This is a genomic window from Leucobacter sp. USHLN154 (genome assembly GCF_037145595.1).
In the GTDB taxonomy this organism is placed as follows: domain Bacteria; phylum Actinomycetota; class Actinomycetes; order Actinomycetales; family Microbacteriaceae; genus Leucobacter; species Leucobacter alluvii.
In genome coordinates, this window is the sequence record NZ_JBBCXF010000002.1 from 1 (window position 1) to 230686 (window position 230686).

190 protein-coding genes, 2 tRNA genes, 1 other RNA gene and 2 pseudogenes (1 of these 195 cut by a window edge) are annotated in these 230686 nt (G+C 68.1%); 65 read left to right on the forward strand and 130 right to left on the reverse strand.

The genetic code is table 11. From position 1 onward, the window contains the following. Positions 1-216 precede the first annotated feature (216 nt). The 4 genes from WFH23_RS04140 to speB all read right to left on the reverse strand — a co-directional run bounded on the left by WFH23_RS04140 (position 217) and on the right by speB (position 3790). The gene (locus WFH23_RS04140; protein ID WP_336661668.1) at positions 217-867 is read right to left on the reverse strand and encodes a cyclase family protein; all 651 of its coding nucleotides are present in this window, start codon (positions 865-867) and stop codon (positions 217-219) included. 1 nt (position 868) lies between these two features. After that, positions 869-2293, reverse strand: coding sequence for a purine-cytosine permease family protein (locus tag WFH23_RS04145; RefSeq protein WP_336661669.1), 1425 nt, complete (start codon positions 2291-2293; stop codon positions 869-871). Positions 2294-2295: 2 nt separating this feature from the next. Then, positions 2296-2754 (reverse strand): nuclear transport factor 2 family protein, encoded by a 459-nt coding sequence (locus WFH23_RS04150; RefSeq protein WP_336661670.1) that lies wholly within the window; start codon positions 2752-2754, stop codon positions 2296-2298. Positions 2755-2842: 88 nt separating this feature from the next. Continuing rightward, on the reverse strand, positions 2843-3790 hold the full coding sequence (gene speB, locus WFH23_RS04155) for an agmatinase (protein WP_336661671.1): 948 nt from the start codon (positions 3788-3790) through the stop codon (positions 2843-2845). A gap of 114 nt (positions 3791-3904) precedes the next feature. Between speB and WFH23_RS04160 the strand changes: the two genes are divergently transcribed. After that, complete coding sequence (locus WFH23_RS04160) at positions 3905-4486, forward strand: helix-turn-helix domain-containing protein (protein WP_336661672.1); 582 nt, start codon at positions 3905-3907, stop codon at positions 4484-4486. Between the two features lie 264 nt (positions 4487-4750). Here WFH23_RS04160 and WFH23_RS04165 read toward each other — a convergent pair whose 3' ends face one another. From WFH23_RS04165 to WFH23_RS04175, 3 genes are read right to left on the reverse strand one after another with little or no spacing between them, the layout of a single operon-like run. After that, positions 4751-5869, reverse strand: a complete 1119-nt coding sequence (locus WFH23_RS04165) for a zinc-binding dehydrogenase (protein WP_336661673.1) — start codon at positions 5867-5869, stop codon at positions 4751-4753. Between the two features lie 2 nt (positions 5870-5871). Further along, entirely contained in the window at positions 5872-7380 is a 1509-nt protein-coding gene (locus WFH23_RS04170; protein ID WP_090151501.1) for a cytosine permease, read from the reverse strand. Next, entirely contained in the window at positions 7377-7547 is a 171-nt protein-coding gene (locus tag WFH23_RS04175) for a hypothetical protein (RefSeq protein ID WP_176698380.1), read from the reverse strand. Before WFH23_RS04175 ends, WFH23_RS04170 begins: the two co-directional genes overlap by 4 nt. A gap of 212 nt (positions 7548-7759) precedes the next feature. Here WFH23_RS04175 and WFH23_RS04180 point away from each other — a divergent pair. After that, positions 7760-8362 (forward strand): annotated as a pseudogene (locus WFH23_RS04180) (AsnC family transcriptional regulator); the annotation flags it as partial. Positions 8363-8657: 295 nt separating this feature from the next. Here WFH23_RS04180 and WFH23_RS04185 read toward each other — a convergent pair. The 5 genes from WFH23_RS04185 to argF all read right to left on the reverse strand — a co-directional run bounded on the left by WFH23_RS04185 (position 8658) and on the right by argF (position 13857). Then, the gene (locus WFH23_RS04185; protein WP_336661674.1) at positions 8658-9491 is read right to left on the reverse strand and encodes a nitrilase-related carbon-nitrogen hydrolase; all 834 of its coding nucleotides are present in this window, start codon (positions 9489-9491) and stop codon (positions 8658-8660) included. Between the two features lie 7 nt (positions 9492-9498). Beyond that, on the reverse strand, positions 9499-10815 hold the full coding sequence (gene tyrS, locus WFH23_RS04190) for a tyrosine--tRNA ligase (protein WP_336661675.1): 1317 nt from the start codon (positions 10813-10815) through the stop codon (positions 9499-9501). Positions 10816-11010: 195 nt separating this feature from the next. After that, complete coding sequence (locus tag WFH23_RS04195) at positions 11011-11460, reverse strand: hypothetical protein (RefSeq protein ID WP_336661676.1); 450 nt, start codon at positions 11458-11460, stop codon at positions 11011-11013. Positions 11461-11467: 7 nt separating this feature from the next. Beyond that, entirely contained in the window at positions 11468-12916 is a 1449-nt protein-coding gene (argH, locus tag WFH23_RS04200) for an argininosuccinate lyase (protein ID WP_336661677.1), read from the reverse strand. A gap of 17 nt (positions 12917-12933) precedes the next feature. Further along, complete coding sequence (argF, locus tag WFH23_RS04205) at positions 12934-13857, reverse strand: ornithine carbamoyltransferase (RefSeq protein ID WP_090151518.1); 924 nt, start codon at positions 13855-13857, stop codon at positions 12934-12936. A gap of 135 nt (positions 13858-13992) precedes the next feature. Between argF and WFH23_RS04210 the strand changes: the two genes are divergently transcribed. The 3 genes from WFH23_RS04210 (at position 13993) to WFH23_RS04220 (ending at position 15458) form a co-directional block, all read left to right on the forward strand. Then, positions 13993-14130 (forward strand): hypothetical protein, encoded by a 138-nt coding sequence (locus WFH23_RS04210; RefSeq protein ID WP_176698382.1) that lies wholly within the window; start codon positions 13993-13995, stop codon positions 14128-14130. Between the two features lie 76 nt (positions 14131-14206). Further along, positions 14207-14629 carry a DUF6941 family protein gene (locus WFH23_RS04215; RefSeq protein WP_090151524.1) on the forward strand — a complete coding sequence of 141 codons (423 nt, stop codon included), beginning with the start codon at positions 14207-14209 and terminating at the stop codon, positions 14627-14629. Between the two features lie 64 nt (positions 14630-14693). Beyond that, on the forward strand, positions 14694-15458 hold the full coding sequence (locus tag WFH23_RS04220; RefSeq protein ID WP_336661678.1) for an HAD-IIB family hydrolase: 765 nt from the start codon (positions 14694-14696) through the stop codon (positions 15456-15458). Positions 15459-15527: 69 nt separating this feature from the next. Here WFH23_RS04220 and WFH23_RS04225 read toward each other — a convergent pair whose 3' ends face one another. Both WFH23_RS04225 and radA read right to left on the reverse strand, forming a co-directional pair. After that, on the reverse strand, positions 15528-17072 hold the full coding sequence (locus WFH23_RS04225) for a malate:quinone oxidoreductase (RefSeq protein ID WP_090151540.1): 1545 nt from the start codon (positions 17070-17072) through the stop codon (positions 15528-15530). A gap of 30 nt (positions 17073-17102) precedes the next feature. Then, positions 17103-18425: a DNA repair protein RadA gene (radA, locus tag WFH23_RS04230; protein ID WP_090151533.1), complete on the reverse strand. Its 1323-nt coding sequence runs from the start codon at positions 18423-18425 to the stop codon at positions 17103-17105. 118 nt (positions 18426-18543) lie between these two features. Between radA and WFH23_RS04235 the strand changes: the two genes are divergently transcribed. Continuing rightward, a complete protein-coding gene (locus tag WFH23_RS04235) occupies positions 18544-20322 on the forward strand; it encodes a bifunctional 3'-5' exonuclease/DNA polymerase (RefSeq protein WP_336661679.1) in 1779 nt (592 codons plus the stop codon). A gap of 42 nt (positions 20323-20364) precedes the next feature. On the opposite strand, the gene WFH23_RS04240 is transcribed toward WFH23_RS04235, so the two are convergent. The 3 genes from WFH23_RS04240 to WFH23_RS04250 form a co-directional block, all read right to left on the reverse strand. Beyond that, on the reverse strand, positions 20365-21528 hold the full coding sequence (locus WFH23_RS04240) for an HTTM domain-containing protein (RefSeq protein WP_336661680.1): 1164 nt from the start codon (positions 21526-21528) through the stop codon (positions 20365-20367). Beyond that, positions 21525-22343, reverse strand: a complete 819-nt coding sequence (locus WFH23_RS04245; RefSeq protein WP_336661681.1) for a DUF5819 family protein — start codon at positions 22341-22343, stop codon at positions 21525-21527. Before WFH23_RS04245 ends, WFH23_RS04240 begins: the two co-directional genes overlap by 4 nt. A 147-nt stretch (positions 22344-22490) precedes the next feature. Further along, on the reverse strand, positions 22491-26828 hold the full coding sequence (locus WFH23_RS04250; RefSeq protein WP_336661682.1) for a choice-of-anchor G family protein: 4338 nt from the start codon (positions 26826-26828) through the stop codon (positions 22491-22493). A gap of 442 nt (positions 26829-27270) precedes the next feature. Between WFH23_RS04250 and WFH23_RS04255 the strand changes: the two genes are divergently transcribed. Further along, the gene (locus WFH23_RS04255) at positions 27271-29775 is read left to right on the forward strand and encodes a helix-turn-helix transcriptional regulator (protein ID WP_336661683.1); all 2505 of its coding nucleotides are present in this window, start codon (positions 27271-27273) and stop codon (positions 29773-29775) included. Between the two features lie 10 nt (positions 29776-29785). Next, positions 29786-29876 (forward strand) — tRNA-Ser (locus WFH23_RS04260). Between the two features lie 84 nt (positions 29877-29960). Here WFH23_RS04260 and WFH23_RS04265 read toward each other — a convergent pair. Then, positions 29961-30443 (reverse strand): DUF3817 domain-containing protein, encoded by a 483-nt coding sequence (locus tag WFH23_RS04265; protein ID WP_336661684.1) that lies wholly within the window; start codon positions 30441-30443, stop codon positions 29961-29963. A gap of 452 nt (positions 30444-30895) precedes the next feature. On the opposite strand from WFH23_RS04265, the gene WFH23_RS04270 reads away from it, so the two are divergent. The 8 genes from WFH23_RS04270 to WFH23_RS04305 all read left to right on the forward strand — a co-directional run bounded on the left by WFH23_RS04270 (position 30896) and on the right by WFH23_RS04305 (position 38289). After that, positions 30896-31762 (forward strand): cation-transporting ATPase, encoded by an 867-nt coding sequence (locus tag WFH23_RS04270; protein WP_336661685.1) that lies wholly within the window; start codon positions 30896-30898, stop codon positions 31760-31762. Positions 31763-31823: 61 nt separating this feature from the next. After that, positions 31824-32069 carry a hypothetical protein gene (locus WFH23_RS04275; RefSeq protein WP_090151554.1) on the forward strand — a complete coding sequence of 82 codons (246 nt, stop codon included), beginning with the start codon at positions 31824-31826 and terminating at the stop codon, positions 32067-32069. After that, positions 32066-33076, forward strand: a complete 1011-nt coding sequence (locus WFH23_RS04280) for an SRPBCC family protein (protein WP_336661686.1) — start codon at positions 32066-32068, stop codon at positions 33074-33076. The genes WFH23_RS04275 and WFH23_RS04280 overlap by 4 nt, the downstream gene beginning before the upstream one ends. Before the next feature lie 37 nt (positions 33077-33113). Next, positions 33114-34517 carry an MFS transporter gene (locus WFH23_RS04285; RefSeq protein ID WP_336661687.1) on the forward strand — a complete coding sequence of 468 codons (1404 nt, stop codon included), beginning with the start codon at positions 33114-33116 and terminating at the stop codon, positions 34515-34517. 112 nt (positions 34518-34629) lie between these two features. Further along, positions 34630-35556, forward strand: coding sequence for an ABC transporter ATP-binding protein (locus WFH23_RS04290; protein WP_211649011.1), 927 nt, complete (start codon positions 34630-34632; stop codon positions 35554-35556). Beyond that, positions 35553-36395: a hypothetical protein gene (locus WFH23_RS04295; protein ID WP_336661688.1), complete on the forward strand. Its 843-nt coding sequence runs from the start codon at positions 35553-35555 to the stop codon at positions 36393-36395. Before WFH23_RS04290 ends, WFH23_RS04295 begins: the two co-directional genes overlap by 4 nt. Next, complete coding sequence (locus WFH23_RS04300; protein WP_336661689.1) at positions 36392-37585, forward strand: sensor histidine kinase; 1194 nt, start codon at positions 36392-36394, stop codon at positions 37583-37585. Before WFH23_RS04295 ends, WFH23_RS04300 begins: the two co-directional genes overlap by 4 nt. Next, positions 37582-38289, forward strand: a complete 708-nt coding sequence (locus WFH23_RS04305) for a response regulator transcription factor (RefSeq protein ID WP_336661690.1) — start codon at positions 37582-37584, stop codon at positions 38287-38289. The genes WFH23_RS04300 and WFH23_RS04305 overlap by 4 nt, the downstream gene beginning before the upstream one ends. 83 nt (positions 38290-38372) lie before the next feature. On the opposite strand, the gene WFH23_RS04310 is transcribed toward WFH23_RS04305, so the two are convergent. The 3 genes from WFH23_RS04310 to WFH23_RS04320 form a co-directional block, all read right to left on the reverse strand. Beyond that, positions 38373-38463: transfer RNA gene (locus WFH23_RS04310), tRNA-Ser, on the reverse strand. Positions 38464-38532: 69 nt separating this feature from the next. Then, entirely contained in the window at positions 38533-39276 is a 744-nt protein-coding gene (locus tag WFH23_RS04315) for a DUF981 family protein (RefSeq protein WP_336661923.1), read from the reverse strand. An 81-nt stretch (positions 39277-39357) separates the two neighbouring features. Then, a complete protein-coding gene (locus tag WFH23_RS04320; RefSeq protein WP_336661691.1) occupies positions 39358-39918 on the reverse strand; it encodes a phosphorylase family protein in 561 nt (186 codons plus the stop codon). A gap of 368 nt (positions 39919-40286) precedes the next feature. Here WFH23_RS04320 and WFH23_RS04325 point away from each other — a divergent pair, with 368 nt between their 5' ends. Together WFH23_RS04325 and WFH23_RS04330 are read left to right on the forward strand one after the other, a co-directional pair. Further along, positions 40287-40592, forward strand: a complete 306-nt coding sequence (locus tag WFH23_RS04325; protein WP_090151630.1) for a hypothetical protein — start codon at positions 40287-40289, stop codon at positions 40590-40592. Between the two features lie 149 nt (positions 40593-40741). Further along, complete coding sequence (locus WFH23_RS04330) at positions 40742-41233, forward strand: S-ribosylhomocysteine lyase (RefSeq protein ID WP_336661692.1); 492 nt, start codon at positions 40742-40744, stop codon at positions 41231-41233. A 47-nt stretch (positions 41234-41280) separates the two neighbouring features. On the opposite strand, the gene WFH23_RS04335 is transcribed toward WFH23_RS04330, so the two are convergent. From WFH23_RS04335 to WFH23_RS04355, 5 genes are read right to left on the reverse strand one after another with little or no spacing between them, the layout of a single operon-like run. Beyond that, positions 41281-41994, reverse strand: coding sequence for an HAD family hydrolase (locus WFH23_RS04335; protein WP_336661693.1), 714 nt, complete (start codon positions 41992-41994; stop codon positions 41281-41283). Further along, positions 41991-42743, reverse strand: a complete 753-nt coding sequence (locus tag WFH23_RS04340) for a nucleoside phosphorylase (RefSeq protein WP_336661694.1) — start codon at positions 42741-42743, stop codon at positions 41991-41993. Before WFH23_RS04340 ends, WFH23_RS04335 begins: the two co-directional genes overlap by 4 nt. 46 nt (positions 42744-42789) lie before the next feature. Next, entirely contained in the window at positions 42790-44124 is a 1335-nt protein-coding gene (locus tag WFH23_RS04345; protein WP_336661695.1) for an amidohydrolase, read from the reverse strand. 38 nt (positions 44125-44162) lie between these two features. Next, on the reverse strand, positions 44163-44951 hold the full coding sequence (locus tag WFH23_RS04350; RefSeq protein WP_336661696.1) for an SDR family NAD(P)-dependent oxidoreductase: 789 nt from the start codon (positions 44949-44951) through the stop codon (positions 44163-44165). A gap of 4 nt (positions 44952-44955) precedes the next feature. Then, positions 44956-45741, reverse strand: coding sequence for an isoprenyl transferase (locus WFH23_RS04355; RefSeq protein WP_090151835.1), 786 nt, complete (start codon positions 45739-45741; stop codon positions 44956-44958). A gap of 72 nt (positions 45742-45813) precedes the next feature. Here WFH23_RS04355 and trhA point away from each other — a divergent pair, with 72 nt between their 5' ends. Then, positions 45814-46560 carry a PAQR family membrane homeostasis protein TrhA gene (trhA, locus tag WFH23_RS04360; protein WP_336661697.1) on the forward strand — a complete coding sequence of 249 codons (747 nt, stop codon included), beginning with the start codon at positions 45814-45816 and terminating at the stop codon, positions 46558-46560. 33 nt (positions 46561-46593) lie between these two features. Here trhA and WFH23_RS04365 read toward each other — a convergent pair whose 3' ends face one another. From WFH23_RS04365 to mca, 4 genes are all read right to left on the reverse strand, one after another. After that, positions 46594-47142: a gluconokinase gene (locus tag WFH23_RS04365; RefSeq protein WP_336661698.1), complete on the reverse strand. Its 549-nt coding sequence runs from the start codon at positions 47140-47142 to the stop codon at positions 46594-46596. Positions 47143-47336: 194 nt separating this feature from the next. After that, the gene (gene recQ / locus WFH23_RS04370; protein WP_336661699.1) at positions 47337-49364 is read right to left on the reverse strand and encodes a DNA helicase RecQ; all 2028 of its coding nucleotides are present in this window, start codon (positions 49362-49364) and stop codon (positions 47337-47339) included. A gap of 4 nt (positions 49365-49368) precedes the next feature. Beyond that, the gene (locus tag WFH23_RS04375) at positions 49369-49707 is read right to left on the reverse strand and encodes a hypothetical protein (protein WP_336661700.1); all 339 of its coding nucleotides are present in this window, start codon (positions 49705-49707) and stop codon (positions 49369-49371) included. Next, the gene (gene mca / locus WFH23_RS04380; RefSeq protein WP_090151658.1) at positions 49704-50570 is read right to left on the reverse strand and encodes a mycothiol conjugate amidase Mca; all 867 of its coding nucleotides are present in this window, start codon (positions 50568-50570) and stop codon (positions 49704-49706) included. Before mca ends, WFH23_RS04375 begins: the two co-directional genes overlap by 4 nt. Before the next feature lie 85 nt (positions 50571-50655). On the opposite strand from mca, the gene WFH23_RS04385 reads away from it, so the two are divergent. After that, positions 50656-51147 carry a DUF4307 domain-containing protein gene (locus WFH23_RS04385; RefSeq protein ID WP_336661701.1) on the forward strand — a complete coding sequence of 164 codons (492 nt, stop codon included), beginning with the start codon at positions 50656-50658 and terminating at the stop codon, positions 51145-51147. Positions 51148-51312: 165 nt separating this feature from the next. Beyond that, on the forward strand, positions 51313-51798 hold the full coding sequence (gene greA / locus WFH23_RS04390; RefSeq protein ID WP_336661702.1) for a transcription elongation factor GreA: 486 nt from the start codon (positions 51313-51315) through the stop codon (positions 51796-51798). Positions 51799-51863: 65 nt separating this feature from the next. On the opposite strand, the gene WFH23_RS04395 is transcribed toward greA, so the two are convergent. Both WFH23_RS04395 and WFH23_RS04400 read right to left on the reverse strand, forming a co-directional pair. Then, complete coding sequence (locus WFH23_RS04395; RefSeq protein ID WP_200332485.1) at positions 51864-53276, reverse strand: APC family permease; 1413 nt, start codon at positions 53274-53276, stop codon at positions 51864-51866. Between the two features lie 27 nt (positions 53277-53303). Then, positions 53304-55019, reverse strand: a complete 1716-nt coding sequence (locus tag WFH23_RS04400; protein WP_336661703.1) for an amidohydrolase — start codon at positions 55017-55019, stop codon at positions 53304-53306. Positions 55020-55329: 310 nt separating this feature from the next. Here WFH23_RS04400 and WFH23_RS04405 point away from each other — a divergent pair, with 310 nt between their 5' ends. Then, positions 55330-55929: a TetR/AcrR family transcriptional regulator gene (locus tag WFH23_RS04405; protein ID WP_336661704.1), complete on the forward strand. Its 600-nt coding sequence runs from the start codon at positions 55330-55332 to the stop codon at positions 55927-55929. A 172-nt stretch (positions 55930-56101) separates the two neighbouring features. On the opposite strand, the gene ilvA is transcribed toward WFH23_RS04405, so the two are convergent. Genes ilvA through WFH23_RS04430 form a run of 5 tightly spaced genes read right to left on the reverse strand, consistent with a single transcriptional unit; the run spans position 56102 to position 61707 of the window. Further along, the gene (gene ilvA / locus WFH23_RS04410) at positions 56102-57373 is read right to left on the reverse strand and encodes a threonine ammonia-lyase (RefSeq protein WP_336661705.1); all 1272 of its coding nucleotides are present in this window, start codon (positions 57371-57373) and stop codon (positions 56102-56104) included. Beyond that, a complete protein-coding gene (locus tag WFH23_RS04415; protein WP_090151678.1) occupies positions 57370-58566 on the reverse strand; it encodes an AI-2E family transporter in 1197 nt (398 codons plus the stop codon). Before WFH23_RS04415 ends, ilvA begins: the two co-directional genes overlap by 4 nt. A gap of 35 nt (positions 58567-58601) precedes the next feature. After that, complete coding sequence (locus WFH23_RS04420) at positions 58602-60017, reverse strand: aldehyde dehydrogenase family protein (RefSeq protein WP_336661706.1); 1416 nt, start codon at positions 60015-60017, stop codon at positions 58602-58604. A gap of 23 nt (positions 60018-60040) precedes the next feature. Next, on the reverse strand, positions 60041-60337 hold the full coding sequence (locus WFH23_RS04425; protein ID WP_090151685.1) for a hypothetical protein: 297 nt from the start codon (positions 60335-60337) through the stop codon (positions 60041-60043). Beyond that, positions 60334-61707, reverse strand: coding sequence for an inorganic phosphate transporter (locus tag WFH23_RS04430; RefSeq protein WP_336661707.1), 1374 nt, complete (start codon positions 61705-61707; stop codon positions 60334-60336). The genes WFH23_RS04425 and WFH23_RS04430 overlap by 4 nt, the downstream gene beginning before the upstream one ends. 264 nt (positions 61708-61971) lie before the next feature. Between WFH23_RS04430 and WFH23_RS04435 the strand changes: the two genes are divergently transcribed. After that, positions 61972-62247: a mycoredoxin gene (locus tag WFH23_RS04435; RefSeq protein ID WP_090151690.1), complete on the forward strand. Its 276-nt coding sequence runs from the start codon at positions 61972-61974 to the stop codon at positions 62245-62247. A gap of 38 nt (positions 62248-62285) precedes the next feature. On the opposite strand, the gene WFH23_RS04440 is transcribed toward WFH23_RS04435, so the two are convergent. The 5 genes from WFH23_RS04440 to manA all read right to left on the reverse strand — a co-directional run bounded on the left by WFH23_RS04440 (position 62286) and on the right by manA (position 68795). Next, positions 62286-63323, reverse strand: coding sequence for an ATP-dependent 6-phosphofructokinase (locus tag WFH23_RS04440; RefSeq protein WP_090151693.1), 1038 nt, complete (start codon positions 63321-63323; stop codon positions 62286-62288). Between the two features lie 172 nt (positions 63324-63495). Further along, positions 63496-65655: a DEAD/DEAH box helicase gene (locus WFH23_RS04445; RefSeq protein WP_200332467.1), complete on the reverse strand. Its 2160-nt coding sequence runs from the start codon at positions 65653-65655 to the stop codon at positions 63496-63498. Positions 65656-65907: 252 nt separating this feature from the next. Beyond that, positions 65908-66846, reverse strand: coding sequence for a bifunctional riboflavin kinase/FAD synthetase (locus WFH23_RS04450; RefSeq protein ID WP_090151701.1), 939 nt, complete (start codon positions 66844-66846; stop codon positions 65908-65910). Beyond that, complete coding sequence (locus WFH23_RS04455) at positions 66846-67415, reverse strand: hypothetical protein (RefSeq protein ID WP_442918687.1); 570 nt, start codon at positions 67413-67415, stop codon at positions 66846-66848. Before WFH23_RS04455 ends, WFH23_RS04450 begins: the two co-directional genes overlap by 1 nt. Positions 67416-67472: 57 nt before the next feature. Continuing rightward, positions 67473-68795 (reverse strand): mannose-6-phosphate isomerase, class I, encoded by a 1323-nt coding sequence (manA, locus tag WFH23_RS04460; RefSeq protein WP_336661708.1) that lies wholly within the window; start codon positions 68793-68795, stop codon positions 67473-67475. Between the two features lie 71 nt (positions 68796-68866). On the opposite strand from manA, the gene WFH23_RS04465 reads away from it, so the two are divergent. Further along, complete coding sequence (locus WFH23_RS04465) at positions 68867-70246, forward strand: O-antigen ligase family protein (protein WP_336661709.1); 1380 nt, start codon at positions 68867-68869, stop codon at positions 70244-70246. Then, positions 70243-70614, forward strand: coding sequence for a hypothetical protein (locus WFH23_RS04470; protein ID WP_200332461.1), 372 nt, complete (start codon positions 70243-70245; stop codon positions 70612-70614). Before WFH23_RS04465 ends, WFH23_RS04470 begins: the two co-directional genes overlap by 4 nt. Here WFH23_RS04470 and WFH23_RS04475 read toward each other — a convergent pair. Then, positions 70602-72149 carry an HNH endonuclease signature motif containing protein gene (locus WFH23_RS04475; RefSeq protein WP_336661710.1) on the reverse strand — a complete coding sequence of 516 codons (1548 nt, stop codon included), beginning with the start codon at positions 72147-72149 and terminating at the stop codon, positions 70602-70604. The two genes, WFH23_RS04470 and WFH23_RS04475, sit on opposite strands and share 13 nt — an antisense overlap. Positions 72150-72305: 156 nt before the next feature. Further along, the gene (deoC, locus tag WFH23_RS04480; protein WP_336661711.1) at positions 72306-73007 is read right to left on the reverse strand and encodes a deoxyribose-phosphate aldolase; all 702 of its coding nucleotides are present in this window, start codon (positions 73005-73007) and stop codon (positions 72306-72308) included. A gap of 152 nt (positions 73008-73159) precedes the next feature. On the opposite strand from deoC, the gene WFH23_RS04485 reads away from it, so the two are divergent. The 3 genes from WFH23_RS04485 to nhaA all read left to right on the forward strand — a co-directional run bounded on the left by WFH23_RS04485 (position 73160) and on the right by nhaA (position 76701). Continuing rightward, on the forward strand, positions 73160-75064 hold the full coding sequence (locus tag WFH23_RS04485; RefSeq protein ID WP_336661712.1) for a glycosyltransferase: 1905 nt from the start codon (positions 73160-73162) through the stop codon (positions 75062-75064). A 77-nt stretch (positions 75065-75141) separates the two neighbouring features. Beyond that, positions 75142-75273, forward strand: a complete 132-nt coding sequence (locus WFH23_RS04490) for a hypothetical protein (RefSeq protein WP_255537064.1) — start codon at positions 75142-75144, stop codon at positions 75271-75273. A gap of 96 nt (positions 75274-75369) precedes the next feature. Further along, the gene (nhaA, locus tag WFH23_RS04495) at positions 75370-76701 is read left to right on the forward strand and encodes a Na+/H+ antiporter NhaA (RefSeq protein ID WP_336661713.1); all 1332 of its coding nucleotides are present in this window, start codon (positions 75370-75372) and stop codon (positions 76699-76701) included. On the opposite strand, the gene glf is transcribed toward nhaA, so the two are convergent. After that, positions 76698-77837, reverse strand: coding sequence for a UDP-galactopyranose mutase (glf, locus tag WFH23_RS04500; RefSeq protein WP_336661714.1), 1140 nt, complete (start codon positions 77835-77837; stop codon positions 76698-76700). The genes nhaA and glf overlap by 4 nt on opposite strands. 56 nt (positions 77838-77893) lie before the next feature. Here glf and WFH23_RS04505 point away from each other — a divergent pair, with 56 nt between their 5' ends. Continuing rightward, on the forward strand, positions 77894-79591 hold the full coding sequence (locus WFH23_RS04505) for a class I SAM-dependent methyltransferase (RefSeq protein ID WP_336661715.1): 1698 nt from the start codon (positions 77894-77896) through the stop codon (positions 79589-79591). Then, entirely contained in the window at positions 79588-79803 is a 216-nt protein-coding gene (locus WFH23_RS04510) for a hypothetical protein (RefSeq protein ID WP_200332447.1), read from the forward strand. Before WFH23_RS04505 ends, WFH23_RS04510 begins: the two co-directional genes overlap by 4 nt. 31 nt (positions 79804-79834) lie before the next feature. On the opposite strand, the gene WFH23_RS04515 is transcribed toward WFH23_RS04510, so the two are convergent. The 5 genes from WFH23_RS04515 to WFH23_RS04535 all read right to left on the reverse strand — a co-directional run bounded on the left by WFH23_RS04515 (position 79835) and on the right by WFH23_RS04535 (position 85878). Continuing rightward, positions 79835-80788 (reverse strand): Gfo/Idh/MocA family protein, encoded by a 954-nt coding sequence (locus WFH23_RS04515; protein WP_336661716.1) that lies wholly within the window; start codon positions 80786-80788, stop codon positions 79835-79837. 84 nt (positions 80789-80872) lie between these two features. Then, positions 80873-82180 (reverse strand): glycosyltransferase, encoded by a 1308-nt coding sequence (locus tag WFH23_RS04520; RefSeq protein ID WP_336661717.1) that lies wholly within the window; start codon positions 82178-82180, stop codon positions 80873-80875. Next, complete coding sequence (locus tag WFH23_RS04525; protein ID WP_336661718.1) at positions 82177-83385, reverse strand: glycosyltransferase family 4 protein; 1209 nt, start codon at positions 83383-83385, stop codon at positions 82177-82179. The genes WFH23_RS04520 and WFH23_RS04525 overlap by 4 nt, the downstream gene beginning before the upstream one ends. A gap of 40 nt (positions 83386-83425) precedes the next feature. After that, positions 83426-84613: a hypothetical protein gene (locus WFH23_RS04530; protein ID WP_336661719.1), complete on the reverse strand. Its 1188-nt coding sequence runs from the start codon at positions 84611-84613 to the stop codon at positions 83426-83428. Beyond that, positions 84610-85878 (reverse strand): hypothetical protein, encoded by a 1269-nt coding sequence (locus WFH23_RS04535; RefSeq protein ID WP_336661720.1) that lies wholly within the window; start codon positions 85876-85878, stop codon positions 84610-84612. Before WFH23_RS04535 ends, WFH23_RS04530 begins: the two co-directional genes overlap by 4 nt. 113 nt (positions 85879-85991) lie before the next feature. Here WFH23_RS04535 and WFH23_RS04540 point away from each other — a divergent pair, with 113 nt between their 5' ends. Beyond that, the gene (locus tag WFH23_RS04540) at positions 85992-87077 is read left to right on the forward strand and encodes a glycosyltransferase (protein ID WP_336661721.1); all 1086 of its coding nucleotides are present in this window, start codon (positions 85992-85994) and stop codon (positions 87075-87077) included. Between the two features lie 31 nt (positions 87078-87108). Here WFH23_RS04540 and map read toward each other — a convergent pair whose 3' ends face one another. Further along, positions 87109-87882, reverse strand: coding sequence for a type I methionyl aminopeptidase (gene map / locus WFH23_RS04545; RefSeq protein ID WP_200332434.1), 774 nt, complete (start codon positions 87880-87882; stop codon positions 87109-87111). Positions 87883-88040: 158 nt separating this feature from the next. Between map and WFH23_RS04550 the strand changes: the two genes are divergently transcribed. Then, positions 88041-88856 carry a siderophore-interacting protein gene (locus tag WFH23_RS04550; RefSeq protein WP_336661722.1) on the forward strand — a complete coding sequence of 272 codons (816 nt, stop codon included), beginning with the start codon at positions 88041-88043 and terminating at the stop codon, positions 88854-88856. Between the two features lie 27 nt (positions 88857-88883). Here WFH23_RS04550 and WFH23_RS04555 read toward each other — a convergent pair whose 3' ends face one another. Both WFH23_RS04555 and WFH23_RS04560 read right to left on the reverse strand, forming a co-directional pair. Continuing rightward, positions 88884-90719: an ABC transporter ATP-binding protein gene (locus WFH23_RS04555; protein ID WP_200332430.1), complete on the reverse strand. Its 1836-nt coding sequence runs from the start codon at positions 90717-90719 to the stop codon at positions 88884-88886. Positions 90720-90758: 39 nt separating this feature from the next. After that, the gene (locus WFH23_RS04560) at positions 90759-91871 is read right to left on the reverse strand and encodes a DegT/DnrJ/EryC1/StrS family aminotransferase (protein WP_336661723.1); all 1113 of its coding nucleotides are present in this window, start codon (positions 91869-91871) and stop codon (positions 90759-90761) included. A gap of 170 nt (positions 91872-92041) precedes the next feature. Here WFH23_RS04560 and WFH23_RS04565 point away from each other — a divergent pair, with 170 nt between their 5' ends. Genes WFH23_RS04565 through WFH23_RS04595 form a run of 7 tightly spaced genes read left to right on the forward strand, consistent with a single transcriptional unit; the run spans position 92042 to position 101687 of the window. After that, positions 92042-92740: a glycosyltransferase family 2 protein gene (locus tag WFH23_RS04565; RefSeq protein WP_442918688.1), complete on the forward strand. Its 699-nt coding sequence runs from the start codon at positions 92042-92044 to the stop codon at positions 92738-92740. A gap of 6 nt (positions 92741-92746) precedes the next feature. After that, positions 92747-93136 carry a DUF2304 family protein gene (locus WFH23_RS04570; RefSeq protein ID WP_200332426.1) on the forward strand — a complete coding sequence of 130 codons (390 nt, stop codon included), beginning with the start codon at positions 92747-92749 and terminating at the stop codon, positions 93134-93136. Beyond that, the gene (locus WFH23_RS04575) at positions 93133-95130 is read left to right on the forward strand and encodes a DUF6541 family protein (RefSeq protein ID WP_336661724.1); all 1998 of its coding nucleotides are present in this window, start codon (positions 93133-93135) and stop codon (positions 95128-95130) included. The genes WFH23_RS04570 and WFH23_RS04575 overlap by 4 nt, the downstream gene beginning before the upstream one ends. Before the next feature lie 30 nt (positions 95131-95160). Then, the gene (locus WFH23_RS04580; RefSeq protein ID WP_336661725.1) at positions 95161-95892 is read left to right on the forward strand and encodes a DapH/DapD/GlmU-related protein; all 732 of its coding nucleotides are present in this window, start codon (positions 95161-95163) and stop codon (positions 95890-95892) included. Between the two features lie 40 nt (positions 95893-95932). Continuing rightward, entirely contained in the window at positions 95933-96799 is an 867-nt protein-coding gene (locus WFH23_RS04585; protein WP_200332420.1) for an ABC transporter permease, read from the forward strand. Beyond that, complete coding sequence (locus WFH23_RS04590) at positions 96783-97928, forward strand: ABC transporter ATP-binding protein (protein ID WP_336661726.1); 1146 nt, start codon at positions 96783-96785, stop codon at positions 97926-97928. The genes WFH23_RS04585 and WFH23_RS04590 overlap by 17 nt, the downstream gene beginning before the upstream one ends. Further along, the gene (locus tag WFH23_RS04595) at positions 97929-101687 is read left to right on the forward strand and encodes a glycosyltransferase (RefSeq protein WP_336661727.1); all 3759 of its coding nucleotides are present in this window, start codon (positions 97929-97931) and stop codon (positions 101685-101687) included. A gap of 1 nt (position 101688) precedes the next feature. Here WFH23_RS04595 and WFH23_RS04600 read toward each other — a convergent pair whose 3' ends face one another. Together WFH23_RS04600 and WFH23_RS04605 are read right to left on the reverse strand one after the other, a co-directional pair. Then, positions 101689-103206: a polysaccharide pyruvyl transferase family protein gene (locus WFH23_RS04600; protein WP_336661728.1), complete on the reverse strand. Its 1518-nt coding sequence runs from the start codon at positions 103204-103206 to the stop codon at positions 101689-101691. Between the two features lie 71 nt (positions 103207-103277). Next, entirely contained in the window at positions 103278-105254 is a 1977-nt protein-coding gene (locus WFH23_RS04605) for a glycosyltransferase (protein ID WP_336661729.1), read from the reverse strand. A gap of 109 nt (positions 105255-105363) precedes the next feature. Between WFH23_RS04605 and WFH23_RS04610 the strand changes: the two genes are divergently transcribed. Beyond that, on the forward strand, positions 105364-106635 hold the full coding sequence (locus WFH23_RS04610; protein WP_336661730.1) for a nucleotide sugar dehydrogenase: 1272 nt from the start codon (positions 105364-105366) through the stop codon (positions 106633-106635). Here WFH23_RS04610 and WFH23_RS04615 read toward each other — a convergent pair. The 6 genes from WFH23_RS04615 to WFH23_RS04640 all read right to left on the reverse strand — a co-directional run bounded on the left by WFH23_RS04615 (position 106632) and on the right by WFH23_RS04640 (position 118530). Continuing rightward, positions 106632-109232 carry a glycosyltransferase family A protein gene (locus WFH23_RS04615; RefSeq protein WP_336661731.1) on the reverse strand — a complete coding sequence of 867 codons (2601 nt, stop codon included), beginning with the start codon at positions 109230-109232 and terminating at the stop codon, positions 106632-106634. The two genes, WFH23_RS04610 and WFH23_RS04615, sit on opposite strands and share 4 nt — an antisense overlap. Further along, positions 109229-110314 (reverse strand): non-hydrolyzing UDP-N-acetylglucosamine 2-epimerase, encoded by a 1086-nt coding sequence (gene wecB / locus WFH23_RS04620; RefSeq protein ID WP_336661732.1) that lies wholly within the window; start codon positions 110312-110314, stop codon positions 109229-109231. Before wecB ends, WFH23_RS04615 begins: the two co-directional genes overlap by 4 nt. Positions 110315-110325: 11 nt before the next feature. Next, positions 110326-112530: a hypothetical protein gene (locus WFH23_RS04625; RefSeq protein WP_336661733.1), complete on the reverse strand. Its 2205-nt coding sequence runs from the start codon at positions 112528-112530 to the stop codon at positions 110326-110328. Beyond that, entirely contained in the window at positions 112527-113354 is an 828-nt protein-coding gene (locus WFH23_RS04630) for a hypothetical protein (RefSeq protein ID WP_336661734.1), read from the reverse strand. Before WFH23_RS04630 ends, WFH23_RS04625 begins: the two co-directional genes overlap by 4 nt. Further along, positions 113351-115228: a glycosyltransferase family 2 protein gene (locus tag WFH23_RS04635; RefSeq protein WP_336661735.1), complete on the reverse strand. Its 1878-nt coding sequence runs from the start codon at positions 115226-115228 to the stop codon at positions 113351-113353. Before WFH23_RS04635 ends, WFH23_RS04630 begins: the two co-directional genes overlap by 4 nt. A 167-nt stretch (positions 115229-115395) precedes the next feature. After that, positions 115396-118530 (reverse strand): glycosyltransferase, encoded by a 3135-nt coding sequence (locus WFH23_RS04640; RefSeq protein WP_336661736.1) that lies wholly within the window; start codon positions 118528-118530, stop codon positions 115396-115398. A 210-nt stretch (positions 118531-118740) separates the two neighbouring features. Between WFH23_RS04640 and WFH23_RS04645 the strand changes: the two genes are divergently transcribed. Continuing rightward, the gene (locus WFH23_RS04645; RefSeq protein WP_336661737.1) at positions 118741-121383 is read left to right on the forward strand and encodes a bifunctional glycosyltransferase/CDP-glycerol:glycerophosphate glycerophosphotransferase; all 2643 of its coding nucleotides are present in this window, start codon (positions 118741-118743) and stop codon (positions 121381-121383) included. 109 nt (positions 121384-121492) lie between these two features. On the opposite strand, the gene WFH23_RS04650 is transcribed toward WFH23_RS04645, so the two are convergent. Both WFH23_RS04650 and WFH23_RS04655 read right to left on the reverse strand, forming a co-directional pair. Beyond that, positions 121493-123322 carry an S-layer homology domain-containing protein gene (locus tag WFH23_RS04650; protein ID WP_336661738.1) on the reverse strand — a complete coding sequence of 610 codons (1830 nt, stop codon included), beginning with the start codon at positions 123320-123322 and terminating at the stop codon, positions 121493-121495. Between the two features lie 64 nt (positions 123323-123386). Further along, positions 123387-124472, reverse strand: a complete 1086-nt coding sequence (locus WFH23_RS04655) for an acyltransferase family protein (RefSeq protein WP_200332399.1) — start codon at positions 124470-124472, stop codon at positions 123387-123389. 147 nt (positions 124473-124619) lie between these two features. Between WFH23_RS04655 and WFH23_RS04660 the strand changes: the two genes are divergently transcribed. Then, positions 124620-126758 (forward strand): acyltransferase family protein, encoded by a 2139-nt coding sequence (locus tag WFH23_RS04660; RefSeq protein ID WP_336661739.1) that lies wholly within the window; start codon positions 124620-124622, stop codon positions 126756-126758. A 70-nt stretch (positions 126759-126828) separates the two neighbouring features. Here the strand turns inward: WFH23_RS04660 and WFH23_RS04665 are convergent, their stop codons facing one another. Both WFH23_RS04665 and WFH23_RS04670 read right to left on the reverse strand, forming a co-directional pair. Beyond that, positions 126829-130455, reverse strand: coding sequence for an FG-GAP-like repeat-containing protein (locus WFH23_RS04665; RefSeq protein ID WP_336661740.1), 3627 nt, complete (start codon positions 130453-130455; stop codon positions 126829-126831). A gap of 110 nt (positions 130456-130565) precedes the next feature. Then, positions 130566-131408, reverse strand: coding sequence for a glycosyltransferase (locus WFH23_RS04670; RefSeq protein ID WP_336661741.1), 843 nt, complete (start codon positions 131406-131408; stop codon positions 130566-130568). A gap of 319 nt (positions 131409-131727) precedes the next feature. Here WFH23_RS04670 and WFH23_RS04675 point away from each other — a divergent pair, with 319 nt between their 5' ends. Continuing rightward, on the forward strand, positions 131728-132759 hold the full coding sequence (locus WFH23_RS04675; RefSeq protein WP_336661742.1) for a hypothetical protein: 1032 nt from the start codon (positions 131728-131730) through the stop codon (positions 132757-132759). Positions 132760-132821: 62 nt separating this feature from the next. On the opposite strand, the gene rlmB is transcribed toward WFH23_RS04675, so the two are convergent. The 3 genes from rlmB to phoU all read right to left on the reverse strand — a co-directional run bounded on the left by rlmB (position 132822) and on the right by phoU (position 136046). Then, the gene (gene rlmB / locus WFH23_RS04680) at positions 132822-133820 is read right to left on the reverse strand and encodes a 23S rRNA (guanosine(2251)-2'-O)-methyltransferase RlmB (RefSeq protein WP_090151861.1); all 999 of its coding nucleotides are present in this window, start codon (positions 133818-133820) and stop codon (positions 132822-132824) included. After that, positions 133817-135271, reverse strand: coding sequence for a cysteine--tRNA ligase (gene cysS, locus WFH23_RS04685; protein WP_336661743.1), 1455 nt, complete (start codon positions 135269-135271; stop codon positions 133817-133819). The genes rlmB and cysS overlap by 4 nt, the downstream gene beginning before the upstream one ends. 133 nt (positions 135272-135404) lie before the next feature. After that, positions 135405-136046, reverse strand: coding sequence for a phosphate signaling complex protein PhoU (phoU, locus tag WFH23_RS04690; RefSeq protein ID WP_090151867.1), 642 nt, complete (start codon positions 136044-136046; stop codon positions 135405-135407). Between the two features lie 136 nt (positions 136047-136182). Between phoU and WFH23_RS04695 the strand changes: the two genes are divergently transcribed. Both WFH23_RS04695 and WFH23_RS04700 read left to right on the forward strand, forming a co-directional pair. Then, positions 136183-137436: an ATP-binding protein gene (locus WFH23_RS04695; RefSeq protein WP_090151869.1), complete on the forward strand. Its 1254-nt coding sequence runs from the start codon at positions 136183-136185 to the stop codon at positions 137434-137436. Beyond that, entirely contained in the window at positions 137436-138131 is a 696-nt protein-coding gene (locus WFH23_RS04700) for a response regulator (protein ID WP_090151872.1), read from the forward strand. The genes WFH23_RS04695 and WFH23_RS04700 overlap by 1 nt, the downstream gene beginning before the upstream one ends. A 102-nt stretch (positions 138132-138233) precedes the next feature. On the opposite strand, the gene WFH23_RS04705 is transcribed toward WFH23_RS04700, so the two are convergent. Further along, on the reverse strand, positions 138234-138851 hold the full coding sequence (locus tag WFH23_RS04705; protein ID WP_336661744.1) for a DNA modification methylase: 618 nt from the start codon (positions 138849-138851) through the stop codon (positions 138234-138236). 163 nt (positions 138852-139014) lie between these two features. On the opposite strand from WFH23_RS04705, the gene WFH23_RS04710 reads away from it, so the two are divergent. Both WFH23_RS04710 and ispD read left to right on the forward strand, forming a co-directional pair. Beyond that, the gene (locus tag WFH23_RS04710; protein ID WP_090151879.1) at positions 139015-139500 is read left to right on the forward strand and encodes a CarD family transcriptional regulator; all 486 of its coding nucleotides are present in this window, start codon (positions 139015-139017) and stop codon (positions 139498-139500) included. 88 nt (positions 139501-139588) lie between these two features. Continuing rightward, positions 139589-140871 (forward strand): annotated as a pseudogene (ispD, locus tag WFH23_RS14095) (2-C-methyl-D-erythritol 4-phosphate cytidylyltransferase). 219 nt (positions 140872-141090) lie between these two features. Here ispD and purM read toward each other — a convergent pair. Beyond that, positions 141091-142200, reverse strand: coding sequence for a phosphoribosylformylglycinamidine cyclo-ligase (purM, locus tag WFH23_RS04725; protein ID WP_090151985.1), 1110 nt, complete (start codon positions 142198-142200; stop codon positions 141091-141093). 136 nt (positions 142201-142336) lie between these two features. Here purM and purF point away from each other — a divergent pair, with 136 nt between their 5' ends. Both purF and WFH23_RS04735 read left to right on the forward strand, forming a co-directional pair. Continuing rightward, positions 142337-143797: an amidophosphoribosyltransferase gene (gene purF, locus WFH23_RS04730; RefSeq protein WP_336661746.1), complete on the forward strand. Its 1461-nt coding sequence runs from the start codon at positions 142337-142339 to the stop codon at positions 143795-143797. Positions 143798-143828: 31 nt separating this feature from the next. Beyond that, entirely contained in the window at positions 143829-144284 is a 456-nt protein-coding gene (locus WFH23_RS04735) for a MepB family protein (protein ID WP_336661747.1), read from the forward strand. 80 nt (positions 144285-144364) lie between these two features. Here WFH23_RS04735 and WFH23_RS14100 read toward each other — a convergent pair whose 3' ends face one another. From WFH23_RS14100 to WFH23_RS04755, 4 genes are read right to left on the reverse strand one after another with little or no spacing between them, the layout of a single operon-like run. After that, positions 144365-144772 carry a Sec-independent protein translocase subunit TatA/TatB gene (locus WFH23_RS14100; RefSeq protein WP_442918689.1) on the reverse strand — a complete coding sequence of 136 codons (408 nt, stop codon included), beginning with the start codon at positions 144770-144772 and terminating at the stop codon, positions 144365-144367. Between the two features lie 33 nt (positions 144773-144805). Beyond that, entirely contained in the window at positions 144806-145000 is a 195-nt protein-coding gene (locus WFH23_RS04745; protein WP_090151888.1) for a twin-arginine translocase TatA/TatE family subunit, read from the reverse strand. A gap of 30 nt (positions 145001-145030) precedes the next feature. Continuing rightward, positions 145031-145444, reverse strand: a complete 414-nt coding sequence (locus WFH23_RS04750) for a hypothetical protein (RefSeq protein WP_336661748.1) — start codon at positions 145442-145444, stop codon at positions 145031-145033. Then, positions 145441-145830 carry a sterol carrier family protein gene (locus WFH23_RS04755; RefSeq protein WP_336661749.1) on the reverse strand — a complete coding sequence of 130 codons (390 nt, stop codon included), beginning with the start codon at positions 145828-145830 and terminating at the stop codon, positions 145441-145443. The genes WFH23_RS04750 and WFH23_RS04755 overlap by 4 nt, the downstream gene beginning before the upstream one ends. 37 nt (positions 145831-145867) lie before the next feature. On the opposite strand from WFH23_RS04755, the gene purD reads away from it, so the two are divergent. Then, positions 145868-147121 (forward strand): phosphoribosylamine--glycine ligase, encoded by a 1254-nt coding sequence (gene purD, locus WFH23_RS04760; RefSeq protein ID WP_336661750.1) that lies wholly within the window; start codon positions 145868-145870, stop codon positions 147119-147121. A gap of 115 nt (positions 147122-147236) precedes the next feature. Here the strand turns inward: purD and WFH23_RS04765 are convergent, their stop codons facing one another. Next, positions 147237-148085 carry an SRPBCC family protein gene (locus tag WFH23_RS04765; RefSeq protein ID WP_336661751.1) on the reverse strand — a complete coding sequence of 283 codons (849 nt, stop codon included), beginning with the start codon at positions 148083-148085 and terminating at the stop codon, positions 147237-147239. 226 nt (positions 148086-148311) lie between these two features. Here WFH23_RS04765 and WFH23_RS04770 point away from each other — a divergent pair, with 226 nt between their 5' ends. The 3 genes from WFH23_RS04770 (at position 148312) to purQ (ending at position 150340) form a co-directional block, all read left to right on the forward strand. Beyond that, positions 148312-149232 carry a phosphoribosylaminoimidazolesuccinocarboxamide synthase gene (locus WFH23_RS04770; RefSeq protein ID WP_336661752.1) on the forward strand — a complete coding sequence of 307 codons (921 nt, stop codon included), beginning with the start codon at positions 148312-148314 and terminating at the stop codon, positions 149230-149232. Between the two features lie 101 nt (positions 149233-149333). Beyond that, positions 149334-149636, forward strand: a complete 303-nt coding sequence (purS, locus tag WFH23_RS04775) for a phosphoribosylformylglycinamidine synthase subunit PurS (protein WP_211649101.1) — start codon at positions 149334-149336, stop codon at positions 149634-149636. Continuing rightward, positions 149633-150340, forward strand: a complete 708-nt coding sequence (gene purQ, locus WFH23_RS04780) for a phosphoribosylformylglycinamidine synthase subunit PurQ (protein ID WP_090151905.1) — start codon at positions 149633-149635, stop codon at positions 150338-150340. The genes purS and purQ overlap by 4 nt, the downstream gene beginning before the upstream one ends. 42 nt (positions 150341-150382) lie before the next feature. On the opposite strand, the gene WFH23_RS04785 is transcribed toward purQ, so the two are convergent. From WFH23_RS04785 to hemE, 7 genes are all read right to left on the reverse strand, one after another. After that, positions 150383-150955: a GNAT family N-acetyltransferase gene (locus WFH23_RS04785; protein WP_090151909.1), complete on the reverse strand. Its 573-nt coding sequence runs from the start codon at positions 150953-150955 to the stop codon at positions 150383-150385. Between the two features lie 111 nt (positions 150956-151066). Next, positions 151067-152422: a glutamate-1-semialdehyde 2,1-aminomutase gene (locus WFH23_RS04790; protein ID WP_336661753.1), complete on the reverse strand. Its 1356-nt coding sequence runs from the start codon at positions 152420-152422 to the stop codon at positions 151067-151069. 89 nt (positions 152423-152511) lie between these two features. Then, positions 152512-153498, reverse strand: a complete 987-nt coding sequence (hemB, locus tag WFH23_RS04795; protein ID WP_200332357.1) for a porphobilinogen synthase — start codon at positions 153496-153498, stop codon at positions 152512-152514. After that, positions 153495-154307 (reverse strand): uroporphyrinogen-III synthase, encoded by an 813-nt coding sequence (locus WFH23_RS04800; RefSeq protein ID WP_336661754.1) that lies wholly within the window; start codon positions 154305-154307, stop codon positions 153495-153497. The genes hemB and WFH23_RS04800 overlap by 4 nt, the downstream gene beginning before the upstream one ends. Continuing rightward, positions 154304-155329, reverse strand: coding sequence for a hydroxymethylbilane synthase (gene hemC / locus WFH23_RS04805; protein WP_090151921.1), 1026 nt, complete (start codon positions 155327-155329; stop codon positions 154304-154306). Before hemC ends, WFH23_RS04800 begins: the two co-directional genes overlap by 4 nt. Positions 155330-155354: 25 nt before the next feature. Next, the gene (gene hemG / locus WFH23_RS04810) at positions 155355-156776 is read right to left on the reverse strand and encodes a protoporphyrinogen oxidase (RefSeq protein WP_336661755.1); all 1422 of its coding nucleotides are present in this window, start codon (positions 156774-156776) and stop codon (positions 155355-155357) included. Then, entirely contained in the window at positions 156766-157878 is a 1113-nt protein-coding gene (gene hemE, locus WFH23_RS04815) for a uroporphyrinogen decarboxylase (protein ID WP_336661756.1), read from the reverse strand. The genes hemG and hemE overlap by 11 nt, the downstream gene beginning before the upstream one ends. Before the next feature lie 114 nt (positions 157879-157992). On the opposite strand from hemE, the gene WFH23_RS04820 reads away from it, so the two are divergent. Further along, positions 157993-159264, forward strand: a complete 1272-nt coding sequence (locus tag WFH23_RS04820; RefSeq protein WP_336661757.1) for a glutamyl-tRNA reductase — start codon at positions 157993-157995, stop codon at positions 159262-159264. 70 nt (positions 159265-159334) lie between these two features. Here WFH23_RS04820 and WFH23_RS04825 read toward each other — a convergent pair whose 3' ends face one another. The 5 genes from WFH23_RS04825 to WFH23_RS04845 all read right to left on the reverse strand — a co-directional run bounded on the left by WFH23_RS04825 (position 159335) and on the right by WFH23_RS04845 (position 164621). Further along, positions 159335-160096 (reverse strand): ATP-binding cassette domain-containing protein, encoded by a 762-nt coding sequence (locus tag WFH23_RS04825; protein WP_090151932.1) that lies wholly within the window; start codon positions 160094-160096, stop codon positions 159335-159337. Between the two features lie 40 nt (positions 160097-160136). Then, positions 160137-161165 carry an iron chelate uptake ABC transporter family permease subunit gene (locus tag WFH23_RS04830; protein ID WP_336661758.1) on the reverse strand — a complete coding sequence of 343 codons (1029 nt, stop codon included), beginning with the start codon at positions 161163-161165 and terminating at the stop codon, positions 160137-160139. Next, positions 161158-162180 carry an ABC transporter permease gene (locus WFH23_RS04835; RefSeq protein WP_336661759.1) on the reverse strand — a complete coding sequence of 341 codons (1023 nt, stop codon included), beginning with the start codon at positions 162178-162180 and terminating at the stop codon, positions 161158-161160. Before WFH23_RS04835 ends, WFH23_RS04830 begins: the two co-directional genes overlap by 8 nt. Continuing rightward, positions 162177-163157 (reverse strand): siderophore ABC transporter substrate-binding protein, encoded by a 981-nt coding sequence (locus tag WFH23_RS04840; RefSeq protein ID WP_234037594.1) that lies wholly within the window; start codon positions 163155-163157, stop codon positions 162177-162179. The genes WFH23_RS04835 and WFH23_RS04840 overlap by 4 nt, the downstream gene beginning before the upstream one ends. Positions 163158-163523: 366 nt before the next feature. Then, positions 163524-164621, reverse strand: coding sequence for a hypothetical protein (locus WFH23_RS04845; RefSeq protein ID WP_336661760.1), 1098 nt, complete (start codon positions 164619-164621; stop codon positions 163524-163526). A 188-nt stretch (positions 164622-164809) separates the two neighbouring features. On the opposite strand from WFH23_RS04845, the gene purL reads away from it, so the two are divergent. Then, positions 164810-167140 (forward strand): phosphoribosylformylglycinamidine synthase subunit PurL, encoded by a 2331-nt coding sequence (gene purL, locus WFH23_RS04850; RefSeq protein ID WP_336661761.1) that lies wholly within the window; start codon positions 164810-164812, stop codon positions 167138-167140. A 295-nt stretch (positions 167141-167435) separates the two neighbouring features. On the opposite strand, the gene tmk is transcribed toward purL, so the two are convergent. The 7 genes from tmk to WFH23_RS04885 all read right to left on the reverse strand — a co-directional run bounded on the left by tmk (position 167436) and on the right by WFH23_RS04885 (position 174730). After that, positions 167436-168068, reverse strand: coding sequence for a dTMP kinase (gene tmk / locus WFH23_RS04855; RefSeq protein WP_090151949.1), 633 nt, complete (start codon positions 168066-168068; stop codon positions 167436-167438). 36 nt (positions 168069-168104) lie between these two features. Next, the gene (gene topA, locus WFH23_RS04860; RefSeq protein ID WP_200332333.1) at positions 168105-170951 is read right to left on the reverse strand and encodes a type I DNA topoisomerase; all 2847 of its coding nucleotides are present in this window, start codon (positions 170949-170951) and stop codon (positions 168105-168107) included. Positions 170952-171130: 179 nt separating this feature from the next. Then, positions 171131-171931 carry a M23 family metallopeptidase gene (locus tag WFH23_RS04865; RefSeq protein ID WP_336661762.1) on the reverse strand — a complete coding sequence of 267 codons (801 nt, stop codon included), beginning with the start codon at positions 171929-171931 and terminating at the stop codon, positions 171131-171133. Then, complete coding sequence (locus WFH23_RS04870) at positions 171928-172284, reverse strand: TadE/TadG family type IV pilus assembly protein (protein ID WP_090151959.1); 357 nt, start codon at positions 172282-172284, stop codon at positions 171928-171930. Before WFH23_RS04870 ends, WFH23_RS04865 begins: the two co-directional genes overlap by 4 nt. After that, positions 172284-172583, reverse strand: a complete 300-nt coding sequence (locus tag WFH23_RS04875) for a DUF4244 domain-containing protein (RefSeq protein WP_234037531.1) — start codon at positions 172581-172583, stop codon at positions 172284-172286. Before WFH23_RS04875 ends, WFH23_RS04870 begins: the two co-directional genes overlap by 1 nt. A 158-nt stretch (positions 172584-172741) precedes the next feature. Beyond that, on the reverse strand, positions 172742-173704 hold the full coding sequence (locus WFH23_RS04880; RefSeq protein ID WP_336661763.1) for a type II secretion system F family protein: 963 nt from the start codon (positions 173702-173704) through the stop codon (positions 172742-172744). 3 nt (positions 173705-173707) lie between these two features. After that, a complete protein-coding gene (locus tag WFH23_RS04885) occupies positions 173708-174730 on the reverse strand; it encodes a CpaF family protein (protein ID WP_442918691.1) in 1023 nt (340 codons plus the stop codon). 214 nt (positions 174731-174944) lie between these two features. On the opposite strand from WFH23_RS04885, the gene acs reads away from it, so the two are divergent. Further along, entirely contained in the window at positions 174945-176933 is a 1989-nt protein-coding gene (gene acs, locus WFH23_RS04890) for an acetate--CoA ligase (protein ID WP_336661765.1), read from the forward strand. A 114-nt stretch (positions 176934-177047) separates the two neighbouring features. Here the strand turns inward: acs and WFH23_RS04895 are convergent, their stop codons facing one another. Then, entirely contained in the window at positions 177048-177524 is a 477-nt protein-coding gene (locus tag WFH23_RS04895; RefSeq protein ID WP_090151968.1) for a RidA family protein, read from the reverse strand. Position 177525: 1 nt separating this feature from the next. Then, the gene (locus WFH23_RS04900; protein ID WP_141653254.1) at positions 177526-177699 is read right to left on the reverse strand and encodes a DUF4177 domain-containing protein; all 174 of its coding nucleotides are present in this window, start codon (positions 177697-177699) and stop codon (positions 177526-177528) included. Between the two features lie 111 nt (positions 177700-177810). On the opposite strand from WFH23_RS04900, the gene WFH23_RS04905 reads away from it, so the two are divergent. Both WFH23_RS04905 and WFH23_RS04910 read left to right on the forward strand, forming a co-directional pair. Further along, a complete protein-coding gene (locus tag WFH23_RS04905; RefSeq protein WP_336661766.1) occupies positions 177811-180501 on the forward strand; it encodes a transglycosylase domain-containing protein in 2691 nt (896 codons plus the stop codon). 8 nt (positions 180502-180509) lie between these two features. Next, positions 180510-181445 carry a metallophosphoesterase gene (locus WFH23_RS04910; RefSeq protein WP_336661767.1) on the forward strand — a complete coding sequence of 312 codons (936 nt, stop codon included), beginning with the start codon at positions 180510-180512 and terminating at the stop codon, positions 181443-181445. 92 nt (positions 181446-181537) lie between these two features. Here WFH23_RS04910 and WFH23_RS04915 read toward each other — a convergent pair whose 3' ends face one another. The 11 genes from WFH23_RS04915 to WFH23_RS04965 all read right to left on the reverse strand — a co-directional run bounded on the left by WFH23_RS04915 (position 181538) and on the right by WFH23_RS04965 (position 195492). Continuing rightward, complete coding sequence (locus WFH23_RS04915; RefSeq protein WP_336661768.1) at positions 181538-182596, reverse strand: aspartate-semialdehyde dehydrogenase; 1059 nt, start codon at positions 182594-182596, stop codon at positions 181538-181540. Positions 182597-182635: 39 nt separating this feature from the next. Further along, positions 182636-183913, reverse strand: a complete 1278-nt coding sequence (locus tag WFH23_RS04920; RefSeq protein ID WP_090151979.1) for an aspartate kinase — start codon at positions 183911-183913, stop codon at positions 182636-182638. A gap of 70 nt (positions 183914-183983) precedes the next feature. Next, complete coding sequence (gene recR, locus WFH23_RS04925; RefSeq protein WP_200332324.1) at positions 183984-184580, reverse strand: recombination mediator RecR; 597 nt, start codon at positions 184578-184580, stop codon at positions 183984-183986. Positions 184581-184656: 76 nt separating this feature from the next. Further along, positions 184657-187581, reverse strand: a complete 2925-nt coding sequence (locus WFH23_RS04930) for a DNA polymerase III subunit gamma and tau (protein WP_336661769.1) — start codon at positions 187579-187581, stop codon at positions 184657-184659. A 47-nt stretch (positions 187582-187628) separates the two neighbouring features. After that, positions 187629-189101: a phytoene desaturase family protein gene (locus WFH23_RS04935; RefSeq protein WP_336661770.1), complete on the reverse strand. Its 1473-nt coding sequence runs from the start codon at positions 189099-189101 to the stop codon at positions 187629-187631. Positions 189102-189178: 77 nt separating this feature from the next. Next, positions 189179-189275, reverse strand: an RNA gene (gene ffs / locus WFH23_RS04940) — signal recognition particle sRNA small type. An 85-nt stretch (positions 189276-189360) separates the two neighbouring features. Further along, a complete protein-coding gene (locus WFH23_RS04945; protein ID WP_336661771.1) occupies positions 189361-191397 on the reverse strand; it encodes an ABC transporter ATP-binding protein in 2037 nt (678 codons plus the stop codon). Beyond that, positions 191397-193133, reverse strand: coding sequence for an ABC transporter ATP-binding protein (locus WFH23_RS04950; protein ID WP_336661772.1), 1737 nt, complete (start codon positions 193131-193133; stop codon positions 191397-191399). The genes WFH23_RS04945 and WFH23_RS04950 overlap by 1 nt, the downstream gene beginning before the upstream one ends. Positions 193134-193361: 228 nt before the next feature. Beyond that, positions 193362-193739 (reverse strand): 50S ribosomal protein L7/L12, encoded by a 378-nt coding sequence (gene rplL, locus WFH23_RS04955; RefSeq protein ID WP_010154996.1) that lies wholly within the window; start codon positions 193737-193739, stop codon positions 193362-193364. Positions 193740-193816: 77 nt separating this feature from the next. Continuing rightward, a complete protein-coding gene (gene rplJ / locus WFH23_RS04960; protein WP_058593907.1) occupies positions 193817-194326 on the reverse strand; it encodes a 50S ribosomal protein L10 in 510 nt (169 codons plus the stop codon). 443 nt (positions 194327-194769) lie between these two features. After that, on the reverse strand, positions 194770-195492 hold the full coding sequence (locus WFH23_RS04965; RefSeq protein WP_234037528.1) for a response regulator transcription factor: 723 nt from the start codon (positions 195490-195492) through the stop codon (positions 194770-194772). Positions 195493-195919: 427 nt separating this feature from the next. Between WFH23_RS04965 and WFH23_RS04970 the strand changes: the two genes are divergently transcribed. Beyond that, positions 195920-196450, forward strand: coding sequence for a YqaJ viral recombinase family protein (locus WFH23_RS04970; protein ID WP_234037590.1), 531 nt, complete (start codon positions 195920-195922; stop codon positions 196448-196450). Between the two features lie 24 nt (positions 196451-196474). On the opposite strand, the gene WFH23_RS04975 is transcribed toward WFH23_RS04970, so the two are convergent. The 7 genes from WFH23_RS04975 to WFH23_RS05005 all read right to left on the reverse strand — a co-directional run bounded on the left by WFH23_RS04975 (position 196475) and on the right by WFH23_RS05005 (position 205988). Next, positions 196475-197071 carry a PH domain-containing protein gene (locus WFH23_RS04975; protein ID WP_336661773.1) on the reverse strand — a complete coding sequence of 199 codons (597 nt, stop codon included), beginning with the start codon at positions 197069-197071 and terminating at the stop codon, positions 196475-196477. A 41-nt stretch (positions 197072-197112) separates the two neighbouring features. Then, positions 197113-198801, reverse strand: a complete 1689-nt coding sequence (locus WFH23_RS04980; protein ID WP_249290779.1) for an SPFH domain-containing protein — start codon at positions 198799-198801, stop codon at positions 197113-197115. Continuing rightward, positions 198801-199403, reverse strand: coding sequence for a hypothetical protein (locus WFH23_RS04985; protein ID WP_336661774.1), 603 nt, complete (start codon positions 199401-199403; stop codon positions 198801-198803). Before WFH23_RS04985 ends, WFH23_RS04980 begins: the two co-directional genes overlap by 1 nt. Before the next feature lie 77 nt (positions 199404-199480). Next, positions 199481-202045 (reverse strand): ATP-binding cassette domain-containing protein, encoded by a 2565-nt coding sequence (locus tag WFH23_RS04990; protein ID WP_336661775.1) that lies wholly within the window; start codon positions 202043-202045, stop codon positions 199481-199483. Then, positions 202042-203088 carry an ABC transporter permease gene (locus WFH23_RS04995; RefSeq protein WP_336661776.1) on the reverse strand — a complete coding sequence of 349 codons (1047 nt, stop codon included), beginning with the start codon at positions 203086-203088 and terminating at the stop codon, positions 202042-202044. Before WFH23_RS04995 ends, WFH23_RS04990 begins: the two co-directional genes overlap by 4 nt. Positions 203089-203115: 27 nt before the next feature. Further along, entirely contained in the window at positions 203116-204774 is a 1659-nt protein-coding gene (locus WFH23_RS05000; RefSeq protein ID WP_336661777.1) for an ABC transporter substrate-binding protein, read from the reverse strand. Further along, on the reverse strand, positions 204771-205988 hold the full coding sequence (locus tag WFH23_RS05005; RefSeq protein ID WP_336661778.1) for an amidohydrolase family protein: 1218 nt from the start codon (positions 205986-205988) through the stop codon (positions 204771-204773). Before WFH23_RS05005 ends, WFH23_RS05000 begins: the two co-directional genes overlap by 4 nt. A 316-nt stretch (positions 205989-206304) precedes the next feature. Here WFH23_RS05005 and WFH23_RS05010 point away from each other — a divergent pair, with 316 nt between their 5' ends. Next, on the forward strand, positions 206305-206673 hold the full coding sequence (locus WFH23_RS05010; RefSeq protein ID WP_090152031.1) for a DUF2568 domain-containing protein: 369 nt from the start codon (positions 206305-206307) through the stop codon (positions 206671-206673). A 78-nt stretch (positions 206674-206751) separates the two neighbouring features. Further along, the gene (locus WFH23_RS05015; RefSeq protein WP_336661779.1) at positions 206752-207822 is read left to right on the forward strand and encodes an LLM class flavin-dependent oxidoreductase; all 1071 of its coding nucleotides are present in this window, start codon (positions 206752-206754) and stop codon (positions 207820-207822) included. 1 nt (position 207823) lies between these two features. Here the strand turns inward: WFH23_RS05015 and WFH23_RS05020 are convergent, their stop codons facing one another. After that, entirely contained in the window at positions 207824-208855 is a 1032-nt protein-coding gene (locus WFH23_RS05020; protein WP_336661780.1) for a LacI family DNA-binding transcriptional regulator, read from the reverse strand. 159 nt (positions 208856-209014) lie between these two features. Between WFH23_RS05020 and WFH23_RS05025 the strand changes: the two genes are divergently transcribed. Together WFH23_RS05025 and WFH23_RS05030 are read left to right on the forward strand one after the other, a co-directional pair. Next, positions 209015-210277 (forward strand): MFS transporter, encoded by a 1263-nt coding sequence (locus WFH23_RS05025; protein ID WP_336661781.1) that lies wholly within the window; start codon positions 209015-209017, stop codon positions 210275-210277. Between the two features lie 13 nt (positions 210278-210290). After that, positions 210291-211946: an amidohydrolase gene (locus WFH23_RS05030; protein WP_336661782.1), complete on the forward strand. Its 1656-nt coding sequence runs from the start codon at positions 210291-210293 to the stop codon at positions 211944-211946. A 157-nt stretch (positions 211947-212103) separates the two neighbouring features. On the opposite strand, the gene WFH23_RS05035 is transcribed toward WFH23_RS05030, so the two are convergent. From WFH23_RS05035 to WFH23_RS05065, 7 genes are read right to left on the reverse strand one after another with little or no spacing between them, the layout of a single operon-like run. Beyond that, positions 212104-213210 carry a C45 family peptidase gene (locus WFH23_RS05035; protein ID WP_336661783.1) on the reverse strand — a complete coding sequence of 369 codons (1107 nt, stop codon included), beginning with the start codon at positions 213208-213210 and terminating at the stop codon, positions 212104-212106. A 10-nt stretch (positions 213211-213220) separates the two neighbouring features. Further along, positions 213221-214294 carry an endo-type 6-aminohexanoate oligomer hydrolase gene (locus WFH23_RS05040; protein WP_336661784.1) on the reverse strand — a complete coding sequence of 358 codons (1074 nt, stop codon included), beginning with the start codon at positions 214292-214294 and terminating at the stop codon, positions 213221-213223. Beyond that, the gene (locus tag WFH23_RS05045) at positions 214291-215064 is read right to left on the reverse strand and encodes an ABC transporter ATP-binding protein (protein WP_336661785.1); all 774 of its coding nucleotides are present in this window, start codon (positions 215062-215064) and stop codon (positions 214291-214293) included. The genes WFH23_RS05040 and WFH23_RS05045 overlap by 4 nt, the downstream gene beginning before the upstream one ends. Next, positions 215061-215939: an ABC transporter ATP-binding protein gene (locus tag WFH23_RS05050; RefSeq protein ID WP_336661786.1), complete on the reverse strand. Its 879-nt coding sequence runs from the start codon at positions 215937-215939 to the stop codon at positions 215061-215063. The genes WFH23_RS05045 and WFH23_RS05050 overlap by 4 nt, the downstream gene beginning before the upstream one ends. Then, complete coding sequence (locus WFH23_RS05055; protein WP_211649146.1) at positions 215936-216808, reverse strand: ABC transporter permease; 873 nt, start codon at positions 216806-216808, stop codon at positions 215936-215938. Before WFH23_RS05055 ends, WFH23_RS05050 begins: the two co-directional genes overlap by 4 nt. Then, positions 216805-217776: an ABC transporter permease gene (locus WFH23_RS05060; RefSeq protein WP_090152059.1), complete on the reverse strand. Its 972-nt coding sequence runs from the start codon at positions 217774-217776 to the stop codon at positions 216805-216807. The genes WFH23_RS05055 and WFH23_RS05060 overlap by 4 nt, the downstream gene beginning before the upstream one ends. Before the next feature lie 12 nt (positions 217777-217788). Then, positions 217789-219441 (reverse strand): ABC transporter substrate-binding protein, encoded by a 1653-nt coding sequence (locus tag WFH23_RS05065; RefSeq protein WP_336661787.1) that lies wholly within the window; start codon positions 219439-219441, stop codon positions 217789-217791. Positions 219442-219652: 211 nt separating this feature from the next. Here WFH23_RS05065 and WFH23_RS05070 point away from each other — a divergent pair, with 211 nt between their 5' ends. Further along, positions 219653-220672 (forward strand): substrate-binding domain-containing protein, encoded by a 1020-nt coding sequence (locus WFH23_RS05070; protein ID WP_090152064.1) that lies wholly within the window; start codon positions 219653-219655, stop codon positions 220670-220672. Positions 220673-220721: 49 nt separating this feature from the next. Here WFH23_RS05070 and WFH23_RS05075 read toward each other — a convergent pair whose 3' ends face one another. The 7 genes from WFH23_RS05075 to WFH23_RS05105 form a co-directional block, all read right to left on the reverse strand. Beyond that, positions 220722-221378, reverse strand: coding sequence for an FMN-binding negative transcriptional regulator (locus WFH23_RS05075; protein ID WP_336661788.1), 657 nt, complete (start codon positions 221376-221378; stop codon positions 220722-220724). A 270-nt stretch (positions 221379-221648) separates the two neighbouring features. Then, positions 221649-222713, reverse strand: a complete 1065-nt coding sequence (locus WFH23_RS05080; RefSeq protein ID WP_336661789.1) for a C45 family peptidase — start codon at positions 222711-222713, stop codon at positions 221649-221651. Between the two features lie 67 nt (positions 222714-222780). Beyond that, positions 222781-223656 (reverse strand): ABC transporter ATP-binding protein, encoded by an 876-nt coding sequence (locus WFH23_RS05085; protein ID WP_090152125.1) that lies wholly within the window; start codon positions 223654-223656, stop codon positions 222781-222783. Then, positions 223653-224498 carry an ABC transporter ATP-binding protein gene (locus WFH23_RS05090; RefSeq protein ID WP_336661790.1) on the reverse strand — a complete coding sequence of 282 codons (846 nt, stop codon included), beginning with the start codon at positions 224496-224498 and terminating at the stop codon, positions 223653-223655. Before WFH23_RS05090 ends, WFH23_RS05085 begins: the two co-directional genes overlap by 4 nt. After that, the gene (locus WFH23_RS05095) at positions 224498-225433 is read right to left on the reverse strand and encodes an ABC transporter permease (protein WP_090152131.1); all 936 of its coding nucleotides are present in this window, start codon (positions 225431-225433) and stop codon (positions 224498-224500) included. Before WFH23_RS05095 ends, WFH23_RS05090 begins: the two co-directional genes overlap by 1 nt. Beyond that, on the reverse strand, positions 225430-226380 hold the full coding sequence (locus tag WFH23_RS05100) for an ABC transporter permease (protein ID WP_090152134.1): 951 nt from the start codon (positions 226378-226380) through the stop codon (positions 225430-225432). Before WFH23_RS05100 ends, WFH23_RS05095 begins: the two co-directional genes overlap by 4 nt. Positions 226381-226408: 28 nt before the next feature. Beyond that, positions 226409-228097 (reverse strand): ABC transporter substrate-binding protein, encoded by a 1689-nt coding sequence (locus tag WFH23_RS05105; protein ID WP_234037525.1) that lies wholly within the window; start codon positions 228095-228097, stop codon positions 226409-226411. A 202-nt stretch (positions 228098-228299) separates the two neighbouring features. On the opposite strand from WFH23_RS05105, the gene WFH23_RS05110 reads away from it, so the two are divergent. Next, positions 228300-229295, forward strand: a complete 996-nt coding sequence (locus WFH23_RS05110) for a LacI family DNA-binding transcriptional regulator (protein WP_336661791.1) — start codon at positions 228300-228302, stop codon at positions 229293-229295. A 185-nt stretch (positions 229296-229480) separates the two neighbouring features. Here WFH23_RS05110 and WFH23_RS05115 read toward each other — a convergent pair whose 3' ends face one another. After that, positions 229481-230686 carry the 3' portion of an NADP-dependent isocitrate dehydrogenase gene (locus WFH23_RS05115; protein WP_336661792.1) on the reverse strand. Its footprint extends 9 nt past the window's final position, so the window shows 1206 of its 1215 coding nt (coding positions 10-1215); the start codon falls outside the window, past its right edge; the stop codon is at positions 229481-229483.

A 230686-nucleotide genomic window follows, 5' to 3' on the forward strand; every position in this document is an offset into this window, starting at 1 on the left:
TGACAAGGGAATACATTACGGCCCCCGACCCCCGACCAGCAACACCACGCAGCATCCCGGGCGTGTCCCCGCATGAATCCGCCAATTCACCCACACGACACCCCACCGACACCCCAACCGACACCGGGCTGGAATGGGGCAAAAGCTCGCCAAACCCGTCGGAATGCCCGTTTTCCGGGCGCGTCGCGGCCGGCCGGTCGCCCGGCTCGCGCGTTCTCACTCCACGAAGGCGAGGGCGCGGATGGGAGAACCGTCGCCCGCGGCGATTCGCAGCGGGATGAGCGACATCTCGACGACCTCGGGCAGCGACGTCAGACGCGTGAGGTTCTCGACGATGACGCCGTCATTCCCCAGCCAGAACTCGTGCACCGGCATACCGGCCTCGAGCGAAGCTGCGTCAGTCGGATCGGGGCTGAAGCAGTCGACGCCGAGCACGCGCGCGCCGCGCGCCCAGAGCGTCCGCGCGAGATCCAGCGACACCGACGGGTGGGCGCCCGCTGCCTCTCCCCCGAAGTGCACGTCCCACCCGGTGGCGATGCACACGATCGGCGGCAGGTGATCCGGAACCGGATCGGCGAGGCGATCCGCCGTGATCGACTCCCCCGCGGCTGCCGGCGACGGGCCCACACGCAGCACCCGCGCGGGGCCCGTCACCAGTTCGAGCGGGATCTCGTCGACAGTGCGGCCGCCCACGACGGAGTGCGCCGGTGCATCGAGATGCGTGCCGGTGTGCGACCCCATGTCGAGTCGCGCCACCGCCACCCCGTCAGCGCCGACCGTGAGCGCCGGGGCGATCCTCACCTCGGGGTCACCGGGGTACACGGGCATTCCGGTGCTGACCGGGTGGCTCAGGTCGACGACGGCCATGTCAGTCTCCAAGCCGGAGCGCTGCGGTCTCGTCGGCGCCGTCGAGCAGGTGCCCGGTCGGCTGGGAATCGCGCGGATCGATGAGGCCGAGGCCGGCGCGACGGCCGATCCCGAGCATCAGACCGAGATAGAGGCCGAAGCTGATGACGAACGCGGGAATGTTCGCGCCGATGGGGCTCGGGGCGACGTACGCCAGCACGTAGGAGAGCACGGCTCCGATCACCCACACGATCACAGCGATCCAATTGACGCCGCCGCGGTACCAGTAGCGGCTCTCGGGGCGCTCATGCAGGATCTGGCGGGAGTAGCCCCGCCGCTTCAACAGGTAGTAGTCCGCGATCATGATCGCGAATACCGGCACGAAGAAGGCGCTGATGATGAAGAGGAAGTCGGTGAACTGGTTCAGCAGGCCGAGGAATGTCGAGCCGACGATCGAGATGATGCCGAGCACGATGGCCGTCGGGAGGAAGCGGAGGTGCCATCTGGACTGCGCGTTCACCACCGAGGTCACCATTCCGAAGACCACCATCGTGTTGGTGGCCATGACGGAGAGGAAGATGGCGATGCCGAGCGGCCAACCGAATTCCGCGACGATCACCGACGGGTCGAACGGCGTCGCTTCGTCGCCGCGCAGGAGCACGGTGCTGAAGGCGACGAGCCCCAGGAACATGGCGATGGTCGTCGACAGCGTGTATCCGATCCCCGAGCCGACGATGCCCGCAGTGCTGCTCTTCGCATGCCGATTCATGTCGGCCGAGAGCACGGTCCAGGAGATCGCCGTCGCGATGACCATGTCGAGCGTGATGAACGGAGTGCCGCCGAGAGACGCGTCCACGGGCAGCGCCGCGAATTCGTCCGGGCTGAAAGCGCTGAAAGCTGCCGTGAATACGAAGCCCATCACGATGAGGATCGCGAGGGCGAGCCAGGGCTCGACACGCGAAATGCCCGTATGCCCGAAGATCGCCAGCACGACGACGATCGCCTGGCAGAGGGCGGAGAAGAGCATCGGGTTTGAGAAGCCGGTCGCCTCGTGCACGAGGTAGTTCACCGTCACACCGGCGAGCATCGCCTGCACCCAGCTCCAGCCCATCAGGATGATGAGGTTCGCGACCGCGGGGAGGATGCTCCCGCGAATGCCGAAGGATCCGCGTGTCAGGGCCATCGTTGGAAGCCCGGTGCGGGTCCCCATGTTGCCGATGAGTACGAGCACGACGACGCCGATGAGCGTGCCGACCACGATCATGGCGCTCGCGGTGCCGAACGACACGGATGGCGTGAAGAGCGTGCCGGTCAGGAGGGTGGTGACCACGAGGTTCGCGGCCAGCCAGATCATGCCGATGTGCAGCAAGGACTGGGTGCCGCGCACCGGGCCGGCGGACTCATGCTGGCCGTCGAGGGTGACGGCCATGGTCTCGGGACTGGTCATGATCAGAGCGCCGTATCGATCGCGGCGGCTGCAGCGGACTCGGGCGTTCCCGCTGCGATAACAGACGGCACCGTGGAGAGATGTTCGTGGATCGCGATGAGCCCGTCGGGCTGAGCGCCGTCGGCGCGGAAGATGATGCTCTCGCGCTCGACGTACGAATCGGGGCCCTCATCGGAGTCGATGCTGGTCGCGACGGTGTGGCTGAACACGGCACCGCCGGGGAACGTCTGCACCAGCCGGTCGGTGGAGGTGCACGAGGTGACGCGCCACCCGGAGGCGACCCAGCCGCCCCAGAGCGCTTCGTACTCGGCACGCGAGTCGAGCCGCGCGGCCTCGGGATGGAAGATGAAGCTCGCGTCGGCCGCGAAGCCGGCGAAGTACGCCTCAGTATCGGTCGCGGCGAACGCCTCGATGATGGCGTCGGCCGCGGCGATGACCGCTGCCTGGTCCGGGGTGTGCATGGGTGCCTCCATTGGCGTGTCTGACTGGGTGGAGCAGGCGGGGCGCGTCACGGCGACGGGCCCCGCCTGCTGGGGAGCGGATGCAGGATCAGCCGCGCGCTGCCATGGCGCTCACGAGTTCGTAGACGACGTGGCTCGCGGCCACCGCGGTGATCTGCGCGTGGTCGTACGCCGGGGCGACCTCGACGACGTCGGCGCCGACGATGTGGAGGTCGGCGAGCCCGCGGATGAGACGGAGCATCTCGCGGCTGGTGAGTCCGCCGGCCTCGGGCGTGCCGGTGCCCGGGGCGTGAGCCGGATCCAGCACGTCGATGTCGATGGAGATGTAGAGCGGCTTGTCGCCGACGCGCTCGCGAATCTTCTCGAGCGTCGCGGGAATGCCGTGCTCTTCGACGAACTCGCTGGTGACGATCTGGAAGCCGAGCTTCACGTCGTCTTCGAGGTCGCTCTTGCCGTAGAGCGGCCCGCGGGTGCCGCCGTGCATCGAGGCGGTGAGGTCGATGAGACCCTCCTCGGACGCCCGGCGGAAGGGGGTGCCGTGCGTGGTGGGAGCTCCGAAATAGGTATCCCAGGTGTCGAGATGCGCATCGAAGTGCAGCACGGCGACGGGGCCGTGCTTCTTGTTGATCGCGCGCAGCAGGGGCAATGCGATGGTGTGGTCGCCGCCGACGGTGACGATCTTGTCCACGCGCTCGCCGAGCTCGGTCGCCGCCTCTTCGACCTGACGCACGGCCTCATCGAGGCTGAACGGGTTCGCCACGATGTCACCGGCGTCGACCACCTGCTTGACGTTGAACGGCGAGACGTCTTGCGCAGGGTTGTACGGGCGGAGCAGGCGCGACGCTTCGCGCACGTGCGACGGGCCGAAACGCGCGCCCGGGCGGAAGCTCACGCCCGAGTCGAAGGGCACGCCCACGACGGCGATGTCGGCGGACGGAACGTCTTCGATGCGGGGCAGCTTCGCGAACGTGGCGATGCCTGCGTACCGGGGGGTCTGGCTCGCGTCGACGGGGCCTTGAGGCGTGTGAGAGGTCACGATGCGACTCGTCCTTCCAAAGTTGCGTATAAGTAAACAAGTGAGTTCTATGGGTGAACTCGCATTCACTATAGGCTGGAGTTCGCAGAGAGGTCAACGGGAAGGCGGCACCGCATGCGACCGATCCACCCGACCGCAGCGGTCGAGGCGATTCGCATCGGCGCCAAGCTCCGATCGTCCCGTCTCGCCCAGGGCCTCACCCTCGAACAGCTCGCGCGGGCCACCGGCCTCACCAAGGGGTTCATCAGCCGCGTCGAGCGCGACGACACCATGCCGAGTGTGCCAACCCTCGTGCAGCTCTGCCAAGCGCTCTCGATGCCGATCGGCAACCTCTTCGAAGAGCCCGAGCTGCAGCTCATTCCGCTCGACACCGCACCCGCCATCAACATGGGCGGCACCGGTGCCGACGAGCGCCTCGTCACGCCGCGCTCGGAGGACCGCGTCCAGGTGCTGCGATCCACCCTCGCGCCCGAGGCGAGCGGGGGCGACCAGCTCTACACCGTCAACTGCAGCCTCGAGTCGCTGCACGTCATCTCGGGCGACCTCGAGATCACGTTCACCGATCGCCAGGTCGCGCTGCAGGCCGGGGATACGCTGACCTTTCCCGGTCGCGCGCCGCACACCTGGAGCGCCGGATCCGCTGGCGCCGAAGCCGTATGGGTACTCGTGCCGGCCGCCTGGAGCGGCTCCGCCTGATCCGTTCGGGCGGGATCCGGCGGACCCTCGGCGGCGGATCCTGGGCGACGGATCCACGGCGACTGCACCGCGGCCCCCGCTCCCGCGGCCCGCGTCCCCGCGCCCCCGCGGCCCGCGCCCCCGCGGCCCGCGCCCCCGCGCCGAAAGCGCGATTCGGCACCTTCCCAAGTGGGGAACGGTGCCGAATCGCGCTTTCGAGCAGTCGAGCAGTCGCAGCGAGCAGGGGCGAAGCGAGCAGTCGCGGCGGCGAGTCGCCCGGCCCGGCTACTCCCCGAAGAGGATCACGCTGCGCGTGCGCTCCCCGCGCCGCATGGCGTCGAAGGCTTCGTTGACCTCGTCGAGTCCGACGCGCGCGCTGATGAGGTCGTCGAGCGGCAGCGCACCGGAGAGGTAGGCTCCGGCCACGCGCGGGAAGTCGCGCGCGGGAACGAGCCCGCCGTAGTTCGAGCCGATGATCGTCTTCCCCTCATACGCGAGCAGCAGACCGTCGATCTCGACGCTCTGCCCTTCCGGCGGCAGGCCGACGAATACGGCGCGGCCGCCGGGCCGGATCAGTTCCGGCAGCTGCTGCATCGTCTGCACGCGGCCGATCGCCTCGAAGGCCACGTCGGACCCGCCACCCGTGGCTTCGCGCACCTGCTCTACGAGATCGTCGCCGCTCAGCACGGTGCGTGTCGCCCCGGCTCGCGTGGCCTCGGCGAGCTTGGCCTCCGACACGTCGACCGCCACGATCGGATTGGCTCCCGCGAGACGCAGCGCCGAGATGATGGACAGCCCCACGCCGCCGGCGCCCACGACCACCGCGGACTCACCCGCGATGACGCGGGCGTTGTTGGCCACAGCGCCGTAGCCGGTGCCGACCGAGCATCCGATCAGGCTGGCCACGTCGAACGGCACGCGCTCGTCGATCTTGATCGCCGCGAACTCCGGCACGACGATCGCCTCGGCCATGGCACCGGTCGCCAGGTACGGGTAGGCCGCGGCGCCGTCGGCTCCGTCGCTCCACCGGGTCGTGCCGTCGGGCAGCAGCGAGTCGTTCGATTTGGCCCGCGTGCACGCCCAGGGCTTGCCCCCCGCGCATTCCCCGCACCGCTGGCAGGCCTGGTGCCACGCGATGACCACGTGGTCTCCGATCTCGAGCCCGCGCACTCCGGCGCCCACCGCTTCCACGACTCCGGCGGCCTCGTGCCCCATGACTGCCGGCAGCGGCACCTGCCATTCACCGTCGAGCACGTGCCGATCGGATCCGCAGACGCCGGCCGCGCGCACCGTGACGCGCACCTCGCCGTGCTCGGGGCCCGCCAGGGTCATCGTCTCGACCGACAGCCGGTCACCCTCGGTGCCGCGGTAGACGGCGGCGCGCACCTGCTTCGGCTCAGTCATCGTTACTTCCTTCCGGCGGCCGCGAACGGATCGGTCTGGCCGTACGCGCCGCGGCCGCGGCGCACGTAGAGCAGCCAGTTGAGGAGGAGGTAGACCGCGATCGCGATGCCGATGGTCGGCACGGTCGCCGTCGCGTATCGGAAGATCGGCAGCGTCTCGAGGGTGATGGGGTTGTACACCCAGAGGTAGAAGATCGAAGCGGTCGCGACTGCGATCATCGCGGCGAGGTTCACACCGCCGGTGAAGCGCAGCGGATCTTCGACCCCGGTCGCGTAGAGCGCCCGCACGGGAACGTTCTGACGGCGGAGGATCAGGTAGTCGGCGATGATCACCCCGCAGATCGCGGCGATGAACGCTCCCGATATCACGACGAACGTCATGAACTGCCCGTACATGAAGCTCGGGAACAGTGCGAGCACCGCCGGGAAGAACAGGAAGACGGCGCACAGCGCCGGCCATCGGAGTCGGGAGAGCGCCCGTCCGCTCGACTGCTTGATCGCGAGGACGGTCGAATACGCGATCGACGCCATGCTGGTGACGTTCGCGAACCCGACGAACAGCAGCGTGAGGATGCCGAGCACGGGGCCGCCGAGCGGCACCATCCAGGCGGTCGGGTCTGCGGCCCCGAGCATGAGCGCTGCGGCCATGCCGACCAGCTGAGCGACTACTGTCCCGATGAAGATCCCTCCGTACGCGGGCCACAGCGCCGCCTTCGGGCCGCGGGTCAGTCGGGCGAGCGTGCCCATCACGGGCCACCACGACAGTCCCGCGCCGAGATTGAATTCAACGGCCATCGCGAAGTTCAGGGTTTCGTCCTCGAACGGGGCCAACGGCTCGGCCGCGAACAGGTCGGCCCAGGAGTGCTGCGACATGAGGAGCACCATCATGAGGGCCACGATGATGAGGAGGCCGGGTGCGACGAAGCGGTTGAGCTTGCTGATGGCGACCGGGCCGCGTGAGAGCAAGAACCAGCCGCCCAGGATGGCCGCGAGCGCGAAGATCGTGACGACGGGACCTTCGACGTTGAACTCCGTGCCGAACGCCTGGTTCGAGATCTCGGTGAACGCGCGGCCGAACATGATGCCGAGCAGCGAACTCCACCCCATCTCGGTGACGAGCACGACCGTGAACACGACGATGGCGACGCCGACGGCGCCGAAGACCGACTTCAGTGCGCGATACTGCTCCACGCCGAGACGCTGGCTGAGCAGCACGCTGCCGAGCACCATGATGGCGAGTCCGAGCGTATTGCCGAGGAGCATCGCCGCGATGCCGTCGCCGAATCCGACGAGCAGGACCGTCGAACCGCCCGTGAGAAACGCCCACGTAGCGATGGCCAGGCTGAGCGTCACCCAGCTGAAGTCGGTGGCGCGCCAGGTGCGTTCGCTCTTCGTCAGCGGTAGCGATCCGAAGGTCGCCTCCTCGGCGACGGCCGCTTCGACGCGCAGCGCCTGCGTCTCGGTGAGCTCGGAGGCTGTTGCGCTGGGACGCTCGTCTGCGGCGCCGCTCACAGCACACCTGCGATCCACGAGGCGAGTGCGATGACGCCGACGACGCTCAGGAAGAGCGCGAGGCTGCCGCCGCCGAGCCTGGCGTGCACCGGGTCGTCCGCCTCGACCGTTTCGATGTGCGTCAGTCGACGCTCGAGCTCTTCAGCGAGCCGAGTATCCGTGTTCATGGGACAGACCTCCTTGTGTATCCGTGTGATCCCGCTTCCGCTCACGCGGAGAACGGAGCCAGCCTAGGTGACTTCGGGGCATTTCGTTCGTCGTCCGGTCGCACGGATGCGCAAACGGCCGGAGAACGGACAGAATGTGCGCGAGAGCCGTAGAATGGCGCTTCTGGGCTGCGCATCTGCGCAGCCCGATCGAGGCGGCTAGGGAGTCAGCGATGGAGCATCCGGTCGAATCTGCTGAACTGCGCCGGCGCGTGCTCCGCGGTCTGCGAGAGAACGGACGCGCGAGCTATTCGCGGATCGCAGCTGAGCTCGGTGTGAGTCGCCGGCAGGTGACCCAGATCGTGCAGAGCGCGATCACGCGCGGCGAGCTACGGTTGACCGTGTCGATCAGCCCCGATCTGCTGGGGCTCGAGCGCTTCGCCTACCTGCAGCTCTCCGTTTCCGGGCCCATCGCTCCGGTCAGATCGGCCCTCGCGGCGATGCCAGAGTCGACCTTCGTCGCCGACATCAGCGGCCACTACTCGATCGACGTCGAAGTGCGCGTCGGCGCGGACCCGCACCTGCGCTCCACCGTCGACCGGGTTCGGGAGCTGCCCGGGGTGCAGGAGGTGCGCACGCATCTGTACGAGAGCATCGAGGTCAACCGGTACTCCCCGCTCCGCACCGGACGGACGTCGTTCGTCGTCGACGAGGCCGACCGTGCGCTCGTGAGCCACCTGCAGCGCAACGGTCGCGCTTCGTTCCGCGAGCTCGGAGAGGCGGCGGGCATCTCCCCCAGCGGTGCGCGTCTCCGCTTCGAGCGCCTGACGCGCGACGGAGCGGTGAAGGTCGTCGGCATACCGGTGCGCGGCGCGCTCGCGTCGCCCGATGGAGCCGGGGCCGCCGATCGCGTGGAGACCCCGTCCATCGGGGTCGGTGTGAAGATCCGGGGCAGGATCTCGGCCGCACTCTCGAGTGTGCGTTCCCTCGACCCCGAGTTCATCGCGACCACCATCGGAGACTACGACCTCATCGTGACGCTCTCCGCCGACAGCTACGAGGAGCTCCTCGATCAGGCCGACCGGTTGCGCACACTCCCCGAGGTCGAGCGCATCGAAACGTGGGCGAACCTCAGGATCGTGAAGGAGCAGTACGGCGAGGGCGATCGGCTGAGCGCCAGCCCGCGTACACCTCTGGCCGACGATCCTGCAGATACAGCGCGCCAGCACCCACCGACGGCCGCTCCGGGTCGGAGGCCTCGGGATCCGGCACATCAACGATGAGCAGTTCGGGATCGGCGCCGGACGCTCCGAGCACCGCGCCCTCGAATCCGGCGACCACGCTCAGGCCCGCGAAGATCCCTCCGGCGTGATCGGCGTAGGCGACGACGATGCGGTTCTCGGCGGCGCGAGCGCGCACGAGCAGTTCGGGCACGTACGCCGAGTCGCCGTCGATCGCCGTTGGCACCAAGAGCAGATCAGCACCGTTCGCCGCCGCGAAACGGGCGGGCTCGGGGAACTCGATGTCGTAGCAGATCTGGAAGGCGACGCGCCGCCCGTTCCAGTCGGCGATGCGGGGAGGATCGGCAGCCGGGGTAAAGGCCAATCGTTCGTCGGCGCCCCACAGGTGCACCTTCTCGTAGCGCAGCACGTCGTCGCCGGCGGCGTCCCAGAGGCCCGCGGCGATGGCGAACGTGCCGTCCTCGCGTGCGAGCGGGAACCCGGCGGCGATCGCGACCCCGGTCTCGCGCGCGATGGAAGCGAGTGCGCTCGGGATGCCGTCGACGCGTTCAGCGCTCAGCCATTCGGCGAGCTCGGCAGGCGCGTACCCCGTCACGAAGAGCTCAGGTGTGAGCAGCAGCTCGGCACCGGCCCTCTTAGCGTCGGTCGCGGCCGTGCGAATGGCGGCGAGGTTGGCCTCGGGGTCGAGGGGCGTCGCGGACGCCTGCAGCAGAGCGATGCGCATCGGAACCCTACTTCACCACGACGCCGGCGAGCGTCTTCTTGCCTCGGCGCAGGACCGCGATCGCGCCGTGCAGCAGATCGTCGCTCTCGAGCACGCGATCCTCGGACTCCACCGCAGCGTTGTTCACGTACACTCCGCCCTGCGAGATCGCGCGTCGAGCCTCGCCGAGGCTCTTCACGAGTTCCGTGTCGACGAGGAGTTGTGCGACCGGCGTGCCGATCGATCCGGTCGCCTGGGACAGCTCGGAGACGGCGCCGCGCAACGATGACTCATCGAGCGCGGAGAGGTCTCCGCGGCCGAACAGCGCCTCGGATGCGTCGATCGCACCCTGCACCGCCGCAGCCCCGTGCACGAGCGTCGTCACTTCGAGCGCGAGACGCTTCTGGGCGGCGCGCTTGAAGGGCTCGGTTTCGACCTGGCGCGCGTAGTCTTCGATCTCGTCGCGCGACAGGAAAGTGAAGACCTTGAGACGATCGACGACGTCGGCGTCGGCCTGGTTCAACCAGAACTGGTAGAAGGTGTAGGGCGAGCACATCTCCGGGTTCAACCAGATCGCGTTGCCCTCGCTCTTGCCGAACTTCGTGCCGTCGGCGTTGGTGATCAGCGGCGTTCCGATGGCGTGCGCCGAGGCGCCCTCGACCTTGCGGATGAGTTCCGTGCCGCTCGTCAGATTGCCCCACTGATCGCTGCCGCCCGACTGCAGCTTGCAGTCGTACTGCCGGTACAGTTCGAGGAAGTCGAGGCCCTGCAGGATCTGGTAGCTGAACTCGGTGTAGCTGATGCCCTCGTCGGAGTTCAGCCGCTTCGCGACGATGTCCTTCTTGATCATCGTGCCGACACGGAAGTGCTTGCCGATCTCGCGGAGGAAATCGATCGCCGAGAGCGGCGCAGTCCAGTCGAGGTTGTTGACGAGCCTGGCGGCGTTCTCGCCTTCGAAGCTCAGGTATCGGGAGACCTGCTGGCCGAGCGAGTCGACCCACTCGGCGACGGTCTCACGCGAATTGAGCACCCGCTCCGCAGTGGGGCGCGGATCGCCGATGAGCCCCGTCGACCCGCCGACCAGACCCAACGGCCGGTGCCCGCGCAGCTGCAGGCGGCGCATGAGCAGCAGCTGCACGAGATGCCCGAGGTGCAGGCTGGATGCCGTCGGGTCGAATCCGCAGTAATACGCGAACGGTTCGCCCTCGAGCAGCGTCGACAGCGCTTCCGCGTCGGTCGACACATGGATCAGCCCGCGCCACTCCAGCTCTTCCCACAGGGTGGCGAAGCTGTCGTCGTTGCGCTGGGCGGCCAGGATCTCGTTGCGATCGTTCAGTTCAGACACGCCTGTCATCGTACCGCCTGACGCTCATGGAGCGCGCGACCTGGCCTTCGCGGAGCGCGCGACCTGACCTTCGTGGAGCGCGCGTCCCGGTCTTCGTGGAGCGCGCGTCCGTGAGAGTTCCGACGTCCGTGAGGGCTGAACATGCTCATTCGCCTCACCGGAGCCGTTGTTCCTCCCGGGGAGAGCGCGCGGGAGTCACTCGTGACGGCGGCCTCGACCGCGCCTGCTGTGCACAGCGCGGACTGCGCTGCGCACAGCAGCTGCGACAATCGCGAGCGCACCGCCCCAGATCAGGATCGCCAGAACCCACAGGGATCCCGACCTGCGGCCGCTGCCGAGCGCTTCGCCCCAGCCGGTGCCGGCGGCGTGCAGCGCCACGGGCCCCAGCGACATGACGGCGGCCCCGACGAGGAGCAGCACCCAACCCGCCGGGCCCGGGGAGCGCTTGCCTCGCGCATCGGCGGGACCCATTGTGAAGACCGCGCCGCCCATGATCGCGAAGCCCGCGCTCACCGCGGCGAACCCCCACCCCGATGGATCGTCGCTCGAGATCGCCACGGCGGCCATCACGACCGCGAGCACGCCGAAGAATGCGACCGAGAGACCGACGACCGCTAACGGGTTGCGCGGCGCTCTCGCACTCATCGGAGACTCAGGCCCGGAACTCAGCGATCCGCTCGGCGAGCCGGGCGAGCTGCTCGTCGACGCGAATGCGAGCGGTGCCGCCGGCCCCCACGCGCGAGTTCACAGACCCCTCGATGGTGAGCACTTCGCGCACTACCGGAGTGAGGTGCGCCGAGATCGACGCGAGTTCGGCATCGCTCGGTTCGTGGAGCTCGATGCCCCGCTCCTCGCAGTGACGCACGAGTTCACCGGAGATCTCGTGCGCGTCGCGGAAGATCACGCCTTGCTTCACGAGCCACTCGGCGACGTCGGTGGCCAACGAGAACCCCTGCGGGGCGAGCTCGGCCATCCGCTTCGTGTCGAACGTGAGCGTCGCCACCATGCCGGTGAACGCGGGGAGCAGTACCTCGAGCTGGCCGATCGAGTCGAAGACCGGTTCCTTGTCCTCCTGCAGATCGCGGTTGTACGCGAGCGGCAGCCCCTTCAGCGTCGCGAGGAGGCCGGTCAGGTTTCCGATCAGACGCCCGGACTTTCCGCGAGCCAGCTCGGCGATGTCGGGGTTCTTCTTCTGCGGCATGATGCTGGAGCCGGTCGAATAGCCGTCGTGCAGGCGAACGAAGCCGAACTCCTTGGTGTTCCAGAGGATGATCTCTTCGGAGAGCCTGGAGAGGTCGATGCCGATCTGCGCGGTGATGAACGCGAACTCGGCGACCACGTCGCGAGCAGCGGTGCCGTCGATCGAGTTCTCGAGCGGATCGCCGAGGCCGAGTTCGGTCGCGACGAGCCGGGGGTCGAGGCCGAGCGAGGAGCCGGCGAGGGCGCCGCCGCCGTAGGGCGAGGCGCTGGCGCGGGACGCCCAGTCGCGGAGACGCTCCAGATTGCGGACGATCGGCCAGGCGTGCGCCGCGAGCTGGTGGGCCAGCAGCACTGGCTGAGCGTGCTGCAGATGGGTGCGGCCGGGCAGGATCGCGTCGGGGTGCGCCGCCGCCTGGTCTGCGATGGCGTCGAGCAGGTCGAGCAGCATGCCGCGGATCACAGCGGCATGATCGAGGAGGTACAGACGCACCAGGGTCGCGATCTGGTCGTTGCGGCTGCGTCCGGCGCGGAGCTTGCCTCCGAGCTGCACGCCCGTGATCTCGATGAGCAGTCGCTCGAGCGCGGAGTGCACGTCTTCGTCATCCGCGGCGGGAACGGCGCGGCCGTCCGCGACGCGAGCTGCGAGCTCGTCGAGCGCGGCTCGCATCTCGGCGAGCTCGTCTTCGCTCAAATACCCGGCTGCGGCGAGCGCAGTCGCGTGCGCCTTCGAACCGCGGATGTCGTAGGGGGCGAGGATCCAGTCGAACTGCGTCGACTTCGACAGGGCTGCGAGCGCCGGCGCGGGGCCGCTCGCGAAGCGCCCGCCCCAGAGGGCGCCGCTCTCACCGGCGCGATTGCCGGCGGTCTCGGTCGGGGCGGACTGCTCGTGTTCGTTCGTCATCTCTGCTTCTCTCCGTCTTACGCCTGCGCCAGCAACCAGGTCATGAGTGCCTTCTGGGCGTGTAGGCGATTCTCCGCTTCATCCCAGACCACGCTCTGCCCTCCGTCGATCACTTCGGGCGCGACCTCGTACTCCCGGTAGGCGGGAAGGCAGTGCAAGAAGATCGCATCGCTCGCGGCATCCGACATGAGTTCGGGGGTGACGCGATACGGGCCGAAGGTCTCGATGCGCTCGGCCTTCTCGGCTTCTTGGCCCATCGACACCCACGTGTCGGTGATCACGGCGTCAGCGCCCGAGACGGCACGCGCCGGGTCGGTGAAGATCTCAACGCTTCCGCCTGTCTGAGCGGCGATCCGTTCGGCGTCGGCGACGATGTCGGGACGCGGATGGTGGCCCTCCGGCCCCGCGATCCGGATATGCATGCCCGCGGTCGCGAATCCGAGCAGATAGGAGTGCCCCATATTGTTCGCGGCATCCCCGAGGTACGTCGCGGTGAGACCGGCGAGGTCGCCCTTCCGCTCCTGAATGGTCTGCAGATCGGCGAGGATCTGGCACGGGTGGAAGTCGTCGGAGAGCGAGTTGATGACCGGCACGCTCGCGTCGGCCGCCATCTCCTCCAGTCCGCGGTGGTCGAACGTGCGCCACACGATGAGCGACACCATACGCGAGAGCACCTTCGCGGTGTCGCCGATCGATTCCTTCACGCCGAGCTGCGCCTCACCCGGGTTCACGATGATGGGCGATCCGCCGAGCTCGGCGATGCCCGCCGCGAAGCTGAAGCGGGTGCGCGTGGACGTCTTGTCGAAGAAGACGGACACGGACCGCGGTCCCTCCAGCGGACGCTCCGAGAACGGCTCTCGCTTGAGTCGCGCGGCGAGTTCGAGGACTTCGCGCTGCTCGGCGGGGCTCAGATCGTCGTCTCGGAGAAAATGTCGGGTCACCCGGTTCAGTCTAGACGCGCACCGGCGCTGCGCGAGACGAGCCGCTCGACGCCGATTCGCTCCGGGCGGGGGTCTCCTCGCGTCTCCGTCCACGGTAGGCTGAATCCGACCTGCTGCCACCCAGAGAGGCCCACGATGTTCAACAAGATCTTCGACGCCGTCGCACTGTTCTACTGCGTCGTGTTCGTCGGTACGGCTGCGGCGACACTGGCGCTCGTCGTCGTCTCCGCGGTGACCGGAGAGTCGCCGATCGATTTCTCCGGGCAGCACTAGCATCGCGCCGATCGCGCTGGGCGGTCCGCGCTGAGCAACTTCGCGCGGTGAGCGCGAGGTAGAAGAGGAGACGCATATGCGTGTCGCAGCGGCCTTTCTCGCGGATGCGGCGAACGTTCGTGAGGGAACCCTCGGCGTTCTCTCCGGCTTCATCAACACGATCAACCGCGAGGAGTACCCGGCGATGCTCGGGGCGACCCTCGTCGTGGTCGTCGAGTACGACGAGAACGAGGCGCGTCGCGGGGATCCGGATCGCTCTTTCCGCGCCCGATGCGAGCCCGCTGTCGGCGGTGCTGAACTCTTCAATGTGGAGGGCACGTTCAGCCTCGGGGGCGGCAATGACAGTTTCGGGTACATCCCGATGGTCTTCCCGCTGAACGAGGCGCGGGTGCCGTCGCCTGGCAGCTACCGCATCGTGTTCGAGGGCACCGGGCTCGAACGCGTGGACGTGCGCTTCTACGCGAACGCGACATCGTTGCCGTCGCTGGACGACGAATAGCCGTCTCCCGAGCCGTGAGCTCCCGGCGAGCCGTCGGTGCGGCGCGACGTGGAAGAATCTTCACGTGACTCAACTCCCGCGCATCATCGCCTTCGATCTCGACGACACCCTTGCACCCTCGAAGTCCCCGCTCGACCCCCGCATGCTCGCGGTGTTCGCCCGGCTGCTCGAACGCACGAGCGTCGCGGTGATCTCGGGGGGCAACTTCCAGCAGTTCGAGTCTCAGCTGGTGACGCAACTCGACGGGGTGGCGAGCGTGACGGAGGAGATGCTCGGGCGGCTGCACCTGCTTCCGACCTGCGGCACGAGGTATGAGCGGCGCGAGCGCGGTCAGTGGGCGACGGTGTATCAGGAGGAGCTCACTGAGGAAGAGCGCAATGACGCGTTGACCGCGCTCCGCGAGGAGGCTGAGCGTCTGGGCCTCTGGGAGCGGGAATCGTGGGGGGACGTCTTGGAGGATCGCGGATCCCAAATCACCTTCTCCGCTCTCGGCCAGCGCGCCCCGGTGGAGGTCAAGCACGCCTGGGACCCGACGGGGGCGAAGAAGAGCGCCCTCCGCGCCGCAGTCGCGGTCCGCCTGCCCGGCCTCGAGGTGCGCAGCGGTGGCTCCACCTCGGTCGACATCACGCGTCGCGGGATCGATAAGGCTTACGGCATGCAGAAGCTCGTCGAATACACGGGGGTCCCGCTCAGCGACATGCTGTTCGTCGGCGATCGGCTCGACGAGGACGGCAACGACTACCCGGTGCTCGCACTCGGCGTCTCATGCCACGCCGTCACGGGCTGGGCCGAGACGGCGGAGTTCGTCGAAGCTCTCATCGCCGAGTAGCGCTGGGCGACGCCGAGCTGGGCGACGCCGAGCAGCGCAGGGCGACGCCCTGCACCGCTGACGGGACGGTCAGGACCGCACTGCCGCCTGCTCGGTCGAGGCCGCTTCCTGCTCGGTCACGTGCTCTGCGGGCGCCGGTACGAGGCCCAGGACCTGAGAGGTGTGAGCGAGCGATGCCGCAGCGAGCTCGGGGTCGTGGTTCAGGCCGCCCGTCTTAAGCGCCGGGATCTGCTCGGTGAACACGGACTCCCAGGTGCTCGTGAACTGCTCGGGGAAGCACTTGCGCAGCACGCCGAGCATCGCATAGACCGCCGTCGATGCGCCGGGAGATGCGCCGAGCAGGCCGGAGATCGTTCCGTCGCCGCCGGTGATCACCTCCGTGCCGAATTGCAGGATGCCACCCTTCTCGGGGTCGTTCTTCATGACCTGGACGCGCTGACCGGCCTCGATCATCTCCCAGTCCTCGGTGCGCGCGGTCGGCATGTACTCCCGAAGCGTCTCCATCTGCTTCTCACGGCTCGCGAGGAGCTCGCCGAGCAGGTACTTCTCGAGAGCGAATTCGGTGAGTCCGACCTTGAGCATCGGTCCGAGATTGTGCGGCCGGATGGATCCGGGGAGATCCCACCACGAGCCCTTCTTGAGGAAGTTCGGGCTGAACCCGGCGTACGGCCCGAAGAGCAGGCTCTCCTCGCCGTCCACGACGCGCGTGTCGAGGTGCGGAACCGACATGGGCGGTGCGCCGACCGCGGCTTTCCCGTAGACCTTGGCCTGATGCGCGCGCACGATCTCGGGATTGCTGGTCTTCAGGAACTTGCCGCTGATCGGGAAGCCGCCGAAGCCCTTGATCTCGGGGATGCCGGAGGACTGCAGCAGCGAGAGCGCTCCGCCGCCGGCTCCGACGAAGACGAACTTCGCGTTCACGATCGTCGTGGTATAGCCGGAGCGGTTGCGCACGTACACGTCCCAGGTGCCGTCGTCGAGCCGGCGGAGCTTGCGCACTTCTGCCCCGAGGCTCAGCCCGGCCCCCTCTGAGACGAGGTGCGAGATGAGCTGCCGGGTTACAGCGCCGAAGTCGACATCGGTTCCGCTCTCAGAACGCGTCGCAGCGAAGACCTCGTCCTTCGAACGGCGGTCGACCAGCAGGGGCGTCCACTCCGCGATCTGCTCCGGGTCCTCGCTGAACTCCATGTCGGAGAAGAGCGGCTCGGTGCGCAGCAGCTCCCAGCGGCGTCGGAGGTAGTCGACGTTCTCGGCCCCGCGCACGAACGTCATGTGCGGGGTCGCATTGATGAACGAGGAGGGTTCTCCGAGGATCCCGCGCTCCACGAGTGACGACCAGAACTGACGGGAGAGCTGGAACTGCTCGTTGATGTCGATGGCCTTCGCCGCCGACAGGCTCCCGTCCTTGCCCTCCGGCATGTAGTTGAGCTCGCAGAGGGCGGCGTGACCGGTGCCCGCGTTGTTCCACGCGTTGCTGCTCTCGGTCGCGACCTCGGTGCGGGACTCGAAGATCTCGATAGACCAATCGGGCTGGACCTGCTTGATCAGCGTACCCAGCGTGGCGCTCATTACGCCGCCACCGATGAGGACGACGTCTACGGTGTTGTTGCTCACGATGTGCAAGTCTAGCTCCCTCTGATGACCCTAGAACCCAGCTTTGCGCCTCGCGCGATCCAGGGTTTCCACTGACGCGTCGACGACCCGCACGTACCCCAGCCGGGCGGCCTCCGACGAGCGCTGTGCTCCGCTCGCGACGGGCCGCACCTCGCCGGCGAGGCTGATCTCGCCGAAAGCCGCCAGATCATGCGGGAGCGGGTGGTCGGCGATCGCAGAGAGCACCGCGAGCGCGATCGCGAGATCGGCTGCGGGCTCGGCGAGCTTCACCCCGCCGACCGTCGATACGTAGACGTCCTGGTCGTGCAGACGCGCACCGAATCTCCGCTCGAGCACCGCGAGGATCATGGCGACGCGCGACTGATCGACGCCGCTCGTCACTCGGCGGGGGTTGGGGGTCGCGCTCTTGGCGACGAGCGCCTGCACCTCGACCGGCAGCGCGCGTCGACCCTCCATCGCGACGGTCGCGCACGTGCCGCTCACCGGAGCCCCCGGGCGGCTCAGGAACAAGCCGCTCGGGTCTGGCACCTCGGAGATGCCGCGATCCGTCATCTCGAAGCAGCCGACCTCGTCGGTCGGACCGTAGCGGTTCTTCAGCGTGCGCAGAAACCGCAATGACGTGTGCCGGTCGCCCTCGAAATGGCACACCACGTCGACGAGGTGCTCGAGCAGGCGCGGGCCGGCCACCGACCCGTCCTTGGTCACGTGCCCGACGAGGATCACCGGTGTTCCGCGTTCTTTCGCCGTTCTGATGAGCGCGGCCGCGACCTCGCGCACCTGAGCCGGGCCGCCGGCCCCGCCGTCGACCTGATCGCTCGCCATCGTCTGCACGGAGTCGACGATGACGAGCGCGGGATCCACGGTCTCGATGTGGCCGAGCACGGTCGCGAGATCCGTCTCGCTCGCGAGGTACAGCGTGTCGTGCATCGCCCCGGTGCGCTCGGCGCGCATGCGGATCTGCCCCGTCGATTCCTCCCCGCTCGCGTAGAGCACGCGCGCTCCAGTCGATGCGGCGCGCGCCGCGGCATCGAGCAGCAACGTCGACTTGCCGACCCCCGGCTCCCCCGAGAAGAGAATCGCCGCTCCCGGCACGACCCCGCCGCCGAGCACACGGTCGAGTTCGCCGATTCCCGTCTGCCGGTGCCGCACGGCATCGCCCTGCAGCTCGGTGATGGGACGCGCTTCCCGGCCGGCCGCGGGCGCGGCCGCACGCGTGGTGCGCGCGAGCGATGCTCCGGCGCGAGCTTGTTCGGCAACGGTGCCCCACTGCTGGCATTCACCGCACCGCCCGACCCACTTCGAGGTCTGCCACCCGCACTCGGTGCAGGTGTATCCGCCGCTTGATTTCGCCATGCTGCGAGCCTACTGGCGGCCACGGACATCGCGGCGGCGGGAGCTCCCGCGCCGAGTCGCTGGGCCGGCCCCGAGAGCATCCGGGGCGACTGTCGGCGGTCGGCACTACGGTGAGAACGTGCCCGAACTCGCCACTGCATCCTCCGCCGATGGCACAGCCGCCCGCTGGTGCGTCATCGGTCGCGACGCGCGCGGTGGCTGGGGCGCGGTCGAGCTCGCGCCCGATGGCGCCCGTTCGGCCGCGGTCTCGATCGCGTTGGATCGGCTCGCCGACTTCGTCGAGCAGCGCGAACGGGCGGCGTCGTTGCGCTGGGTCTGGCATGACACGGCTCGCCAGTACGCGCCGCTCCTCGCTGCCGGAGTGCGCGTCGAACGATGCCACGATCTCCGACTCTGCCATCAGATTCTGCGTCACGCAGGCTCCGTGGGAGAGCCGGCGCAGCTGCGGGGCGCGCCCGAGTGGAACGCGCCGCCCGAGGCCGAGACCGCCCCGGTCGCGCCGCCGGCCGATGCGCCACCGACCCTGTTCGACGTGGTCGCCGAACCACGGCGATCCCGCGGGGTGCCCGACGGCCTGGCGGAGGCGCTCGACGAACTCGACCGACAGCGGTCGGCACTCGCCAGCGCGCGCGAGCCCGGGCGGCTCGGCCTGCTCCTCGCCGCAGAATCGGCGGGGGCCCTCATCGCCGCAGAGCTGTCGGCGGCCGGTGTCCCCTGGGACGTCGACGAGCACGACCGAGTCCTCTCCGAGGCGCTCGGCCCCCGGCCCGCTCCCGATGCGAAACCGGCGCGCATGCTCGAGGTGGGAGCGATCGTGCGACGCGAACTCGGGAGCCCTGACGCCCCGCTCGACTCGCCCCCACGACTGCTGCGGGTGCTCCGGGCGGCGGGAATCGAGGTCGACTCAACCTCCCAGTGGGAGCTCGCGCAGCACGAGCACCCTGCGATCGCACCGCTGCTCCACTACAAGAAGCTCGCGCGACTGTTGACCGCCAACGGATGGGCCTGGCTCGACGAGTGGGTGCGTGATGGCCGATACCGGCCCGTCTACGTTCCCGGAGGCGTGGTGACCGGCCGCTGGGCGTCGAGCGGGGGCGGCGCCCTGCAGATCCCGCGCCAGTTGCGTCCGGCGCTCCGCGCCGACCCGGGGTGGACCCTCGTCTCCGCAGACGTCGCTCAGCTGGAGCCTCGGGTACTCGCCGCCATGGCAGGAGATCGCGCCATGACCGAGGCCGGCGCGGGGAAGGATCTCTACGCCGGAATCGTCGAGAGCGGCGCCGTAGCGACGCGGCAGGAGGCGAAACTCGCGATGCTCGGCGCCATGTACGGGGCGACGACCGGAGAGAGCGGACGCCTGGTTCCGCGACTGCGCCGCGCCTACCCGGCCGCGATGGATCTGGTCGACGAGGCTGCTGCGGAGGGCGCGCGCGGAGGGCGGGTGTCGACGTGGCTCGGCCGCAGCACCCAGCCGCCCGGCCAGGAGTGGGAGCACGTGCAGTCGAGCGCGAGCATGCCGGATGCGACCGGGCGGGACGAGGCCGCTGCCCGCCGCGCCGCACGGGATCGCGGTCGGTTCACCCGCAACTTCGTCGTCCAGGGAACAGCCGCTGAGTGGGCGCTGTGCTGGATCGCCGATCTTCGACAGAGGCTTGCCGCCTTCGCACCCGTTGAGGTGTCTCAGGCCGCTCGGGCTTCGGGGCCGATCTTCAGTCGACGCCCCCACCTCGCGTTCTTCCTGCACGACGAGGTGATCGTGCACGCGCCCGTCGCCCACGCCGACGCCGTCGCAGCGGCCGTGCGCGAATCGGCGCGTGCAGCCGGTCTGCTGCTGTTCGGCGATAGCGCCGTCGAGTTTCCGCTTGATCTGCGCATCGCCGAGCGAGCCGCGAAGGAGTAGCACCGCTCCCGCTTGCAGACGCGCCGTCGCCACCGCACCGACCTATCCCGGCGCGGCCACCTTCCGGCTGGCCCGCTTCTGCGGGGGCAGCTCGGAGCTCTCCGCGGGCTCAGCTCGATCGGAAGCGGCCGACCGCCCGGCTTCCCGAGTCGACGACCCCGCATCACCGCGCATGTGCTGTCTCCAGCGCCGCGACACCGCATCGCTGAGGTGCTTCCAGCTTCGATCGCGGATGAAGATCGAATCGATCGCGATCATCGTGAGCGAGAACCACGGCAGGCCCATCAGCACCCCGATCGCGATGTGGAAGCTCAGGATCCCGAAGAGGGCGAACAAGCGCGTCGGCCGCGACAGCAGCATCAACAGGAATGCGACCTGCAGCAGAATCGATCCCCAGGTGCCGATCGCGACGGCCGGCCCCCACGCCGTCACGATGTCGCTCAGAATCGGCCACGTGCCGAACCGCATGGTCTGCAGCGGGTTGTAGACCGCGTACCCCTCGGCCCACGGCGCGCCCTGGGCCTTGTACAGCCCGCCTGACGCGTACACGAACGTGACCTGGGCGGTGAGCGCGACGAGTGAGAGATTGTGGAGCACCGTGCCGATCTGATTTCCCGAAGATCCAGCGGGGAACCACTCCTGCTTCGCGCGCCGTCGGGCGTCGAGCGACCACCGGGCCGCGGGATCCGCGAAGAACATGAGGATGAGCGCGATGCGGAACATGTTGTCGCCCTGATCGCCCACCATGTCGTTCATCTCGATGAAGCTGATCCACAGTACGAAGAACAGGGGCAGCACGATCCGGAATCGCCAGCCGAGCAGGAAGAGCACGGCGAGCGCCCCGAGGAAGAGGTACAGGAGCGTGAACGCGACGTCGCTGCCGGCGACGGCGTGGAACGCGCTGAAGATCCAGACCTTCGGGAAATCGCTGACCGGCTGCGCGAGTTCTCCGTTCCATGCCGATCCGGAGCCGAATGTGTAGAGGCGCGTGCCGAAGTTCGCGGCGAGCAGGCCGAGCGCGGTGCATCCGAAGACGATGCGCGTGACGGCGAGCCCGTAGAGCGACTTCTTGCCCGTGAACAACCAGTGCTCGACGAAGTCGAAGGCGCGACCGACGGTGAGTGCGACGGTCGACCAGACCGCAGCGATCAGGCTGCCGAGGAATGCGCCGAACCGGCCGGCGGGAGCGGGGCGCTGGTCGGTCATTCTGAGATCCTCTCGAACTGCGGCCGGAACACGTCGGCGAAGTTGCCCTCGTTCTGTCCCTCTTCCACGACCAGCGGTCGCCATCCGGGCAGCACGACCGAGGGTTCGGGGCGCTTCGCCTCGGGGTTGTGGCGTTCGGCGAACGGGATGATGTTCTGGCGACTCACGCGGTACTGCACCGACACGACCTCGTCGCCCCAGACGGCTTTCGCCACCTGCGTCGCGTAGGCGGTCGAGCGACGCTCGTCGGCCATGAACTGATCGACTGCTCCAGCATTCTTCTCGATCGCTGCAGGATCGAGCCCGGAGTTCTTCGCTCCGTTCTCGAGCGCAGCACGCAATCCGACCTCCCATTCCGCGGTCATGAAGTCGCCCGCGGCGGTGGTGCGCTGCACTTCAGTGAGCGCGTCGAACGACTTCTTGAAGCTCGACGCGACTTCCGTCGACTGAATGCCCGCCCGCGGCGGAGTGAGGTTGTAGCGGATCATCGAGAGCTCCACGTCTGTCGCGCTGACCCAGCCCGTCTCGGTGCGCTCTCCCGAGTCGTTCTCCACCGTGGCGCGTACGTTGAAGTGATAGTCGCCGTTCACCGGTTCGGGCGCGAAGACGCTCCAGGATTGACCGAACATGGGCAGCATGTACGAGCTCAGCGCATTCCCCGGGATCACCTCTCGAGCGTTCGCCGAGTACGGCGCGATCCATAAGAATGATGCGAGGATGTGACAGGCGGCGAGCAGCACTGCCGCCCAGGCCACGAGCCGGACCCACAGCTTCACTGCGGGTCGCGCGCTCGGTTGCGTCGATTCAGGGATCACACCTGCTCCTGTCTTGCCGGAAGGGAGTGCGGGCAGTCTTGGCGAACCTATCACTGAGAGAACCGCCGCGGCACCCGCGGGTCGCGCGTGTCAATGACGAAGGCGTGCGGCCGGGCTTCCCCGACCGCACGCCTTCATGAGTACCGCTTAGGTGTGCCGTGCCGCGTTGCGACGGCGAACCGTCACTGCGACACCGGCACCGGCCAGCACCAGCAGCAGCCCGGCGATGCCGAGACCGAACTGGCTCTCACCGCCCGTGTTGCTCAGGTACTTCGCACCGCCCGAGGCGTTGCTCGAACCCGAGGCGCTGGCGGAGGATGACCCGCTCGCGCTGGAGGACCCGCTCGCCGTGGACGTGCCACCGGCGTCCGCCGCTCCACCGGCGTCGGCCGCTCCGCCCGCGCTGCTATCGGCGTCGGCGGCTCCGGCCGCGAGCACCGTCAGCTCTGCAGCGTCACTCGTGACCGTCGTCGTGCCATCCGTGGCGACCGCCCGGAAGAGCGTGCCGTTCTCCACGAGCTCGGCGTCTTCCACGGTGAGGGTGCTGCCGTCCTGCGACACCACCTCGTCCGTCGGGGACCAGGCTCCCACCGCGAGCGGCTGGAGGCCCTCCGTCGCCGCGTCGGACGGCGTCACCGGGGTGTACTCCTCCCAGACGATCGAGGTCGCTGTGCCGGAGAGCACCTCGACGGTGAAGACCGCGTCCTCACCCTCCGTCACCGTGCGGTCGGCCGGGTCGGAGAGCGTCAGCTCAGCACCATCGGCATCGCCGTTCGCGTCGGCCGATGCCGCGGACGATGCATCCGCCGAGGACGTCGCCTCAGCAGCCGCCTCAGAAGCCGCATCAGCAGCCGACGACGCATCAGCGTTCGCCGCAGCCGAAGCCGCCGCCGACGCATCAGCATCCGAAGCGGAATCCGCCGTCGAATCGGCACTCGCCGTCGCCGCAGCCGAAGCCGCAGCGTTCGTCTCAGCCGACGCCTCCGACGACGCATCCGCCGTCGCCGCAACCTCAGCCGCCGCGTTCGCCGTCACATCAGCAGCCGCCGAAGCGTCGCTCGTGTTATCGGCGTTCGCCGCAGCCTGTGCCGCCGCCTGAGCCGATGCCGAGGCATCGTCGTCAGCCGCCGCATCAGCCGAAGCCGAAGCCGAAGCCGAAGCGTTCGCATTCACATCGGCATCCGCATCAGCGGTCGCGTCAGCCGATGCCGCAGACGATGCATCCGCCGAGGACGTCGCCTCAGCAGCCGCCTCAGAAGCCGCATCAGCAGCCGACGACGCATCAGCGTTCGCCGCAGCCGAAGCCGCCGCCGACGCATCAGCATCCGACGCGGAATCCGCCGTCGAATCGGCACTCGCCGTCGCCGCAGCCGAAGCCGCAGCGTTCGTCTCAGCCGACGCCTCCGACGACGCATCCGCCGTCGCCGCAACCTCAGCCGCCGCGTTCGCCGTCACATCAGCAGCCGCCGAAGCGTCGCTCGTGTTATCGGCGTTCGCCGCAGCCTGTGCCGCCGCCTGAGCCGATGCCGAGGCATCGTCGTCAGCCGCCGCATCAGCCGAAGCCGAAGCCGAAGCCGAAGCGTTCGCATTCACATCGGCATCCGCCGCCGCCTCGACGACCGTGGTCGCGGTCGCGGTCAGCTCGCTGGTCTCACCCGTTGCGGTGAAGGTCGCTTCGCCCGGCTCGAAGTCCGCCGGAACCTCCCAGGTCGTGGTGATCGAGCCGTCCTCGCCGGCCACGACGATCTCCTCGGTGCCATCGGGGAACACCACGGTCACATTCTCGCCGTCGGTGAATCCGCCGCCGGTGAGCGTGACCGTTCCGCCCTGCTCCACCGGGTTCGGAGTCGCTTCGAGCGTCGCCACCGGAGCCGCCTCGACCTCCGTCGTCGCGGTCGCCGTGGCTCCGCTCTCCTCACCCAGAGCGGTGAACGTCGCGGTGCCCGTCGCGAAATCGGACGGCACCTCCCACGTCGTGCTGATCGAACCGTCCAGCTCGGCCGGTACCACTCGCGTCGTGCCGTCGGGCAGGGTCACCGTGACGTCCTCGCCGGAGGCGAATCCGCCGCCCGTCAGCGTGACCGTGCCGCCCTGCAGCACAGGGTTCGGGCTGGCATCGAGCGTGGCCTCGACCGCCGCAACAACCTCGGTCGTCGCAGTAGCCGTTCGTTCGCTCAGCAGGCCGGTCGCGGTGAAGGTCGCGTCGCCCTCGGCGAAGTCGTCCGGCACGACCCAGGTCGTGGAGAACGCGCCGTCTTCATTCGCGGTCACCGTGGTCGTCGTTCCGTCGGGAAGTTCGATGAGCACGCCTTCCGAGCCTTCGAAGCCGCCTCCCGCGAGGGTCACGGTGCCTCCCTGCGCCACCGGGTTGGGTGACGCTTCGAGCAACGCCGCTGCTGCTGCCTCGACCTGAACGCTCGCCGCGGCGGTCAGTTCGCTCGTGACACCCGTGGCGGAGAAGTTCGCAGCGCCCACCGGGAAGTTCGCGGGAACTGCCCACGTGGTCGTGAAGGTTCCATCGTCTTCAGCGGTGACCGTCGTGATGACGCCGTCGGGAAGCGTGATCGAGACGTCTTCGCCGTCTTCGTAGCCGCCGCCGGTAAGGGTCACGGTGCCGCCCTGCTCGACCGGATCGGGGGCCGCATCGAGGGTCGCTGAGGAGGCCGCCACGACTTGAGTGGACGCCGTCGCGGTCAGCCCGCTCGTGCCGCCCGCAGCCGAGAAGTTCACGGTTCCGGGGGCGTAATCTTCGGGCACATCCCACGTCGCGGTGACCGATCCACCGGCACCAGCGACGACGACTTCAGTGGTCCCGTCGGGGAACGTCACAGTGACGTCCTCATCTTCGGTGAAGCCGGTGCCGGTCAGCGTGACGACGCCGCCCTGCACGACCGGATTCGGTGATGCGGCGAGCGTCGCGGCTGCCGCTTCCGCGAACGCGGAGGCGGAGCCGAGCTGCACGTTCACGGAACTGTCGCCGAGCAGCGGGAGCAGCGTGAGACTGAGGGCGCGCACGGTGAAGCCGTCCGCTCCCAGATCGCTCGTCTCCGGCTGCTGGTTGATCGTGATCGCCAGCACCTCCGTGAGCACCGGCTCGAGCGCATCGTCGAGCAGCTCGGTCACGATCGGGTTGAGGAGTTCGACGAGCGACGGCTGGATGTCTGCGACCGCGTCGGTGACCGGTTGAACAAGCGCGCTCGTGATCGAGGTCACGGCGCCGCTCAACGCATCGGTGATGGGTGTCAGTACCGTACCGACGGGGATACCGGCTACGTTGATTCCACTCACATCCAGGGCGAGAGGATCGTATCCTTGGGCACCGAGGACGCCGCCGAGCTCACCCCTGATAAAGATCGGCGCATCGACCAGCGGCACGAGGGGTGTCAGGCTCACCTCGGCCTGAATATCGACCGTGAGGCCCACCCCGTAAATACCTTCCGTGATCAGCGTGACTGCCTTGGTCACGAGGGAATTCGGCCCATCTCCCAGAAGAGCATCGGTTACCCCGTCAAGGATCGCTGTGACGGTCGCACCGCTGAGCGCGTTCGTATTGGGCGCGAGAGTGCTCAGGCTCTCGCCCGGCTGACCTCTCACGGCGAGCTCGTCGAGATTCACCGTGATCGTGCCGTCGCTCAGGTCGACGGTGACGCTGCCGTCAGAGTTCTCGAGGGGTGTCTGGAGGAGCTGAGTACGCAGTTCTGTCGTGAGCGCCAAGGTGTCGAGGTCGAGGTCATTCAGTGACGCGCTCACCAGAGGAAGTGCGTCGATGGTGTCGACGAGGCCTCCGACAAGGTTCGAGACCGTCCCGCCCTCGGCGAGCAGAGCTTCGACGTCAACGAGCAGGCCCCCGGCGAGTGCGTCGACATCGTCGACGAGTCCGCCGACGGCCGGGCTCGAGAGCTCGAGATCGAGGCCGGAGAGTGAGTACTCCGATGTCGCCGCGCCGTTCTCAGCTTCGACTCGGGATGCGAGTGCGCCGACGCTCAGGATGGCCTCGTTGAGCAGTTCGTCGGCGACGGCATCGCCGAGCACCTGGCGCACGAGCGCGCTCGCGTCGAGTTGGGCCGGAGCAAAACTATCGGGGTCGTTCACCGGCCCGAGATCGATCGCGCCCTCTTCGGTGATGATGCCCGAGGATGCGATGGAGGAGGTCGCCGAGGGCGAGGTCGAGAAGCTCGAGAGCGCCCCGAGATCACCCAGTGAGAGGAGGCCGCCGTTGGTGCCATCGCTCAGCAGCGGGAGATTGATGCCATTCGCGTTCACCGTCGCCGACTGGAGGAGATCGAGATCCAGACCGTTCGTGGCCGGTCCCGGCACGTCGGGGAACTCCGTCGAGGTCGAGGCGGTGCTCGCGACGTCCAGCCCGAGCCCGTCGATCCACAGACCGTGCCCGTGGCCGGTTGATTCTGCCTCTGCGCTCGGCGCCTGCACGTCTGCCGCCGCGGCGGTCATACCGAAGGCCGAAGCCGAGGCGAGCGCAGTCACCGCCGCCAATCCCACTGCTAGGGGACGAGTGGCTCTGCCGAACCTTCTCCTCCGCTGATCTTCTCTGTACCCCACGGGAGGCCCCCTCTTCCGTTCTGACGTATGTTCCGCGTCACTGCGAGATCCGGGAGCGGACAGAGTCCAGCCCCCTCCGCCGAGGCTATTTATGTGTATTCCCTGAAGCTACGACTTCGCGTAGCGCTGTAACGAGATGTGGACGTCCCTGAGAGTGTCTTCGCTTGATACTGAGATGCAGTTGATCACTACTGAGACGCATGCCCGGTTCGCATGATGTCAGCCCCTCACCACAGGACTATTCATCGGCTATGGTGTTCCCAGAAGATGTTTGTGCTGAGCGGATACTCAGCGCCCACGGGGGTGGTTCGTCTTTCAGGGGGACGGTGTGATGCGCCACGTGCAACGAGGCAAGGTGCGAAGCGTCATGGTCGCGCACCTCGTCGACGAGCTCAGCGCCCCGGGCACCATCGTGCTGGCCGGCGGGCACGGGAGCGGACGTTCGCACATCATGCGCGCCGTTGCGAGCGCGCTGCAGGCCGCAGGACGACCGGTACTCAGGTGCAGCGCACGCGAGCCGCAAGCACGCGAGAGCATCGAGCACGAGGCCCCGGGTCACGTCGTGCTCGTCGATGATGCAGAGCACGCCGCGCCAGAGCTCATCCTTTCGCTCATCGACCGGATCCGAAACGGCGCCCCCGTGCTCTGCGCGGTGGCCGCCGACCTCTCGACTGACGACGAGCACCGTGCGGCTGAATGGGCGAAGCTGCTGACCCCCGAGCACGATGACGCGCCCGTCACCCGCTACGTGCACCTGAACCCGCTCACGCTGCCTGAAACGCTGCAGATCGCGGTCGAGGTGGCGACGACTCCGCTCGACTCCAGCGTGCTCGCCGCGCTGCACAGCATGTCCTGGGGTCGCCCTGCGTGGCTCATCGAGGTGATCCGACTCGCTGCGCAGGGCGCGGTGATCGCCACACCCTGGCCTCGGCTGGCACCGACCCAGATCAGCGAATCGGGTATCCCGACGCTCGAGTTCGCCCACGCACTGGCCCAGAGATCACTCACCGACGCGGAAATCGCTGCAGCGACCACGCTCGCGCAGCTCGAGCCGCGCACCCTCTTCGGTCATGAAGACCTCGTCGGCAGCGCTGCCGTCGCATCCCTCGTGGCGCACGGCGTTCTGATTCAGACCCCGACCGACCCGACCACGTACGGCGTCCCCGAGCTTTTCGCGGCGGGCATGCGAGTGCGCACGAAAGCCGACATCGTGGCCTCCGCCGAGCAGCGCGCGGCTCGCACCCTGTTGCTGCAGGAGTCCCTCGGTGTCCCGCTCTCCGATCGCGAAGCGCATTTCTGCACGACGATCACCGACGGAGGCGAGATCCATCAGCAGCTCGACCCGGCGCGAGCAGACCTGTTCCGCCGAGTCGCGCTCGACGCCCTGAGCTTCGGCGCAGGAACCGAGTGCCGGGACCTGCTCGTGCGCGGCGCGGGCTTCGGCGCCACGCTCGACCCGCTCGACCGCGCGAGAGCCGCCACGGTCATGCACGGCGCTCTGGCCGGCCTGCGAAGCCTCAATGCGGTTCCCGAACACGCTTCCGGCACGGCATCGCAGCGCATCGCCGCCATCGCCCTCACGAGCCAGATCTCGGCGGAATCGCCCATTCCGCAGCAGGCGCGCACCGAGACGCTCCCCGGCGCCGACACCGGAGCGTCAGAACGCGACGCGCGATTCGTCTTCGCTCGATGGAACGAGACCGGCCCCGTCGGATCCGACACCGAAGCGCTGCACCGCATCGCGACGACGCATCCGGCGCGAGAAGTGGCACTCCTCGCCGGTCAGCTCATCGACCTGGAGAACATCAAGCGCGGCAGGCGCCCGAGCGATCCTGCAACATGCACTGAGCGCATCGCCCGAGTCACCGACATCGCCGTATCGAGCCCGCCAGAGCTGCGCGATCTGCTCTCCGCCGCGATCGTCACCGAGGCGATGCTCGCGCTCTACCTCGGCGACACCGACGGGAGCGACGTCGCACTCTACTCGTTGACGGAATCGCTGCCGGCGTCGACGCGGCACCAGGTCTGGCTCGGCCACCTCGGCGCTGTCGGGCAGGCGATCGCGTCGGGCGATATGGCTCGAGCGCTGCGCGAATGGGAACTCTTCGAGGCTCGACTCCCGCGATTCCTCCCGGTGCGCCTCACAGCACTGATCCGCGATACCGGGAGCGCCATCCTCCGCACGGCGACCGGTCACGTCGATCTCGACGGGAACGGCGAGGACATCGTGGATGACTTCCCCACGCAGGTGCTCGCCTATTTCAGCGGGCGCCTGGATCGCATCGGCTCCCGCGTTCGCCGCTACGACCATCTGCACGAATCGCCGCTCGACGCATCACGTGCCCTCGACATCGCGAAACTGGCCCGTGCCCACGTCCAGGCGGCGAACGAGCAGCATCCCGTGGCACTGCTGCAGTGCGCGGATGCGCTGACGGAAGCCGGCTTCTGGGCCCCGGCCGCCTTCGCGCTTCGCGCCGCCAAGCGCATCTTCATGCGTCGGCGGGCGACCGGAAGCGTCAACCGATGCGACACGAAGCTCGCGGAACTCGAGGCGGCGGCCCGACGCGTCGATCCCTGGTTCCGAGTCGACCTGCTCCCGGCGAGAGAGCACGTGCGACTCACACCTCGCGAGTCGGCGACGGCACGCCTCGTCGCAGAGGGTCTCAGCAACAAGGCGATCGCGTCACGGCTGCGGTGCAGCGTGCGGACCGTGGAGTCGCACATCGCCCACGCCCGGGCGAAGCTCAGTGCCGGGGACCGGGGCGAACTCGCCGCACTCGTGCGCCAGGCGCAGGTGCCCGGCGAGGAGCGAGAACGGCCGGACCTGCGGAGGCAGCGCCTCGATTCGCGTCTCATCGATTCCATGCGCTAATCTCGTTAGCGGTGACGTGTCCGAGCGGCCGAAGGTGCAACTCTCGAAAAGTTGTGTAGGGTAACCCCCTACCGTGGGTTCAAATCCCACCGTCACCGCCAGTAAGACCCCCTCCTGCGTGAGGGGGTCTTTTCGTTGGGACCGATTCCGCGTCAGGACGGCGTCCGCACTGACCGGAGCTGACGTCACTCGCCCTTCGGAATCGGCGGGCCGAGCCAGAGCAGAGTGATGAACAGCACCGCGACGAGCACGACCAGCACGACGATCGAGAGCATCACATGGCGCAGAATCCAAGCCTGCACATGCTCAGGAAAACTCCGCGGATTCTCGCCGCCGGGCGCGAGCCGCCACGTGCCGTTCAGCAAGCCCTTCCGATCGATCATCATTTCGAACGGTACGGTCGCGAACGGCACGATCGCGAGCAGCAGTCCCGTCGCGCCCACGGCGAAACGCCATCGTTGATTCACCCACACGAAGACCGTCGTCACGCCGTAGCACAGGAACACGAAACCGTGGAGGCCGCCCGCAACGGAGACGATATCGGCGGTGTCCGTTGCACGCAGAATGAGTGCCGCGATCAGCCCCGCCCACGTGAAGGCCTCAGCGATCGCGAATGCCCGGAAGAGCCCTCGAGGACTGGCGCGCAGTGCGTGCGTGTGACTACTCATGTGGCTGGGCCTCCATCATTCCGCCCACGCAGATGCGGGGCTTTCCATGCGCTGCATCGAGCATACGGGAGCCCGATCGGTGCACTTCCCAGCCGGGCTGGGCCTGCAGCGGCTATGTTGGTGAGCACCAAGGGGAGTACTCCCGCGTGGTGGGTTCGTCAATACGGATGATCAGTGTCATCCCGGACCGCCAGCTGCTTGCAGTGGAGGAGACCTTGACGATGTCCCACGTCACCCCTTGGAGCGCTCTCATGCGATCTGCCGCCTTCGGCAACGCCGCACACCACGCCGCGCGCCCATCTTCGCCGCACCCCCGCCGGCCATGGCCGGCCCTCGGTGCGCGCCTCGACGCGTCGGCGTGATCCGGTGACCCCGTCGCATGCTGCGGCGAGCGCGAAGCCTGCCTCCCCCGCTCCTCCCCTCCATTCGATCTGCACGGCAAAGGACCACTCATGAGCAATATGAAGAAGATGTTCAACCTGGCGAAGAAGGCGATCGACTCGCGCGGCGCGGGCGAACGCGGTGCGCAGGAGGGCGGTTCGTCCAGCGGTGCGACCGATTGGCGCGCGATGGTGCACCGGGCTGCAGACGCGGTGACGGGAGAACCGCGCCATCAGCAGAGCCGACCCTCGGCTCCTGGGGCAGACGTTCGACCGGATCCGCACCGGCCCCGCACTGCACCGCCTGCGGTGAGCCCGCAAGACCGCGCGGCAATCGCTCGGTACAACTATCTGCTGGAGACGGCTGAGCCCGGGCAGCTCGAGCAGGTGCACGCGGAGGCCTTCGCCAAGCTCACTCCGTCGCAGCGAGCACTGCTGCAGGAGGACCTCAACCGCAGCCTCGCGCCAGGCGAGCGCCCCGTCTCGACGGCGCCCGCCGATCTCGCTCGTGCCGCGACGAGGAGCGAAGCACGCAACCCGGGATCACTGCGCCGCTTGCTCTCGGGTGCGTCGGGCGCCGCACGCGGCGGCGGTGGTCGCGGGGCGCTCGCGGCCGGCGCCGGTGCTGTCGGCCTGCTCGGACTCGTGGCGAGCGGCGCGATCGCGACGTCGATCGGCGGTTCGCTCCTCGCTGAAGCCGCCGGTGCTGGCATCGACTTCGACGCCCTGGCCGGAGGGCTCGACCCCGAGGCGATGATGGGTGACTTCGCGGCGGGCGATGCGCCTTCGGGACTCGGCGACGCGGTGCCCGGGGTGGAGGATGCCGTAGCCGGCGCGGGCGATACGGCAGGATCCGCACTCGACGCTGCGCAGGGCGGGCTCGGATCACTGGGCGAGGCGATCTCGGGTTTTGACGTGCGCGGGTTCTTCGACCGTTGAACCTGGGACCGGCAAGCAACCGGGGTTGACACGAGTTGCGCAAGCAACGTAAGTTGACACCATGGAATCCTCGCAGATCGCGGCGCGCGCCGCCGACCTCAGCGATCCGCGCGCAGGACTGCGCGCGGTCACCTCGCTCCGCGCCCTCGCCGACACGCTCGAACTCCGGCAGGTGGAGGCAGGGCTGCTCGCCGGCATGAGCTGGCAGCAGATCGCCGACGCGCTCGGAGTGACCCGCCAGGCCGTGCACAAGAAATACGCCAAGCGCATCGATCCCGCGATCGTCATCCCCCGGAGGCACGCATGAGCAAGTTCACTCGGTCAGCCGACACCTCTCACCGTCTTTCGCTCGCCGCGATGGAGGAGGCCTCCCGCGTCGGATTGCGCACCGCCGACATCGAGCATCTGCTCCTCGCGCTCACCATCGACCGAGATCGGGCGGGCCGGGTCCTGCGCCGTCACGGCCTCACCCTCGAAGCCGCTCGTGCCGGCGTCGCCGCGCAGCACTCCGCGCAGCTCGCCGGCCTCGGCGTGAGCGTCGGTGAGCCAGACTCCGGCCGCATCGTCTTCCACGAGACCGACGGATACACGTGGAGCGACCGCGCGGGGCGCATCTTCACGGCTGCGAATGCCCGCGGCAATGCTGGGGACGCGGTCGCGGTGCTCACCGAGCTGCTCGCGGAACCCAGCGGCCTCATCGAGGCGGTGGTCCAGGAGGTCGGTGCGAGCCGGGCGGCGATCGAGCACGACCTCGTTTCCTCCGGCAGCGCGGCATCGATCGACGAGCACGCCGAGAGCCCTCCGCGCTCATCGAGCCCCCTGGCCGGCACCACCGAGGGCTTCATCCCCGCCCCGACCGCCGAGGTGTGGTCGCTGCTCGCCGATCCTGCCCGCATACCCGAGTGGGAGCCGTCGATCGCAAGCGTCGCCGCGAGCCCCGAGGGCACGACGGATCAGCTGGGCGGAAGCTGGCGCGCTCGCGCGACCACCACCCGCCCCGATGGGACGGAGCTCAAGGTCGCCCCCGCGTTCCGACGAGTGCACCTCGGGCTGCTCGCGCGCGAACCCGAGCGGCGCGTCGTCTGGAACCTGGCGTTCCCCGACGCTCCGCGCGCGAACTCCAGAACCATCGACATCACCCTCGAACCGGAGGCTGACGGAACACGAATCAGGATCGCGTTCTCGTGGGATCGCGCGGGCGATCGGCCGCGACGACACCGCGTGCTCGGGTTCGTGCTGCGCCCGGCATACCGCGTCATCATCTGGGTGCAGCTGTCGCAGCTCGTCAGCGGCATCAGCCGCGTCTTCCGCTGAGCCACCGGACCACCCCTCGTCGACGTATCCTGCCCACATGACCGATACGCGCCTGAGCGCACCGCAGCGACTCGTCACGACGATCGCGATTCTCGCCTCGTTCGTGACCTCGCTCGACATGTCGGTCACGAATGTGGCGCTCCCCCGCATCTCCGAAGAGCTCGGGGGAGGTCTCAGCACGCAGCAGTGGGTGGTCGACGCGTACCTCGTGACGCTGAGCGCGCTGATGCTCCTCGCCGGATCGATCGCCGACGCGTACGGTCGCGTCTTCATCATGCGTATCGGGCTCATCGGCTTCGGTATCGCTTCGCTCGCCGTCGGGCTGGCCGTCTCCCCCGAGATGATGATCATCGCGCGCGCCCTGCAGGGAGCGGCCGGCGCATTCCTGCTCCCGAGCTCGCTCGCGCTCATCACCTCCCGCATCTCCGGCGCCGCGCAGGGGCAGGCGATCGGCGCCTGGACCGCGGTCACGACGGGCGCGATGATCGTGGGGCCTCTCCTCGGCGGCGTATTCACGGACTACCTCTCCTGGCGCCTCGTATTCCTCATCAACGTCGTTCCCATCGGCCTGACCCTCTGGATGCTGAAGAAGCTGCCCGATACCGACGACCGTCAGCGCGGGGTGCGCATCGACTGGCTCGGCGGCGCGGCGGCCGCCATCGGACTCGGGCTCGCCGTCTGGGCCCTCATCGAAGAGCCCGCGCATGGCTGGGAGAGCCCCGTGATCTGGGTTCCGCTTTCGGCCGGCACAGCACTCCTTCTCGCCTTCCTGTGGTGGCAGACGCGGGTGAGCTCACCGATCCTGCCGCTGTCGCTCTTCCGCGTGCGCAACTTCTGGACCGGCAATCTCGCCACGCTCTTCATCTACGCGGCGCTCTCGCTCAACGGCTTCGTCATCGGCGTGTATCTGCAGAACCCGAACGGGCCGGCGCTCACCGCCACCCTCGCCGGGCTGGCGAGCCTGCCCATCACCATCCTCATGGTGCTCCTGAGCTCCAAGATCGGAGCCCTCGCCGGCAAGTACGGCCCGCGCCTCTTCATGACCGTCGGCCCCTTGCTGCTCGGCGCCGGCGCCCTGCTGCTCCTGCTCGTCGGGGATCCCTTCTCCTACTGGTGGCAGGTGCTGCCCTCGATGGTCGTCATGGGCTTGGGGCTCTCCATCATGGTCGCACCGCTCACGGCCGCGATCCTCGGCGCTATCGGCCCCGAGCGCAGCGGCATCGCATCCGCCGTCAACAATGCGATCTCCCGGGTCGCCGGCCTCATCGTCATCGCGCTCCTCGCGACGATCGTCGGCGGGCAACTCGACCTGCGTGGCTTCCACTCGGCGGCGATCGTCACGGGCGCGCTGTTCTTCGCGGGAGCGATCGTCTCATTCCTCGGAATCCGCAACCCGCCGCGGGAGGGCAACGCGGAGAGCGAGGCAGCGCAGCACTCGTGACCGCCGATTCCGTGTAGACCCAGGTACTGGTCGCCGGAGCGATGTGCAGACTCCAGGGCGATGCGCCTGCGCCCGGCTCTCCGTAGCGTCGGATGCAAGCGAAAGGTGCATCATGATTCGAGTTCAGACGCTCACGAAACGGTACGGCGACAAGACAGCCGTCGACGGGATCGATTTCACGGTGCGACCGGGAAAGGTCACCGGCTTTCTCGGCCCGAACGGCGCGGGAAAGTCGACGACGATGCGCATGATCGTGGGGCTGGATCAGCCGAGCGCCGGGATCGCCGAGGTCAACGGCCGCGCCTATCGCGACCTGCCAGCGCCCCTGCGAGAGGTGGGCGTGCTGCTCGATGCGCGCGCCGCGCACAGGCGTCGCACGGCGTACAAGCATCTGCTCTCGATCGCGGCGACGCACGGCATCGGTCGGGCCCGCGTCGGAGAGGTCATGGAGCTCACGGGCATCGATGCGGTCGCAACCCGACGGGTGGGCGGATTCTCACTGGGCATGGGCCAGCGTCTCGGTATCGCCGCGGCGCTGCTCGGGGATCCTCAGACGGTCATCCTGGATGAGCCGACGAACGGGCTCGACCCCGAGGGGATCCTCTGGATTCGAGCCTTGCTGAGGCAGCTCGCTGCAGCGGGGAAGACCGTGCTGCTGTCGTCGCATCTCATGAGCGAGATGGCGCAGACGGCGGATCACCTCATCGTGATCGGCCGCGGCGCGATCCTTGCCGACGGCTCGATGCGCGACGTCATCACCGGCGCGACCCCGTCATCCGTGCGAGTGCGCACGCACGAGGTCGAACGTCTCATGGCGGCACTGACAGCGCCCGGCGTCACCGTGTCGATTCGCGCCGACGGTGCGATTGATGTCGAGCACCTGTCGGCGGAACAGGTCGCCAGCACTGCTGCTGCGGCGGGCATCGTGCTGCACGAAGTGACCTCCGTCGAGGGGTCCCTCGAAGATGCGTACCTGGCGCTCACCGCAGCGGCGACCGAGTACCGAGCGACCACAAGCCCTTCAGGAGCGAACTCATGACATTGACCGCGCCCACGCACCGGTCGGATGCGCGCACCCGCCGCCCCGCATTCGCCTGCGTCCTCCGTTCGGAATGGATCAAACTCCTCAGCATTCCCGCCTCACTGATCACCCTCGGGGGCATCTTCTTCATCGGGATGACCGGCAGTCTCTTCCTCGCCGCCACGCTCGAATCCTCGGGAGTGCCGTCGGTCCCTTCACTCGAACGGACGATGGGCGACGTCACCATGCCCATGGTGATCAGCGGGCAGATCATCGCCGGTATCCTCGGTGTCATGATGATCGGTGCCGAGTACTCCTCCGGCACGATTCAGCTCACCCTCGTCGCGGTTCCCGATCGCCTGCGCGTGCTCTGGGCGAAGGCACTCGTCGCAGGCTCCGCGGTCACCGGAGTCGCATTCATCACCGCGCTCAGCACGTGGGCCGCCACGTATCCGTTCTACGCCGAGCACGGGCTCGCCGCTCCCCTCACGGGCCCCGGGGTGGCGTCGGCGCTGGTCGGTTCGGCCGCGTACCTCGGCTTCTGCAGCCTGTTCGGGCTCGGCGTCGGAGCTCTCGTGCGGTCCACCACCGCTGGCTCCATCATCGTGTTCGCGGCCACGCTGCTCATCCCGGTGCTGAGCTCGGTGCTCCCATACGGCCTGCTCTCTCGCCTCATCCGCATCACGCTGCTCGGCAATGCCGGTGACGCGATGAGCCGGGTGAGCGATGGCTCCGGTCCATTCCTCGACCTGTGGTCGGGTCACATCAGCACAGCAGCAGGGTGGGTGATCGCCGCCGTCTCCGCCGGGCTCGCCCTGACTGCGGGGGCGATCGCATTGCGCAGACGGGACGCATGAGCGCGCAGCGAAACCGGCCCCCACGCGTCTTCACCCGCGGCGACGTGCTCGCCCTGGTGGTCTACCTGAGCATCTCCGCCGTACTCGGCTACCTCTCGCTCGAGTCCGAGCTGAGAACGCCGGCGGGGCCGCTGGTGCTGCTGGGCGCGGCCGGCACCGCGACGCTCTGCCTCTGGCGCCGCCGACCGATCGTCGCATTCGCTGTCGTCCTGTGTCTCCTGCTCCTCACCTGTGCCGCGGGATCCGGAGCTGAGGTCGCGCTCGCGTTGGTCGCGCTGTACCGCGCGGGGGCGGAGTTCGGCAGCCGTCGTGGTTGGGCCGCGCTGGGTGTCGGAGCGCTCGTCGCCTGCGCAGGTGCGTTGATCACCGCATTCCGCGTGCGCCTCGGCCCGCCGGTGCACGGACTCGCGCTTCGGGTCGACTGGGAGAGCTGGCCGACGGACTGGCTCAGCGTCTCGATCGTCCTCATCGCCGCAATGCTCATCGCTTCGCTGCTCGGCATCAATGCCGGGCATCGGAATCGGCAGGTTCGCGCGATCATGGAACGGGCGGAGCAGGACGTCAGTATCGCAGCGGCCTGCGAACGGGAGCGCATCGCCCGGGAGATGCACGATGTCATCGCGCACAGTCTGGCGGTGATGATCGCGCTCGCCGACGGAGCCGAAGCCACTGCGGCCGCGCGTCCCGACGAATCGAGGCGTGTGATGGGCCGGGTCGCGGAGACCGGCCGACGCACCCTGTCCGAGGTGAAACGCCTCCTCACCGCCGTTCGCGACGACTCAGGTGCAGCGCGGCCGATGCCGGAGCCGCCCACCATGCGCCACCTTCCGGCACTCATCGAAGAGTTTCGCGCCGCCGGCCTTCCCCTGCGACTCGATCAGGCGGGGGCGCCCGAAGCGGACTCGGCTGTCGGGCTGACCGTCTACCGGATCGTGCAGGAATCGCTCACGAACGTGCTGCGCCACGCGCGAGACGTGCGCGACGTGCGCGTTCGCCTCGAGTTCACCGAGCACGAGGCGCGCATCGTGGTGACCGACCGCTCTGCAGAAGCTCCGGCCGCTGTGGGACACGGTCGAGGCCTCGTCGGCATTCAGGAGCGCGCGATGTTCTATGACGGTGAGGTACGGTCCGGCGCGCTCGCCGGCGGCGGCTGGCAGGTCTCTGTTCGTCTCTCGCTGGAGGAGCAATGAGCGAAGCGCACTCGGGCACGAACGCGGGGGCAGACTCCGACGTCATCCGTCTCCTGATCGCCGACGACCAGGATCTCGTCCGATACGGGCTCCGACTCGTCTTGGACGCGCACCCCGGCATCGAGGTCGTCGGCGAGGCCGCAGATGGCGTCGAGGCCGTTCGGGCGGCCGGGCGGCTCGCCCCCGACGTCGTGCTGATGGATGTGCGCATGCCGGGGACCGACGGCATCGAGGCGACCCGCGAGATCACGGCCAGGCATCCCGGCGTGCGCGTGCTCATGCTCACGACCTACGACGTGGACGAGTACGCTTTCGGCGCGCTGCAGGCCGGAGCCGCAGGGTTTCTCTTGAAGAACACGCGCCCGGACGAGTTGATCGCCGCGGTGCGCGCGGTCGTCACCGGGGACGCGGTCGTTTCGCCGCGCGTCACGGCGAAGCTCATCGAGATCGCGGTGCCCCACCTGGCGAGAGACGAGGCGCCGCCCCGCGCCCACGAGCTCGACGCGCTCTCGGACCGGGAACGGGACGTCTTCGCACTCGTCGGTCGAGGTTTGACCAACCGAGAGATCGCGGCGGCCCTCCACGTCACCGAATCGACGGTGAAAGCTCACTTCGGGCGCATTCTGATGAAGCTCGGAGTGCCGAATCGCGTTCTCGCGGTGATCCGGGCGTACGAACTCGGCGTGGTTCGCGTCGAGCCGTAGCTCGGTGTCGCTGATGCAACCGATGCCGCCGTGAACACGAAGCCCCGGGCCCTCGCCTTTGCAAGGACCCGGGGCTTCTCATCTGGCGGTGACGGTGGGATTTGAACCCACGGTAGGGGGTTACCCTACACAACTTTTCGAGAGTTGCACCTTCGGCCGCTCGGACACGTCACCGCGGAAAATCCTACGGGATGCGAACGGCTCGCGCGAATCGGGCCGTGGTGCGGCCTCATCCGCGAGCCGTTACGCGGTCGTATTGATGATCAGGCCGATGTGCGTGAAGTAGTTGAGTGCCCCGAAGAGCAGGAACGCCAGCCCGGCGAGCCCCCAGGCGATGCCCGCGACGAGAGCGACGGGCCGCAGCTTCGGTCCGGCTGAATCGAAGCCCCTGAGGGCGAAGGGGAAGAGCACGGCGCCCACTCCGACGAGCGCGAAGAGCCCCGACATGAAGGTCGCCTCCACCCACGGGTACTCGGCGAATGCACCCGAGATGGGCTCTTCCGGCGGCGCGGCGAAGAGCTGGAACACCATTCCAGCGGCGGCGATCCCGAACATCGCGAGACCCAGTCCGAAGACGAAGATACCGAGTGGTCGGGCGGTGCGCGCGAGGTGCGCCCCCGGGTCTGGAGCCGCCGTGATGGCGGCGGAGCGGCGCCACAGCAGGAAGGCTGCTGCCAGCAGCAGGACGCCGAATCCGAGACTCGGCTCTCCGAAGATGATGTTGTCGAACGGGAAGTAGGCGGCGAGCGGCCAGGTCAGGGTCATATGCGCGCCGGTGAGCGTCAGGATGCTTCCGAGCACGCCGGCGGTCAGCGCCCACCCCTCGGGAGCGAACTCCACTGGTTTGCGAAGCGCGCGCACCAGCCCGAGTATCCAGAGCAGCCCCGCACCCGCTGCGAGCGACATGATGGTGTTGTACGTGGGCATCAGCGTCCAATCGACGATGAGCCCGTCGGCTTCCATGAGCACCGGTTCTCCCCTTTCCATCGGCACCGAACGCACCGATGCCTTCAGGTGTACCGAACGAGCAGGAGCCCTGCCACCGCCTTGACGCGGCGGCCGCGCGAACTACCTCAGCCTGGTGTCCCAGAACTCCCTGAGCTGCTCGCTCTTGCGGAACACGATCGTGTCCCACTCCTCGTCGGTGGTGGTCGAGTCGGCGAAGTCGGAGGGGATCTTGAACATCTGCAGCGCGGCCCCGAAGCGCGCGCACACGCTGGCGTACGCGTAGGCCTCCATGTCGACGAGGCTCGCACCGAGGCCTGCGATGGTCGCGCGCTGGGCATCGTCTTGCACGAACACATCGCCGGTCGCGATGGTGGCGGTCGCCTCCGGGGGCAGGATCGCGTCGCCGGCGGGTCGCAGCTCCGGCGACGGCAGCGAGAAGTCGTGCTGCACCACTCCGGTGATCTGGTAGACCGCGTCGAGCGATGGGCGCTCGGGGCCGTCGCTCACGACGCCTGCCGTTCCGAGCACCACAACGCGATCGACGGGACGCTCGGAGAGCTCCGCGGCGAGTGCTACCGCAGCGTTGACCTTGCCCACTCCGGTCACGAGGTGAGCCACATCGGAGAAGGCCGAAGCCTCGTCGCGGTGTGCGAACACGAGCAGGGTGGTCGGTTCAGTCATCGGCGCTCCCAGCGGCGCTCACGCGCCTATTGATCCACATCTTCGAACCCACACTAGCGCTTTTCGAAAATGTGTTCTAATATGAGGAGTCGGGTTCGCGAGCCGTACGCATGATCGCCGTTGAACGGCACGTCGAGATCACCTCAACTCTGCGTCACCAGCCGCGACACCCACCGAGCACCGAAGGCCTTCAGACGAGGCTGGTCCCCCGATGAGACCGGTGCAGTTGCGCTCCGCTATCGATCGCAAGAGATCGAACGGGCTGTACCGACGCAGCCCCGGCGAAGCAGCGCAGGCTCCCAGTGAGCCCACCCCCGAGAACTGCTCGGGGATCGCGCACCGTGACGGTGCGCCACGAAAGGAACACCATGACTTCGCATACTCGTATGCCCAATATCGCAGACGTGCGGCCGGCGGCCGCCCCCCTGCGCACGCCCTACCACTCCCTCAGCGGAGCCGAAGACATGCTCGTGCCCGACTGGGCCCAGCGCCGCTCGGTCTACCGCAGCTCTGGCCGCACGCTCTACGTCGTCGAGACCGATCGTCTCGACGAGGCGCGCGGCGACCTCAAGCGCCTCGATCGCGCCGGCTGGAACGTGAGCGTGTCAGAGCGCCTCGCGGGCGACCGCACGCGGATCGCGCTGACCCGCAAGGAGCTCGCGCGCGCAGCGTAACGCTCGCGTACGGAGAACGGGCCTGCACCTTCGGGTGCGGGCCCGTTCTCGTACCCGGGCCCCGACGCCGTTCAGGAGTCACGTTTCGTCATGCCAGGAGATGTCGTGCCCACGCTCGATACTCTGGTGCCCATGAGAAACTGGGTCGCATGAGCGACGTCGAACTTGCCGAAGTAGAGAGCTTTTCACTGGATCACACGAAAGTGCTGGCACCGTACGTGCGCCTCATCGGGGTCGAGCGCGGCCCGAAGGGCGACGCGATCTCGAACTTCGACATCCGCCTGGTGCAGCCGAATGAGGCGGAGATTCCCACGGCGGGCCTGCACACCATCGAGCACTCGCTCGCCGCGCTGCTGCGCACCCGATTCGACGGGCTCATCGACATCTCGCCGTTCGGCTGCCGCACCGGATTCCATCTCATCGCCTGGGGCGAGCCGAACGTCGAGACGGTCGCCGAGGCGATCAAGAGTTCGCTCACCGATCTGGCGGAGCGCATCACCTGGGACGACGTGCCGGGAACGGAAGCAGTGAGCTGCGGCAATTACCGCGATCACAGCCTGCATTCTGCGCGTGAGTGGGCGAAGATCGTGCTCGCCGAGGGCATCAGCCTCGACGCGTTCGACCGCTCCCGCATCGCATAGGGAGTGCGTCGGAGCCCGCAACGGCTGACACTGCGGGCCGCGTCGGGTTACGCCGCGGCCCGCGAGGCCCACTCGTCGATCAGACCGGGCAGTTCGCTCATGTCTGAGAACACGATCGACGCGCCTGCTCCGCGCAGCATCCCTGTGTCGGTGCGCACCGGGCTGTCCGGGGAGAATCCGAACACCGTCGCGCCAGCTGCGATACCGGCCGTCACACCGGCGACCGTGTCTTCGACGACGAGCGCCGAAGCGGCGTCGACGCCGAGCGCCGCAGCGGCGGCGAGGTAGACGTCGGGAGCCGGCTTGCTGCGGGGCTGCTCCATGCCGCTGAACACCCGGTCGCCGAACCAGCGCCCGAGCCCGGTGACGTCGAGCTGCATCTCGATCTTGACGCGATCGGCGCCGGAGGCGAGCGCGATGCGGTCGCCGAAGCGCTCGGCGACCGCCGCGATCATCGCCTCCACTCCGGCTACGGGTTGCACGCTGACGCGCAGGGCGTCATCCCGGCGTACATGGAATTCGTGGATCCAGGCGTCCGTGATCCTGAAGCCGGTGTGCGCGAGGATCACTTCCCACTCGTCCACCAGGGCCCGCCCGATGAAGGTGCGCACGGTCTCGTCGTACGAGATCTCCCATCCCAGCTCGCGCAGCATCTCTGAGAGCAGCTGGATGGTGATCGTCTCTGAGTCGACGAGCACGCCGTCGCAGTCGAAGAGCACCGCGGAGAACGACGAGTGCGCGCTGCGTGCCGGTGCGCTCACGACACCAGCACGTCGAGCGCGGCGGTGAGCGCGGCGTCGACCGCCTGCACGACGATCTCGCGATACGGGTCGTAGTCCCCCATCGCGACGTCGGCCGCGGCGAGGGGGTTCCCGTCGATGGCGAAGAGGCCGCCCGTCTCGATGCCGTGGAGTGCAGCGATGACGAACAGCGTGGCCGCCTCCATCTCGACGGCGACGACGCCGGCGCGCTGCCACAGCGGCAGGTCGACTCCGGTGATCACGTCGCTCGGGTAGAACATGTCGCCCGTCAGCACGACGCCGCTGTGCACGTCGAGCCCGGAACTGGCAGCACCGGCTTTCAGGGCGACCGTCAGTTCCGGGGTCGCGATGGCGGGAAACTCGGTCGGCACCAGCTGGTGGCTCACGCCGTCCGCGCGCACCGCCCCGGTCGCCACGACAATGGCGCCGTCGACGATCTCCGACTGCATGCCGCCCGCGGTACCCGAGCGGATGATGCGGGTGACGCCGCCTCGTGCGAGCTCTTCGAAGCACACCGCGGCTCCGGCTCCCCCGACGCCGTGCGAAGCCACGGTCACGGGCACACCCTTCCAGGTGCCTGCGTAGACGTGATACTCGCGGTTCACGGCGAGCTGCCGCATGTCGTCGAGCCGTTCGGCGACGCGGGCCGCGCGCCCGGGGTCGCCGACCACGAGTGCTCGGTCGGCGAGGTCGGATACGCGGGCGCGCAGCAGGGGAAGTTCGGCGTCGGCGGGGAGTCGGACGGGCATGAGGACCTTTCGATGTGTCGGGGGATGGAATGCGTTGAGGGCGCGCTCAGTCGGTACGCGCTGCAGCGCTCAGTCGCGCGCGAGCCTCGGCGGCCCGCAGGCGGATCGCGTCGGCATCGAGCGTCAGGTGCTCGCCCTCCGCGTACACATGCCGTCCGCCGATGAAGACGTGACGCACGTCACCGCCCGTCGCGGAGAAGCCGAGGTGCGAGACGAGCGCTGCCGGCTCGAACGGAATCGCGGCGGATCCCGTGACGTCGAGCGCGATCACGTCGGCGAGGCGCCCGGCTTCGAGCGCGCCGGTCTCCGGGAAGCCGATCGCTTCGGCGCCGCGCCGCGTGGCGATGTCGAGCACGTCCGATGCGCGCACGACCGCGGCGTCCTGGCGCGCCCCGCGGTGCAGGATGGTGCCCGTTTTGATCTCCTCGAAGAGGTCGAGCGTGTTGTTGCTCGCGACGGAGTCGGTGCCGAGCGAGATGCGCAGCCCGGCGGTCTGCCACTCCGGAAGCGGAGCGATGCCGTTGCCGAGCTTCAGGTTCGAGACCGGGTTGTGGCTGACCGCGGTGCCGGTGCGCGCGAGCAGTGCGATCTCGTCTTCGGTCAGGTGCACGCAGTGCGCGGCGAGCACCTCGGCCTCGAAGAGTCCGAGCGCGTCGAGATGCGCCGCTGGCGTCGCCCCGTAGCGCTCCTCGATCTGCGCGACCTCGGCTGCCGACTCGGAGATGTGGGTGTGAATCGGGATCCCGTGGGCGACGGCCCGCCGTGCGATGTCGCTCAAGAACTCGGGCGGGCACGTGTAGGGCGCGTGGGGGCCGTAGGCGATCCGCACCTGCGCATCGCCAGAGTACTGGGCCGCCAGCGCCTCGGTCTGCTCGGTCGCATCGGCGCCGTTCCAGGGCGAGACGCCGGGAAACCCGACCGCATCCGGAGCGAAGGATGCGAGCGCGACGAGGGCGCGCATGCCCGCGGTGCGCACCAGCTCGATGAGTTCGGCATCCCAGTGGTACATGTCGGCGAACGCGGTCGTGCCGGTCTCGATCATCTCGACCATCGCGAGCTGCAATCCGACTGCGACATCGTCGTGCGTGAGATGCTGCTCGAGCGCTTGCACCGCCGCCAGCCACGGCATGAAGCCCTCATCGTCGGAGACGCCGCGCAGGAGCGTCATCGCGGAATGCGTGTGCCCGTTCACGAGTCCGGGCATGAGCACCTGCCCCGCGAGTTCGTGCACCACGCGGTCGCTCGCCGACGCCGCGTCCGGGCGGGCGGATCCGGCGTACGTGATCCGTCCCGAGCCGTCGAAGGCGAGTTCGGCGTCGGCGACCACACCCGCAGGCGTCAGCATCGCGTCGGCGCGCAGCACCGTCTCGTAATCGCTCATCCGCAGCTCCGTTCTCGATTCGGGAAGAGGGTCATCGGTCACCAGCCCGGCGTGGCCAGCATGCCGCCGTCGACGGCCAGATCCTGCCCGGTGATGAACCCGGCAGCCGGTGACGCGAGCAGCACGCACGCGCCGCCGATGTCGGCCGCAGTGGCGAGTCGGCCGAGCGGGGCTCGGCTCGTCCAGCTCGCGACACCCTCCGGCCAGGCGTCCGCGAGACCGGGTCGGTCGACGAGACCGGGAGACACGGAGTTGACGCGGATGCCGAGCGGACCGAGTTCCAGCGCCGCCGCGCGGGCGTGCATCACGAGCCCCGCCTTCGCCGCGGCGTAGTGCGCGTGCGCCGGGCTCGGCCGGGATGCCTCGATCGAGGCGATGTGCGTGATCCACCGGTCGCCGCCGGTCGCGCGCATCACCGCGGCCGCGGCCTGCGAGAGCTCGAACACCGCTCCGAGGTTCGTGCCGAGCACCTCGTCCCACTCGCTCCTCGTCGTATCGGCGAGCATCGCAAGCGGCTGCACTCCGGCGTTGTTGACGAGTCCGTCGAGACCGCCGAGGGCCGCCACGGCGTCATCGACCAGCGACGATGCGGCACCCGCGAGGGCGAGGTCGGCGCGCACGGGCTCGACCTCAGCGCCGGCTTCACGCAGCTCCCGCACGAGCGCGCCCACGGCATCGCTCGATTCCCGGGTCGCGCCGCGGTAGTGCACGGCGAGGCGCGCGCCGGCAGCCGCGAACGCGCGTGCGATGCCGCCCCCGATACCGCCGGAGGCGCCCGTGATCAGCACCCGCTGACCTGCGAGATCCGGCAATCCGCGTCCCACCATCTGTTCAGCCCCCCATCCGTCGTTGCCGAGACGAGTAGTCGCGCAGCGCGCGCAGCAGGTCCACCTCGCGCAGGTCCGGGTACAGCGCTTCCACGAAGTAGAACTCGGAGTGCGCCGACTGCCAGATCATGAAGTCGGAGAGCCGCTGCTCACCCGAGGTGCGAATCACGAGATCGGGATCCGCCTGCCCCCGGGTCCAGAGATGCTCACCGATGAGCTCGGGCGTCAATCGCTCGGCGAGCGTGTCGATGGTGCCGCCGGCCGCCTGATGCTCGGCGATGACGCTGTGCATCGCCGCGGTGATCTCGCTGCGGCCGCCGTAGCCGACGGCGAGGTTGATGTGCAGGCCGTCACGATCGGCGGTCGACTGCTCGGCCGCACGCAGGGCGTCGGTCAGTTCCGACGACAGCCCGTCGCACGTGCCGACGTGCTTCACGCGCCACCCCGGGTGCTCGGCGAGGAGTTCGGCGAGTTCCGCGATGATGCCGAAGAGGTCGTCGAGTTCCTGGCGATCCCGCGCGCCCAGGTTGTCCGCGGAGAGCAGGTACAGCGTGACGGTGCCGACTCCGACCTCTTCGCACCAGCCGAGGAACTCGGGGATCTTGCGGGCTCCGGCGCGATGCCCGAAGGCGGCGCGCTCCTGGAGACGCTGTTTCGCCCAGCGACGATTCCCGTCGACGATCACGGCGATGTGCTGGGGAACCTGGCGCCGATCGATCTCGCGGCGCAGGCGCCGCTGGTACAGCCGGTAGAGCAGACCGGCCCGCGGATTCGACGGCTGGGCACTCACGTTCCGAGTGTACCGGCTCGACCTGATGCGCGCCCGTCGCGAGGAGGAGGCCGGGACCATACACTCGAGGTCATGACGTCGCAGGAGGAACGACCGCTGCCCGAACCCGATCGCCTCTCGATCCCGCTCCTCGAAGACGCCATCGATCACCCGCAGGAGCAGCCGGGTGCCACGCGCGAGGCGAAGCCGACGTGGCGGGGCTGGATCCACGCGGGGACCTTCCCGCTCACGATCGTGGCGGGGATCGTGCTCATCAGCGTCGCCGACGGGCCGCTGGCGAAGTGGGCGTCCCTCGTCTACACGCTCTCGAGCATGCTCCTCTTCGGGGTCTCGGCGCTCTACCACCGCGGCAACTGGAAGCCGAGCACGCGGCAGGTGTTCCGGCGTCTCGACCACGCCAACATCTTCGTGCTGATCGCCGGAACGTACACGCCGATCGCGCTCCTCGCGCTGCCGCTCGACAAGGGCGTGCTGCTGCTCGTGCTGGTCTGGGTGGGCGCCCTGCTCGGCATCGGATTCCGGGTGTTCTGGCTCGGCGCGCCGCGATGGCTGTACGTGCCCCTGTACGTGCTGCTCGGCTGGGCCGCCATGATGTACATCGTCGATATCGCGCACGCGAACTTCGCGGCGATGGTGCTCGTGGTGGTCGGCGGTCTGCTCTACACGCTCGGCTCCGTGATCTACGGCACGAAGCGCCCGAACCCGATTCCCGGCGTCTTCGGGTTCCACGAGATCTTCCACGCGCTCACCGTGGTCGCCTTCCTCTGCCACTGGACGGCGGCGCTCCTGCTCGCGCTCGACCCGTTCTTCCTGCGGTAGCGCTCACGGTCGGAGTGCCGCCGCCCCACCCCTTCACTGGCGAGGCGGGTGCGCCGCGACCACGGCGACGATCCGTTCCACCGGCAGCGCCGCGTCGACGGTGATGCCCGGCTCATCCTGAGCGAGCGGCTCGAGGGTCTCGAGCTGCGAATCGAGCAATCCGGCCGGCATGAAGTGGCCGACGCGCACCTCCAGGCGGGCGAGCAGTTGGTCACGGGGCACATCGAGCTGCACGAACCACAGCGGTACCGCCGTCGCGGCGCGCAGTCGGTCGCGATACGTGCGTCGCAGGGCCGAGCATGCCACGGTCACCGCATGCCCCTCGCCCGCCGCACGCGTGATGCTCGCGCCGACGCGGTCGAGCCAGGGCCAGCGATCCGCGTCGGTCAGCGGTGTGCCGCGCCGCATCTGATCGACCGCTTTCGCCGAGTGCAGGTCGTCGGCGTCGATGCAGAGGCCGCCGCGTGCGGCGGCGAGCGCGGCGGCGACGGTGCTCTTGCCCGCGCCGGAGACCCCCATCACGACGAGCGCCCGCCCGGCGAGCTGCGAGCCGGCGGCCGTGTCGGCGGACGTGCGTTCCATGCGCTTCAGTGTGCCACGCGATGTGCTGCACCTCTGTGTGGGGTTTCGGAACGGCACAGACCTCGGCCTCGGTGAGCAGCGGGGCTTCGGTGAGCAGCGGGGCCTCGGTGAGGCGGATACCGCCAATCCGGTCTCACGGTCGCTGAATCCCTCACCGTAGCCGCCGGAACCGCTTCGGCACCCCCAATGCCCCGCTATCCCCCAGCCGCGAGCGTCTCAAGCACGGCGGCCCCGTACCGCTCGAGCTTGACCTGCCCGATGCCGGAGATCGCGAGCAGTTCTTCGTCGGTCTTCGGCTCGTGCACGGCCAGGGCGGCGAGGGTGGCGTCGCCGAATACGACGTATCCCGGCACGCCCTGGGTGCGCGCTTCGCCGGCCCGCCAGGCGCGGAGGCGTTCGAAGATCTCGGCCTGATCCGGCGTCAGGTCGGCCGCGGCTGCCGAGCGCTTCTCGCCGCCGCCACTCCGGGAGGCGCGCCCACGGCCGCCGGAGGAGGCGCGGGTGACGACCTCCTCGCGCATCATCACCGCTTCTTCGCCGCGCAGCACCGGCTTCGCCGCTTCGGTCGGAGCGAGCACACCCCACTCGCCCTGCGCTTCGAGCAAGCCGGCTGCGAGCAGGTGGCGCACGACACCGCGCCACTGCGCCACCGACCACTCGGTGCCGATGCCCCAGGTCGAGAGCTCGTCGAGCCGCATCTGCGTTGCGCGCTCCGATGTGACACCGCGCAAGACATCGATGTGCTGACCGGCGGCGTACGTGCGATTGCGCTCCTTCTGCGTGCGAATGACGGTCGACAGCAGCATCTGCGACGGGATCGTCGCATCCCAGAGCTTCGGCGGCGTCAGGCAGACGTCGCAGTTGCCGCACGGTTCCGCGCGGTCCTCGCCGAAGTACCGCAGCAGGAAGACGCGGCGGCACTGCACGCCTTCGCAGAGCGCGAGCATCGCGTTGAGGTGCCTGGTCTGGCTCGCCCGCGTCGCCTGATCGCCGTCGCCGGACTCGATCATCTGCCGCTGCTGCACCACGTCCTGGAGCCCGTACGCGAGCCAGGTGTCTGACGGGAGACCGTCGCGACCGGCGCGGCCCGTCTCCTGGTAGTAGCCCTCCACGGATTTCGGCAGATCGATGTGCGCGACGAAGCGCACATCGGGCTTGTCGATGCCCATGCCGAACGCGATCGTCGCCACGACCACGACCCCGTCCTCCCGGAGAAAGCGCGTCTGCGCATCGAGTCTCACGTGCGCCGGGAGCCCCGCGTGGTACGCGACGGCGTCGACTCCCGCGTCGCGCAGCGCAGCCGCGGTCTGCTCGACGCGCTTGCGGCTGAGGGCGTACACGATGCCAGCTTCCCCGGCATGCTCCCCGCGCACGAAGTTGATGAGCTGGGCGCGCGCGTTCTGCTTCGATTCGATGCGGTAGCGGATGTTGGGCCGATCGAAGCTCGACACGAAGTGCCGCGCACGCTGCAGGTGGAGGCGTTCGGTGATCTCACGGTGCGTCTCGGGCGTCGCCGTGGCGGTCAGCGCGATGCGCGGCACATCCGGCCAGCGCTCGGCGAGCGCTCCGAGCCGCAGGTAGTCGGGCCTGAAGTCGTGCCCCCACTGGGAGACGCAATGGGCCTCGTCGATCGCGAAGAGCGCGATGCGACCCTGCGCCAGCAGCTCGACCGTTCCGGGTGCCGACAGTCGCTCGGGTGCGAGGTAGAGCACGTCGAGCTGCCCGTCGCGATACGCCTGCTCGACGGCGCGGCGATCCTCGATCGACATCGCCGCGTTCAGCGCGGCCGCGCGCACACCGACGAGCTGCAGTGCAGCGACCTGATCGTGCATCAGCGCGACGAGCGGCGACAGCACGATGCCGGTGCCCTCGCGCACGAGCGACGGAATCTGGTAGCAGATCGACTTGCCGCCGCCGGTGGGCATGAGCACCACCGCGTCACCGCCGCCGATGATCTGCCGGATGATGTCTTCCTGCTCGCCGCGGAACGCGTCGTACCCGAACACCTCGGCGAGGACCTCGCGCGGGTCTCGCCCGACCTGCGGGCCCGCCGCTTGGTCACCGGATTGAGCGGTCGCGCCGACACGACTGCTTCCGGGGGCGGGCGCACGCAGATCGTCGGGTGCCGGTGCACCCCACGCTTCGCCGGGCCAGCGCTCGTCGTCGCCGAAGTCGAAGTCGGCGCTCTGCTCGTCCGGTACCGACGCCCAACCGCCCGTCACGCGTTCAGCCTCGCGGCTCGGCGCCCGGCTCGGCACGCGGGCCGCCACCGGGTTCGGAGCTCGGGTCTGCGTCTGGGTCGACCACCGGCCGGGACGGCCCCTGCGGGTCCGTGCCCGCGCTGCCGACCGTCCCGTTCTGCTCGGCGAGCTCCTGCTCGATCTGCTCCCGCACCTCGGCCCGGTAGCTGTTGCGACGCAGACGCCGCACCATGTTGAAGCCGAGCGCGATGATGCCGATGCCGAGCGCCGCGAACGCGATGAAGCCGGCCACACCAGGACTCACCGTGTCGGGATCGAACTCAGTCTCCTCGGCAATGCGCACGGCGGTGTTCAACAGGCTCATGCGCCCTCCTCGATTCCCTGGAACAGGTCGGCTTCGAACTCGCTCGTGGCGACGCGGGAGGCGGCGAGGCGGTAGTCCTCGAACGGCCAGGCCTGGCGCTGCAGTTCGTTGGGCCAGAAGAAGAAGGTGCTGTCGGGCGGCACCTGGCTCGCGTGGGCGCGCAGGGCCTCGTCGCGACGCTCGAAGAAACGCCCGACGTCGACGCTCGCAGTGCCGACGTAGGGGCGACGCGTCATCCACTCGCGGATCTCGGTGAACTGCTCGATCATGGGCGACGACGGGTCGTTGTCGGTGAGCCACTGGTAGATCGTCTCGACGCGCTTCGCGTTGAAGATCTCTTCGTAGTAGAGCTTCGACATCTCCCACGGTTCGCCCGCCTCCGGGTACGCGTCGGGGTCTCCGGAGAGCTCCCAGGCGATGCGGCTGATGTCGTGGCAGCGGATGTGGTCGGGGTGCGGGTAGCCCCCCTGCTCGTTGTACGTGATCATGACGTGGGGGCGGAACTCGCGCACGATGCGCACGAGCGCTTCCGCCGAGACATCGGCCGGGATCCCGGCGAACGAGGTCTCCGGCACGATCTCCCCCTCATCGGGAAGACCGGAGTCCTGATACCCCAGCCACCGGTGCTCGAACCCGATGATCTCGCGCGCTCGCGCCATCTCATCACGGCGCAGGCCGGGCAGGTCTCGCCGGCTCTTCGGGTCGCGCGAGACGAGTTCGTTGAGCAGGTCGCCCCGCTCTCCCCCGGTGCAGCTCACGATCAGCACTTCGGCACCGGCGTCCACGTAATGCGCGTAGGTTGCGGCGCCCTTGCTGGACTCGTCGTCGGGGTGCGCGTGCACCGCGATCAACCTGAGCGTCATGAGGGTCCTCTCACATGCTTCCCGGGAGCTTCCCGGTACTCTGGCAACGAAGATTCAGTTTACCCAGCGCAGATCGGAGCTTGCCGTGCCGCAGGCCGATATCTCCTCCGGAGGCACCTCGGGCGCCCCCGTCGCCACGCCGGCCGCTGCGCTCGCCCGACCGACCGACGCGCGGCAGTCACTCGAGGATCGCTACGGCACCGGACGCAGGGCCAGCTTCGACCGCCGCTTCGCCTGGACGGCCGCGGCCCTCCTCGTCGCCGCCGGCATCGCCTTCCTCGTGTTCAGCGGTTGGCAGCAGCCGAACCGCGTGGCGTTCCAAGACATCGGGTACACGAAGAACGGCGACACCAGCCTCGATATGAAGTTTCAGGTGACGACTGAACCGAACACGCCGGTGGCCTGCGCCGTCGAGGCGCTGAACACCTCGAAGGCGACCGTCGGCTGGAAGATCGTGGAGCTGCCGGTGACGGACCAGCAGTCGCACACCGTGACGGCGAGGGTCGTCGTCACGAACCCCGCGACGGCCGCTTCAGTGCGCGACTGCTGGGTGATCGAGGAGCCGGCGGCGAGCTGAGTCCACGCACTCAACGCGGTGCATCGCTGTCCCAGTCAACCCCTGGGCGCCGATCTGACACCCGGACCGCGCCCTGGTAGCCTGGGGGTTCGCGCCCTGCATGGTTCAGGGCGCTCTCTTGTATCTCGGGCGCGTTTGCGCATTAATTCTGAAACGAGGATCGTCATGGCCGAGCCCACCCAGACCTGGCTGACCCAGGAAGCTTACGACCGGCTCAAGGGTGAGCTGGAGCAGCTCTCCGTGGCCGGCCGCAAGGAGATCGCCGCGCGCATCGAGGCGGCGCGCGAGGAGGGCGACCTCAAGGAGAACGGCGGCTATCACGCGGCGAAGGACGAGCAGGGCAAGATGGAGGCCCGGATTCGCGACCTCGAGGAGTTGCTCAAGCACGTCGTCGTCGGTGAGGCTCCTGAGGCGAGCGGCGTCGTCGAGGTCGGCACGGTCGTGACCGCGACGATCTTCGGAGATGAAGAGCGCTTCCTGCTCGGCAATCGCGAGCTCGCCAATGGCTCCGACCTCGACGTGTACAGCGCCGAGAGCCCCCTCGGCGCTGCGATTCTCGGCCGCAAGGTCGGCGAAGAGGTCAGCTACTCGGCCCCCTCCGGCAAAGAGATCGCCGTGAAGATCGTCGCAGTCAACACCTACGCGGGCTGATCCGGCGCAGCGCTGAAGATCAGCAGCAGACTTTCCGGGGCGGGGCCGCATCAGCGGCCTCGCCCTCACTCGTACATCGAGATGTTGATCGGCCCCGTGAGATCGGGCGCCGGCGCCCGCAGGCCCCGCGTCTTCACCAGCAGGTAGACGATGCCGAGCGCCAACCAGATGCCGCCGATGATCATGGAGATCGAGTCGAGGCTCAGCCACAGCCACACGTTGATCGCGACGCCGACGGCGGGAACGGCGACGAACGTGACCCAGGCTCCCGCCGTGCGCCGCTTCAGGAAGCGGAAGAACACGAAGATCACGGAGAGGTTCACGAACGTGAACGCGATGAAGGCGCCGAAGTTGATCATCGACGCAGCCTGATCGAGGTCGACGAACAGCGCCGTGAGCGCGACCAGCGCGACGATCAGCACGTTGACGACGGGGACGCCGGTGCGCGGGTTCACGGTGCCGAAGAGCCGGCGCGGCAGCGCACCGTCGCGGCCCATCGCGTAGAGCAGGCGGGCAGCACTCATCTGCTGCGTGATCCCGCACCCGAGCACGGCCATCATGTACCCGCCGACGAAGATCGCCTGGAATGCGGCCCCGCCGATGTACTTCGCGATCTCGGGCGACGCGCCCACGATATCGGCGAGCTGCGTCACGTCGGGGAACAGCGTCTGCATCACGTAGGTGACCGTGATGAAGAACGCACCGGCGACCGCGATGATGATGAAGATGGCGCGGGGAATGTCGCGCTCGGGCTTCTCCGCCTCCTCCGCGAGGGTCGAGACCGCATCGAAGCCGAGGAACGACAGGGCGAGGATCGCGGCTCCCGCGGCGATCGCGGCGCCCTGCACGTCGCTCGAGATGAACGGGCGCGCGGTGAACTCCGCCCCGTTCGCTCCGTTCACGATATTGATGATCGTGAGCACGACGAAGACGACGGCGACGACGAGCTGAATGCTGACGAGGATCACGTTCATGCTCGCCGCGAGCTTCACTCCGACGAGGTTGAGCACCGTGCAGATCGCGACGGTGAGCAGCACCCACACCCAGAAGGGCACCCCCGGAATCACCGCGGTCATGTAGATCGCGGAGAGGATGGCGTTGATCATCGGCAGCAACAGGTAGTCGAGCGTCGCGACCCATCCCACGAGAAAGCCCAGGTGCGCGTTGATGGCCTCCTTGGCGTAGGTGTAGGCGGATCCTGCGATCGGGAAGAACCGGACCATGCGCGAGTAGCTGAAGGCGGTGAAGAGCACCGCGATCATCACGACCAGGTAGGCGAGCGGGACGTGGCCGCTCGTGACATCGGCCACGATTCCGAACATGTCGAAGACTGCGAGCGGCGCCATGTAGGCCAGGCCGATGAAGACCAGGTGGCGCAGCTTCAGGGTGCGCTTGAGGGAGCCGCTTTCGCCTGCGACCTCGTGGGCGAGACGTTCGTCGCCGACGGCGACTGCTGAGTGGGATGGCATCGTTGACATCTGGGGTCCTCTATTCGGTGTGCTGAATCAGTGAGTGTGCGTATGAGCGCTCGCCGCGGGCTCGGAGCAGACCTGCCCGGCGCCGGCCGGATCGGTCGCCAGTGCGGCCGCAGCAGCACCGCCGAGTTCGCCGCGGGCATCGTGGATCGCAGCACCGCTGACCACGGTCAGGTCGGCCCGCTGCTCGAGCAGTTCGGCGGGTTCCATCGCGTAGAGATCGCCCGACCAGACGACGACATCGGCGAGCGCTCCGACGCGCAGTGCGCCGACCTCGTGCTCGCGGTGGAAGGCCTCCGCGCCGCCCAGGGTGTACGCGCGCAGCGCGCGGTCGAGATCGAGCCGCTCCCCGAGGGTCCAGGCATCGCCTCCGTCGAGGCGGGCGCGGGTCATAGCGCTGTACAGGCCGATCAAGGGATCCATCTCGCCCACCTGCCAGTCGCTGGAGAACGTCACGCGCGCGCCGGAATCGAGCATGGACTTGAAGCGCCACGCGCGATCCCAACGCGATTCGCCCACGTTCTCCATCCAGGTGCCGGCCACCAGGTCGGGTGACGCGTGCCGCGGCTGCATGGCGGCGACGACGCCGAGGTCGGCGAATCGCGGGAGATCCTGGGGCGCGAGGCACTCGACGTGCACGATGCCGTGGCGGGTGTCGAGCCGTCCGTTCGCGCGCTGGGCGGCCTCGATCGAATCGAGCGTCAGCCGGATCCCCCAGTCGCCGGTGGCATGGGTGTGCACCTGGTAGCCGAGCCGATCGAGTTCGACGAAGAGCTTCGTGAACTCCGTCGGTTCGAGGCTCGGATGCCCTCGGTGGCCCGGACGGTTGGCGTAGTCCTCGAGCATCGCGGCGGTGTGCGGTTCGATGACGTCGTCGGCGTACAGCTTCACGGGGCCGAGCGTGAAGCGCTCGTGCTGCGGCGTCTCGCGGATGGCCTCGGTGATGCGCGCGCGGAAGTCGCCGTCGGCGCCGACCGGGTGGTAGATGGCGGCCGTGGTACGGCTCGTGAGCTTGCCCTCGCGTTCGGCGCGGGCGAAGAGGTCGAGTTCTGCGAGGGGCACCTGCGGCTCGACCACCGAGGTGATGCCGGACCGCGCAGCCATCTCCAGGCTATTCGTGATCTTGCGGTAGCGCCGGTCGGGCGAGTACATCGGAATGTCGCGCTGCAGCTCGGCCAGACCGTCGATGGTCATCGCGCTCGTGTAGAAGTCGGTGACCCACCCGGTGGGCTCGCCCGTCGCGGCGTCGATCTCGGGGTTGCCCCACGCGATGTCGCCGCCGTTCAGAATGCCGAGCTTCGCGAGCGCGGGCCGGTTCAGCCACACGGAGTGCTGATCGTAGGTCGTGATGAAGACCGGGCGGTCGGTGACGCCGGTGAGGTCGTCGGCCCGGGGGCGGCGGCCCTCGACCACGGAGTACAGGGCGTTCTCCGCGCAGATCCAGTCGAGCTCTGGGTGCGTTTCGGCGAACTCGGCGATGCGCGCACGCACGACGTCGAGGCTCTGCACCTGATCGAGGCTGACCGCGAGGTCGTCGAAGCCCAGCAGCAGATGGTTGTGCGTATCGGCGACGCCCGGCGTGAGCAGGCGCCCGTCGAGCTGCACGACGCGGCGAGCGGCGGGAGCGTCCGCCGCGGAACCGACGTACGAGATGCGATCACCGGTCACGCCGACCGCTTCGGCCCAGGGCTGCGCGGGATCGAAGGTGCGGATGCTCCCACCGGTAAACAGGGTGTCGACGGCCATGTCAGCTCCTCGGCGCTCGGCTCGACGGCGATCCGCCGAGTTCTTTTACTCAAGAGTAAATTAATTTACTCGTTTGTCAAATAATGCTGCTGTGCCGGACGGATCCGACACCCAGGTCCAGCCACCAGCCGGCGCGACACCCAGCCGGCTGGCACTCAGCCGGGTCACTTTCGGAGGGTGTCGCTCCCCCGATCCCCCGCAACACGCTCCGCAACTGACCCGCCTCGGGCGAGGCACGAGGAACGGACGGGCCGCGGCCCGCCCGCCCGCCCGCCCGCCCGCCCGCGCCTCGGCTGGCATACTGGCAGGCATGGCCCGACCGAGCACCCAGCAGCAGCGCCGCAAAGAGGTCGTCGACGCAGCGCTCGCGGCCGCCGCGCAGCACGGGCTCCGCAGCCTGTCGCTCACGGACGTCGCGAACCAGGCCGGCGTGACCCGCGGCGCACTGCTGTACTACTACGACGACCTCGACGCGATCCTCGTCGAGGCGCACGCCGCCGGCATGGAGCGCGTGGGAGCCGAGCGCGCCGCCCTCGTCGCGCGGGAGGTCGGCGCCCCCGCCAAGCTCGCGGTCGCCATCACGGCCGGCTTGCCGACCGGCCCCGACGACGCCCTGATGAGCCTGCTCTACGAATTCGACGTGCTGGGCGGCAAATCACCGCTGCACGACGAGCTCGTGCAGCGGCTCTACGGGGAGCAGCTCGCGCTCTACCGGGAGATACTGGCAGAGGGCGTGGAAGCGGGCGCCTTCTCGCTCACCGGCCCGCTCGACGACATCGCAATGAACCTCGTAGCGCTCGAAGACGCCTACGGATTGCACATCACCGGGGGCGGCAGCATCACGGTCGCCGACGCACGACGCGCGATCGCGCTGTATGCGCAGCAGGCCGGCGCCCCACTCCCGGCTTGATGCCGCGCTCCACCCCGCGCTTCACTCCGTCGGCTGCCGCCGTGGGCGGCACCGAGCGCTCCGGCGCCACGCAACGCGTGTCGCTTCAGTAGCGCTCCACCCCGCGCTTCGCTCCGTGGGCTGCCGCCGTGGGCGGCACCGAGCGCTCCGGCGCCACGCAACGCGTGTCGCTTCAGTAGCGCTCGCCCACCCGCACGATGTACCCGGCGTCGCGCAGGGCCTGGGCGACGATCTCCCCGTGGTCGTGACCGCGCGTCTCGATGTGGAGTTCGAGCTCCACCTCGCTGATCGGCAGCTCGGTCGCGTGACGGGTGTGGATCACCTCGACGACATTCGCGTTGTGCTCGGCGACGATCGACGCCGTGCGCACCAGCTGGCCGGGCACGTCGGGGAGCAGGATGCGCAGCTTGAGGTAGCGAGCCGACGCAGCCAGACCGTGGCCGATGACGCGCTGCAGCAGCAGCGGGTCGATGTTGCCGCCCGAGAGGATCACCGCGGTGGGTCCGCTGACCCGCGCCTTCCCGGCGAGCATCGCGGCCACGCCGGCGGCTCCGGCGGGCTCGACGACCATCTTGGCGCGTTCGAGCAGCACGACGATGGCTCGAGCGATGTCGTCGTCGCTCACCGTGACGACTTCGTCGACGTAGTCGCGCACGTACTCGAACGTGCGGTCGCCCGGGCGCGCGACGGCGATGCCATCGGCGATCGTCGGCTTCGTGATGATCGTGACCGGCTCTCCGGCATCGAGCGACGCCACGAAGGGCGACGCGTTCTCCGACTGCACGCCGATGATGCGCATGGGGGTTCCGTCGCGCTCGGCCCGCAGTTTCGCCGCCGCGGCGACGCCGGAGACGAGGCCGCCGCCGCCGATCGGCACGACGATGGTCTCGATCTCAGGCGCTGAGTCGAGGATCTCCAGGGCCACGGTCCCCTGGCCGTGGATCACAGCCTCGTGGTCGAAGGGCGGGATGAACACGGCGCCCGTCTCGGCCACGAACCGCTGCGCTGCCGCGTTGGTCTCGTGGAAGGTCGCGCCTTCGAGCACCACCTCGGCCCCGTAGCCTCGGGTCGCCTGCAGCTTCGGCAGCGCGACGCCGAGCGGCGTGAAAATCGTCGCCTTGATGCCGAGCTCGCGCGCCGCGAACGCGACGCCCTGGGCATGGTTCCCGGCCGACGCGGCGACGACGCCGCGAGCGCGCTCCTCCGGCGTGAGCTGCGTGAGTCGGTAGTACGCGCCGCGCAGCTTGTACGCCCCGGTGCGCTGCAGGTTCTCGCACTTCATGTACACCGTCGGGACGTCGAGAATCTCGGCGAGATACCGCGAGCTCTCGAGCGGGGTGCGCTGCGTCACCTGGTGCACGACCTCGAGCGCGCGCTCGAAATCGGCGAGCGTGGGCGCGGGGGCCTGCACGGGAAGCACCGGTGCTGGGGTCTGCTCGGTCATGAACGTCCTTCCTTGCGTCGCATCTTGGCGACGGCTCGCGCACGATGCTTGGCGCGATGCTGCAACTGATATCTGCGGTGGTAGTCGGCCACGGGGTCGACGCCCGTCTCCCACTGCCGCTTGACGAGAACATTGACGATCGAGTTCGCTGCCGCGGCGAGAGGAACGGCGAACAGGGCGCCCGGGATGCCGGCGAGCAGAGCGCCCGTCGAGACGGCGAGCACGACGCCGAGCGGGTGCACGCGCACCGCGCTTCCCATCACCAGCGGCTGGAGCACGTGGCCCTCGATCTGATTGACGAGGATCACGACGCCGAGCATGAGCAGCGCGTTGACCGGCCCGTTGTAGACGAGGGCGACGAAGGCGGCGAGCAGGCCGGTGCTGATCGCGCCGAGGAACGGGATGAATGATCCGAGGAAGACGAGGATCGCGATGGGGATGGCGAGAGGCACTCCCAGCACCGCAGCGCCAACGCCGATGCCGACCGCGTCGACGAAGGCGACGAAGATCTGCACCCGGACGTACTGTCCGACCGACACCCACCCGGCGCGCCCGGCCGCGTCGACCGGCGCGTGCGCGCGGGCGGGAAGGAACCCGAGGACCCAGTTCCAGATGCGACGGCCGTCGATCAGCATGAAGATGAGGGAGAAGAGCGTGAGCAGGAGGCCGGCGACGAACTGGCCGGCCGACGTGGCGACGCCGAGCGCGCCGTTCCAGAGCTCCGACTGATGCTCTTGGACGGTCTTCCAGATCTGGTCGGTGAACGCCCCGATCTCGTTGGCCGAGATGCCGAACGTGGCCTCCGCCCAGCGGAGCATCTCCCACCACACCTCCTCGGAGCGGCTCGTGACGTCGCCGAGCCCGTCGCGCAGCTGGGTGATGATCAGCGTGAGCAGCACCCAGACGAGCGCGATGAAGAGCGCGAGGGCGAACACGACGCCGAGGGAGCGCGGCAGCTTCTGCCGCTCGAACCAGTGCACGATGGGGGCGAGGAGCGCGGTGAGCAGGATCGCGACCAGCAGCGGGATGACGATGATCCGCACCTGCACGACGAGCCAGAGGAAGCCCGCGAGGGCGATGCCGATCAGTACCAGGCGCCATGACCATGCCGCCGCCACCCTCACTCCGAGGGGAAGCTCGTGCGCCGCGTCGCCTCGAGTATCGAGGTCTCGGCTGTTCTGGGGGTCTTCCACAGGGCAATCCTAGCGACGGGGCGGTTCGAAGCTGGTCATATGCCGGGTTCGCGCAGCTTGCCGAGCCACCGGCGCACCAGCGCATCCTTCCGCGACGTGAACGGCGGCATGATCGTCGAGGAGAGCGTGTCCGGGGTAAGCGGTTTTGCGAGCACGGCTTTCTCGTGGCTGAAGGCGCGGAACGACCGTTCGCCGTGATACGCGCCCATGCCGCTCTCACCGACCCCGCCGAAGGGCAGCTCGGGAACGACCAGGTGCAGCGCCGGCGCGTCGAAGCCGAGCGCGCCCGAGCTCGTCTCGCGCTCCCACCGCCGCCGCACTGCGGTGTGCTCGCTGAACACGTAGGCCGCGAGTGGTTTCTCGCGGCCGGCGACGAATGCCAGCGCGTCGTCGAGCCCGGAGACCTCGACGAGGGGCAGGATCGGCCCGAAGATCTCGTCCCGCATCACCGCCGCCGTTCGCTCGACGCCGACGAGAACCGTCGGGGCGATGAATCTCCGTGCGGCATCATACGCTCCGCCGAGTACGATCTCGCCGTCATCGAGGAAGGCGACGAGTCGGTCGAACTGGGCGGCGTTGACGATGCGTCCGTAGTCCGGGTTCTTCTCGGGAGCGCTCCCGTAGAGATCGTGCACGGCTTCCGCGAGCAGTGGGGCGAGTGCTCGGAGCACCTCCGGGCGTCCGAGCACGTAGTCGGGTGCGACGCACGTCTGACCGGCATTCATGAACTTTCCCCAGGCGATCCGACGCGCCGCGAGGTGCAGCGGCACCGTCCCGTCGACGTACGCCGGGGATTTGCCGCCGAGCTCGAGCGTCACCGGCGTGAGGTGCTCGGCCGCGGCGCGCGCCACGATGCGGCCGACGCGGGCGTTGCCCGTGTAGAAGATGTGATCGAATCGCTCGGCGAGCAATGCCGTCGTCTCGGGCACCGCCCCCTCGATGACGGCGACGGCGCGTCGGTCCAGCACGTCGGGCACGAGGCGCGCGATCAGCGCCGAGGTCGCGGGAGCGAGCTCGCTCGGTTTGATGACGACCGAGTTGCCCGCGGCCAGTGCGCCGACGACGGGCGACAGGGCGAGCATCAGCGGGTAGTTCCAGGGGGCGATCACGAGCACGACTCCGAGCGGCTCCGGCACGATGCGCGCGGAGGCGGGCTGCACGGCGAGGGGGACGCGCACGCGTCTCGGCCGCATCCAGCGGGAGAGGTGCGCGAGGGCGTGATCGATCTCGGAGACGAGGAAGCCGATCTCGGTGAGCTGGGCTTCCGTGCCCGATTTGCCGAGATCAGAACGCAGTGCCGCCTCGAAGTCTGCGCCGCGATCCTGCAGCAGCGCCCGGAGGCGCATGAGTTGCTCGCGACGCCACACCTCGGGGCGCGTGATGCCTCGTGAGAAGCTGTGCCGCAGCCCGGCGACGATCATCGGAATCCGGTCGAGTGCGGTCGCAGTCATGCGGTCACACTACTCCGGACGGCTTACCAGAAGTGCAGCGCCGGGATGATGAGGAAGATGCCGACGAGCACGACGAGCACGGAGAGCCCGAAGCAGATGTTCGCGAGCACGGTCGCCCAGGTGGGGCGACCGGCAGCGTCGACGTCGTCGTCCTCATCGTCGCGCGAGGGGCCGTTCGGCGCGACCGAGCCGTCGGCCAGCCGGGGCGCGGGCGCGGGGGTCGCGAGGAACCTCAGTCCGAGCGAGTACAGCGAGACCACGAAGAGCGCCGAGACGAGCGCCGCCCCGAAGACGATGATGAATGCCATCCAGTCGATCATCGGTCACCCTCCTGCTGCTGCTGCTGCGCTCGCGCGGTCGGGATCGGCCCGTACCCGCCGGGCATCGCGTCGCCCGCGCGCTCGGCTTCAAGAGCTGCTTGACGTGCGGCTTCGCGCGCCGCTTCCTTCGCCGCCTCGTCGTCGCGGATCGCCGTCTGCGCGACGGGGCTCAGCGGCTTCACCGATCCGGTCTTCGTCTTCGGCGGCTTGACCTTGCCCTTTCGGATTCGCACGGCATACCCCGATTCGGCGACGTCCGGCGCTGGGATCGCGTTGGAGTGGTCCACCTTGTTGCGGCTCGAGCGCCAGAAGATGAACAGGATGAAGGCGAGCCCGAGTACGGCATCGATGATCACGCCGATCATTCCGGTGTGCGCGATCGCGGCCGCGATGGCGCCGACGGCGCCGGAAGCCGGCAGGGTGAAGAGCCAGCCGGAGGCGATGCGGCCGACGGTGCGCCACCGCACGCTGGAGCCGCGGCGGCCGAGGCCGGAGCCGATGACGGATCCGGAAGCGACCTGGGTCGTGGAGAGCGCGAACCCGAGGTGGCTCGAGGCGAGGATCGTGGCTGCGCTGCTGGTCTCGGCGGCGAAGCCTTGCGCGGGCTTCACCTGGGTCAGACCGGCGCCGAGGGTGCGGATGATGCGCCAGCCGCCCGAGTACGTGCCGACCGCGATGGCGAGCGCGCAGGCGACGACCACCCACAGGTGGGGGCCGGTGCCGGGCTCCTGCAGGTTCGCTGCGACGAGGGTCAGCGTGATGACGCCCATCGTCTTCTGGGCGTCGTTCGTGCCGTGCGCGAGCGCGATGAGCGAGGACGACGCGATCTGCGCGTACCGGAACCGGCCGCGTCCGTCCTTCTTCCCGTCGTGGCGGCGGGTGATCGCGTAGGCCACCTTGGTCGCGGTGAACGCGACGATGCCGGCGGTGAGCGGGGCGGCGACCATCGGGATCAGGATCTTCGACAGGAACACTCCCCCGTTGATCGCCGCCACGCCGGCACCGACGATCGCTGCACCGATCAGGCCGCCGAAGAGGGCGTGCGACGAGCTCGAGGGCAGGCCGTAGAGCCAGGTCACGAGGTTCCAGACGATCGCACCGATCAGCCCGGCGAAGATCAGTTCCGGAGTGATGAGCACCCCGTCGCCGCCCTCGTTGATCAGGCCGCCCGAGATGGTCTTGGCCACCTCGGTGGAGAGGAACGCCCCCACGAGATTGAGGATCGCGGCGAGCGTCACCGCGGTCTTCGGCTTCAGCGCACCGGTCGCGATGGGCGTTGCCATCGCGTTCGCGGTGTCGTGGAAACCGTTCGTGAAGTCGAAGAAGAGGGCCAGTACGATGACCAGCAACACGATGATGGTGAGTTCCACCGGCGTCTTTCGGTTCGGGGTCGGGGGGTCCTTTCGAACACCGGCGAAGTCATCTCGTGTTCACGTTCCCGTAAACCCGGGTTGGCCCGCAAGCGCCGTAATCATGGTTCCACCTCGCCCCTGGCAGGTCAAGCTGGCCCTTCCCCGTTCACGTTCCGTTCACCTGGATGTGGGAAACGGGCGCGAGCACGCCGTGAGCGAACCTCCGCCCGGCTCGGTGCGGCGACTCATGCGTCCTCATGCTTCGGCGAGTACGCTGTGCCCATGAGTACTGCGACGCTGAGCGAGTTCACCCCGGAAGCCGGCACGGTCACGATGTTCTCGACCGTGTGGTGCGGCTATTGCAAGCGCCTCAAGCTGATGCTCGACAAGACGGGCATCGGGTACACCGTGGTCGACATCGAGGACACCCCGGGAACGGAAGAGCTCGTGAAATCCGTGAACGGCGGCAACGCGGTCGTGCCGACCCTCGTCTTCCCCGACGGCTCCACGGCGACGAACCCGACACTCAAGGACGTGCAGGAGCGACTCTCCGTCTGAGCGGTCCGCGGTCCGCTCTCCACTCGGAGCGGAGCGCGTCACCCGAAGTTGAGGCGCGCCTCCTCGTAGCGCGCCTCCGGCACGGTCTTCAAGTGGCCGACGGCCTCGGCGAGCGGCACCATCGCGATGCGATCGCCCCGCAGGCCGGCCATGGTGCCCCACTGCCCCGCTTCGGCGGCGTCGGCCGCCGCGATTCCCGTTCGAGTCGCGAGCACGCGGTCGAAGGCGGTCGGGGATCCGCCCCGCTGCACGTGCCCGAGTACTGTGGCCCGCGTCTCGATCCCCGTCCGCTGTTCGATGAGCGGAGCGAGCACCTCGGCGACGCCTCCGAGGCGCTTGCGCCCGAACCCGTCGAGCCCGTCGCGAGTGGTCTGCGTCTCATTGCCCGCGAGTCGGAAGCCCTCGGCGACGACGACGAGTGAGGATCTGCCGCGATCGCGCACGCTCAGCACCCATTCGCTGATCTGCTCGATGGACTCGGGAAACTCGGGGACGAGGGTGACCTGCGCGCCACCGGCCATGCCGGCGTGCAATGCGATCCAGCCAACGTCGCGGCCCATCACCTCGAGCACCATGCAGCGGCGGTGGGAATCACCGGTGGTGCGGAGGCGGTCGATCGCCTCGGAGGCGATGGAGACCGCGGTGTCGAAGCCGAAGGTGTAGTCGGTGCCACTGAGGTCGTTGTCGATCGTCTTCGGGAGGCCGATCGCGGGAATGCCGTGCTCGGTGAGGAGTTGCGCGACGGTCTGCGTGCCGTTTCCGCCGATCAGCAGGAAGGCGTCGACGCCGTACTCCTCGACGCGATCCCGGATCGCCTGGATGTCTGCCTCATCGCCGCGCCCCGACAGGAACGGCTGCACCCGGCTCGTTCCGAGAATGACGCCGCCGAGCGGAGAGATGCCACGCACTGCTGCGCGATCGAGCGGCACGCGGTCGTCTTCGTGGAAGCCGCGCCACCCGTCCATGAATCCGACCATCTCGAAGCCGTGGACCTCGACACCGCGAAGCACTGCTCCGCGGATGGCAGCGTTCATTCCGGGGCTGTCTCCCCCTGAGCACAGGACACCGATGCGCATGCGACTCCTCATTCTGTGGCGCGCGAGTTCTGGGGCGAGCTCGCCCCGTTCCACCCTAGCTTTGGCAGGATCGAAGCGGACACCGCCATTCTCGCCAAATTTCGGCACAGAATCGGCCAGTCCAGCGCGGCCGGGCGAATCTCCGTCCGACCGCGCTGGGATCGCCTGCGAGCTATGCGCGCGAGCGTTCCACAGCCTGCGTGAGAACGCTGATGAGCGCGATCAGCTGCACCGAATCGGCGTCCTCCGCCGGAGCTGCTGCACCGTCGAGCGCACGGGCCGCGAGGCCGGCCTTGCCGTCGATGAGCTCGGCGATCTTCGCGTCGATCGTCTGGGCCGCCACGATGCGCCATGCCGTGACGGGCTCGTCCTGCCCGATGCGGTGCACGCGGTCGATGGCCTGCGTCTGCTCGGCATCTGTCCAGCTGAGCTCCGCGAGCACCACGTTCGACGAGGCCTGCAGGTTCACGCCGACGCCGGCGGCGGTCAGCGAGCAGACGGCGACCGCGACCTCCGGATCCTGGTTGAACGCGTCGATCTGCTCCTGGCGGAACGCCGCGGTCTGATCGCCGCGGATGGAGACCGTCTTGAGCCCGGCTTCTGCGAGCTGGCGCTCGACGCGATCCATCACGTCGATGTGCTTCGCGAAGAACACGACCTTGCCGACCGATCGCGCGAGCTGCGCGGCGTAGTCCGCCGCGAGCGAGGCCTTCGCCTGACCGATCTTCCGCACCATCGTGAAGATGTTGAGGCCGTCCGCGGAGGAGTGCGATTCTTCGAGCTCCTGCGATGCGACCATGCGGATGATCGCCGCATCATCGAGCTTCTCGCCCAGCTTGCCGCGCTTGACGATGCGGAAGCGATCGAGCAGTTTCTTCGCGAGCTGCGCCTCGGCGTCCCGGATGCCGCGGCCGAATTCGTCGTCGAGCTCGACGGGCAGGTCGACGACCCGCTTCGCGGGAAGGTCGGAGGCGACATCCATCTTGCGGCGGCGCACGATGCCCATGTCGATGACGCTCTGGCGCGCCTCGGGGTAGAACGACGAGTCCGCCGGCGTCCAGCCGTTGTTCTCGAGCTGCGCCATGAGCTCGGGCCCAGGCTTATCGCTCTCGATCCAGCCGAGGAACCGCCAGATGGCCCGGAAGTCGTCGATGTCGTTGATGAGCGGGGTACCGGTCAGGGCGATGAGCAGCGGGGACACCCCCGGCGTGCGTTCGCGGATGCGCTCCGAGATCGCGAGCACGTTGCGGGAGCGCTGCGACTGCACGTTCTTGATCATGTGCGCTTCGTCGACGACCATGCCCTTGAACCCGAAGTCGGAGATCCAGCTCAGGTGGCGATCGAGGATGTCGTAGTTCACGATGAAGACGTCGGCGAAGGCGTCGATGTCATGACCGTCGCCGTGGATCACCGTGACCCGGCGCTGCGGCGTCCACCGCTCCACTTCGCGCGCCCAGTTCATCTTCACGACGTTGGGGACGACGACCAGCAGCGGATACGCATCGGCGACCGAGGCCGCGAGCACCGACTGAGCCGTCTTGCCGAGGCCCGGCTCGTCGGCGAGCAGGAAGCTGCGGTGCCCGTCGCGCACGCTGGCGAGAAAACGCGCCTGATGCGGCATGAGCTCGCGCCCGGCCGGGGCGAGGCGATCCGGCACCGGGGGTTCGGGGAGGTCCATGCACGCCGATCCGCCGCCGCCCTGCTCGAACGACTTGAGGAGGGGCCCGAGCAGCTCCCAGTTCGCGAGTCGCACGACCGGGGTCGGCTGCTTCGGCGGGGCGAGGTCGGGCTTCAAGAACGGGTTCGCGAGCATGCGCGCCTCGATGCCGGCCGGCTCCACCTGACGCTCGGCGAGCTCGGGCGGCACGATCGCACGAGCGGGCTCGGGCGCTGCTTTCTCCTCTTCGGGGAGCTCGATGCCGGCCTGCGCCAGCATCTTGCGCTTCAGGAGGCGCGTCGCCTCGGTGATCGGCGCCGTCGGCTCGAGGAGGGTGATCAGACTCGTGTCGCGGGCGGCGGTCTTCGCGAGGATCGAGGCCACGCCGTCGAGCCGCTTCAGCGTCTCCGCGCGCTCGGAGTCGCTGACCTGCTCATCGGTTTTGACGCGGGCGCGTTCCTCGCGCATGAGCAGCGCGATCACATGGAACTTCGTGCGGTTCGCCGGCGTCGCCTTGCCGCGCTGAGCCGAAGCCTCGACCTCGCGGACGGCGCGTGCGAGCAGCGGGATGATGCCCTCGTTGTGCGTGTGCTTGCGGCGCCCGTTCGAGCGCGACTGGCCGCGCTGCGCGCCGCTCTTCGTCTGGGGCTGACGCGTGGCAGTGGTGGATGCCAATGGATCTCCTGATCGGCGAGTTGCAGTCTCGGAACGCGTACCGAGTCGCGGGCCGCTCGCGGGTTCGGAGCCTGACCTCATGCGCGGCATGGGACTCGCGAACCGCAGAAAGCGCGACCGTGCTACCGATTCTAGCATCCGGTGCGGAGGGGATCGCGAGAGCGCTCTCAAGAAGGCGGGGATCGGCCGCTGCACGAGGGGGTGCCGGCCCGTGGGCGCGGCGGCAGTGCCAGCACAGACCCGGGCGCGCGGTCAGCCTTCGAGCAGGGTGCGCGCCAGCGCCACGTCGGCGTTCATCTGCACGATGAGCGCGTCGAGACCGTCGAACCGCTCGGTGCCGCGCAGGCGATGCGCGAAGCGGATCTCGAGCGTGCGGCCGTAGATGTCTCCGGAGAAATCGAGGATGTACGCTTCGACGCGCGACACCTCATCCGGGGTGAAGGTCGGGTTGTTGCCCACCGAGATCGCGGCCTGGTGGGTGACCCCGTCGAGCACCGCCCATCCCGCGTAGACGCCATCGGCCGGCACGAGCCCCTCGATGCGGCCACCGAGATTAGCGGTCGGAAACCCCAGCTCGCGGCCCCGCGCATCGCCGTGCACCACCTCGCCGCGCACCGCCACGGGGCGGCCCGTCATGCGGCCGGCGCCCTCGACGTCGCCTGCGAGCAGCGCCTCGCGGATGCGCGAGGACGAGACCTGCCCCTCCTCGTCGTCTTCAACCCAGTCGAGCACCTCCGCGACGAAGCCGTGCTGCTCGCCGAGCGCGCGCAGCAGAGCGCCATCACCGGCGCCGTGGTGCCCGAAGCGGAAATCAGCGCCCATGAGGATGTGCTTCGCACCCAGCTTGCCGACGAGCACCTCGACGACGAACTCCTCGGCCGGGATCGCGGCGAAGTCGGCATCGAACTCCACCATCACGCAGGCGTCGAGGCCGAGGCCCGCGATCGCCTCGAGTCGCTGCGCCCGGCTCATGAGGGGTCTCGGGCAGGCTTCCGGTCGCAGATAGCTCAGGGGATGGTTCGCGAACGTGAACGCCACGCTGCGCGCACCGATCTCGTTCGCCGTCGCACGCATGCGCTCGAGAATCGCCTGATGCCCCAGGTGCAGCCCGTCGAACTTGCCGATCGCGATGCAGCTGCCGGCGGAGAAATCGCTGCGTCGGATCGCTTCGAGCGATTCGATGATCTGCATCAGGCGGATCCTCCGGGATTCGCCGGGATCTGCGCCGAGGTTCGTGCCGGACTCCGCTCGGCGGCCTGCGCCGCGGCGGCTCTCCCCGTACTGCGCAGCCAGATGAGGCCGAGCACCGGCAGCACCAGTGGGATGAAGAGGTATCCGCTGCCGAAGAACGACCAGACCGAGGGATGGCCGAAGAGCTGCGGCTCGACGATGCTGAGCAGGCCGACGACGAGTACGCCGCTCAGTTCGAAGATGAGGGCTCCCCAGGCGATCGAGCGCCAGATGCCGCGGCGCTTGATGAGCGCAATCGTCGCGATGATGTATACGACGCCCGACAGCGCCGACAGCGAGTAGGCGAGTGGAGCCTCGTCGAACTTCGCGATGATCTGGTAGACGGAGCGGAAGGTCGCGGCGAGCGCGAGGACGATGTAGACCGCGATGAGCACGCGCCCCAGGCCGCCGAGCCGATCGGAGCCGAGCCGCCCGGGCTCGGCGGAACCGGGCTCGCCCTGGCCGTGCGCCGCGGGTCGCGCGGCGGGTGCAGCGGGCGATGCGGAGGCTTCGGATTCGGCGTTCGACACGCGGATCAGTGTACTCGCCTTCGGCGGCCCGCCCGACGTCCGTCGCGGCCGGTGAGGTCACCGGGCTGCGGGGCCGCCGAAGCCATCGCCGATGGTGGCGAGGAAGACCTCGCCGTGGCCGGTGATGCAGATCGGTTCCCCCGCCGACACGTACAGCGATTGCCCGCGCCGAGCGCTCGCGACTTCGGCGGGACGAGCATCGGGGCGCTCGACGCGGACTTTGCCGGCGGTGACGACGAGCACGACGGGCGCCTCTGCCGGGAGGTCGATGCGGACGGCGGTGTCGGCGTCGGCGTAGCCGGCTCCCGCCTCGGCTTCGGCCTCGCGCAAGCGCGCCCGTACGAGCTGGAATTCCGGCACCGCTGGTCGCCATGCGAGGAGGCCGTGACCGAGCCGCTCCGCCGGGAAGCGCGGGTCGGCGAGCTCGCCCGTGTCGACGATGCGGCACAACTCATCGATGTCGACGTGCTTCTGCGTCAGACCGGCGCGCAGCACATTGTCGGAGGAGGCCATGACCTCGACGGCGACGCCGCCCAGGTAGGCGTGGATCTGCCCCGCTCCCAGGAAGATCGCTTCACCGGGGGCCAGCCGAACGAGATGGAGGAGCAGCGAGACGAGCACTCCGGGATCGCCGGGGTGCGCGGCGGCGAGCGCGCGGAGGGCGGCCAGGCGATCCGGATCGACCGTGCCCTCATCGACGGCTCGTTCCCAGTAACCGACGGCGTCAGACTCCGCGGCAGCCAGCACCTCGGGCAAGCAGGAGAGCGCCTCGACGATGCGCGGCTCACCGCTGAACGCCCACGTCAAGAAGGTGCGTCGCAACTCCCCCGCTTCCCGGCCGACGAGACGGCAGGCGGCGCGCTCGAACCCTTCGGCCCCAGAGAGGAACCCCAGTTCCCGAGCAGCGGCGGCCAGCAGCAGCAGGTCTGCGCGGGCATTCGCGAGATCGCGGAACCCGCTCAGGGCCGTCACCTCGCTCAAGGCGACGAGGAGCTCGGGTTTGTGGGTCGGATCGCAGTAGTTGCGCTCGCGGGCGTCGCGAGGCACGCCGGTGGCCTCCTCGGCTGCGAACCCCTCCGCCGCTTGTTCGCGGTTCGGGTGCACCTGCAGGGAGAGCGGCGCGCCGATCGCGAGCACCTTCAGCAGGAACGGAAGCGGGCCGCCGTCGACGCCATAGCGCTCGGGGTCGCTCTCGACCAGATCGATGAGCGTGTGCTGCACGGGGGTCGCCTTCGCGACATGCGCGGGACTGCCGGGATGGGTGCCCAGCCAGAGCTCGGCCTGCGGCTCGCCTGTGGGCGCCGTTCCCAGCATGTCGGGGAGCGCATCCGTCGAGCCCCAGGCATACGCACGCGGGGTGTTCTCGATGAAGATCAGCACATCTCTCCTCCGCCTCGGCAGACCGGCCGTCGCACACCGTCCGCCGCGAGGCATGAACTACCATACCGACTATGTCGGAGAGCAAGACCAGACTCGGTGTGAGTGCGTACGCGATCTGCGTCTTCGTTCTGGCGTTGGGCAGCAACGGGTTCCGAAATCTCGTGGGATGGCCCGGTTTTCTGGGCCTCGCGGTGGCCCTCGTCGTGTGGGGCATCGTGATCTTCGCGCGCGAACGCCCCGAGCGCTTCCGGTGGTACCGGCTGCCGGCGCCGCTCTACTGGTTCCTCGGGCTGGCGATCCTGTCCATCTTCTGGTCTCAGTACCGGGTCGAGAGCGTGCTCGGCGTCATCGGACAGCTTGCGACCACGCTGCTCGCGGTGGTCATCGCGTTCGTGCTCTCCTGGCACGAGGTGCTGCGCACCCTCGGCACCGCGCTGCGGTACCTCATCGGGCTGTCGCTCGTCTTCGAGCTGATCGTCGCCGTGTTCGTGCAGCACCCCGTCTTCCAGAACTTCATCGACGTGCCCGAATCGGGCAAGATCCCGAAGCTGCTCTACTGGAGCCGCGACCTGCTGTTCGTCGGCGGCCCCATACAGGGGCTCGTCGCGAGTTCGGTGCTGCTCGGCTTCATCGCGCTGCTCGGCGTCATCATCTTCGGCATCCAGCTGCGCGCGGGACTCGTGCGCCCGGTGCGGGGCTGGTTCTGGCTGGTGCTCTCGTTCGTCACCATCCTGCTCACGCGCGGTGCGACCGTATGGGTGGCGCTCGCGGCGGTCGTGGTCGGGTTGATCCTCGCGCTCTGGGCGCGCCGCCTCGGACCCGAGCGCCGGGTGCCGCTGTACGTGACGGGCGGCGCGGTGCTGGCCGTGGCGATCGGCCTGGTGCTGTTCGCGCGCGACTTCGTCTTCGGGCTGCTCGGCAAGAGCGGTGACCTGACGGGGCGCGTCGAGACCTGGCAAAAGGTCATCGACCTGGCCGAGCAACGGCCGTGGTTCGGATGGGGCTGGATCAGCTACTGGGCGCCCTGGGCCGAGCCGTTCGCCTCGCTCGACGAGAAGGCCGGTATCCAGGTGATGAGCGCCCACAACGCGTGGCTCGACGTGTGGTTGCAGCTCGGCATCGTCGGGCTGCTCGCGTTCGCACCGTTGATCGTGCTCACCACGTGGCGCGTCTGGTTCCGCGCGGTCGACCCGCCGCGACGCGGGTACGGCCCTCCGCTGACCTACGCGACCAGCGCGCTCTGGCCGTTCCTCGTGATGATCGCACTCCTCGTGCAGTCGCTGACGGAGAGCCGCCTCATCATCGAAGGCAACTGGTTGCTCCTGGTCCTGCTCGCGGTCAAGTCACGATTCGACTTTCAGTTGCCCTCGCTCGAGGCTGAGCCGACGCAGTTGCCGTGGCGACGGATCCCCATCACGCAGGACACCGACACCATTGGACTGAGGCGATGAACGCCCTGCATCTCACCACCGAGCGGCTCGTGCAGCTGCGCTCCGACGCCCGCCTCGAACGCGAGACGATCATGGAGCATCTCGTGCGCGACGGCGAAGACCCCGCCACCGCCTACGCCGAGACTCCAGAGGTCGACGACTTCGTGGTGCGCGCGCTGCGCGACGAGATGCTCGAGGATCGCGGGCTCCTCGCCGAGTTCGGCCTCGCGCGACTCGCCGCTCGGGCGGGCGGCTCCGACGCCCGGATCCACCAGCAGAACGCGGATCGCGTCGAGTTCGAGCTTCTCCGCGAGATCGCCGCCAGCGCTCCCCCGCTCACCGTCGCGGTGTGGCGGGCGGGACAGGAGCTGCAGGTTCACGGGGACTGACGCGATCGCTCGTGCGCAGGCGCGGGAGCGAACATCACTCGAGATGGTGGCCGCTCGCGTTTTCGTCGACCGAGCGCAGTCACCCATTCGATGTCTCCGTCGGGATGCTGCGTCATCGTCATCCCCGCATGGTGCTTCATCGTGTGGTGCCTCCGGCACAGGACCGCAAGATTGACGACCGACGTCGCCCCTCCACGGGCAGCATCATGCGTGTGGTCGACATCTGCCCGAAACGGCACGACCTGACACCCCGGGAATCGACAATGCTGATCTCGCGCTCGCAGATATCGGAGCAGTTCCTCCGACGGTCGGTACCGATCGACCGCCAGCACGGCGCCCGACGCGTCATCGACCGCCACCCGATCCCACCCGCGCGCGAGACCCGCGAGCAATCGCGCCCGATCCGATCCGATCACGCCGTATCCGGCGAGCATCGCGGGCGCGGAGCCGTCGGAGCCTCCTGAACCCCCGGAGCCGCTGGAGCCGCCGGAGCCGCCGGAGCCCGGGGGCTCGGCTCCTGGACTGACATCAGCAAAGCGTCTCGGGCCGGCACCGGCACCGGCACCGGCACGATCACCGGCCAGCGCACTCACCGGGACGATCACCTGGACCCGTGCGTCGATCCGCTCCCCGCTCACCCCTCCTCGCGAACGCCACAACTCGGAAGGATCGCCGTTGAGGAGCACGTCGACGAACAGGTCTGCCCGCGCCTGGTCGAGTGTGCGCACGACCACCGCGTCATCTGCGCGGGCCGCGACGGCATCAGTGTCTCCGGCATCAGCACCCCCAGCATCGGCACCTCCGGCACTGGCACCCCCAGCATCAGCACCTCCAGCACCGGCACCGGCGCCCCGCCCGCTCGTGGACCTATCGGCCGGCTCGCGGTCGGCGACGACCTGCGCCTGCCCCACGCGCGTCAGCCGATCGTGCAACGCCGACGCGAGCACCGCGTCGACCACCGCGTGCAGTTCCGCCATGCCGTCGTCGAGCGGGGTCACCCACACCCGCCGCTCCGCCGCGGCCCGCTCGCACCGCTCCGCGAACGTACGTCCAGCGAAGCGCTCAGCCAGCACCTTCGCGGCTCGCCGTGCCCGATTCGGCGTCTCGGCCTCCGCGATATCCACGGCCGCCCGCGTGTACGCGCGCCGAGCCGCGCTATCCGTGACGAGCAGCCCCGCATCCGCCACTGCGGCCGCGTGAGCCGCTGATATGCGCCCTGCAGCCAGCGAGGCATGGGCCGCCGGAAACTTCGTGCACAGGTCGAAGGAGCGCTCGATCAACCCCTCGGCGCTCCGGTCCGCGATTCCGAGCGCGAAGCCCACTTCGGCAGCAGCAGCCCGATGGACCAGTTCCGCGGATCGACCGGTACGCCGTTCCTCAGCGCAGACCGTGTCGGACACTGCACGGACGCGCGACAGCAGTGCCCGCTTCCGCGCCCCGAGCCCTCGAAGTTGCTGCTCGACCGAGGCCAGCTCGTTCACGAGCGCATCGAGCTCGCTGCTCTGCGCTTCGCGAATGTGCGGTGAGGCCTCCATGCATCAACTCTGCCGGCGGCCGCCGACATTCATCGCGGCCCGAAGGACGCTGCGGATCCAAAGATTCCCGGCGCAGATTATTGAGGAACCTACAAACAGAGTGCTTCAACCCAGCCCAGCCCAGCCGCTCCACCCCAGCCGACCCCAGCACCCCGCTCAGTAGCCGGCCGTACCCGTTCCGCCCTCGAGCACGGTACGGCTCGACGAGAGACCGAGCCGGTTCGCACCGGCCCGCAGCATCGCTTCCGCGTCCTCGCGGTTGCGGATGCCGCCCGACGCCTTGATCGCCACGCGATCCCCCACCGCTCGCCGCATCACCTCGACGGCGTGCACGGTCGCCCCGCCTGCCGGATGGAAGCCGGTCGACGTCTTGACGAAATCCGCACCGGCGGCCTCCGCGGCGCCGCAGACCGCGGTGATGGTGTCATCGTCGAGTGCCGCCGACTCGATGATCACCTTCAGCACCGTCGGTGCAGGCACCGCCGCGCGGACGGCACGAATGTCGGCCTCGACCGCGGCGATCCGGCCGTCGATGGCCGCTCCGAAGTCGATCACCATGTCGATCTCGTCGGCGCCCTGGGCTACGGCAAGCGCGGCCTCGGCGGCTTTCACGGATGACGCGTGCTTCCCGCTCGGAAATCCGCACACCGCGGTCACTTTCAGGTCGCTTCCCTCCGGCAGGGTCAGGGGAAGCTCGCTCGGGGAGACGCACACACTGTAGACGCCGAGCTCGGCTGCTTCGGCGACGGTCCGCTCGACATCCGCGCGGCGCCCCTCGGGCTTCAAGAACGTGTGATCGATCGTGCGGGCCAGCTCGGAAGTCGAGCCAGAAGCGGGGGCGGGATCGGGTGCGGCCACGTGGTGCTCCAGTTCGAGACGAGGATCAGCGCCCCGGAACGGGGGCGCTCCCTGCCACTCTATGACGCGACGGCTCAACCCGGCTCTCATCTCCTCGCCAGTAGACTGATCCGGTATTCTGCCCGCCGCACGCCCAGAGAGGCTCGTTCCCGATGCCGACCATCCTGCAGAACGTCGTGTTCCCCGTTGCCAAAGACCCAGACGTGCTGCCGCTCTACGCGGACGCCGAGACCTGGACCACGGTGCGGAACCGGCCCGTCCGGCTGAGCGAGAACGCGCACATCGACAACGTGATCTCACGCGAGAGCATGCGCGTGCGCTCCGGCAATCGCGTCTCGTTCGCCAGCTACTTCAACGCCTTCCCGGCCGCGTACTGGCAGCGCTGGACCGTGGTCGATCGGGTGCAGCTCGAGCTGCGCACCCAGGGGCCCGGCACGATCATCGTCTACCGCTCGAACGCGTCGGGCGTGCAGCAGCGCGTCGATTCGCGGGCCGTGACGGGCGACGCCACCTCCGCCTTCGATCTTCCGCTGCGATCCTTCAGCGATGGCGGCTGGTACTGGTTCGATCTCATCGCGAGCACCGAAGACCTCGAGCTTCAGGGCGGTCGTTGGTCGACGGAGGCGCAGCCGGTCGAGACCGGCAAGCTCAGCCTCGGGATGACCACGTACAACAAGCCCGACTACTGCGTCGGCACGCTCCGCAACGTCGCCGAGAACCCGGGGTTGCTGGAGGGCATCGACCGCATCTTCCTCGTCGATCAGGGCACGCAGAAGGTGCGCGACGAAGCCGGCTTCGACGATGTCGCTGCGGCGCTCGGCGAGAAGCTGCAGGTCATCGAACAGGGCAACCTCGGCGGCTCGGGCGGTTTCGCTCGTTCCATGTCGGAGACGCTCGAACGCGAGGATACCGACTTCCTGCTCCTGCTCGACGACGATGTGGAGTTCGAGGCTGAGAGCGCACTGCGCGCACTGCAGTTCGGCCGCTTCAGCCGCACTCCCGTGATCGTCGGCGGGCACATGTTCGATCTGCTCGACAAGCCCGTGCTGCACGCATGGGCCGAGGTGGTGCGGCCCGGCCCGTTCATGTGGGGCCCGTCGTTCGAGCAGCAGCACCGCCACGACTTCCGCAAGCGCAATCTGCGCCAGACGCCGTGGATGCACGCGCGTCTCGACGCCGACTACAACGGCTGGTGGATGTGCATGATCCCGAAGAAGATCATCGCCGAGATCGGTCTGTCCCTTCCCGTCTTCATCAAGTGGGACGACGCCGAGTACGGCCTCCGCGCCCGCGACGCCGGTTACCGCACGGTGTCGATGCCCGGTGTCGCGCTCTGGCACGTCTCCTGGATCGACAAAGACGACTCGCAGGACTGGCAGGCCTTCTTCCACACGCGCAATCGCATCATCGCCGGGCTGCTCCACTCCGACCAGCCGAAGAGCGGGGCGCTCATGCGCAACAGCGGACGGCAGGACATCAAGAAGCTGCTCAACATGCAGTACTACGCGACGCAGCTCGCCGTCGACGGCATGCGCGCGGTGCTGCGGGGCCCGAAGAGCCTCCATGAGGATCTGGCGCGCGTCATGCCTGCAGCACGCGCTCGGGCCGCCGATTTCCCCGAGACGCACGTGTACCGCCCGGGCGATCCCGACACCCCGTACGCACGCGGTGGGCGTGCGCTCCCGATGCTGGAGAAGCCCACCGACTATCCGACCGGGCTCCGGTTGGCCGCGTTCACCGCTCGCATGCTGCCGCAGCACTGGCGCCGCACGGTGAACGAGACCGACGCGCGCACCCCCGAACTCGAGTATGCGAAGAGCGATGCCCTGTGGTGGCGGATTCCGCATCACACGAGCGTCATCATCGGCTCGGCCGACGGGAGCGGCAAGATGTGGTACCGACACGATCGCGAGAAGTTCCGTCGCCTCCTGAAAGAGTCGCGGGCGCTCGCTCGGGAAATCGAGCAGAACTGGGATCGGCTCTCCGCCGAGTACCGGGCCGCGCTTCCCGAGATCACCTCGCCGGAGGCGTGGAAGCGCACCTTCGACGGCCGCTGAGCGGTTCGCGTTCGGCGGGCGTGCGCACGCGAATGCAACGCCCACCCGTCGGCCCGCAGTTTGATATCCTGGGAGGGATGACTTCCCAGGGGCTCCCGCGAACCTTCACTCCGATGGAGTGGATGCTGTCGCACCCTGGCACCAACGGATACGTCTCCTCTTGGGGAGCGATGCTCTCGGGCACCACTCCCACATTCGTCGCAGCCTGAACGGCGCGCGGTCGACGTGGTCTGCACTGCAGACCTCGACGTCGCGTTCTGCCGTTCAGAAACGGTCCAGACTGCGAACGAACCAACGGAGACGCTGTGGAATCCACGCCCCCAACACACGACCAGACCGTACCCCGCTACGGAACCTTCTCCGAAGCTCGCAGGATCACGGCGATCCTGCGCAAGGAGACGGTCGGAGGCGTCCTGCTCGTCTGCGCAGCCGCCATCGCCATCATCTGGGCGAACTCACCCGCCGCCGATTCCTACTTCGCCCTCCGCGATTGGGAGATCGGCTACGAGCCGTGGCACTTGCGGCTCAGCCTGGGCGCTTGGGCAGCAGACGGGCTGCTCGCCGTCTTCTTCTTCTTGGTCGGGTTGGAGCTCAAGCGGGAATTCGTCGCCGGCGATCTCAAGCACTTCCGCACGGCGATGCTGCCGATCGCGGCCGCAATCGGCGGCGTCGTCGTTCCCGCCGGCATCTACGCGGCGATCGTCTGGCAGAACCCGGAACTCCGGGCCGGCTGGGCGATACCCACCGCGACCGACATCGCGTTCGCCGTGGCGGTGCTCGCGATCATCGGCTCGAAACTTCCGGCCGCACTGCGCATCTTCCTGCTGACGCTCGCGGTCGTCGATGATCTGCTCGCCATCAGCATCATCGCGATCTTCTACACTGACACGATCGCCGTCGCGCCGCTGCTCTTCGCGCTGCTCGCGATCGCCGTCTACGGGGTGATCGCGCAGGTCTTCCGCGGGTTCTTCAGCACGCGGCCGTTCGCCGCGTGGGTCGTACTGCTGCCGATCGGCGTCACCGCGTGGGCGCTCATGCACGCCTCCGGCATCCACGCGACGATCGCCGGGGTACTGCTCGGCTTCACCATTCCCGTGCTGCACGCGCGGAAGCACGAGCAGCGCTCCACCCCGGGTCTCGCCGAGGGCTTCGAGCATCGGTTCCGCCCGATCTCGGCGGGGTTCGCGGTGCCCGTCTTCGCGTTCTTCGCGGCGGGAGTCTCAGTCGGCGGCTGGGACGGGGTGCGAGCAGCAGCCCTCAATCCCGTCACGTTCGGCATCGTCGCGGCCCTCGTGCTCGGAAAGCCCATCGGCATTCTCGTCACCACCTGGTTGGTGACGAAGGTCACGCGCACGGCGCTCGACCCAGCACTTCGTTGGATCGACATCGCGGGAGTCGGGCTCCTCGCCGGCATCGGCTTCACCGTGTCGCTGCTCGTCGCCGAGCTCAGCTTCGAGGCGGGTTCGGTCGCCCATGACACGGCCAAGGTGGCGATTCTCGCAGCGTCGGTCGTCGCCGCAGCACTCGCGGCCGTGCTCCTCGGCGTGCGCAACCGCCACTACGGGCGCGTGCAGCGCCGCGATCGGATCGATGCGGACCGCGACGGCGTGCCCGACGTGTATCAGGAGAGCGTTTAGAGCACGTCCGCGAGCTTGTTGTTGTACATGGTGAGGGCCGAACCGATCGCCATGTGCATGTCGAGGTACTGGTACGTGCCGAGTCGGCCGCCGAAGAGCACGCCGTTCTCGCCTTCGGTGAGCTGACGGTACTTGAGGAGGCGATCCCGATCCTCCGGGGTGTTGACCGGGTAGTAGGGCTCGTCTTCGCGCGTCGCGAAGCGCGAGAACTCGCGCATGATGACGGTCTTGTCGGTCGGGTATTCGCGCTCGGGGTGGAAGTGGCGGAACTCGTGGATGCGCGTGTACGGAACGTCCGCTCCCGCGTAGTTCATGACGCTCGTCCCCTGGAAGTCGCCGACGGGCAGCACCTCCTGCTCGAAGTCGAGCGTGCGCCACCCGAGCTCGCCTTCCGCGTAGTCGAAGTAGCGGTCGACCGGGCCCGTGTACACGACGGGAACGGTGCCGACGACGGCCCGCTTGTTCAGCGGCTGGCTCTCGTCGAAGAAGTCGGTGTTGAGGCGCACCTCGATGTTCGGGTGATCGGCCATACGCTCGAGCCATGCCGTGTAGCCGTCGGTGGGCAGGCCCTCGTGCGTATCGTTGAAGTAGCGGTTGTCGTAGGTGTATCGCACCGGCAGGCGGCTGATGATCTCGGCCGGCAGGTCGGTCGTCGGCGTCTGCCACTGCTTCGCGGTGTAGTCGCGGATGAACGCCTCGTAGAGCGGTCGGCCGATGAGCGAGATGCCCTTCTCCTCGAGATTCTGAGCCGACTTCGTGTCGAACTCCTCCGCCTGCTTGGCGATGACCTCGCGCGCCTGCTGCGGGCCGTACGCTGCGCGGAAGAACTGGTTGATGGTGCCGAGGTTGATCGGCAGCGGGTACACCTCGTCTTTGAAGTTCGAGTAGACCTTGTGCACGTAGTTCGTGAACGTGGTGAAGCGGTTGACGTACTCCCACACCGTCTCGTTCGAGGTGTGGAAGAGATGCGCGCCGTATCGGTGGACCTCGATGCCGGTCTCCGGCTCCGCCTCCGAGTAGGCGTTGCCGCCGATGTGCGAGCGGCGATCGATCACCACGACTCGCTTGCCGGCGCTCGCAGCGCGCTCGGCGATGGTGAGTCCGAAGAAACCTGATCCGACGACAAGAAGATCCATGGTCTCTAGCTTAGAGGCTGGGCGCCGCACCCCCGGCGCTAGACTGGGCGAACCGCATGACTCTGCCGCATATGAACTCACGATCCACGTCTCGACATCTCGTCTTGGAAGCGCTTCCCGAGCGCACGGTGTCCGTCGACGTCAGATTCGACGATGCGCGCATCTGGTCGATCGATGTGCGCGGGCTCGAGACTCCCGCCGAGATCGACTGGCCGGAGACGCTCCGCCCGCATCTGACGGGCAGCACCCGCCTGAGCGTGCACGATTCGGCCAGCGGGTCGTGTCTCGAAGCAGCCGAGATCGCCTTCGACGAGGCCGAGCATCGCACTACGGTGGTCGACGAGTCGGGCACACCGCTCGTCGTCAACAAGTGGGGGCGTCTGGGCGTCGCGCTCGATGCGATGGGTGAGGACGTTCAAGCGCTCATCGTCGAGCGCTCCGCCGTGCTCGTCGAGCAGTTGCAGCAGCAGGGGCTCCGACCCTTCGTCGTCGGCGGCACCCTGCTCGGCGCTGTGCGATCCGGCGCGCTGCTCCCCCACGACGATGACGCCGACATCGCATACCTCTCGGAGCATACGCACCCAGTCGATGTCTCCGTCGAAGCGTTTCGCGTGGGACGCGCACTCGCGGATCTGGGGTACGAGATCAAGCGTCACAGCGCGACGCACATGCAACTGCTCTTCAGGGACGCGGATCACGGCGAGGTCGTGCACTACATCGACGTGTTCGCCGCGTTCTTCACGGAGGACGGGCTCATCAACCAGCCGTTCCACGTGCGCGGCGAGATGCGCATGGATCAGATGCTCCCGTTCGGCAGGGTGTCGATCAACGGCGCCGATTTTCCCGCCCCCGCCGACACCGATCGTTGGCTCACCATCAACTACGACGCGAACTGGCGCACGCCGATTCCGGGGTACGTGCTCGAGACGCCCGAGCCGACGCGGCGCCGGTTTGACAGCTGGTTCGGCTCCTTCAACTTCCATCGCGATTTCTGGGATGCGCACTATGCGTCGGCGTCGAGCGGCCACGCGAACGCGCCCGTCGACGCCGCTCACGAGGCTGCCCGCGACGCGTCCGAGGCGCAGTGGGCGAAGGGCCGCGAGTGGCTTCTCGAGGCGTTGCGCAGCGAGGCTTCGCCGGTCGTACTCGATCTCGGCTGCGGCAGTGGGGCGTTGACCCGCGCGCTGCAGGTGACCCATCCCGACGCACGTGTGGTGGGACTCGATTACGCGACCGAAGCGCTCCGTCGCGCGAGCGGGTTCGCCGGCGATCCGCCGGAGCCGACGTACGAGCACATCAATCTCTACCGGGCGCGGTCGCTCGGCATCACCGCCGAACTCGGCATCCGAGGGTCGTTCGACGTCGTCGCGAACCACGTGCTCGATGAGATCGGGCATCACGGGCGCGGATACGCGTGGCGCCTCATGCGCATGGCGCTGCATTCCGGAGGCCAGGCCGCGTTCACCTTCCATGCGCGCCACGCACGCGACGTGACCTTCGAGGATCCCACCGGCTGGCATCTCGAAGAGGCCCAGCTCGCGGATGAGGCCGCAGCGTACGGTCTCCGCCTCGTCTTCGACCCGATCCACGAACCGCTGCCCGAGCTGCCCGAGGGCGTCGTCGACACGATGCCGCTCGCGCGCGCGGAGACGTTCAGACGCCGCTCTCGTCGACCAGTCGGGGCGACCGTGCTGTTCGATTCGACCAGCGCCACGCCTGCATCGACCGAACCGATCTCTGGAGAACACGAATGAATGAACCGAATGCAGCACGACGCGCGCTCGGACGGGCTCGTCGCGTGCTCGGCACTCCGCATGACGCGATCGCGCGCCTCGAGGCCGAATTGCAGGCCGAGCGCGAGCGCGTCTCCCGCCTGGAGTCCGAGATCGACGAACTGCGACGCGACAGCCTCCGCGTCGCGGAGTTGATCGACCTCGCGGAGCGCGCGTTCACGCCGAAGCCGTGACGGGCCGGGCTGCCGCCGCGCGAAGACTGCGCTAGCGCTGCCGGAGTGCCTCGGCGATGATGCGATGCGCCGGCAGAATGCTGCGCCGCTCGTCATCCATGTCGACGCGTCCCTCGACGAGGTCGACGAAGTGATCGAACTGCGCCGCGAGCGGCTCGGCGCCCGACACCTCCGGCACCTCCATCTCGGTCATCTGCTTGAAGCCGGCGTGACCGATGGTGCTCTCGATGTTCGCGTGCCGGTACTTCGTCACGCCGCGCAGGAGCAGGTCGACCTCGACCATGGAGTCGAGCGACTGGATGGTCAGGCGTCGCACCTTGCGCTGGCCGATGCGGCTCGCGGAGGCGGATGCGATGCCGTTGCCCGGGAAGCGCAGGGTGAGATCGATGACGTCCTCGGCGTTCTCGAGCGACTCCGGGTGGAAGTACCCGAGCTCGGCGTTGACGCGCTCCGGCGACTGCGATCCGAACATGCGCGAGATGAGGTCGGCGTCGTGCACGAGGAGATCCCAGGCGACGCCCGTCTTGATGCGCGACCAGTACGGTGAATGGCGCTCGGCGCGCACGTACACGGGCTCTTCGATGAGCGACTGCGCCGCGATCACCCCGGCGTTGAACCGCTCGAGAAACCCGCACTGGACCGGAACGCCGCGCTGTTCAGCGGTCGCCAGGATCTCTTCGGTCTGCTCGAGAGAGGGGCAGATCGGCTTCTCGATGAGCACGGGCAGCCCGGCGTCGAGGATCTCGCGCGCGATGTCGTAGTGGTACTCCGTCGATGCTGCCACGACCACGGCGTCGGCGTGCTTCAGCGCCGGCTCCGCCGAGGCGTACCATTCTCCGCCGAACGCGTCGGTCGCCGCGCGTCCGTTCGTCTCGAACGGATCGACGATTCCGACGAGGTTCGCTCGACTGGAGTTCGCGATGATGCGCGCGTGATTGCGTCCCATCGATCCAGCACCGAAGAGTACGACGTTCGGTTGTGCCACAGTGTTCCTCCACGTGTCTGCTCCACTTGCCCGCGCGACGGATGCCCACGAGAGCCGCGGCCCCTGGCCGCCATGCACTTCAGTCTAAACGTGCCGACCCGGCCCGGAGTCATGCCCGTGCTCAGCAGCGGCATCGATCCATGCCGAGAGCAGTGTCTGAGCGCTGAATCCGCCCGAGTGCACCCTCCGCACGAAGCGCTCGCCCTCGGCTGCGAGCGCCCGGCTCCCGGTGCGGTCTGCAACGATCTCGCGCAGCACCGATTCGAGCGTGTCAGGCGTCGCCTCCGTGATGGGAAGCTCCGTCCCCGTCGCGGCGCGCACCGCCTCACGCACCTGCGGGAGCACGTGACCGACCACGACGCGGCCCGCGGCGAGCGCCTCGCAGGCGGCGACGCCGTAGGAGCCGATTCTGAATTGATCGAGCACGATGTCGGCCTCGCCCACGCGTGCGGGCATCTCATCCGCGGCGACGCCCGAGACGCGACGGTACTCGACGAGGCCCTCATCGTGCAGGCGCTGCATCACCGGTTCGATCAGGTGCGTCCCCTTGGTCGCTGCCGAGCTCGGCACATGCAGCACGACGGGGCGGGCCCGTTCGAGCGGGGCGTGCCGCGCACTCCACCGCTCGACGTCGATCACCACGGGGCACCACACGCCGGCAGGCGCATCGAGCAGGAGGTCCGGCGTCGAGACGAACAGCGGAAGCCCGAGCGCTTCGATGAGCGCTGCGTTCCGATCCGCATCCGCCTGCAGCATCGCGTCCTGCCGCTCGTCCTCCCCGTACGGCGACCACGGGGTCAGACTGCGATGGCGCTCAGGCGAGCGCAGATCCGTGCCGTGCGAGAGCAGGGCGACGGAGACTCCGGCGAGCTGCAGGGCGCGCACCTCCCTGGCCACATCCCAGTTGAGCAGTCCCCCGAACAGGGAGCGCTCCGCCTCGATGAGGACGTGGGTGAAGCGCCGCACCGCAGCGAGCTCCGCGGTCTGCCAGGGTCGCGAGAGATTCTGCACGGGAAGCGGCACGTCGCGGTCGGCGGGGAATCCGAAGCCTCCTGGCAGTTGCACCGAGAGGTTCCTCGCACCGACGTCGGTGCGCTCCGCTTCGAGCGCGCGCGCCCAGAGGTATCCCTGACCGGAGTAGTTCGTCGGGGCGATGTACACCCGCACCGGCCGCTCGGGGACTTCGGTCACCGGTGGGCGATGCGTCGCGCGAGTACCGCCCAGCGCGAATGCGATGAGCCGCGAGACCGGTCGGCCGGGCCGCTTCGCGACGCCCTCCATCAGGGAGACGACCCATCGCGGCAGCCGTGCGCGCCGGGCCATGAGCCCGTCGATCACTGTGCCGACGATTCGCCGAGGAATCGCGGTCACCCCCGCCCGGTGCTCGCTCAAGCCCGACGCTCCCGCACTCGCGCGGGAAGCACGGCTTCGGCGCAGTCGGCGACCTGCGCGGCGACGCGGTCGATCGAGAACGCATCGGAGGCCCACGCGCTGAGCTCCTGGCGCTCGGCATCGTTCAGCGGATCGCGCGCCGCATCTGCCAGCCGCTGCGCCGTCGCCTCGACGTCGTATCCAACGGCCGACCCCACCGGGTGCGAGGCACGGTGCCGTTCGATGAAGTCGACCGTCGGGCCCTCGCCGGCGAACACGACCGGGCATCCCGACGCGAGCGACGCGTAGACCTTGGTCGTGAAGGCGTAATCGTATCCCTGCCGGGGCTTCAGGCTCGCCAGGGAGGCGACCGCACCCGAGAGCACGTGGGAGAGCTCCTCGCCGCCGACCGGCGCGAAGAACTCCACTCCTGTGACGCCCAGATCGGCGATGCGGCGCTCGAGCGCCGCGCGCTGCGACCCGTTGCCGTAGAACAGCAACCGGTAGCCGGGCCGTTCCTCCGAGAACCGCGCGAAGGCATCGATGAAGATCTCGGCTCCGTGCCACTCCGAATACGACCCGGCGTAGACGAAGTAGGGCGCCACCGCCGCAGAACGCGCACCCCGGAAGGTGAACGCTCCGGTGTCGACGCCGAAGCCAACGGGAGTGGCGGGCGTCTCGATCCCGATCTCGCGCATGCGCGAGACGAGGCCGGGTGAGATCGCGAACGCGGCCGATGCTCCCCGCATCGCGAAGCGCTCGACCCCGCGCAGCACGCGCAGCACGACGCGAGAGGAGGTCGCCTGGCTCGCGGCATCCGACCAGAGGTCTGCCGCGTCGTACACGTACGGACGACGCAGGATCGCCGCCGCGACACGCATCGCCGCGCCGGTCGTGGGCGGGGGTTCGACGATGTACAGGTCTGCGCGGCGCGCGAGGAGGAGCCGGAAGAACAGCGGAATGTCGAAGCTCATGTACTGGACATATCCGCGCACGTAGCCGGCCGCATCGCGCAGCACCGGGAAGCGGCGCACGCTGACTCCCGCCGGATCCTGCCCGGCGGCGGCGGCACGGCCGGCTCGCGGTGCTCGGGTGGTCAGCACTTCGACCTCTGCGCCGCGCCGTGCGAACTCGCGAGCGATCGCCTCGAGCATGAACGATGCCGCGGCGGGCTCCGGCGCGAAGATGCGACTCGCGATGACGACGCGCAACGGCGACTGAGGCATGGGGGCTCCCTGGGATGGTGGATAGCGTGGCCGGCGCGGCTCACTCATTCGGCGTCAGTCCGAGGAGCTCGCGCTCGAGCACGATGCGCGAGGCCGAACCGTCGTGCACGAGGTCGACGAATGCCGGGCCGCGGGCGGCCTCAGCGCGGTAACGCTCACGATGCTGCACCACGTCGCGCAGGACCGATTCGAGGGAGTCGATGTCTGCTTCGACGATCGGCAATTCGAGGCCCGTGCCCTCGCGCACCGCCTCGCGGGCGTACTCCCCGATATGGGAGATCACGAGACGGCCGGCCGCCATCGCCTCGCAGGCTGCGACGCCGTAGTCGCCGAGACGGAACTGGTCGAGCACGACGTCTCCCGAAGCGAACATCGCAGGCATCTCGGCCTGCGAGAGGCCGGTCACCGTGACGTATTCGATGATGCCCTCGTCATGGAGCCGGCGCAGGAGCGGTTCGATCTCCGCCGTTCCTTTGACCAGCGGGTTCGAGGGGATGTGCAGCACGCGCAGCCGCTCGCGCACGAGCACCGGCGCCTCCGTGCGCCACGGATCGGGGTCGATGACGACGGGCAGCAGATGCGCGTAGGGGACGTCGAGCATGAGGCCGGGGGTCGAGACGAATGTGGGCCCCTCGACGTCGTCGAGCAGCTGCCGGTTCGCCGCCACGACCTGTTCGAGACGTTCGACGGGCACCCAGTCGTCATTGACGAACGGCGACCACGGCTCGTGTTCGCGGTGGCGGCTCGGCAGACGGATGTCGTTGCCGTGGCTCACGGCTCCGACGATCAGGCCCCGCGCACGGAGCTCGCGCACCTGGCGCCGCACGTCGCCGTTCCACATTCCTCCGAGCGGCGGGAACTCGGCCTCGATGAGCACGTGCGTGAAGTCGCGGGCGAGCGCCTCGAGCAGGCGGCGTTGCCACACGCGGTCGTGCGTGACGGTGCGCCACGGCACCGAGTAGTCGGCCGGGTACCCGAAGGGGTTGATCTCGGCGTACACCAGGTTCTTCGCGTCGACTCGCTCATCGCGCATCGCCGCGCGACCCCAGCGATACCCCTGGCCGGCGTAATTCGCGGGTGAGATGAACACGCGGGCCTCGCACCGCGTGTCCGCGCTCGGAACCGGCGGCATCGGAGCGCGCCGCACGCGGTCCACGGTCATCGCGATGCCGTCCTGCACGACCTTCGGCACGAGCTTCCAGAGCTTCTCGATCGCGGGGTGCATCATTCGCCTTCCTGCACAGGGCGGTCAGTGGTGCCAGGCTCGATCCAGTGCCGCATCAGCACCGCCGCGCTCTCGGCACCGCTGTGCCAGCGCTGCACGAACTCGGGGCCCTCGGCGCCGGCTCGGGCGAGGGCAGCGGGATCCTTCGCCACGTCGCGGAGCACCGCCTCGAGCGTGTCCGGGGTCGCCTCCACGATCGGGAGGTCGAGACCCGCGTCCTCCCGCACCCGCTCTCGCACCTGGGGGGCGATGTGACCGATCACGAGCTTGCCTGCGGCCATCGCCTCGCACGCTGCGACGCCGTACGACCCGAGCCTGAACTGGTCGAGCACCACGTCGGCGGACGCATACACCTCCGGCATCTCGGCCGACGGCACACCTCGTACTTCGCGGTACTCGATGACCCCCTCGGCCTCGAGACGACGCAGCATCGGTTCGATGAGCTGGGTCCCCTTGATGAGCGAGACACTCGGAGCGTGGATCACGCGAAGCCTGGCGCCCGCAGGTCTGCGCTCCGGAGCGGCGACGGCCCAGCGGCGCGCGTCCACGACGACCGGGCACCATGCGGCCTCGGGCAGATCGAGCAGCAGATCCGGCGTCGACACGAAGAGCGGGCGCCGACTGGCGCGGAGCATCGCGATGTTCCGCCGGGTCACGCGTTCGAGACGGCGGGAGTAGAGATCGGGATCCGTGTAGGGCGACCACGGCTCGCGCTCGGCGTGCGCGCTCGGCACCCGGATGTCGGTGCCGTGCGCCATGCACGCGGTGTCGACGCCCGCCGCCGACAGCCAAGCGATCTCGCGCGCGAAATCGCGCCCCATGAGCCGCCCGAACAGCGGTTCCTCCGCTTCGACGAGCACGTGGCTGAAGCGCCGCACCGCGTCGCGCTGCGCCCGCTGCCACCCGCGGTCGTTGTGATAGGTGGCCACGGGTACGACGAGGTCCGATGGGAAGGCGAAACCGCCCGGCACGTCGATCGCCATCGTCGCGGTCGATGCCGATGGGAGCGCCTCGCGCACCGCGCGGGTCCATTCCGTCGACTGATTCGAATAGTTGACCGGAGCGATCAGCACACGCGGATCGCCGGTCCCGGGCACTGAGACGCCGGGGCGATCCTTCGCACGAGGAATTCCGAGGCGCAGCGCTGCGATTCGGCCGGGAATGCTCATGGGGTGATCGGCGACGAAGTCGATCACCGCGTTCAGCCACCTGGGGTAGTCGTTACGACGCTGCGGCAGCAGCCGAGCGAGAAGGGCGGATCGCGCCATACGTGCACGCGCTCCCTTCACGATTACGGGCGGCCGGTCGACCGGACGGATGGTCGGCACCAGTGTAGCCGAGGAGGATCGGGGCGACGGGGTGCGCCCGGTAGCATCGAAGCATGACCGAGCCGCTCGTCGACCTCACCATCGCCGTCCACTCCGCGACTCGTCCCATCGCGCGCGCCGTCGCATCGGTGATCGATCACACCGCGGCCGATGTGCGCGTGAACGTGGTCGCGCACAACATCGACCCCGAGATCATCCGCACCAACCTCGGCGAGTACGCGCAGCATCCCGACGTGCGGCTCCTCGAACTTCGCGATGGCATCCCCTCGCCGGCCGGGCCGATGAACTACGGCTTCGCCCAGTCGTCGGCGCCCTACATCTCGGTCATGGGATCGGACGACGAACTCGCGCCCGGTGCGCTCGATTCGTGGCTCGCCGTCGCGCAGCGCACGGGTGCGGAGGCGGTGCTCGCGCGCATTCGGCTCGACACCGGGCGAACGGACCCGTATCCCCCGGTGCGGGGCGGTCGACGCACGGAGCGCCTGCACCCTCGCCGAGATCGACTCGCGTATCGCAGCGCGCCGCTCGGATTGATCGACCGGCGCCGGTTCGGCGACCTCCGCCTGACGGAGGGCCTGCCCTCCGGGGAGGACCTGACCTACTCGCTGACCGTCTGGTACACGGCCGAGACGCTCGCCTACGATCTCGACGGTCCCGCCTATGTGATCAATGCCGATGCCGGTGACCGCGTCACGTTCGCCCCGCGTCCGGTCGCCCAGGATTTCGCGTTCCTCGACGAACTCGAATCACTCCCCTGGTTCGCGCAGGCGTCGCGAGCCGATCGCCTCGCGATCGTCGTGAAGCTCATCCGCATTCACGTGTTCGATGCGATTCTCGCCCGGGCGCGCACGCAAGACGACCTCGATGCGAATCGTTCGGACTTGATCGGCCTGCTCAGGCGATTCGAGCGGCTCGCGCCGGGCGTGCGCAAGCTGCTCGCACGTACCGACCGCGCCGTGTTCACCGAGCTCGCGTCGCCGCACAGCTCACCGGCGAGCATCGCACTGGCACTCGACAAGCGGCATGTCTATCGGTCCATTCCGACGTTGCTGCCGCGCAACCCCTTCCGCGCACTGCAGCAGCAGGCCCCGTTCCGCACGCTGTTCTCGGGCTTCCGCATCATGAACGGCGCGCGCTGACCCCGGCTGGGGCCGAAGCCGTGCGCCTGAGCTAGCGCGGGGGCAGCGTCAGAATCTCGGCGCCGTCGGCGGTGATCGCGATGGTGTGCTCCGAGTGGGCCGTCCGCGCGCCCGTGGCGCTTCGCAGGGTCCAGCCGTCGGCGTCGACGGCCAGGCGGTCGGTGTCGGCCATCACCCACGGTTCGACGGCGAGCAGCAGGCCCTCGCGGAGCCGGTACCCGCGCCCGGCGCGCCCGTTGTTCGCCACGTGCGGCTCCTGGTGCATCGTGGAGCCGATGCCGTGGCCGCCGAACTCCATGTTGATCGAGTACCCGGCACCTTTGAGCACGGCGCCGATCGCGTGCGAGATGTCGCCGATGCGTGCATCGGGCTTCGCGACGGCGATGCCAGCGCGAAGCGCCTCCTCGGTCGCCGCAATCATGGCGACGTCGGCGGGATCACGGGTCTCGCCCACGATGAAGCTGATCGCGGAATCGGCGGCGATGCCGTCCACGGTGACGGCGAGGTCGAGGGTGAGCAGATCGCCGTCCGCGAGTGCGTAGTCGTGCGGCATGCCGTGCAGCACGGCGTCGTTGACCGCGGTGCAGACGTAGTGCCCGAACGGACCGTTGCCGAACGACGGCGCGTAATCGATGTAGCAGGAGACCCCGCCGCCTTCGCGGATCATCTCCCCCGTCATCCGGTCGAGCTCGAGCAGGTTGGTGCCGACTCGAGCGCGCTCGCGGAGCGTCTGGAGGATGGTACCGACGAGTGCGCCGGCGCGGCGAGCGCGGCGCAGTTGGTCTTCGTTCAGAATCTCGATCATCGGTGCCCATCGTACTCGCCGTACGATCGGCATCAGCCCAGATTCGACCGCCGAGATTCGTCTGATGATGCTAGAGGCGGAGGGTCCGTCAGCGATACGGTAAGGGGGTGAATGAAACCGCTGCCCGCCGCCGCCCGGGCCCTGCAAGAGTCCTGACCGTGGAGCGGACGGAGCGCATCAGCCCGCATCTCGTGCGCGTGCATCTCGGAGGAGACGATTTCGCAGCTTTCATCGGCGAAGCCGATCCTGAGCGGATCGCGAAGACCGACAAGTACGTGAAGCTGCTCTTCGCGAAACCCGAGCTCGGGCTCGAGCCGCCGTACGATCTCGAAGCGCTGCGCCAACGCCTCCCGCTCGAGGATCTCCCGGTGCGGCGCACCTACACGATCCGCTCCATCGATCCCGCGACGGGCACGCTCGCGATCGACTTCGTCGTGCACGGCGACGCAGGCATCGCCGGCCCGTGGGCCGCCGCCGCACAGCCGGGCGAGCTGGTCACGTTCTCCGGTCCGGGCGGGCAGTTCGCGCCCTCCACGGACCCGCACCTGCCGCGTCTGTACTTCGCCGACGAGTCGGCGCTGCCAGCAGTCGCCGCCGCGCTCGAAGAGACACCCGCCAGTGCGCACGGACTCGTACTCATCGAGGTCGGCAGCGCCGCCGACGAGATCGAGCTGCGTCGCCCTGTCGGCATCGAGGTTCGCTGGCTCCACCGCGACCGAAGCGACGAGCCCCCGGCACTCCACGGCTCCCTCCTCGTCGAGGCCGCCCGCGCCCTCCCCGTGCCCGACGTGCTTCCCGAGGTCTTCGCGCACGGTGAGCGCGGCGCGATGCAGCAGCTGCGTCGGCTGCTGCACGACGAGTGGGGCATCGAGCGTCGTGCCCTGTCGCTCTCGGCCTACTGGGCCGTCGGCCGGGCCGAAGACGGCTTCCAGGCCGAGAAGCGCGAACCCGTCGGCCAGATCTTTCCGGAGTAGCTCGACCGGCGGGTTCGCGGCGACCCGTCAGATGGACGGGGTGACGGCCGACGTTGCAGGCGGATCGTTGCTCAGCAGGCTCGCCAGTCCCGCGAGGGCGACCTGCTCGCCGAATGCCGGATGCTGGCTCGCCACGTCGCGGAAGCTCCCCTGGGCCACGATCACGCCGTCGTCGAGATAGCAGATGCGGTCGTAGTCCTTGATCGTCGAGAGCCGGTGGGCCACCGAGATCAGGGTGACTTCGCCCTGCAGCGCGCGGATGGCCTTCGTGACCTCGTCCTCGGTCTTCGTGTCGAGCGAGCTGGTCGCCTCGTCGAGCACGAGCACGAGCGGATCCGTGTAGAGGGCGCGGGCGATGCCGAGCCGCTGCTGCTGGCCGCCCGAGAGCGACACCCCGCGCTCGCCGATGCGCTCATCGATGCCGCCTGCGCGTGTCGAGATCAGCGAGCCGAGCTGAGCGCGCTCGAGCGCGTGCATGACGCGATCCCGGTCGATGTCCTCCCCCCAGGTCAGCGCGACGTTCTGAGCGATGGTTCCGTCGAACAGCGCGACGCGCTGCGGCACGTACCCGACGCGTCCGCGCCACTGGCGCAGTACCGACTGCATCGAGGCGCCGTCGATCTCGATCGTTCCCCGCGAGGGCTGGCTGAGTCCGAGCAGCAGGTCGATGAGCGTCGACTTGCCCGCCCCGGATGGCCCGACGATACCGACCGAGCTGCCGAGCGGCACATCGAGGGACATGCCCCTGATCACGTCTTCTTCAGCGCTCGGATACCTGAACCGCACGTCGTCGAGGCGGAGCAGCCGCGGGTTCTCTGCGAGTGCCGCGGTGTCGGCCGGCGTCTGCGAGGTCTGCACATCGCGCTCGGATGCGATGAGGTCGCCGACGACGTCACGGGCACCGGGGAGGCTCGCGGTGGCCTGCACGATGCCGCCCTGCACCGCGGTCAGCGCGGGGATCAGACGGAACCCGGTCGTCGCGAACAGCGCGACCGATGAGAGCGCGCCCTGCACTCCGCCCTGGAAGAAGTACGCACTCACGCCGATGAGGGCGATGCCCCCGAGCAGCGCCATCTCGAATGCGAAGCCGGGCAGCACCCCGAGGAACGAACCGTTCGCACGCGCGCGCGTTCCGTGCCGCCGGTTGTCGGTCACCAGGTCTGCGACCTCGCCGAGGCGGTTGCGCAGGCTGAGCTCCTTGAGCGCGTCGATCATCTCGGTCATGAGGTTCGCGACCCGGTAGCTGTAGTCGCGGTTGACCTGGCCGGCCTCGAGCGAGCGGTTCGTGACGACGAAGTGCACGAGCAGCATGACGAGCGAGAGGTAGACAAAGGCGATGACCGAGGTCGCGGGGTCGGAGACCACGAGCACCCCGAGCACGAGCACGAAGGTGAAGAACGCGCTCGGCACGCGCATGAGCGGCAGCACGAATCCGGCCATCGCGTTGGCGATGCCCGCGTCGGCGATGCGCGTGATCTCGGCGACGGTGCGCTTCGACCGCTCTTCCCAGCTCGCACCGATGTAGGCGCGGAACAGGCGATCGCCGACCTCGAGCTCGTATCGCGCGAACCGACGCGTGGCGAACCACTGCAGGATCACGTTGAGCAGCGACTTCAGCATCATGAGCGCGAGCGCGATGAGGATGAGCACGGGCGCCGCCTCGACGCCGATCTCGCCGACGAGCGGAATGGTCACCGCGTTGCCCGCGAGCATCGGCCCGATCGACAGTGCGAGGATCGCCATGCCGATGGCGTCGAGCGTGGTGATGAGGCTCGTGGCGACGATGTAGCCGACGAAGTAGCGCTGCGCGCCTTGCGGGAGCAGCGGGAGGAGCTGCCTGAGGGTGATCCAGATCTGTTTCATGATGCCGTCGGGTGACCCGCGTGCGCGGGCGAGCCCGGCCTAGGCTCCGGCTCGCAGTACCGCGGTGACGCCCGCGATGATGCGCGCGAGGTCCCCCTCGGTGAGCGACGGATGCACGGGCAGCGACAGCACCTCGGTCGCAGCGCGCTCGGTCTCGGGCAGGTGCAGGTCTGGGGCGAAATGCGCGAGCGACGGCAGGCGGTGGTTCGGGATCGGGTAGTACACCCCTGAACCGATCTGGTGCTCCTCCTTGAGCGCGTCGCGCAGGCGATCGCGCTCAGCGGCGTCGACGCGGATCGTGTACTGGTGATAGACGTGCACGGCCTCGTCGGCCACGATCGGCGTGGTGACGCCCGCCACCCCGGCCAGGCCCTCGTTCAGCGTCGCGGCATTCGCCTGGCGCTGCGCGGTCCACCCGTCGACCTTGGTGAGCTGCACGCGACCGATCGCCGCGTGCACGTCGGTCATGCGCGCATTGAAACCGATGACCTCGTTGGCGTACTGCGTCTCCATGCCCTGATTGCGCAGCAGGCGGACGCCGCGCGCGAGCTCCTCGGTCGCGCAGGTGACCATGCCGCCCTCTCCCGACGTCATGTTCTTCGTGGGGTACAGGCTGAACATGGCGAAGTCGCCGAGCGTGCCCACCTGACGCCCGTTCCACGATGCGCCGTGGGCCTGCGCGGCGTCCTCGTAGATCGCGAGGCCGTGCTCGCGGGCGATCGCCTCGATCGCATCGACGAGGAAGGGGTGCCCGTAGAGGTGCACGGGCATGATGCCCTTGGTGCGCGGAGTGATCGACGCGCGCACCGATTCGGGGTCGAGCGTGAACGAATTCGGCTCGATGTCGGCGAAGACGGGGGTGGCCCCGGTGAGCGCCACCGAGTTGCCGGTCGCTGCGAAGGTGAAGGAGGGGACGATGACCTCGTCGCCAGGGCCGACGCCCGCGGCGAGCAGTCCGAGGTGCTGACCCGCGGTACCCGAGTTCACCGCCACCGTGGGCCGGCCGGCTGCGAAGTGCGCGCCGAACTCCTGCTCGAACGTGGCGACCTCGGGGCCTTGCGCGATCATGCCCGAGCGCAGCACCCGATCGACCGCTTCACGCTCCTCGTCTCCGATGAGGGGCTTGGCAGCTGGGATGAACTCTGTCGACATATATGCAGTACCTTTCGCGCACGGGATGCGGATCGTCAGCTGCCAGGATACCGGCCGGATTGCCGTTCGGCTGAGAGGGCCGCACGGCACGGTGCCGAAACCGGGGCGGCACCGCGGCTCTGCGGCCCGTTTCACCCAGTATTCGGGCAGCGGTCTGTCAGAATGGACGCATGATGCCCGACCCTGCGGCTCCTCGGGAGTCCGCCAACGCCGACACCTGGGTCGTGATCCCACTCTTCAACGAGGCGACCGTCATCGGCCGAGTCATCGCCGAGCTCCTGCCCGTGTTCCCGAATGTCGTGTGCATCGACGACGGTTCGAGAGACGGTTCCGGAAGCGTCGCTCGCGCTGCGGGGTCGCACGTCGTGAAGCACCCGATCAATCTCGGGCAGGGCGCGGCGCTGCAGACCGGATTCGCGTATGCGCTCGAGCGCGGCGCACGGTACGTGGTGACCTTCGACGCCGACGGCCAGCATCGAGTGGTGGACGCCGCAGCGATGCTCGAGGTCGCTCGAGCGGAGGATCTCGCGATCGTCTTCGGCTCCCGCTTCCTCGACGACCGCACCAACCCCGGGGTGCTGAAGAAGCTCGTGCTGAAGACGGCGGTATGGGTGACGAACATCACGACCCGTACCCGATTGACGGACGCGCATAACGGCCTCCGCGTCATCCGCGCGGATGCGGTGTCGCGCATCAATCTGCGCCAGGACCGGATGGCCCACGGCACCGAGATCGTCGTGCAGCTCGGAAAGACCGGGCTGCCCTATGCCGAGTTCCCGGTCGAAGTGATCTACACGGACTACTCCAAGGCCAAGGGGCAGTCGCTGCTCAACTCCGTGAACATTCTCGTGGACCTCATCATCCGTTAGGCACCCGTGACACTCTTCCAAGTTCTCCTCATCCTGTTCGTCATCGCCGCGGCGAGCCTCGCCGTGCGGTTCCTTCCCGGCGAGCGGTCGCTGGCGCTCAAGCGCATCTTCGCGATCCTCTTCGTCGCGGCGGCAGCAGCGGCCATCATCTTCCCCGGGATGCTGACGGCGGTCGCGAATTTCTTCGGCATCGGACGAGGCACCGACCTCCTGCTCTACCTCTTCATCGTCGCGATGCTCATCTTCGCCGTGGCGGTCGTCCGGGCGAAAGCGCGCAGCGACGCCCGGGTTTCAGAGCTCGCGCGCGCGGTCGCGCTGATGGAGGCACGCATTCTCGAGGGCCGCTCGCGATCCGGGGGCGATCGGGATGCCTCTGATGGGGCGCCGCGCGCATGATGGCCTGGCTGAGCTTCGCGATCCCTGTCGCGACGACCCTCGCGATCATCGCGGTGACGGGACTCCCGGTTGCGTGGGCGCTTCGGCTGCGCGGATTCACCGTCGCCGTCGTCGCCGTGCCGGCGTCGTTCGCGGTGCTGGCCCTCTCGAGCATCGTCGCGCAGCTCATCGGCGTGCCGTGGTCGATCCTCCCGGCATTCGCGCTCACCGCGGTGCTCGCGCTGGTGCTTCTCGCGCTGCGACGCTGGATCGCGCGGGACGTCACCCCGCAGACGCTCCGACCGCGGGCCCTGCACGTGCGGCACGACCTCTGGGTATCCCTCGGCGCGGCCGCGATCGGCGGCATCGTGCTCGCGATCGCGCTGGTGGCCGCGATCAAGCAGCCGACCGCCATCTCGCAGACGTTCGACGCGAATTTCCATCTCAACGCCGTGCGCTACATCCTCGACGGCGGTTCGGCCTCGCCCGTGTCGATGGATCTCACGTCGCCCGGGTCGCCGGTGTTCTACCCGACGCTCTGGCACGCCCTCGTCGCCCTCGTGGTGCAGCTCAGCGGCGTCGGCATCCCCGTCGCGACGAATGCAGTGCTCTTCATCGTCGTGTGCGTCGTCTGGCCGATCGGCATCGTGGCTTTCGGACGCGCGATCGCCGGCCCGAGCGTGGCGACGACGGTCGTCTCGGGAGCCGTGGCCGCGGCATTCCCGAACTTCCCGCTCTTCCTCGTGGGCTACGGGGTGCTGTACCCCAACATACTCGCGCTGATCCTGATGCCGTTCGTGCTGGTGGCCGGACTGCAACTGTTGAATCTCGGACCGGCTCGACGTGCGCAGCCGCTGACTCCCGCGACCCGCTGGCTGCTGTTCCTCGGAGCGCTGGGAGCCGCCGTGCTCGCGCATCCGAGCGTCATCCACGTGCTCCTCGTCTGGGGCGCGTTCCCGGTGCTCTTCGCCGTGCTGCGCGCACTGCGCGGGCGACCTGTTCCGGGAGACGGCGGGATCGTCGTCATGCCGAAGACCGCGCGCGCCCTGCGCTCCGTCCTCGCGCTCGTCGGCGCCGGAGTCTTCGCGGTGACCGTCGTGGCAGCGTGGATCGTGGGACGCACGACCGACAACGCCTGGCAGGGCTTCTTCAAGGTGCACGACGCGCTCCTGCAACTCATCGGCGGCACGCCGCACATCCAGGGCCACGCCTGGGTCGTCGCCCTTCTCGTGATGCTGGGAGCCGTCCTCGCGTGGCGCTACCGCTCGCTGCGATGGGCGGTGGGGAGCGCCGCGACCCTCGCCGCGTTCTACGTGATCGCCGATGGTTTTCCCACCTCGGAGTGGCGAACGTTCTTCGTCGGGCCCTGGTACAACGATTCCCGTCGTCTCGCCGCTCTCGTGCCGTTCGGCGCGCTGCCGCTCATGGTACTCGGCGCGCGTGCGGCCTGGGCCATGCTCCGGCCGTCGTTCCTGCGTGCGGCGCGGATGTCATCGACCCGGCCCGGTCGCACGTATCGCTCACTCACGGCGTTCGCGCTCATCTTCCTCGTCGCCGTGGGGCACGCCGGCACCTTCCGCATCCAGCAGATCGTCACCGAATCGTACGATCAGGAAGCGGCGATGCTCGTGAACGACGACGAACTCGCGCTCATCGACCGGCTCGATGACGAAGTGCCGGACGGCGAAGTCATCGCGAACAATCCGTTGAACGGCAGCTCGCTCACCTACGCACTCGCGGACCGCGCTGTGACGTTCCCGCACTCCGGCGGCAATTACGATCCGCGGGACTACGAGTTCGTCAACGCCCTCGTGCCAGACCCCGAGCTCGCCTGCAGCCTGTCTCAGGAGCTCGACATCTCGTACGTGCTCGATTTCGGCACCGCATTCGTGATCCCCGACCCCGGCCCGCGCGGCGTGCCGTTCGAAGACATGAAGCACCTCGACCGATCACCGATCCTCACGGAAGTCGACAGCGAGGGTGACGCGGTGCTCTACCGCATCACCGGCTGCTGACCGCACCCACTGAACTCCCGAAGGAGATCCATGAACGACATCAGCCCGCTCGCCTACATCGGCGAGGGAGTGGAACTCGGAGCGAACGTGCGCATCGGCCCCGGAGCGGTGCTGCTCGGCCCCTGCACGGTGGAGGACGACGTCTGGATCGGGCCGGGCGCTCAGATCGGCGCACCGCCCGAGATGTCGAGCCTGCCGCAGAACGCGGCCTGGACCGGGGACCTCCAGCATGCCGGAGTGCGCATCAAGGCGGGCGCAGTGATCCGCGAGAACGCCGTGATCCACCAGGGCACCTATCGCGAGACGAGCGTCGGCGCCCGCAGCTGGGTGCTGAACCGCGCCTACCTCGCGCACGATGTGGTGCTCGGCGACGAGGCGACGGTCTCGGCGGGTGTGTCGATCGGCGGGCACTGCGTCATCGGCGACCGCGTCAACATCGGCATGAACGCGGTCGTGCATCAGCGACGCGTCATCGCCGCCGGTGCGATGGTCGGCATGGGCACGCCCGTGACTCGAGACGTCCCCCCGTTCGCGAAGGTGTACGGCACGCCGCCGCGCCTCACCGGCGTCAACGCCGTTGGCATCGAGCGCGCAGGGCATGATGCGGCTCTCGCCGCAGTGCTGCTCGCGCACTATCGCTCGGGGGATCTCCTCACCGGCGGCGGCTGGATCTCCGACGCGTTCGGCACGCTCCGCGATGACGTCGCCTGGTGGCGCGATCAGGGCGAACTGCGTCCCGTAGGCGTGGTGGAGGGCCTGTGACCGGGCGGTCCCCCAGACTGACGAAGTAGAATAAACGTTTGTGACTTACCAAAGTGCGCTCACTGACCCGGAGTTCGATACTCCGGGGAAGAGCAAGGGATTGTGGGATGTCTTCCGGCATCGCTACCTGCTGTCGCTCCTGCTGAAGAAGAGCGTCACCACCCGCTACTACGGATCCGCGCTCGGCTGGATCTGGTCGTACGTGCAGACCATCGCGCACTTCCTGATGTACTACGTCGTCATCGGCATCGTGCTGGGAATGCACAAGGACATCCAGTACTTCCCGGTGTACCTCTTCTGCGGACTCATCACGGTGAACCTGTTCAGCGAAGTGCTCAGAAACACCACGAGCTCGATCACCGACAACGCCTCGCTCGTGAAGAAGATCTACCTTCCCCGCGAACTCTTCCCGGTGGCTGCGGTGGGGGGCGCGATCACGCACTTCCTTCCGCAGGCCGGAGTGCTGCTCATCATCTGCATCGTTCTCGGATGGACCATCACAGTGATGCAGGTCGTGGCGTTCGTGCTGGGCCTGGTCGTCGTGATCGTCTTCGCGCTCGGACTCGGTCTCTTCTTCGGCGCGCTGAACGTCGCGTACCGCGATGCGCACAACGTGGTCGGCCTGATCCTGATGTTCGCCACCTGGGCCTCGCCCGTGCTCTACATGTCGTCGATGATCCGCGACATCGCCCCGAACTGGGTCTACACGATCTACATGCTCAATCCGGTCACCGCCACCGTCGAGCTGTTCCACAACGTCTTCTGGCTGCCGATCGCGCCCGGCTCCGACCGCCCGAGCGGCCTGATGCTGAATGCGCTCATCGCCCTCGGCATCGCGCTCGTGACACTCGTGATCGGCCAGCTCACGTTCCGAAAGATGGAGGGGACTTTTGCCCAGTACCTCTGAATCCCTCGCCACGACTCCCGTGGCCGCAAAGCCCGCGATCGTGATCAACGACATCAGCAAGACGTTCAAGATCCGCCACGCGACGTCGGTGAAGGAGACCTTCGTCGCCGCGCTGCAGCGCAAGGAGACGTCGTCGAAGTTCACGGCGATCGACGGCTTGTCCCTCGAAGTGCCGGAGGGGCAGTCGATCGCCCTCATGGGGCGCAACGGCTCCGGCAAATCGACGACCTTGAAGATGCTCTCCGGCGTGCTGAGACCCGACACCGGTTGGATACGCACGCGGGGCAGGCTCGCGGGGCTCCTCGAAGTGGGCGCCGGCTTCAACCCGAACCTCACGGGCCGCGACAACGTCTATCTGAACGCGGCGATTCTCGGGATGAGCCGCGAAGAGACGGAAGCCCGGTTCGACGACATTCTCGAGTTCTCGGAGATCGGCGAGTTCATCGATACCGAGGTGAAGTTCTACTCGTCCGGCATGTACTCGCGGCTCGGCTTCTCCGTCGCGGTGCATACCGAACTCGACATCCTGCTGGTGGACGAGATTCTCTCCGTCGGCGATGCGGCGTTCCGTGAGAAGTGCATCGAGCGCATGCAGCTGCTGCGGCAGCAGGGGAAGACCATGTTCGTGGTGAGCCACAGCGCGGGTCAGGTCAAGCAGCTCTGCGAACGCGGCGTGGTACTGCAGCGCGGCAAGGTGATCTTCGACGGGCCCATCGATGAGGCGATCGCCTTCGTGACGCCGGGCTCCGGAAAGCTGCCCGATGGTCCAGTGAGCTACTCGGTGCGCGGCCAGATCAAGACCGTGTTCGAGCGGGATCGGAGCAAATTCGGCCGCCCGTTGCACAACGCCCAGGAAGTCGCGGAGAACGGCGGCGGTTCGTACCAGCGTTTCCAGAACGGACTCATCACGCAGAGCACCGCACTGAAGCAGACGCACGGGTTGCTCCCCGGCTCCTTCTTGAACGCGTATCTCGACAACGACGGCCCCGAGGGGCCGTGGGGATTCCTCGCGGGAGAGGCGAAGGGTCGGCTTCGCGACGGCGGCAAGCGCACGTTGCAGTTCCAGCACGGCGTCGCCACCTATACGAAGGAGCTCGGGGTGCAGTTCACCCCGAGTACACTTTCGTAGGTGAAACTCGCACGCGCGCTCCCGGCTCCGATTCAACGGGGACTCGGGCTCGCCTTCGGCCGGGAGCAACCGTGGCGCCGCAGCTTCCTCGTGCTGCGCGCCCTGCAATCACGAGATGCCACGTCATCCCTCGCGGTCAGAGCACGCGACCGGTTCGAAGCCCAGCTCTCACGCTACCCCGACGCCGTCGTGCCGTACCTCGACTACCTGGCTGAACGGCTTCCCGTCGATCAGGTGAAGCAGTACGCCCAGGCCCTGGCGGCACGGCCGGGTACTCGAGCCGGCGTGCTCGTCGAAGTCGCGAAATTCCACTACCTGCGCAACTCGCTGTCCGTCGGCGACGGCCTGATCGAGCGCGCGAAGGAGCTCGAGCCGGGCCTCGCGCGCATCTACGACGAAGAGGCCTGGAATCAGCGAGCTCGTGGCAACGTGCACCGCGAGTTGCACGCGGTCGAGAAATCGATCGAACTCGCCGACGACGAGGCCGCACGACTGCAGTGGCGCGGGTGGCGCATCGAGGTCCTGGTGCGACTCGATCGTCTCGAGGAGGCGTGGGAGGAGTTCAGCTCCTTCCCCGCACTGGACGCTGGCGATGAACGACTGCTGACGGCAGCCTACTGCGCCCGTCAGCTCGGGATGCACCGTGACGTCGAACGGCTGTACACGCAATTCGCTCCTGCAGACGACGGCTTCGACACCTTCGCGGTGGCGTCCCTGCAGTTCGAGAAGTACCAGCACGCCGACGAGGTAGCGGCGTTGCTGCCAACGCTCGACGAGCACTCCGAGACCCGACTGCTCGACATGAGTTTCCGCGCCAGGGTGCAGCTCGGCGAACTCGATACCGGGATCGCTCACGCGCAGATCGCCATGCTGCGAGACGACTGCCCGCGGGCCATGAAGTCGCACCTCGGGCAGCTCCTCGAACTGCTCGACCGACCGGAAGAGGCGATCGTCGCCTATCTGAGCGCTCGCCCGAAACAGCGGTCTCTGCTGCACCGCTTCCGTCTTGCGAGCCTCCTCGCCGAGCGCGACGACGCGAAAGCCGCGGTGACCAGCTATCTCGAGGACCTGGAACTCGCTGACGATCTTCCCACCGACGGCCTCGCTCGCGAGGTCGACCCGCAGCTCGCCGAGCTCGTCAACCAGTACAACCGGCGCCTCGTGCTCCCGCTGCGCGTCGAGCACCTCGAGCAGATCGCGGCGCGCGCGAGCAGTCGCAAGCTCCGCTGGCAGGCGCTCATGCGTCTCGCGGCGCAGTGCGCAGTGAGCGAGGAATGGGATCGCGCCTGGACCGCGATCTGCACCGCGCAGTACAAGCGCCTCCCGTCGATCCAATTGACGCTGCCCCAGTGGAGCGATCTCGGCTCGTCGCGCAACATGTACTACCACGAGTGCACGGAAACGGAACCGCTGCAACGGCGCACCGTGCTGTACGAGTCCTCGCTGGGCGGATCCACCTCGTGCAATCCGCTCGCGATCTGCCTCGAACTTCTCGCCGACCCCGATCACGCCGATCTGCTCCACGTGTGGAGCATCGAGTCCGATGCGGTAGTCCACCCGGCTCTGCGGGACCGGCCGAACGTCGTGTTCGTGCGCAAGGGCTCTTCTGGCCACTTCCGATACCTCGCGAGCGCCGGTGCGGTCATCAACAACTCGACGCTCGAATACAACTTCACGAAGCGCGATGGGCAGCGCTACCTCAACACCTGGCACGGCGTGCCGTGGAAGACGATGGGGCGCGACAACCGGTCTGAACCCTTCGCCTATGGGAACATCGCCCGCAACTTCTTGCACGCGGACTTCGTGCTCGGACCCGACCCGCATACGCTCGACGTGCTCTCACGCGGCCACGACGTCGACGAGCTCGTTCCCCAGGTCTTCGTGCGCTCGGGGTATCCCCGCAACGATCTCTCGGTGAACCTTCCCGAGGAGTCGCGCCGCGCGATCCGCACCGAATTGGGCGCGCGCGATGGCGAGCACCTCGTGGTCTACCTGCCGACCTGGAAGGGCACCTTCGCCGAACGCGACGCCGAGGTGCAGTCGGTCATCGAGACGGCTCGCGGCCTCGCAGCGCCCGGCTTCCGAGTCGCCGTCCGTGCGCACCACTACGTCAGCTCCGCATTCCGCACGACACCGCCGGGTAATTTCACCTTCGTTCCGGCGCATATCGACACGAACGAGCTCATCGGCGCTGCAGACGCCGTCGTCACGGACTTCTCGAGCGTGCTCTTCGATGCGGCTGCGGTGGGAGTTCCCGTGGTCACGCTCACCGATGACATCGAGGCCTACACCGCCGAGCGCGGCCTGTACTTCTCAGCCGATGACGTGCCAGGGGCGAACGCTTGCTCGACGGCCGAGGCGCGCGCCGAGCTCCAGCGCGCCGTCCGTGATCCAGCAGCCTTTACGGCCTCGTACGCCGCGCAGACGGAGCGTTTCAGCTCGCCTGAGACGGGAACATCTGCACGCCGCGCGGTCGAACTCCTGTTCGGCGAGCCCTGGCCAGAGGCCCCCGAACGCGCTCAGCGTCATCGTTCCGTACTCATCTCGACGGGGGGTCTCCCACCCAATGGCATCACCCGTTCGGTACGCAGCCTGATCGCGGCCCTCGAATCCTCGGAGTACACCCCCTACCTCATTCCGAACCGCAACGCGCTCGAAGGCGCAGAGTCAGAGACGCTCGCCGATGTGCGGGCCTACGCGAAAGTGCTCCCGATGGTCTCCCTCTTCGCGGGCACCCGCATGGAACGCGAGGCGCTGCAGTTCTTCTCCACGCGCCGATACGTCGACTACCCGCTCGTCAAGCGCTTCGTCCGCGCGAGCCAGCAACGCGAAGCGCGCCGTCTCTTCGGCGCCACGGCGTTCCACGCCGCGGTCGAGTTCAGCGCGTACGACGCGAAGAACATCGCTCTGATCGGTTACGGCGTGCGCGTGAACGGAGGCCGACGCGGCATCATCTTCCACAACGAGATGTGGAAGGAAGTCGAGAACAAGTACCCGCGTCTGCGTCCGGGGCTGCTCTCCATGGACGAGATGGACTTCTACGCCTCGGTGAGCGACGGTGTGCGCGACTACAACTCCCGCACCATGCACGAACACCTCGGGGTGCCCGTCGAAAAGCACATCACCATCGAGAACACCATCAACGTCGACGAGATCCGTCAGTTGGCGCAGATTCCCCTCGAGGCCGAGGATGTGGCCTGGTACGGCACGGAGGGCGCGCACGCCTGCGTCATCGCGCGACTCTCGCACGAGAAGAACCACGCGGAGCTGTTCCACGCGCTCGCCGAGAGCCGCGACCGGCTCAGCCGCCCGGTGAAGCTCACCTGCCTCGGAGACGGCCCGCTGCGCCTCGAGCTGCAGGAGCTCGTCACCCGACTCGGTATCGACGATCTCGTTCGCATGCGGGGGCTCGTGCCGAACCCTCAAGCGCATCTGCAGGCCGCGGGCGCCCTCGTGCTCCCATCGCTGCACGAGGGACAACCGCTCGTGCTGCTCGAAGCGCTCACGGTCGGCACCCCCGTCGTGGCGACCGACACTCCGGGGTCACGGTCGGCGCTCCACGACGGCGCATTCGGGCCGCTCGTACCGATCTCGCGCGAGGGGCTCATCGATGCGCTGCATCGCGTCGCCGACGGCCGATTGAACGGGTCGCGCGAGTTCGATGCCGAGTCCTTCACACGGCACTCATTGCGCATGTTCATCGAAGCCATCGACCCGGGTGCGCTCGACTGCGGCTCGGCGCGCCCGGCGCACCCCTAGTTCAGGTTCTCCCGCTCGCGATCTTCCGACGCACTGCATCCCGCAATCCCGCGCCGGGCGGCCGCTGCCGATGCCGCACCTCGGCGACGGTGCGACGCAGATGCGCGAGCTCCTCTTCGAGCCGCTCCAGCCGGAAATCGGTGTCGCAATTGTGCTGACGCTGCTGCTCATCATCCATCAGGGCGTTCAGCCGATCCAGGTGGGTCAACTCCTGAGCCCCGCGCGCCAGGGCCAGCGACTCCTGCATTCGCGAGTCGCCCCAGTGCACGGGAGTCGGGGCAGCGACATCGGCATACGCGACGGAACGCCCTTCGTGCATGCTCGCACTCAACTCGTCCCACCACCGCTGCTGGTGCTCGCGACCTGCCGTTCCAGCCGCGCGCAAGTGCTCGCGGAACTCGGGGAGCCGGGTGCGCAGCGCCTCGATCAGATCCGGTGCGAAACTGGATCTCCAGTGCTCGAACGGGATCGCGAAGTCTTCCATCCCGACATTCGCGAGCGCGCCGCGCATACGGATCGCCGAATAGTAGCTGGTGACGATGCCGAGCGCCGGCACTCCGAGCGCCGCGCCGAAGATGAGCGGGTGATACCGCGTCGATACCGAGAACTCGGCGTTCGCCGTGACGGACAGGAGCGCTCGCGCAGGCAGCAACGGTACGGCACGGAGACGCCCGGAACGCGAGAAGTCGACGATGCGGGTGTGCCCGTACACATCGTCTTCGACGCCGAGTGCGTTCGGCACTTCGAACGTGCTCATGTGCGGCAGCAGCAGCACATCGACGTCCAGTTGCGCCGAGAGCTGATCGAGGATCGCCGCGAGTTCGCGATAGTAATCGTCGGCGTGCAGCGCGGTGGTCTTCGCGTGGAACGTGAAGCTCGCCACCGCGTATCGGCCGGCTGTGGGCAGATCGACGGACACGGGGCCGGGTTCGAGGAGAAGAGCGTCGTCGAGCGTTTGGATGATGCGGGCGTCGTTGCCGCAGAGCCCGCGCATGAGCGCGGCCGAGCTGCGTTCCCTCACCCCGAAGACCCGAGCGTAGCGGGCGATCTCGGCGACGAGAGCACGCTCGGCGTCCCGCAGGTGGGGGCCGACGGTCTGGCTCGTCACATAGAGCGGAACACCGAGCTGCTCGGCAATGCGTTTCACGGCGACCCGCTCGAAGACATGGTGGATGCCGATCGAGTTGAGATTGCCGCCGCCCGCGATCACGACGGCGTCGGCCGCGCGCAAGGCGTCGAGCGTGCGGCGCGTTCCGCACGGATCGGCCGCTCGGCCGGCCGCCGCCGACACGAGGTCGTCGAGCAGTCGTTCCTGTTCCGTCCGCGACAGCCCCCGGAACCCGAGTCGCGGGACCGCGGCGACGCCGTAGAAGCGCTGCGTGATCTCCGGGTCCCCGGCGATACAGGTCACCGTGTCACCGCGAGCGCGCAGCTGATCGAGCACGACCTCTGACATGGCTTCGTCACCGAGGTGATAGCGGCCTTCCCAGGCGAGATCACCGACGACGACGACCTGCATGACCCTCCCATGTTCGACCTGTATGCATGCGACCTTCGCAGCCTAACGAGACGATGTGAACGGGGAGAGAACTACGATTCGCCGGGAGATGAACCTGGTGCGGTGAGCGCGGATACCTCGCTTCGGGCGAAGCGGTAGTCCCCGCCATGCGCGATGAGCAGCCGCTGAGCACCGACTGATGCGACCACGACGTGATCGATTCGGGCCGGGTTCAGCACGCGGTAGTCCCGATCCTCGATCGTCTCCGCTACGTAGACCGACCGCCAGTTCGCCTCGAGCAGATCGTCGGGGAACGGGACGCGGGTGACGACCTCGAGCCGATCACTCACGTACGCGTCGGCGTGCTTCATCAGTACGAAGTGCTCGCGGCTGCCCCTGCCGACACGGTGCCGCACAAGGCCGTGCAAGCGCCGAAGCGGATGGCGCACCGGTTCGCCGACACTCCAGGTTGGAGCGGTGGCGGAAGCACGGATCCGATGCGCGATCTCGCGCAAGCGCGCCTCGTCGCACGGTCCGCGAAGGTCGACGACGCACACTCCGTCCAGCCGTACGCCACTGCCGAGCAGACGGCTCACGCGAAGCGGAACCGAATAACTCGCCCGGCGGAGCAGGCGCTGCAGGCGTCGACCCGCGTCGCGGACCGGCGAGACGGGCGACGGTTGATGCTGCCGGGTCACCCGCCCGCCGGCCGGGACGAGATCGAGACGCTGGCGTATCTCCTCCTCACCGACTGGTTCTCCCGCGAACATCAGTCCGGCGTCGGAGAATGCCGAGACCCGCACCTCATCGGGCCGGTGCGAACGCACCAGCAGCACATGCTGGTCCACCCAGTGCTCACCGAGAAACTCGACGCCGCGAACCTTGCAGTCGATGAGCTCGCCGCCGTGCACGTCATACGTGCTCGTGCTGTCTCCCGACGGAGCGTACAGGGCGACGCGGAGCGTGCTTCTGCTCGCGAAGAGCAACTGCACTGGCGTACGCATACGATGATCTCCGAGCGGCCGTTCGCCTTCGAGCGCCGCGGCGAGCCAAGCCATCCGAATCTCGGTGGGGATCGCGACGAGGCTGAAGCGCTCGATGTGCGCCGCCCCGATTCTGCCGAGGTTCGCCCGGAGCGCGGCAGCGATCTCACGGAGCACGGTCCGATCCGTGTCGTACACCGGAGAATCGCGTTGCAGATTCCGGCGGAACAGATACGACGTGAAATAGAGCAGCGTATTGGCGAGCCACCTGGGGCAGTCGGGCCCTGCGGCTTCGAGCAGCGCCCGATGCGTGACACCGAACACGATGCGAAAGCGCTCGATATTGCGCTCCTGCGTCTTCACGATCGACGAGTCGTCGGCGCGGCGTTGGTAGAAGTACTCGGCGCCCGGGACGAGCACGTACTGCGCTCCGGTCGCGAGCAGGTACCGCATGATGAAATCGGCGTCGGAGGCCGTGGGAAGACCTTCGTGCATCCTCAGACCCAGCTCGGTGATCCTTCGTCGGTCGAAGAAGACGACGCCGCCGAGCGTGTGGATATCTTCGGGATCGTCCTCGAGATCGACGAGACGCACTCCATCGCTGCGGTACTTCCCATCGAGCGGATGCCGAACCGACGCTCCAGCCGGATCGAGCAGACGAATGCGGCCGACGAACATGCGGGCATCCGGGTGGGCGGCCCGAGCCGCCTCGATCGACGCGAGGTAGTGCCGGGACAGCCGGTCGTCGGGGTCCGGCGACGACACCCAGGTTCCGCGCGCGTGATCGAGTCCCGTGTTCCTGGCGGATGCCACCCCGCCGTTCTCCTGGACGATGATGCGCACCGCGAAGTCGGTGACGACCGACCACGATCGCACGACGTCTTCCGACCGCTCGGGGCAGCCGTCGATCACGAATATGAGCTCGTAGCCGCCATGATCCACGTCCTGCTCGTCGAGCGATGCGAGAAATTCAGGCAGGTACTGCTCGACGCGGTAGCAGGCCACGACGAGCGACGTGTGCGGTCGGCGGGCGTTCTCAGAGCTGTCGTCGAAGTTCGAATACGCCCGTGGCGCTGCAGTCGTCACCGCGCCTCCTCTCGCTTCCACCTATCGCTCGAGTTCAATCTAGCAAGGGGCAACAAACGTCTATCTTCCGTTCATCGGTCGTTTTTGTGGCATACCTAGGCTGACGCGAGTGAGCAACTCTCAGGCACCCAAACTCGTCGTCATCGGCCAGGGCTACGTCGGCCTGCCCCTTTCCGTTCGCGCGGTGGAGGCCGGGTACGACGTCGTCGGCATCGATTTCGATCAGCGTCGTATCTATGCGCTGAACCGTGGCGAATCCTACGTCGAAGACATCTCCGACGCGTCGCTGGCAGCCGCCGGCCAGACCGGCCGGTACCGTGCGACCACCGATTACGCGGAGGCCGTCGGGTTCGACTTCGCTGTGGTGACGGTGCCGACACCGTTGAAGGACTCGATGCCGGATCTCAGCTTCATCGAGAGCTCGGGCGCATCGCTGGCTGAGCACATCACGCCGGGCGCGACGGTCGTGCTCGAATCCACAACGTATCCAGGAACCACGCAGGAGTTGCTCGTGCCGATCCTCGAACAGGGTTCGGGCTTGCGCGCCGGGCAGGACTTCCACGTCGGATACAGCCCGGAGCGCATTGACCCGGGAAACCAGAAGTTCACCTTCCGAACGACCCCGAAGATCGTCTCGGGGATCGACGACCGGTCTCTCGACAAAGTGGACGGGCTCTTCTCCACTCTCGTCGATCGCACCGTGGCGGTGAGCTCACCGCGCGAGGCCGAGATGGCCAAACTGCTCGAGAACACCTTCCGTCACGTCAACATCGCGCTCGTCAATGAGCTCGCCGTATTCGCGCACGAACTCGGCGTCAACGTGTGGGAGTCGATCGACGCCGCCTCGACGAAACCCTTCGGGTACATGAAGTTCACCCCCGGCCCGGGAGTTGGCGGTCACTGCCTGCCGATCGACCCGAGCTACCTCTCGTGGAAAGTGCGGACCGAACTCGGGCGCAACTTCCGCTTCGTCGAACTGGCGAATGATGTCAATGAGCACATGCCCGACCACGTCGTGCAGCGCGCGATGCACATCTTGAACGATCACGGCAAAGCGCTTCGAGGATCGAAGGTGCTACTGATCGGAGTCGCGTACAAGAAGGACTCGGGTGACTCGCGTGAATCGCCCGCGCTCCGCGTGATCGAACTGCTGAAGAGCTACGGCGCCGAGGTGCTCGGCGTCGACAGCCACGTCGAGGCGCACCGCTGGCCCGCCGACGCTACGCGCGTCGATCTCACGGCGGAGACCATCGCGGGAGCGGACATGGCGATCGTGGTGACCGATCACTCCGACATCGACCTTCGGCTGCTCGTCGACACGGGGCTTCCCGTGTTCGACACCCGCAACAGCCTGCGGGGCGCCAACATTCACCACCTCTAACTCCGCGGCATCATTCCGAGCACCGGCAGAAGCGCTCTCGCATCATGCGCGTCGAGCGTTCGCACGATCGCTTCCCGGTGCCCGGCGAGAGCGCCCGGGCTCTCCATCAGGAGCTGCAGCGTGCTCCGGATCTCTTCGGTTCCGCCGGGCAGTATCGCGGCGCCGTAGACATCTCGATATCGCTGGGGGGCGACGACGACGGATCCCGCGCGGAACGCCTGCCAGACGAGGTCGTGCCGGAGCGCGGCGCGGCGGTCGAATGGGTCGATCACGAGTATCGTCGATCGGCTGATGATCTCGGCGGCAGGCGAAGCGGCTCCCTCGAGCAGCACATGACGCCCTGCCCCGCCGAGGTGCTCGACCAACCACCGCTCATGCAGTCGCGGCATGTCGGGCAGTCCGGCGTTGACCACGCCGATCGTGACCATCTCAGATCGGGACGCCTCCGTTGACGCCCGGGCCCCGTGCTGGTCGGCGCGTACGAATACTGCGCGGTGCGCCTCATTCCCGACGGTCAGCACCTCGGCCTCAGAGAGGCCAGCACCGACCACCCACTCCGGCGACACGCCGAAGGCGCGATGCGCAGCACCGGCGATCAACGCGCGATCGACGAACGCCGCGCGTCTCCCTTCGAGATTGACCGGATGCTCGACCACGACGAGGAGGCGCTCGACCGTGAGCCCGATCTCCGTTCGATCTGGAAGCAGCAGCAGATACTCGGGGTCGGTCACCACCAGCGTGTGCACGTGGCGGGTCTCGGCCCACGCGACCCACTCGGCGGCGCCGTCTTCGACCAGCTGCCAGGTTTCGTGCCGCACCGATTCATGCCGATGCGACGAGTGGCGGGGGTGTGCCCCGTTCACCAGTCCGATGGGGCCGGACATCGCTCCGGCCAGGTGTCGAAGCGCCCCCGCCCAGTCGTCGAACCGCTCGACGGCCGGCGCCCAGTCCCGCAGCACTGCGAGCCGCAGCGGTCCACCTGCGGGAGTCCCGCGCAGGCGAGCGGGCGCGGCGAAGGCCGGCGCACCGTCGATCCCAACCCGAAGCGATCGTTCGTGCGCCACCGCATCCGCGTGCCATCCTCGAAACTGCTTCCGATACGCCACCCGGTCGCCCGAGTGCCAGTTGCCGGGCTTGAAGTCCCCACGCGAGAGCGACCCCGGCGTCAGCTGGGTGAGACCCAGATGCGCCGGCAGTTCGACAATGCTCCGCTCCGGCATCATCGCCCGCATGCGGTCCATGTACTCCGTGTCCCCGGCCTTGCGCACATCATCGTAGTATCCGATCAGGTCGACGACCTCTCGCCGCCGGAAGAGCAGTGACGAGGTGTTCATACGCTCCGGAGTGAAGCCGATCAGCGTCGCCTTCCCATCAGCAGTGAGTCTCACAGCTCGGGAGAGCGTCGCGATGACCTCGGGGCGATCCCGAAACGGACGGAGCTGGGCTTCGATACGCCTGGGGTGCGCGAGATCGTCGGCATCGACCACCGTGACGAACTCGCCTGTCGCGACACGCAGCCCCGCGTTTCGCGCGCGGTAGGCACCTCCGTTCGCTTCACTCCGGATCACGCGCACGCGGGGGTCCGACGCTGCTGCCTGCGAGATGTACTCCCGACCATGCTCCGAAGCGTCGTCGATGATCACGATCTCCAGATCCCGCCACGACTGCCGCGTCAACGATTCGATCGTTCGGAGGTATGAGGCAGAGGGGTTGAATGTGGGCACGATGACAGTCACAGAACCGAGACCCGTCTCAACCGATGCTGCGACTTCAGGCGCGCGCAATCCGGCGAACAGGGTCTGCCCCTCCAGCGGGTCGAAGCACCACGCCTCCACTTCCGACCGCTGCGTGATCTCGTCGAATCGGGCGCGCCACCCCGCGCCCCCCGGATCGGCGACGAGGTCGAGCCGGGCCGCCCACAGCGCTTCCGGGTACACGGCTTCAAATGCGGCGAGCCGTTCGACGAGGCCGCGATCCCGCGTCGCGACGGCGGCCTGGAATGCCCAGGAGAGCTGCGGCTGTGCCCCGAACGCGTCCGTTTCGCCCAAGTCGAGTGCGAGATGCGTCGCCGCCCGCGCTGCGTCGGTGCGCTCAGGCGAATCCTCGAGCATCATCGCGAGGTACGCCCCAGCGAGGATCTCCTTGATCCACCATCCGTCGGGGAGCGGACCGAGTTGCTTGCCGAGCAATGCGCGCTGCAGACCCGACCAGTCCAGCTGACCCCGAGATGCCCGACGGGCGAGGAGATCGACGGCGGCGCTCGATCGGTAGCGTGCGCCGAGTCGGAGCAGCACCCAGGGTGATCGGCGCAGGATCGCGGCATACCCGTAACGGTCGAGCGCGCCGATGCGCGTGCGCGGTGCGAGAGAGGCAGCCAGTTCGCGCTGTGCTTCGCGCACACGTGCGCGCCTTCGACGCCAGATCCATACTCCCGCAGCGACGCCGACGCACACGGCCGCGGAGCCGAGCGCTACGGCTGCGACCGGCGATCCCAGAAGGGCGGCGACGATCGCGCCGCAGACGAGCACTCCGAGCAGGGCGATGCCGATGCGGCGCTTCGGGAGTCGCGCAGCGAGTGCGCCCAGTCGCCGCCTCATGCCACCTGCTCGCTGATGATGCGGGCGATCCGGCGACCCGCGTGCCCATCCCAGAGCGGCGGCGTGCGTCGGTGCGCGTGCTCAGCCGATGCGAGGCGCTCGCGAAGCGTGCTCGCCACGGTCTCGGCGGTCACCAGCGTGTTCGTGCCGTCGGAGATGGTGACGGGGCGTTCGGTATTCGGGCGCAGGGTGAGGCACGGAACGCCGAGCATCGTCGTCTCCTCCTGCACTCCGCCCGAGTCGGTGATGACCGCGCGGGAACCGCGCACGAGCCCCATGAATTCGAGGTATCCCTGCGGATCGATCACGTGGATGCCGGGCTCCGCGAGGATTCCCGTTGCAGCGAATGCACGGGCGCCGCGGGGGTGCATGGGCAGCACGATCGGGGCGATCGCTGCGCACTCGACGAGCGCATCGACGAGACCTGTGAGCGACGCAGGATCGTCCACATTCGCGGGCCGGTGCAGCGTGGCGACGAGGTATGGATCGGTCGCGCGCAAGCCGATAGCCGAGAGCACGGCGCCCGCGTCGAACCGGTCTGCGCTCGAGAGCAGGGTATCGATCATCGGGTTCCCGACGAAGAAGATCTTCTCCTCTGGCACGCCTTCGCGTCCGAGGTGCGCATTCGCGTCGGCGCTCGTGGTGAACAGCAGGTCGGAGACCGAATCCGTGAGGATCCGGTTGATCTCCTCAGGCATGCCACGATCGAAACTGCGCAGTCCGGCCTCCACGTGAGCGAGCCTGATACCGAGCTTCGATGCGACCAGCGCGGCCGCCAAGGTGGAATTGACATCGCCGTACACGACGACGAGTTCCGGAGAGTGCTCCATGAACACGGCTTCCAGTGCGACCATGATCGCGGCGGTCTGCTGCGCGTGCGACCCCGATCCGACCCCGAGTGACATGTCGGGCTTCCGCAGATGCAGTTGCCGGAAGAAGATCTCTGAGAGCTTGTCGTCGTAGTGCTGCCCCGTGTGCACGAGCATCTGGTCCATGCCCAGTTCGTCGAGTGCGCGCATCACGGGTGCGGCCTTCGGGAAATTGGGTCGGGCACCGGTGATGTGGATGATGCGAGCTGACATGCGAACGCCTTTCAATTCTCGACGAGTGTGCGGAAGAGTCGTGTCCAGCGCACGTGCACCGTTTCGACGTCGTATCGAGCGACGAACGCCTTGGCCGCATCGGCCTGCGTCTGCCAGCTCCCGCTCTCGACCGTGTCGATGATGTGCCGGGCGATACGTCCGGGATCGTCTTCGAAGACATGAGCTGGCGGGTAGGAGCCCGACGCTCCCTCCCAGTTCCAGAGCACCGGCACAGCGCCCGATGCCATTCCCTCGGCAACAGCCTGGTGCGATCCCTCATCGGTGGAGGGCGAGAGCACCCAGCCCACCCGGCGGAACCAGTTCGCCATATCGGGTCCGAAACGATCGTGCAGCACGCCGCCGAAGAGTTCGCCCGGCTGCGTGATCTGCGCGAAGAGGTCTTGGTAATACACCCGGAAGAAGCCGCTCTTCTCGAAGTCCCGGTACGAACTCGGGAGGCGACCGCGCAGATGCAAGGTGTACCGCTCGTCGTGAGCGCGAAGCTCGCGGAGCAGCGCGAATGCACGGTCAGGTCGCTTTCGGATCGGCACGATCCCCGCCATACCGATCTGGAACCGGGCGTCTGCGACTTTGGGGCGATCGAAATCCAGCGCATCGATGGAGTTGGGAATGAGGTGCACGCGCGAGGGGTCGATCTCGGTGCCTGCGATCATCCGTTCGCCGATGTGCGGAGCGATCACCACGAAGGCGTCGATGGCGTCGACGTCGAACCGTGCCGGCCAGTCGCCGAACATCTCGAAGCGATGCATGCGCACGATGAGTTTCTGATGCTCCAGCTTGTGCTTCGAATACCAGACGGCGTTGTTCGTCGCCCATTCGCAGAAGATGATGTCGGCGGTCGCGATCGTCTCCGTGTCGAGGGAGCCACGACCGGCTTTCGGCCCCTCCCACTTGTCGAAGAGCAGCTCGATGCTCGGGTCCCGGCTCCAGAAGTCGATCAGTTCCCCGAGGAACTTGAAGTCGTGACCCGCGATGAGGAGTCTCGTCCGGGCTCTCCGTTCCCCGAACACGGAGTGCCGGGAGAACACTCGAGTGATCGATTCGCGCAACTTCTCAGCCCTGACGGTGAAGCTGTAGGCGCGCACGGCGGCCTGCGCTTGACGCCGCCCGATCTCGAGCAGCGCACGGTCGACGTCGAGCCTCTCGAGCGTCGGCAGCACGTCGTCGCCTTCGATGAAGAGCGGGTAGTCCGCGCCGAGCAATGCCTCATGCGACGAGTTGCGGCGAAGCAGCGGCGGCGTACCCGCCGCCGCGTACTCCAGCACTTTCGTGGAGAGCTGGCTGCTCATATCGACACTGATGTCTCGCCAGCTGAGCCCGCACGCAGCCTCTGACACCCGGCGCACACTCTCCTCCCGGCCGACGGCGCCGAGCCAGGTGACGTCGTCCGTCCCCTCCAGGGCCGCACGCATGCGACCCACCCACTCGGCATCCATCGGGGTGCTCATGAATTTGTCGCCCATGAACACGACGTCGAGCGCCATTCCGCGCTCCCGCGCTCGTGCGGGAAGCCGCGCCATTTCGAGCGTCTTCCATTCGTACTTGAACTTGCCTGAATAGACGAGTTCGAGCGGCACGGAGGGGTCGGAGAAGGGTTTCGGCTCGAGCGGCAAGAACGCCGCGTCGGGAATCATCGGGTGCATCAGCGCGGTCTTGCCCGCGATCTGCGGGAACTCGGCTTCGAGGAAGGAGCGCGCCTCTTCCGTCTGCACGAAGAAGATGCGCGATTTCGCGGCGACGTCGGCGATCTGCTCGCGCATGCGCGGTGTCATGTCGGCGAGGTTCTCGGGGATGTTCGTGAGGTAGGGGCACAGCCGCCCGCGGAGTGCCTGGATGTCGAGGAACGCGAGGTTCAACTGCAGGTCTCGCACGATGACGAGATCGCATTTGGTGCTGCGCACGTACCGGCGCGCCCGCTCGGCGACCTGCTTGTACGACAGTAAACCGTTTCTCGATTCGACCTCTTCGATCTCCGGCTCGAGGATGGTGAGTCCGGGGATGCGCACCAGATCCTGTGTGAGGCGCGATTCGCGATCCTCGATGCGCCCGCGCAGTTGCACGGCGACGTCGAAGCCGGCGAGCGTGAGTACTTCGGCGAGTGAGACCAGTTGCACGACAGCGCCATCGATGAAGTTCGGGTCGACGGCGCTGCAGAGCAGCACGCTGAGCCGTCGGGATTCTGTCGTGGCGTTCACAGGGTTCCTGCTCCATTTCGGTGTGCTGCGAGCGCGCCGTGCAATTGATGCAACTCGCGGAGAATGGCCGGGGCCGGGGCGCCTTCCACCGTTTCAGGGGCGTCCTCCGAGATGACCAGATGGAAGAAGCTGCGCACCGTCGCGGTGTTCACCCCCACCGGCATGTCAGCGTGATCGAAGAAGACGAGCAGGGCACCGCTGCCATCGGCCCACAGCTTCAGTCGTTCGAGTTCCTGCACGAGCCACGTTCCCGCCGCATCGATCGCACGGTTCCACGGAGCCTCCGAGAAGACCGCCGAATCGCACAGCACGATCGTGGCGTTCGCATCTGCCGCCTGGCCCGCGAGCACACCGGGGACGAGCTGCACATCGCTCGCCCAAGCGGCCGGCAGCGCCGCGTCATAGCGCTCCCGGTTCCCGAACACCGCAACGGCGCCGGACGTGCGGGGTGCCTCGCTGCCGCGCGTCGCACTCGGCCCGAACAGCAGGCGTTCCTGCTCGCGGTGCGACGTGGAGACGGGTTGACGGATCCCGGCTGCGCGACCGATGAGGATCGCTGGTTCATCCGCCGACTCGTGCGATGCGCCGACCTGCCCGGCATCGAGGCGATGCGTCAGGTGGTGCAGCGCATCGAGCATCGCGGCATCCTTCGCTTCGAGTCGGCGCCAGACGGCGGCGAGCGCAAGGGCCATCACCCCGATCGCAGTCGCCGTCACGAGCAGCGCCGGCCACGGCAGACCGAGGAGCTGCATCAGGAGTGCCGCGGTGAGCAGCACCGCCTCGGTTCCGATGAACGCCAGTACGGCGATCTTTCGTTTCGTCACGTTGCGCTCTCTTGTTCGTTCCAGTCGGGGGTTACGCCGAAGTGCCGCACGCAGATCGCTGCGAGTTCATCTCGCGCCAGACTGGCCTCGCGAGTGTCCGCGCCCGACGCGGTCGGGGGCATCAGAATGCTCACCGCCGCCACGCGTGCGCCGACGTGGGCGGCAGCTGGCAGGGCGAGCAGGTAGGCCGGATCGGCGACGATGAGCCTCTCGATGTCGGCATCGCGCGCCCACGGCAGCCACTCCGCCGATCCCGATTCGATCCAGTCCCACGTCGACGCCGCCACCAGGTCGCGAGCCGGTCGGCTGAGCCGCGGATGAACGCCGTGCAGGAGCGCCACCGGCCCGCCCGCGAGCTCGGGCACGCGCGCGAGCAATGCAGCGCGTTCGAGCCCGCGTGCTGCTTCGGCCCAGTCCTGCAGCACTGCGAACTCGAATCGAGTGCACGGCGCTTCTCCGAGGTACGCGGCGGGCGCCACGAAGCTGCGCTCAGCAGCGATCGCCCGCACGAACGCGTCGGGATCCCGCGCGTTCTCCAGCTGTCGGTGCCAGCCGCGATACTGCTGCAAGTACGCCACCCGGTCCCCCGCGAGCCAGACGTATCGGATGTCGTTGCGCGAGAGGGAACCGGCAGTGAGCTGCACCATGCTGAGGTGTTTTCTCACCCGGATCACGGCCTGCTCGCCGAAGCGCGCGAGCAACCGGCCCAGGAACTCGACATCACCGCTCTTGCGCACATCGTCGAAACGACCGAGCGCTGCCATCACCTCAGCGCGCCGAAACAAGAATGCAGAGTAATTGCGCCGGGCCGTGTAGAAGCCGAACATCGTGAGCTCGCCGTTGCCGAACATGCGAATGCCCGCGATACCGGTCGCGACCGCCTCCGGGTGTGCCAACAACGGCGCGACCTGCAACTCGATGCGGCGCGAATGCGAGATGTCGTCGGCGTCGAGCACCGTCACGAACTCGCCCGTTGCAGCAGCGAACCCCGCGTTCCGCGCTGTGTACGCCCCCGAGTTCTGCTCCATCCGGATCACCCGCACGCGCTCGTCGAGGTGCGCGACGGCGTCGATGTGCTCGCGTCCAGCGATCGAAGCATCGTCGACGACGAGGATCTCGAGGCGCTGCCAGGATTGCCGCACGAGCGATTCGACCGTGTTCACGAGCCCCGCGTCGGGGTTGTAGGTGGGAACGACCACAGTCACGAGCGGTTGCTCGTGCGCCGCCACGCTGCATCCGATCACGTGGGGCGCGTGAATCGCGCCGAACATGGCGGTTGCTCCGGAGACCTCGTCGGCGCCCGCCTCGAGTTCCCAGGGCTCCAGCCCGTCCCGCATGAACGGTTCGTTAATAACGCGCCACCAGCGTGTGATAGCCCCCTCGCTGAGGCTCGGTGCTTCATCGCCCAGCTCGGCCCACTCCGCTCGGGCGGCGTCGGCGCGGCCGGCCCAGGTGACGCTCGAGAGCGCAGCGGCGGACAGTTCGAGCGTCGCGACGAGTGCCTCATCACGGGCGAGAACGGCGGCTTGGAAGGCGAGCATCCGCAGTTCGGGGGCCCACACGTCGACATCCACGACTCGAAGCGCGCCCCTGAGATCGCGAGCGGCCCCCGTGAACGACTCAGGCGACCCCTCGATCACACAGCGCAACAGCGACGCAGCGACCCTGAGGCCAGCATCGTCGTCGCCCGCAGCGCGCCGCTCGAGCGATTCGCGCAGATCCGTGGAGAGCATTTTCGCTCCGATGGCGATCCACTCCAGCGGGGCGCGGTCGATGTCCGCGAGATACGCGTCGATCGATGCCGGTTGCGAGGGCCTGCTCCGGTCTGCTGCATCCAGCGGTGGCGTTCCTTGCCGTCGCTTCGATTTCTGCACGTCACTCCCGAATTCACCATGCAGCAATCCGCTGCCGCCACGATTATCGCGGCTCGCGCACCATGCGCATCGGGAGCCGCAATCATCGGAGGCACGATCGGGGGCCGTCAGCGCACCGGCGTGAATTTCGAGTGAACAGTTGCTATCGCATGAGACTGTTGCCGCAGCTAGCGGTCTCGCATCCGGCGGAGCTTGCCCCGCACGCGGTCGCGCAATGCAGCACCGGGCGGACGCAGCCGGTGCCGCACCTCGGCGAGCAAGGCGCGCACCTCGGCCAGCTCACGACGGAGCGCATCCGCTTCGCTCCGGGCGTCTCGCGCCTCGTGTTCGAGTTCTTTCAGCTGCTTCGCGTGGCGCTCGACCGTGAAGAGATTGTTCATGCGGTACATGTTCGTCCCTTCCTGAGCGACCTGCGCGACCGCGAGCAGCTCTGCATTCCGCTCGTCCGTCCACTCGAACGCGTCGGTCGGCGCAACGTCGACTCGGAGCACATCCCCCGTTCCAGAGATGCTTCCCGCGATGCCATCCCACCAACGGTTCTGATAGGAACGCTGGCGCTCCCCCGCCGCCCGGCTGTGCGCTGCGAACGCGTCACGCCGCTCGGAGAGCGCTCCGAGCACTCGGCGGCCGAACAGCGACCAGTGCTCGAACGGGATCGCGAACGACTCCATACCGACGTGCGCCAGAGCCCCGCGCATCCTGAGGGCGGAGTAGAAGCTCGTCACCACGCCGATCGCGGGCACCCCGAGGGCGGCCCCGAAGACCACCGGGTGATATCGCGATGAAACGGTGAAGGCGGCATCAGCAGTGACGCTGAAGAGCTCTCGGGCCGAGATGAGCGGCAGCGACCGAACCCGACCGGAAGTCGTGTACGAGACGATCCGTTCGTGACCGAACTGATCGTTGTCGACACCCTCCTGCGCTTCGACGCCCAGTACGCCCATGTGCGGGACCAGCACGACCTCGATGTCGTTGGTCGCCACGACGTCGTCGAGCATGCTCGCCAGCTCCCGGTAGTATTCTTCCCGCGAGAGGCCGGTCGAGAATGCGTGATAGGTGAAACTGCCTACCGCGTACGCCGCCGGAAGGTCGAAGCGGCCGAGGAGCTCCGCGCGATCCTCGCTCGCATCGAGCAGCATGGCATCGTCGACCGTCTGCACGATCGTTCCAAGCCCATCGCAGAGCTCGCGCAGCAGCGCCGTCGTCGCCCGCTCCCGCGCCCCGAACACGGTGGCGTACTGGGCGATCTCGCGAACGAGCTCGCGGTGTTCCGGGAGCAGGTGCGGGCCAACCGTCTGACTGGTCACGTAGATCGGCACCCCGGCCTGCTCGGCGATGCGTTTCAGCATCAACCGCTCGTAGATGTGATGCACACCGCTCGAGTTGATATTGCCGCCCCCGGCGATGACCACCGCGTCGGCCGACTTCACCGCTGCGATGGTCTGAGCGTCGCGCTCGGCTGCGGTCGCTCTTCCGAGCGCTGCTTGCTGAATCGCGTGGGCTCGCTCGTCGCGCGCCTGGCTCGTGCGACACGTCGCGAATCCGAAGACCGGAACCGCCGGCACCCCGTAGAACGCGCTCGACAGTTCGGGATCGCCGGCGACGAGCGTGACTTCGAGCCCCCGGGCCTGGAGCTGCGCGATCGCCGCCTCGGTCATCGCTTCGTCGCCGAGGTGGTATCTGCCGCGCCAGCTCACGTCACCGATCACGACGACCCGCTTCGGTGAGGGCTCGATCGCGCCTGTGAACACGAATCTCGCCGCCGCGCGCGGCTCAGCGACGAGCGCCCAGACGGAGCTCTTCCCCGCGTCGGCATCCGGCACCGATGTCTCAGCGGGGAGCTCGCTCTGCACCGGCCCGACGCTCTCAGACCCGTCAGCCGCTACTGCGCTGAGAGTGAGCATCCGCGGCTCCCCATCGTGCGGAGCGAGCTGCTCGGGGAGCGGCACCTCGGCATGCCATGAGACCCCTTCCGGCGTCGGCGTCACCACGACCGGGACTGAGAGGTCGACGCTGCCCGAGTCGGTGGCGATGCGCAGCGACGCGGAGGACCGCGGATCTGCGAGCACACCGAGTGGATCGGTCGCGATTCCGCTCAACCGCATCACGCCGTTCGCCGGCTGCACCTCCGTCAGCAGATACAGGTAGTCGAAAGCGGCGTGCGGCTTCAGCTTCGGCGCACGATCCGAGATGTCTGAGATCGCTCGCGCGAGCGGCGTACCGCTGGGCCGCGAATCCCGGTCGCGAGGCGCCCAGAACGTCTCGTCGCCAGCGGTGTAGATGCGCCCGGCGAGCGCTCCGCCGGCTTTGCCGCGCAGCACATCGCGCACTGCGGCGACGTCGCCTTCCAGCGCCGCGGCATACAGCGCGCGGTCGCCGAGGAAGCCGCGACGATACGCATCGAGCGGCGTCATCTCCAGCCGCGGCCGGATCGTCTCGAGTACCCACTCCCCCCATGCGTCGTCCGCCTCGCGAAGATCGTTGAGGTAGAACCTCAGGTGGTGGGTGAGCACTTTCCCTGCGAACTCGCGCTGCACGGCTTCGCCCGACCCGGCGAAGGCCTGCTCGGCGAGCACGAGCGACTGCAGCCGATCCTCCAGATTGCGGCGCGTGTGCCGTTGATTGGTGATCGACTCGCGTTCGTCACGCGGATAGACATTCCACTCGTAGACCTCGTCGGGAATCAGTGCGATACCGCGCGCCTGCGCCAGCGTCTCTGCCGAGAACACGACATCCTCGTAGAAAATGCCCTCGGGAAAGCGTGCGTCGATGCGTTCGAGAAAGCTGCGCCGGTACAGCTTGTTCGTCGTCAGAGTGTCGTGCACGAGTTGCGGATAGGCCTCAAGAGCGTCGACGAAACGATCTGTCGCGTGCAGTTCGGGGAACCAGGGCTGGCGACGTGAGTCCTCCGCAAGGAGCACCCTGACGAGCTGAGCCGAGACCAAGTCCGCATTCGTCGCTCGGGCCTTCGTGAGCAGGGCTGCACACGCGCCCGGCACCAGCGCGTCATCCGATCCGAGGAACATGATGTAGTCGCCTCGGGCACGGTCGAGACCCTCGTTGAGCGGGGCGCCCGGAGCGCCGGCGTTCTCATCTCGGCGGTGATACGTCACGCGCGGATCCGAACCCGCGAGCGCTGCCGCGACCTCGGGAGTGGCATCCGTCGAATGATCATCCGAGATGATGACCTCGAGAGACACTCCGGCCTGAGCCAGGACCGACTCCACCGCGTTCGCGAGATGAGGAGCATCGTTGTAGACCACGACGATGACAGAAATGTCGGGTACGTGCTCGTTGTCCATCGCAGCTCCTCAACCGATCGCACACCGAGGCAGCCCTGTTCGAGCCCTCGGAATCTCTCCTCCACGATACTGGGGTGGCGGGGACCCGACCGGATCGACTCGTGATCCGAGCTTTGGGGCAAAGGCGGCTTATCGGGCCTCACCCATCTAAACCCCTAAACTTGAACGGCATACGAACATTTGCTTGCTGATAATGGAGTACAAGACTAAATGGCATCCCAGGTTCAGACGACGACCGACGTCACCCGAAACGGCCTCTCTGAGGGATGCTCTCCCACGTTGAGTGTAGTCATCCCGTGCTTCAACGTCGCGGTATATCTTCCCGAACTTTTCGAGAGCTTGGAACGACAAGCATGTGACCCTTCAGCTGTCGAACTCGTATTTGTCATCGACGGTTCACCCGACGAATCCGAAGAGCTCATTCGCTCTTGGATGAAAACAAGCAAGTTCGCCGTTCAGCTCTTGGTAAAAGCGAATGGTGGAGTCGCAAGCGCGCGAAACGCTGGCACCAGTGCGGCGAGGGGTGCTTGGCTATTGGGTCTCGATCCCGATGACACTGTTTCGCCGAACTACTTGGAAGAGATCCTTGCTGCCGCCGCAACTACACGGGCCGAGATGATTGTCACTCGGCTCGTTCGAGTGAGGGGCAATGGAAAGGTTCTCGGTCACGCACTCGACTTTAAGTTCGCAGACTTGGAAGAGAACACCTTCGTTTCACTGTACGAACGTCCGGAGATGATTCACCTCTCCGGCGGAACTGTGGTGCTAAAGCGGGACCGGCTTCAACGTGAAAACCTCCAGTACGACAACCGATTCCGCGTCGGGTTTGAAGATGCGTTGCTCATTACGAGATACCTGTTGACGTTGGACAGTCCCGAGTACTTGATAGTTCCAAAGGCCCACCTGTATTACCGAGTTCGTCCTGACTCTCTCGTCGCCCAGTCCTCGACTAACTATCGAGACAAGATTCAGGTAGTCAAACTCGCCTATAGAGAAATTCTTAACGGAAACTCGACTCCTCCGCCCGCCTGGGTTGCCAATGTTCTGCTCTACGACCTTTACTGGGTTTTCAAGCAGTTCAGCATGATTAGCTCAGCTGTCTTTGCCCTCTCTCCTGCCGAGCAAAGCGAGTTCAACATCGCGGTCCGTGAGATCCTGAACTTGATCGGTCTTGATCACATCCAGAACTTTCGCGTAGTAAATGTGCCACTCGATATACGTGCAGGCTGGGAAGCTGCAGTTGCCCCAGAGGAAGTCTCCGCGGTCGCAGTAAATCGCACCTTCGACCCCATTCGCGGGCTCCTGAAAGTCATTTACCACTCAGCTGATCCGACAGAGCGGGCTCAAGCTTCCCTGAGAGGGTCCGAGGTGAAGATTGCCTACCACAAGGCACGCGAGATCCAGTTCTTCGAGACGCCCTGGGTTTTCGAACACATCATGTGGCTAACCGTCGACAATGCGGAAAGCACAATCGACGATCTTCAGCTGGTTTCTCGGACGAACGGTCGACCATTCAAGTTCAACGGCCAGGTTCTTTCTCCATCCAAGGCTGGGCGGATGCTCGGAAAAGTCGAACCGCGAAAGGGAGAACGCCCCCTTGGACCGCGAGGTTTCGATGCAAAGGCACACCAGCGGTGGTTGCGTAGGTCAAAACGGAATGAAAAGCGTGAACGCCGCTATTTTTCCATGGCATACCGAGCTGGCACGATACTTGGCTGGCGACGTAAGTTCAGGAACGCGTGGGTGCTCATCGACCGGAATATTCAAGCGAACGACAACGCTGAAGCCCTCTACCGTCACATTCGGGACAATCGTCCGGATATTAATGCCTGGTTCGTGCTCAATAAGTCGTCGGCTGACTACAAGCGACTGAAGTCTGACGGCTTCAAACTTGTCCCCCATGGGTCGCGCCGCCACTTCTCCTTGATGAAAGAGGCCCGCGTGCTGAGTTCATCGATGATCGATCAGTACATTGTTCGGCCCTTCCCCCGGAAATACTTGCCGCAAACCTGGAGCTTCTCTTTCCTCCAACATGGAGTAACCAAAGATCGGCTTCATAGATGGTTCAACTTCAAAGACGTAGACCATTTCGTCACAGCGACTTTGCCAGAAACGGCCTCTATCAGAGATAGCCCTGGTCCCTACAAGTTCTCCGATCGCGAAGTAACGTTAACGGGGTTCCCTCGACATGATCGACTGTTCGAACTCTGTAATGATGCCGCACGACATTCCGCTCTAGCAAAGCGAATTGTGTTCATGCCGACGTGGAGAAAGTATCTCGGCGAGCTCCTGAAGGCGGAGAACGGCCTGGAGCAGTTCTACCAGTCTCGCTTCGTTAAGGAATGGACACAGATACTCAACGGGGAATTCATGAAAGAACTCTCACAACGAGAAGACGTGGAAATCGTACTTCTTCCACATCCGGGCATTGACCAACACTGGACGGAACTTGCCATCCCCAGTTCAGTTCGCCGCGCTTCCTATGTGGGTGACGACGTGCAGCAAATACTTGCCGGGGCTTCCCTCGTCGTCACGGACTATTCTTCTCAGGGTTTTGAAGGAGCATTCTGCGGAGCACCGTCGGTCTATTTCCAGTTTGATCGAGAAGAGTTCTTTTCGGGAGGCCACATCGGGTCTCCTGGTTACTTCGATTATTCTCGGGACGGCTTCGGCCCCGTGTGCGAGTCCGCCACGGAGTTTGTGAGGCAGTTTTCTCAGATGTTCGATGAAAGTCACCCGATGCTCTCCGAGTATCGCCGCCGAATTAGTAACTTGTATCCGTTGAGGGATGGAAAGGCAAGCGAACGCGTCGTCGCTGCCATCGAAGCGAGACTCCAGCCGTATTGCGGTTGACGTTTAGCAGACAAACCCCGCTCCGAGGCGTGCGAGAGCGAGGCTGGACGCCGTGCACCGCCCGGGCCGCCATCCTTGCGGCCGCCCGGGCGAAGTATCCCGTTTTCGCCTAGTGCTCGAGCCGGTAGATGAAGGCAGCCATCGCTTCGCGCGTCACGGAGTTCTTCGGTGCGTAGATGCGCGTGCCGCCCTGGTTGATTCCGGTCGTGTACCCGCGGGCGTACATCCAAGTGATCTCGTTGTAGAACTTGTCGCCGCGACGCATATCAGCGAACGGGGACTTCGCCGGTCCGGTGTACTTACCGCCTTGGAGTCTATAAATGAACGCCGCCATCGCCTCTCGCGAGACTTGTGACTTCGGCGCGTAGATCCGTTGCGATCCCTGTTTGATCCCCGTCGAGTACCCCTTGGCGTACATCCAGGTGATCTCTCGGTAGAACTTGTCCCCGGGCTTCATATCGGCGAACGGAGACTTCGCGGGTGCCTTGTAGTTCGCACCTTCAAGGCGGTAGAGGAACGCCGCCATGGCCTCGCGGGTCACCGCGCCCTTCGGGCTGTACACAGTACGCCCGTCCGACGTCTTGATACCGGTGCTCAGACCGGTCGCCGCCATCCATTCGATCTCCGTGTAGAACTTGGAACCCGGCGGCACGTCCGGGAAGGCGGAGTTCGGCGAGCCGAACCACGACTTGTAGAACTGATAGAAGTTGCGATTGCCGTAGCTTGAGCAGGAGTCGCCCTCACCCCAGCCCGCATTCAGAGCGGCCTGGTTGGGCCGGTATGGGGTGTAGATGTAGAGCGCTGCAGTCGCATAATTCTCGATGTACACGCGCGACGTTCCGCACCCGGCGTTCGGATGCCATTGGATCGTATTCGTCGCGTACGGGCGGTAGTTGTAGCTCGTCGGGTGCGCCTTGTAGACCTTCAGCTGCCAGGCGGCGCGGTACACCTGCTGCGGGAACCCCGTCTGGCTGGGATCGCAGTTCGCCGAGTTGTTCGGCCCGGAGTCCGGGCACGCGTACCCCATCGCATAGTTGAACTGGCGGATCGTCGGCCAGGTGTCGGTGATGAGGCTCTGCTCCTTCTCGAGCATCACCAGCAGCACGCGGGGGCTGATCCCGCACGCCTGTGAGACCTTCGCGATGATCGCTCCGGAAGACTCCTGGCTCCCGCCTCGATACGCCTTGCAGTACGCATTGGCCGCACGATTCGCGGTCGTCCACTTCGCCCCGTTCAAGCAGGACCATGCGAGCGTCGTATTGCCCCAGGGCGAACCCGGTGCTCGCCCCGGGTCGCCGATGGTGCAGCGCCCGATCTTCTGATTCAAGAATGTCTGGATCTGGGATCCCGACATCGAACCGCCGTTGTAGAAGTTCTGATCGGAGATGATGTAACCGGCGTTGAACCCGCTCGACAGCGACCTCGTGGAGAGAGATCGGCTGGAGCGCTCGGCGCCGAGGCTCTCATCGATCGCCTCTTCCGGGAGCTCCTCGACGTCGTCATCCGTTGCCTCTTCCTCGGGCGGCGTCGTCGGCGATGGGCCACTCGCATCCCCCTCGGCTGCAGCTTCCGCTCCGGCATCGACGCCGCCGTCCACCTGACCCGAAGCATCCGCACCACCTGCGTCGGCATCAGCTTCGCTTCCGGCACCTGCGCCGTCGCTCGAAGCCCCGCCTTGCGCAGTGCCCGCGCCCTCCGCGTTCTGAGCGGCACCCTCCGCGTCGGCGTCGGCCGTGGAGTTCGCTTCGGCGGTCGAGGTCGCCCCCTCGCTGCTCGCGCTCGATTCCGCCTCGGCCTGCGCTCCGGCATCTGAGCCGCCACTCGTGTCTGCGGCAGCCTCAACGGCGACGGGAGGTGACGTGGGGTCGGGTGCCGTGAAAGCCGGTCCGCCCTGTCCGATGAGCCCGAGGCTCAATCCCAGCACCAACGCACACTTCATCAACATATGTTCGACCCCGACATTCCTCTACTGTAAAGCGTCGATCGCGAACTCAACAGGTTTCTCATGATGTCGCGTCGAACGAGCGCTGCAATCCGCGCCGCAGCCTCGGGCGTATCGGGCGCTCCACCCAGCGCTCGATGACGATCGCGAGCAGAAAGCTCACCGCGAACGCCGCGCCAACCGCTGCCCACTTTCCTGCCACCGGGTTCACGATTCCGATCATCCACCAGCCCCAGTACTCGTGCACCAGGTAGAGCGGATACGTGAGCGCCCCGGCATAGGTCATCCATGACCACCCGCGATGCTGCAAAGGAGTCAACGTTACGGCAGCGACCAACCCGAAGATCCCGAGCACGAGAACGACTCCGACGTTCTCCGAAAGCTGCACTCCGGTGTACTTCTGGGCTGAACCGAGTACGTCGAAGGTCACGGTCTGATGCGCGGCCAGACATACGTTGAAGAGCAGCAGCATCCACCGCAGGAGACTGTTCCCGCGGGAGTGCAGCAGGTAGAGGAGCATTCCGCCCGCGAACAGGGGCGCATACGCGGGTGAGAGCAGACTCGACAGGAACGCCGAATCCGAGGCATGAGCCAGAGCGCCGATCAGCGGCCAGAGAAAAGCGAACCAGTACACCTTCGCCTCGGTGAGCCGCACGCTGATCAGCAGCGCGATCATGATGTAGAACAGCAGCTCGATCCAGAGCGTCCAGTACACCCCATCAATATGTCGCACACCGAAGGCCTTCTGCACCATGGTGAGGTTGACCAGAAACTCGGTGGCCGACACCTTGCGTTCGAACTGCGGCGCGATGACGACGAAGAGCAGTGTGGTCAGAATGACGCCCGCCCAGTATGCGGGGAACAGACGCGCCACACGGGCTGAGACGAACTGCCCCACGGTTCGTCCCTCAGCTGAGAGCAGGATCACGAAGCCGCTGATCACGAAGAACAGTTGGACTCCGAGAAACCCGTACGCCGTGAACTGAGAAACGAACTGGAACTTCTCCGACGGGACAGCGTCCCATTGATCGTTGAAGCGAGCGGTGTAGTGGTACAGCATGACCGCAACGGCGGCGCAGAGCCTCAGCAGATCCAAGAGGAGAAACCGGGGGCGACTCGCCACCGGGGCAACGGGAACGCTCGACATTCCACCCATAGTACTTCTGACTCAGACGAGAAACGGACGGCGCCGACCTTCGTCCACGAGCTACGAGGCGGAACCGCCCCTCCCCCGCCTTCCGGTAGTGTTGCGGTGCGAAACGAAGCCGACAACACGAATAGCGGTGCACTCACCATGACAGCGCAGGCCCCGCCCCAGCAGAAGCCGGGCCGGCTCGATACTCCGCGATATCGCGACGACATCGACGGTCTGCGCGCCGTCGCCGTGCTGCTCGTCGTCGTGTACCACGTCTGGCTCGGCCGGGTCTCGGGCGGGGTCGACGCGTTCCTGATGATCTCGGCGTTCCTGCTCACCGGCTCGCTGATGCGTCGGCTGGAGACGACGGGCCGAGTGCGGGTGGTGACGCAGTGGGTCCGCAATTTCAAGCGCATGCTCCCGGCGGCGGCGATCACGATCATCGCGACCGTGCTCGTCGGCCTCCTCGTGCTGCCGACGTCGGCTCACGACTCCCTCTGGCAGCACGCGCGAGCGTCAGTGCTCTACTTCGAGAACTGGTTGCTCGCCGCTGAATCCGTCGACTACTACGCCGATACGTCGCTCGCGAGCCCACTGCAGCACTTCTGGTCGCTGTCGGTGCAGGGCCAGGTCTTCATCGTCTGGCCGGTGCTGTTCCTGCTCATCGCAGTGATCGCGCGGGTGCTGCGCGGCCGCGTCCGACCCCGGGTCGTCGCCTTCTCGGTGTTCGGCCTCGTATTCGCCGCTTCGCTCACCTACTCCGTGATCACGACGGCGACCGAGCAGGCCTTCGCGTATTTCAACACCGGCGCGCGGCTCTGGGAGTTCGCGCTCGGCTCGATCCTCGCGCTCGTGCTGCACCGCCTCCGCTTCGGAGTCATCGTTCGCGCCGTCCTCGGCTGGGCTGGCCTCGCCGCGCTCGTCGCATGCGGCATGGTGCTCGACGTGCAATCGGGTTTCCCCGGCTATCTCGCGCTCTGGCCGGTCCTGAGCGTAGCTGCGGTGATCGTTTCCGGCAACGGTGAGGATCGGCGCTACGGTCCGGCGATGTTCCTCGAAACCGGCCCCGTGCTCGCACTCGGCAAGAGCTCGTATGCGCTGTACCTGGTGCACTGGCCGATCCTCGTCTTCGTGCTCGTCGCCCGTCAGGGAGAGCCGCTGAACTTCGTCGAGGGCTTGATCATCATCCTGCTCTCCATCGGCCTGGCGAACGTGCTCACACGGCTGGTCGACGCCCCGCTCCGTCGCATCGCGTGGCTCGATCGCTCGAATTGGCGGGGCATCGGGGTCATCGCGGTCTCGGTCGCCCTGGTCCTCGGGCCGGTGACGGGCCTGCAGGTGCAGGCAGAGCGCGCCGCCGCCGCCGAGCTCAGGGCGCTGGAGCAGGCGACGGAACGAGCACTCACCCTGCGCAATCCCGGCGCGGCCGTGCTGTTCGACAGTCGGGCGGACACCGACGCCGCAGGTGCGCAGACCGTCACCGCTCCCCGCCGCCCGCTCCCCGCAGAACTCAAGTATCAGTGGGGCACGCTCGCGCACGACTGCTCCGACGGCAGCCTGGTACCGCTCCCCGACAGCGTCGAGGTCTGCTTCGACAATGGCGTCGACGCCTCCGAGGCGGAACGCACCGTCGTCGTCATCGGCAACTCCCACGCGCAGCAGATGCTCGAGCCGATCGAGCAGATCGCCGACGAGCAGAATTGGCAGGCGATCTCCTTCCTCTACGCCGCGTGCGCGTTCGGCATCCGAGACGTCGATGAGAGCCGAGGGATCTTCTACAGCCAGGAGTGCCGGGATTGGAACGAGGACGTGCTCGACGTCATCGAAGACCTCGACCCCGACGTCGTGATCACCATCGGAACGGAGACGGCCCCGGCCGACACGGACAGCCCGGCGAACGCTGGCAAGCGGGAGCGAACCCTCGACGGAGCGGAGCGCTCACTGGAACGACTCGATGAGGCCGGCATCCCCGTCGTACTGATCCGCGACAATCCGCGCTTCGCTTTCGACTCCTACCAGTGCGCCGAGCAGGCCGAGCACCTCGCGGTGGACTGCTCCGTCACTCAGCGTCAAGCACTGGCCGCCACCAACCCCGCCGAGTCGCTGGTGGGCGCGAATGTCGCCACGATCGACCTCAGCGAGTACTACTGCCCGGATCGCATCTGCCCCGCGGTGATCGGCAACGTCAACGTGTACACCGACGACAATCACCTCAGTCTCGTCTACGCCGCCTCGCTCGCCCCAGTGCTCGGCCAGCAACTCCTCGACGCGCTCGACGGATTCAGCCGCTGGCGATAACGCCCGCGTGCGACGGCGCCGAGATAGGAGGCGTCGCGATTGCCCGCGCTCGAGCCGGCGGAAACGGCGGCTACGGACGCGTCTCGAGACGGTACAGGAACGCGGCCATGGCCTCGCGCGAGACACCGGCCTGGTCCTTGTACAGCGGCTTCCCGCTCGGCTGGCGCGTGCCCGTGGAGAGGCCGGAGCTGTGCATCCAGGCGATCTCGCGATAGAACTTGTGGGACGGCGCGACGTCGGCGAACGGCGACACCGACGGCGCCGAGACGCCCTTCGGGGACTCCAGACGGTACAAGAACGCCGCCATGGCTTCGCGTGACACCGACGACTGGGGTGCGAAGGCACGACCTGATCCGGATCGGATGCCGGTCGAGAGACCCGAATCGTACATCCACGCGATCTCACGGTAGAACTTGTGCGAGGTGGGCACGTCGATGAACGGCGAGGTCTTCGGGGCCGCGTACGTCTTCGGAGCGCTGAGTCTGAAGAGGAAGGCCGCCATCGCCTCACGCGACACTTCGTCGTTCGCCAAGTACTTCGGTTTGCCGGTCGCCTGCTTCACACCGGTGGACATGCCGGACGTGTGCATCCAGGCGATCTCGCGGTAGAACTTGTGCGTGGTCGACACATCGGCGAAGGGCGAGGCGGGCGGCAGCGGAGGCGTGCCGGGCACCTTGATCATCGACGACGTGCGCACCACGGTCGTGTACCCGTGCTTCTTCCCGGTCACCGAGACGGAGATCCGCCTGCCGATGTCTCCGTTCGAGAGCTTGTACGTCGCCTGTGTCGCCCCGGAGATCGGAGTGCCGTTGCGGTTCCACTGGTACGCCAGCTGCACCGGGCTCGGCCCCCAGGCGCCCGTGTCGGCGCGAAGGCTCGAGCCGGACTTCGCCGTTCCCGCCACCTTCGGCGTGATCGCCGTGAGTTGTCCGGGCGCTACGGTGGTTGCCGACGAAGCGGTCACCGCCCGGGCATACCCGAACTTGCTGCTCGTCACTCTGAACGCGATCTGCTTGCCAGCATCGTCGGGCGTGAGCGTGTAGGTGAGCGACGTCGCCTGCGGGATCGCAGTGCCGTTCCGCAGCCACTGGTGCTTCTGCTGCACCGGTTTCGGTTGCGCAGCGGGAACCTTCGCACTGAGCTTCTCGCCGACGCGCGCGGTTCCGGCGACGCTCGGGCCGGCGCCCACACTCAGGCGCCTCACGCTGACCGCACGAGGGTGGGCCGCGACAGACCAACCTCCCGCCGACTGGCCCATGCTCTGCAACTGCAACTTCGACGGCGCGAACCCGGATCCCGTGCTGAGTGAGACCCGCAGTCCGCCGGTGTCGAAGGCGACGACGTCGGCCTTGCCGTCGCCGTTGACGTCCGCGAGCATGCGCGGCTGCTTGTCGGAGCTCCAGGAGGACGACGCGAATTCACCCGTCCACTGCTGGATCGCTCCGAAACTCGAGCCCGTGTTGAGCGACACGACCACCTCATTTTGCGCGAAACCCACGAGATCCGTTCGGCCATCCCCGTTGACGTCCGCGAAGACCCTGGCGTTCCGTCCTGTGAGCCACGACGCGCTGATCCCGTACCCGCTTCGCCAGAGCACCGGCGACTTCAGACCGCTTCCCGTGTTCACCGAGACGTAGACGCCGTCACCTGCGAACCCGACCACGTCAGGGCGCCCGTCACCGTTAACGTCCACGAGCGTTCTCGGCGTCTGGCTCGGCGACCAGCCCGTCTGGCTCCCGAAGTACGTGCTCCACCGCTGGGCCGTCGCGAAACCGTTGCCGGTGCTCAGGGCGACAAACACCCCGCCATCGTTGATGCCGACGACGTCAGCGCGGCCGTCGCCGTTCATGTCTTCGAGCCATCGCGGGTTCTCGTCGACCGCCCACCCCTTGTCGGTGCCGAAGCCCGCGTACCATCGCGAAGCCGGCTTGAAGCCCTTCCCGGTGCCCACCGCGACGTACACGCCATCGGTCGCGAACCCGACCACGTCGGGGATGCCGTCGCCCGTGACATCGGCCAGGGTTCGCGGATGCGCCTTCACCGACCATCCGGCTGCCGTGCCGAACCCGGCGAGCCACACCTTGGGTGTCGAGAAGCCCGAACCCGTGCTCGTCGACACGGTGACGCCCGCCTTCGCGAAGCCGACCACGTCGGCCTTGCCGTCGCCGTTCACGTCGACGAGGGTGCGCGGGTGCGACGCCGTGTTCCAACCGTCCGCTGTGCCGAACCCGGCGACCCAGAGCTTGTCCGGCGCAAAGCCCGTCGCCGTGCGTGCGGAGACGTAGACGCCCTTCCCGCCGAAGCCGACAGCATCGGGCAGGCCGTCGCCCGTGACATCGGAGTTCCACGGAAGCAACTGCTGCGAATCGTCGAGGCCATCGCCGTCCAGGTCGGGCATCATCACCGCTGCGGTGGCGCTCGATTTCGCCGCCGAGGGTCGGTAGCGCGCTCGGGTGCCCGTCACCTCCACGGAGATCTTCGCGCCGTGGTCGGCGATCTTCGGGCGATACGTCTTGCTGGTCGCACCTGCGATCACCTTGCCATTGCGCAGCCACCGGTACGTGTAACTCGTCGCAGCCGGTGACCATCCCGATGCCGAGGCGGTGAGGGTGCCGTTGACCATCGGCACCCCGCTGATCGTCGCCTTCCCCGTCTTCGAGAACGGCGTGTACAGGTCTTTGATGTGGATGTAGCCCTGGAACTGACTCGGGTGCACGACTCGCATGTTGTACGAGCCGCCCCAGCCGTAGTTGTACTCTTCGATCACGATGTTGCCGTCGCTCAGCACGTCGGCCACCCAGGCCACGTGACCGAATTCGGAGGCGTCGCGATAGTACGCGCCGCTCCACGCGACCGCACCCACTTCGGGGGTCGTGTCGACCGGGATGCCGACCTTTCGCGCGGAATCTCCCCACTCGCCCGCGTTGCCCCAGGCCCACAGGCCCATGTACTGATTCGAGAACGGCACTCCGTTCGCCGAATTCAGGCGCCACGCGACGAACGAGGTGCACTGCCGGTAGGCGAAGTTCCACTCGTCCCAGATGTAGCGCGGATCGTTCGGCCAGGGAAGGTTTCGGTACTTCGCCGGATAGTTGTCGCCGATCAGCGCGCGTGCCGAGAGGCTGTGCGCATCGAGTGAGGTCTCGCGTTCCATCGCCGGGTGATCCTCCGGCCACGGGGAGTCGGAGGCGATGCCGCCGTTCGCGCCACGGGGGCCCTCTCCATCCGCTTGCGCGCCCGCTGCCTCATCGGCGCCGTCAGCACCCGCCGTGCTGCTTCCGTCCGCGCCGACTCCCGATGCCGTCGCGTCGGCGTTCGCACCGATGCCCGCGGTCGCGTCCGCGGCAGCACCCGTGTCCGCGTCACCCGTCGCGGCAGCATCGGCGTCGCTCGTCGCGCCAGCACCCGCACCGGATCCGCCGTCGGAGCCCCCCGCAGCACTGACATCGGCTGCGGAGGCATCACCGGCAGCATCGGCTGCGGTCTCACCCCCGGGCGGGGTCTGCGTGGTCGGATCGACGTCGACCGAGGCGTCGGCCTCGGTGCGTGCGGCCCCCGTCCCGACCGCCTCGGCGGGGGCCGCCGGGGTCACCGCGGGCAGCGAGAGCATCATGGCAGCGGCGAGTGCCAACACCGAGGTGCGCCGAAACCGCGCGATGCGCGTCCCGCGCTGTGCAGACCGAACGGCACTCCCCATCGTCGCCTCCTGACGAGAGGCGCACCGCCTAGGCCGCCCCAGCGCCGGGACCCCACCCGGCAGGAGATAAATGTAGCATCCGCTGCATGCAGGGCATCACCCCGAAACCGTTACGCGCGATCCCCGGGAAGCCCTCGGCTGATCAGGCGCCTGAACAGCACGCGCTTCACTCCCGCGGGCAGCAGGCGGTACGCGCCCTTCATCGCGACGTTGCGCGCGTACTGCGGCACGGTCACGAAGCCCATGCGCAACAGCTCCCGCTGCAACTTCCACTCGGTGCGGGCTTCGCGCCACCCGCCGCGGCGCGCGAACGAGCCGGAGCCGACGCGATACCGCAGCAGCGGCTCCGCGATGTTCTCGACGCGCGCCCCCGAGTCGATGAGGCGCACACCGAGCCAATAGTCTTCCATTCGCCCGAAGGGCTCGTACCGACCGATCCGCTCCAGCGCGGAGACGCGGTACATCATCGTCGGGTGGTTGAACGGGTTGTGGGTGCGCGCGTGCTCCCGGATGCGGGCGGCACCGACGGGCGGGGTGCGGACGGAGGCCGGGCGATCCGGATCGGACTCGAACTCCGCCATCCCCGTGCCCACCAGGTCGAATCCCGCCTCGATCAGCTCCCACTGCCGGGCGAAGCGCTCGGGCACGGAGACGTCGTCGGCGTCCATGCGGGCGATGACCGGATGACTGACGGCGTCGAGCCCGCGATTGAGCGCTTCGGCCAGGCCGAGGTTCTCGGGGAGGCGCACGAGCCGAACGGGAATGGGGCTCTCGGCCACGATGCGGTCGAGTTCGGCCGCGAGCGCATCGGGCACCGGCCCGTCTTGCACGATCACGGCCTCGGCCGGACTCAGCGTCTGCTCCCCCACCGAGCTTCGGAACGCGGTTCGCACGAATGCGGGATCGTCACCGGCGTACACCGGGAGGAGCAGGGAGAAATCGGCGGTCGGCACGACGCCAGCCTAGCGCGCGGCGTTCACCGGGCCCCTGGCCCCGGGCCCTGCCCCTTGCTCCTCCTGCTCCCCTTGCTCCCTTCCCTCCACCCCCGTGAGCGGTCAGTAAGGTGCACCAAACCCGCGGATCGTGCACTTTACTGACCGCTCACGCGGGGCGCGGGTGCACGGGCTCCGACAACCGCACGGGAAGGGAAGGGCAGGGCAGGGCAGCGCGTTTGCTTCGCTCACAGGGGCCCGCGAACGCCTTGGGCGCCGTGTTCTTCAGAGATCGAGCACTACTCCTGATTGAGCGAACACCGAACGGCAGACTGAATGCATGGCACGGCCCCACGCACCGCTTCCCGGGTGTTTGGGGGCGACGTTCACCACCTCGGAAGCGCGCGCTGCCGGTGTCTCGTCGCGGCGTCTGGCCGGTCCCGATATCGAACGAGTCGTGCGCGGCGTGTACCGCCGCATCGACTTCGGTGCGGGCGATGCATCAGACCTCCATCCTGCGGAGCGCTGGCGCCAGCTGCAGTTCACGAAAGCTTGCGCAATGTTGAGGGCGCTTTCCCACGGCCAGTACTTCAGTCACGCCACCGCTGCCGTGATCCTCGGGCTGCCCGTGCCGCACCGTGCGGACAACGACATCGATGCGGCCTGCAGCGCCGACCGGTGGGTGTCGCGGGCCCCCGGGGTGCGCAGTCATCGTCTCGCGCCGGGCCTCGTGCGCGTGGGTATCGCTCGCGGCCTTCCGACCGCGTCGCCCGCAGACGTCTGGGCAATGCTCGGCGACGAGCTTTCGCTCCCCGACCTCGTCGCCCTCGGCGACGCCGTGATCCGCCGCCCGCGCATTCCCGGAACGCAGCGGCTCGAGCGTGCACCGCTCGCGACGCTCGCCGACCTCGAGGCGGTGATCACCGCGATGCGCCGCCGCGGCAACGCGGCACTGCGCCAGGCGCTTCCGCTCCTGGTGACCGGCAGCGCCTCAGCCCCCGAGAGCCACCTGCGCCTCAAGCTGCACGAGTGGGGCCTGCCGCAACCCGAGCTCGACGTCGACGTGTACAACGCGGCCGGTCGCCTACTCGGCGCCAGCGAACTCGCGTATCCGCAGTACAAGATCGCCCTCGAATACGAGGGGTCGCACCATCGCGTGCACGCAGCGCAGTGGAACCGCGATATCGACAAGTACCACGCGTATGAGAGCGCGGGTTGGCGGGCGATCCGAATCACGGGATCGCTGCAGTACGGTCGCGCGCTCGTGCTCCGTTCGCGCGTGGAATCGGCGCTGCGCGACCGCGGTTGGACCCCAATGACGCGCGACCGGTCAGTAACGTGCACCAAACCCGCGAATAGTGCACGTTACTGACCGCTCACCGGCGGCACGAGGCGCCCGGGCGAAAGTGACCGCTCACGGGGGCGCGACGCGGCTTACGCCCCGGCGCGCTCGGCGCGGAGACGAGCGATCTCGTAGAGCGAGACGCTCGCGGCGATGCCCGCGTTCAACGATTCGGTTGCCGACGAGATCGGGATCGACACGACCGCGTCGCACGTCTCGGTGACCAGACGGGAGAGCCCCTTGCCTTCGCTGCCGACCACGACGACGACCGGGCGATCCGCCAGCTCGAGACCGGGCAGCGACACCTCGCCGTCACCATCGAGCCCGACGACGAACACGCCCTGCTTCTTGAACTCCTTGAGCGTCTGCGTCAGGTTCGACGCCATCGCGACGGGCACGCGCGCTGCCGCGCCGGCCGACGTCTTCCACGCCGCCGAGTTCAGACTCGCCGAACGCCGCTGCGGCACGATGACCGCGTGTCCGCCGAACGCGGCGACCGAACGAATGATGGCACCGAGGTTGCGGGGGTCGGTCACACCGTCGAGGGCGACGAACAGCGGTGTCTCGCCGCGATCGATCACCTCGTCGAGCACCTCCATCGGGTGCGCGTGCTCCAGCGGCGGCACCTTGAGCACGACGCCCTGGTGCACGGTGTCGCGCTCGACCATGCGGTCCATCTCGGGGCGCATGATCTCGAGCACGGCGAGGCCGCGGTTCGTCGCGTTGCGCAGGATCTCGCGCATGCGATCGTCCATCTCGACGCGCGCCGCGATGTAGAGCGTGGTGGCAGGAATCTTCGCCCGCAGCGCCTCGAGCACGGCGTTGCGGCCGGTGACGAGTTCGCTCTCGTCCTTCTTGTTGCGGCCACCGCGCTCGGCCGGGCGGCCGGTGCGCTCGGTGTACCGGGCCTTCGCGGCGTCGTAGCGCTCGCGGGCCTTCTTCTCTTTGTACTTGGCGTGGTACTCGCGGTCTTCGGCGCGCGGCGTGGGGCCGCGACCCTCGAGCGCCTGGCGCCCTTGACCACCCGAACCGACGGCCTTGCCGAGGCCCTTCTTGCGTACGGCGCCAGTGCGGCTCTTCTTATTCGTCATGTCAGGCTCCAGCGGGGTCCGTTCGGGGTGTCTTCGAGCGCGATGCCGGCTGACAGCAACCGGTCGCGGATCGCGTCGCTCGTAGCGAAGTCTTTATCGGCGCGCGCCCGGGTGCGCTGTGCGAGGAGGTCATCGACCAGGGTGCCGAGTGCGGACTCGGCGTTGCTCGTGTCGGCGTTGCTCGCAGCCCAGTGCGGGTCGCGCGGATGCAAGCCGAGAACGTCAAGCATACGCGAGACTTCGCCGCCGTGGTGTGCCGCGAGCTGAGCATCGCCCTCCGCCAGCGCCGAGTTGCCGGCGCGCACCGCGTCATGCACTGCGGCGAGGGCCTGCGGGATCGCGAAGTCGTCGAGCATCGCAGCGACGAACGCAGCGGGAAGGCGGTCGGCGGCGCTGCCCGCGTCGGAGTCCCCGGTCGTCGTGTCGAAGCCGGGCAGCTCCGCCACCCGCTCGAGGAATCCTTCGATGCGCGAGAACGCCGTTTCGGCTTCGGCGAGTGACGTCTCCGAGAATTCGAGCACCGAGCGATAATGCGCCGAGCCGAGGAAATAGCGCAGCACGATGGGGCGCGCCTGCGCGAGCAGGTCTTCGGCGAACAGCGAGTTGCCGAGCGACTTCGACATCTTCTGGCCGCCCGTGTTCACGAGGCCGTTGTGAATCCAGTGCCGCGCGAAGGGGTGGCCCGCTGCCTGCGACTGCGCGAGCTCGTTCTCGTGATGCGGGAAGCGCAGGTCGAGCCCGCCGCCGTGGATGTCGAACTCCTCACCCAGGTAGCGCGTCGCCATCGCCGAGCACTCGATGTGCCAGCCCGGCCGTCCGAAACCCCACGGCGACGGCCACGCCGCGGTCAATGGTTCGCCGTCGCGGTGCGCCTTCCACAGCGCGAAGTCCCGGGGGTCGCGCTTGCCGACCGGCTCGGAGTCTGCGGCGTCCTCCATCTGATCGCGCTGCTGCCGTGTGAGGGCGCCGTAGTCGGGCCAACTCGCCGTGTCGAAGTAGACGCTCGCAGAGCCGTCCGCTGCCGCGTATGCGTGACCGCGCTCGATCAGCAGCTCGATGAGCTCGACCATCTCGCGAATGTTGGCCGTCGCGCGCGGTTCGTAGGTGGGGGCCTGCACGCCGATCGCGTCGTACGCTGCGGAGAAGACCCGCTCAACGCGGTAGGCCAGCGCCCACCACTCCTCGCTCGAGCCCTGCTCCGCCTGTGCGAGCCGCGCATTGTCGAGAATCTTGTCGTCGATGTCGGTGACGTTGCGTATGAGGGTGACGTCGTGCCCGGTCGCGGCGAACCACCGCCGCATCTGGTCGTAGACCAGTGCGCTGCGGAGGTGCCCGATGTGGGGCGCGGACTGCACGGTCGGGCCGCACACGTAAAGACCGACCCTGCCGGCTTCGAGCGGGATGAAGTCGACGATCGCCTGCGCGCGCGAGTCGTAGATGCGTTGAGTCACGGGTATCAGCCTACCGCCGGTGCTCGCGAGCGGCCCGCTGCCGTCGCACGGCAGCCGTGTGCTGGGCCCGCCGTAGAAGCGACTGCGCCCCGCCCGGCGCAGAGCCGAACGGGGCACGGATGACCAACGGGTCTCAGTCGAGCGAGCCGCTGATGAAGTACTGGATCTGACGTGCGATACCGACGGCATGATCGCCGAAGCGCTCGTGATACCGGCTCGCGAGCGTCGAATCGACCACGTTCGCCGGGGTCTCGGCGAGGTTGTCGCTGAGCACCTTCTCGAACACCTTCGCGTGGAGCTCGTCGAGATCATCGTCCAGGTCGCGCACCTCGGCGATGATGCGGGGCTCCTGCGTGCGCAGCAGATCGACGATCTTCCTCGCCATCTCCACATCGAGCGCTCCCATGCGGGCGAACGTCTTGGTGAGCCCCGCGGGGATCGCGCTCTCGGGGTACCGGTAGCGGGCGAGCTGGGCGATGTGCTGCGCCAGGTCGGCCATGCGCTCGAGCGACGCGCTCATGCGCAACGACCCCACCATCAGGCGCAGATCGGAGGCGACCGGCTGCTGGCGGGCCAGGATGTCGATGGTCAGCTGATCGAGCTCGGCGGCCAGGATCTCGATCTCGTCGACGCGGTCGATGACCTTCTCGGCGATCGCGACGTCCGAGCTGCCGAAGGCGGTAGTCGCCTCGGTGATGGCCTGCTCGACCAGTTCGGCGATCAGTACCAGGCGATCTTGCACATCGCGAAGCGACTGCTGAAAGACCTCACGCATGGGGTTTCCTCTCTGTCTGCGCAGACGCGCAACCTCAACCAGTTTGGGCGGGACCGATGAACCACGGCGCACCAACAGGTAAACAACAGTTGAACTCTGGGGTCCCGACTCTGTGCGCGCATCTACGATGAGAGACATGGACCCGACCCTGCTCGTACTCGCTGCGACAGCACTCGGCATACTCATCGGCGTAGGCACCACCCTAGCAATCGTGGGGGCTCGCGCGGCAGGGGTTCGGCGGGCCAAGGAGATGCGGCCGGAACTGCCGGAGGTGGCGACCGCGATCCTCGACGAAGTCGACACCTTCGCCGTGGTACTCGACTCGGCCCTCGCGCCGGTCTACGTCAACCCGGTCGCCCGCCAGGAGCGGCACCTGAGCGACGACGAGCTGATGGACACCGAGTTCCTCGCTCGCGTGCGCCGGGTGATGTCGTCGGGCATCCCCGACACGCACGATCCCGACCCCAGCGATCCGTCGGACACCGTGCGCATCCACATCGTGCGCCTGCAGCAGCGCTTCGTGGTGATCCTCGCCGAGGACATGGGCGAGGAGCAGCGCGTCAACGCGATGCGCCGCGATTTCATCGCGAACGTGAGTCACGAACTGAAGACGCCGATCGCGGCGATCGGGCTCCTCTCCGAAGCGGTGCAGGAGGCCGCCGACGAGCCGGTGCTGGTGCGAGACTTCGCGAAGAGCCTGGTGAAGGAGTCCCGCCGGCTCGGCGAGCTCTCCCGCGACATCATCCAGCTCTCCGAAGCCCAGTCGACGTTGCGTCCGGAGGATCGCGAGTCGGTCTCGTTGATCGACCTCGTGCGCGCGGAGGTCGAGACCCACCGCGCCTTCGCGGAGCAGCACCGGGTAGACCTCGTCATCACGGCGGACAACTCGAAGGACCGCGATGCGGTGATCCTCGGCCGCCCGACCTCGCTCAGCTCGGCCGTCGCCAATCTGCTCAGCAACGCCATTCGGCACTCCCCCGAGGGCGGACGCGTCGGCGTCGGCATGGCACGGGAGAAGAACCGCTTCGTCGTCACGGTGACCGACCAGGGCGAGGGCATCCCGTCAGAGCACCTCCCCCGCATCTTCGAACGCTTCTACCGGGTCGACGGGGCGCGCACCCGCGTCGACGGCGGCACGGGTCTGGGCCTCAGCATCGCGCGGCACACCATGCGGGCGCACGGTGGCGACGTCGACGTGTGGTCGCAGCAGGGCGTCGGATCGAGCTTCACGCTGACCTTCCCGCTGCAGCTCGAGAACGATCCGACGAAGAGCGCGAAGCGCGTCAAGAAGGCGAAGCGCGCGTTCAAGACGGCCGTGCGCGCGAACGAGGCGGCTCGCACCATTCCACCGGTTCCCACGGAGCCGGACCATGAGAAGGGACCACAGTAGTGGCACAACACATCCTGCTCGTCGAAGACGAGGAGTCGATCTCCCGGCCGCTCTCCTTCTTGCTCGAGCGCGAGGGATACCGGGTCACGGTCGTCGACGACGGCGCCGAAGCGGTCACGACCTTCGCAGCCGCACAGCCCGACCTCGTGCTGCTCGACCTGATGCTGCCCAGCCTGCCCGGCACGGAAGTCTGCCGCGCGATCCGCCAGACCTCGCAGGTGCCGGTGATCATGCTCACCGCGAAAGACAGCGAGATCGACATCGTGGTGGGCCTCGAGCTCGGCGCCGACGACTACATCACGAAGCCGTACTCGACCCGCGAGCTGCTCGCCCGCGTGCGGGCGGCGTTGCGGCGCTCGGGATCCGCCGAAGAGGAACGCGTCGACGACTTCGACGCCCTCGTACTCGACGAGCTCGGCGTGCGCCTCGACTCGGAGCGGCACGCGGTCGCCGTGCGCGGCGAGGAGATCTCGATGCCGTTGCGCGAATTCGAACTGCTCGAGATGCTCATGCGTCACGCCGGTCGCGTACTCACCCGCGGTCAGCTCATCGACCGCGTCTGGGGCAGCAACTACTACGGCGACACGAAGACCCTCGACGTGCACATCAAGCGCATCCGCGCCCGGATCGAGGAGGAGCCCTCGAAGCCGAAGCTCATCTCCACCGTGCGCGGGGTCGGGTACCGCTTCGGGTAGCGGGCGACGCAGGCGCGCGACGCATGAGAAAGCCCCCGCGATCCTGACGGATCCGGGGGCTTCTTCGAACGACGGCTCGGAGTCGGTCGACTCAGCGCCGGTCTACTCGGAGTCGGTCTCCCCGGCAGCGGCTTCCTCGTCGGTCACATCGTCGCCGGTCTTCGACTGATCAGCGATCTCGTCGGCCTCGGTGATCTTCTCGCCCACGGTGCTGTCTTCACTCTTGCTCGCGGTGAAGTCTGCCGGGAGTACGTACTTGCGGTACTCCTCGAGCGTGCCGTCCAGCACGGGCACCTTGTAGGGAACCTCAGCGGCGCCCGCGACCTGGAAGTACGCCTCGATCGTCGCGCCGACCTCGAGCCCGTCGATGGACACGAGCACGGGGGTCTCCTCGCCCTCGGGATCACCGAAGAGCGTGTTGCCCGTCGGCACCTCGAAATCGGCGCTCGCCTGCTGCGATCCGGAGCCCATGAACGTGATCGTGAGATCCTGCGGCTCGCCGCTGCGGTTCACCGCGCCGAAGACCACGTTGAAGTTGTCGCCCGACTCGTCCGCGACGAGCATGATGTTGCGCACATCGACGGGGCCCGCATCGACGTTGACTCCGTCGCTCGGACCGTAAGGGGTTGCGGTGGCGATCGGAGCGACGAGGCTGCAGCCGGTCGCGCCGAGCACGATGGCCGCCGCAACAGCGACGGTCGAGGCGATCCGAGTCTTCAAGGTGGTCCTCCGAGCCGTATGGTGATCCGCGATGTGCGCGCTGAATCACAAGCGCACAGTTGAGATCATCTTATCGGCGGCATCGCCGGCCTGCAGCTTAGGCTCTCCTAACTTCAGCGGCGCGCTGTGATATTCTGGACCCGGATCGTGAAGGAGCCGTTCGATGCAATTCGAGGTCGGAGAAACCGTCGTGTACCCCCACCACGGTGCTGCGAGAATCATCGATGTCAAGCAGCGCAAGATCGGTGGCCGAGAGCAGACGTTCTTGAAGCTGCGGGTCAGCGAAGACAATCTCACGATCGAGGTTCCCGCGGAGAACTGCGAGCTCGTCGGCGTCCGCGACGTCATCGACCGAGCGGGACTCGAGCGGGTGTTCGACGTTCTTCGCGCTCCCTTCACCGAGGAGCCGACGAACTGGTCGAGGCGCTACAAGGCGAACCTCGAGAAGCTCGCGTCGGGCGACGTGCTCAAGGTGTCGGAGGTGGTGCGCGACCTGTGGCGCCGCGACCGCGACATCCGCGCGCTCTCCGCGGGCGAGAAGCGTATGCTCGCCAAGGCGCGCCAGATTCTCGTCTCCGAGATCGCGCTCGCCGAGAAGACCGACGAGCTGCAGGCCGGCTCGCTCGTCGACGAGGTACTCGCCTCTTAGGCCTCGCCGCCTTCCCTCCGGCCGAGCAGGGCCGAGCCCGTCACCCCGAGCGCTACGCCTCGGGTCTCCGCGCGAGTAGCCTGGGCGCATGAGCAGCTCAGCTTTTCTCACCGAAGCGGACGACGCCGTTCCGCACCCGCTCGCGACACTGGGGGTCGTACTCGTCGGTGCGGGCAGCGGGCAGCGCCTCGGCGCGGCGCAGCCGAAGGCGTTCTTCGAGTTGCACGGCCGCCCGCTGATCGAGTTCGGGATCGGCGTCGTCACCTCGCTTCCGCACGCCGGGCACCTCGTGGTCGTGGTACCGGAGACTCATGCGGCCCAGACGCTCGATCTCGTTGAGCAGGTGCTGCCCGATCGCTCCCGGTGGGAGGTGTCCGTGGTCCCCGGCGGCCGGGAGCGCTACGAATCCGTGCGATTCGGCCTCGACGCACTGCCCGAATCGATCGACACGGTACTCGTGCACGATGCGGCGCGTCCGTTCGCCAGCGTCGGCCTGTTCGAGCGCGTGATCGCCGAAGTGCGGGCGACGGGCGACGGCATCGTGCCGGCGCTCCGCGTCACCGACACTTTGAAGCGGGTCGATGCCGACGGCATCGTCCACGAGACGGTGGATCGCGATGCGCTCGTCGGGGTGCAGACTCCGCAGGGGTTCCCGCGCGAGGTACTGGCTGCAGCGTACGCCGATGCCGAGCTGCAGAGCGATCCCCCGACGGATGATGCGGCCGTGGTACAGCGCGGCGGCGGACGGGTGCGGACGGTGCCGGGCGAGCTGCGCGCTCACAAGCTCACGACGCCCGATGACATCGCGATCCTCGAGCATTTTCTGGCGGCGAACATCGCGGGGCTGGAGACTGAGCAGTGATTCGCGTCGGCACGGGATTCGACGTGCACGCGTACGCCGACGCCGACGCCGAGGCTGCAGCGGACGGCCAGAGCCGCGCCGAACCCGTGCTGCGACTCGCAGGCCTCGATTGGCCGGGCGAGCCGGAGCTCGCGGGCCACAGCGACGGCGACGCGGTCTGCCACGCGGTGGTCGACGCCCTGCTGTCGGCTGCCGGCCTCGGTGATATCGGCGGGCTGGTCGGAGTCGACGAGCCGGGCACGGCCGGGGCGGCGAGCACGGGATTCGTGACGACGGCCCTCGAACGGCTCGCGTCGAACGGCTGGTCGCCGGTGAACGTGTCCGTGCAGATCGTCGGCAATCGGCCGCGGTTCGCACCACGACGCGACGAGGCTCAGCTCGTGATGTCGGAGCTCGTCGGGGCTCCCGTCACCCTCTCCGCAACGACCACCGATCACCTCGGCTTCACGGGCCGTGGCGAGGGCCTCGCGGTGATCGCGACGGCGCTCATCGCACGCGCCGACGCCTGAGCGCGAGCAGGCCGCGAGCCGCGGCCCTGCGCCTCGCTCCCCCATATGCCTGCCTGCGCTCTTGCCGACCCCCTGCGCGTTGTCGGGCCGGCGAGAGCGCGCTTCAGCACCGATAGCTCGCACGACTCAGCACAAAGTGCGCTCTCGAGGGACCGAGCGCACGGGCCGAGCGCACGAAGCCGCTCGAGGCGCGATACCACCCGCGCGACGTACGCGACCCTACGCCGCGTACGACCCCACGAGGCGCACTGCGCCGCCCTGCACGCCCTTGGCACCCTGCTCGAAGCCGGCGAGATCGCGGGAGGATGCGGAGATCGAACCCGCGACCCACACGTCGAGCCCTTCGGCGGTGAGCGCGGCGGCGACATGCTGCGCCGACGCTGCGTCGACCACGGCGAACATGCCGATGCCGAGGTTCCAGGCGCCCTCGACCGACTCGAGCGAGTGCCCGCCGAGGTCGGCGAGATGCCGGAAGACGGGAAGCGGCGACCATGCACCGCGATCCAACTCGGTCCACATGCCGACGGGCAGCACCCGGGCGAGGTTCGCCGCGATGCCTCCGCCGGTCACGTGGGAGAGGGCGTGGATCGCACCGTCGAGCGCTGGGTCCTCGAGCACGCGCAGCAGCGGCGAGGTGTAGAGCGCTGTCGGCACGAGCAGCGCCTCGCCGTAGCTCGAGCCGAGGTCGGCGCTCGCATCCGTGTACGCGACGCCCTTCGACGCGAGAATGTGGCGCACGAGCGAGAACCCGTTCGAGTGCAGTCCGGAGGCGCCGAGGGCGAGGATCACGTCGCCGTCGGCGACGCGCTCCGGCCCGAGCACGCGATCGGCCTCGACCACGCCGACCGCGGCGCCGGCGACATCGTAGTCGTCCGGTCCGAGCAGCCCGGGGTGCTCCGCGGTCTCACCGCCGACGAGCGCAGTGCCGGTGGCCTCGCAGGCCTCGGCGATCCCGCGCACGATGTCGGCGATGCGCTGCGGCACGACCTTGCCGCAGGCGATGTAGTCGGTCATCGCGAGCGGCTTGGCGCCCACCACGACGATGTCGTCGACGATCATGGCGACGAGGTCCTGCCCGATGGTGTCGTGGATGTCCATGGCCTGGGCGATGGCGACCTTCGTGCCCACCCCGTCGGTCGCGCTCGCGAGCAGCGGGCGACGGTACTCCTTCAAGGCAGAGGCATCGAACAGCCCGGCGAATCCGCCGACGCCCCCGATCACCTCGGGCCCGTGGGTGCGCGTCACCGCGGACTTCATCAGCTCGACGGCCAGGTCGCCGGCAGCGGTATCGACTCCGGACTGGGCATAGATCGACGCGTTTTCGCTCACCCGACCAGCGTACCTTGCGGTGCAGCGCACGGCGATTGGTCGCGCCGATCGATCGTCCGGCTGCGTGTGGGAGACTAGGCGGTGCGTCACCTCGACTCGACGCACCACCCACTTCGCAGGGAGCATTCACTACAGCATGTGCGGCATCGTCGGTATCGTTTCGCCCGAACCCGTCAACCAGCAGATCTACGACAGCCTCCTGCTGCTGCAGCACCGCGGGCAGGATTCGACGGGCATCGCCACGCTCGACGGCGATTTCTTCCATATGGTGAAGGCCAAGGGCCAGGTGCGCGAGGCCTACCGCACCCGCGATATGCGCAGCCTCACGGGCAACGTCGGTCTCGGCCACGTGCGTTACGCGACGCGCGGTTCGGCGGCTGCCGAGGATGAGGCGCAGCCGTTCTACGTCGGCGCCCCCTACGGCATCATCTTCGTGCACAACGGCAACCTCACGAACACCCGCGAGCTCACGGCTGATCTCTACAACGTGGACCGCCGTCACCTCAATACGCACTCCGACACCGAGCTGCTGCTCAACGTGCTGGCGAATGAGCTGCAGTCGACGATCAGCGGGCTCTCGCTCGACGCCGAGCAGGTCTTCGCGGCCGTCTCGCGCGTGCACGAGCGCGTCGAGGGCTCGTACGCGGCGATCGCGCTCATCGCGGGGTACGGGCTCCTCGCGTTCCGCGACCCGTTCGGCATCCGTCCGCTCGTGCTCGGGCGCCGTACCGGCGCGAACGGCAGCGACGAGTGGGTCGTCGCCTCTGAGTCGCTGGTGCTCGAATCGGGCGGCTACGAGCGCGTGCGCGATGTCGAACCGGGAGAGGCGATCCTCATCTCCCCGGACGGCACCATGAAGTCGCAGCAGTGCGCCACCCAGACGAAGCTCGTTCCCTGCGCTTTCGAGTACATCTACCTCGCCCGCCCAGACTCCGTGCTCAGCGGCATCTCGGTGTACGAGGCGCGCCTGCGCCTGGGCGACGTGCTCGCCGAGCAGGTGCAGGCTGAACTGCCGGGCGTCGAGATCGATGTCGTCATGCCGATCCCCGACTCCGGCCGACCGAGTGCGATGCAGCTCGCGCAGCGGCTGGGCGTTCCCTATCGCGAGGGCTTCTTCAAGAACCACTACATCGGCCGCACGTTCATCATGCCCGGTCAGGCGGTGCGCAAGCGCAGCGTGCGTCAGAAGCTCAATGCCATGAGTTCGGAGTTCGCCGGCAAGAATGTGCTGCTCGTCGACGACTCGATCGTGCGCGGCACCACGTCGCGCGAGATCGTCGAGATGGCTCGCGCCGCTGGCGCCAAGTCGGTCATCTTCGCTTCGGCGGCGCCCCCCGTGATCTTCCCGCACGTCTACGGCATCAACATGCCTTCTCGCAACGAGCTGATCGCTCACGGTCGCACGCCCGCCGAGATCGCCGCCGAGCTGAACGCCGATCACCTCGTCTACATGAGCGTCGAGGGCATGAATCGGGCCATTCTCGCGGGGCAGGACCGCGTGACCGAGCTCGAGCAGAGCTGCTTCACCGGCGAGTACATCACGGGCAGCGTCGACGAGGAGTACCTCGCCTGGGTCGAGGCGACGCAGGAGAGCTGAGGATCCGCAGACCTCGGCCCGCTCCCGCATCATGGCGTTCACCGCGTTCGAGCAGTACGTCGCGCACGCATTCGGTTCTGCCGACCGCGTGCGCTCGGTCGTGCCGGAAGAGCAGAACAGTGATTACGAATCGGGGCTCGCCGTCATCGATGACGAGCGCTGGCACATTCGTACTGCGCGGAACACCCCGAAGAAGCCAGGCGCGTTCGTCGCCGTCTGGTCGCGAGACGCGGCTGGCAACACGGTTCCGCTGCCGATGGACGACCCGGCGCGCGGCCTGCTCGTCTTCGTCGCCGATGGGGAGCGCCGCGGCGTCTTCCGCTTCACTGCAGAGCATCTGCGCGGGCTCGGCGTGACGGCGACGGCGCGCCGCCCCGGCAAGCGCGGCTTCCGCGTGTACCCCGCGTGGTGCCGGGATTTGAACGAGCGCGCGACCGCGAGCCAGGCGGCGCAGGCGTCGGCGTTCACGGAACTCCCCGCGATGTGACGGAGCGGCGCGTCCCGCACACATGAAGCACCCCCTGTTCGCGATCGCGGGCAGGGGGTGCTTCGTGCTTCAGCGAGCGTTCAGCGCTTCGGTTCTTCCGGGTCCACGGGGCTCTGCGGCACGGCCGGCGGCGCCTGCGGAGTCACGGGCTGCTCGGGATCGTGAGCGGGGCTCTGCGGGACCGCGGGGGAAGCGGCCGGCTCAGCGGTGCCGGCCGGGTTTGCGGGGCTCTGCGGCACGGCGGGCGCGGCCGGCGGCGTTGCCTGGCGCTCCCGATCGACCGGGCTCTTCGGCACGGCCGGCGATGTCGGTTCTGCGGGAGCAGCGTCGCCCGCTGCGCCGTCGCGATCCGAGCTGACTTCCTTGCGGAGGATCTTCATCGACTGCCCGAGGCTCTTCGCCAGCGCGGGAAGCTTCGGTGCACCGAACAGCAGCAGCACGATGAAGAGGATGACGATCAACGTCGGTCCCGAGAGATTACCGATCATGGAAAACAGGCTCCGATCGTTGCGGCGAGACGCTTACGAGGCGTCCGTCTTGGTGTTGGAGGGCTGCGCCTCCACTGGCGTTTCAGCGTCGCCGCCGACCTCCTTGCGGAGGATCTTCATGGACTGGCCGAGGCTCCGAGCGAGCGCCGGAAGCTTCGGAGCGCCAAACATCAGGAGGATGATGAAGAGGATGGCAATGAGGTGCACGCCTGTGAGGTTTCCGAGCATGGCTGAGTCTCCGAATCGTAGTTGAGTGGATTATCGCACGTCGGACTGAATGGCGATACCGGTGCCTCGCTGACGCCGCACTGCGAGGCCGAGCAGCAGGGCGAAGACCCCACCCAGACAGGCTCCGATCGCGGCGCCGATGAGCGCCATGAACCCGACGACCTGGCCGAGCGTGTACTCGGCGCCCTCTTCGATCGGGAAGAACAGGCACGCGATCATGGCGACGACCGCGCCGGCGATGATGCCGCCGATCACGATGCGACCGACGCGCACCGAGCGCTCGAGCGTCACCTCCCGCTCCGTGACCTCGACGACGGGCTCCCGCTCGCCGGGATCGCTGCTCAGCGGCGCGTCGGAGGATTGCGGTGCGGGCGCGCTCCCCGCTGGTGCAGCGTCGGCTGGCTCCTGCTCGGGGAGACCCGTCGGAAGATCGGACTGACTCATACCTCTAGTGTCGCAGCTTCGACTGGGTGCTCGCGCACGAGCGGGAGCAGGCCGACGAGCGCCGCCCGCGATCCCGATGCGACCACCCGTGCATCGCCGACCGCGGTGCTCCAGTCGAGTTCCCCGCACGCGAGCGCGATCCACGTCCGCGCGTCGGTCTCGATGACGTTCGGCGGGGTGCCGCGGGTGTGCCGCGGGCCGCTCACGCACTGCGTCGCCCCGTAGGGCGGCACGCGCACCTCGACGGTGTTCCCCGGCGCACGCTCGGCGAGCTCCTCGAGGAGGTAGCGCACGGCGGTCGCCACCTCGCTGCGCGCCGTGCTGCCCGCCCGCACTGCGGCGAGCGCCGCGCGCCCGTCATCGATGGAAATCCTCCGCTTGGCCACGGGTCAAGCCTATCCGCGCTTCGGTAGTCTGGACGGCGTGAAGATCCTCGTCCTGGGCCCGGGTGCCCGCGAACACGCCATCGTCCTCGCTCTCCTCGCCGAGGGCGCCGATCACGAGATCGTCTGCGCGCCCGGGAACGCCGGCATCTCTGCGAGCGATGTCGAAACCCCGGAGCTGGAGTACAGCGATCCCCGGGCCGTCGCCTCCTTCGTGCAGGATCGCGGATTCGATCTCGTGGTGATCGGCCCTGAGGCGCCGCTCGTCGCCGGAGTGGCGGATCCGCTGCGCGCCGCAGGGGTTCCGGTATTCGGGCCCGACCGGGCCGCTGCGCAGCTCGAAGGCTCGAAGGCGTTCGCCAAGCGGGTGATGGATGAGGCGCAGGTGCCAACGGGCCGTGCGTCGCGCGTGACGTCGACCGTGGAGGCCGGGGCGGTGCTCGACGAGTACGGCGCTCCGTACGTGGTGAAGGCCGACGGGCTCGCCGCTGGCAAGGGCGTGCTCGTGACCGAGGACCGGGATGCAGCACTGGCGCATGTCGAGACCTGGGCGCCCCACGGAGAGGTGCTCATCGAGGAGTTCCTCGACGGGCAGGAGGTGTCGCTCTTCTTCTTCGCCGACGGCCACGACGTGCTGCCGCTCAGCCCGGCGCAGGACTACAAGCGCATCTTCGATGGTGACGCGGGGCCGAACACGGGCGGTATGGGCGCCTACTCTCCGCTCCCCTGGGTCGCAGATGACTTCGTCGCGGAGATCACTCGGACGGTCGCACTGCCGACCGTCCGACAGCTCGAGTCCGAGGGAACCCCGTTCGTCGGGCTGCTGTACTGCGGGCTCATCGTCACGCAGCAGGGTGTGCGGGTGATCGAGTTCAACGCGCGCTTCGGCGACCCGGAGACCCAGGTCGTGCTCGCCCGACTCGAGTCGCCGCTCAGCCGGTATCTGCTGGCAGCTGCGAACGGTGCGCTGGCTGCTGAGCCGGAGCCGGTGTTCTCTCCCGACCCAGCGGTCATCGTCGTCGTCGCGAGCGAGGGGTACCCGGGCGACGTGGTGACCGGTCGCTCGATCACCGGCATCGAAGAGGCTGCAGCTCTCGAGGGCGTGCACGTCGTGCACGCGGCGACCGCGCGAACCGATGACGGCGGGTGGATCGCGACGGGTGGACGGGTGCTCGGCGTCGTCGCGCGCGGCGCGGACTTCGCCGAGGCCCGCGATCGGGCGTACGCGGGCGTTTCGCGAATCGCCCTCGCAGGTGGTCAGTCGCGCACGGACATCGCGGCCCGCGTGGTCTGACGTCGGCGATCGGCGGCGCTCCGCATCCTGGGCCCACGCCCGAGACCGGCGCCGCCGCACGTGCGAGCACGAACGGGCCCGGATCGTCGATCTCGGGCCCGTTCGGCGAGCCGCGTCAGTTGCCGCGGATCAGCGTGTCGAAGTCGGGCTCGTCGGGCCGCTCAGCGCGGCGCTGCTCCGCCGTTGCGTCTCCCTCGTTCGCGGGGATCTCCCCCGCATCGCCGACGGACTCCCCGGGCTGGGCCAGCGCGGCGTCGAGCTGCGCGCGGTCGATCTGAATCGTCTCGTCGAGATCGAGTGGCGCGCCGGATGCTGCGTCGTCTGCTCCAGCGACCACGGCCACTGGGCCGGTCTCGAGCTCGGGGTGGTCGCCCACCGTCGGCTCGGCTTCGAGCTCGATCTCGTCGGCGGCGTCCACCTGATCGACGGGCTCGGCAGCCTCATCGATCTCACCGACGACCTCGGGCTCGACGACCTCGAGCTCGCCCGCACCGGCTGCGGGCGTCCCCCGCTCACCGAATGCACCGGCCGCCTGGGCGGCTTCGAGCGCCGTCACCAGATCGTTCAGCAGCACCTGCCACCCCTCCTGGGAGGCTGCCGCCCGCTCGCTCGCCGCAGGCAGCGCGTCGAACCCCGTCTCGGTCACCGTGATGCCCGTGTCGACCCCCTGCGTGCGCAGGGTGATGAGCACGGCGGTGTCTCGCTCGTCGCCTGCTTCGCGCCAGGTGAAGCCGACGGCGTGGCCCTCGACCCAGACGTCGACGGTGCCGGAGGCGTCGCGGCTGACAGCGGCGTCGCCCTCGCCCTCGGACCACCGCTCGGCGACGGTGCCACCCACATGAGGCTCGAGCTGCAGCTCGGGCCACCACTCCGAGCGGCGATGCTGCTCTGCGAGAAACGTCCAGGCAGCAGCTCGCGCGACGCCCACTCGACTTCGCGCCACCACGGGCCCCAGCGGGATCATAGTTCTCCTCATCTCGCTCGCGCCGGTCATTCCGACCGGCAACCGGAAGCTCAGCGCACGCGCGAGTTTCCGTCTCTCTACAGAGCGTAACCGCACCCCCTGACATCCAGGTTCCAATCGGGTGCCTGTCGTGGTATTGCTGCGGAAATGGGGGGCGTGGGCAGGCATCCTGCCATCCCGCGCCTCACGACACCATGAGCCGTGCGCGCAGTGCGAGAATGAACGGGTGACCCTTCTTCCCGCCCCCACGCAGCTCGCCGGTTGGCGCCACATCTATTCCGGCAAGGTTCGCGACCTGTACACCCCCGCAGACGGCTCGGATGCGCACCTCCTCGTCGTCGCGAGCAACCGCGTGAGCGCGTTCGACCACGTTCTCGAGCCGCCGATCCCCGGGAAGGGGGCCTTGCTCACGGCGCTGTCGAACTGGTGGTTCGCGCGCATCGATCTCCCGAACCATCTCGTCGCCGAAGAATCCGACGCCCCGGCGGTGCCGGCGGAAGTCGCCGACCGCGCGATGCTCACCCGCAGGCTCGAGATGTACCCGATCGAGTGCGTCGTGCGCGGAGCTCTCACCGGGTCGGGGTTCGCCGAGTACCAGCGCACCGGAGCGGTGTGCGGCATCGAACTGCCCAGCGGCCTCGACGACGGCGATCTGCTCGACCGCCCGATCTTCACACCCGCCTACAAGGCGCCGCTCGGGGAGCACGACGAGAACATCACGTTCGAGCGCAGCGTCGAGCTCGTCGGGCCGGAGGCCGCGGCCGCCCTGCGCGATGCCTCGCTGCAGATCTTCACCGCAGCACGCGATCTCGCTGCCGGGCGCGGCGTGGTGCTCGCCGATACGAAGTTCGAGTTCGGCCGCGATCCGCTCACGGGGTCACTCGTGCTCGCCGATGAAGTACTCACCAGCGACTCGTCGCGGTACTGGGACGCCTCGGCGTATCACGACGCGGCGCGTTCCCGGCAGGATCGCCTCGCCTCGTTCGACAAGCAGATCGTGCGCAACTGGCTGTCGGAGCACTGGGACCAGACAGGCGCGCCACCCGCACTGCCCGATGAGATCGTCGCGGAGACCTATGACCGCTACCGCGAACTGTACGTGCGGCTCACCGGCGGCGAACCCCCCTTCGCGCCCGTCGCGGTCTGAGCAGATCGGGGCCCTGCGCCTCGTGCCGCCTTCCGCGCGGGGCTGAGCGTGATCCGTGCGAGAATATGCAGTAGCTTCACCACGAGAAATGGAGATCCCGGGTGCCCACGATTGTCGTTGATGTCATGCCCAAGGCCGAGCTGCTCGACCCGCAGGGTAAGGCCACCACGGGGGCGCTCGCTCGTCTCGGCCACGAGAAGTTCGAGAACGTGCGCATCGGAAAGCGGTTCGAGTTCCAGGTCGCCGGCGAGGTGACCGACGCCGTGCTCGCCGAGGTGCGCCAGGTCGCAGACGACATCCTGTCGAACGGGGTGATCGAAGACGTCGTCGCGATCAGCGTCGACGGCGTGCAGGTCTCCGCCGACGCACCCGCCGCCGACGCGCTCGCGGGCGAGGCTCGCTGATGCCGCGGATCGGGGTCGTCACCTTCCCCGGTTCCCTCGACGACCGTGACGCGCAGCGCGCGATCCGCCGCGCCGACGGCGAACCCGTCGCGCTCTGGCACGCCGATCACGATCTGCAGGATGTCGAGGCGATCGTGCTTCCGGGCGGCTTCAGCTACGGCGATTACCTGCGCCCCGGCGCGATCGCCGCGGTCTCGCCGATCATGACCGAGGTCGTCGCCGCCGCGAACCGCGGCCTCCCCGTGCTCGGAATCTGCAACGGCTTCCAGGTGCTCGTCGAGTCGCACCTGCTGCCCGGGGGGCTCATTCGCAACGCCCACCAGCAGTTCATCCGCCGCGATCAGAAGCTGATCGTGGAGAACGCGGATACGGCGTGGACGCATCGCTTCCAGCCGGGCGAGGAGATCGTCATCCCGTTGAAGAACGGCGACGGCGGGTACATCGCGAACGACGAGACGCTCAAGTACCTCGAGGGCGAAGGTCTCGTCGCCTTCCGCTACGCGGGCGTGAACCCCAACGGGTCGCTCAACGACATCGCCGGGCTCTCGAACGAGCGGGGCAACGTGGTCGGCCTCATGCCGCACCCCGAGCACGCCGTCGAAGCGGGTTTCGGGCCGGATACGCCGGAAGCGATGCGATCCGGCATCGATGGTCTGCGCTTCTTCGAGAGCGCCGTCGAAGCGCTGGTGGCTCGCGCGGCCTGAGCGCGACTCGGCCTCACCCCGCGATGGGGGTCGAGATCCGGGCTATCGCTGCCCTCGCGGTGCCCCGAGAACGACCCCGATCGGGCCGTTCGACGGCGACTCGTCCGAGTGGCCGACGTCGAGGCCGTACGACAGGATGCGCAACGGGCCGATCTCGCGTTCGATGGTGAACTCGCGCTCAGGAATCTGCACGAATCCGAGGCGCTCGTAGAGGCGCTGGGCCGCGACCATCTGCTCGCCGGTGTGCAGCACGACCCGGTCGAGCCCTCGCGTCCGGGCCAGACCCGCTGCATGCCGCATGATGGCTCTGCCGACGCCTCGCCCGCGAGCCGCTGGCGAGACGCCGAGCAGACGCACGTCGAACTCGTTCTCCTCGGTGTCTTCGATCAGCCGCTCGCCCGGGAGGGGGACCGTGATCGAGCCGAGCAGCTCACCGCTCGCACGGTCGACGGCGACGAGCACCTCGGAGATCTGGTCGCGCCCGGCGACGTCCTCGATTTCAGCGAGGTATTCGTCGTTCAGCGTGTAGTCGCCCTCGTAGGCCGCCCGCACCATCGCGCCCACCGAGGCGTACTCGTCGGGGCTCACGCGCCGGATCGTGATCGTTTCTTGCACCCCGGAAGCCTACTCCTCTCCACGAGGTGCGCGCACGGCGCCGGTCGCGCCGGACGAGCACGGCTCAGCGCACGGCTGGGTCCAGGGCTGGGCGCCAGCCCTGCGCAAGGCTCAGCGCGCGTCTGCTCCCGAGGCTCCGGCTGCTGCGCGCGCCGCGTCGGGGAGAGCCTCGATGATGCGGGCGAGAGCGACGTCATCATGCGCCGCGGTCACGAACCACGCCTCGAACGCGCTCGGCGGCAGGTTCACCCCGCGCTCGAGCATCGCGTGGAAGAACGCACGATGCGCGCCGACGTGCTGGCGCTGCACCTCGGCGTAACCGCGCGGCGCCGACGGGAAGTCGCCGAAGAGCACGCTGAACAGGGTGCCTGCGCGTTGGACGCGATGCGGCACCCCAGCCTCCTCGAGAGCCGCGGTCACGGCTCCGGTGAGCACGTCCGCGGCGTGCGAGAGCCGAGCGTAGGCGTCGGCGTCGGCATGGCGGAGCGTGGTGAGGCCGGCCGCGACGGCCAGAGGATTGCCCGAGAGCGTGCCCGCCTGATACACCGGTCCGAGCGGCGCGAGCAGCTCCATGAGGTCGGCGCGCCCTCCGAGCGCGGCGAGGGGAAGCCCGCCGCCGACGACTTTGCCGAAGGTCAGGAGGTCGGGTGCGACGCCGGCGGCGACGCGATCCTGCTCGATGCCCCAGAACCCCGATGGTCCGGCGCGGAACCCGGTGAGCACTTCGTCGAGGATCACCAGTGCGCCGTGGGCGTGCGCGAGCCGGATCATCGCCTCGGTGAACCCCGGCATCGGCGGCAGTACGCCCATATTGGCTGCGGCGGACTCGGCGATGATCGCAGCGATGCGATCCCCGTGCTCGGCGAAAGCCGCCTCGAGCGCGGCCAAATCGTTGTAGGGCAGCACGAGCGTCTGCCCGGCGGTCTCGGCTGTGACGCCGGCCGACCCCGGCATCGCGAGAGTCGCGAGCCCGGAGCCCGCCTCCGCGAGCAGTCCGTCGGAGTGCCCGTGGTAGTGCCCGGCGAATTTGATGATGAGCGGACGCTGGGTGGCACCGCGGGCGATGCGGATCGCCGTCATCGTCGCCTCGGTTCCCGTCGAGACGAGGCGCACGCGCTCGATCACGGGCATCCGGGAGATGATCTCTTCCGCGAGCTCGGCCTCCTGAGGAACCGAAGCACCGAACCCGAGGCCGCGTGCGGCAGCCTGCTGCACGGCGTCGACGACCGCGGGGTGCGCGTGCCCGAGAAGCGCCGGCCCCCAGGAGGCCACGAGGTCGACGTACTCGTTGCCGTCCACATCGGTGACGTAGGGGCCAGAGCCGGATACGACGAATCGCGGCGTGCCCCCGACCGACCCGTAGGCGCGCACCGGCGAGTTCACCCCGCCGGGAATCACGCGAGCGGCACGCTCGGAGAGGGCGGCGCTGCCGGAGGCATCTGGGTGGGGAATCAGGTGTGCGTTCATGGGTTCCATCCTGCGATTCGGGTGCGGTGGGGCGAGCTCAGCATCGGCGGGCGAGCTCGGGAGACTCGGGCGAAGGCCAGCGGGCGGTGTCAGATGCGACGAGCGAGCTCGGTGGCGAAGTACGTGAGCACCGTGTCGGCGCCGGCGCGCTTGATGCTCACCACCGCCTCCTCGATGGCGCGCTCGCGATCGATCCAGCCGTTCGCCGCGGCCGCCTCGATCATCGCAGCCTCCCCCGACACTTGGTAGGCCCACACGGGCACCGGGCTCACGGCCGCGACGTCGGCGAGCACGTCGAGGTAGCTCATTGCGGGCTTCACCATGACGATGTCAGCGCCCTCTGCGAGATCGAGCTCGGCCTCGCGCAGCCCCTCGCGGCGGTTGGCGGGATCCTGCTGGTAGGTGCGCCGGTCGCCCACGAGCTGCGAGTCGACCGCTTCGCGGAACGGTCCGTAGAAGGCGGACGCGTACTTGGCGGAGTAGGCGAGGATCGCCGTGTCAGAGAAGCCGTTCGCGTCGAGGGCGTCGCGGACGGAGGCGACCTGCCCGTCCATCATGCCCGAGAGCCCGAGCAGAGCCGACCCGGCGGCCGCCTGAGCGAGCGCCATGTCCCGGTAGCGCTCGAGCGTCGCGTCGTTGTCGACGACGATCTGATCGCTGTCGCTCGATGTGACGCGCAGCACCCCGCAGTGGCCGTGGTCGGTGAACTCGTCCAGGCAGAGGTCGGTCTGCACGACGAGGGCGTCGCCCACTTCTTCGGCGACTGCGCGCGTCGCGACGTTCAGAATGCCATCGGGGTCGTCGGCCGCGCTGCCGACCGCGTCGCGCACCTCTGGCACGCCGAACAGCATGACTCCACCGACCCCGGCCTCCGCCGCGTCGGCAACGGCTCGGCGCAGGGAGTCGAGAGTGTGCTGGTGGACCCCGGGCATCGAGGAGATGGCCTGCGGCTCGGCGATGCCCTCGCGGACGAAGAGCGGCAGTACCAGGTCAGCGGCATGGAGACGGGTTTCTGCGGTGAGACGGCGCATCGCTCGGCTGGTGCGGAGCCGGCGGGGGCGAACGGTGGGGATCATGCTGGGCTACCTCCGGAGGTACTCGGGAACGATGTGAGCGCGACGCGATCGAGCAGATTCGAGACGGTGTGCGGTTCGGCGACGATATCGGCGACCAGTCCGTGCTCCGCGAGCGCGCGCGCTGATGGGGCGCCGATCGCTGCGAGGCGCACGCCCGGGGGCAGCGGGGCGAAGCGCCGGGCGACCTCGTGCGCTCCCGACCCGCTGAGCACGAGGATCACGTCGATCTCACCTCTGGCGACGTGCTCCTCGATCGCGGTATCCCGGGGGGCTGGCAGCGTGCGATAGGCCGTCACGCGATCGACGCGGTGGCCCGCGCCCTGGAGCGCCGTCTCCAACGTCCGATCGGCGAGCTTCGAGACGGGGAGGAGGAACCGCAGGGAGCCGTCGAGCGGGAGTTCGAGCAGCGCGGCTGCGAGACCGACGGCCGAGTAGTCGGCAGGAGGCACGAGATCGGGGTCGAGGCCGTGCGCCCGGAGCGCGTCAGCCGTGGCCGGGCCAACGGCCGCGATGCGGGCCGACGACGCGGCAGGGGTGTCGCTCTGCAGGGCACGGGCCCCCGCGGCAGCGAATGCGTCGGCAGCGTTCGCGCTCGTCATCAGCAGCCAGTCGTAGTCGCCGCGATTCCATGCGGCCGCGGCATCGCGGAGCGGACCGGAGTCTGCAGGGGGTGCGATGTCGGTGAGCGGGGCGAGCAGCGGCTCCCCGCCCAGGCCCCGCACCTCTGCAGCGTCGCGCTCACCCGCGGCGCCGCCGCGCGTGATGAGCACCCGGACGCCGGCGAGCCCGGCGCGGTCGGCGTCGGTCATGCACGGCCCCCGAGCGGCGCGAGATCGGCCGCTCCTGCCGCGAGCAACTCGGCCGCGACCCGACGCCCGAGTTCGGCCGGCACCTCAGGCACCGGCACCCCGGAGTCCGGCGCGGTCGTGCTCCACGGAAGCGAGGCCTCGGCGGTCAACTGCTCCGATCCGTCGACGCGATACACGACAGCGCGCAGCCGCAGCTCGTCGCCCGTCACTTCGGCGCACGCCCCGATCGGTGCGGCGCAGCCGGCCTCGAGCGTTGCGAGCAAGGACCGCTCGGCGAGCGCCGTCGCCCGGGCCTCGGCGTCGTCGACAGCCGAGAGGGCAGCGATGTACGGCTCGGTCGTCGCGTCGGCCGCGCGCACCTCGATCGCCAGCGCACCTTGTCCGGGGGCTGCCGGAACGTCGGTGAGGGGGAACCGTTCGGTGATGGCGGCGGCGCGGCCGAGGCGATCGAGTCCCGCTGCTGCCAGCACGACGGCGTCGAGGTCGACCCCCACGCGGCCGAGTCGGGTGTCGACGTTGCCGCGCAGGTCGTGCACGTCGATGTCGGAGCGGCGGGCGCGGATCTGCGCGGCGCGGCGCGGCGAACCGGTGCCGACCCGCGCGCCGACCGGCAGGTCGGCGAGGGTGAGACCGTCGCGCGCGCACAGGGCGTCGCGCGCATCGGCGCGAACGGGAACGGCGCCGAGCGAGATGCCCGCGCACGCCCCGGTCGGAAGGTCTTTGAGCGAGTGCACGGCGAGGTCGCACTCACCGGCGAGGAGGGCGTCTCGGAGCGCGCTCACGAAGACGCCGGTGCCGCCGAGCTGCGAGAGCGGTGCGCGCGTGACATCGCCGTGCGTCGTGATGATCACCAGGGCGACATCGAGGCCGGTCGCGGTCGCCATCTGCTCGGCGACCATCGTGGTCTGCGACACGGCGAGAGCACTTCCCCGCGTTCCGACGCGCAGCAGCCCGGGAGCGGGCGCGAGCGGCGCGTCTGACCGGAAGACTCGGCCGGACGGGGAGGGAAGCGATGCGTTCATTTCAGAGGTCTTTCGATTCGATTCGTCAGTGGGAGGCGGCGAGGGCGGCGGCTGCCGCGGTGCGGGCCCCCTGCACGATCGCCGCGAGGCCGGTGCCGCTGACCCAGTCACCGGCGAGCGTCACGCCGGCGGGAGCGGTGAACGGGCGAGCGTCGCGCGATCCCGGGGGGCGGCCCATGCGCCACGTGCACCGCACGAGGTCGACGACGGTGTCGGCTCGGAGATCGACGCCGAGAATGCGTGAGGCGTCGTACCGGGCGATCCCACGCACCTCCGCATCATCGAGCCCGACGGTCTCCGGTGCCGAGCCGGCCCGGCCGTACGAGAGGCGTACGATGTGACGGCCGGGTCCTGCTTCGCGCGCACGCTCGGGCCACTTCGCGGTGACGTGCGTGAGCGCCTTCGCGAGGATCGGAGCCGCTCCGCTCTCACGGCGCGCGCCGGCCCCGACGGCGTCCCGCGCGACGAGCGCACCGGTGCCGCGCGGCGCACGGTCGAGCCTCGGATCATCGATGGCCAGCGCGACGACTTCGATGCGGTCGGTCGCCTGACCTGCGGCACCCGTCTCGCCGACGAGCCGTCGAGCCACGTTCTCCGGCACCGCGAGCACGACACGGTCGGCCGCTGCGAGCACGGCATCGTCATCGCCGAGCACGAGCCACGTGCCGGCGCCCGCTGCAGCGGTCTTGCGCGCCTCGATCCTCCGCGCCTTCGTTCCTCGGAGCACGGCGACGCCGCGACGCCGCACGTCGGCTTCGAGCCCGTCGATCAGCTGCGTCATCCCGCCGCGCAGGCCCGCGACCGCTCCGCCCGCCGCTGCCTGGCCGTCTCGCAGATCACGAGCGGCGGCGATGAGCGTTCCCCGCTTCGCGTAGGCCGCGGCGAGCCCCGGCACGGTGGCCACCCCGAGGCGCTCAGGGTCGGCCGAGTACACGCCGAGCGCAACGGGCCGTACGAGGCGATGCAGGGCGCGTGATCCGAGCCGCGCGCGCACGAGCTCGGCGAGCGATCCGGCCTCGCTCCCGACGCTTCGGGGCAGCAGCGGCTCCACAGCGGCCCGCAGTGCGCCCGGCATCCCCAGCGCGCGAACGGTGGCGCGGGAGAGCGGCTGGGCGGGGATCCCGAGGGTCCCGGCGGCCGGCAGCGGGATTGACCGCGCACCGTCGATCACCCAGGAGCCGAGCGGCGCGGGCCGCACGACCTGGTCGGACAGGCCGAGTTCGTCGATCAGCTCGGCCACGGTGCCTCCGCGGGTCGCGAACGACTCGGCGCCGATGTCGATCGTCGTTCCGGCGAGCGCGGCGCCCCGGATGCGGCCGCCGAGCCGCTCGGAGCCTTCGATCACGACCACGTCGGCGCCCGCGACGGCGAGCTCGCGCGCCGCAGTCAAGCCGGAGACGCCACCGCCGACGACGGCGATGCGCGGTCGGGGAGAGTCAGGCTCCATGGGCGAACGAGACGATGCGGGTGAGCACATCGGGGTCGGTCTCCGGCGGAACCCCGTGACCGAGATTCAGCACGTGAGCGGGCGCACTGCGGCCCCGGCGCAGCACATCGGAGACGTGGGCTTCGAGCACGTCGGTCGCAGCACCGAGATACGCGGGATCGATATTGCCCTGCAACGGGAAAGCGCCGCCGAGCCTGCGGTTCGCCTCGTCGAGCGGCGTGCGCCAGTCGACGCCGAGCGCGTCCACGCCGACCTCGACCAGCTCTTCGAGCAGGTGGCCGGAACCGACGGCGAAGTGGATGATCGGGACGGCGCGCGCCGCGGCCGCGTACCCCTCACCCGCTGCGTAACCGAGCCGGCGCACGGGCTCGAGCGTGCGCCGAGAGGCGGGGGCGACCCGATCGCGGTAGTCGGCAGGCGACAGCGATCCGGCCCACGAATCGAACAGCTGCACGGCGCTCGCGCCCGCCTCGACCTGCGCTTCGAGGAACACGCCGCAGAGGTCGGCGACCCAGTCGAGCAACGACGCCCAGGTCTCGGGGTCGGCGTGCATGAGGGTGCGGGCCCGCAGGTGGTCGCGCGAGGGACCGCCTTCGACGAGGTACGCGGCCAGGGTGAACGGTGCGCCCGTGAAGCCGATGAGCGGTGTGCTGCCGAGCGCCTCGGCGGTCAGACGCACCGCGTCGCGCACCGGGTCGAGCGCCGCCCGCAGCCGCTCGGGGGTGAACTCCTCGCGCACCCGTGCGACGTCAGCCGCGGAGCGCACCGGATTCGCGAACACGGGCCCTCGGCCGGCGACGAGATCGACGTCCACCCCGACCAGCTTCATCGGCACGACGATGTCGCTGAAGAACACCGCGGCGTCGACGCCGTGCCGACGCACGGGCTGCAGCGTGATCTCGCTGGCCAGCTCAGGGGTGAGGCACGCATCGAGCATGCGGTGGTCGGCGCGGATGGCGCGGTACTCGGGCAGCGAGCGACCGGCCTGGCGCATGAACCAGACCGGCGTAGACTCGGGTCGGTCGCCCCTCAGGGCTCGGATCAATGGCGCGTCGCCCGTTCGGCCGTCGACGAGCGGGTGCGAAGCTGGGAGGAAGTTCATCGGTCGAGATGCTAGCTTATAGATCTGATGTGTCACATCTGATGTGTTCAGATTCGAGCGAAATGCCGCGCGAAACAACCACGAATCCCTGATCAGAAAACGTATCGATTATCTATGCTGCTGTGCCTCTCCTTCGATCACCGCGGGTGCTCCTTCCCTCTGCTGGAGCGCCTCACTGCGCGCACCCCGGAGATCGCCGAGGCGCTGACCGCGTCGAATGACCTCGACGGCGTCGTGGTGCTGTCGACCTGCAACCGCTTCGAGGTGTACGCGCAGGCCGGGCGGGACACGAGCGAGGCGATGGTCGAACTGATCTCGCAGGTCGCCGGCGTGCCGGTGTCATCGCTCTCCATGGCGGTCGATGTCGAGTTGGATCACCGCGCCGCCGAGCATCTCTTCGCCGTTGCGTCCGGTCTCAAATCAGCGGTCGTCGGCGAGGAGGAGATCGCCGGGCAGGTGCGCCGCGCCCACGTCGACGCTCGCGAGCGCGGCACGGTGACGCACCACCTCGAACGCCTCTTCCAGACGGCCACGCGCACGTCGCGCACCGTCAAGCACCGCACGGAGATCCACTCCCAGGGGCGCTCGCTCGTGCGTCTCGCCCTCCGGCTCGCGGAGAGCCGGGTGCCCGTCTGGCAGGACGCCCGCGTGCTGCTCATCGGCACGGGCGCGTACGCCGGCGCGACGATCGCGGCGCTGCGATCACGGGGCGCCGAACGCATCAGCGTGCACTCCCCCTCCGGCCGGGCGGCAGCGTACGCCGAGCGCCACGACCTCACCCCCGTCGATCCCGCGGAGCTGCGCAGCGCGCTCGACGCCGCTGATGTGATCATCGCGTGCAGCCGAACCGAGGAGCCACTGCTCACCGAGGCCGATTTCGCGCCCCGGGGACCGGGCGCGACGGCGACGACTGGGATCTCGAGGCCGGTCTCGCCGCGCCTCCTCATCGACCTCGGCATGCCTCGCAATATCGACCCGGCCGTCACCCGCATCGACGGCATCGAACTGCTCGATCTCGAAACTGTCGCACGGCACGCTCCGGTGACCGAGCTCGGCACCGAGCACGAGGCTCTCGAGATCGTCCACGATGCTGCGGTCGAGTTCGGCGCATCTCAGGCGGAGCGCGACACCCTGCCGGTACTGCTCGCGCTGCGCGGCCATGTGAACGCGATCTTGGAAGACGAGTTGTGCCGCGCCCGTCGCGCCGGAGACGACGAGGATGATGCGACTGCCGCCGATGTCGAGGCGGCGCTGCGGCGCCTCACCGGCCGTCTGCTGCACGCCCCCACCAAGCGCATCCGGTCGCTCGGCCGGGAGGGGCGAGCATCGGAGGCTTCCGAAGCGCTCTCCGCGCTCTTCGGTCTGGAGTCTGCCGAACGCTCCTGACCGCGCTGGGCGGGGCGCGCGCGCTCTCGCGTCGGGTCGCGTCCGGGACGTCACGCCCAGCGTCCGAGCTCTACGGGCGGTAGTACACCGCGATACGCCCCCCGCCGTGCTCGACGACCTCGACGGGAGTGTCGAAGACGCGCTGCAGCACCTCCGGGGTGAAGATCTCGTCGGGCGTACCGGACGCGACCACGCGGCCCTCGGCGAGCGCCACGATCCGATCGGCGTACGCCGCGGCGAAGTTGACATCGTGGATGACGAGCACGACGGTCTTGCCCAGCGCATCGGCCGCGGCTCGCACCTGCGCCATCATCGAGACGGCGTGGCGCATGTCGAGCCCCGTGAGCGGCTCGTCGAGCAGCACGTAGTCCGTGTCCTGGGCGAGCACCATCGCGACGAACGCCCGCTGTCGCTGCCCGCCGGAGAGCTCGTCGATGAAGCGATGCTCCATGGCCGTGAGATCGAGAAATTCGATGGCGGAGGCGATGGCGTGCGCGTCGGCCTCGGTGAGTCGTCCCGCGGAGTGCGGGAAGCGCCCGAAGGTGACGAGTTGCCGCACGGTGAGGCGCGACATGAAATGGTTCTCCTGGCGCAGAATCGACACCGCGCGCGCGAGTTCGCGCGGCTTCGCAGCGCGCACGTCGAGGTCGCCGATCGTCACCCTGCCGGAGTCGGCGTCGAGCAGTCGCCCGATGATCGTGAGCATGGTCGACTTCCCGGCCCCGTTCGGTCCGATCAGCGCCGTGACTCCGCCGCGTTCGATGGTGAGATCGATGGGGCCGAGCACGCGGTGCCCGGCGTAGTGCTTCTCGACCCCCGTGAGGGCGATCATGCGCGGTCTCCTCTCGGTCGGCGAACAGTGGGACGGCTCATCATCTGAGCCCCTTTCTCAACAGGATCGCGAGGAACAGGAGACCGCCGGCGAACTCGATGATCACGGTCACCAGCCCCGCGGCGGCGAACACGTGCTTCAGCACGAAGGTGGCGCCCAGCAGCGTGACGAGCGCCACACCGATGGCGAGCGGGAGCGTTTCGGCATGCCGATCCTCCCGGGTGAACTGGTACGCGATCGTCGCCACGAGGAACCCGAAGAACGTCATCGGCCCCACCATCGTCGCCGATATCGATATCAGCACCGCGACGGTCACGAGGATCAGCACGACCTCCTTGCGGTACGCGACCCCGAGCCCGGTCGCCACATCGCGGCCGAGCGCGACGACGTCGAGGAGGCGGCGCCTCCGCCAGATGATCACCAGCAGCACGGCGACGATTGCGCCGGCGATCGGAAGGTAATCGGGGTTTCCCTTGCCGATGCTGCCGAAGAGGCGCGCGCTGAGCACGTCGAATTCACTGGGAGTCAGCAGGCGCTGCATAAACGTCGACAGTGAGCCGAATCCGATGCCGAGCACCACGCCGACGAGCAGCAGCAGGTGGAGGTTCGCCCGCTTCCCCGAGAACAACCACCCGTAGAGCACCGTCGCGAACGCGATCATGAGGAGGCTCTGCGCGATGATCTTCGGGATCCCCTCCATGCCGACCGCCGCCATGCCGAAGACGAACATGAGCGCCGTCTGCGACAGCACGTACAGCGCGTCGAACCCGAGGATCGAGGGGGTGAGGATCCGATTCGCCGTCGCCGTGTGGAAGAGCACGGTCGCGACCGCCTGGCACACCGAGACGAGCGCGATGGTTCCGAGCGACGTGAGCCGGGAGCGCACGATGATCCAGAACCCGTCCGATCCGAGGGCCGCCGGATTGCCGTAGACCAGGATCGCGATGGCGAGCGCGGCTGCCGTCGCACCGACCAGGAGCACCGCGCGGTGCTCGGCGACCCATGCGCGCCGCGAACCGCTGCCGCGCGGCAACCCTGCGAGCCGCTGCTCCCCCACCACGCTACGCATTGCGCTGCCTCAGCAGAATCGTGATGAAGGCCGCCGATCCGACGATGCCGAGCACCATGGAGACGGGCACCTCGAACGGCATGCGCACGGTGCGCCCGATCACATCGCATACGGTCACGAGTGCGATGCCGCCGAGGCACACCCATGGCAGGTTGCTGCGCACGTGATCGCCGCGGATCATGGCGACGACGTTGGGCACCACGAGGCCGAGGAACGGCAGGAACCCGACGACCACCGTCGTCACGCCCGCCGCCACCGCGACGAGCGCCGTGCCGGCGACCAGCACCACTTCATAGCGCACGCCGACGCTCGTCGCGACATCTTTGCCGAGGCCGGCGACGGTGATGCGGTCGGCGAGGACGAAGACCAGCAGCGTGACGATGGCGACGATCCAGAGCACCTCATACCGTCCGCGCACCACCGCCGTGAAACTGCCCATGAACCAGGTGCCGATCATCTGCAGGAGGTTGAACTGCGCAGCGAGGAATGTCGTCAGCGCGCTCACCACGGCGCCGAGCATGATCCCGATCAGCGGCACCACCAGCGTCGTGCGAATGACGATGCGACGCAGGATCGCCATGAAGACGAGCGTGCCGACGAACGCCGAGAGGCTGGCGATCACCATCCGGCCGACGAGGCCAACCTGGGGCGCGATCAGCACCGTGAGCAGGAGTCCGAGCGCCGCCCATTCGGTGGTGCCGGAGGTCGTCGCGTCGACGAAGCGGTTCTGCGTGAGCATCTGCATCACGAGACCGCTGGTCGCCAGAGCCGCACCAGCCAGCACCAGCGCCAGGGTGCGCGGCACTCGGGTGATCCAGAACATCTCGCCGCCGCGTTCACCGCCCGCGATGTCGTACGCCCCGATGAGCAGCGACGCGACGAGCAGGCCCGTGACGACGAGGATCGCGAGGACCAGCGCGAGGGAGCCCTTCCAGCGCGAACGGCGAGCGGGGCCCGCACCATCGGTGCGGGCCCCGTCCCTGGCTGCTGGCGCAGCCTGCTGCGTCAGGCTCATGCGCCCGCGAACGCCTCCTGCAGCTGTTCGTACAGCTCGGTGTACGCCTGGATGTCTTCCGTCAGGTAGAAGTCGGAGTCGAGGTACACGATCTGATCCTGCTCGACGGCCGTCACACCCTGCAGCGCTTCAGAGCCGGCGATCAGCTCATCCGCCGGCACAGCTCCCGGTTCTGGTTCGGCGAATGACGCATCGCGATCCAGCACGACGATCCAGTCGGGGTTCGCCGCTGCGATCGCCTCGACGCTGATGTCGTCGCCGTGCGACGTGTCCTCCGCCTGCTGCTCGATCGCTGGCTTCAGGCCGAGAGCCGAGAACACGGGCCCCACGCTGCGGCCGGTGACGGGAGCGGCGAACTCGATCTTTCCCCCCGAGGTGATGAGCCCGATCACGGAGTCGGTGCCGTTGTAGGCCTGCTTCGCATCGGCGATCGACTGGTCGAGCTCGGACGTGATCTCTGCGGCCTCGTCCTCTCGATCGAAGATCTGCCCGAGAATCTCGGTCTCGCGCTTGAGCTCCTCCATCGGGTCCTCACCGTCGCGAGGTGCGATCTCGATGACGGCTGCGTCGGGATTCTGCTCGACGATCGTGTCGTACGACTCGGAGAAGCGGTAGCCGCCGATGATGAGGTCGGGCTGAGCGGCGACGATGGCTTCGAGGTCGGGCTCGCGATGCGTCCCGACGTCTGCCACCTCGGCGTCGTCCGTGTAGTCGGGCCACGCGGTGCCCATGATGCCCTTCGGAGCCGCGACCAGTGGAACGTCCCACTCATCGAGGGTCTCGAACACGTGGTTGTCGAGCGCGACGACGCGCTCGGGGTTCACGGGGACCTCGACCTCGCCGTGGTTGTCGGTGATGGTCACCGTGGTCTCGGCCGGCGCGGCCTGCTCCTCGTTCGCCTCCGCGCCGGGGGCGCACGCCGACAGCGTGAACGCAGCGGTCAGGGCAAGGGCTGCGAAGCTCGCGCCGCGCAACATCTGGGTGGACACGATGGCTGCTCTTTTCGTCTCGGGTCTCATCGATCTGCGCCGACGACTGCATCGGATCGCAGCGGCCGCGCACGTTCTCGCGGCCCCGAGTTAGCCTAGCCAACGTTTCATCTGATGTTCAAGCCGAAGGGGTTCGCCTCAGCCGATCAGATCGGCATCGCCCCCGGTCAGACGGGTGTTATGGATTTCAATTCTTGAGCCTCGGAGGGAGCCAAGCGAGTGCATCCCGTGCATGACAGACCACTGCTCCCTGTGCAGTAGGCACTCGATCTCATCGAAGCCCACTGCCCAGGGAGCAGTGAAGAACGGCCCGGAATGAACTCCGGATTGCCGCAGGCCCTGTCTCGCGGGCGGTTACCTCGCCTGGGGCGGACGAGGCGCGCCCGGCACCGAGAAGTCGGGCTGGCCGTCGGGCCCGGCCGGAATCGGGCGGCCGTCGGCGAAGGTCGGCCAGGGCAGCAGCTCGGATTGGCCGCTCGGCTGCGCCTGGGGCTGCTGCTGCAGCTGCAGCTGCAGCTGGGACTGCTGCTGCAACTGATGCTGCTGCTGCAACTGATGCTGCTGCTGCATCTGGGCTTGCTGCTGCGCCTGCTGCGCCTGGGAGTTCTGCTGCTGCGCTCGCTGCTGCTGCGCGCGCCCGTGGGGCTGCTGCGCGATGTACGGCGCCGGCGCGCCCTGGCGCATGCTGCCGCGAGCGGCTCGAGCCGCATCACGCTCATCCGCGCCGAAGAACCAGCGGAGCAGCAGGGTGATCGACAGGCCGAGCGCGGTCAGGATCAGGATCGCGGTCGCGATCTTCCAATACATATCCGGCACGTTGAGCTCGAATGCCTCGATGCCGACCGGCGCGGTGAACAGAATGCCCGAGAGCACCGCGAGCACGCTCGTCACGAAGGCGAACCGCGTGATCGTCTCGGAGCGCTCGGCTCCGACCCGCAGCAGAAGCTGCGCGCAGAGAATGACCAGTCGCGTGACGAGAATCACGAAGAACGACTTCCAGAAGATCTCCCAGAGCAAGGAGTACGGGTTGTAAGGCGTCATCCAGATGACGATCATCAGCAGGCCGAGGATGTAGGCGTTCGCGATGAGGGCGACCGGCGCGTACCACTCGGACTTCTGCTCCCGCCGCGTGTCGAGCGCCGTGAAGATGACGAACACCGCGAACAGCGCGAACGTCGAGAAGACGCGCTCGAATTTGCCCTCGAAGTCACCGATGAACAGCAACGAGATCGAGGCGATGGTCAGACCGGCGAGCAGAATGATGCTGACCTTCAAGAAGGTCGAGAGCTTGCGCTGCTGATTCGCCGCCCCGGAGGCCGGGCCCGCCGTGGGCCGTGCGGCCTGGCGCGACGCCTGGCGCGCTCCGTCCGGCGTGTACGACGGGGCCTGCGCATGATCGCTCGGCTGCGGAACGGGCGTCTGGCCTGCTGCGTGAGTATTCGGATCGCTCATGGCGTTCAGTCTCCCCTGATCTGCTGACAATCTCCACCCTAGACCGTCAGCCCTGCAGGCTCGGGAATGCTCCCGCGATGAGGGAGCAGTACGGGACGAGCGGGGTGACGCGACCACGTAGACTGAACCCCGTACGTTCGGCGCTCCCGTGCGCCGAAACCACCCCCGATCCACGGAGCACATCGAGCGTGACAGACATCGACGCCACCCAGAGCGGCCCCCGCCCCGACACGGTCGCCGATGCGATCGCGACGCCCGAGAAGGAGCAGCCGTACGGCGCACTCGGATTGAAGCCCGACGAGTACGACCGCCTCCGCGAGATCCTCGGCCGGCGCCCCACCTCCGGCGAGCTCGCCATGTACTCGGTGATGTGGTCGGAGCACTGCTCGTACAAGTCGTCGAAGATCTACCTCCGGCAGTTCGGCCAGAAGGTCAACGACAAGATGCGCGAGCGTCTGCTCGTCGGCATGGGTGAGAACGCCGGCGTCATCGACATCGGAGAGGGCTGGGCAGTGACCTTCAAGGTCGAGAGCCACAACCACCCCTCGTACATCGAGCCGTTCCAGGGAGCCGCGACCGGCGTCGGCGGCATCATCCGCGACATCATCTCGATGGGGGCTCGCCCCGTCGCGGTCATGGATCAGCTGCGCTTCGGCGCGATCGATGACCCGGATACGGCACGCGTCGTGCACGGCGTCGTCTCGGGCATCTCGTCGTACGCCAACTGCCTCGGCCTCCCGAACCTGGGCGGCGAGACGGTCTTCGACAGCGTCTACCAGGCGAACCCGCTCGTCAACGCGCTCGGCGTCGGCGTACTGCGCCACGAGGATCTGCACCTCGCGAACGCCTCCGGCGCCGGCAACAAGGTCGTGCTCTTCGGCGCTCGCACGGGTGGCGACGGCATCGGCGGGGCGTCGATCCTCGCCTCCGACAGCTTCAGCGAGGGCGGGCCGACCAAGCGCCCGGCCGTGCAGGTCGGCGATCCGTTCGCCGAGAAGGTGCTCATCGAGTGCTGCCTCGAACTCTTCCGCGATGAGCTCGTCGAGGGGATTCAGGATCTCGGCGCCGCCGGCATCTCGTGCGCGACCTCCGAGCTCGCGGCGAACGGCGACGGCGGCATGTTCATCGAGCTCGACAGCGTGCTGCTGCGCGATCCGTCGCTCACGGCCGAGGAGATCCTCATGTCGGAGAGCCAGGAGCGCATGATGGCGGTCGTGCACCCCGACAAGCTCGACGCGTTCCTCGCCGTGACCGCGAAGTGGGACGTCGAGACGAGCGTGCTCGGCGAGGTCACCGACACCGGCCGCCTCATCATCAACTGGCGCGGTGAGGAGATCGTCAACGTCGATCCTTCGACTGTGGCCGTCGACGGCCCCGTCTACGAGCGCCCCGTCGAGTACCCCGCATGGATCGATGCGCTGCAGGCTTCCGGCGTCAACGCCTCTGGCCTGGCGCGTTCGGACTCCGGCGATGACCTGCGCTCGCAGATGATCGCCGTCGCCGCATCGCCCAACCAGGCCGATGTCTCGTGGGTGACGAACCAGTACGACAAGTACGTGCTCGGCAACACGGCGCTCGCGTTCCCCGACGGCGCAGGCATGATCCGCGTCGATGAGGAGAGCGGCCTCGGCGTGGCCATCGCCACCGATGCGAACGGCCGTTACTGCCAGCTCGACCCGTACGTCGGCTCGCAGCTCGCACTCGCCGAGGCGTACCGCAACGTCGCCACGTCCGGCGCCGTTCCCACCGCCGTCACCGACTGCCTGAACTTCGGCAGCCCCGAGAACCCCGAGGTCATGTGGCAGTTCTCGCGCTCGGTCGAAGGACTCTCGGATGCGTGCCTCGCTCTCGAGGTGCCCGTCACCGGCGGCAACGTCTCGCTCTACAACCAGACCGGCGACACCCCGATCTATCCGACGCCCGTCGTCGGCGTGCTCGGCATCATCGATGACGTCGCGCGCCGCGTGCCCAGCGGATGGCAGGATCAGGGCGAGCACCTCTACCTGCTCGGCACCACCCGCGACGAACTCGACGGATCTGCCTGGGCCGAGACCGTGCACGATCACCTCGGCGGCCGCCCGCCGATCGCTTCCCTGGCCGAGGAGCGCGCGCTCGCCGAGCTGCTGCACGCGGGCGCACAGGGCGGACTCATCTCCGGGGCGGTGGATCTTTCGGAGGGCGGCCTCGCTCAGGCCCTCACCGATGGCGCGCTGCGCTTCGGCGTCGGTGCCCGCGTGTGGATCGAGGAGATCATGTCGCGCGACGACGTCGACGCCACCGCTGCACTCTTCTCGGAATCTCAGGCGCGCGTGCTCGTCGCGGTGCCGCACGAGGAAGAGGTGAAGTTCCGCGGGCTCTGCTCGGGCCGCGATTTCCCGGTGCTGCGCATCGGTGTCACGGATGGTGCGGGGGCGGATGCCGCGATCGAGGTGCAGGATCGCTTCACCCTGCCGCTCTCCGAGCTCGGCGCCGCTTCTCGCGCCACCCTTCCCGATCGCTTCGGCGCGGTCATCGGCTGAACGCATCGCGTTCGGCCGGCGACCGCGGTGGCGCTACAGCGCCAGCCCACGGAGCGAAGCGCGGGGTGGCGGTCATCGGATGAACGCACCGCGTTCGGCCGGCGACCGCGGTGGCGCTACAGCGCCAGCCCACGGAGCAAAGCGCGGGGCGGCGGTCATCGGCTGAACGCACCGCGTTCGGCCGGCGACCGCGGTGGCCAGGGTGCGGATGGCTTCGGTGAGAGATCGCGCTTCGGTGAGACGCTTTCTTTGGAAATCTGCTCGCCGAAGCGCGATCTCTTACCGGTGAAGCGGTTCAGCGCGTGAGGAACCCGGAGACGCGTCCCACGATGCGCGTGTGGATCTCATCGACGGGCAGTGCAGCATCGATGGTGAAGAAGCGGTGCGGGTCCGCCTTCGCGAGCGCACGGAAGCCGTCGCGCACCGCCGTATGGAACTCCACTGCTTCTGACTCGAGGCGGTCGCTGCTCCCACCGCGGTCGCGGCGGCGGCCGGAGCTGGTCTCGGGGTCGAGGTCGAGCAGAATCGTCAGGTCCGGCCAGAGCCCCCCGGTCGCCCACTCGCTGATGCGGCGCACCTCGTCGACGTCGAGCACGCGCCCCGCCCCCTGGTACGCCAGCGAGGAGTCGATGTACCGGTCCTGCACCACCACTGCGTCCCGCTCGAGGGCGGGGCGCACGACCTTTGCGACGTGCTGGGCGCGGTCTGCGGCGTAGAGCAGGGCTTCAGCGCGCACGTCGACCTCTCCGATCTCGTCGCCTCCGTGCAACAGGAGGCGACGCACTTCGGTTCCGAGACGAGTGCCGCCCGGCTCACGGGTGCGGACGACTTCGAGCCCGCGGCCCTCGAGCCACTGCTCGAGCAACTCCGCCTGCGTCGTCTTCCCCGCGCCGTCGCCGCCTTCGAGGGTGATGAAGGTTCCGCTCATGTGCTCCTCCGCGACCGCACCCGGCCGCACTCGTCGTTATGCCTGGGACTCTGCGGCAGCTCGGTTCGCGGCTCGGGTCGCCGCCGCCTTCTTCGCAGCTGCCGACCGCGCCGGGTCCACCGCCTTCGCGCCCGAAGCGGACTTCTTCGCTGCAGGCTTCTTCGTCGCCGGCTTCTTCGCTGCAGGCTTTTTCGCCGCCGCCTTCTTCGCCGCGGGCTTCCGCGCGGGAGCCTTCTTCTTCGCGGGGCCCTTCGCGCGCTTGATCGCCAGGAGCTCGACGGCGCGGGCGAAGTCGATCTCGTCCACGCTGTCACCGCGCGGGATCGTCGCGTTCGTCTCACCGTCGGTGACGTACGGGCCGAAACGGCCGTCCTTGACCTTGATCGGCTTGCCGCTCACGGGGTCGGCATCGAATTCCTTCAGCGCGCTCGACGCGCGCTTCGCGCCGTACTTGGGCTGAGCGAACAGCTCCTGGGCTCCGGCGAGATCGATCGAGAAGATCGCATCCTCGCTCGGAAGCGATCGCGTGTCGCTTCCCTTCTTCAGGTACGGGCCGTAGCGCCCGTTCTGCGCGGTGATCTCAGCCTCGGACTCGGGGTCCACTCCGACGACACGGGGAAGGTCGAGCAGCGCGACCGCGCTGTCGAGCTCGATCGTGGCGGGGTCCATGCTCTTGAACAGGGACGCCGTGCGGGGTTTCTGGCCCTTCGGCAGTTCCTCGCCCTCATCGGGGAGCTCGGTGACGTAGGGACCGAAGCGCCCGTTCTTCGCGACGATGCGCTTCGAAGTCTGCGGGTGGAGACCGACGACGCGATCCTCGGCCGGTTCGGCGTCGGCGAGCTCGTGGGCTCTGGCAGGCGTCAGTTCATCGGGCGCGAGGCCGTCGGGGATGTTGACGCTGCGCGGCTTCACCACGCCGTCTTCATCGACCTCGCACTTGTCGTCGAAGACCTCGAGGTACGGGCCGTACTTGCCGTTGCGGAGCGAGATCTCATCATCGATCTTGATCGTGTTGATCGCACGCGCGTCGATCTCGCCCAGGTTGTCGACGACGCCGCGCAGGCCGGGGTGCGCGTCGGTGCCGAAGTAGAATTCGCCGAGCCATTTGCCGCGATCCGCCTCGCCCGAAGCGATGCGGTCGAGGTCGTTCTCCATCTCGGCTGTGAAGTCGTAGTCGACGAGCTCGCTGAAGTGCTCTTCCAGGAGTCGTACGACGGAGAAGGCGATCCAGCTGGGAACGAGCGCCTGCCCCTTCTTCGTGACGTAACCGCGATCCATGATCGTGCTGATGATCGCGGCGTACGTCGACGGACGGCCGATGCCGAGTTCTTCGAGTCGCTTGGTGAGGCTGGCCTCCGTGTAGCGCGGCGGCGGGCTCGTCTCGTGGCCCTTCGCGGTCGGCTCTTCGATGCCGAGCCCCTGACCCGAGGACAACTGCGGGAGCTTCGCATTCTGATCGCCGGATTTGTCGCCGCGGTTCTCATCGCGGCCTTCCTCGTATGCGAGGAGGAATCCGGGGAAGGTAATGACGGTGCCACTGGTGGTGAATTCCGCAGCGGTCGGTGCAGCGCTTCCGGCCTCCGACACCTGTGCCGAGAGGGTCACGGTGTCGGTGGAGCCCTTGGCGTCTGCCATCTGGCTGGCAACCGTGCGCTTCCAGATCAACTCGTACAACGCGAATTCGCCCTGCGTGAGCTTCCCCTTGAGAGAGCTCGGACGCTGGAACACTTCACCGGCTGGCCGGATCGCCTCGTGCGCCTCCTGGGCGCCCTTCGACTTGCCCGTGTACACGCGCGGCTTCTCGGGCAGCGTCTGCGCGCCGTACAGTTCCGCAGCCTGCGACCGGGCCGCCTGCACTGCTTGCTTCGAGAGCGAGGGCGAGTCGGTACGCATGTACGTGATGTAGCCGTTCTCATACAGCGACTGCGCGAACGACATCGTCTGCCGCGAGCTGTAGCGGAGCTTGCGAGAGGCCTCCTGCTGCAGCGTCGACGTGGTGAACGGCGCTGCAGGGCGACGCGTGTGCGGCTTCGTCTCGACGGAGACGACTTCTCCCCTGGCGTCCGCAGCGAGCAGGGATGCGAGGCGCTCGGCACGCTCCTGCTCCAGCGGAATGACCCCCGCCTTCGACGCACGAGCCGTCAGGTTGCCGTCGTCGCCGAAGTCGCCGCCGGTGGCGACGCGCTGGGCGTCGAGCCGCACGAGCCGGGCTTGGAACGCCGTGGTGTCGGTAGCGCTGTCGTCGGGTCGGAAGGTCGCGGTGAGGTCCCAGTACTCGGCAGCGCGGAACGCCTGGCGCTCGCGCTCGCGGTCGACGACGAGTCGCGTCGCCGCCGACTGCACTCGGCCTGCGGAGAGCTTGGGCGCGACCTTGCGCCAGAGCACCGGAGAGATGTCGTACCCGTACAGGCGATCGAGGATGCGTCGCGTCTCCTGCGCATCGACCAGCGCCGTGTCGAGGTCGCGCGTGTTCTGCTTGGCCTGTTCGATGGCGTCCTGCGTGATCTCGTGGAACACCATACGATGCACCGGCACCTTGGGCTGGAGCACCTCGAGGAGGTGCCACGCGATGGCCTCGCCCTCGCGGTCCTCATCCGTTGCGAGCCACAGCTCGTCGGCACCCTTCAGCGCGCGCTTCAGCTCGGAGACCGTTTTGCGTTTGTTGTCGTTGACGACGTAGTACGGGGCGAAGTCGTTCTCGACGTCGACCGCGAACTTCCCGAATGCGCCCTTCTTGAGCTCCGCGGGCAGGGCCGATGGCTCGGCGAGATCACGAACGTGTCCGACCGATGCAATGACCTCGTAGTCGTCTCCGAGGTAGCCGCCGATGGTCTTCGCCTTGGTCGGTGACTCGACGATGACGAGTTTCTTCGTACCCTTCACGGGTCTCCTTCGTTGCTTCACGCAGTGTAGGGCTGCTCCGCCAGGACCGGCTGAGGGTTCTGCTCCGACACGATACACATTCTGGCGTGAGAATCCACCTGCGGGATTCCACGCATGTTCTCTCTTCATTATGTCCGTCGCCGGCCGAAGTACCCGCATCGGAGTTTCTGCGCACTGCATCAACGGATCTCAGGGCCACCGATATAGAGGTATGGATTCACGTCGGGAAACGCGTTCGACGGGGTGGTCGACAGCGTGAAGTGCGAGTGCGGCCCCGACGTGCATCCGCTCATACCTGCGAGGGCCACCGGTTGTCCGGCTCGCACTGCAGTGCCCGGCGATAGCCCGAACGCGTCGGTCGATCCGGGGGCCACGTGATTGTGGGAACTGAAGAGCACTTCCCCCCGATAGCTGTGTCTGATGATGATCGTGTAATTCGGGCCATGCCACCACGAGGGTTCGGCGACGCACTTCTCGGGCGGCCCGTCGCTGTCCGTTCCGGCTGCGACGACGACGCCGTCGTAGGGAGCGTAGAGCGGTGACCCTTCAACCGCGCGGAGATCAATGGAGTAACCATCGTGGAACCCCTGCGTGATGCCCGGCTCCGAGCTGGGCCACGCCCAGCCATTTGCGCCAATCGCACCTCCCGGCATCGCGGAACTCGGCGGTGGACCAGCGTGCGCCGAAGCGGCGACGGCCCCGAGCGGCCCGTCCGCCACCACCTTCACGCGGGCGTCGGCGAGGGCGGGATCGAGCTCGCAGGACACGAGTTCGCTGCTCATCGCACTCGTGACAGCCCCCGCCAGGTCACAGGGGTCTCCCGCGAGAAACCCGGCGGCCGAGTCGGCTGCGGCGAGCGCTGCCGCGTCAGCGGCCCCTGCTGCACGATGGGAGGCTTCGAGGTGCGACGACGCCGCGATGATCGGTACGCCGAGACATATCGCAGCGGCTGCGCAGACGAGGGTCGCCGGTGCGCTCATGAGGTCGCTCCCTCACCGATTCGGGCGGCGCACGAGCGCGATTCGACCGCGATGCGGGCGAGGGGTCCTCCACCCGGGCGCGACCGAAGCGTGACGCAGTGCAGCACGCCGTCTTCCACACGTTCGATCTCCACTCGATCACCGAGCGAATCCAGATGTTTCTGGGCGAGCTCGGCATCACCGCGGGCCTCTGATCTCGCGATCTCAGCCGACGCCGATACGAGGGTGATGCGATGCGCCGCCACGTAGATGCCGCCGATCACGAGCCCGAGTACGGCGAGCACTGCGGGCACGACGATCGCGAATTCCGCCGTGACCGTGCCGCGTTCGTCGTGCCGCAGCGCCGCGAGCATCAGGACCCTGCGCCGAGCGCGTTCTCGACGAGTTCCACGAGCATCGCTCGGATCTCGCTCGACCGCATGATGGCAACCAGCAGACCGGCGAATGCTACGGCGGCCATGATGACAATCGCGTACTCCGCTGTCACGGCGCCGCGCTCATCGTCTGCGAGCGCGCGCATCTCGCCGACGAACGCCCGCCCGCGTCGTCGGCCTCCGCGACGGACGCGCTGCAGACGTGTGCGGCGGCGCTCGGGCCCGCCTTCCACGGATGTCGCACCTCGGTCGGATACGAGTTGGAGTGTGGGCTGCATCGGGAACCTCCTTGACCTCGCACGGCCCCGGCGATCGCCGGTGCATCCATCCTCACGGGAGAGGCTCGGCCCGACGCGGCCCGACGAACGATCTGTGGAGAACCCGAACGCCGATGCGATCGCCCTCCCCTGTGGAGTACGAACACCGTCGGGAAGCATCAGACAGCCCCGAACATGGACAGCACCACCGGCAGCACGCCGAGCACGATGAAGGCGGGCAGCACGCAGACCCCCAGGGGCACCAGCACGCGCACGCCGAGGCGTTCCGCCTCCCGTTCCAGTCGCGCAGCTGAGGCCACGCGCTCTGCACCCGCGTGTTCGAGCAGCAGCGGGCGCATCGGAACACCGGCGGCTTCCGCAGCGGCGATCGTCGACAGCAGCGGGCTCCCGGAACAGAAGTCGTCGAAGACGATCCACTCGGCCCCGTACTGGTCCACGCGATCCACCACGTGTCTCAGTGCCGCGGAAGGAGGGGCGCCGCCTCCCAGCGCGACCCAGAGCAGTTCGAACGGCAGACCGGCGATGTGATCGTCACTCGCGGTTCGATGCTGCATGGCGCGAGACCAGTGCACGCCGATGCCGAGCAGACCGATGCCGATCGCCGCGATCGCCGCCCCCATCCCGCTGAACAGCACCGGTATCGGATCGAATCCGAGCAGCAGGCCGAGCAGCAGCGCGAGGATCGGCAGGGCCGCAACCATGCGCACCGTCGCCCGCGGACCCGCCAGGAGCACGGAACGTCGTTCCCGCAACTGGTCGAGTTCGCGCAACGCATACGCGATGCGTTGGAGCGCGGGGGCGAGCGGAGCACCGCATGCTTCGGCGAGGCGCCAGGCGACTGCCAGCACGCGCCATTCCGGATCGGGGGTCGCTGCGAGCGCGGAGGCGACCGGGACTCCGTCTGCCACACGGGCGGCGATGATTCCCGTGGCAGAGGTCGGCTCTGCGTCGGCGGCGATCACCGCGAACGTCCGACCGGGCGGCACTCCCCCGCGAAGGAGCGCCGCTGCTCGTTCCGCGACGACCGTCGCCTCATTCCGTTGATGCGCGGTGACGCTCGAAGCCGAGCCCGAAGCTGAAGCGATTCGTGACCGGGCGAGGGACCGGAGTCGCTTCCACACGCGCTACGCCACCACCCTTCGCACTCCGAGCAACCGGTCATCGGTGAGCTCGAGACCGCCGATGGCGCGCACCCGAGGGCCGAGAGCACCCCGTTCGACGTGGACGATCGCGTGCAGTGCACTGACGGCCTGTCGAGCGAGCGCTTCCGGCGTCCATCCCGCGAGCGCACCCAGCGCTTCGAGGCGCGAGGGCACTTCTTCCAGACGGCTCGCGTGGAGGGTTCCGGCGCCGCCGTCGTGGCCGGTGTTCAGTGCCGCCAAGAGCGTCGAGATCTCGGCACCGCGGCACTCGCCGAGCACGATGCGGTCGGGCCGCATGCGCAGCGCTTCCCGCAGCAGCCGATCGACCGAGACCTCCCCGACCCCTTCGGCGCTCGCCTGACGCGTTTCGAGAGACACGGCGTGCGGATGCCTCAACCGCAGCTCCGCCACGTCCTCGATCGTGAGGATGCGCTCGTGCGGTGGGGCGAGATCCAGCAGTGCGGCCAGCACCGTCGTCTTTCCGCTTCCGGTGCCTCCGGTGATCAGGATGTTGCTGCGGTCGATGATCACCCGGCGCAGCATCTCTGCCGTGCTCGTCGCGCAGAGGCCTCCCGCGACGAGTTCATCGAACCGAGGGGGCGAGATGCGGGGCAGCCGAATCGATACGGCCGCGCCCTCGACGGCGATCGGGGGCAGTACTGCGTGCACTCGAATGCCATCGCCCAGCCTCACGTCGGCGCAGGGGTGCAGCTCGTCGAGGTGGCGCCCGCCAGCAGCGATCAGCCCGGTCGCCAACCCGTGCACCGCTTCAGGATCCGCCTGCCAATCCGGCACCTCCTGCAGCGCTCCGCATCGGTCCAGCCACAGTCGAGCAGCGCCGCCGCGCACCTGCACGATGAGATCTCGCAGATCGGGGTCATCCAGCAGGGGCAGCAGGCCGCCGAACGAACGCTTCGCGGCGCGACTGAGCGCCGCAGATCGTGTCGACACCGAGGGCCGTGGGTCGGGAGGCCGTGGGTGATCCGGAATCTCAGCAGGGGGCATGAGCCCATACCAGCAGGGTTCGCCACGGCCAGACCGCTCGCCCGAGCATCTGTGCGCTGTCGCGGCAACACCGTCGCGGGCTCACCGATGTGAGCGGAGATAGACGAAAGGTATAGCCTGGTTCTGCGTTTTCGGGATGGTACGGATCCCGTACGCGACTGAGGGGCCGGGAGCGAGCGATCGCCCCGGGAATCGATCGAAGATAAGGGCGTCAATGAGCGATCAGACCGGCAGTATTGAAAGCCACCACCTCCCCGAGGGAGCAACAGCGGAGACGTATACTCCGAGTCCGGAGTTCCGCGAGCAGGCCAACGTCACCGACCCGTCCGTCTACTGGAAGGCCGCGCAGGATCCCGAGGGGTACTGGGCGGAGCAGGCCCAGAACCTGCAGTGGACGAAGCCGTTCAGCGAGGTGCTCGACTGGACGAACCCGCCGTTCGCGAAGTGGTTCCAGGACGGCGAGCTGAACGTCGCGGCGAACTGCCTCGATCGCCACGTGGCAGCGGGCAACGGCGACCGCGTCGCGCTCCACTTCGAGGGCGAACCGGGCGACACGCGCACCCTCACGTACGCCGAGCTCACGCACGAGGTGAAGCGCGCCGCGAACATGCTCACCAGCCTCGGCGTCGCCGCGGGCGACCGCGTGGCCATCTACATGCCGATGATCCCGGAGACGGTGATCGCGATGCTCGCCGTCGCGCGCCTCGGCGCAGCGCACTCGGTGGTCTTCGGAGGCTTCAGCGCTGAAAGTCTGCGCGCTCGCATCGACGACGCTGAGGCGCGCCTCGTGATCACGGCCGATGGCGGATGGCGCAAGGGACGCGTGTCTGCGCTGAAGCCGACCGTGGACGATGCGCTCGCGCTGAACGGCGGAGGCAGCACCGTCTCTCGCGTGCTCGTCGTCGAACGCGCGGGCAACGACGTCGCCTTCGATGAGGATCGCGACCTCTGGTGGCACCGCGAGATCACCGCATTCGACGGCGAGCACGAAGCTCAGGGCTTCCCCGCCGAGAACCCGCTCTTCATCCTGTACACCTCGGGAACCACGGGCAAGCCCAAGGGCATCCTGCACACCTCGGGCGGATATCTCACCCAGGTGTCGACCACCCACCGCGACGTCTTCGATCTGAAGCCCGACACCGACGTGTACTGGTGCACAGCCGACATCGGGTGGATCACCGGGCACAGCTACGTGGTCTACGGTCCCCTCGCGAACGGCGCGACCCAGGTGATCTACGAGGGCACCCCGGAGACGCCTGATTGGGGCCGTTGGTGGTCGATCATTCAGAAGTACGGTGTGACGATCTTCTACACCGCGCCCACGGCCATTCGCGCCTGCATGAAGGTCGGGCGCCAGGTTCCGGAGCAGTACGACCTCTCGTCGATCCGGGTGCTCGGTTCGGTCGGCGAGCCCATCAACCCCGAGGCGTGGCGCTGGTACCGCGAGGTCATCGGCGCGGGCACCGCCCCCATCGTCGATACGTGGTGGCAGACGGAGACCGGCGCGATCATGATCTCGCCGCTGCCGGGCCTCACGCCCCTGAAGCCGGGCAGCGCGCAGGTGCCGCAGCCAGGGATCTCGGTGACGGTGGTCGGCGAGAATGGCGCCCCCGTCGAGAACGGGCAGGGCGGCCTGCTTGTCGTGCAGCGCCCCTGGCCGTCGATGGTGCGCACGATCTGGGGCGACGATCAGCGTTTCATCGACACCTACTGGGCGAAGTTCGGCGACCGCTACTTCGCGGGCGACGGCGCCCGTCTCGACGAGGACGGCGACGTCTGGCTGCTCGGACGCGTGGACGACGTGATGAACGTGTCGGGCCACCGACTCTCGACCGCGGAGATCGAGTCGGCGCTGGTCGAGCACCACGCGGTCGCCGAATCGGCGGTCGTCGGGGCGGATGACGAGACGACGGGACAGGCCGTCGTCGCCTTCGTCATTCTGAAGTCGCAGCAGAGCATCCTGTCGCTCGATGACGCCGAGCCCGAGCTGAAGAAGCACGTCGCAGCCCAGATCGGTGCGATCGCGCGGCCGCGCCAGATCTTCATCGTCTCCGAACTGCCGAAGACACGGTCGGGCAAGATCATGCGGCGGCTGCTCAAGGACGCGGCAGAAGGCCGAGAGGTCGGCGACACGACGACGCTCGCCGACACGTCGGTGATGCAGACGATCTCGGATCGCGTGCGCAGCGAACGCGGCGACTGAGCCGCACGTTACCGAACCGCCGGCGACACACGACCGAGGCCGGGAACCCGATTCAGGGTTCCCGGCCTCGGTCGTTTCGCACGTGCGCGGGTTCGCTGCACGGAGCGCGCGGTGTCAGTCCTCGATCTTGAACACGAATTCGATCTCGACGGGCGCGTCGAGCGGGAGGACGGCGACGCCGACGGCTGAACGCACGTGGATGCCGAGATCGCCGAAGACGCGACCCAGGAACATCGAGGCGCCATTCGCGACGGCGGGCTGACCCGTGAACGACGGATCGGATGCGATGAAGGCAGTGACCTTCACGACCTGAGAGATCTTGTCGAGCGACCCGATGACGCCTCGAGCGGCGGCGAGGGCGTTCAACGCGCAGAGCTGCGCGAGCTCTTCCGCTCGCTCGGGCGACACGAGCCCTGCTCCCAGACCCACCTTGCCCGTCTCGGGCAGAGCACCGTTCACGAACGGGAGCTGCCCCGCCGTGTACACGTAGTTGCCGTCACGCAGTGCGGGCACGTACGCGGCGACCGCCGCTGCGACCTCGGGGATCTCGTATCCCAGTTCGCGCAGCCGGTCCTCGATCACAGATGCCATGTCAGGCCTTCCTCTTCTTCATGTATGCGACGTTGCCGCCGGCCGGGCCCTCGATGATCTGCACGAGCTCCCACCCCTGCGCACCCCAGTTGTTCAGAATCTGCGCCTCGTTGTGCAGCAGCAGCGGCGTCACGAAGTACTCCCAGGTCGGGGCGGCTTCGGCGGATTCACTCACGTGCGGATCTCCCTCGGTAGACGGTGTGCAGCGCATGCCGGCGACCGGCATCGCCGCGACGCGGACGGGCGCGTTGCTGTTTTGTCAGCTACGTCGCTTACCCTTGATTCTATGACCCGTCAGACATCTCAGTCTTCGCGCGTGCGCTCGCAGAAACCTCGCACCGCAGGAGGGGCCCTCGCCGGGCTCCTCGGCGCGCTCGCCATGAGCGTGATCGCCGGTGTTCTCGTCACCGCAGCTGTGACGCCGGTGGTCGCTTTGAGCGGCACGGCCACGAAATCCGCAGTCGGCATCTTCGAGAGCCTGCCCGACCATCTGGACCCTGGCAAGCTCGCCGAGCCGTCCACGATCTACGCGACGGGCGCCGACACGACCGTCTACGAGATCGCGACCTTCTACGACCAGGATCGCGAGACGGTCAAGTGGGACCAGATCTCGCAGTTCGTCAAGGACGCGGCCGTCGCCGAGGAGGACCCGCGCTTCTACACGCACGGCGGCGTCGACATGCTCGCGACGGCTCGTGCCGTGCTGCAGAACGCGGCGGGGCAGAACCTCTCGGGCGCTTCGACGATCACAATGCAGTACGTGCGCAACGTGCTCATTCAGGAGGCCATCGCGATTCCCGACAAGGATGCGCAGAAGAAGGCCTACGAAGATGCGATGCGTCAGGACGTCGACCGCAAGCTCAAGGAGATGAAGTACGCGATCTCCATCGAGAAGAAGTACCCGAAGGATGAGATTCTGCTCGGGTATCTGAATATTGCGCTCTTCGGCCGTCAGATCTACGGCATCGAGTCGGCCGCGAAGTACTACTACGGCAAGTCGGCCGCCGACCTCTCGCTCGCCGAGTCGGCGAGCCTCGTCGCCATCGTGAACAACCCGTCGAAGCTTCAGATCGACGTTCCTGAGAACATTCCGGCGAACACCGAGCGCCGCGACAAGATTCTCGGCAGCATGCTCAATCACGGCAAGATCACGCAGGCCCAGTACGACGAAGCTGTCGCAACGGAGGTCACGGGCGAACACGTCACGCCGCGAGTCGCCGGCTGCAACGTCGCCGAGCAGAACTTCGGGCTCGGGCACTTCTGCGACTACGTGCAGCGGTACATCAAGGCGGACCCGAACTTCGGCGATACCCCCACCGAACGCGAGTTCAACTTCAGCCGCGGCGGGTACAAGATCTACACGACGATCGATCTCGACATGCAGGCGGCGGGCACGGCGGCGACGCAGTCGACGGTGCCCTCGATGATGGATGGGATCGACGTCGGCTCAGCCTCGAGCAGCGTGGAGGTGGGCACCGGAAAGGTGCGTTCCATGGTGCAGAATAAACCTTTCAACAACTCGCAAGACTTCCTGGACTCGAACCCTGGCTACACGACGGTGAATTACAACACCGATCAAGAACTCGGCGGCTCGAGCGGCTTCCAGGTAGGTTCGACGTTCAAGCCGGTGACGCTCGCCGAGTGGATCCGGACAGGGCACTCGGTGCGCGACATCGTCAACGTGAACAGCCGGAAGGGCGTGCCGTACCAGTCATTCGCCGCCTCGTGCATGCCCGACGGCGTCTACAGCTACGGATCGTTCGATTTCTCCAATGACAACGAGGGCATCCGCGGCAATCAGTCCGTGCTGACGACGATCGCGAACTCGATCAACGGCGGCATCGTCTCGATGCAGCAGAAGATGGACCTCTGCGGGACATTCGAGACGGCTCAGGCGCTCGGCATCCACCGCGCATCGGATCAACCCGTGTGGACGCAGGAAGACGCGGATCTCGGAAACACGAGTCAGGAGATGGTCGGGACAATCAAGAATCCGACTCTGCACCAGAACCCCCGTGACCTGTCCATGGTGCCGTCGAACGTCTACGCTGGCGTCGACGAGATCGCGCCGATCACCATGGCGGCCGCCTATGCCGCGTTCGCGGGCGACGGAACCGTCTGCACACCGGTGCCCATCGAGCAGATCCTTGACGACGAAGGCAACCAGGTACCGTTCACCAAGAGCGAGTGCTCTCAGGCCATCGCGCCCGAGGTCGCTGCCGGTGTGGCGTTCGCTCTCGAGAACGCGGTGACTGCGGGCCTCGCGGGCCACGCACGCTCTTCAACGGGTGTCCCGCACCTCGCGAAGACCGGCACGACCGATGAGGTCAAAGACAACTGGACCGTGGGTGCGAGCACGGAAGTCTCCACCGCGACCTGGGTGGGCAACGCTGGCCCAGTACAGCTCCCAGATGGCACGTGGGATCGCGTCTCCACGATGGGCTTCGGCGACCTCATGCGTGCGGATCAGGTGATCTGGCCCGCGATCATGAACGCCGCTGATGCCCGCTACAGAGGAGAAGCCTTCCCCGAGCCTTCGGCTGCAGCGATTCGCCAGACGATGGTCTCCGTTCCCGATGTGAAGGGGAAGTCCATCGAGGAGGCCACGAGCATGCTGACGCAGCTCGGGTTCGCGGTGAATGACGGCGGCGAGGTCGACTCGACCGAGGCGGAAGGCCTCGCGGCGCGCACCGACCCCGCGGCGGGATCGTCTGTGGGGCTGGGATCGGGCATATCGCTCTACCGCAGCAACGGCAAGGCGTCGAAGATCCCGGACGGGCTCGTGGGTCAGACTGGCAACAACGCAAAGTCCGCACTGAATAGCGCAGGGTTCGACAACGTCGAGTTCGCCTGCGGCACCGGCAGCGATTCGAAACCGAAATCGAACAAGGTGCTCTCGGTCAGCCCCGAAAGCGGCGCCGAGGTCAACCGTGGTGACACGGTGACGCTGGCGCTCGCCTGCGGCAAGAAGGACTGACCTTGGCAATGCATCCCGCACGTTCGACGGCGGCCGTTCTCGGAGCGGCCGCCGTCGGCGTACTGACCTGGTCCACGCTCATCGAGCGACGACTGTTCACCGTGCGACGCCATACGCTGCCCGTACTGCCGGACTCCCGCACTCCGATCCGGGTACTGCAGCTCTCAGACCTGCATCTGGCGCCATGGCAAGCGCAGAAGGTCGACTGGGTGCGCTCCCTCGCGGAGCTGCGCCCCGACCTGGTCGTGCTGACCGGAGATCTCATGGGCCATCGCGAAGCGCTCCCGGCGCTGCTGCACGCGTTGCGGCCCCTCGTCGAGCAGACGCCCACGGTGTTCGTTCACGGCTCGAACGACTACTACGGTCCGCTCTTCAAGAACCCCGTCAAGTACCTGCTCGAGCCGAGCAGGCGGAGCACGCGCACCCCTGATCTCGACAACGGTGCGATCACCCGCGGGCTGGCCGAGCTGGGCGCGATCGACCTCAACAACGACGCGGTTCGGCTCTCCATTCGCGGCAGCAGCGTCGAGCTGTTCGGCCTGAACGACCCGCACATTCGCTACGACGACGCAGATCGTATGCGCGCGGCCGCCGCAGCGTTGACGCAGAACGAGGGCGCAGCCGTCGACGCCGACCCGGCCCCGGTGCGCCTCGGCGTCGTGCACGCGCCCTATCAGGAGTCCCTGGGCGCGCTTCTGACGGCCGGATCGGACCTGATCCTAGCCGGGCATACGCACGGCGGCCAAGTGCGCGTACCGGGCGTCGGGGCGCTCACAGCGAATTGCGACCTCCCGACCGAGCAAGCACGCGGCCTGAGCGTCTGGTTCGACGCGCACCGCGCCGCGTTCCTGAACGTCAGTGCGGGGCTGGGCAACTCGATCTATGCGCCGGTGCGTTTCGCCTGCCGCCCCGAGGCATCGCTCATCACACTCGAATCGCGGTAGGCCGGAGACCGCACTCCAGCCTCGAGACAAACATCAGGCCCCGGTCGTCGACGTGAACGACCGGGGCCTGATGCTGTACTGGCGACTCGCCCCTACTCGGTCCGCCGCGCCGCGATGATCTCAGCGATCTGCACCGCGTTCAGCGCTGCACCCTTGCGCAGATTGTCGTTCGAGATGAACAGCGTCAGGCCGCGGCCCTCGGGAGCGGACTGGTCAGCGCGAATGCGCCCGACGAGCGAGGGATCCTTGCCCGCCGCCTCGAGGGGCGTCGGGACGTCGGTGAGTTCGACGCCGGGAGCTGCTGCGAGCACCTCACGAGCACGATCCGCCGAGATCTCGCGAGCGAATTCGGCGCTGATCGACAACGAGTGCCCGGTGAAGACCGGCACGCGCACGCACGTTCCGGCGACTCGCAGCTCGGGGAGCTCGAGGATCTTCCGGCTCTCGTTGCGCAGCTTCTTCTCTTCGTCGGTCTCACCTTCGCCGTCTTCGACGATGGAGCCGGCGAGCGGCAGTACGTTGAATGCGATCGTCTTGGTGTAGACCTCGGGAGCCGGGAAGTCCACGGCGCCCCCGTCATGTACGAGCTGCTCGAGCTCGCCCGACTCGACGGCTGCAACGGCCTGACCGGCCAGCTCACGGGCTCCGACGAGCCCTGAGCCCGACACGGCCTGGAACGTCGTGACGATGAGCCGTTCGAGCCCGGCCTCGGAGTCGAGTGCCTTCATCACCGGCATCGCTGCCATCGTGGTGCAGTTCGGGTTCGCGATGATCCCCTTCCGCGCCTCGTCGATCGCGTGCGGGTTGACCTCGCTCACCACGAGGGGAACGTCCGGGTCGAGTCGCCACGCACTCGAATTGTCGATGACCGTCGCACCCGCTGCGGCGAACTCCGGCGAGTACTGCTTCGAAGCGGCGCCACCGGCGGAGAAGAGCGCGATGTCGATGCCGCTCTTGTCCGCTGTCGCGACGTCCTCGACGACGATGCTCTCGCCGCGGAATTCGAGCGTCGAGCCCGCCGAGCGCGCGCTGGAGAAGAAGCGGATGTTCGCGATCGGGAAGTCCCGCTCGTCGAGCAAACGGCGCATCACTGCGCCCACCTGACCGGTTGCGCCGACGACGGCGATCGAGAGTCCCTGCTGTGCAGCCATGTGTTTCGAGATCCTGTTCTGTGTTTCGCCGTGAAAGAGTTATCGGCCGGTGCCGGCGTAGACCGTGGCTTCGGTCTCGGCGTCGAGGCCGAACGCCGTGTGGAGTACGCGGACCGCCTTATCGAGAAGGTCGGCTCGGGTGACGACCGAGATCCTGATCTCCGAAGTCGAGATCATTTCGATATTGATGTCGGCCTCGTACAGCGCACGGAAGAGCTGCGCGGATACGCCCGTACTCGTGCGCATGCCGGCGCCCACGACGGCGAGCTTGGCGATCTGATCGTCGTACTGCAGACTCTCGAATCCGAGTGCTTCGCGTTCCGCTTCGAGCGCCTCGATGACTTTCCGACCGTCGCCGAGCGGGACCGTGAAGGAGATATCGGTGCGGTTCGTTTGCGCCGCCGAGACGTTCTGCACGATCATGTCGATGTTCGCGTGCGTCTTCGCCACGATCTCGAAGATCTGGGCAGCTTTGCCCGGAATGTCCGGCACACCGCCCACGGTGACCTTCGCCTCGCTCTTCTCAGCGGCGATACCAGTGATGATCGGCTCTTCCACCTGATCTCCCTTCGGATGCCCCTTGGCGGGGTCGTAGACGATGGTGCCCGGCTCGTCGGAGAACGAGGAGCGGACGTGCAGCACGACGCCGTGGCGGCGGGCGTACTCGACGGCGCGCAGGTGCAGTACCTTCGCGCCGGACGCCGCGAGTTCGAGCATCTCTTCCGCCGTGATGGCGTCGATCTTCCGCGCGAGCGGCACGACGCGAGGATCGGTCGTGAAGATGCCGTCGACGTCGGTGTAGATCTCGCACACATCGGCGCCGAGGGCGGCGGCGAGTGCAACGGCGGTCGTGTCGGATCCGCCGCGCCCCAGCGTCGTGATGTCTCGCGAGTCGCGACTGAATCCTTGGAAGCCTGCGACGATGGCGACGGCGCCCTGGTCGAGGGCCTCGCGCACGCGGCCGGGCGTCACATCGACGATCTTCGCCGAACCGTGCTCGGCGGTGGTGATCATTCCCGCCTGGCTGCCCGTGAAGGAGAGCGCCTCGATGCCCATGCCTTTGATCGTCATCGCGAGCAAGGCCATCGAGATGCGCTCACCGGCGGTGAGCAGCATGTCGAGTTCTCGCGGTGCGGGGATCGGCGTGCACGCCGCTGCGAGCTCGAGCAGTTCATCGGTGGTGTCGCCCATGGCGCTCACGGCGACGACGACCTCGTTGCCCCCGCGACGCGCCTCGACGATGCGCTTCGCGACGCGCTTGATGCTCTCGGCGTCGGCTACGGACGAGCCCCCGAATTTCTGCACGATCAACGCCACGCGGGTTCCTCCTGAATATCCGAGCCGAAAGCTCAGTCTATCGGACCAGAACTTCGGGTGATGTCTCCGGTTACTCCACCTTACGGCGGCCTTCGAAGGCGCGTCCGAGCGTGACTTCATCGGCGAATTCCAGGTCGCCGCCGACGGGAAGCCCCGAGGCCAGACGCGATACCGGCACTTCGATGGAGGTCAGCAGCCGCGACAGGTACGCCGCGGTGGCTTCGCCCTCCAGGTTCGGATCGGTCGCGATGATCACTTCTTGCACGTGGTTCTCGCCGACGCGACGCATCAGTGCGGGGATGCTGAGATCGTCGGGCCCGATGCCGTCGATCGGGCTGATGGCGCCGCCGAGCACGTGATAGAGGCCGCGGAACTGACGCGTGCGCTCGATCGCGACCACGTCTTTCGGCTCTTCGACGACGCAGATGATGCTGTCGTCACGGCGCGGGTCTCGGCAGATCGAGCACCGCTCGTGCTCGGTGATGTTGCCGCACACGTCGCAGAAGCGCACCTTCTCGCGGACCTCGCTGAGCAGTTCGGCGAGCTTGGAGACGTCGAAGTTCTGCGTCTGCAGAATGTGGAACGCGATGCGCTGCGCCGACTTCGGACCGATGCCAGGCAGCCGACCGAACTCGTCGATCAGGTCTTGGACGATGCCGTCGTACACGGTGGAGCCTCCTCGGGTTGACGACGTGACGCGCGCCGTTCAGCACACACCCTAGTCGCGACGTTGCATGGGCCGCTCAACGCGGCGGGAGCGGGCGCTCCTCGACGAACCGGGCCCCGAGCACTTCGCGCACCACTGACTCGCCGTACCGTGTGAATGCGGGCCGAGCCGCCGGCGAGGCGGGGGCGGCAGCGGCAGCTGGAGCTGGAGCTGGAGCTGGAGCTGGAGCTGGAGCTTGGCCGCCAGACGATATCGGGGCTGCCGACGGCGCGGCGGGAGCGGCAGGGGGCGCCTGGCCGAGCGTAGACGCGACACCTGCCGAAGACGCCGGGGTCGGTGCGTACGGGTCGCCCTCCGCCGAGTCGTCCGGCGCTTCGCCGGAGTCTCCCGCATAGGGGTCGCCGTACTCCGCCGGATCTGCGAACCGTGCGGGCGCCGCATCTGCGTCGACCGCTGCACGCGCGGCCGCAGGCGCTTCTCCCGCTGGGGGCTGTGCCTCGGCTACGTCCTGCGTCATGGCTGCCTCATCGCGCGTCGCCGCGGCGGCAGAGGCCGACGGTTCTTGCTCAGCGGTGGTCGGAGCATCGTTCGAGTTCGATGCGGCGGTCGGAGCGTCGATCGAGCTCGATGCGGCCGGTGGCGCAGATTCGGGCTGCGGATCTGCCCAGGCGGGAGCAGCGAGAGCCGGACCCAAGCCGCTCAGGCGTGCCGCTGCCCGAACCATCGGGTCGTTCGCGTCTGGGGCGGCGGCGGTCACGCCCTGCGGTTCGGAGGAGCGTGTGTCGGATGCGGCATCAGGCGTATGCCCGGCTGGGTGAGGCTCCTCTGCGTCAGCTGCGGCCTCTGGCTCGCGCGCAGCGCCGTGACCGGCAGCCGCTTCGCCGGCGGGCATGCGCTTCGGCTTGTATTTCACGCTGATGCCGACGGCGGAGAGAATCGTCTCCCGGAGCGGACCCGCTCCGGTCGTCTTGAATGCGGCGAGATCGGATTCCGAGGCGAGGCCGACCGTGAGCACGTCGCCTTCGAGCGCCAGCGGCGCGATCACTCGCACGGCGTTCCATGCATCACGATCGAGCTCGAGCAGTTCCTCGAGCAGATCGGGCCACACCTCCATCAGGTCTTCGTACCCGCCGGAGGTTTCGGTGTCGGACTCCGTCGCGGCCTCGTCAGGGGTGGGCCCTTCGGCCGCGGCCGCCTGCTCAGCCGGAGCCGGCGCGGTGTCACCGACGGTGCCACCGACGGTGGCCCCTGCTGCGGGCGCCGCCGGCCGGGGTGCCGGTGCATCGTTGCCGATGCTCTCGATCTGTGCCGAGCTGAGCACTGCCGAGATCGGACGGCCGAATTTCGCTGCGCCCTCATTCGGGTGAGGAGCTCCAGCATGCGGTGCTCCAGCATGCGGTGCTCCGGCGTGCGGGGTCTCCGGTCGAGCCGGCGCGGCTGGCGGAGTCGCGGTGTCTTCGACTGCAGTCGCCCCCGCAGTCTCAGGATCGGACGCAGGAGCACGTGACGGCACAGGAGCAGGAGCAGGTGACGGCGCAGGAGTAGGCGCCTGCGCAGGAGTAGGCGCCTGCGCCGGCGCTGCTGGCCGCTCTGCCTCCCCGCCCCCCTGCGCATCCTGCGACAGGAACTCCCGGATCGATGCTGCCGTCTGCGCGGCATTCGGGGTGCCAGTTGCAGCGTTCGGCGCGGCCGGACCACCCGGAGCCGGAGCCGGCCGAGCCGTTTCCGTCTGCTCAACCGCAGCGCTGCGAGCCGCCGCGAGCGCGGCCATGGGATCGGGCGCCGGCTGGGCCGGCGCGGCGGCGTTCGCGGGAGCAGCACCCGACGGCCGCTCGCCGGTCGGCACCGAGCCGGACTGTGCTGATTGCGCACGCGGCTCAGTGCGCTCCACCGGCTGCGCGGCGTGCACCAGGGCTCGCGCGATCATGAGTTCGAGCTGCAGCCGCGGCGCGGTAGCACCCGCCATCTTGTCGAGGGCAGCGCTCACGACATCGGCGATGCGCGACAGCTCGCCCGGCCCGAAAGCGCGGGCCTGCTCGAACATCCGCGTGAGCTGATCCTGCGGCACGCCGCGGAAGATCGCTGCAGCACCGTCGACGGTCGTGGCATTCACCACGATGAGGTCGCGCAGGCGTTCGAGCAGGTCCTCGACGAAGCGACGCGGATCCTGCCCAGTCTGCACGACACGATCCGTCGCTCGGAATGCTGCGGCGGCATCATGCGCCCCGAATGCAGCGACGGCGTCGTCGAGCAGCTCTGCGTGGGTGAAGCCGAGCAGGCCGGCTGCGCGGTCGGCGGTAACGAGCGGAGTCTCGGACCCCGCGATGAGCTGGTCGAGAATCGACAGCGTATCGCGCACCGATCCGCCGCCCGCTCGCACGACGAGGGGAAGCACGCCGGGCTCGACCTGCACGCCTTCGCTGTCGCAGAGCGACTGCACGTAGTCGATGAGGGTGCCGGGTGCGATGAGGCGGAACGGATAGTGATGGGTGCGCGAACGGATCGTGCCGATGACCTTGTCTGGCTCGGTCGTCGCGAATACGAACTTCACGTGCGGCGGTGGCTCCTCGACGATCTTGAGCAGCGCGTTGAACCCGCCGGGCGTCACCATGTGCGCCTCGTCGATGATGAAGATCTTGAACCGATCGCGCGCCGGGGCGAAGACCGCGCGTTCGCGCAGGTCCCTGGCATCATCGACGCCGCCGTGGCTCGCGGCATCGATCTCGACGACATCGAGCGAACCGCCACCATCGCGGCTGAGTTCGACGCAGCTCGGGCAGACCCCGCACGGCGTATCAGTGGGCCCCTCGGCGCAGTTCAGGCACCGTGCAAGAATGCGGGCCGAGGTCGTCTTGCCGCAGCCCCGCGGGCCGCTGAACAAATAGGCGTGCCCGATGCGACCGGTGCGCAGGGCCGTCATCAACGGTTCGGTGACCTGCGACTGCCCGATCATCTCGGAGAAAGCTTCTGGCCGATATCGGCGATAGAGTGCGGCAACCACGACACCATGCTACCGGCGGCCGCCGACATTCTGGCCGGGGCCGAGGGCTACCTGAGGCTCAGGTCAGGCGCTTCGAGCCCGTACTCGTGGCGCAGCGCCGATTTCGCCGCGTACCAGCCGCACAACCCGTGCACGCCGGGGCCCGGAGGCGTCGATGACGACGCGAGGTAGATGCCGCGGCCCGGAGTGCGCCAAGGGTCGACCGAGAGGGTCGGCCGCGCGATCAGCTGCGGCAGCGTGATGGCTCCCGCGCTGAAATCGCCGCCGTGGTAATTGCGGTTGTAGCGCGACATCTCGTCCGCGGTCGTCACGCGCACAGCGCGGATCCGGTCGCGGAACCCGGGAGCGAAGCGCTCGATCTGCCGGATCACCGGCTCGCCCATGTCGACCGTCGACCCGCTCGGCACGTGCGTGTACGTCCATACGGCGTTCACTCCTGGAGCATTGCGGCCGGCATCGAACTCCTCGGTCTGCGCGAGCAGCACATAGGGGTGAGCGGGGTGCCCGCCCGAGGCCACGACGCGTTCCGATGCTGCGAGCTCCGCTCTGCTGCCGCCGACGTGCACCGTGGGCGCCTGCGCCACGCGCGGGTCGCTCCACGGGATCGGTCCGTCGAGCACGAAGTCGACCTTCGTCGCAGCGTCGCCGTAAGAGAAGCGACGCAGGGCGCGCCGGTACCGCGATGGGAGCTCTGATCCTGCGATCCGTTCGAGCCCGCGCGCCGACGTGTCGAAGACGCGAACCCGGAACGACGAGAGCTCGCGGACGTCATCGACCGGGTGCGCCGTCTCGATGCGCCCTCCGTGCGCGAGCAGATCAGCCGCGAGTGCGTCGGTGATGGCGCGGGATCCCCCCACCGGCACCGGCCACCCCACTGTGTGGGCGAGCGCGCCGAGCACGAGCCCGACGCCCGCTGTCGCGAGGTTGGGGAGCCTGCCGATGCTGTGCGCGGCGACACCGGAGAGCAGGGCCGGGGCGGCGGCCTCGCGGAATCGCGCATTCCACAGCGGAGTGCCCTGTTCGAGCGCGCGAAGACCGGTGAGCAGCGCGGCGATCGGATGCGCTGGCCACCGCAGCATGCCACCCCCCAGCGTGAAGTCGAGCACTCCGGGGAGATGCTGCAGGAGCGGTCGGTAGAAGCGGCCGTAGGCCGCGCCGTCGCGCCCCAGTTCGGCGATCGTGCGGTCGAGGTCGCGGTACGCGATCGCCGCGCGATCCGCCCCGCCCCCGGCTCGGCCGTCGAGCGGATTCGCGTAGGAGGCAGCCGGAACCACGAACTCCATGCGTCGTTCGATCTCGAAGGCCCGGAAGAACCCCGTCGCGAGCGCCATGGGGTGGATGGCGGAGCACACGTCGTGCAGCACCCCTGGCTCCACGAGTTCGGTGGTGCGCGTGCCACCGCCGATCGTCTCGGCGGCTTCGAACACCGTCACCGGAACACCCGCCCGCGCGAGCGTCACAGCGGCGGCGAGCCCGTTCGGGCCCGCACCGATGACGGCCGCTCCCCCAGAAGACTGCATAGTCCGATCGTACTCTTCGTATGCGCTTCCACACCGAAATGCCGAGTCGGACCGGCTTCAGAGGGGCGGCGTGGGAATGAAAATACTCCCCACGCACCCGCCAGAGCCCAGGTACCCTTGCTTCGTTTCCGACCTGGGGGAGTTCCCTGAGATAGCGCCACGTGGGGAGCCAGACCAGTCTACCCGACGTTGAGCCCCGTTCGGTACGCGGCCAGCACCGCGCCGGGCGGCGCTCCCGCCGACCCCGGCAGGAGCGCCGCTACGCCTGCGCGTCGCCCGCCGGCTGCGCCTCGGCCGCCAGCACCTCTTCGGCATGCGCCTCGGCGTCCTCGCCCGCGAACTGCGCCTGATACAGCGCGTAGTACGCTCCGCGACGGGCGAGCAGCTCATCGTGCGACCCCTGCTCGACGATGCTGCCGCGCTCCATCATGAGAATGGTGTCGGCGTCGCGAATCGTCGACAGCCGATGGGCGATCACGAACGAGGTGCGATCGGCGCGCAACGCACTCATGGCCTGCTGCACGAGCACCTCCGTGCGCGTGTCGACGGACGAGGTCGCCTCGTCGAGGATCAGCAGCGACGGATTCGCGATGAAGGCCCGAGCGATGGTGAGGAGCTGTCGCTCCCCCGCCGACAGCGACGACGCGTTCTCCGAGATCACCGTGTCGTACCCATCGGGCAACTGCCGCACGAACCGATCGACCATCGTCGCCTCAGCGGCTGCGACGACCTCGTCGTCGGTCGCATCGAGTCGCCCGTACCGGATGTTCTCGCGGATCGACCCTTCGAAGAGCCACGCGTCTTGCAGCACCATGCCGACCTGGCCTCGCAGCTCCGCGCGTGACAGATGGGTGATGTCGATGCCGTCGAGCAGGATGCGCCCACGATCCAGCTCGTAGAAGCGCATCACGAGATTCACGAGCGTCGTCTTGCCCGCACCGGTCGGCCCGACGATGGCGACCGTGTGGCCCGGGCTCGCCTCGAGCGACAACCCCTCGATCAGCGGCTGATTCGGTTCGTAGCTGAAGGCGACGTCCTCGAACTGCACGTGACCGCTCGTGCGCTCGGGCAAGCGCTCCGAAGCCGTATCCGCGTCCTGCTCATCGGCGTCGAGCAGCTCGAACGTGCGCTCGGCGGATGCGACGCCGGACTGCAGCATGTTCGCCATCCCCGCCATTTCGGCGATGGGCTGGGAGAACTCCCGCGAGTACTGGATGAATGCCGTCACATCGCCGAGCGTCATCTGCCCGCCGGTCACCCGGAGCGCGCCCACCACGGCGATGAGCACGTAGCTCAGGTACTGCACGAACTGCATCGCCGGCATGATGGTGCCGGAGAGCGCCTGGGCCCGGTACGCGGCGCCGAAGAGCCCCTCGTTGCGCCGGTCGAACTCCTCGAGCATCTCGGCATCGCGGTTGAAGATGCGCACCAGCTCGTGGCCCGTGAACGACTCCTCGATGTGACCGTTCAGGTCGCCCGTGTGCTTCCACTGCGCGACGAAGAGCTTCTGCGCGCGCACCCCGACGACTCCGGCGATGATGCCCGACAGTGGGAGGGCGATCAGCGCGATCAGCGCCAACTGCCAGGAGACGATGAACATCATCGCCGTGATGCCGATCACCATCAGCAGCGATTGCACCAGCTGCGACAGGGCCTGCTGCAGCGCCTGCTGGATGTTGTCGACATCGTTCGTCACCCGCGAGAGCACGTCGCCGCGCTGACGGCCGTCGAAGTAGCTGAGCGGCAGACGATTGATCTTCGCCTCGATGTCGGCGCGCAGCTGGTAGACGACCTTCATGACGAGGCGGTTCAAGATGAACCCCTGCAGCCACATGAGCACCGATGCGACGAGGTACATGCCGAGCACGGTCAGGATCAGGCGACCGAGCAGATCGAAGTCGATCCCTTCGCCCGGCACGATCTGCGCGCCGGCCAGCACGTCCGCGAACTGCTCGTTGCCGGATGCGCGCGCGGCGTCGACGGCCTGGTCCAGCGTGATGCCAGCGGGCAGCTGCTTGCCGAGAATGCCGTTGAAGATCACGTCCATGGCCTGGCCGAGGATCTTCGGCGCGATCACGGTCAGCACCACCGAGCCGATCACGAGCAGCACGACGAGCGAGAACTGCCATTTGTGCGGCGCGAGCAACCCGACGAGGCGCTTCGCCGACGGCCAGAAGTGCTTCGCCTTCTTGACGGGCTGACTGCCCGTCCAGTCGTCGTTATCGGGCTGGTAGTCGTCGGGCAGTTCGAGGTCTTCGGTGCTCTGAGCCTCGGCTGAAGATTGCTTCCGGGCCATTACGCCGCCTCCGTCGCTTCGAGTTGAGACCGGACGATCTCGCGGTACACCTCACTGGTGTCGAGCAGCTCCGCGTGAGTGCCCCGATCGACGATCTCGCCGGCCTCCACCACGAGAATCTGATCGGCTTCCGTGATCGTGGAGACGCGCTGGGCGACGATGATCGTCGTAGCTCCGGCGGTCGCGTGCGGAAGCGCAGCCCGCAGTTTCGCGTCGGTCGCGACGTCGAGCGCCGAGAACGAATCGTCGAACAGGTACACCCGCGGCTTCGCCACCAGCGCGCGGGCGATCGACAGTCGCTGCCGTTGTCCGCCGGAGACGCTCGTACCGCCCTGCGACACGGGCTCGTCGAGCCCGAGTTCTTTCTCGCGCACGAAATCGTCGCCCTGCGCGATGCGCACCGCCTCCCACAGTTCTTCGTCGCTCGCATCGGCCCGCCCGAAGCGGAGGTTCGACGCGATCGTGCCGGAGAACAAGTACGGGCGTTGCGGAACGAGGCTCACCGCTTGGGCCAGCTGCGCGCGAGTGAGCGCATCGACGGGCGCTCCATCGATCGTGATCGAGCCTTCCTGCGGATCGTAGAGGCGGAGCAGCAGGTTGAGCAGCACCGTCTTCCCCGCGCCGGTCGACCCGATAATCGCCGTCGTCTTCCCGGCTTCAGCGACGAAGCTCGCGCCCGTGATGACCGGCTTCTCCGCACCGGGGAACCCGAAGGTGACCCGATCGAACTCGATGCGGCCGGCCGCGGGCGTCGGCACCGTCTCCTCAGACGGGAACGACAGCGTCGAACGCGTGTCGAGCAGCTCACGAATGCGCTCTGCGCAGACGACCGCGCGCGGGATCATCATCGTCATGAAGACACCCATCATCACCGCCATCAGGATCTGCAGCAGGTACTGCAGGAACGCGGTCAGCGACCCGACCTGGACGAGGCCGTCGTCGACGCGATGCCCGCCGAACCACAGCACCGCGGCAGTGGCAAAGTGCAGCACCATCATGATGACGGGGAACATCAGCACGAAGACGTTGCCGACCTTGACCGAGACCTCGGTGATGTCACGGTTCGCCCGCTCGTAGCGATCCGCTTCGAAGTTCTCTCGCACGAACGCGCGGACCACGCGGATCCCCATGATCTGCTCGCGCAGCACCCCGTTGATCGTGTCGACCCGCGTCTGCATCGTGCGGAACAGCGGCAGCAGGATCCAGACTAGGAACCCGACGATGACGGCGAGGATCGCCACAGACGCCCAGACGAGCCACGACATCCCCGCGTCTTCGCGAAGCGCCATGATGATGCCGCCGACCGCCATGATCGGCGCCGTGACCATGAAGTTGAGCGTCATGAGCACCAGCATCTGGATCTGCTGCACATCGTTCGTACCGCGCGTGATCAGCGTGCCCGCCCCGAATTTGGTGGCTTCGAGCGTGCTCAGCGAGTCGACCTTGCGATACACCTCGCGACGCAGATCTCGCCCCACACCCATCGATGTGCGCGCGCCGAAGTACACGGCGGTCACCGCTGTCGCGACCTGAGCGAGCGATACCAGCAGCATCGTGCCACCGGTGTTCCAGATGAAGCCCGTGTCTCCGCGTGCGATGCCCTGATCGATGATCTGGGCGTTCAAGCTCGGCAGCCAGAGAGCGGCGATCGTCGACAGCAGCTGGAGCCCGAGCACGGCGGCGATGAAGGGCCAGTACTGCTTCGCGTGGCGGAACGTCAAGGCGATGAGAGCCACGGGGATCCTTTCTCCAAGTGTCGCGGGGCGGGGACGCACCCGAAGCGTGGGCGCCAAGCCTGCGCGGCCGGAACACGGTACTCACTCTGCGACGGCTGTACCAGCAGTCGTACCGACGACGGGGCGACTCCCGTGCCGGGTGGAAAAACAAGTGGGGGCAGGTCCACCTTACGGCGAACCCACCCCCACAGGAAACAAGACTCAGCGACTGAGCCCCATCACCGCTCGTTAGACGAGCTTGACGCCAGCGCCAGCCTCTTCGAGCTTTGCCTTCGCTTCTTCAGCGGCTTCCTTCTTCGCGCCCTCGAGCACGTTCTTGGGAGCCTCCTCAACGAGCGACTTCGCCTCGCCGAGACCCAGGCCGGTCAGCTCGCGCACGACCTTGATGACCTGGATCTTCTTGTCGCCAGCCGACTCGAGGACGACGTCGAACTCGTCCTTCTCCTCGACGGCCTCAGCAGCGGCAGCCGGAGCAGCAGCAACGGCAACCGGAGCAGCAGCGGAGACGTCGAAGGTCTCCTCGAATGCCTTGACGAACTCGGAGAGCTCGATGAGGGTGAGCTCCTTGAACTGCTCGAGCAGCTCTTCGGTGGAAAGCTTAGCCATAATGTTTCTCCTTGATGTGTGCCCTCACGCGAAGCGTGCGGGCGGGGTTGTATAACCGATCCGGCGTGAGCCGAGTCTTACGCGTCCTGCTTCTCCTGCAGCGCGCCGAAGCCGCGTGCGGCCTTGGCGGGCAGGGCGGCGAACAGCTGTGCAGCACCGACCAGAGCAGCCTGCATGGCGCCGGCAGCCTTGGCCAGCAGCACCTCGCGGCTCTCGAGATCGGCAAGCTTGCCTACCTCAGCGGCGGTCATGGCGTTGCCATCGAAGTAGCCCGCCTTCACCACCAAAAGAGGGTGTGCCTTGGCGAAGTCACGCAGCGACTTTGCGACCGCGACGGTGTCACCGTGCACGAAGGCGAGAGCCGAAGGACCGGCGAGCTCGTCATCGAATGCGGTGATCCCGGCGTTGTTGGCCGCAATCTTCGTCAGCGTGTTCTTCGCCACAGCGTACGTCGCGTGCTCGCGGATGCTGTCGCGGAGTTCCCGCAGTTCAGCAACCGAAAGACCGCGGTACTCAGTCAGCAGAACGGCGTTCGACTCTTCAAACTTCTGCTGAAGATCGGTAACCGTAGCGTCCTTCGTAGCCATGGCGCTCCCTAGCTTGTCGTACCCGCGCGGCGGATGCCGCTCGGGGGCCGCGCCGCTCGAAGCGATTCGCTCGGAAATTCACCGAAACGAAAAGAAGCTCCGGCGCGCATGCACGGAGCTTCATAAGATCGGGATCGAGATCCCGTACTCAAGGAGTTCTGCACCTGCGCAGGTCTCCGCTCTCGCGGACGTTCCGGAATCCTCGCGGATCCTACCGGCGGTCTTGGGCCAGGGGAGACTCTACCATCACAGAGGAGGGAACGCAACAGGCGGGTGAGGCGAGCGATGCTCCTGCGATGCCGCGCCGCGGGCCGCGCAAGAGCGATGCTCTTGCGATGCTCAAGCCGCGGGCCCCCGCATGTAGCCCGCCACTCCTCGCTGCGCTCCGTGAGCCGCGGCGATGCCGCGCCGCGGGCTGCGCAAGAGCGATGCTCTTGCGATGCTCAAGCCGCGGGCTTGAGCATGTAGCCCGCGCCACGCACCGTGTGGAGCATCGGCACGCGGCCGGCATCGATCTTCTTGCGGAGATAAGAGATGTAGAGCTCGACCACGGTCGACTTCCCCGTGAAGTCGTACGCCCAGACCCGATCCAGAATCTGCGCCTTCGAGAGCACCCGATTCGGGTTGCGCATGAGATAGCGCAGCAGCTCGAACTCCGTGTTGGTCACCGTGATCGGCTCACCGGCTCGCTCCACCTCGTAACTGTCTTCGTTGAGCGTGAGATCCCCGACACGCAGCACGGGGTCGGGGTGCTGCGCGAGCGTGAGCTGAGAACGGCGCACGAGGCCGCGGAGGCGAGCGATGAGCTCCTCCAGGCTGAAGGGCTTGACGACGTAATCGTCTCCCCCGGCAGTGAGCCCGTTGACGCGATCCTCCACGGAATCGAGCGCTGTCAGGAAGAGCACCGGGAACATCTCCCCGGCCGAGCGGAGTCGGGCGAGCAACTGCATGCCGTCGAGGTCTGGCAGCATGATGTCGAACACAGCGACATCCGGATTGAACGAGGAGATCTTCTCGAGCGCTTCCCGGCCCGTCGCAGCGGTCTCGACCTGCCAGCCCTCGTACCGGAGCGCCATGGCCACGAGCTGCGTGATCGAGTCCTCGTCGTCGACGACCAGGGCGCGGATCTTGCCTCCGTCGGCACGCTGCAGCGATGATGATTCCATTCCTCGGAACGCTCCTCTCAGCCGATATGATCGCGCGCTCCCGAATTGAACGCGCGTCGCAAGCGGTTGGCTTCGTCTTCCCGATTCGCGGCACCCCTGCGCGGAGTGCGGCGAAATGTTGCGGGCTTCAGAATACTCACCTCACCTGCGTTTTCGCCTGCTTCAAACCTCTAGAACCAGTGTTTTTCCATGTGCCACCTATGCGAATGCTGCGTCTGCACCGGGTCACCGGCCGATTCCCCGGACGCGGTTGCGCCGAGGCACGGCCCCCGCATTGGGCGGTCGCGATCCCGCGATTCGCGCACTGCGCGAGCTGCTGCCGGACCGCGCGTCGCGCGCCGCGGAGAGCGGGCCGTGAGAAACTGAAGGGGTGTTCGCCCCAGCTCCCGTTCATCTCCAGCGCATCGTGACCGATGGGTCCGATCGCATGGCGTGGATGCGAGCCCGCGCCCGTGGCATCACCGCGACCGACGTCGCGAAGCTGTCGACCTCGCGCTCGATCGCCGCCGCCGCGCACGAGAAACTGCACGGCAGTCGTTTCATGGGGAACGTCTACACCGAGCACGGGAAGCTCCGCGAGCCCGAGATCGCATCCTGGGTGCTGCGCGAGTACGAGATCGAACCGAGCCAGGCGCTCTTCCACGCGGAAACCGATCTCAGGCATCTCGCGACACCCGACGGGCTCGCATTCCGCGGCACGGGCGCGATCGAACTGGCGGAGATCAAGACCACGAACAAGGAATGGCGTTCCATCCCCCGCAATTACCTGCGCCAGGTGTGGTGGCAGCAGTACGTGCTGGGCGCGGAGCGCACGCTCATGGTCTGGGAGCGGCACGAGAATTTCGTGCCAGTGGGCGATCCCGAGTGCCGATGGGTCGATCGCGACGAGAATGAGATCGAGCGCCTCGTGAAGCTGGCGGGCGAGCTGATCGACGTGCTCATCGCCCGGACGACCTGACCCGGCACCGAGCACCCTGCGTGTTCACGCCTCGAGGTTCGTGAAGGCCACGTTCGAGGTGGGCCGGAACTCTCCCATTCGGCGCTCGACGCGCGTCGCGTGGGCGTAGTTGCGCTCGACGAGTTCCTGCAGGGCATCCGCTGCCGCCGACACTCCAGGCACATCGGGGATCGTCGTGCGCTCCGGGCCGATGAACAGGTCGACGTCTCCCGCCCCGAAGAGCCGTTGCAGCAGCGAGCGACGGGTGCGCACCTCGCGGATGCGCACGAACGAGACCTCGCTGCGATGGCGCGAGAAGACGCCGTGCCGCTGAATCACCCGCCGCGTGGTCACCGTCGTTCGATACGTCAGCCACCGGAGCACGGGGAAGACGCCGAGCAGCAGCGCGAGCACGACTGCTCCCACTCCCGCCAGCAGATTCATCCAGCCTTCGGCGAAGGCGCCGACCCAGTAGCCCGCTCCGCTCGAGAGAGCGACGAGCGCCAGTACCGGCAGCACGAGTCTGCGTCCGTGCCGCCGGAACCGGAGGAGCACGACCTCGGGCTGACCGTAATCCGCGGGCGCAGGGCCGAGCACGGACTCGACCTCCGACGTCAGCGATTGCGGGTTGCGTGAGGGCATGCCCCTATTCTGCACCGTTCAGCCTGGAGCTCCGGCGGGGCCTACTGGGATCCCCCGCCGAACGGGTTCGTCTGGTCGCCGGCGGCAGCGGCACGCTCTGCAGCAGCAGCAGCTGTGCGCGCCGCATCATTCGCCGCCTGCGCTGCGCTGTCCGCCGCGTCCGCCGCTGCATCCGCCGTCGCGGACGCCGCGCTGGTCGCACTCCCCGCGACCCGGCGAGAGCTCTCCGACAGATCGGACTGCCGGAACGATTCGGAGGACCCGGAATCGAAGCGATCCCCCGCGCGACGATCGCCGTGATCGCCACGGCCGCCCTCCGACGCATCCCGCGACGCGCGGCCGGCGGCAGCACCCGCGGCGCTTCCCGAGACCGCCCCGTTCAGCATGCCGGCGAGGTCGATGCCGACCGTGTCCTTCGCCATCTCGAGGAGGCCCTTGATATTGCCCATGGCCTCCCCGGCGACCTTCGACGTTCCGTCGGCCGACACGACGGTCATGTGCTCGATCGCGCCGATGGCGCGCGCGTACTCCGCCGCGATCTCGGGCAGCAGGTGGATGAGTTCCTGGGCGAGCACCGCCTGGGACTGCGTCTCGAGTGCGCGGGCGCGCGCGTCGATCGCCGTCGCTTCCGCGGTACCCTTCGCTTCGAGTGCCGCAGCCTCGGCGCGACCCTCGGCTTCGAGCGCTTCTGCGGCGGCGATACGCGCCACGCGGCTCGCCATGCCCTCGCGCTCGACGGCCTTCGCGCGACCTTCGGCCGCTGACACGGATGCGGCGGCTTCAGCCTTCGCGAGGGCCTCGACGCGGTACGCCTCTGCCTCGGCGACCGCGCGCACGTCGGCGTTCAGTCGCTCGGTCTTCAGCGAGACCTCTTTCTGAGCGGTGATCTGCTGCTGCTCGACGATCGCCTGCTGCTGGATCGCCTGCTCGAGCGGCTCGGCGGCCGATGCCTGCGCGGTGGCCTTGTCGGTCTCGACCTGGATCTCGGCCTGACGCAGCTTCAGCTCGCGGTTGCGGTCGAGCAGCACGCGCTCGGCGCCGATCTTCGCCTCCTGCGACGCCTGGTACGCGATGGTCTCGGCGATGTCGGCGGCCTGGCGCACCTTGGCCGCCTCAGGACGGCCGATGTTCGAGATGTAATCCGCGCCGTCGCGGATCTCCTGGATCTGCAGCGTGTCGACGACGAGGCCCTGCTTCGTCAGGGCTTCCTCCGCCGCTTCGAGCACGCTCTGCGCGACGACAGCGCGGTCGCGAATGATCTGCAGTACCGTGAGGCCGCCGATGATGGAGCGGAGCGAACCCGACAGCACCTCCTGCGTCGACTCGTCGATCTCATCGGAGTTCGACAGGAATCGCTGGGCGGCGGCCCGGATCATCTCCTGCGTTCCGCCGACCTTGACGACGGCGACGGCCTGGGCCTGCATCGTGATGCCGTCGGTGGTCTGGGCCTCCGTGGTGATCGAGAGTCGGCGCGAGCGCAGGGAGATCGTGAACGACTTCTGCACGAACGGGACGACGAAGACACCGCCGCCGGTCACGACCTTCTGACCGGAGAGGTCGCGGCCGCGGTTGCCGGCAGCGTCGACGACCTCCTTGCCTTTGCCGCCGGTCACGATGATCGCCTCATCCGGTTTCGCGATCCGGTATCGCTTGATGATGACGAGCGCGATCAGCACGAGTGCGATCACCGCACCGAATATGCCGATGATCGCCGGGCTTGCGAGGAACATTACGTCTCCGTTCGGGGTAACGGTTGGGCGTGGGATTCAGGGAGTACGGGTTCGACGCGCACCGAGGTCGAGGTCACGACCTGCACGATGCGCACCTGCGCGCCTCGGGGCACGGGAGCCTCGGCGGACGCTGAGAGGGAGATTCGCTCGCCGTGCCGCGTGACCGCGACCTCGCCGAGTCCGTTCGCCGGGATTGCGAGGACGACGGCGCCGGTGGATCCGACCAGGTCGGTGCCACTGACGGCGGTATTCGACTCTGCCCCTCTGATGGCTCGCGAGAGCCACCACGCGGCTGCGGCTCCGAGCAGGCCGGAGAGCGCGCCCACGATCGTCGCGACGGGGGTCGACATGCCGGCGCCGACGCTCGCGAACGACGCGAACCCGAAGATCGCGGTGAATGCTGCGATGGTCGTGAGACTCAGCGGCCCGTCGCCGAAGTCGAAGGCATCGAAGATGCCGTCGAGCAGGAGCGAGATCAGCAGCAGCACGCCGCCGACCACACCGATGATGAGGAAGATTCCGCCATCGAACAGCGAGCCGTCGAACACGCGCTCGACCCAGTTCATGATGCCGTCCATGGCCGCCCCCTCGATGGCTGTCACTGGCAGCGTACCAAGCGCCCGCTGCCAGCGCGCAACGGTCGAGCATCCTCAGGGGTGCGCTCGGGGATCCAGATCGTTCAGAGCCGCACGACCGAGGTGAGCAGCGCTCGGCCGTAATCCGTTCCGGGATCCGTGAAGAAGGCGCGGTCGCCGGATTCCACGACCGCACCATCGCGCATCACGAGCACCCGATCGCAGAGTTCGTGCACGACCGCGAGATCGTGCGAGACGAAGACGATGCCGAGTCCGAGATCGTCGCGCAGCCTCTGCAGCAGTTCGATCACACGGGCTTGAGAGGTCGTGTCGAGCGCGGAGGTCGGCTCGTCGGCCACCAGCACCTGCGGGTCGGCGGCGAGCGCGCGGGCGATCGCGACGCGCTGGCGCTGACCACCCGACAGCCGGTCGGGCGTGGCGCCGGCGAGGCTTGGATCGAGCCCGACCTGACGCAGCAGTTCCGCGATCCGAACCGCCCGAGCAGGCGCGAGACCGCGCGATCCCGCCTTGCGCGCGGTGCCGGCGCGTCGCAGTCGCAGCACCTCGTCGAGCGCGCTGCCGATCGTGCGACGCGGCGTCAGCGACGAGTAGGGATCCTGGGGCACGAGTTGGATCCGCCGCCGCTCCGACCGACCGCGCCGCGTGCCGAGCGCGACCCCGTCGAGCCGCACCTCGCCTGTGGAGAGCGTGGCTTGACCGGCGATGGCGCGCGCGAGCGTCGTCTTGCCCGAGCCCGACTCCCCAACGACTCCGAGCACTTCGCCGGCGCTCAGGCGCAACGAGACACCGGACACGGCGCTGACCGCTCCGAAGTTCACGGCGGCGTCGCGCACTTCGAGGAGTGAGGGGCGCGCGTCGACGCCGAGCGCGTGCTGGGCCTGCGCTTCGCCGGGTCTCGAGGCGAGATCCGAATGCTCGGCGGGAGCCTGGCGTGCGGCGAGCCTCGGGAGCGCCGGGACCGCCGCGAGCAGCGCGCGGGTCTCCGCCGCGCTCGGCGCGGCGACCAGGGCGGCGACGGCGCCGGACTCGACGATCTCGCCCCGCGCCATGACGACGACCCGCTCGCACATCGCCGCCACCACCGCGAGATCATGCGACACGAACACGAGCGTGAGCCCGCGCTCCACGCGCAGCTCACGCAGGAGGAGCAGCACGTCGCGCTGCACGGTCACGTCGAGTGCCGTCGTCGGCTCGTCGCAGAGCAGCACGTCGGGCGACCCGGCGAGCGCGAGTGCGATCACCACCCGCTGCCGCTGACCCCCCGAGAGCTGATGCGGATAGGAGCTGGCGATGCGCACCGTGTCGACGAGACGCACCTGAGCCAGGAGGTCGTGCACACGTTCGTCTGCGGCACGCGCGCCGAGACCCGGATCTGCGGCGCGCACGGCGGCGCGCACTTGCCTGCCGACTCGGGTCAACGGATCGAGCGCGGTGAGCGGTTCTTGAAACACCATGCCGACCGAGCCGCCGACCGCGATGCTCCCGGAGGCGATGCGGAGTCCGCGCGGCATCAGGCCGAGCACGGCGCGCAGGGTGAGGCTCTTGCCCGAGCCGGATTCGCCAACGATGCCGAGAGCCTCACCCGCCCGCAGCTCGAGGTCGATACCGGCGCGGTCCCCGACGAGCACGGCGCCGCCCGTCGTCGCGATGCGCAGTCCGCGGATGCTCACGGTCCCGCGCTCGGGCGCGACGTGCTCGCGCAGCCGGCGACGCGGATGCTCCCGGCGGCGCGGATGCTCCCGGCTGAGCGAACGCTCGCGGCGGCGCGTACCGGGAGTGCCGGTGAGGGAGGGCGACACCAGGGAAACCCGGCTGCGCGGTCCGCCCACGCGCATCAGATCGCCGATGCCGTCGCCCAGCAGTGAGAGCGCGATGCCGGTGAGCACCACCGCGCACCCGGGGAGGGCCGCCAGCCACCAGTGTGTCGTCACGAATTGCTGAGCATCGGCGATCATGGTGCCCCAGTCGGGCGTCGGCGGTCGGATCCCGAGACCGAGATACCCGAGGGTCACGATCGCGACCATGATGAGCACGATCTCAGAGGCGAGCAGCACGATGGCCTGCGGCAGCACGTTCGGCAGCACGTGGCGGAGCAGCACGCCCGCGTGGGAGAGGCCGCCTCCCCGGGCGCTCCGCACCCAGCCGGCGTCGCGCATGGAGGCCGTCATCGCCCGGAGCACGCGCGCGTACCCGACCCAGCCGACGAGGGCGAATGCGACGACGATGCCTCCGGCGCCCGCCCCCAGGGCGAAGACGAGCGCGATCACGATGATGTAGAACGGAAAAGCGATGACGGTATCGGTGACGCGCGATGCCACCCAATCCACTGCGCCCCCGGAGTAGCCGGAGATGAGACCGACGGCCACACCGATCGCGAACGGGGCGAGCGAGGCGAGCACGGCGATTCCGAGGTCGATCCGCGCAGCGTAGAGCATGCGGGAGAGCACATCGCGGCCGAGCTGGTCCGTGCCGAACCAGTGCTCCGCCGAGGGCGGCAGCAGCCCCTGCGTGAGATGCTGTTCAGTCGGCGAGTACGGCGCCAGGGCGGGCGCGGCGAGCGCGATGATCAGCAACAGACCGGTGAGGATCACGCCGACGACGAGCGCCGGCGACCGGCTGGCGCCGCGTGCGGCGCTCGGATCCCTCATCGCTCGTCCTCCGTCGGGTCGGGTGCGAGTGCGGCCTCCCCGGAGGGCAGGAGCCGCGCATTCGATCCCGCACCGCCGACGGGACTTCGTGCGTCGCCGACCCGCAAGCGGGGATCCAGCGCGCTCGACAGCACCTCCGCGAGCGTCGTGATCAGTACGACGACGACCGCGCAGTAGAGGGCGATCCCCTGCACGACGGGGAAATCGCGCGTGCTGATCGACTGGAAGAGGAGCGAGCCGAGGCCATTGATGCCGAAGACCCGTTCGACGACCAGCGTTCCTCCGATGAGATACGCCGTGTTCACGCTGAGCAGGGTCAGCGTGGGGAGCGAAGCGCTGCGCATCACGTGGTGCCACACGATCCGCCGCTCTGGAATGCGCGCCGCCCGCAGCGTCGTGACGAACTCCGCCTCGAGCACATCGATGAGCTGGGCGCGGAGCGACCTGATGAGCGGCGGCGCCATGCCGAGCGCGACGGCGAGGGCGGGCAGGAACAGACTGCGGAGCGGCTCGGCCGGCCCCGACCCGACGCCCCCGACGGGGAACCAGCCGAGCTGCACGGCGAAGACGATGATCAGGAGGAGTCCGACCCAGAACAGCGGCATTCCCATGCCGATGGCGGGGAGGATCCGCACGAGGTGATCCGCCAGGCCGTCGCGGCGCAGCGCGGCGACAAGCGACAGCGGCACGGCGATGAGCACGGCGAGCAGGAGGGCAAGGGCCACGATGCCGGCGCTCACGGGCGCTGTGTCCAGGATGAGCTCCCGCGTCGACACCCCGGTGACCAGCGAGGCGCCCGTATCGAAGTGGAACACCACCTGCCCGAGGAAATCGGTGAACTGCTGCCACAGCGGCAGATCGAGGCCGAGCTGCGCGCGCAGCACGGCAACGGACTCAGGCGTCGCGCGCTCGCCGAGGATCATGGCCGCAGGGTCGCCGGGAACGAGGCGCAGGAGGAAGAAGGTCGCGACGACGACCCCCAGCATCACCGGCGCGATCCGGACGACGACGCGCCCCGCGGCCTGCACTCCCCGTTTCACCACGATCCCACTGTATGGCGTCGCCTCCGGCTACTCGGCGCCGCCGGCGAGCCACGCGTCCTCGAAGCGCACACTGCCGTTCGGAAGCACGGTGAAGCCGTGCACGTCGTCGCGCGTCGCCTTCAGGTTCGCCGGGAAGAACAGCGGGATGTAGGGCACCTCATCGGCGAGGGTCTGCTGGATCTCCTGATAGATCTCCGTGCGCTCCTCACCCTCGGGAGTCGTTCGTCCCTGCTGCATGAGTTCGGTGACCCGCTCGTTCGAGTAGTGCGTCCAGTACGACTTGCTGAACCCGTCGGGGTCGGCCTGGAAGGTGATGAACCCGTTGGGGTCGGGGGCGTCGGACTGCCCGCTGTTGAGCATGAAGTCGAAGTCGTACGCGAAGAAGCGCTCGCGGAAGGCGGCGATGTCGATCTGCTCGATCTCGACGTCGACGTCGATCTGCGCAAGGGATTCCTGCACGATCTGCGCGATCTGCGCGCGTTGCGAGTCACCGCTCGCGAGCAGCAGCGTGACGGAGAACCCGTCAGGATACGGCGACTTCGCGAGCTCCTCCCGTGCGGCATCGAGGTCGAAGTCGAGCGGCCGCACCGTCTCGTTGGCCGAGTCCGTGATGGTCGGCGGCAGCAGCGCGTTGGCCACCTCTGCCGTACCGAACGTGGTCGCCTGCGTGATGCCTTCGCGATCCAGCGCGAGCGCGACGGCGCGGCGCACGTGCTCATCCGCGAACTGCTCCCGCTGCGTGTTGAAGAAGACCTGCTCCGTCGACCATCCACTCGTCTGCGACAGCACCATGCCGTCACCGCTCTCGACCTGCGCCGCATTCGCCGCAGGGACGTCGTCGATCGCATCGAGCTGACCGGCCGCGAGCTGCTGCTGCAGTTGCGTGTCATCGGCCACGAGCTTGTACACGAGGGAGTCGACGTAGGGCTTGCCCTCCTGCCAGTAGTGCTCGTTCTTCGCGAAGGCGAGGTCCCCGTTCGGATCCCACGTCTCGACCACGAACGGGCCGGTACCGATCGGATCCTCGAAGAACTCCTCCTCGCTCGCGCCGCCGAAGTCATGCGGGAAGATGCCGTTCGAGAAGCTCGCGAGCTCCGAGAGGAACGGGGTGTAGCGTTCGCTCAGCGTGATGACCACGTCGCGCTCGCCCGATTCGGTGATGGCTTCGATCGGAGCTTCCAGCGGCAACGGCCCGCCCACCTCGATATGCCGCTCGAGCGAGAAGACGACGTCGGCGGGAGACACCGCCGTGCCGTCTGAGAACGCGAGTCCGTCGCGCAGCGTGAAGGTGTAGGTGAGCCCGTCTGCGGACTCCGCGTATTCCGCGAGCCACGGAACGATCTCGCCGTCCGAGTCGAAGCTGACGAGCGGCTCGAAGATCTTGTCGATCGCGAACGCGTTGTTCGCGGTGATCTGCTGATTCAGATCGAGATCGGTCACCGAGGCGACCCGCCCGAACTCGAGCGTGCCACCGCTCACCGGATCACCGGCGTCGCCGGAGCCGGCACCGCTCGACGATCCTCCCGCGCACGCGCTCAGCAGCAGTGCAGCGGAGAGCGCGAGAGCTGCGGTCGCAGTGCGACGGCCGGCGCGTCGGCTCGGGCGGGGGGCGTGCTGGCTGGCGCGGGGCTGAATGGCGCCGGGCTCAGTGGCACCGGGCGTGCGGAGACGGAGGGCGGGGGTCACAGGTGGTCCTCTCGAGGATGGGGTGGGAAATCGGGGCGCCGCGGATCGATCAGCCGCCCTTCGAGCAGCACGCCGACGATCGACGCGGGGTCGGACAGGGCACCGGGTTCGCGGGGATCGCGGGCCAGCAGCACGGCGTCCGCGACCGCTCCCGGCGCGATCACTCCGAACGGCGGAGGGTGACTCGGCGCGTCGGGATCCTTCGCACGCGCGAGCAGTGCCGCCCCGGAGGACGTCGCCGCGACCAGCGCCTCCCTCACGCTGAGCCCGGCTTCGACCAGCGCATCGAACTCGACTCGGTTGGTGCCGTGCTGCTCAGGAGTGCCGAAGTCGGTGCCCAGCGCGATCGCCACGCCCTGGTCTCGGGCGATGCGCACCGCGTCGGGGTGCGCAGCCACCGCCGCGTCGACGCGGGCCGCGAGCCCTGCGGGGAGCTTCCCCGCGGCGATCATCTGCTGCACGAGGCGGTAGATGCGCATCGTGGGCACGAACGCCGTACCCGACTGAGCGGCGCGACTGGCCTGCTCGACGGTCAGGTAGATGCCGTGCTCGATGCTCGCCGCTCCCGACTCGATGGCGAAGTCGATGGCGTCCCCGCCCCACGCGTGGACCATGACGCCGGCCCCGGCCGATGCCGCTCTGCGAGCGGCGCTCGCGAACTCGGTCGCCGAGAAGTGCGACTGGAGGGACGCGCCCGCCGGTGATCCCACTCCATCGGTGGCGACGATTTTGACCCAGGCTGCTCCCGCCTCGAGCACCTCCTCCACCGCACGGTCGATCCCCCCGGCAGCACCGGCTCGCGCCCGGTCGATGAGCGCCACCGAGCATGCGATTCTGGGCCTGGACTCGGCCGGGATGCGCTCACGCGTCGTGGTCGCGAGCCCCCCGGCGTCGCGTACGCTCGTGAAGCCGGCGCGCAGCGTGCGACGGAGCGCGTCTGCCGTCGCCCGGTGCGCCTCCTCCTCCGTGAAATGCGCGCGATCCGCCGCGTCGAAGGCGTGCCACGCGGCATGCAGGTGGGCGTCGACGAGGCCGGGCATGATCCAGCGGGCCTCAGTGGGAATGCGCGGCGCCGCCGCCGTGCCGAGAGCTCCGGACTGCGCCGCGTTGGCGGGGTCGCCGATCACCGTGAAGCGTCCCGCGTGCCAGGACACCCGTTGCGGCTCCGAGAAGTCGCCGTGGGCGTCCATGACGCGCAACGTCGCTGTCGTCATGGTGCTCCTTCAACGGTGATCTCGGTGCCCGGGGCTTGGGATGTGTGCGGCGCGGGGGTGTGGTCTACCTCATCACCATATAGAAGGCGCCAGATATGAACCACTTCCCGACCCAGGCGCTGGACCACGTCGCGCACCGCGCGCCGCCCCTCCCCAACTTCTCTGCCCCCTCCCGAGCCGGGTCACTTTCGGAGGGTGTCCCACCCGGTCAGACCAGCGACACGCTCCGAAAGCGACCCCGATCCCGGGGATGGGGGGGGTGGGGAGATGGGGGCGGGCGCGGGGGACGCAGGCGGCGGGCGGGTAGACTGGTTCGGTGACCAGTAGTTCTTCGACACCCGCCCCGCACGCTGCGAGCCCCGCGCTGCTGCTTGCGCGCGGTCTCTTCCACCTCGCAGCGATCGTGATCGTCACCGTGTGGGGCTTCCTCGCCTGGCCGCTGCCGTTCCCCGGCATCTTCACGGGCCTCGGACTCTTCGTACTCGCGGTACTGCTCTGGGCGCTCTTCCTCTCGCCGAAGCCGGTCCTGCGCGTGGATCGCTTCGCGCAGGCGCTGTTCGAGCTGTGCCTCATCGCCGCTGCGGTCGCCGCCCTCCTCGCGCTCGGCGTGTTCTGGGTGTGGCCGGCCGCCTTCGGCGTCGCCGCCGCAGCTGTCGGGTTCGTCGTCTCAAGCCGCCGCGCGTAGTCGCATCCCGTCTCTCCGCACAGTGTCTCTCCGCGCCGCGGTCGGAATAGCAGGAGCCCCGTCGGTGTTCTCACCGGCATGACCCCGCTTCGCGCCGTCGCCGGCGCCACCCCCGATCAGCTCATCCTCGGCCTCGACACGTTCGGTGACGTGACATTCGACGACGCGGGCGGGCGGAAGTCGCACGCGCAGGTGCTCCGAGACGTCATCGAGCAGGCCGTTCTCGCCGACCGCCTCGGCGTCGACGCGATCACGCTCGGCGAGCATCACCGGGACGATTTCGCCCTCACATCGCCCGAGATCGTGCTCGCCGCCATCGCCGGTCGCACCGAGCGCATCCTGTTGGGCACGGGAGTGACCGTGCTCTCGAGCGACGACCCGGTGCGCGTGTACGAACGATTCGCCACCCTCGACGCTGTGAGCTCGGGTCGCGCTGAGGCGGTGCTCGGCCGGGGATCCTTCATCGAGTCATTCGCGCTCTTCGGCTACGATCTGAACGATTACGATGCGCTCTTCTCGGAGAAGCTCGACCTCTTCGCGCGGCTCCGCGAGGAGGGCCCGGTGACCTGGTCGGGGCAGCATCGCGCAGCGCTCGTCGACCAGCACGTCTACCCGAAGACCGAGCAGCCCGAGGGCGTGCGGGCGTGGGTGGGGGTGGGCGGCAGCCCCGAGTCGGTCGTGCGCTCGGTGCAGATGGGCATCCCCATGATGCTCGCGATCATCGGAGGCGACCCATCTCGTTTCGCCCCGTTCGCGAATCTGTATCGCAAGGCCCAGCGCGAACTCGGTCGCGCAGCCATGCCGCTCGGAGTCCACTCCCCCGGACACATCGCCGAGTCGGACGCCGAGGCGCGGGAGCAGCTGTGGCCGCATTTCGAGAAGAATCGCAACCGCATCGGCGCCGAGCGCGGCTGGCCGAACACCACGCGCGCAGAATTCGAGCGCGAGGCCGACAGCGGCTCGCTGTACGTCGGGTCCCCCGAGACCGTGGCTCAGCGCATCGCGGCCACGGTGCGCAGCCTCACCGCCGACCGTTTCGACCTGAAGTACGCCAACGGCACGATGCCGCACGCGTTGCTCATGCGCAGCATCGAGCTCTACGCGACCGAGGTGATGCCGCGCGTGCGGGAGCTGCTCGGCGCGTCGTGATCTAGGCGGGGCGAATCACCCGGGCGTCGTGCACCTCACGTGTTCCGGGTGCCACGCGCCCGTCGAGCACTCCGAGCAGCAACCGCACCGCTGATCGGCCGTACTCGCGCGCACGGAGGTCGACTCCCGCCACTCCGGGAGCGCCCGGCTCCGCGGCCATCGTGGCCATCACGAGTCGCGATCCCGGAGCTCCGCTGCCGTCGCGCTCGAGGCCGCCCGCCCCCTTCGCCCCGCCCGGACGACCGCTGCGGCCGGCGGACTGCGCGGCGAGTGCTCGGAGCACGAGGCCCTGCGCCACCCAGACGATGCCGTCGGAGCCCGAGGCAACGGCGCGGCGCATCGTCTCGGCGAGTTCCGTCTCGTCGGGGTCGAGGACTGATCGGAGCAGCACCGGCCGCGCGTCGTTCGCCGCGCACCAGGAGCGATACCCCTCCGCGACATCGTGCGCCCACGCCGGTTCGCGGTCGGCGGGGAGCGCCACCAGTGCCGGCGCCGTCGCCCCCGCCTCGGCCAAGCCGTCGAGCACTTCGGCGACGAGCGCCCGATGATCGGCGGCGATCCACGCCGAGATCCGCTGCCGCTCCGGGCCGAGGTACTCCCCGACGGTCACCACCGGGACGTCTCCGATGCGCTCGAGCAGTCGCGGGAACGCGGACGGCGTGGGATCGACCACGATCACGCCGTCCATGCTGGGTCTCCGCGCGGCACCTGGCACGGTGTCCGCGAGCAGCAGCAGGTCGCTTCCCGCCTCGGCCGCGGCGTCGGCGGCGCCGAATGCGAGTTCCATGTAGAACGACAGTTCTCTCACATCGTGCGGAACGCCCAGTCCGATGGCGCCGTTCCGGCCGCCGCGCAGGCGCTGCGCGGCTCGATTGGAGACGTACCCCATCGCAGCGGCCTCCGCGAGCACGCGGTCCCTCGTCGCCTCTGAGACGCGGCCGCTGCCGTGCAGCGCCGCCGATACGGCGGTCTTCGAGATGCCCAAAGCGCGTGCGATGTCGACGATTGTGACCCCGGATCCCTCACTCGCCATAGCCTCAGTGTACGGTCCGCGCACCGGCCCGGCGACGCGTACGAGTTGCGGGCACGAATCGCGCGACGTATATTTGCAGGCGTTGCGGGAACGTTCCCGCACTTGTGAGCGCCGTCGGCGCCCGCCGCGCTCACCCCGATCACGCGACGAAGGAGTCCCATGTCGAACATCTCTCCCCCGAATCCTGCCGCAAGCGGTCTCGCCGCACTCACGGGCAGGGTCGTCTTCGGGTTCGTCGGCACCTGGGTGTTCGCACTCATGGCCGCGAACCTCGTGCCCGTGCTCATCGCGGCGATGGTGCAAGACCTCGGTGTCGACATCGCGGCTGCCGGCGCGCTCGCGACGGGCATGACCGCCGGATCCGCGCTCGCCATGTTCGTGACGAACCGCTTCATCGCCCGCGCCGACCGACCGAAGCTCGGACGGGTCGGCCTCCTGCTGATGATCGTCGGATACGGGTTTCCCGCCGCGATCCTCACCACACCGACCGTGATGATCGGACTGATCGTCGGCGGCATTGGCGCAGGCATCATGATCGCGACCGGCACCGCCGCAGCGTCATCGACCCGCAACCCCGATCGCACAGTGACCACGATCATGGTGATCAACCGCCTCGGCGCGGCCGCGCTGCTCGCCATCGCCCCGATCTTCCACAACGACCTGCGGACCGTGCTCATCGTGATCGCTGCGCTCGGGGTCATCGGGCTGCTGCTCGCCGGCGGCCTGCCCAACCTGCCGGCGAGCGCACTCGACGCGACCGGCGCCATCGACACGGGCGACGGCCGGGTGCGCACCACCATCGGAGCCGCCGCTCTGGTCTTCGCCGTCTCCATCCTGCTCTGGTCGCTGACCGAAGACATGGTCTACTCGATGACGAGCGTGCTCGCGCAGCAATCCGACATCAGCCCCGAGACGAACAGCTCGCTGCTCGCCGGGAAGGTGCTCGGCGGTCTCGTCGGAGCGCTGCTCGCACCCCTCGCACTGCGCTGGCTCGGACGCAGCTGGTCGTTCGCCCTCATCATCGCGGTCAGCACCGTCACCAAGTTCATCATGGTGACGAGCACGACCCCGCTCGCGTACACCGTCGCGATCCTCGCCTGGGGCGTCATGTACGGCGCGATCCTCGTGCTGTTCACCGGTCTCGCCGCCATCATGGACGTGACCGGCCGCACCGGAGTGCTCGTGTCGGGCTTCTACCTCGCCGGCGTCGCATTCGGCCCCCTGGTGGGCGGCCAGCTCGTCGGGCTGCTCACCCCGCTGCAGTACGCGATCACCGTGTCGATTCCCAGCGTGGTGTTCGCCGCCGCGCTCTTCGTCATCGCGCGCCGGAGCCGCAAGTTCGAGCAGGGCAACACCACTGCCGTGCCCGTCGTTCAAGCAGCGGCCGCGCACCCCGACACCGCGCCCGTCCAGCAGCACTGACCCGGAGACCAGCATGACCCACTCAGCATCCTCCCCCGCGGCGACCGCCGAACCCTTCGAAATCGCCGACCGCGTGATCGCCGTGGACCGCATCCGCACCTTCGCGGACGCGGCGGCCTCCCACCCGGCAGACCCCGACGCCGTGGCGATCCGTGACGGCCGTATCATCGCCGTGGGCTCGCGAGACGATTTGGCGATCCACGTCGGCGACCGCACCGTCATCGACGAGCACCCCGGTGCGACGCTGGTGCCCGGCCTCGTCGACGGCCACACGCACATCGTGTTCGGGCTCGAACTGACGCGAGGCGTGCAGCTCACCGATCTCACGCTCGCAGAGGCGCAGGATCGCATCGCCGCTGCCGCTGCAGAGGCCGCTCCCGGCACGTGGATCTTCGGGTGGGGAACCGACCCGAACATCTTCACCGAGACGGGATTCACCGGAAAGCTGTTCGATGACGCCGCCGCCGGGCATCCCGCGTTCCTCCGCCTGCGCGACGCTCACTCGGCCGTGATCAACAGCGCTGGCATCGCTGCCGTCGGCCTCACCGGGCGCGAGACGTTCCCCGACGAGTCGGCGGTCGGCGTGGACGAGCAGGGCGCCCCCACCGGGTACCTGCTGGAGCTCGCCGCGATGGACCTCGTGCTGGCGCACATCCCGAGCGAGGGCACCGACGAACTCGCCGACCGGCTCGGCGTCGTGCTCGACGGAATGGCGGCGAGCGGCATCACCGGTACGCACGTCATGGACTTCCATCCGGGCAGCCGGGAGGTGCTCGAAACACTCGAGTCGCGCGGCGACCTGCCGATCCGGCTGCGATTCTCACCGATGGTGCCGCCCGGGTCGACCACGGCGACACTTGAGCAGATCGCGGCACTGCAGGGTCTGCACGGACGCAGGTGGCGCGTGGAAGGCGTCAAGTTCATGATCGACGGCACCGTCGACAACGGGTCGGCCTGGCTGCACGAGCCCGACTGCTACGGCCAGGGGCGCCGCTCCATCTGGACCGACCCGGCAGCCTACCGGGAGGCACTCGGGTTCTTCGCGGAGCGGGGGATCGCCACGGCGACGCACGCGATCGGCGATCAGGGCGTGGCATTCGTGCTCGACGCGATCGAATCGCTCGGAGCGGTCGCCCGCCGGGCTGCGCACCGCATCGAGCACATCGAGACGATCCCCGACGGCACAGTGCCGCGCTTCGCCGAGCTCGGCGTGGCCGCCAGCATGCAGCCCATCCACGGCACGCGCCACACGCGGGCGGACCGCACCGACAACTGGTCGGTGCGACTCGGCGAGGAGCGCGCGTCGCACGGGTGGCGGTGCCGCGACATCCGAGACTCGGGGGCGGTGCTGGCGCTCGGCAGCGACTGGCCGGTCACCCCGTACGACCCGCGTGTGATGATGGCAGAGGCGATCCTCCGCGCCCCGGTTGCCCGGCCCGAACTCGCCCCGATTCAGCCGGAGCAGGCGCTCACCGCGACGCAGGCGCTCGAGGGGTACACCTCCCACGCGGCCCGCGCGATCGGGGTCGTCGACGAGGGCGAGGTGCGGCCAGGCGCCCGCGCGGCGTTCACCGTATTCGCCGCGGACCCGCTCTCGGTCTCAGCGCAGGAGCTCGCCACCATCGGCGTCGTCGCGACGTACGTCGACGGGGTGCCCGTGGTGCGCTGAACCGCGCGCGGCGGGCGCCGCGCGCGCCCGTGGAAGATTCGGCTTCGGTGAGGAGCACGGTGCACGAAGCGCCTCACCGAAGCCGAATCGCTCACCGAAGCCGGGCCGGTGAAACCCCAGCGGCGAAGCCACCGCTCATTTGGTGAGCGTCAGGCGGTCAGCCGAATCGGCTCGCGCCGTGCTCCGCCATCGCGACGGGTGAGCCCGGGTAGTACTCGAGCCGGCCCGCCGCGAGGTCGAAGCCGATCGTGAGCAGCGTCGACCACTGCTCGTGCAGCGGCTCGGAGGGGTCGGGCCGGAAGCAGATGGGAGCGAACGCGCCCGCCTCACCCGCCATCGCCCGAGCGCGCTGCTCGATGGGGAGACCAGCCATGTGCGGCCGCTGTGCGACTACGTGGTCGAAGCGCGCGTAGGTCGTCGAGGTGTCGGTCGTCGCCTCCCCCGGCACCTGGGACGGGGCGAGGAAGTTGTTTGTGTGCGCGAGCCACCCCTGCTCGTCGGGGCGCACCGCAGCGAGCCCGTCCGGCGAGATCTCGAAGCACGCAGCGCGGTGCTCGGCGTCCGCCCCGGCGACGACGGTGAGCACCGTCGACGCACTGGCCGGCGCCGATGCGATGATGGCCTCCGCCTCATCGACGGAGGTCGCCTCGTCGAGCACGCGCCGGGCGATCGCGTGCACCGGCACTCCCCCGACACCGCGATCGCTCGCGTGATGCAGGATGTTGAAGTGGACGCCGACGCCCGCGTCATTGACGCCGATCTTGCCGAGCACGCCGAACTCGGTGAACAGCGTGACGCGCCCCACCCTCGTGGAAGCCGACGCCCCCGGAGGGGCATCCGGCGTGTACGACATGACGAGCCCCGCGCGGCACAGGTACTCGTGCCAGTCCCAGGTCTGGATGCTCTCCGGCAGACGAGGGCCGCGCGGCGCGAAGACCGCGGTCGAGCACTCCCCCTCGGCGTCGGGTTCGACGACGGCGAGCACCTCGGTTCGGGCGTTCAGCGCGGCCAGCTGCCAGAGCGGAACCTCAGCGGCGAGCGCGGTCGCCTCGAGCTCGACGGCGAGGTGGGGAGCCCAGGCGCGCAACGCGTCGAAGCAGCTGTCTGCGATCTCGCGCACGCGATCCTCAGTGAGTCCGCGCACCCCGAAGAAGTCGAGGTAGCCGCCGACGGTCTCGCGGATCTCGGCGCCGAAGCGCGCCCCGATCTCGGTGCCGCGCGCTCGCGGTCCGACTCCTGCAACGGTCGTCGTGACGATGTCCATTCGTCCCCCGCTACTTCGCCGCTTCGAGCAGCGCGTCCCACATGACTTCGGAGGCGATTGCTCCGAGCGCGGTGGCATTGACCGAGAGCCGGCCTCGTGATGAGCCGGGACTGATGGGGAGGTCGATCTCATCGGTCGTCACGGCGAACAGGGTGTCGCCATCCATGTCGGTATGGAAGGGCTGGATACCCCGATGCATCGAGCTGTGCACCTGCTTCGCGAACTGGTTCAGCTCGACGGTGCTCATCTTCACGTTCGTGATGAGCGCGCTGATGGTCGTATTGCCCGATTGCGTCTCTGCCGCCCGGTGCTCGGCGAACGCTTCGGCGTAGTCGAAGACGGGATGGCGGCGCTCTCCCGTAGCCGCATCGTAATTTCCCCGGACCACGCGCCCGGCGCGATCGAGGATGACTCCGACGGGATTCGGCACCACGACCGCGAGGATGCGCACATCCCCGATCTGCCTGAATGCGGCGCCCTGACCGGTGATCTCCGTGCGCTCCCAATCCACCTTCCCGGAAGAGGCGCTCATTCCGGCGCCGGCGCGGCCCTGCGCGAACTCGCCCTCGACCGCGAAGTCGAACGCGGCGCGGCCGAGCTCCCGGTCGGGGTAGACGGATGTGGAGCGCGCTGAGAAGTCGTAGATGATCGCCGACGAGACGAGCTGCAGGTCGGCGAACCCGGTGCGGTTCTCGAAGCGCTCGAGCAGCGCATCGCTGACACCGGCTCCTGCCTCCAACCCGTACACGGAGCCACCGGCGAGGCAGATGGCGTGATTGAAGTCGTAGCCGCCAGCGAGCCCGACTGCGCCGCCGCGCGCGTCGACCGCGGTGCGTGCGCCTGCCGGCAGGTGGATCACGGTCGCCCCGGTCGGCCCCTCCGCGTAATGCGCCGAACCGATGCGCACACCGGGGAAGTCGAAGCGCAGCCGTTCGCGTCCGTCACTCCGTTGCGGCACGAGGTCGAAGTCGCCGTTGCCCGGTCCGCCGAAGACGGGTGCGCCGGCGAGGCGCGGTGCTGGGTCGATCACGGCGCCGGAGTCGATCTCTGCGAGCGCGTGCGGTTCGTGGGATGAGGTGTTCACAGGGACTCCAGGAGTTGTTGCGAGTAGGGATGGGCCGGGGCGTCGAAGAAGTGCTCGGTGGGCGCGGTTTCGACGAGATCGCCTCGAAACAGCACGGCGACCCGGTCCGCCACGCGCTGCACCGCACCGAGATCGTGCGAGATGAAGAGCGCGCCGAAGCGGTGCTCCTGCTGGAGTTCGCGAATCAGTGACAGGATCTGCAACTGCACGGCGACGTCGAGCGCGCTGACCGCTTCATCGAACACGATGAAGCGGGGTTCCGTGATGAGTGCGCGTGCGACCGAGACTCGCTGCCGTTGCCCGCCCGAGAGTTCGTGGGGGTAGCGTTCGGCGAACCCTGGGTTCAGCCCGACATGCTCGAGTATCTCGCCCACTCTCGCCCGCTGCTGCTCGCGCGAGAGATCTCGTCTCGCGACGGTGAGCGGTTCGCGCACGGATTCGCCCACCCGTCGCCGCGGGTTGAGCGACCAGTGGGGGTGCTGGAGAACCGTTTGGATCTTGCCGGCTGTGGCTTTCCGCGACCGGCTGAGTGGTCGGCCGAGCAGACGCACCTCGCCGCTGTCGGGCGCGCGCAGTCCGAGCGCTACGGCGGCCGTCGTGGTCTTGCCCGACCCGGATTCGCCGACGAGGCCGAGGGTCTCGCCGGGAGCGACGTCGAGCGTGACGCCGTTCATCGCTCGCACCGTGCGTCGTTTCGCGCCGGCGCCACTCGTGAACGAGACGCTCACATCGCGCATCTCGAGTACCGCGTTCGTCTCGGTCGCCGTCATGAGATCTCCTCCGAATGGTGCGGCGTCGCACGACTGGTGCTGGATGCGGCCCGCGCGCGATCCGGCATGGTGCCGACCGGTCCCTTGCGCGCCGGGATCGCCGCCACGAGGGCGCGCGTGTACTCGGCCTCTGGCGCGTCGAGCACCCGTGCGGTCGGTCCGGCCTCGACGATCCGGCCGCGGTGCATCACCACGACTCGATCGCACCACTTGCGCACAGCCCCGAGGTCGTGGCTGATCCAGATGAGACTCGCGCCTGAGCGCCGCACGAAGTCGACGATCAGTTCGAGGATCTCGTCGCGCACCTGGGCGTCGAGCGACGCGGTCGGCTCGTCGGCGATGAGGATGCGCGGTTCGCGAGCGATGGTGAGCGCGATCGCGATGCGCTGAGCCATGCCGCCAGAGACCTCGTGCGGGAACAGGCGGAGCACGCGCTCTGGTTCGAGAATCTTCACGCTCCCGAGCAGCGCCGTGAGCGAGGCCGCGTCCGTCGGTCGCCCCAGCGGGGCGAGTGCGAGCTCGAGCTGGCGCCGAATGCGCATCGTCGGGTTGAGGGAAGCGATCGGATCCTGCGGGATGAAGCCGAGCGATTCACGGCGTATCCGCCTCACATCGTCGGGGGCGAGCGATGCCAGGTCGTGCCCGAGCACGCGCACCTCGCCCGCGGTGATGCGGCATGCGCGAGGCAGCATGCGCCCGATGGCGTGGGAGATCGTCGTCTTGCCCGATCCGGATTCCCCGACGATCGCGACGAGCTCGCCGGGCGCGATGTCGAGCGAGACGTCTTCGAGGGCGCGGGTCACTCCGAGCCGCGAACGGTACTCCGCGCTGAGGGTCGAGATCGAGACGAATGGCTCGGGTGCGTCCGCGTTCATACCAGACTCCTTGTCTCGCGCGGGTCGAGGCGATCCCGCAGGGTGTCGCCCACGAGATTGATGGCGAGGATCGCCAGCACCAGCACGACGGCGGGTGCGAACAGCAGCCAGGGCGCCTGCACCATGTAGCTCGACCCCTCCTGGATCAGCAGCCCCAGCGATGACTGCGGCAGCTGCACGCCGTACCCGAGGAAACTCAAGCCGCCTTCGACCAGGATGCCGACTGACAGCGCGTAAGTGCCCTGCACTGCGATCGTGCCGCTGATGTTGGGCAGCACGTGGCGGAAGAGGATCACCGGGCCGGAGACGCCGCTGATCTTGGCGGTCGTCACGAAGTCTCGCTTCGCGACCGCCAGGGAAGCTGCACTCACCATCCGCGTCATCAGCGGCACGGTCACCAGGACGATGCTCGCAAGAGCCGCAACCTGGCCAGGGCCGACGACCGCCGCGATGAGAATGGCGAGCACGATCGACGGGAACGAGTAGAGCACGTCGACGAAGCGCATGACGCCCTCGCGCGTCCACCCTCCCAGGTACCCGGCGACCATGCCGAGCACGATGCTGATCACCGCGGTGCAGAGCACGGCCACTGCGGAGAGCACGAGCGTGGTGCCGATGCCTTCGAGCAGCCGGGCGAGCACCGAGCGGCCAAGCGCATCGGTGCCGAGCAGTGCCGCCGCTGAGGGCGGGCTGAGCCGGGGGCCGACGATCTTGGCGGGGTCGCCGGCGAACGGCACGATCGCGGCGACGACGGCGATGCCGACGATCGCGGTCAGCGTCGCCACTGCGCCGACGAAGAGCCCGTCTCTGGCGGGGCGCGTGCTCGGCGGCCGCTTGCGGCGGACGAGCGGGAGCGAATACGTGGTCATGATCCTGCCTTCCCGGTGACTGCGACACGAGGGTCGAGCGCGCTCGTGATCAGATCGAGCACGAGGCTCACCACGATGAATACGGCCGCGGCGAAGAGCACCGATGCCTGCACGACGGCGAAGTCGCGGCGGTCGAGGCCGGTCACCATGAAGGAGCCGAGGCCGGGGATGTTGAAGATGGTCTCGACGATCACGGCACCGCCGAGCAGGTAAGCGGTGATGGTGGCGAGGAGGGTGAGGATGGGGATGCCGGCATTGCGCATCACATGGTGGCGAACGATGTGCCACGGCGTCTCACCTCGGGCGACCGCGGCGGCGATGTGCGGCTCGACGAGCACGTTCATCACGGCGTCGCGCGTGGTGCGGGCCGCGGCCGCGACGCAGAACACCGAGAGCACGACGGCCGGGAGCAGGAGCGCCTGGAACGTCGGCCCGAATCCCGAGCCGATGCGTGAGAAGCCGCCGACCTGAATGCCGAGCGCCAATCGGGAGAAGACGAAGACGACCACGCTGCCGAGCACGAACTCCGGCACGCTGATGCCGAGGCCCGACACGATGCGACCGACGGCACCGCCCTGTTTCGCGCCTGCGCGCACCCCGGTCCACACTCCGAGAGGGATGCCGATCACGACTGTGATGATGAGGGCCATGACGGTCAGCAGGGCCGTCACCGGGATCCGCGCGCCGAGTTCGGCGCTGACCGGGCTCTGGGTGACGAACGAGGTCCCTAGGTCGCCGGAGACGATCTGGCCGATCCAGGAGAAGTACTGGATGATGAGGGGCTGATCGAGGCCGTAGGCCGCGGCGAGTGCCGCCCGCTCCTCCGGCGAGGCGAGCGGGCCGAGAATGATGTCCTCGTAGCTTCCCGGCATCAGTCTCACCGCGGTGAAGATCAGGATCGACACACCGAGCAGGGTGATGAGCGCACTCATCACCCGCCCGGCCGACCAGCGGAGTTGTTGCAGCATGCCCGTCCTTCGTTACTCGGAAGCGGTGTCGGGAAGGCGGTACGCGGTGATGTCCCGGAAGATGTCGCCGTAGCCCTCGTTGCTCTGGATCGTCGGGCTCACCGCTCCGGCGTCGTACCCGACGATCGATGGACGGTGCACGAGCGGCACGATCTCGGAGTACTCATCCGCAGTCGCGCACAGTTCCGTGAGCACTTCGGCTCGTTCATCGGGGTCGGTGACTTCCGCTCCTTCAGCGATGAGCGCGTTGAGGTCGTCATGCTGACCGGTGAATCCGAGGTTGAAGCCGGCCTGCTCGGGATTCCACCACTTCGTCACCATCGACGGGTCGACGTACCCCGCGAACCAGCCCAGCGACAGATCGAAGTCGCCCGGTTGTGCGGTGAAGACGCGAGCATTGTACGTCGCGGTGTCGAATTGCTCGATGTTGACGGTGACGCCGATCTCGGCGAGCTGCTGCTGCACGAGCTGGGCGATCTGACCCATGACCGGCTCCGAGGTGTAGACGACCATGTCGAGCGTGACGTCGCCGGCGCCCGACTCCTCGATGAGCTTCTGCGCGTCTTCGACACTGGCCTGCTCCGACGGGAGTGCGTCCACGGCGCACGCCCCTGGCAGGTTCGACGGGGTCGCGCCCGTCGGAGTCGTCTCACCTGCGAAGACGATATCGGCGATCGCTTGACGATCGATCGCCGTGTTGATGGCGAACCGCACGTCTCGATCCTGCAGCGGTGAGCCTTCGACCTGGGAATTCACGTTGACGTAGTAGAAGTCGCTCTGCGTCTGATTGACGACCTGAACGTCGCCGGCATCGGCGAGCTGGGTGAGCGCGTCGATGCTGCCGAAGTTCGCAAGACCCGCGCTGCCCTCTCGCAGTGCGGCCTGACGCGTGGTCTCCTGATCGACGATCTGCAGCTCCAGCGTCTGGACGGCGAGGTCGTCGCCGCCGCGCCAATCGGCATTGGCCGTGAACGTCCACGATTCATCCTGCCGATGCGCGTCGACGACGTACGGTCCGGTGCCGAGCATCGTCGTTGCGAGGTCGAGGCTGCCGTCGTTCACCTCCTGCATGGGCAGGATCGCGGCAGGGGTGTTGGCGAGCGCCGCGAGGAACGGCGCGTAGGGGCTGCTGAGTCGCACCGTCACCTGATCGTCGCCCGTGGCCTCGATGGACTCGATCGGCCCCATCTGCCCCGACCAGACGCTCATGCTGTCGACCTGGCGCTGCAGGCTGCCGACGACGTCGTCGACGGTCACGGCCCGCCCGTTCGAGAAGGTCGCGGTCGTGTCGATGGTGAACACGTACGTGGTGTCGTCGGGCTGCTCCCAGGCGGTGGCAAGCTCGGGCTGGATCTCGAAGTTCTCGTCGGTGGTGACGAGCGTCTCGTAGACGAGGCCCATGATGCTCCATGAGCGGGCGGTCTGCGCTGTTGCCGGATCGAGACCGTCGGCTTCGCTCGTGTCGTAGTCGAGCTGCACGGTGAGCGCGCCCTGCCCGTCGAGCGCCGAGTCGGCGACCGCCAAGAAGCCGGGAGCCGCCTCCTCCTGCGCTGCGGCTGGGCCGCTCGAAGGCGGCGCTGCACAAGAGCTGAGCACGCACGCGAGCCCGAGTGCGAGTGCGGCGCCGGATGCGGTCCTGACGCGCGTTCGTGAGAGTTTCAACACCGTAGTGACTCCTTCGACAGACTGTGGTGAGTGGGGTTCGCAGCGTGACGAGTCCCGCGGCTCCGCTTCGGTGCGGAATGCCCTGAGTCATCAAGCTAGCTTCACAAATCGTTTTATGCAATCACGTAACCGAATTGTCATCAAACGATGCATGTATCGATTTATGCCCGCCATTGCCACTAGGGTCGTTCACAGGATGCGAGGAGAACGAATGGCCGGTCACCGCAACGTCACCATCAAGGACGTCGCCGCTCGAGCTGGCGTATCGATCACGGCGGTGTCGCACGCCCTCAACGAGAAGGGGACACTCTCCGAGGAGACTCGTGCGCGCATCCGGGAGATCGCCACCGCGATGGGCTACCAGGCCGACGCGCTCGCGCGCGGTCTCCGCCGTTCGCAGATCGGCGTCATCGGCATCGTGCTCCGACCGCTCGACGCGCTCGCGAACTACAGCCCGCCCGGCGTCGATTACTTCCTCCGCTTCGCCGGCGCCGCCGCGGTGAGCGCGCTCGACCACGGCCTCAGCCTGATGCAGGTGGCCGATCTCGTGAAGGGGCCGGTCACACCACTGGCGTTCTCACTCGACGGCTATGTCGTCACGGACCCCGTGCGCGACGACCCCGTCGTGGATCTCCTCGAGAGCCGGTCGATCCCCTACGTCACCCTCGGGCGCGACCCCGGCAAGCCCGAGGCATCGAACTGGGTCGCCTCCGACGACGCTGCCGCAACACGCACCGCGCTCGATCACCTGGCAGAAGGCGGCGCCCGCAGCATCGCTTTCGTCGGGGGCACCGACGACAACTCGTGGAACGCCGATGCCGAATCGGCGTACCTGCGGTGGTGCTCGGAACACGGCGCCACCCCGCGCCATTTCCGCAGCCCGGAGGGGCTCGGCGAGGCCGGGGGGCGGGACCTCGTTCCGCAGCTCCTCGCGAACGGCGTGCCCGATGCCATCTACTCGTTGACGGGGCGCCATGCCGCCGGAATCCAGGAGGCGATGCGAGAGCGCGGTTACGTCGCCCCCGAGCACTACCTCCTCGCCTGCGGCACGGATGCAGCGCAGACGCGAACCGCCGAGCCGCCGATCACCGCGATCGACCTGAGGCCCGAAGTGCTCGCGAGGGAGACGGTCGAGCTTCTGGCGCGAATCACGCGCGGCCAGGCCCCGGAAGGGCGGCGCCTCGTCGCCTCCGAACTCATCGTGCGGAGGTCGTCGCAACGCGCGGAGTGAGGCAGGACCAGGCGCGGTCAGCCCAGTGCAGTGCGCCGACTGCCGTGCCTCACTCTCGCGCCCGGTTCGGGCAGTCGATCCCGACCTGCTCCATCAGCTCGGCGACGTCGGGGTGCAGGTGATCCCCCTCGAGCAAGTCGTGCCGCACCCGGCCGTGCACGTCCGCCGGCATGTCTTGGCTGAGCTTGAACATCGCCGTTTCGCTCTCGATGTCGATCGTGAACGACACCACCCCGTCGAGGATCTTCTCGAACACGTGCCTCGATTCCGTGGGGTCCCACGGCTCTCCCCGCGCACCCTCGAGCTGCGCGACGGTTTGCTCCACGACGGCGAGATTCGCCTCCGCCCCTTCGAGCACGGTGACGCGGCCGGTCAGGTGCACCGTCGCATAGTCGAGCGTCGGCACGGCCGGGGTGAACTCGTAGACGCTGGGCGACACATAGGCGTGGGACGACGCGAAGACGAGCAGCGCATGAGGCCGCTCAGCGAATTGCCGCCAGTGCGCATTCGCCGTCCCCATGTGCCCCCAGAGGCGCGTGCCGACCAGAGTCTCCCCCGGCTCGACCTCCGGCGGGAAGACCATGGGGACGTGGGTCGCGACGGGCGCCCCACCAGTCGACGTCGCGAGCACGGCGAAGGGGTGATCCCTCACGAACTCGACGATGGCGCGACCTGACGGAGCGACGTAACTCGGATAGGTGTGCATGAGGGACTCCTTGCGGCGTAAGCGGCGCTGCGCATCACATCGGACGCGGTGCGTACCGTCAGCCTAGGCAAGTAAAACGTTTTATGCCAGTGGCGCGCTGCATGCAGCAGTGTGCTGCACGCCCGTGCCAGTGCCGGCGGGCGCCCGCTGCATCGGTGCGGGATCCAGCTTCGGTGAGGGGTTCTGCGAGCGAACTGTCTCACCGAAGCCGAATCGCTCACCGAAGCTGCGGCGACCCCAAGCTGCGGCCGCGCAGAGCGGCCGCGCCGGTCAGACGGTCAGCACGCGCCATTCCCCGGCTTCACTGGCCTGCGGCATGCCGTCGAAGATCCGGATCGTCCGGACGTCGGGGTCGGTGACGATCGTCGCGAGCGTGCCCCACCGATCGCCGTACTCCTTCGACATGTCGGGAATGCAGGTGAGCGGCGGCTGACCGGGTTCGGAGCGCAGCAGGCGCACGAGCTCGGTCGACGACTCCGGTACACCAGCGGCCAGCCGCTCGCGCACGAGGTCGAGCCGCTCGGTCGAATCGGGTTCGTAGATCTCGCTCTTCTGCGCCATCAGCGGCTCAGCGTGCTGGAAGTGGTTCGTTCGCTGCACCGACCCCTCGACTTCCGGGATCTCGAAGATCCCGACCGGGCTGATCTCGAGCGAGACCGCGCGCGAGGCGTCGAGCATGGTGAAGGCCGACGACGATCCGATCGGCGCCGAGCGCACCAGCGCAACCGCCTCATCGACGGAGGCGCACTCCGACAGCACCGTGCTCGACAGCAGATGCATGGGGATGCCATCGGGTCCGTCGCTCGCGTGACCGAGGATGTTGAAGTGCAGTGCCAGCCCGGCCTCGTTCATGCCGATCTTCGACAGGATCCCCTGTTCGGTGAGACCGGCATACCGCAGCCCGTGCCCCGTCACGGTGTGCGTGTGCCAGTACGCGTCGAGTTCGACGTGCCAGTCCCAGGTCTGCACGCCGAGCCGGTGGTCCCCGAGGCGGGCCGTGACCGTCGAGCACTCGCTCGCGCCTCGGGTGCCGAGTGCGATCAGCTCGGTGCGGGCGTTCAGTGCGACGACGTGCTCGAACGGCACACCGGCTCCGTCAGCGACACCCCTGAGCTGCTCGAGCAGCTCGGGGCGCCACGAATCCACCGCCGCCACGACGCGAGAGACGCCATCGCGTTCCATCTCCTCGGAGACGCCCAGGATGCGGAAGAGTTCGGCGTACTTCGCGTATGCCGTCGGCAGCGAGCCGCGGAGTGCTGAGCCGCGGCTCACCCCGAGTTCATGGGCGGTCGCACCCGTGACGTCGAGGTGCAGGCGATCGGTCTGTGTAGTCATGCAGCAGTGCTTTCTGTGGAGGGTCGGGCGAGTGCCCGCGGAGCGGAGGGCGACGTCGTCGCCGGTGTCACGGCGTGCGATCGGCCCCGCCGATGAGAGCGTCGCGAAGCCCACGACGCGGCTTCCAGCCGGGGCGGGGCGCCGAGGCGAGGAGGAGGCGGGTGTACGGATCCGTGGGGCGGTCGAGAATGTCGGAGACGGTGCCGCGCTCGATGATGCGCCCGGTGCGCATCACCACGACGTCGTCGGCGATGTCGCGCACGACCGAGAGATCATGGGTGATGAACAGGTACGACAGGCCGTGCTCGCTCCGCAGCCGTTTCAGCAGATCCAGCACTTGCGCCTGCACCGACACGTCGAGCGCGGAGACGGCTTCGTCGAGCACGAGCACCTCCGGCTCGGCCGCGAGGGCCCGCGCGATCGCGACGCGCTGCTTCTGCCCGCCGGAGAGGGCTTCCGGCTTGGCGTCGGCGTGACGCTCGGTGAGACCGACCTCCGCGAAGAGCTCGAGCAGACGTGCGCGGCGCCCGGCCCGGTCGAGATCGGGGCGGTGCGCCTGCAGCATCTCGTTGATCGTCGCCGCGACGGGCAGGGAGCGGTTGAGCGACCCCTGCGGGTCCTGGAAGACCATCTGCACGAGTTTGGCGCGCTCGTGCAGCGCCCGCCGCGAGGTCGTGGGCCGCACGGGCGTCCCTGCGATCCGCACCTCTCCGGCGTCCGCCGTCTCGAGCCCGACGATCACGCGCGCCAGGGTCGACTTCCCGGAACCCGATTCGCCGACGACCGCGAGGCAGGTGCCGGCTCGCAGCGCGCACGAGACATCGTCGAGCGCGGTGACGCTCGCGGTGCGGCTGAGGTGGAAGGTGCGCTCGAGGTGCTCGACCTCGATGATGGGGGCTGCATCGCCCCGCGTCGCCGACTGGGCAGGGGACGTCTCGGTCATGCGCGATCCTCCGTGTTCGTCAGTGGGCCGGTGCCGGGAGCCTGCTGCGGAGCCCCATCGGGGTACAGCTGCGGCCGCGCCGACATGAGCGCCCTCGTGTACTCCGTCTTCGGCCGATCCCGGATCTCCTCAGGAGTGCCGATCTCGAGGATCTCGCCGTCCTTCATCACCGCGAGCCGGTCGCAGATCGCCGCCGCGAGGTCGAGATCGTGGGTGACGTAGATCATCGAGAGCCCGTGCTCGCGGCGCTTCTCATCGAGGATCGCGACGACCTCGGCCTGGGTGGTGACGTCGAGAGCGGTGGTCGGCTCATCGGCGAGCAGCAGCTTCGGGTCGCCCGACATGGCTCCCGCGATCACGACGCGCTGCAGCATGCCGCCCGAGAGCTGATGCGGATAGGAACGCAGCACGCGCTCCGTGTCATCGATGCCGACCTGGCGCAGCAGCTCCGCCGCACGCGTTCGCGCCTGTGCGGCGGGAAGCGAACGGGCGTCGCTCATGCCCTCGATCAGGAAGCGGCCGACCGGCAGCACGGGGTTCAGCGATCCGTGCGGATTCTGCGAGATCAGGGCGAGATCATTGGCGCGGATCCGGCGGAGTTCTTCACCGCCCGAGCCGAGCAGGTCGGTGCCGTCGAGCTCGATGGAGCCTTCGACGCGCGCGCTCGAGGGTTCGATGCCGAGAATGCACTTCAGGGTCATCGACTTGCCCGAGCCCGATTCACCGACGAGGCCGAGCGCTTCGCCCGAGCCGAGGGTGAAGGAGTTGCCGTGCAGAATCTCGGTGGCCTGACCCGAATCCGGGTCGGTGACCGTGAGCACGAGTGAATCGACCTGCAGCATCAGCGGATCCTTCCTGCGGCACGACGTCCGCCGAGTTGCTCACCGACGTAGCCGAACGCCGCCACGGTGATGACGATGGCGAGGCCTGCGAAGATGCTCTGCTCCCAGAACCCCTGCTGCAGCGAAGCCTGACCGTTGGAGACCATGAGCCCCCAGTCGGGAGTCGGCGGTTGCACGCCGAGCCCGAGGAAGGAGAGCGCCGCGAGTTCGATCATCGCGTACCCGAAGTTGATGGTCATGCCGGTCAGAATCTGCGTGCGCACGTTGGGCAGGATGTGGCGAACGGTGATGAGAAAGCCCGAGATCCCCTGCAGGCGCGCCGAGGCGACGTAGGGCAGATTGCGCTCGCGAAGCGCCACCGAGCGGATCACGCGCGCCGAGTACGGGACGAACCCGATCGCGAGCGCCAGGGAGGCGGTGAGGATCGACGGCCCGAAGATGGCAACGGCGAGGATCGCGAGCAGCATGTTGGGGAACGCGAACAGGATGTCGAGGATGCGGCTGATGAAGGCGTCCACTTTTCCGCCGAACCAGACCGCCGTGAGTGCGAGCAGGGTCGCGAGCACCGCGGTGACGATCGTGACGATGGTCGGGCCGATGAGGCTCGTTCGGGCGCCCCAGATGATCCGGGAGAGGATGTCGCGGCCCGACTGGTCGGTGCCGAGCAGGTGCGCGAGGCTCCACGCCTCATGGCGGGCCGTGACGGCGCCGGCGTACGGATCGTAGGGGGCGATGATCGGAGCGAGGATCGCCATGAGCACCACCAGCGCGATGACGATGAGGCTGCCGACGCCGACCGGCCCGAGGCGGCGCCTCAGCAGACGCCAGCCCGACACGGGCACGTCGCCCCGGTGCTTGCGGAGCAGCTGCACCGCGATGGTGTTCTGCGAGCGAGTGCCGGTGCCGGGCTCGCTCGCGGGCTTCTGGGATGTCATCGTGTCGTCACTCCCTTGCTGAGACGGACTCGGGGATCGATCACGGAGTACAGCAGATCGACGATGAGGTTGACGATGCCGAATGCGAGCACCATGACCAGCGCGATCGCCTGCACCACCGCGAAATCCTTCTTCTGAACGGAGTTCACGAGCAGCGATCCGATGCCGTCGAGCGTGAACGCGTACTCGATCACGAAGGCGCTGGCGAGCAGCCCCGCGACCTGCGTGCCGATGACGGTCGTCACCGGCAGCATCGAGTTCCGGATCGTGTGCCGCCACAGCACCAGCTGCTTCGGCACTCCGCGCGCGATCGCCATGATCACGTGCTCGGATCCCTGCTCCTCGCGCACCGCGGTTCGCGTGATCCTCGCGACCACGGCGATGCCGGGGAACGCGAGCGCGATTGCGGGGAGCGTCAGGTGCCAGAGCCGATCGAGGAATCCCTCGCCGGAGCCCGAGACGGGGAACCAGCCGAGATTGGATCCGAAGATGAACATGAGCACCAGTGCGGCGAAGAACGTGGGGACGGCGAACCCGAGGTTCGATCCGAACACGACGATCTTCTCGAACACGCCTGAACGGGTCGCGGCGAGCACGCCGAGGCCGATCCCGAACACGATGATGAGCAGGGCCGCGAAACCGGCGAGGTACAGCGTCGTCGGGATGCGGGTCGCGACGAGCGTCGTGACGTCTTGCTGAGTGACCAGCGAGCGCCCCAGGTTGCCCTGGAGCACATCGATCAGCCAATGCCAGTACCTGAGAAGGAAGGGATCGTCCAGGCCGTACTGCGCACGGATCGAGGCGAGCACCTCAGGGCTCACCGTTCGCCCCTGCACGAGGAACTGCTCAGGGCTTCCCGGAGCCAGGTACATGCCTGAGAACACGATGAAGCTCGAGACGATCAGCACGGCGAGCAGCGCGCCGAGCCGTTTGAACACGTAGACCATGGACGATCCCTTCCTGCTGGTACTCGGCTCAGGCGGTGGCGCCGAGGTCAGCGGCCCACGGGTAGTAGAGGTACACGAACGACGCAGGAGCACCGGTGATGCTCTCGTCCATGTACATGCGCACCGCGAGGTCGTTGATCGGCACCCACGGCTGCTCCTGCATGATCAGAGCCTCCGCTTCGACCGTCAGCTTCGCCCGCTCGGCATCGTCGCTCTCGCCGATGGCCGCGTCGAGCGCCGCATCGACGGCGGGATCGGAGAAGCCGGAGTAGTTCTGATCGCTGCCGGTCTTGGCGACGCTGATGAGATGCAGCAGCGGATCGGGTGCGCTCAGGTAGTTGGTGGTGACGAACCCGTCGTACCCCGCTCGCGCCTCCGGATCGGAGAAGAAGGCGCCGAACTGGGCGCTGGGCACTCCGGTCGGTTCCAGCGTGATGCCGAGTTCTTTCGCGCCGTTCGCCATCTCGTTCAGGATGTCGGCGTAGAAGCTGCGCTCGCTCGGGTAGGCGATCTTGATCGGCTGGGTCAGGTCGACCTCCGCGTCCTCCAGCTCGGCCTTCGCGGCCTCGATGTCGAAGCTCAGGTCCGGGAGCTGCTCGTCGCGCAGGTCGGCGATGCCGGGCGACGTCTCCTCGACCGCGTCCCACGGCGACTGCGGCACGACCGAGCGCGCCGGTGTTCCGGTGCCCTCGTAGACGGTGTCGGCGATCGCCTGACGATCCGTGGCGCGAGTCAGCGCCCGACGCACCGCTGGGTCGCCGAAGACGCCCTCGCCGGTGGAGATGATCGCCATGTTCTGCATGCCCTGGCCGGCGTACAGCTCGCCGGTCTCGCTCGATCCCAGCTGATTCAGGGCGGGCAGCGGCACGTCGTAGGAGCCCTGGATCTCGCCGGTGCTCAGGCCGTTCGCGATGGCGGTCGGGTCGACGACGAAGCCGATGCTGACCTCTTTCGCCATCGCTTTTCCGTCGGCATCCCAGTAGTCGTCGTAGCGCTCGAGCGTGATCGACTGCCCCTGCTTCCAGTTGCCCGGCGTGAACTTCAGGGGGCCGGTGCACATCACGCCGGCTTCAGGGTTTCCGTAGTTCTCACCCGCGGCCTCGCGCTGCGCCTGCTGCACGACGACGCCGATGATCGTGCTGAGCGATGACGGCAGCGTGTAGTCGGGGGTCTGGAGCGTGATCGTGACCTCGTTCTCACCCGTGGCAGCGACCTCGGCGATATTGGCGACCACGCCACCGCCCCAGTAGCTGCCCTCGGCGGGATCGAGGTGGCGCTTGATCGAGTACACGACGTCGTCGACCGTCATCGGCGTGCCGTCCCAGAACGTCACGTCGTCGCGGATGCCGAAGACCCAGGTCTTCCCGTCATCGGTGTTGGACTCGGTCGCGAGGTTCGGCTGCACCGAGAAGTCCGGCTGCATCTCGAAGAGCGGCTCGCAGAGGTTCGACACGATCGTGTTCTCGGGATAGTTGAAGGCCTTGACCGGGTCGAGGCTGGCGAGCTCACCGTAGGTCGAGTTCCAGGCGACGGTGTCGGCTTCCGCGGTGGCCTCCGGCGTGGTCTGCAGCAGCTCCGTGTCTTCCGACGGTGTCGCGGCGTCACCTCCGCGGCTTCCGGTCGCGCAGCCCGCGAGGGCGAGGCCCCCGACGGCAAGCAGGGCGATAGACGCCCGAATCGGTGCGAATTTCACGTTGTTCTCCATTCGAAGTTTCATCGTTGAAGCTCCTCATCCCGACACCCGCCGAGCGAAGACCCACCGGCGATGCTAGCACCCAAAACGGTTTGTGAAAAACGGTTTGGTTATCACGTTTCGGTGACGGATCGGCCGAGGGCCGCCTGGGAATCGCTCCGCCCGCCCGCAGCTGACCGGCTATTCTGACGAGGTGCAAGCGAGCGGGCGACCAACCATCAAAGACGTGGCGAAAGCCGCCGGCGTCTCGCCCACCACCGTCTCGCACGCCCTCAACGGCAAGGGCGTCGTGCGGCAGGAGACGGCCGACCGCATCGCCCTCGTCGCGGGCCAGATCGGATATCGGCCGAGTCCGATCGCCCGAGGGCTGCAGAACTCCCGCCTCGGGCTGCTCGCACTCGTGATCCGGCCGCTGCGATCGCTCGACACCTTCCTGCCGGAAGGCGTCGACTACTTCCTCAGGATGGCCGGCGCGGCCTCACTCGCGGCGATGGAGCGCGGCTACAGCATGATGCTCGTCGACGATCCCACCCGTCCCGGGGCGCCGCTGAGCGCCACCGCAGCAGACGCGTACATCGTGTCGGAGCCCTTCGCGAACGACCCGGTGCTCACGATGCTCTCCGAACGCCACATCCCGTTCGTCTCCGTCGGCTCCGACCCCGCGCGGCGCGGCCAGTTCATCGAGCTCGCGACGCGCGACTGGGAGGAGACGGAGCTCGCACTCGACCACCTCGCCGAGGCGGGTGCCGAACGCGTCGCACTGCTCACCGGCACCGATCAGAACGCCTGGAACCGGGAGTCGGAAGAGGCCTACCTCGCCTGGTGCGAGCGTCGGGGCCAGACACCCGACATCGCAGCGTTCCCCGAAGCGGAGGGCGAGCGCATCGGAGAGGCCGCGATCGAACGGTTCTTCGGCGCGGCGACCGGAACCCGCCCCGACGGGCTCTTCTGCCTGACCGGCCGCCACGCCGCCGGACTGAATGCCGCTGCGCACCGCCACGGGATCCGCGTGCCGGAGGACCTGCTGCTCGCCGCGGGCTCCGGAGCGCTGCAGAACCGCATCTCACAGCCCAGCGTCACCACGCTCGACCTCCACCCGGAGGGGATCGCGGCGCGAGCCGTCGAAGTCGCCGTGCACCTCGCCGAGGGCACGCCGCTCGCGGTGCCGCTCGAAGTGCCTCGAGCCACGCTCGACGTGCGCGAGTCGACGATGCGGGGCTGAGGCCGCCGCCCATCGCGGTGCTGCCGTGTGAGATTCGGCTTCGGTGAGTCGCCCAGCCGGGCTCAGCTCTCACCGAAGCCGAATCTCCCACCGAAGCCGCACCCGCTCATCCCGGACACACGAAAACGGGGACCGGCGCCGAAGCACCGATCCCCATTTCACCGCGCGCATTCGCGCCGAACGCACTAGGCCAGACGGGCAGCCAGGTTCTCGTCGATCGAAGCGAGGAACTCCTCGGTCGTCTGGTAGCCCTGATCCGGGCCGACGAGCAGCGCCAGGTCCTTCGTCATCTTGCCCGACTCGACCGTCTTGATGACGACGTCTTCGAGGGTCTCGGAGAAGGCGATCAGCTCCTGGTTCTGATCGAGCTTGCCGCGGTGCGCGAGGCCGCGCGTCCAGGCGAAGATCGAGGCGATGGGGTTGGTCGACGTCGGCTTGCCCTGCTGGTGCTGACGGAAGTGGCGAGTGACGGTGCCGTGGGCGGCCTCCGCCTCCACGGTCTGACCGTCGGGGGTCATCAGCACGGAGGTCATGAGTCCGAGTGAGCCGAAGCCCTGCGCCACGGTGTCCGACTGCACGTCGCCGTCGTAGTTCTTGCAGGCCCAGACGTAGCCGCCCTCCCACTTCATGGCCGAGGCGACCATGTCGTCGATGAGTCGGTGCTCGTAGGTGAGGCCGCGCTCTTCGAACTGCTCCTTGAAATCGGCGTCGAAGACCTCCTGGAAGATGTCCTTGAACTGGCCGTCGTACGCCTTGAGGATGGTGTTCTTCGTGGAGAGGTACACCGGGTAGTCGCGTGAGAGACCGTACTTGAACGATGCGCGAGCGAAGTCGCGGATCGAGTCGTTGAAGTTGTACTGGCCCTGGATCACGCCGCCGTTCTCGGGCAGGGTGACGACCTCGAACTGCTGCGGCTCGGAGCCGTCGGCGGGCTCGTAGGTCAGTGTGACCTTGCCCGGGCCGGCCTTGAAGTCGGTCGCCTTGTACTGGTCGCCGTGCGCGTGGCGGCCGATGATGATCGGCTTGTTCCAGCCGGGCACCAAGCGGGGAATGTTCGAGATGATGATGGGTTCGCGGAAGACGACGCCGCCGAGGATGTTGCGGATCGTGCCGTTCGGGCTGCGCCACATCTTCTTCAGGCCGAACTCTTCGACGCGGGCCTCATCGGGCGTGATCGTCGCGCACTTGACGCCGACGCCGTGCTTCTTGATGGCGTTGGCCGCGTCGATCGTCACCTGGTCGTCGGTGGCGTCGCGGTGCTCCATGCCCAGGTCGTAGTACTCGAGCGTGACGTCGAGGTACGGGTGGATGAGGCGGTCCTTGATGAACTGCCAGATGATGCGGGTCATCTCGTCGCCGTCGAGTTCGACGACCGTGCCTTCAACCTTGAT

What these genes read in the sequence shown, in the direction of transcription:
- WFH23_RS04140 (WP_336661668.1), bottom strand. Translation starts at nt 867, where the DNA reads ATGGCCGTCGTCGACCTGAGCCACCCGGTCAGCACCGGAATGCCCGTG.
- WFH23_RS04145 (WP_336661669.1), bottom strand. Translation starts at nt 2,293, where the DNA reads ATGACCAGTCCCGAGACCATGGCCGTCACCCTCGACGGCCAGCATGAG.
- WFH23_RS04150 (WP_336661670.1), bottom strand. Translation starts at nt 2,754, where the DNA reads ATGCACACCCCGGACCAGGCAGCGGTCATCGCCGCGGCCGACGCCATC.
- WFH23_RS04160 (WP_336661672.1), top strand. Translation starts at nt 3,905, where the DNA reads ATGCGACCGATCCACCCGACCGCAGCGGTCGAGGCGATTCGCATCGGC.
- WFH23_RS04165 (WP_336661673.1), bottom strand. Translation starts at nt 5,869, where the DNA reads ATGACTGAGCCGAAGCAGGTGCGCGCCGCCGTCTACCGCGGCACCGAG.
- WFH23_RS04175 (WP_176698380.1), bottom strand. Translation starts at nt 7,547, where the DNA reads ATGAACACGGATACTCGGCTCGCTGAAGAGCTCGAGCGTCGACTGACG.
- WFH23_RS04185 (WP_336661674.1), bottom strand. Translation starts at nt 9,491, where the DNA reads ATGCGCATCGCTCTGCTGCAGGCGTCCGCGACGCCCCTCGACCCCGAG.
- WFH23_RS04195 (WP_336661676.1), bottom strand. Translation starts at nt 11,460, where the DNA reads ATGAGTGCGAGAGCGCCGCGCAACCCGTTAGCGGTCGTCGGTCTCTCG.
- argH (WP_336661677.1), bottom strand. Translation starts at nt 12,916, where the DNA reads ATGACGAACGAACACGAGCAGTCCGCCCCGACCGAGACCGCCGGCAAT.
- WFH23_RS04210 (WP_176698382.1), top strand. Translation starts at nt 13,993, where the DNA reads ATGTTCAACAAGATCTTCGACGCCGTCGCACTGTTCTACTGCGTCGTG.
- WFH23_RS04215 (WP_090151524.1), top strand. Translation starts at nt 14,207, where the DNA reads ATGCGTGTCGCAGCGGCCTTTCTCGCGGATGCGGCGAACGTTCGTGAG.
- radA (WP_090151533.1), bottom strand. Translation starts at nt 18,425, where the DNA reads ATGGCGAAATCAAGCGGCGGATACACCTGCACCGAGTGCGGGTGGCAG.
- WFH23_RS04240 (WP_336661680.1), bottom strand. Translation starts at nt 21,528, where the DNA reads ATGACCGACCAGCGCCCCGCTCCCGCCGGCCGGTTCGGCGCATTCCTC.
- WFH23_RS04255 (WP_336661683.1), top strand. Translation starts at nt 27,271, where the DNA reads ATGGTCGCGCACCTCGTCGACGAGCTCAGCGCCCCGGGCACCATCGTG.
- WFH23_RS04265 (WP_336661684.1), bottom strand. Translation starts at nt 30,443, where the DNA reads ATGAGTAGTCACACGCACGCACTGCGCGCCAGTCCTCGAGGGCTCTTC.
- WFH23_RS04270 (WP_336661685.1), top strand. Translation starts at nt 30,896, where the DNA reads ATGAGCAATATGAAGAAGATGTTCAACCTGGCGAAGAAGGCGATCGAC.
- WFH23_RS04275 (WP_090151554.1), top strand. Translation starts at nt 31,824, where the DNA reads ATGGAATCCTCGCAGATCGCGGCGCGCGCCGCCGACCTCAGCGATCCG.
- WFH23_RS04280 (WP_336661686.1), top strand. Translation starts at nt 32,066, where the DNA reads ATGAGCAAGTTCACTCGGTCAGCCGACACCTCTCACCGTCTTTCGCTC.
- WFH23_RS04285 (WP_336661687.1), top strand. Translation starts at nt 33,114, where the DNA reads ATGACCGATACGCGCCTGAGCGCACCGCAGCGACTCGTCACGACGATC.
- WFH23_RS04290 (WP_211649011.1), top strand. Translation starts at nt 34,630, where the DNA reads ATGATTCGAGTTCAGACGCTCACGAAACGGTACGGCGACAAGACAGCC.
- WFH23_RS04295 (WP_336661688.1), top strand. Translation starts at nt 35,553, where the DNA reads ATGACATTGACCGCGCCCACGCACCGGTCGGATGCGCGCACCCGCCGC.
- WFH23_RS04300 (WP_336661689.1), top strand. Translation starts at nt 36,392, where the DNA reads ATGAGCGCGCAGCGAAACCGGCCCCCACGCGTCTTCACCCGCGGCGAC.
- WFH23_RS04305 (WP_336661690.1), top strand. Translation starts at nt 37,582, where the DNA reads ATGAGCGAAGCGCACTCGGGCACGAACGCGGGGGCAGACTCCGACGTC.
- WFH23_RS04315 (WP_336661923.1), bottom strand. Translation starts at nt 39,276, where the DNA reads ATGGAAAGGGGAGAACCGGTGCTCATGGAAGCCGACGGGCTCATCGTC.
- WFH23_RS04320 (WP_336661691.1), bottom strand. Translation starts at nt 39,918, where the DNA reads ATGACTGAACCGACCACCCTGCTCGTGTTCGCACACCGCGACGAGGCT.
- WFH23_RS04325 (WP_090151630.1), top strand. Translation starts at nt 40,287, where the DNA reads ATGACTTCGCATACTCGTATGCCCAATATCGCAGACGTGCGGCCGGCG.
- WFH23_RS04330 (WP_336661692.1), top strand. Translation starts at nt 40,742, where the DNA reads ATGAGCGACGTCGAACTTGCCGAAGTAGAGAGCTTTTCACTGGATCAC.
- WFH23_RS04340 (WP_336661694.1), bottom strand. Translation starts at nt 42,743, where the DNA reads ATGCCCGTCCGACTCCCCGCCGACGCCGAACTTCCCCTGCTGCGCGCC.
- WFH23_RS04345 (WP_336661695.1), bottom strand. Translation starts at nt 44,124, where the DNA reads ATGAGCGATTACGAGACGGTGCTGCGCGCCGACGCGATGCTGACGCCT.
- WFH23_RS04350 (WP_336661696.1), bottom strand. Translation starts at nt 44,951, where the DNA reads ATGGTGGGACGCGGATTGCCGGATCTCGCAGGTCAGCGGGTGCTGATC.
- trhA (WP_336661697.1), top strand. Translation starts at nt 45,814, where the DNA reads ATGACGTCGCAGGAGGAACGACCGCTGCCCGAACCCGATCGCCTCTCG.
- WFH23_RS04365 (WP_336661698.1), bottom strand. Translation starts at nt 47,142, where the DNA reads ATGGAACGCACGTCCGCCGACACGGCCGCCGGCTCGCAGCTCGCCGGG.
- WFH23_RS04375 (WP_336661700.1), bottom strand. Translation starts at nt 49,707, where the DNA reads ATGAGCCTGTTGAACACCGCCGTGCGCATTGCCGAGGAGACTGAGTTC.
- mca (WP_090151658.1), bottom strand. Translation starts at nt 50,570, where the DNA reads ATGACGCTCAGGTTGATCGCGGTGCACGCGCACCCCGACGACGAGTCC.
- greA (WP_336661702.1), top strand. Translation starts at nt 51,313, where the DNA reads ATGGCCGAGCCCACCCAGACCTGGCTGACCCAGGAAGCTTACGACCGG.
- WFH23_RS04395 (WP_200332485.1), bottom strand. Translation starts at nt 53,276, where the DNA reads ATGTCAACGATGCCATCCCACTCAGCAGTCGCCGTCGGCGACGAACGT.
- WFH23_RS04400 (WP_336661703.1), bottom strand. Translation starts at nt 55,019, where the DNA reads ATGGCCGTCGACACCCTGTTTACCGGTGGGAGCATCCGCACCTTCGAT.
- WFH23_RS04405 (WP_336661704.1), top strand. Translation starts at nt 55,330, where the DNA reads ATGGCCCGACCGAGCACCCAGCAGCAGCGCCGCAAAGAGGTCGTCGAC.
- ilvA (WP_336661705.1), bottom strand. Translation starts at nt 57,373, where the DNA reads ATGACCGAGCAGACCCCAGCACCGGTGCTTCCCGTGCAGGCCCCCGCG.
- WFH23_RS04420 (WP_336661706.1), bottom strand. Translation starts at nt 60,017, where the DNA reads ATGACTGCGACCGCACTCGACCGGATTCCGATGATCGTCGCCGGGCTG.
- WFH23_RS04425 (WP_090151685.1), bottom strand. Translation starts at nt 60,337, where the DNA reads ATGATCGACTGGATGGCATTCATCATCGTCTTCGGGGCGGCGCTCGTC.
- WFH23_RS04435 (WP_090151690.1), top strand. Translation starts at nt 61,972, where the DNA reads ATGAGTACTGCGACGCTGAGCGAGTTCACCCCGGAAGCCGGCACGGTC.
- WFH23_RS04440 (WP_090151693.1), bottom strand. Translation starts at nt 63,323, where the DNA reads ATGCGCATCGGTGTCCTGTGCTCAGGGGGAGACAGCCCCGGAATGAAC.
- WFH23_RS04450 (WP_090151701.1), bottom strand. Translation starts at nt 66,846, where the DNA reads ATGCAGATCATCGAATCGCTCGAAGCGATCCGACGCAGCGATTTCTCC.
- WFH23_RS04465 (WP_336661709.1), top strand. Translation starts at nt 68,867, where the DNA reads ATGTCGGAGAGCAAGACCAGACTCGGTGTGAGTGCGTACGCGATCTGC.
- WFH23_RS04470 (WP_200332461.1), top strand. Translation starts at nt 70,243, where the DNA reads ATGAACGCCCTGCATCTCACCACCGAGCGGCTCGTGCAGCTGCGCTCC.
- WFH23_RS04475 (WP_336661710.1), bottom strand. Translation starts at nt 72,149, where the DNA reads ATGGAGGCCTCACCGCACATTCGCGAAGCGCAGAGCAGCGAGCTCGAT.
- WFH23_RS04485 (WP_336661712.1), top strand. Translation starts at nt 73,160, where the DNA reads ATGCCGACCATCCTGCAGAACGTCGTGTTCCCCGTTGCCAAAGACCCA.
- WFH23_RS04490 (WP_255537064.1), top strand. Translation starts at nt 75,142, where the DNA reads ATGACTTCCCAGGGGCTCCCGCGAACCTTCACTCCGATGGAGTGGATG.
- glf (WP_336661714.1), bottom strand. Translation starts at nt 77,837, where the DNA reads ATGGATCTTCTTGTCGTCGGATCAGGTTTCTTCGGACTCACCATCGCC.
- WFH23_RS04505 (WP_336661715.1), top strand. Translation starts at nt 77,894, where the DNA reads ATGACTCTGCCGCATATGAACTCACGATCCACGTCTCGACATCTCGTC.
- WFH23_RS04510 (WP_200332447.1), top strand. Translation starts at nt 79,588, where the DNA reads ATGAATGAACCGAATGCAGCACGACGCGCGCTCGGACGGGCTCGTCGC.
- WFH23_RS04525 (WP_336661718.1), bottom strand. Translation starts at nt 83,385, where the DNA reads ATGCCTCAGTCGCCGTTGCGCGTCGTCATCGCGAGTCGCATCTTCGCG.
- WFH23_RS04530 (WP_336661719.1), bottom strand. Translation starts at nt 84,613, where the DNA reads ATGATGCACCCCGCGATCGAGAAGCTCTGGAAGCTCGTGCCGAAGGTC.
- WFH23_RS04535 (WP_336661720.1), bottom strand. Translation starts at nt 85,878, where the DNA reads ATGGCGCGATCCGCCCTTCTCGCTCGGCTGCTGCCGCAGCGTCGTAAC.
- WFH23_RS04540 (WP_336661721.1), top strand. Translation starts at nt 85,992, where the DNA reads ATGACCGAGCCGCTCGTCGACCTCACCATCGCCGTCCACTCCGCGACT.
- map (WP_200332434.1), bottom strand. Translation starts at nt 87,882, where the DNA reads ATGATCGAGATTCTGAACGAAGACCAACTGCGCCGCGCTCGCCGCGCC.
- WFH23_RS04555 (WP_200332430.1), bottom strand. Translation starts at nt 90,719, where the DNA reads ATGAAACAGATCTGGATCACCCTCAGGCAGCTCCTCCCGCTGCTCCCG.
- WFH23_RS04560 (WP_336661723.1), bottom strand. Translation starts at nt 91,871, where the DNA reads ATGTCGACAGAGTTCATCCCAGCTGCCAAGCCCCTCATCGGAGACGAG.
- WFH23_RS04565 (WP_442918688.1), top strand. Translation starts at nt 92,042, where the DNA reads ATGATGCCCGACCCTGCGGCTCCTCGGGAGTCCGCCAACGCCGACACC.
- WFH23_RS04575 (WP_336661724.1), top strand. Translation starts at nt 93,133, where the DNA reads ATGATGGCCTGGCTGAGCTTCGCGATCCCTGTCGCGACGACCCTCGCG.
- WFH23_RS04580 (WP_336661725.1), top strand. Translation starts at nt 95,161, where the DNA reads ATGAACGACATCAGCCCGCTCGCCTACATCGGCGAGGGAGTGGAACTC.
- WFH23_RS04600 (WP_336661728.1), bottom strand. Translation starts at nt 103,206, where the DNA reads ATGCAGGTCGTCGTCGTCGGTGATCTCGCCTGGGAAGGCCGCTATCAC.
- WFH23_RS04615 (WP_336661731.1), bottom strand. Translation starts at nt 109,232, where the DNA reads ATGAGGCGGCGACTGGGCGCACTCGCTGCGCGACTCCCGAAGCGCCGC.
- wecB (WP_336661732.1), bottom strand. Translation starts at nt 110,314, where the DNA reads ATGTCAGCTCGCATCATCCACATCACCGGTGCCCGACCCAATTTCCCG.
- WFH23_RS04640 (WP_336661736.1), bottom strand. Translation starts at nt 118,530, where the DNA reads ATGGACAACGAGCACGTACCCGACATTTCTGTCATCGTCGTGGTCTAC.
- WFH23_RS04645 (WP_336661737.1), top strand. Translation starts at nt 118,741, where the DNA reads ATGGCATCCCAGGTTCAGACGACGACCGACGTCACCCGAAACGGCCTC.
- WFH23_RS04650 (WP_336661738.1), bottom strand. Translation starts at nt 123,322, where the DNA reads ATGAAGTGTGCGTTGGTGCTGGGATTGAGCCTCGGGCTCATCGGACAG.
- WFH23_RS04655 (WP_200332399.1), bottom strand. Translation starts at nt 124,472, where the DNA reads ATGTCGAGCGTTCCCGTTGCCCCGGTGGCGAGTCGCCCCCGGTTTCTC.
- WFH23_RS04660 (WP_336661739.1), top strand. Translation starts at nt 124,620, where the DNA reads ATGACAGCGCAGGCCCCGCCCCAGCAGAAGCCGGGCCGGCTCGATACT.
- WFH23_RS04665 (WP_336661740.1), bottom strand. Translation starts at nt 130,455, where the DNA reads ATGGGGAGTGCCGTTCGGTCTGCACAGCGCGGGACGCGCATCGCGCGG.
- WFH23_RS04675 (WP_336661742.1), top strand. Translation starts at nt 131,728, where the DNA reads ATGGCACGGCCCCACGCACCGCTTCCCGGGTGTTTGGGGGCGACGTTC.
- rlmB (WP_090151861.1), bottom strand. Translation starts at nt 133,820, where the DNA reads ATGACGAATAAGAAGAGCCGCACTGGCGCCGTACGCAAGAAGGGCCTC.
- phoU (WP_090151867.1), bottom strand. Translation starts at nt 136,046, where the DNA reads ATGCGTGAGGTCTTTCAGCAGTCGCTTCGCGATGTGCAAGATCGCCTG.
- WFH23_RS04695 (WP_090151869.1), top strand. Translation starts at nt 136,183, where the DNA reads ATGGACCCGACCCTGCTCGTACTCGCTGCGACAGCACTCGGCATACTC.
- WFH23_RS04710 (WP_090151879.1), top strand. Translation starts at nt 139,015, where the DNA reads ATGCAATTCGAGGTCGGAGAAACCGTCGTGTACCCCCACCACGGTGCT.
- purF (WP_336661746.1), top strand. Translation starts at nt 142,337, where the DNA reads ATGTGCGGCATCGTCGGTATCGTTTCGCCCGAACCCGTCAACCAGCAG.
- WFH23_RS04735 (WP_336661747.1), top strand. Translation starts at nt 143,829, where the DNA reads ATGGCGTTCACCGCGTTCGAGCAGTACGTCGCGCACGCATTCGGTTCT.
- WFH23_RS14100 (WP_442918689.1), bottom strand. Translation starts at nt 144,772, where the DNA reads ATGATCGGTAATCTCTCGGGACCGACGTTGATCGTCATCCTCTTCATC.
- WFH23_RS04745 (WP_090151888.1), bottom strand. Translation starts at nt 145,000, where the DNA reads ATGCTCGGAAACCTCACAGGCGTGCACCTCATTGCCATCCTCTTCATC.
- WFH23_RS04750 (WP_336661748.1), bottom strand. Translation starts at nt 145,444, where the DNA reads ATGAGTCAGTCCGATCTTCCGACGGGTCTCCCCGAGCAGGAGCCAGCC.
- WFH23_RS04765 (WP_336661751.1), bottom strand. Translation starts at nt 148,085, where the DNA reads ATGATCCCGCTGGGGCCCGTGGTGGCGCGAAGTCGAGTGGGCGTCGCG.
- WFH23_RS04790 (WP_336661753.1), bottom strand. Translation starts at nt 152,422, where the DNA reads ATGAACGCACACCTGATTCCCCACCCAGATGCCTCCGGCAGCGCCGCC.
- hemB (WP_200332357.1), bottom strand. Translation starts at nt 153,498, where the DNA reads ATGATCCCCACCGTTCGCCCCCGCCGGCTCCGCACCAGCCGAGCGATG.
- WFH23_RS04800 (WP_336661754.1), bottom strand. Translation starts at nt 154,307, where the DNA reads ATGACCGACGCCGACCGCGCCGGGCTCGCCGGCGTCCGGGTGCTCATC.
- hemC (WP_090151921.1), bottom strand. Translation starts at nt 155,329, where the DNA reads ATGAACGCATCGCTTCCCTCCCCGTCCGGCCGAGTCTTCCGGTCAGAC.
- hemG (WP_336661755.1), bottom strand. Translation starts at nt 156,776, where the DNA reads ATGGAGCCTGACTCTCCCCGACCGCGCATCGCCGTCGTCGGCGGTGGC.
- hemE (WP_336661756.1), bottom strand. Translation starts at nt 157,878, where the DNA reads ATGAACTTCCTCCCAGCTTCGCACCCGCTCGTCGACGGCCGAACGGGC.
- WFH23_RS04820 (WP_336661757.1), top strand. Translation starts at nt 157,993, where the DNA reads ATGCTGCTGTGCCTCTCCTTCGATCACCGCGGGTGCTCCTTCCCTCTG.
- WFH23_RS04825 (WP_090151932.1), bottom strand. Translation starts at nt 160,096, where the DNA reads ATGATCGCCCTCACGGGGGTCGAGAAGCACTACGCCGGGCACCGCGTG.
- WFH23_RS04830 (WP_336661758.1), bottom strand. Translation starts at nt 161,165, where the DNA reads ATGCGTAGCGTGGTGGGGGAGCAGCGGCTCGCAGGGTTGCCGCGCGGC.
- WFH23_RS04835 (WP_336661759.1), bottom strand. Translation starts at nt 162,180, where the DNA reads ATGAGCCTGACGCAGCAGGCTGCGCCAGCAGCCAGGGACGGGGCCCGC.
- WFH23_RS04840 (WP_234037594.1), bottom strand. Translation starts at nt 163,157, where the DNA reads ATGTTGCGCGGCGCGAGCTTCGCAGCCCTTGCCCTGACCGCTGCGTTC.
- WFH23_RS04845 (WP_336661760.1), bottom strand. Translation starts at nt 164,621, where the DNA reads ATGAGCGATCCGAATACTCACGCAGCAGGCCAGACGCCCGTTCCGCAG.
- tmk (WP_090151949.1), bottom strand. Translation starts at nt 168,068, where the DNA reads ATGAGCGGAACCTTCATCACCCTCGAAGGCGGCGACGGCGCGGGGAAG.
- WFH23_RS04865 (WP_336661762.1), bottom strand. Translation starts at nt 171,931, where the DNA reads ATGAGCGCACCGGCGACCCTCGTCTGCGCAGCCGCTGCGATATGTCTC.
- WFH23_RS04870 (WP_090151959.1), bottom strand. Translation starts at nt 172,284, where the DNA reads ATGCTCGCGGCGCTGCGGCACGACGAACGCGGCACGGTCACGGCGGAA.
- WFH23_RS04875 (WP_234037531.1), bottom strand. Translation starts at nt 172,583, where the DNA reads ATGCAGCCCACACTCCAACTCGTATCCGACCGAGGTGCGACATCCGTG.
- WFH23_RS04885 (WP_442918691.1), bottom strand. Translation starts at nt 174,730, where the DNA reads ATGCCCCCTGCTGAGATTCCGGATCACCCACGGCCTCCCGACCCACGG.
- acs (WP_336661765.1), top strand. Translation starts at nt 174,945, where the DNA reads ATGAGCGATCAGACCGGCAGTATTGAAAGCCACCACCTCCCCGAGGGA.
- WFH23_RS04895 (WP_090151968.1), bottom strand. Translation starts at nt 177,524, where the DNA reads ATGGCATCTGTGATCGAGGACCGGCTGCGCGAACTGGGATACGAGATC.
- WFH23_RS04905 (WP_336661766.1), top strand. Translation starts at nt 177,811, where the DNA reads ATGACCCGTCAGACATCTCAGTCTTCGCGCGTGCGCTCGCAGAAACCT.
- WFH23_RS04910 (WP_336661767.1), top strand. Translation starts at nt 180,510, where the DNA reads ATGCATCCCGCACGTTCGACGGCGGCCGTTCTCGGAGCGGCCGCCGTC.
- WFH23_RS04915 (WP_336661768.1), bottom strand. Translation starts at nt 182,596, where the DNA reads ATGGCTGCACAGCAGGGACTCTCGATCGCCGTCGTCGGCGCAACCGGT.
- WFH23_RS04935 (WP_336661770.1), bottom strand. Translation starts at nt 189,101, where the DNA reads ATGCAGTCTTCTGGGGGAGCGGCCGTCATCGGTGCGGGCCCGAACGGG.
- WFH23_RS04945 (WP_336661771.1), bottom strand. Translation starts at nt 191,397, where the DNA reads ATGGCCCGGAAGCAATCTTCAGCCGAGGCTCAGAGCACCGAAGACCTC.
- rplL (WP_010154996.1), bottom strand. Translation starts at nt 193,739, where the DNA reads ATGGCTAAGCTTTCCACCGAAGAGCTGCTCGAGCAGTTCAAGGAGCTC.
- rplJ (WP_058593907.1), bottom strand. Translation starts at nt 194,326, where the DNA reads ATGGCTACGAAGGACGCTACGGTTACCGATCTTCAGCAGAAGTTTGAA.
- WFH23_RS04965 (WP_234037528.1), bottom strand. Translation starts at nt 195,492, where the DNA reads ATGGAATCATCATCGCTGCAGCGTGCCGACGGAGGCAAGATCCGCGCC.
- WFH23_RS04970 (WP_234037590.1), top strand. Translation starts at nt 195,920, where the DNA reads ATGGCGTGGATGCGAGCCCGCGCCCGTGGCATCACCGCGACCGACGTC.
- WFH23_RS04975 (WP_336661773.1), bottom strand. Translation starts at nt 197,071, where the DNA reads ATGCCCTCACGCAACCCGCAATCGCTGACGTCGGAGGTCGAGTCCGTG.
- WFH23_RS04980 (WP_249290779.1), bottom strand. Translation starts at nt 198,801, where the DNA reads ATGTTCCTCGCAAGCCCGGCGATCATCGGCATATTCGGTGCGGTGATC.
- WFH23_RS04990 (WP_336661775.1), bottom strand. Translation starts at nt 202,045, where the DNA reads ATGAGGGATCCGAGCGCCGCACGCGGCGCCAGCCGGTCGCCGGCGCTC.
- WFH23_RS05005 (WP_336661778.1), bottom strand. Translation starts at nt 205,988, where the DNA reads ATGACGACAGCGACGTTGCGCGTCATGGACGCCCACGGCGACTTCTCG.
- WFH23_RS05015 (WP_336661779.1), top strand. Translation starts at nt 206,752, where the DNA reads ATGACCCCGCTTCGCGCCGTCGCCGGCGCCACCCCCGATCAGCTCATC.
- WFH23_RS05020 (WP_336661780.1), bottom strand. Translation starts at nt 208,855, where the DNA reads ATGGCGAGTGAGGGATCCGGGGTCACAATCGTCGACATCGCACGCGCT.
- WFH23_RS05025 (WP_336661781.1), top strand. Translation starts at nt 209,015, where the DNA reads ATGTCGAACATCTCTCCCCCGAATCCTGCCGCAAGCGGTCTCGCCGCA.
- WFH23_RS05030 (WP_336661782.1), top strand. Translation starts at nt 210,291, where the DNA reads ATGACCCACTCAGCATCCTCCCCCGCGGCGACCGCCGAACCCTTCGAA.
- WFH23_RS05035 (WP_336661783.1), bottom strand. Translation starts at nt 213,210, where the DNA reads ATGGACATCGTCACGACGACCGTTGCAGGAGTCGGACCGCGAGCGCGC.
- WFH23_RS05045 (WP_336661785.1), bottom strand. Translation starts at nt 215,064, where the DNA reads ATGACGGCGACCGAGACGAACGCGGTACTCGAGATGCGCGATGTGAGC.
- WFH23_RS05050 (WP_336661786.1), bottom strand. Translation starts at nt 215,939, where the DNA reads ATGAACGCGGACGCACCCGAGCCATTCGTCTCGATCTCGACCCTCAGC.
- WFH23_RS05055 (WP_211649146.1), bottom strand. Translation starts at nt 216,808, where the DNA reads ATGACCACGTATTCGCTCCCGCTCGTCCGCCGCAAGCGGCCGCCGAGC.
- WFH23_RS05060 (WP_090152059.1), bottom strand. Translation starts at nt 217,776, where the DNA reads ATGCTGCAACAACTCCGCTGGTCGGCCGGGCGGGTGATGAGTGCGCTC.
- WFH23_RS05070 (WP_090152064.1), top strand. Translation starts at nt 219,653, where the DNA reads ATGGCCGGTCACCGCAACGTCACCATCAAGGACGTCGCCGCTCGAGCT.
- WFH23_RS05075 (WP_336661788.1), bottom strand. Translation starts at nt 221,378, where the DNA reads ATGCACACCTATCCGAGTTACGTCGCTCCGTCAGGTCGCGCCATCGTC.
- WFH23_RS05080 (WP_336661789.1), bottom strand. Translation starts at nt 222,713, where the DNA reads ATGACTACACAGACCGATCGCCTGCACCTCGACGTCACGGGTGCGACC.
- WFH23_RS05085 (WP_090152125.1), bottom strand. Translation starts at nt 223,656, where the DNA reads ATGACCGAGACGTCCCCTGCCCAGTCGGCGACGCGGGGCGATGCAGCC.
- WFH23_RS05090 (WP_336661790.1), bottom strand. Translation starts at nt 224,498, where the DNA reads ATGCTGCAGGTCGATTCACTCGTGCTCACGGTCACCGACCCGGATTCG.
- WFH23_RS05095 (WP_090152131.1), bottom strand. Translation starts at nt 225,433, where the DNA reads ATGACATCCCAGAAGCCCGCGAGCGAGCCCGGCACCGGCACTCGCTCG.
- WFH23_RS05100 (WP_090152134.1), bottom strand. Translation starts at nt 226,380, where the DNA reads ATGGTCTACGTGTTCAAACGGCTCGGCGCGCTGCTCGCCGTGCTGATC.
- WFH23_RS05105 (WP_234037525.1), bottom strand. Translation starts at nt 228,097, where the DNA reads ATGAAACTTCGAATGGAGAACAACGTGAAATTCGCACCGATTCGGGCG.